The sequence below is a fragment of the Acinetobacter sp. CY81 genome (assembly GCF_059515925.1).
This window is the reverse complement of record NZ_JCAKNC010000005.1, coordinates 1-205710: the sequence shown is the minus strand read 5'-3', so window position 1 is coordinate 205710 and position 205710 is coordinate 1. Positions and strand designations below refer to the sequence as shown.

Here is a 205710-nt window from a genome sequence, read left to right as displayed (position 1 = left end):
AGATTTAGCTATGATTCCCTTATCAAATAAACATTTACTCCTTTGGAGACGTTAGCAATGTTAGATCAAAATACTTCAGCTCAATTAAAAACACTTCTTGAACGCCTTGAAAGCCCAATCGAAATCGTGGCAACTTTAAATGGTTCAGATAAATCAAACCAAATTAAAGAATTGGTTGAAGAAGTGGCAGCGTTGTCTGCACTAGTGACTGCACGTTTCGATGGTAAAAACAGCCGTGCACCAAGTTTTGGTATCGCGAAAGCGGGTGAAGAACCTCGTGTGTACTTTGCGGGTTTACCGATGGGTCATGAGTTCACATCTTTGATCTTGGCATTGTTACAAGTATCAGGTTATGCACCTAAAGTATCTGATGAAGTGTTGGCTCAAATTAAAGACTTAGGTATCAAATCAAACTTTGACGTATTTGTTTCTTTAAGCTGTCATAACTGTCCTGACGTGGTTCAAGCATTAAACTTGATCGCGATTAATAACCCAGGCACAACTGCAACGATGATTGATGGTGCATTCTTCCAAGACGAAGTTGAAGAACGTAAAATCATGGCTGTTCCAATGTTATTCCAAGACGGTGAACACATTGGTCAAGGTCGTATGACTTTGGAAGAAATCATTGCCAAGTTAGATACCAACTCTGCTGCTAAAGATGCTGAGAAGCTCAATGCCAAAGAAGCATTTGATGTATTGGTGATTGGTGGTGGTCCTGCGGGGAATACAGCTGCAATCTATGCTGCTCGTAAAGGGATTCGTACAGGTATCGTGGCTGAGCGCATGGGCGGTCAAGTGATGGATACCATGGATATTGAGAACTTTACCTCAGTTCAAAAGACTCAAGGTCCTAAGTTTGCTGCTGAAATGGAAGCACATGTACGTGAGTATGGTGTCGACATCATGAACCTACAACGTGTTAAATCGATTGTCGGTGCAGACCAAACCACTTACGGTAATGTTGAAGTGACTTTGGAAAATGGTGCAAAACTTGAATCGAAAACAGTGATCCTGTCTACAGGTGCACGTTGGAGAGAAATGAATGTACCGGGTGAAGCTGAATACCGTACTCGTGGTGTTGCTTATTGTCCGCACTGTGATGGTCCATTGTTTAAAGGCAAACGTGTTGCTGTGATTGGCGGTGGTAACTCAGGTGTTGAAGCGGCAATTGACCTTGCAGGTATTGTTGAGCATGTTACTTTGGTTGAGTTTGATACGAAACTTCGTGCTGACCAAGTTCTTCAAGATAAATTGAACAGCTTGCCGAATACCACAGTGATCAAGAATGCGTTATCGACTGAAGTTGTGGGTGATGGTAAACAAGTGACTGCACTTAAATACAAAGATCGTGCAACAGATGTTGAGCATTCAGTTGAGTTGGCTGGGATCTTCGTTCAGATTGGTTTATTACCAAACACGGATTTCTTAAAAGATTCAAATGTTGAATTGACTAACCGTGGTGAGATTATGATTAATGATCGCAACGAAACCAATGTGAAAGGTGTATTTGCTGCGGGTGACTGTACCACTGTTCCTTATAAGCAAATTATCATTGCTACAGGTGAAGGTGCGAAGGCTTCTCTATCTGCTTTTGATTACATGATCCGTTCAGGGCAATAAAATACACGCAATAGTTAAACTTAAGTAAACCAACCGATATATCTTCAGAGATATATCGGTTTTTTAGTTTAAAGCATTCATTCATTTACAATTTTAAATCATTTATACGCCAATAATTGTATATATTTAATTCATCCAAAACTTTGGATCAAAATAATACTAATTGAAGGTACATAAAATGAATAAATTACTTGTTGCTTTAGGTCTTGCTGCTACTGTTGCTTTAGTTGGTTGTAATAAAGAAAAAGCGCCTGAAACGGGTGCTACAACTGGCGAACATTTAGAAAATGCTGCAACTCAAGCTGGTGAAGATATTAAAGATGCGACTCAAAATGCAGCGGATAATACTGCTGTAGCGGTAGATAACGCAGCTGCTGCAACTGAAAATGCAGCTCATAATACGGCTGTTGCTGTAGATAATGCTGCTGATGCGACTGTAGATGCAACTAAAAATGCGACTGCTGAAGCAGCTGCTGCAGTTGAACAAGGTGCAGCGAATGTAAAAGAAAAAGCTCAAAACTAATTTTAATTAAATTATGAGTTAAAAATAGCCTCTGACATAGAGGCTATTTTTTACATTAAAATCTGCATCATAGATTGCTAAATGCTCTCTAAATTGAATATGTTATGTTCAATATCCATGAATGATATCTACCTATGTCACATTCGCATCACGCTGAACAACATTATATGCATCGTGCAGGCTGGTTAAGAGCCTCAGTTTTAGGTGCGAATGATGGAATTATTTCTGTCACCAGTCTTGTTTTAGGTATGGCTGCCAGTGGAGCTTCATCCAATACTCTCTTTATTACATGTGTTGCAGGGCTAATCTCTGGGGCGATTTCGATGGCGGCAGGTGAATACATTTCTGTCAAATCTCAATCCGATATTGAAGAAGCAGATTTAAAGTTTGAAGCCAATGAACTTAAACACAATGCTGAATTAGAGCTCAAAGAACTCACGCATATTTACATAAACCGAGGTTTAACGCCTGAACTTGCACATCAAGTTGCAGTTCAACTTTCAAAACACAATGCTTTAGATGCTCATGCAAGAGATGAAATCGGTATCAACGATATTACCGCTGCAAAGCCAATTCAAGCCGCTGTGTCATCTGCCCTATCTTTTTCATTGGGTGCATTTTTCCCTCTTATTTCAATTTGGCTAAGCTCAGAACAAAATATACAAATGGTGATTACCATTGTCTGTATTCTTTCTCTCATGTTACTTGGTGCAATTTCTAGCTATTTTGCAGGGACATCTATAGTTAAAGGCAGTTTACGAGTAACACTTTGGGGAATCATTGCCATGCTATGTTCTACATGGATTGGCTCTTTATTTAATGTCAGTCCAATTTAAATCAGATGAATTAAATAATAAAAAAGAGCCTTCATTGAGGCTCTTTTTAACAATCAAAGTATGATCAATAAAACTGAAAAATTAAACCGATTCAGGTTTTTTCAAAGTTGCATCAAGCTGTTCTTTGTCTAATGCACCGTCCCAACGAGCAACAACGATCGCTGCACAAGCATTACCCACCAAGTTTGTAAGTGCACGACACTCTGACATAAAGCGGTCAATACCGAGGATCAATGCCATACCTGCAACTGGAAGTGCTGGAACAACCGACAATGTCGCTGCTAAAGTAATAAAGCCTGCGCCTGTAACACCAGCAGCACCTTTAGAACTTACCATCGCCACCAATAAAATTGTAATTTGCTGACCAATAGTCAAATCAATATTACAAGCTTGTGCAATAAACAGCGCTGCCATCGTCATGTAGATATTCGTACCATCAAGGTTAAATGAATAACCTGTAGGAATCACAAGACCGACAACAGATTTTTCACAACCTGCTTTTTCCATCTTATCCATCAACGATGGTAACGCGGCTTCAGAAGAACTCGTACCCAATACTAACCATAACTCATCTTTAATATAACGAATCAAATCAACAATTGAGAATCCGTTATAACGAGCAACAGCACCCAAAATTACTAATACAAACAGTAATGAAGTGATGTAGAACGTTGCAATGAGCATTAACAAGTTACCAATACTTGAAATACCAAAAGCACCGATGGTATAAGCCATTGCACCAAAAGCACCAATTGGAGCAAGCTTCATTAACATACCGACCAAGTAGAAAACTGGTGCAGTTAATGCAGTCAACAAATCAGTAATCGGCTTACCTTTTTCACCCACAGCAGCAAGTGAAAGACCAACCAATACCGCAACAAATAAGACTTGAAGAATATCGCCACTCACCAAAGGACTCACTAAAGTCTTTGGAATGATATTCATAAAGAAATCTACGATAGAAGCATCGTGAGCTTTCTCAACATAAGTCGCAACTTTATCACTTTCCAATTGCGCTGGATCAATATTCAAACCTTTACCTGGTTGAATAAGGTTAGCAACAACCATACCTACAACAAGTGCAAGTGTTGAGAAAGTTAAGAAGTAAATCATTGCCTTACCAGTTACACGACCGACAGCCCCCATGTTGGTCATGCCAGCAATGCCCGTTGCCACTGTTAAGAAAATAACAGGTGCAATAATCATCTTCACGATTTTAATGAAAGCATCACCTAAAGGTTTTAGGCTTTCACCAAACTCTGGCATGAAATGACCTAGCAATACACCAGCTATAATTGCAAAAATAACTTGCACATAAAGAATTTGGTAAAACTTTTGCTTCTTGGGTGGTTGTGATTGCTCATCAACTTGAATATCCATAGAAGACCCTTTTTTGAAATCAAATAATATGAATTAAACCTTCGATTTATAACATTAGTGTCATAATCAAATATGTTTAAAGTATAAGTACGAGTTTAAGGTGGCAATTCTAAATAAAAAAAATTGGCAATAAAAATCAAATTTCTAAACCTTTAGTCTAATATCAACTTCCTGTTTACATGCGAATTTGTCACCACAAGTAAAAAAAGAATATATAAATATCACTAAAAATCTATGCTTATTTTTTGCTTAAGTCTTTTTAGCTATGACTTAAATTTCGCCTATGCTCACTATAGATTCATATTACTCATTATTTTTTTAATTTTTAGCAATATGGATATAACGCCTTACACCCATTAGAACCTAAAAAATATTTATTAATAGTTATAAAATATAAGTAATAATGCATTTTTTAATAGCGAATATTTTACAGAAATTCAAGAAGATTCAAGGACCTTAAAAAATGGATTTGAGTTAAAATTGATTCTTTATCTTTTTATTATCTCCTTTTATGTCCATTCTCACTTCTAGCTCGAATCGATCGCAATCATCGATTTGCGTTGCAACCCTTTTAATCATCATCGGGACGATTGGCGCTTATCAAATCGTTGGCTTGAATCAAGCACTCTTGTTTTTGATTGGTGGTGCACTGGGTATGACCTTGTATCATGCATCATTTGGTTTTACTTCAAGCTGGCGTGTATTTATCAAAGAACGTCGTGGACGTGGTCTTCGCGCTCAAATGATCATGCTAGGTTTGGCTGTACTCTTATTTTTCCCTGCATTAGGTGCAGGAGAATTGTTTGGTAATCCAGTTAAAGGCAATGTGAGCCCTGTTTCCATGTCTGTTGCCATTGGGGCTTTTATCTTTGGTATTGGCATGCAATTGGGCGGTGGTTGTGCATCAGGTACACTTTATACAGTGGGTGGCGGTAGCTCACGTATGATCATTACCTTAATTTTCTTCTGCCTAGGTTCTGTCATTGCAACCTCTCATTTGGATTGGTGGTTCAATTTACCCCATTTAGCGCCTATTTCAGTGGTTGAGCAATTAGGTGTCGCTCCTGCATTAATTGTTAATTTTGTTTTATTCGCTGTCATTGCCTTAATCACTGTTGTGATGGAAAAGAGACGTCATGGCAGTCTTGAAACAGAGCCACAAGCTTCAGAACAAGGCTGGAAACGTTTCATCCGTGGCCCTTGGTCATTGATCTGGGGTGGTATTATTCTCACCTTATTGAACTTTGCCACTTTAGCTTTGGCAGGTCGCCCTTGGGGGGTCACCTCTGCACTGGCTGTTTGGGGTGCAAAAGCAGTGAGCCTCGTCGGTATAGATGTTGCAGCTTGGGATTATTGGCAAAAACCGGGTAATGCAAAAGCACTCGCTGAATCTTTATGGTTCGACATTACCTCAATGATGAACTTCGGCATCATGCTAGGTGCACTTCTTGCAGCAAGCTTAGCGGGTAAATTTGCTCCTAACTTAAATATTCCTAAACGCTCAATCATTGCAGCTGTGATCGGCGGTTTGTTACTCGGCTACGGCGCTCGCTTGGCATATGGTTGTAATATTGGTGCTTATTTTAGCGGTATTGCATCAGGAAGCTTACATGGTTGGCTATGGTTAATTTTTGCATTTGTTGGGAATACTGTAGGTGTCAAATTACGGCCTATTTTCTTTCCAAATGAAAAACCACAACCTGAAAAACTCACTGGTTGTTAATCTAATAATTTGATTAAATTACTGTCCTCAAACAATAAAAAGCCTGTTTATACAGGCTTTTTTACGCTAAATGATGAGCCATTAGTGGCAATGTCGTGTGCCAGTCGCTGATTCACGGTGACAGCCATTTTTATCCGTACCACCACTGTGTGCGAATGTCGATGACACTGAAAACAACATTGCAAATAAAACTAAAATTTTCATCATACCCCCCATAAAAGATTAAAACCTAATCTTTTATGAAAGCAAACTCAAGTTATTAAACAGTTTTTTCGTTCATATATCGCCAATATCGCTTCGGTACATATTGAATATGGAGCTTGGCATTTTTACGTGCTTCAATATTGACACTTTTAAAATAATCTTTCCAAAGTTGATCATATAAGACCTCTTCATCATCCAATTCAATACTAAAACTTTGACTCGTCCCAATTTGTAAATTCGTATCAATGGTGTATGCATTCATATGAACTTGATGCACTTTTTTTAGATCATAATAGATTCCAAAATTTCGCGCTTCGTCATAAATTAACCATCGTTGATCTTGATAACGACTTTTAAAATGGCGTTCAATTAAAGGTAAAACATTAAAATCTGGGCGTATTAAACTCAGAAATAATCCATCCTGACACTTTTTAAAACGCACAAATGCTTCCATTCGATGCTTTTCACGCCCAACTTGCTTTGCCCACTGTGCAATCCCTAAAACATCTCGATGACCATAGTCTCGATCTACAGCTTTGGTCGACTGAAACACATAGACACTGAAATTAAAGAGATGCTGAAAAGCAAGCTGTTGCTCAGATAAAAACGAATAATAAAAATTACGGATGCCATTTTCTGAGACTTTTTGCTTTAAACCTTGCCATACACGTTGAGCATGTTCTTCATTCGATTCAATATGAATGAACTCTTCAAATAAACCCGATTGAATCAAACTTGAATCATTTTCAGAATGGTGTGCATTTGAAAAGACTAAAACATCAAATTCTTTAAATTGAAAAGCTCGATAGACACAACACAGTAATCCAGTCATCGTGCCATCGAAAACATAACGTGCCATCAGTGATCAGCCCTTTTAATTCAAAGTTAAAAAGCTAAACCAAGCTGTGGCGAAAGTTGCGATGTGTATTTAGATTGCCCACCTTGCAATATTTGATGACGAATTTGGCTAGGCATTAAATCTTTAATGAACTGTGGTGTATCTGCACAACGAATGAAATGTTGCGCACGATTATAAGCAACACCCATTCTTTTCAGTTGATCTATATGAATTTTCCCAAAACGGCGTGCACTGACAATTTTCTTTGCAGAACGTACACCAATACCCGGTACACGTAGGATCATTCGATAGTCTGCTTTATTAATATCTACAGGAAATTGTTCAGGATTTCGTAAAGCCCAACTCAGCTTAGGATCAACCTCTAAATCTAAGTTTGGATGTTGATTATTGACAATTTCATTGGCTTCAAAACCATAAAAACGCATCAACCAATCAGACTGGTATAGACGATTTTCGCGTAATAATGGTGGTGCTGTCCCTACTGCAGGCAATGCTTTTTCCTCAGTATTAATCGGAATATAACCTGAATAATAGACACGCTTAAGTTTGAACTCTTTATAGTGTCGATCTGCCATCAAGATCACATCTTGATCTGTTTCATTATCAGCACCCACCACCATTTGCGTGGTTTGTCCTGCCGGAACAAATTTAGGCACAGATTTAATCAATTTCCGTTCATCTTTAAATTGAATCAAACGATCTCGGACAATGCCTAAATCTTTTTGAACTTCTGCGTGTGATTTCTCTGGAGCGAATTTAACAAGTCCGACTTCTGTCGGCATTTCCAAGTTAATACTCATTCGGTCTACATAAAGACCTGCTTCATGAATAATCTCTTGAGATGCTCCTGGAATAGTTTTTAAATGAATATAACCATTAAAATTTTCCTCAAGACGGAGTTTTTTCACCACTTGCAGCATCCGCTCCATCGTAAAATCTGCGGATTTAAAAATTCCCGAACTTAAAAAAAGTCCTTCAATATAATTTCGACGATAAAAATTAATGGTCAGATCAACCACTTCCTGAACCGTAAAAGCAGCTCGCTGAATATCATTCGAACGGCGAGAAACACAATAAGAACAATCAAAAATACAAACATTTGAAAATAAAATTTTGAGGAGTGATACACAGCGTCCATCCTCAGTATAGCTATGGCAAATACCCGAACCTGTATTCCCCAATCCTTTATCTTTGTTTTTACGTTTACTCCCACTCGAAGAGCACGAAACATCATACTTTGCAGCATCAGCTAAAATTTTCAGTTTTTCACGGATACGATCTGACATTAAGGACATCTCTATAGGGAAGAACCAAACCATTATAAGAGTTTTAAGTTTTACTTTAATGTTCGTCATCACATCTGCGACATCTACTGTCGCTTTAATCGTGACTCATAAAACTGATGATTTGCAATCTAATCTTTCACTAAATCAGCACAAAAGCGCCTAAGATCAAAACACTGCTGAATTAAATCATTTAGATATTATGTATGTTAAAAAATTAGAGACGAATAACGATGACGCATTTATTTATAAAATAATGAAAATAATTTGCTAAGTTGCCTAAGCTTAGGCAAATTTAACGAAAACAAGGAGCTTCATCATGTCTGTTTTAGAAACACTTGGCATTAAACATCCTATTTTTCTAGCCCCTATGGCAGGTGTATCCACACCTACGTTAGCAGCTGAAGTATCCAATCAAGGTGGACTAGGTTCTCTTGGTTTAGGTGCAGCGAGTCTTGAATCTGCTCGTCAGCAAATTTTGGAAACTCAGGCATTGACGGATCAACCCTTTCAAGTCAATTTCTTTTGTCATGAATCAGTGAATCCCAATAAAGAGCAAAATCAAATTTGGATCGATCATTTAACGCCACTCATTCAAAAATATGGTGCAACTCCGCCTCAAAAATTGGACTGTATCTATCCAAGCTTTGCAGATAATGATGATTTTTTAAATTTAGTTCTAGAAACACAGCCTAAAGCAGTCAGTTTTCATTTTGGAATCCCCCAAACACATCAAATTGAAGCGTTAAAAAAAGCTGGAATTATTACCATGGTTTCAGCAACCAACTTAGCTGAAGCTTTAGCGATTGAAGCTGCAGGTATTGATTTTATTATCGCTCAAGGAATTGAAGCTGGCGGTCACCGCGGCATTTTCAATCAAAACATCGACAGTGGTATCAAAACAACTGACTTACTCCGCCTAATCACAGAAAATTGTAAAATTCCTGTAATTGCTGCTGGCGGTATTATGAATGGATTTCAAGCTCAATATCTTTTAAATTTGGGCGCAGCAGCTGTCCAACTTGGAACGGCTTTTGTTCAATGCAAATCCTCCAATGCAAATCCAGCTTATCGCAAAGCCCTGTTTGAAAATCCAATCACACAAATTACATCGAGCATTAGTGGTCGTCCTGCACGTGGAATTTTAAATGACTGGATGAAGTTGGTAGATCTACCTGAACGTGTAGAGGTTGCACCTTACCCTTATGCTTATGATCTAGGGAAACAACTGAATGCTGCTGCAACTCAAGCGAAAAATGTTGAGTTTGGTGCATTCTGGGCAGGTTCAAATGTCAGTCAAATTCGAGAACTCGAAGCGCAAGATTTAATGAACCAATTGGTTTTGGAAATGAATCAGTACGATTAATTCTAAATTTACAATGAAATAGTACCCATTCAACCTTAATCACGCTAAAATTCATATTGTTTCTTTTTGTGTGATTTTTGTATGGGTATTGTTTTATTAGCTTTGGTTTTAGTCGGGGCATCTATTGATACTTATAGCCATTATCATGAAAAGGAAAATGCAATAAAGACTGAGCTCACAGTATCATCAGCCGAAAGTCAAAATTTAGACGAAACCATTCCAGTGACTGAACCTAAAACATTAGAAAACGTAAATGAAACTCAAAGCGATAAACGCTGAGTATTCATTTAAACTCTTCGCTGCATACCAAACCCCAATTAGTGCTTAAATTTAATCTTTCAATTTTAATCACTTAACTTTTAATTAGGTTTCGAGTTTGATTAAACTTCAAGTAAATTTAGTTTTTCAACTTGAACGTCGTTCATATTATTCCCTTGATCCAATAACAGATTAAAATAATCTTCAACGACTTTTGCTTGATCAATTGTACTTTCAACTTTGTACATATTTTGGCGAAACTCATTACTCGAATGTAAGCCACGGGTATACCAGGCAATATGTTTACGTGCAATTCGACAACCTGAATACTCCCCATAAAATTCATAAAGCTCTGAAAGATGCCCCAAAAGTACATCTTTCACTTCTTGAATTGAAGGTGCTTCTAAATATTCTCCAGTCTGCAAATAATGCGCTATTTCTCTGAAAATCCAAGGTCGTCCTTGAGCAGCACGTCCAATCATGACCGCATCTGCTCCTGTATAGTCCAATACATATTTTGCTTTTTCTGGACTATCAATATCACCATTGGCAATAACAGGTATCGAAATCGTATTTTTGACCTCTTTAATCAGACTATAACGTGCTGTATTCAAATACATATCTTCACGGGTACGACCATGTAGTGCTAAGGCTGCAATTCCAGCTTCTTCAGCACGCTTCGCCACACGCATGATATTTTCTTGACCATTCAAATAACCCAATCGCGTCTTCAAAGTGACAGGCACATCTACCGCAGCAACCACAGCATCCAAAATTCGAGCAACTAAATCTTCATCTTTTAATAATGCAGAACCTGCCAATTTGCTACATACTTTTTTTGCGGGACAGCCCATATTAATGTCAACAATTTGGGCCCCATTCGATACTTGGTATCTTGCTGCCTGTGCAAGCTCTTCAGGTTCTGAACCTGCAATTTGTGCTGAAATTGGTGCCAGTTCACCATCAAAGTTTGCCCGATACAAACTTTTTTTACTCATTCGTAAAGTCTGATCAGACGTCATCATTTCACTGACCGCATGCCCTGCACCAAAGTATTTACACAAGGTTCTAAACGGACGATCAGTAACTCCCGCCATGGGAGCAACGATTAAATTATTTGACAGTTGATACGGACCAATATACATATATATTCATACATTTTTTGACTGCCATAGTATACTCCATCCGCTATTTCGGCTCACCCATTTATGAACGTGTTTTACTCTATGAAAAAAAGTTTTCACCTTTCTCCTATTGTTCATACGATTGCTATTCTATCGACCAGCATCCTATTGACTGGATGTGGAGATCGTTCTTGGTGGGATGATGAAGAAAAGCATTTAAATACAGAACAAATCAAAAAAGTAATTCCTAGTCGCGTTAGTGAGCGTGATTTGTGGGCAAAAGATATTTTCGATATCACTGAGCAATTAGGCATTCCACAAAATAAAGAAAATATTTGCACAATTGTGGCTGTTGTAGATCAAGAATCTAACTTTGTGGCAAACCCAACTGTACCTGGACTTGGTCAAAAAGCAGTAAAAGAAGTTCAAGATCGCTTTGACGAAAAATTTAAAGACAAACTGGGTGAAAGTATTGGTGGTACAGTTGCAGACTATTTTCAAGATGTTTTAAAGAATCAACCCACGCCAGAAAATAACTATTTGAAACAAATGGCTAAAGTTAAAACTGAAAAAGAACTTGATGAACTTTACCGTGAAATTTTTGCTTATATGGCAAAACATTATCATGTCAGTGCTTTAACAGGTGCTGCAAGGTTAGTCGGTCAAGATATTGGAGAAAAGCTCAATCCAATTACGACTTTAGGTTCAATGCAAGTTCATATTAGCTATGCCAAAGAACACAAACGTCAAGGTGGCAATATTGCCGAATTACGTTCAGACCTATACACCCGTTACGGCGGTCTTTATTACGGTATTCATCGTTTAATGATGTACCCAGCAGATTATGATAAACCGTTGTATCGTTTCGCAGATTACAACTCTGGTCGCTATTCAAGCCGTAATGCTGCATTCCAAACTAAAATTAATGCATTAACCAAGACAGAGCTTGCACTCGATGGCGACTTATTACTTTATGGGAAAAATGGAAATCCTAGACCGGAAAAAAGTTCTTCTGAGCGTGAACTGATTAATCTTTTTGCAGCTCATAATGTTTTAATTACTCCAAAGCAAATTCGCTCAGATTTAAAACATGAAAAAGATGATAAATTTGAAGAAACACCGACGTATAAAGCAGTCAAAGAATTATATTTAAAAGACACCAGTAAAAAGGACTTTTATGCCATTATGCCTGAAGTTGTGATTTCAGGACCTAAGCTAAGCCGTGACTATAATACCAATTGGTTTGCAACTCGTGTAAATGGAAGATACCAAACATGTATGCAGAAAGCGCAAAGATTAAAAACCTAGCCTTATTTGATTTTGATGGAACCTTGTGTAATAAAGACAGCTTCACAGGTTTCATTTTTTACGCTTTGAAGAAAAGACATATTGTGAAACAAGGCATCAAAATTCTGCCTTGGATTCAGGCCTATTTTCTGAATATTTACCCTGCTGATTCAATGCGCCCTCGTTTATTCAAAGCAATGTTTGCAGACATGCCTACCCAAGAGCTTCTCGAATTAGCTTTAGAATATTCACACCAATTGCGGAATAGCTTGGATCAACAGATTTATCAGCAACTTTTAAAACACAAGCAGAATGATGATGATGTCGTGATCGTCTCTGCCTCTGTTGATTTGTATTTAAAAGATATTGCAGAATTACTCGATGTAAATCTAATCTGTACCGAAGCTGAAGTGAAAGATGGTGTATTTACAGGATTATTTTCAACTCCAGATTGTAGTCGTGAGCAGAAGAAAACCCGTGTCTTAGAACAATATAATCTTGACGAATATGAAGCTATCTATGCTTATGGCAACTCTCATGAAGATTTAGACATGTTTAGTCTTGCTGATTATTCTTATATGGTGGGTGAGGATCAGCTTCTTCCCTCCATTCGACCACAAAAAAAGCTCGCCTAAGCGAGCTTTTTAATTAAAAAATCAATCATCTAATTAAATAATCAGTAAATCGCCATATGATTGCAATATACTACAAAAATAAGTTATTGTTTTATATTTATTATTTTAATAGCATTAAATATTTAACCTCCCATTTAACCTCCAACTATTTCTATACTCCTCCTTTTTGAAGGATAAATTATTTTCTACTTTCTTATTTTTTGTTATACATTTCTATATAGGCTCACACCTTTTGTTCTTGTGTCATACCTGCACTGTTATAGCGGTTTACTGCGTTTTTTAACGGAATGGCATTTAAAATACCGATGGGGTCAGATTTGAACTCCTATCCTTGAAGATAAAGCTCCTCTTTTATGTTGACCTTATGCTGAACGTCATTTTTTGATGGTCAGGGTATCAATTATGGCTATTACTCCTATAACTGAGATTGGGAACTGGCAGAATTTTAGATTTTAAATCCACATTTCAAATGCCGAATTAACTTGTTCACTTTTTTAAATGTCATTAGGTTTACTCCCTCGAATCTTTATATTGACGGTGCACCAGATACGAATTCCACTTAGTACCTTAGTACTGTACTAGTCAGACGAATGAAGCTGCATTTGCCAAAACTACCTATAATAGATCCTCCGTATTAGATTTTAAATCCTCAAGGGCTAATCACACCCAAACATCAAACACTTAATTGGTATGTAACAACATTCCTTAGTGCTGAGTAATGCCTTCAATTTGTGGATGAAACGCACAGCATTTATGTCAGAAACAGTCAGTTTTTCCGTATGTAACATATCTAAAAAACACAGATATTTTGCATGTAACATCGGTTTTCATGCCGAGTAACGGTAGGAATGAATAAAAAACAACCTTAATAAAATCACTTAGTTTGTTGGACTGATTTTTCACTCTTTTGCTACTAGTATTTCGCAGTTCTTTATTGAGTGAATATGACAACTCATTACATGTTCTCAGAATAATTTGCATGACGTAGCATGACAAAACTGCTTTTCTTGTTTGACGTAGTTGGACAGAATAAAGTTTTGGTTAAATCTATGTACGTCATATATAGATTGCCTTTGAGATGGTTTTTATAGCTGTCTTTATGAGTACATTTTCCAGCAAAATATAAATCCTTGTCATGCAATGTAAGGATGAATTTCGGATTCTAAATCCTGAATATTGTTATACGTAGTCATACGTATTTACCTTGACATACTTTGACGGAATACTAATTCTAAAAAACATTTAAAAGCTCTGTGATGCTTTTCTGGCAAGCCTTTTAACATATTTTAAGGTGCTTTTTGAAGAGTTGGATGTCAAGGTAAATAGGCTATGTCCTGTATAACAAAATTTACGGTGCTTTCTGCAAAGGGAATGATATTTCTTGCTATACGTAGCTATACAAAACTGCTTTTTCAATTATGAATAAATGGCTTACCAGTACTGCCTCTTAGCATATTTTATTGATAGCTGTCGTATATCTAATTCTGTTAGGTCATAGCATGACAAACCTCATTTCTCTCAATACAGAATACTGTGTCAATCAAATTTGCTTTAAATCAAGTTTATTCATTTGACAATATTCATCAACAAGCTGAGCACCTGTTGGATCAACTACAATGGCATCGTGTGTCTTAAGTTCTTCTAATATCCAAATATAATTCTGTAATGGATTTTTGACATCAATAACATCCATTTTAAAAGGCACTTAATACTGATAATGTTTAGAGTAGTTTAAACCGGTAAAGCATTGAAAATAATAATTATGAAGAGCTAAGCCTCCTCATAATTCGTAGTATATATTTTAAATACCAGGCATTGTTAAGAAACCATCTAAGGCTTTAATGTTGTTCATCCAACGATGGATATTGTTGTAAGTTGATATATCCACACCACCCTCATGGGCTAAAGCGATATAAGGAAAAACGGCAATGTCAGCAATCGTTGGACGATTGATTGCAAGCCATTCGCGGTGTTCAAGATGTTCATTAATGAGGGCTAGAATTTTTGTTGATTTATTAAGAGCTATATTTTTATCCAGTGGATAATTAAACTTATCAACTAAACGTGCTGAACAAGGCCCATGTTGTATTTCATTGGCTGCTGTAAATAACCACTGTGCCACTTCAGCTTGAAGATGTGGTGTTGTTGGCCACCATGCTTCACCTGCATATTTACCTGCCAAATAAATGAGAATACTTTGAGAATCTCTTAAAATTGTTTTTCCATCAATAAAAATAGGCAATTCACCAAAAGGATTTAAAGTCAGTAGAGGCTCTGATTTATGTTCACCTTCTAAAAAATTGACGGAAATAACTTCCAAATCTAAATGAATTAAAGATGCAAATAAGCGGACTTTGTAGCAGTTACCAGATAGATCTAAATCATAAAGTTTCATTATATTTTCTCAGCGTGGTTGTGATCTAAGTTAGGTCTTAAATTTTGTCTAAAATTAGTTGATTAAATTCCAGAACATTTCCATCTGGATCTCGAATAAAAAGTGCTGTACGTCGTGGTCCAATTGCTTTCGGCCCTTCAGTGATGTGAATATTATTACTGTTAAGCCAATGTTCTAGTGCCTGAATATCATCAACAACAAATGCTGGGTGTGTAATTCCGGGTAACTTAATCGCTGTATCTAGTAAGATATTTTGTGCATTTAAATGACTTGATGCATTAAAGATTAAGTTGATCCGTACACCATCAACACTCATCATTTCATTGGCCTCATATGCTTCAAAATTTGCAGTTTCAACAAAGCCTAGAGACTGATAAAAATTCAGGGCACGTTGCTTATTACTCACGCGAATACCCACATGATCGTATGCAAGTACTTTGATGGGGGCTTTGGAAGGAAGTAAGTTCATTTAGCATCTACCTTAAAGTTTATGCCTTGAACTATAATGATTTTGGGAACAATGATTAAGCAATGTCTAAGCATAAGTCTTTTGCAAAAAATGCAAAGATATAGAGGTAAGTAATGGATCAATTGAAAGCAATGAAATCTTTCGTATGCATTATTGAGCAAGGAAGCCTTTCAAAAGCAGCAGAGTATCTCAACAGCTCACCATCCTCTGTTGCCAGATTGTTAGCCTCTTTAGAAGAAAATTTAGGAATACGCTTAGTCAATCGAACCACTCGTAGCATTTCCTTAACGGAGGAAGGAGCTGAATATTTAGCCTGGTGCAGCCATATTTTGAATGAATTAGAATTAATGCAAGCTTCATTGGAAGCACGAAAAAATAGTATTTCTGGTGAATTAAAAATCTCAGCTCCTATAGAATTTGGCAATATTTTTATTGCCCCTCTAGTCAATGAATACCTTCAGAAATATCCAACTGTATCAATACAATTAAATTTAAGTGATAAATTCGAAGACATCTTACAAAGTAAGCTTGATCTCGCTATACGTATTGGTGACTTACCCGACTCATCCTTGATAGCTAGTAGAATTGGTGAAACTCGATTAATTTATTGTGCCAGTCAATCATTTATAGCTAAGGATAAAATTCTAAAGCCTATTGATCTAGAACATAAAAAAAGAGTTGTTGTTTCAAGCTTTCGATCAGAGTGGGTATTTATGGATCAGGGTGAAAAAATTATTTTGGCGAATAAACCAATATTGATTACAGACCAAATTTCTGTGGCAAGACAAGCCTGTATTGAAGGTCTAGGAGTGGGTTGCTTCTACTCTTATCAAGTTGCCAAGGCAATAGAGTCACAACAATTGAGCATCATTCTGGATGATTTCAACCAGAAACTAATTCCTATTCATTTTGTATATCCACACACGAAATTAATTTCGCCTCGTGTAAAACATTTTATGAGCTGGGTTAAAGATAAACTTACAAAATTTTCATTTTATTAAATAAAGATACGTACAAATGAACATAAACCTCAAAATATATATTTTAAAAAGTAAATTTAAACTTATTTAGAGAGGTAGTTTACTAAGGAAAATATCAAGCTCCCCCTTTTATAAATAAGATGAATCCACCCTTACGTAGTCTTACGAAACACCTTCTCGCCAAAAGTGGCATAAATCCCATACCGTATAGCTTTACCCCCTTTTTTAACCACCTTTTAGGGATTGAGCTGTAAGACTAATTACCATGTAAAAAACGCCGTACTGGGCCAGTAATTTATACCTATTTTGTTTTACGGATTGAAGAATACAAAATAGCTGTAACCCTTACTAAACAGGATTTATGCCGTAATTCATATAGATAGGCTGTAAAACAAAATAAATTTACTTAGATGGAATAGAAAACTATTCATGTTTTAAAGCAGTGTTCTGTCGTTGATTACTGATAAATATTGTACGACGAAGAACGACAAAACGGATTTATAAAAATCGGCCATAAATCAATACTGATAAGGTTCTAAGGTTGATTTTATACTGCTTGCTGTCGCACAAAATACAAAGTCCTTATATCACTAAAATTGTGCCTATCTTGCATGACGTACCATGACAAAATCGTATTTCTTGTTGGACGTAGTTGGACGAAATACGGTTTCATAAAAATAGCTATATTCCTTGTATATTCTAGGTTTGATAGGGTTTTTATAGGTGCTTTTATTAATACCTTGTCCAACAAATACGAAAGACTTGTCATGCAAGATTTAAAACCATTTACTGATATGAATTTGTACGATGCAGAACGACAAAACATATTTTTATAAATCTTCTATAAATCAATAATAGTAAGGCTTTAGGACTGATTCTTTATTGCTTACTGTCATACAAAGACAGATAGCTTTGTATCACTAATATTCTAAGATTTTGCTATATGTAGCTATACGGATTTGAGTTATTTACCTTGATGAAATCCAAGTCCATCAAAGTAGAGCTAAACCATATAGCACATAGTTTTAAGGCTATTTAAGGGTACTTTATGATTATGGCTCATCAAGGAAACTGACCTGAGATGATATACATTGATCTACCAGGCCAACTTAGCGATACATTGAATAAACTTACCTTGATGGTTTTAAAATTACGCCACTTACTTGGATTTATGCGGTCTGGGATTTTATAAGAGAGTCTTAAAACTATGCTGAAGATAGGGATTGTCCACTGACCAATACAAATGTTTTTCACCTTGAGTGGTGAGCTGCTCTCAATCAGGAGTAAAAATCATGAATTGATTATTAAACAAGCAAAACTACTGTTACTCACCGAAAATTTTAGTCTGAAATATTTTTGTTACGTCATAAACTGATTAGTTATTAGCCTTTGTTACGTCATACTTTGTATGAAAGGTATCCCTTGTTACATCATAAGTTCAGATGAATTTAACTTATTGTTTTTATGAGCACGGCGCAACCAGTCCCATTTATGGGACCGTCCAATGGCCATAAATATGATGTGTGGCATTAGAAACTCGTTCAGGGGTGGACTATGTGCATAAAGTAGATGCACTATATCTGGATCCAATTCAGACCTACACAAAGACCATACGAAAACATGGTAATGCCTGGGCTAGTTCCCAGTATTTTTATGCTTGCATAATCCCTCATCTGATTTAGGCTTACACTTTCACACCTATGATTTTAAGAACCTTATATGCTAGAAAATATCTATAATTTATTTATGTTCTATACTGATGATGTATGTTACGAAATTGGAGCTGTTAACCATAAGTTAATTGGCAGCGACGATAAGAAAATTAAGTATTTAAAGGATAACCTAGACAAAGATTTAAAAAATTGTAAACGCATTACCTTAAGCTTTCCCATAACTCAAGAGGAAGAAAATGCATCCCATCGCCTCAATAAAAGATCAAAAGCAGTACTAGAAAGCTTTAGGAAATTTGGAATATCTGAAGATGCTTTAATTGTAATAACACCAGTTGTAAACAATGAGATACTTTTCGATTGTAGCTTAAAATATGGATTAAATTTTTTGGAAGAGCTTCGGAAACAGATGGGTATTGAAGGTAATCAAATAGATTGGTTAACTCATTACACAACAGACGAAGGGGTAGATATTCCTCGTCTTATCAATGACGATTATTTTGCAGCGATTAGATTAACATTCCAACACGGGATGTATCTATCTTCAATGAAATTATTAATGTCATGTATTGATTCTATTGGATACATTGAATTCGGCTCTCATAACTCCTTCAAAGAGTGGCTTAATCAGTATGCACAATTAGAAAAATTAGGGATTACAGCAGAAGAATTATGGGAGATGAGAAATGGCATCTTGCATATGTCGAACTTAGAATCCAAGAAAATAATACAAGGTAAAGTACGCCGTATATCTTTCTTTGTTGCAGATAATAAAGCATCTTTTTTTCACGAAACAGAGCATGTTTATTACTTTAATTTTAAAGAGCTAATCAACGTATATGCAGACGCATTAAAAGTTTGGATGAGTTCTTACAATGAGATTCCAGACAAATTTCTAACCTTCATTACACGGTATGATAAAACCGTATCAGACAACAGATTATTTTTCATAAAAAACTCAGAGATATAACAAATAAGTAAAGGTAGCCTGCGATAAAAGGCTATTATCTGAGTAATATGATACTAATTATCAAATGAGTTATCCTTAATTTCCGGACAGTTAAAATTTGACTCTCATTTTTAATGCTTTAATGGAATAAGCTTTTCAATTATTAAGGTCGATATAATCAGAATACAATGAAAAACTGTGTAAAATTAAGATAATACTTAGGAAATAACTGAATGGAATTTGTACTTTTAAAAAATAGAACCTGGCCCCCTTCAAGTGGGAAAAGTGTTGTATATCTACATCAAGATAATTGGGATGATGATGGTTTTAAAACCACTTTTGATATGACCCTTCATGATGAAAATGGAATATTACATAATATTGGTTCAGTGAAAATTGCTGAAATAGATCAAAGAAGAAATATTCATACTTTTGATTTGCTTGAAAGGAAATTTGATAAGTTATCTGAAAAATTTTATTCACTAGGCCAAACAGATGATTACTACATAAAGTTAATGAATTTATCAGCAGGTATGAGAAATGATATCCTAATTAAATTAAACGATCTTACTCGCAAATCTGAGGTGTTAGAAAAATTAAAAAAAAATGAGGTATTAGGATTTTCAATACTACGTAGTGTAAGTTTAGCTTCAATTGAGGGGCAATTTAAAAGAATTACAGAGGGGTTGGCAGTATTAACGGATTTTAATTTTGCCTATTCTTTTAACCCCAATAATTTTGATGAAGAAAAATGTTTTAAATTTAATGTAAAAGCAAATTCTGAACCAAGAACAAATATTCATGCTGTAATAGGCCGAAATGGTGTTGGGAAAACAACTTTTCTTAATAATATTGTCACTAGCATTAATAAAATTTCAGATACTAATCATTTATACTTTACAGATAAATGGAGTTTTGAGTATGAGGAATTAGGCCCAAATTATTTTAGTTCATTAATCTCAGTATCATATAGTGCCTTTGATCCTTTCACCCCCCCACTTGATAGACGAGACCCTAGTAAAGGTACTACTTACTATTATGTAGGCCTCAAAGATACTAAAAATGATATTTTAAAAACTTCAGAAATACTCAATGAAGAATTAAAAAATTCAATCAAAGCTTGTATTAATACTAAAAAAAATCTTTGGAAAGAAACGATATCTCAACTGAATTCAGATAGAAATATTGCGGAAAAAAATTTTAGCTCTTTAGTCGATTCTCATAAGTCTGATTCATTTGAAACCTTATTGGATGAAAGAGTAAAAGGATTAAGTTCAGGTCATTTAATAGTTTTATTAACTATATCTAAGATCGTCGAAAAAATTGAGGAAAAAACATTAATCTTAATGGATGAGCCAGAAACACACCTTCATCCACCGTTATTATCAGCCTTTATAAGAGCATTAAGTGATTTGTTGGCAAAAAAAAATGCGGTCGCTATATTAGCAACTCATTCTCCTGTGGTCTTACAGGAAATTCCGAAATCATGTGTAAGTATTTTTCATCGTGTGCATAATGCTATAGAGATATATCCTCCTGAAAAAGAAACTTTTGGAGAAAATGTAGGCATCTTAACTAAATCTGTATTTGGTTTAGAAGTCACAGAATCTGGTTTTCATTCATTATTAGAACAGTGCGTAAAAAATGGTTTAAATTATCAAGAGATTATTGATTTATATAACGACCAACTTGGATTGGAGGCAAGAAAGATTTTGCAAATTATGTTACTTGATAGAGATTTAAAAAATGATCAAGTTAACTGAAATCATAGATTTTAATACCCTTTATGAGGTTTGTTTAAGTGGCATTACTGGTAATCACCAATTATCAAATAGATTAACTAATGCACAGAATCAAGTGAATATCTTGGATATGGAGTATAGGTCAAAAGCAATTGATGGAAAATTATATGAGTTAGCTCCATTGAAATGCTCTAATGTCAAAAGATGTGAACGGTTAAAAAAGATAAATGCTATAAGGATTCTAAAAAATAAAGAGTTCAAAAGAAAAACTACTAAATACAATCCAGTCGTCTTTCAAGATATAAGTCGCCTAGAGTTTATAAAGTTATATGAACAATACTTTGTAAGTAAAGATAAGCCTAATGCCAGAGCTATTTATGATCAAATTCTAGCTTCTGCAAAGCAAAAATGTCCTTACTGTTGCGGAATCGGGAATCCAAGAAATTTAGATCATTATTTGCCTAAAGCACACTTTCCTAAATATTCAATACTCCCTGTGAATTTAGTTCCCTCTTGTCGTGACTGCAATATGGATGCTAAAGCCGACAACATAATTACAAGTTATGAAAATCAACTATTACATCCTTATTTAGATAAACCTCATTTTTTTAATGAGCAGTGGATACATGTAGAATTCCAATCTAATGTACTAGATGAAGATACAAGTTTTTTTTATGTAGCTAGAGCTCCTGATAAGTGGGATGATACTGATAAAGCAAGAGTAAAAAATCATTTTAAATCTTGTGATTTAGGGGTTAGATTTTCGAAAGATGCAGTTGATTCATTTATTCATCTTAATGAACAAATTCATAGATTAAGGTCAGCTGGATTGGATGATAATAAAATTATTGAAACTTTGCTTGAACCAATCTTAAATAATAGTAAGCGTAGTATTAATCATTGGGAAAAAGTATTGGTGAAAGGAATTATTGACACTTATTTTTAATAGAGTATTGAAAGAATCATTTTTATGTTGCATATTCTTTTGTAAATATTTCTTGTTGCAGATAAATCTTTTTTCAATTCATTTACCCTGCTTATAGATATATGTAGATAGCTAAACGGAATATGTTAACGCTGCTACCATTAGGAAATTGCTTTGTTTCAGGGTCACGGCCTAATACACCCATCACTGTGACTTTGTTCAAGTTTTCCATTGGTTCACTCTCTTAATCTGTTTGTACTTCTATGTGTATCTTTTCAAGTGTACATGGTGGACAAAGTGGACGAAAGTAATTATCTATATGTTTTTAAATAATTAATTTAGTCCACCTATATATAAATCTTCATAGCAAAAAAGTGGACATCAAAAATAGATAAGGTGGACAGGATAGATTGCTTTGAATCATGTCCACTTCATGTCCACCTATTAAAATAGATATATTTATATAAAGTGGACATAATAATATCTATATATAACAGTATCTTAAATAAAATAAATGCATATATGTCCACCTTGTCCACTACGTCCACCTTATCAATATAGTTTTCAGGCTTCATGATCTAGACTCTGCATAGCTTCTGCACTGAAATGCATCATGCGCGGACGTGTACCATCAGGTAGATTATTACTGGACTTCTTCACATAGAGTTTTTTATCTCCTTCAATAAACTCTTTAATCCAGCCATGCTTGATCAATGCCTTTTTGACGCTGGCCTCATTCATCCCGATGCACATTTCCTTTTTAAACATGGTCGGTGATACCAGATAAGTTTTTTCTTCAGGATCATAATAGCCGACACGGTTATGGATACGTTGTCGGACGACTTCCCCATCTGCCTGTCTGATTAGTGTTAGATCCTCAAATCGGCTAGTACCATTGGCCTCAAAGAATGCCTTGATATGCTCGAGCGTTTTGGTTTCTTCCATGTTCTCACCATTGCCCAAGTTACCCAGCCAAGTATTAAAACACTGTGCTATCGCCTCAAATGCGCGCCCTTGGTTCCATCCTGTAATGCCTGCTTGTGTTGCCAGTTCTCCAGCTGCAGCGACAAGTGCAAAACGGCGTAAAACTCGACTGGCTTGGCCATTCTTTATTTGGCTGTGCTGTTCAATAAAGCTATCCAATAGAGCCTGGGCTTTTTGCATGACGGTATCTTTATCCTGGGTTAGATATTCAAGCCACTTAATGCCGGCATGTCCATAATGATTTGATGCCAGCTCATTAATGCGGTTGCCAATGTCCTGTGGTGCGGTACCGTAGTTAATGCAATCAAATACGCCGTACCCCTTACCTGCATCACTGGGGATATGTGCAAAACGCAGCAATAGGCCTGCATCCAGTTCGATATTGCCACGGCGCAAATGTTCTTCCAGAGTGACTTCACCAGTTGAGGTATACATAAGGCTGAATTGCTTGGCATCACGATTCTTACCTGCTTTAGTACTTCTGGCCTTACCTTGTCCACCGGTAAGCATATAAACAATATCAGACACGGCTTTCGGCACAGCCTGGCGCAGTTCATCTAGGTTTAAAAAACTATCATTTCTTAATTCCGCTTCATTCTCTAAAGCGTTGTCCGTAGTGCGCCATGATTTGGATATATGCTTTGGATTACCCCATACACTGCATGAAGCTTTGGTGACTGTACTTTTGCCATCTGTGGATGAACCATAGATGTGAAAGCCTCCACTTTCAGCACCTAAGGGTAAAACCAATTGCCCAGAAAAGGCACATGAAAATGCTAAGACTGCCAAAGCATGAGGCTCAATCAACCGGCTAAGTTCTTGCCATTCGTCAAAGGTCCCAGATACTGTATAAGGGCTTTTATTATCACTATGAAAAAGTAGTTCTTCATCTTCACTGTTGCCATAGGTTTTATTGGGTGTGGCAAAGCAGTAGCCATGCCATCCGGCACGATCTACACAGCGAAAACGCTGTTCTATTGGGTAGTCTTGAATGTAGTTAATAAATACATTTTTCTTGTACGCCTGGCGTGGTGGCATCAAGCCATGATTGGCAATAATCTTTAGTGCTTCCTGGGCTTCCCCCATAAAGTGCTCATAAGGGATTAATAGCCGGTGCAGGGTGCTGTCTTTGTCATGGAACTGGATAACACGCTTCCAGTTATCATTATTCAGGCTTCGCGCTTCACCTAAAATGATGGCTGAATGACAGATAAAAGTTCGGGTTTGTTTAAGCTGCCCGTCCTCATCTCTTTTTTCTTTGATGAGGTATAGCCCGTTATCCAGGATATGTAGAAATGCGCCGTCATCCATTCTAAAAGGCTTGGCTAAATGGCCTTTGGGCAATAGTTTATTTGCAGGCAATTGCTCAATCGCCAGCTGAATAAAAGCTTTAACTTCTTCTACATCATCATCTTTATAGAGCTCAGTCAGAAATGAGCTTTCGCCGTACTCTATATATTGGTTCAGTAATCTAACTGCAGTATTTTTTTCAAGGCTTTGGAATGCCTCCAGCTTGATATGTTCAGGGCGCACTGCCATATATAACTGCATATATCCGGCATTTGCCAATTGGTGTATTACAAAAGCTATTTGCTCAAAATCAAAAGCCTTTAATGCTGTTTTCTTAGTGCTACATAGGGTAGGCAATATCACCAAAGCCACGGCGTAGCCAGTCTGGGCAATCTTAAAGAATGACTCTAAACCAAAGGTGATAATGACAGGCTTATCCTGGTGAAAATCTCCGTACTTGGCAAAGCCTTTGGCCATCCCATCAGGCATGATTTGCACACGTTGGCCATCCTGTAATACAGCACATTGGATCTGCTCAAGCTGACCATTTACGATCGGCAAAATTAAAGGATCCTGATATTCAATCCCTTCAATTTCAATTTGAGCCTCATCAACATAAATCGGCTGTGATGGACTGCCAAAACGCTGAATGACTGCATGTTGAGTGTACTCAGATTGAGCAGGTAAAAGTTGTCGGCACTGCTTAAGAATATCTGCAGCTGAATCAGTGAATGAGTTTTGAGAAATCATACTTGTGACTCCTCATATTCAGCTTGATATTGCTTTTCAAGATTTTGACTTAATTCTGCTGACTCTTGAATCATCGTATTGGTGATGGCAATGATGCGTTTTAGATCATTAAAACAGGTGTCAGGAACAGCATATACCTTACTTAAATACTCCTTGAGACTTTTAAACTCATTAGAAATAGCTCCAACCATGGTACTTGTATCGGCCATCTGTTCATAAGCCAAAGAGTAAGCCTCAAGCATATCGCCTGAGCTATAAGTTGGGTTTTGTTTTTCTAAAGACGTATTTGTATTAGGCACGGTTAATGCGCTCCTTTTGTTAGTTTAGGAGCTTTGCCATTCACGACCAAATGAGGGTGGCAAAGCTGAAAAGGGTTGGTCGACAGGCACAAAAGGAAACCTGCACACTCGAAAGTGTCCCTCTCCAGCTTCACCATAAAATGCGAGCGCATAGAGATTTTACGCATAAAAAAAGCCCTGAGCGGACTATATGCGCCTTTTGTAAAATAGCCGACCAAAGCTAATTCACCATGTGGGTGAACGCCGTTAGCATAAGATGGTTTACTGGTTCTTGCAAGAAGAAAAATAATTACTCCCCAAACAAAGAACAGTTTTAAGAGATTTAGAGAGAGTCCTTTCATGTCGGTCCACCTGGTAAGTGTATATGACCCTTTAATAAAAGGCGGTTGGCTCTAAAGTTTTGGGCAAATAGATTTAATGCTGTTTTTCGTTGCTCATAACTACACTGAGAGCCGATTAGAATTAAGTCCTGCGCCTCTAGCTCTGCCAACAAATCCAACTCATCGTATGAAAGGCTGTCACGGTCTAAACCACTGAATTGTCCTGTAATAGCCCAATTAATTAATCGGGCTTCATTCATGTAGTGATGAGGCTTGGTTTCTTTACCTTGTTGCTGTCTAGATAATTGCAGGACTGCTGACACAGCCTTGTAAGTTGCAGCTGCTTGATGACGCAACCGGCGATGATCGAATACTGGATGATTACCACGTAGTAACAGATCTATCTGCATATCGCACCAAATACCAAAACGAATATCTAACCAACGAGCGAATGCTACTGCTAATTTCGGATGAAGCCATGTACCTTGAGCGTTACCATTTTCGCTGGTAACGGTATTACCCCCCTTTTTAGTTTTAATAAGAGATTTTGGTTCACTTATTTTCAGGTACTCACATAAGGCCTGGATATAGTTTTTAGTCTCTTCAAGGTTTAGCCAATCATTAGGACGTTTACCAAATGATTTAGATGCCTGTGTTGCATTAAACCAACCCTGTTCATTAAAACTAAGTTCTTGGCCATTATATTGAGATGTGATTAATCCTCTCATACTTCCAACTCCTTTAGCTCGTACCGGGCATGAGTACCTTTGCCATTCAAATTAGGTTCAACACGAGTCACGATGTCATGACCTTGTTTGCGTAACCGCTCTACAACGGCACTCAGGCGATAGCAATCAAAGTGATAAATTGCCTCTGCCTGTGAAAGTGTCTTACCACTCTTGAGGTGCACTAAAACTTGGGTTTGATGATTTGTACTCATGCCTTTCCCCCTATATTGATTTCATCCAATAGGGTTAATAAATGGTGCATCGCCTGTTGTTCAGTATCGAGCATTTGCACAATTTGCTTAGGAGATACGTGGGTCACTTTAAGACGTGCTGGACGGATATATTCAGCAAGGGCATCAATGCGCTTTTTGACAAGCTCTGTGTATTCCATAGGCTCATCAATTCCGGCTTTCATACTACGCTGGTACTGGGTATCCAATACGCCGTATAGATCGTTTAACGTGGCCGAAGTATCTTTTAACTGGCTATGATTAATAGCTGTCACTAAATCACGGTTATAAACATCTTTGGCCACGGCATTTAATTGCCGGCTGGCATTTAAGGCAATGGCTTTAATTTGTGTTTTAGTCATAGATTAAGCCCCTATCACTGCATTATTTTGCTGCTCTTCTATCCATGCCTGTACTTCTGACATACGCCATACAGTGACATTTCCACTAATATGGATTGGCTGAGGGAATTTACCTTGCTTAACCCAGGTCCAGATTGTTTTTTCACTTACAGGTAATAATCCAACACGCGCAGGCTTGGCATTAACTTTGCGTTTCATGCCTGCATTTTCACCTGTCTTGACTGTGTAGATTTTTTCGGGAGTGGATGGTGCACTAGCTAATTGTTTAACTCGTGCATATTGTTCTTTGTGTAGCATGATTCACCCTTGCAATTCGTGAAGCGTTATTGCTTGGGTGAATGAAAACAAATAAAGGTATACGCCCCACAAGGGGCATAAACACAAAAAGAAAGGGCGTAAAATCTACGCCCTTATAAGTACATACAATAAAATAAAAGACCTAATCTAATTATTTTTAATCTTTTTTCTTGTATCTTTCCACTCGGAATAAGGAGAGATAACTTCTCTCAATCTCCGTGTGGCTGTATCCTCTTGTTCACCACTGTAAGGTGTATTGTTACTAATCCATGTATTTGCTTTATTGTTATGACTATCTGTTTTAGGATTATCAATATAAATAGATCTCCACGCATTAATGGCAAATACTAAATCAGGTGCATATCTTTCTTTGCTTGTTTCATCAAAAATCAAACTCAATAAATCTGTATTCTTCTTTAAGTTTAATGATTCCAGCTCTTTAATTTTTTGGTCTTTCTCTACAAGTTCAGCTTTGAGTTTTATATTTTCTTCTGCTTTTTTGTTTAATGAATCAAAATTAATTCGAACATATTTTTTTTGATCTTCACTTATATTTGCTAATATTTTTTTTAAAATGCTCATATCAGAATAATTTAAGAAAATATTATCTTCATCAGGATTTAGCATAGATGCCATTAAGAATATATTATAATTTTTTTTGGATAAATCAAAAGCTACAGCCTCATGGCAATTAAAAAATTCATCTTTACTCCAGAAATATTCATCAACTAAATATCTAGCAGCACCCAACTCTATAATATTCTCATCAGCCTTCTCAAGATTTTTACATAGGTAATCTATACAATTATAATCGCAGAAATCTAAGCCTGTGACTGGTGTTAAATTTTCATCAAGCGTATAAAGCTCTAAATTTTTAAATATTTTTCTTATATGAATAATGATCTCATTATAATTCAATGATGTCATTTTTTTTATAAAATCAACAACTGTAAATATTCTAATGTATTTATCATCTAATTCTTTTGAAAAATTAAATTTTAAAAAATTTGAATATTCGAATTTTTCAGATGAATTTAATTGACTAAAAGGCATGTCATTAAACCCAGGAATGATTCTACCTTTATTTTTAAAGTGAGCTTTTAATTGATCTGCTGGTATCCTAATTTTAGGTAATATCCCTACACAAATGGCTGAATTAATAAAACTATATGCTTCACTAAATTTGAGATAATTTTGATCAAAATTAGTATCATTAATGCATCTATTTATTTGAATGGGGTCATCACCACTGATTAAACAAGATGCTTCAATTATAGAGAATGAATCATTTAAATAAAACAATGGAATACTATTCGTAAAAGTCTTTTCAGTAGAATTTAACTCTTCTTGTTCTTTAAAAAATCTTTGTGATATTCTTCTAGCATCCTCTTTAGCCATTTCATTTTGTTCATGTATAGCTTGTTGTGCTATGAAATCATATAAATTTTCTTGACTATTAGCTTGTAAATAATTTTCGTAACATTCTTCTGATATCCCTATTTTTTTAATTGATAGGAAATTAAAAAAGTCTGATTTTAACCAGTAAAAATCAAACCAATCACTCTTAGTATTCTCATATTCGTTTCCATAAGTATCTGTTTGTATATAGTCAAAACTTCCAGAAGTTGATATAGCTAATTTTAGAAATTCAGTTGTAATTGAATAATTATCCTCGAAGTCTTTTTCAGAACAAAAGATCTCTATTTTTTCATAATCATTAATCTTAAAGATGCGAGCGATTTTATTAAATCCATCAAGTAATAATCTCCTAGCTACATCAGAAACGCTATAATCTATTTTTTTCGCAACCAACTCTAAAGCTTCAATAACATTTATAAATTTATAATTTTCTGCTTCTATATCTTCAAATAAATTCATCATGCATCCCACAGCCCCCAATAAAAAAGTTAAGCCAATCGGATTGGGTATCCGACTTTCGCCCCGTCAGGCTAGACTTAACGACATTATATTAATCAATATAGATATTCATTGCTAGTTATTGCACGTCCTAGCTTGTCGCTCTTATACAGACTTTTTAAATAAAATAATATCAGGGTCATCTTCCTTATGTAGATGGTCCACAAGATCTTCAATGTCAGGATTGTAATAAGTATTAATTAGAATACTTATGGTTTTATGCCCTGTAATTTTTGCTAGTACCTCTACTGGAAGTTTTGCATTCTTCACCATTCTTGAAATGGCTTCATGTCGGGTATCGTGAAAAGTTAAATCTTCAATTTTTAACTTACCTGTCACCACTTGATTAAAATAAGCCGATAAATTACCTCTACCCTTTTCACCATCAGCAACATTGTTTTTTACAGTGCATACTTCTATCTCATCTACCCCTTTCATATAGCTTAAAAGCTCAATTGCTCTTTTAGATAATGGGACTTTTCTCGCCGTGCCATTCTTTGTAAGTTCAAGCTCTACATGCTTATCGTAAACATCAGCCCACTTTAAACCTGTTATCTCACTTGCCCTCATTGCTGTTTCAATCGCAAACAAAAACGCCCATGCAGTTTGCTGTTTCTTAGTTATTGGCTGAGAACGTCCGTCATATTTAAACGCCTCTAAAATTCTATCTATCTCGTCTTGTGATATACGTCTATTTCTACTTACTGACTGTTTCGGTTTGGCTACGTCATCCAAAGGGGAATTGGTCATAATTCTAAGTTCTTGTCGTGCATACTTAAATACAGCACTTAATAAGCCTAAATCCCTTGCGACTGTCGCACTCTTAACCTTTTTTAATCTCTCATCCCTAAATTGAATCATGTCTAATTGTCCCAGTTGGTTTACTGGCTTCTTCATCAATCTAGGGAATGATTTTATATATCCATTCAAAATGACAGTTTCTACACGCCCACCTCTTTTGTGCGGTGTGACCTTTTCAGCATAAAGCTGTATCAGATCAGCAAATGCCATATCTGATAAATCCTTAAGTTTGTTCTGTCGTTTTTGCTCTGTCGGGTGGATACCCTCAGATATTTGTTTTTTTATTTCATCACGTCTTAACCGTGCATCTTTAGCATTGAGTACCTTTGGATACTCTCCCAGTGTGATGGTGTTCTTTTTCCCATCAAGCGTATAAAGCACTTTCCAAGTTTTTCGACCTGTCGGAGATACGAATAAATACAGCATCTCACTATCATTGATTTTCTGTAATTTATTAGATGGCTTAATAGCATCAATCTGCAATTTAGATAACACGGCGACCTCACGACAATTCTATAGCTTTCAAGCAATTAATAGGATTAGGGAAAGCATTTAACCTCCATACCCCCCAAAATAGGCATATTTTTGAGTGCTTATGGCGATTAATTATTTTTAACCTCCCATTTAACCTCCCTATTTAACCTCCTGCCAGTCTATTGCATGTTATTGCACCACACAACAAAAAGGCTCAATCCCTTTAAGAATCAAGCCTTAGTGTTATGTTTGGTTATGATAGGTTTTTGCTAATAGATTGCCATATGATTACGATGGATCATTTCTAATGAACGAGCTTCACCCAAGACCTGATGGACCTTATCAGAAGACAAGCCCTTAACAATATCAGCTGAACGAGAACTAAAGTTCACACGCCCTACCGCAACACGTCCGCCTTGTTGATCCACACACTCAACCACATCACCGCGCTCGAAATGTCCTTCAACAGCTTTCACACCTACAGGCAATAAACTCCGATGATTTTCTTTAATGGCTTTTACTGCACCATCATCGAGAACCAAGCGGCCTGCAGTTTGTAAGTGTGCTGCTAACCATTGCTGATGCGCTGTAATGCGATCATTATCAGTAATGAATAATGTGCCTAACATTTCCCCCGCCATTAAACGAGAGAGTACGTTATCGCTATCACCACTGGCGATCAGTGTTGGACAACCTGATTTTGCCGCTAAACGTGCAGCACGAACCTTGGTGAGCATACCACCACGACCAAATTTACCACCACCACCTGCCATATCAAATAGACTTTCATCTAAAGCACGGACGGTAGAAAATAATTTAGCGTTAGGATTAGAACGTGGATCAGAGTCAAACATGCCTTCTTGATCTGTTAAAATGATCAATAAATCTGCATGAACCTGACCTGCAACCATTGCAGCCAAAGTATCATTATCACCAAATCGAATTTCATCTGTCGAAACAGTATCATTTTCATTGATGACAGGAATAACTTTCCAATCAATTAGATTTTGAAGTGCATCACAAGAATTTAAATAACGTCGACGATCAGCTAAGTCATCATGGGTTAACAATACCTGCGCCGTTTGTATTGAATGTTTTTCCAATACGCTTGACCAAGTATGAATTAAGCCCATTTGACCAATAGCTGCACATGCCTGAAGACTGGGTAGATCGGTGGGTCGATTCTCAAGTTTCATGCGAACCATCCCTTCAGCCACAGCACCTGAAGACACAAGAATAATCTCATGTCCTGCATTGTGTAGATCTGCAATTTGTTTCGCCCAATGCGAAATCGCTGCAATATCTAAACCTTTTCCATTTGCTGTAAGTAAAGAAGATCCGATTTTAACAACGATACGTTTGCAAGCCTTGAGCTGCCGCTGTCCATCTACCACTTCGATCATTTTGTCCTCAGACTCTTTTAGAGATTATCGTACGTAATACGATTCTGCTTCATCTTCGCCGTCTTCATCCTCATCATCAACATCTTGACCCAAAATTCCTTCAAGACGTTGTTGACGACGCATTTCACGATAAGCTTCTTTTGCAGCAATCGTTTGCTCACGTGTTTCAGCTTCAAGCTGATCACGGAACGCTTTCATTTCTGCTGCATATTCAGGATCTTCAACTTCGCGTTCACGTTGTTGTTCGATTTGATCCATCAAGTAATACACAACATCTTTCGTGCCTTCAGACATTAAGCCTGAAGTACGGAATACTGGACCTTCCCATTGCATTTCACTTAGAAGGTGCTGACACCACTCTTCACGTGTTGCATCATCTAACTGATCAACTTTGTTCAATACCAATACGATTGGAAGTTTTGACAATGTTGGAGAGAATTTGTTTAGTTCAGCTAAAATTGCTTTGGCATTATAAGCTGGATCTGACCCATCAATTGGTTGCACATCAACGATGTGAAGCAAGATACGCGTACGTGCCAAATGTTTCAAGAAGCGAATACCGAGACCCGCACCATCCGATGCACCTTCGATGAGACCCGGAATATCTGCCATTACAAATGAACGATGGCTATCTGCATCAACCACACCTAGATTCGGTACCATTGTGGTAAATGGATAATCCGCAACTTTAGGTTTCGCTGCTGATACCGCACGAATAAACGTTGATTTACCCGCGTTCGGCATACCTAACAAGCCAACATCCGCAAGAACTTTAAGTTCTAAGCGAATTTCACGAAATTCACCTTTGGTACCATGTGTACATTTACGTGGTGAACGGTTAGTTGATGATTTAAAGTGAGTATTACCCAAACCACCTTCACCGCCTGCAGCAACCATAACACGCTGACCAGCTTTCACTAAGTCACCAATGATATCACCAGACTCTGTATCTACAATTGTTGTTCCTACTGGAACCAATAAAACGGTGTCATCACCGCCACGACCTGAACAGTTCGCACCACGACCATTTTTAGCGCGTTCTGCACGGAAACGACGGGTATAACGATAATCTACAAGGGTGCTTGTGTTTTCGTCAGCTTGAACAAATACGTTACCGCCACGTCCACCATCACCACCATCTGGACCACCAAATGGTACGAATTTTTCACGGCGAAAACTGGCTACGCCATTGCCACCGTCGCCAGCCTCTACGGTAATGACTGCTTCATCAACAAAGCGCATGCTGCCAATCCTCTAAATACTTTAAAACCGCATATTCTGCCATATTTTAAAGAATTTCTCGAATATATTTATTCACTATTCCATGAAGTACATTCACTTTTTGAATATTTCTATCAAATGCAAAGAAATCAATTGGAATAATGAGTACATCACCATTAAAGTTAGCTAAGTACATAGATTTAAGCACTAAGCTCATTGTTTTTAGTTATTTCTGAATTAGGATTGAACTACCTATAGTGTGCAATCAAATATTCAGCAAATATGATCAAAATGGAACGGAATCTCTCAACGGCTTTGTCCTCACAATTTGTATTACTCATGTCAGTGGCTTGCGGCCTCTGTGCTGGGTCAGCTTATTTCAATCAACCCTTAATCTACTCCATTGCCAAGAGTTTAGACATCACGACCAGCCAAGCGGGTTTTGCAGTCGTGATCGCTCAAATTGGGTATGGTTTAGGCTTAATGCTTTTAGTTCCATTGGGTGACTTACTCAACAAGCGTAAACTGATCGTCAGCTTGATGGTTTTTGCTGGAACTTCTCAAATTCTACTGTCGTTTAGCACCACATTATCGACGCTCTACCTATTTACCCTATGTGCAACTTTTGGGGCAATTTCGGCGCAAGTTCTAATTCCATTCGCTTCCTCCATCAGCCCACCTGAATCCAGTGCTGCAATCGTAGGCAAACTGATGAGTGGTCTGGTCATGGGCATTATCTTATCCCGTACATTTGCAGGCTTCGTTTCAAACTATTGGTCATGGGAAGGTGTTTATTTGAGTAGTGGGGTGATTACCTTATTATTCGCGACACTCATGTGGCGAAAACTCCCAAATACCCAACCACAATCCGACTTAAATATTGTGAGCATCTACCAGTCACTGTTTCAAATTGCACGAAATAATCCTCATCTGATTCGTCGAGCTTGTGCAGGTGCACTCGGATTTGGCATTTTATCCATGGTTTTCACCTCCATGACCTTTGTTTTAGGTTCTGCACCCTACTTTTTTAATGATTTTGAAATTGGCTTATTTGGTTTGCTGGGTGTTATTGGTATTTATTCATCAAGTTGGTCTGGCAAAACTGTTGGCTTGGGTAATGAAAATTTAGTCGCAAAACTGTGTATCTCACTGATGTTATTTTCTTGTGTCCCTTTATTTTTTGCTCAGCAGAATATTTGGATTTATGCCATTGGTGTTTTGATGAGCTATTTTGGTTTAACTGCATTCCATGTGTTGAATCAAAACTTAGTCTATCGGATTGATGCTAAAGCTAGATCTCGTATCAATGCAGTCTATATGACGATCTATTTCTCAGGTGCTGCCTTAGGTTCACTGGGCGCTGTTTATGCTTGGGAACATTGGCAATGGATTGGTTGCGTAGCGCTTGGTTTGATCTTCGCTATTGGAATTTTATGGATTGATCGATTTGATTTTAAATTGATGCGAAAAAATTAAGTTCAAATACGGATGAATTTTAAAGAGAAATAGATTGATTTTCATATTTCTCTTTAAGCTTTTTACATCTCATTTAAACATTCAAAGTTCGTTTAATTTCAACTAATCATTAACTAAATAACTTAGGCTAAAACACTATTTATTTTTCTCACCTATCGCTTCTTTATTTTCTAGAATCTCAGGTAAATTTCGCTCAATCCAGCCGACTAACTCAGTCATTTTTGCTGAAGCTTGAGAGCCCAGAATAGTCAATTGATATTCAACTTTTAGTGGTACAACAGGATAAACCGTCCGAATCAAGAATCCATCACTTTCTAATGTTTTTAGCGTCTGCGCCAACATTTTCTCACTAATGCCTTCTATACGCTGCTTCAACTCACTAAAACGATGGACACCCTCACTTAAACATCTCAACACAAGTACCGACCATTTTGTAGTGAGGTGCTCTAATATTTCCCGAGATGGACATGCATTTGACAGCACCTGCCCGACTAATTCACTTTGACCATACTGACTACCCATGAAACACCTCAAAAAAATTATTTAATACTTACTTTTTGGTACGTACTTACATTTAGTAAGTTAACAGATTATGCTTTATCCATCAAGTCGATTATTTAATCAAAACAAGGGTAAATAAAATGAAAATTGCAATTACAGGTGCAACTGGTCAATTAGGACATTATGTTATTCAAGCACTTTTAACAAAAACTGATGCACAAAACATCGTTGCTTTAGTTCGTGATCTTAACAAAGCTCAACATTTAAAAGCGCAAGGTATTGAATTGCGCCATTTCGATTATGATCAAACTGACACACTCGCACCAGCTTTAGAAGGTATTGATAAATTATTATTGATTTCAGCAAACGAAATTGGTCGTCGTACCCCTCAACATCAAGCTGTGATCCAAGCAGCCCAACAAAGCAAAGTGCCTTATATTGCTTATACCAGCTTATTAAATGCGGATGCATCTGCCCTTGGTCTATCTCAAGAGCATCGTGAAACTGAGTCATTAATCAAAAACAGCGGTTTAACCTATACTTTCTTGAGAAATAACTGGTATACAGAAAATTATCTTGCAGGTCTCAGTCATGCGATCGAATCAGGTACGCTCTATGGTGCAGCCAATGATGGTAAAATCAGCTCAGCATCACGCATAGACTATGCAGAAGCTGCTGCAACAGTACTTGTCAGTGATGTTCATGAAAATAAAATCTATGAATTAGCGGGCTCTACAGCATTTACTTTGCAGGATTTAGCAAATGCGATTTCAGAAGTTTCAGATCAAGCTGTTCAATATGAAAATTTAACATCAGAGCAATATCATCAAGCTTTAGTCCAAGCTGGATTACCAACAGGTCTTGTAGATGTCATTGTTGATGCCGATGTGAAAACACAAACTGGTGCAATGTTTAGCGACAGCAAAGATCTAGAAAAATTAATCAGGCGTAAAACTACAAGTATTCAAGAAGAGATTAAAAATACCTTGAATACTTCCTCTACAGTTTAATGCTTAAAATACAATTTATTAAAGCCAATTTCAAAGCGTTAAGGTTTAAACTTCAACGCTTTTCTATGGATGAATATTTTTAAGTGGCAAATCCATTCTCAACTCTAAATTTGCTTTGGTATTTTGCACTGTGTTGGTCATGGTCGCATTGAAGCTTGAAATCCGCTCCATGGTCATTGGATCATTGACGTTCAACACAGGATTAAATTGATGTTTAACTGCTAATTGTACTTTTTCATCTAAATCCAAATAAACTGGACCATCAAAAAAGATTTGAATTGGTACGGTATATTGTCTTTTCAAATGAAACGGGACTTCTAATTTCACAGGAATATCTAGATTCAAAGGCAATTTCGGCATCAATCTTTGTGGAAAAACCAAGTCTGAGGTTGTACTTAAAGGCATGGTTTGATCAATCAAAATGTTCGTTTGATAATCCACATCCACTGCGACAGGAACTTCAACTACAAATTTTAAATTGGCGAGATATTTTCCTTTTAGGTCAATATCCACTTTGCGATCTAAATCAATTTGCGTATCAAGACGCCCTATACTTTGTGTTTCCAAGAAATTACCCACATCAATTTTTACAGGTAAAGACTCAGGGAGTCTAATTTTGGAATTTTTCGCTGTCACATGCATCGAGGCTTGGATATTCAAATACAACCAAAACAGAATGGCGACCAACCCCGTTATGATCAGAAAGATCACCAGCCAAACTTTGATTGACCGAAAGAAAACCATTATTGGGCAACCTTTTCCGAAGTGCTATTTGATTGCGTAGCTTTAGGCTCACTTAACTCACTATTTTGCTTTTTCTCTACAACATTCACACTTTCCTGCTGTGATTTAAACAGTTTCACTGTATTCAAAGGAATCTTTAAATCCCCTTTTTCAATAATCACAGGCAAAGTATTTTTAACATCCACCGATGCATTCAGTGCTGTTTTAATCGGTACATTTAAATGACCTTTAATTGGAATATTGGTTTTCAATGTTGCATCCAATGGCACAATTAAATTCTCTTTTAAAACCGTTTCCACAGGTGCATTAAACTTAAGGTGAATCATTTGCTCCAAAGGTACATCCATTTGAATAGGAACATTCAGGTTAATTGGGATATTCCCCTTCAACGGTAAACTAATATCTCGACCTAACACTCTGACCTTAACTTTAGTATCCACAAACATATCTTGCTGAATGGTTAGATTTTCCCGCACTGGAATCATGGTTTTAATCGGTACTTGATTATCAAAGTAAACCATTGGATTCAATGTCTGCTTGAGAGGAATGTTTAATGTTTCTTTAATCGGAATAGATGCATTCACGCGACCAGTCACATCGACATCAAGTGCATCATGAATTTTAACCTTGGCTTCTAAAGGTTCTTGCAAATCAATATTGACACTTTGATTCTCTAACGGAATATAGATATTAAAGTGCTTAAATACCCATATCGCAATGAGTACTCCGCACACGGTCGCGACCACGATGAATACCAGTCCACTGAGCACATATTTTAATTGCAATGCATTATCCTTATGTGACTATTATTTTTATTTCATACATTCCACATATTATGCGAAATAATATGCATAATTGTGTAATTTAATGATTTTATTCTTTAAAGTTTATGTCTATTTAAATTATTTTCATGTCATTTAAAGTCAAAAAAAGAGCTTCAATTGAAGCTCTTTTTCTTTATGTATCACATATTATGCATTTTTTTCAGCTGGAACTTTTGGATAGCTTACGCCGCCCATTTGTTCTGCAATACGTAATACTTGGCAGCTATAACCTACTTCGTTATCGTACCAAACATATGCTGTTAAACGGTTACCCGATGCAATTGTCGCTTGAGCATCAAATACACCAGCAGTACGCGAACCGATAAAGTCAGACGATACAACTTCAGTCGAGTTGGTATAACCAATTTGACCTTGAAGGCTTGAACCGATTGAGATTTGACGGATATATTCGTTTACTTCTTCACGATCAACTTCTTTATCCAAAGTTAAGTTAAGGATAGCAAGCGATACGTTCGGTGTAGGAACACGTACAGAGTTACCTGTCAATTTACCTTGAAGTGCAGGAAGTGCTTTAGCTACTGCTTTAGCAGCACCAGTCTCAGTAATTACCATGTTCAAAGTAGCAGCACGACCACGACGGTCAGCTTTATGGTAGTTGTCGATCAAGTTTTGGTCGTTAGTGAACGAGTGAACTGTTTCAACATGACCATTTAATACGGTGTATTTATCATGCAACACTTTAAGTGTTGGTGTGATCGCATTTGTTGTGCAACTTGCAGCAGAAATGATTTGATCTTCATCAAGAATGTCAGCTTGGTTCACACCAAATACAACGTTCTTCATGTCACCTTTACCAGGTGCAGTCAAAATTACACGCGCAGCACCTGGGCATTTAAGGTGTTGAGCAAGGCCTTCTGCATCACGCCATTTACCAGTGTTATCAATCACAAGCGCATTGTTGATACCGTATGCAGTGTAATCCACTTCTGAAGGACTAGATGCATAGATCACTTTAATAAAGTTACCATTAGCAATAATTGCTTCGTTCTCTTCATCTACAGAAATTGTGCCTGCAAATGGACCGTGAATAGAATCACGACGTAAAAGAGAAGCACGTTTTTCTAAATCACCATCAGATGATTTACGAACAACAATTGCTTTTAAGTTCAAACCACGACCCAAACCTGATTGGCTAATGATTAAACGTGCAAGGATACGACCGATACGACCAAAACCGTAAAGAACCACATCTCTGTGCGCTACAGTTTTAGCATTACCTTCCAAAGACTGAACAGCATCAGCAACAAATGCATCGATGTCGCCGCCTTTTTCTTTATATTCAACAGCAAGTTTACCTAGATCAACTTCAGCAGAACCGATGTTTTCAACTTTAGCCAATGCTTCTAAGATTGGGTAAGTATGAACAACAGAAAGTTCAACATCCATAACACGTGTACGGCGGTGAGCCTTAAGGATTTGAATCACTGAACGATTGATTAGCGAGCGACCATATACAGACGCTACGATATTTTTTTCACGGTATAACTGACCCAATAGGGAAATCATACGTTCCGCAAGTTCTTCACGGTTTTTCCAGCGACCTTGGTGCTCTGCATGTAGGGCAACGATTGTGTCTTTGCTCACAGATACTTCCTCTAGTTTATATATCTAGGCATTAAATTCTTAAACCCGACAATTGTAATGGAATTATCTAAGAGTTGAAATCAAAACTACGTTTAAATTTGCAAGAGTTTCATGCTGAAATTTAAAAAATAAAATAAATAATTGTTTTTATGTGTAATTTTTAAATTAAATAAGTTCATTTTACTGAAAAATGACATTTAAAGTCTTCTAAATTTGTAAGACAGATCTAACGATTTCCAAACGACAATCATTCATATTTACTCATCTAGACACAATCTTCAAGCAGTTGGTGAAAATCTCAAATCATAACTAATCGAGTTATTCAGCTCTTCCAAATTAAAATGCTCTAGATTTTCAGGAATTTTCACCAAAAGTGGAAGTCTAGTCACACCATTATCTCCCGATGGGAATGCATAATGACGTTCAAGCTCACTGGTTGCAGTAAAGCTTTCAAACTCAATAAATACTGAATACTTTCGAAAGTTTTTAGGGATACTCAGAATATCTAAATACGCTTGTTTTTTGATTCGAATCGCACTATGAGACACTTGCTGTAGCTCTTTATCTAACTTATCACCTCTCATCATTCGCTTCATGAAAGAACCCTGTACTTCAGTTTGTTCTTTCTTTAAACGCCCAATATAAAGAGTCGTCTCACGATAATCACTAATATGACGTGTCAGATCTTTTTGTAAACTAAGAATTGGTTGCTCTGAACGGTCGTTCATCACTTTCCATTCATAAATATTCATCGGAACAAAAATTTCTTCTTTACGTTTTTCAAGTAATTTTACATACGCCAATAACTGATATTCGAACAGCTGAATGGTATGGTTAAAGAACAACGCAGGCTGTTCTTTGAAGTCCTTATAATGCGCAAGAATATCGGAAAAAATACGGTGAATACTGACAAATAAGTACTGATACTCTTCTAAATGCGAAATGTGATTGCGTAGTGCGTCGTGCAAAGGAATCAAAAGATCATTGGTTAATATTGATTCAAATTTTCGAATATGTTGCTTCGCCACGACATCTGAATTTTTACCACCACCTGTTCCAATGGTTTGCGTCAGCATAGGAATGAGTTTTTTTTCTGCCAGCTCTTCAAATTCTTGTACGATTAAAATGACATCTTTATGAACTTGATGCTGTACCGTGATCATCATTTGAACTTGCTTGGTAAACTCGTCAATATACCCTTTCTCGGTATAACGACTCATATCCAATACAATTCCGTTCAGGAAAATTTGCTCGTTATAATCAAGAAAATCTTCAAACAAGAAACGACGGATCGAATACGGATTATTTTCAAAATTGCTGACAGGCGCAATAATGAAAAGATATTCTGAAGTTTTAACAATATCAAAACGACGAACAGATTGTTCTTTGAGCAACCAAAACTTAAAAAATGGATGATCCATCATCGCTGAAGAACGAGCGAGTAAAGGTTTGAACCAATAACCTAATAATTGCTGCTTAATATAAACTTCAACAATAAAGCTCTTGATCTGATTTGGGGTTAAACCACGGACACCACCTGGAGGATCAATTTCTAAAGTCCGAATTAACTTTGCCACGTCTTGCAGATAGACGCGACGCATCATCATTTTTTCACGTTGTAATTTAAGATCATCCTCTACTGGGATTTGATCAATTTGATGCAAAGCATTTTCTAAATAATCTGCGATTTGGATCGGATCAGTAATATTTTTAAGCCAATTGATGGAGTGACTTAATTTTGTGGCAATCGAACGCATTCGTTCGCTAGAAAAGCTATGTTTTAGAATCGCAAGTGAATTCGTCACCCGATAATCAAAGCTATTGGTGACACGATTCCATTGAATTTCTTTAGGTTTTAAAATTTGACGATCAATTTCTTCACGAACATCGATATCAGCTCCTTCGAAAATATTCGCTAAGAGCTCCTCCCAGTTCGCATCTAAACTCGGTTCCATCTGCAACAACGTTGCTCGAATTTGATATGGTATCATCATAGTATGGTTATATTATTTCTTTTGATTAAAATAGCACAAAAAATAAATAATGTTAACTAGTTATCAATTATTTAATCTCTGGTTATTTATTCATCATTATTAAGTTTTAATTAACTTAAAACCAAATATACTAAATAATAATTTGGTTTTAAATTTTTTAATATTAGAATTAATCGACTCTAAAGAGTTTATTTAATATACAAATCCAATATAGATTAAAATAAATGATTAAAAAACAAAAACTTTCAACTTCCTGTTCTTTCTTTAGATTTTTCCACATTTAATTGCAAATTTTCATTATTGTTTTTGCGCTTAAACATATACACCACACCTTCTAGCACCAATAAGCCCACAGCCAGCCAAATTGGGATATAGGTGAGCCATTCACCACCCTCAACACGCTCTCCCAACATAATCGAGGCAAATGCTAAAAGTACAGGTTCTAAATAACTTAATAATCCAAATATAACAAAGGGCAAATAACGACTAGCGAGCATATAACTCCCTAGACCAAACGCACTGAGAAAACCTAAACCAATCACCGCCCATATTAAATGAGGGAATGTAATAAACAGAGCAAAAGTATCTGAATAAATAAATGCTAAATAAAATGCAACAGGAAGAACTAGAAATAAATCCCACCAGAATCCACCTAAGTGATCTGTTTGAAACTTACGTCTTAGAAAAAAATAGACAGGATAAGCAATTGCAACATAAGCAGTTTCCCAAGCAATTGTCCCTATTCTCCAAATTTCATGACTTACCCCAATGACGGCACAAGTAACTGCTGCAATCTGCCAATTGGATAATTTTTCTTTATATAAAATACAACCAAATAAAACCATCACTAAAGGTAGTAGAAAATATCCTAAAGACACTTCTAATCCACGACCATTAATGGGACCCCATAGAAATAACCATAATTGGGTGGTACATAAAAATGAGCTAAACAGTAACCATATAATCAACATCGGTTGTTTAGCTATACGGCGGAATATGCCGGTTACCAACTTAAAATCACCTGTCCACCATAAAAAAATGGTTAGAAAAGGGATCGTTGCTAACATGCGCCATGCAAAGGTTTGTTCGCTGTCTAAAGGCTTCAAAAATTGAGTGTAGAAATATAGGACACCAAAAGTGACTGACGCTAACACGGATAACGCTATGCCTTTAAACATTGAAGATTCCACTCAAAGTATGTAGGCATTATAGAGATAAACATCCAAGAATGGCGTTCATGATGAAATAAAGACTGTGAAATATAATTATTTATTATGAAGAATTGAGGATTTTTTATTGAGTAAGAATGATCAAATTAAAAAGCCAAGCAAGAGTTTGCTTGGCTCATGGTATTATTTTGCAGTTTGCTTGGTCTTAATCACATCACTTAAGTCATAACCCACTGATTTTGCATAGTCTAGATACTCACCAACAATTTGCTCATCTGGATGTGCATTTCTTGAAAGTACCCACATATACTTACGATCTGGCTCACCAACTAAAACAGTTTGGTAATCATCATCAATTTTAAGCACCCAATAATCACCACGACCTAATGGTAACCAACGGATTGCACTTGGTAAAAAGCTAACTTTCAATTTTGAATTGGCAGGCGCATTTTGAACAAAAGCCTCACCAATAGATTGGTTTAATTTACCATCTTTTGAATAGCACTTATTATCTACATTCACATTGCCATTTTCATTCAACGTGTACGTTGCAGAAACATCACGATCACACTTATTTTGGAAATAAAGTGGTTTTCTTGCCACTTCGTACCACACGCCTAAATAACGATCCAGCTCAACACTTTCAACCGTTTTAAGCGGAGGATTTTTCGCATATGCCATGGTTGCAAGACTCAATCCTACAAGCAAAGCACTACCCACAACAATTTTACCCATTTTATAACTGGTTTTCGGAAGAGTTTTTATAGCCATACTTTGACCTGCGAATGATAAAGTTGAGGAAATATGTTTTCATTTTTAAAATAACACTATTTCCCAAGGCATAAATGTAGTGTTATGTAATGATTTTGAACAATTAATTATTCAAAACCATTCTTTTTAAAAATCATTTTATTGGATCAGTTGTGCTTTTAAACGCACAATTTCATCTCTGAATCGAGCTGCTTGTTCAAACTGCAGCTCTTTAGATGCTTTGAGCATTTCTTTTTCTAACTTCGCCAATTGTTTCGCCAAAAGTTTAGGATCAGATAAAATATGACGTTCATCAGCACTTAATGCACGAGCTTGATCTGATATACCTTGTTCAATTTGATCATCATCCAACACTTCACCTGTATCCAACTCTTTCACCACTTGGCGTACGGCTGATCGAGGGGTAATCCCATGTTCAAGGTTGAACTGAATTTGTTTAGCACGACGACGATCTGTTTCATCTATTGCTTTGCGCATAGAATCGGTAATTCGATCTGCATACAGAATCGCTTTACCTTTTACATTACGAGCAGCACGCCCTATCGTTTGAATCAATGATCGCTCAGAACGCAGAAAGCCCTCTTTATCGGCATCCAATATGGCCACTAAAGAGACCTCTGGCATATCGAGGCCTTCACGAAGCAAGTTAATCCCCACAATTGCATCGTACACACCACTACGCAATTCGTGAATGATTTTAACCCGCTCAACAGTATCAATATCGGAATGTAAATAAGCGACTTTAATACCGTATTCTTTTAAATAAGAGGTTAAATCTTCTGCCATCCGCTTGGTCAATGTCGTCACCAAAACACGCTCATCGAGTTCACGACGCGCATTAATCTCAGACAAAACATCATCGACTTGGGTTAAAACAGGACGGATTTCAATTTCAGGATCAATCAGACCTGTTGGACGAACGACTTGTTCAGCAATTTGTTGAGATTTTTCAAGTTCATACTTAGCAGGTGTTGCACTGACATAAATGGTTGTTGGAATGATTCGTTCCCATTCCTCAAATTGCATAGGACGGTTGTCCAAAGCACTTGGCAAACGGAAACCGTAATTCACCAAATTTTCCTTACGTGAGCGGTCACCTTTATACATCGCACCAATTTGAGGAACCGAGACGTGTGATTCATCAATAATCAGCAAAGCATCTTCAGGAATATAATCAAATAAGGTTGGCGGTGCTTCACCTGACGGTCTACCCGATAAATGTCGTGAATAGTTTTCAATACCATTGGTATATCCCAACTGTTGCATCATTTCCAAATCATAACGGGTACGTTGTTCAATTCTTTGCGCTTCGAGCAATTTATCGTTCGCTCTAAAAAACTCAAGTCGCTCTTTTAATTCTTCACGAATCGTCCCAATTGCACGTTGCAGATTATCCTTAGGCGTAACGTAATGACTTTTAGGATAAATCGTAATCCGAGGTACTTTACGTACCATTTTCCCTGTCAGGGGATCAAACCACCGAATCGAATCTACCTCATCATCAAACAATTCAATTCGAATGGCATTTTGATCAGACTCTGCTGGGAAAATATCTAAAATTTCACCTCGAATACGATATGTACCTCGTAAAAATTCCAATTCATTCCGTGTGTATTGCATTTCCACTAAACGACGAATCAAGTCATCACGACTTACACGATCACCCGTTACGATATGCAATAGCATACTCATATAAGCATTCGGATCACCCAAACCATAAATTGCCGACACAGAAGCAACAATAATGGCATCTTTACGTTCTAATAATGAACGCGTTGCTGAAAGGCGCATTTGATCAATGTGATCATTAATCGCTGAATCTTTTTCAATAAAGGTATCAGACGAGGGTACATAAGCTTCAGGCTGATAATAATCATAATAACTGACGAAGTATTCGACAGCATTATTCGGGAAAAATGCTTTGAACTCTCCGTATAATTGTGCAGCCAAAGTTTTGTTATGTGCCATCACAATGGTAGGACGTTGTAATTGCGAAATGACATTTGCCATGGTGTAAGTTTTACCTGAGCCGGTTACCCCAAGTAATAATTGGTCTCTATAACCTTGTTTTACACCATTCACCAATTTTTCAATGGCTTGAGGTTGATCACCTGCAGGTTTGTAGTTGGTTACCAGTTCAAATGGACGGCTGTCACTCACAGTTTATCTCGCAACGTCGGTAAGATTTATATTAGAATAAAGTGTATCAGAACTCTGCGCCGTTAAATGTTGAAGAGTGTTTATTTCACTCACTCTAATAAAATGAATAGCAATGCATAGATCTTAAATAGATAACACTAAGTTTCACTTGACCATTAGTACAATCAACTGCAACATGAGATTAAGCCCATTTAGCAGTGTGAACTCTATGACTTACCAGTACCATGACGAAAGCATTATCAAATCTTTGGCTGAAAATACCATTTTTGTTTTTGGTAGTAATATGGCGGGTACACATCAAGGTGGCGCTGCGAAAATCGCATTACAGCATTTTGGAGCCATGAAAGGTGCTGGGCGAGGTTGGTCTGGACAAAGCTATGCAATTCCAACCATGAATGAGCATTTACAACAAATGCCATTATCGCAAATTGAACACTACATCGAAGATTTTAAGATTTATACAAAAAACCATCCTAAAAATACTTATTTTATTACGTCTATTGGTTGTGGTGTTGCAGGTTATAAAGTCGAAGAAATTGCACCTATGTTTAAAGGCATTTCAAAAAATGTCATCTTCCCTGCATCATTCCGTCCTTTTGTAGAGAAAACACTCCCAAAACTCACCCAGCAACTTTTACACGCTTTTATCCGTGAAGACATCATCACGAGTGACAATGCAGCGGAACAAATCCAACGCTTAGAATTATCTGAAGCCGAAAAAAGCTTAGCGACAATTGTCGTGAATACTCCCATGTATCCGAATGATAGTAATGGAAGAGATCGAATCTTTGAAATCCAAGATATTCTGCATAATGTCAGTACACATATAGTCGATTTAAAAAAAGAAGATGTAGAAGGCAATCTGACTTTTGGTGGTGTAATTTTGGCTTTATTAGAACTGTATAATATCAATGAGAAAGACTTTATTGATGTATGGACGGGGGTAAAAGAGATCTCTCCTCCTCGACCTGCCCATCGAGCTAAAAAAGTTTGAAACTATTTTAAGTTAATTTCATCTTTGAAATATCAACCTAGTCTTTGAGCTAAATCTTGTTTAGCTCATTTTCATATCAATGCTTATCAAAAGCACATTGTTTGATGTCATTTTACTGTCATAATTTATTGAATTAAGTGATTGTAATTATGCTATTTAATCCTAGATTCAAGACCCATTATATTTTCAATTATAAATTTCAAAAATAGAATAAAATAATACTCATTTTATCTTATAAATGTTAAATATGTCACATTTATAAGATATTTATGTATTTGCTATCACGTTGTTTTTAATGATATATTTTAATCATAACCAAATAAAAAATAGTAGGCATTACAATCATGGAGATCTTAGACTCTTCGATTTTTGATTTATCTCCCATTCCGATGTGGCTTGAAGATTTCAGTGAAGTCAAAAAACAACTGGATCTCTGGAAAGCTGACGGTGTTGAAAATTTAAGAACTTTTCTAGAAGAAGATCAATCTCGTATTGCTTCTTGTGCCCATCTCATCAAAATTTTACGCGTAAATCAAAAGACCTTAGATCTTTTTGAAGCTAAAAATTTGAAACACCTCACCCAAAATTTAAGCGTGATTTTCCAACAAGAAATGTTTCAATCTCACCTGTTTGAATTATTGCAAATTTGGGATGGCAATCAAGAATTTAGCAGTACAGCGACTAATTATTCGATTTCAGGACGTCGTTTAGATATCAAATTACGGGCTGCTGTGCTTCCAGGGTCTGAAGAAACACTAGATCGCGTATTAATTACCACTGAAGACATTACCGATTACTTAAATGCCAGTCGTTTAGAAGAGAAAAATCGCCGACTTGCCGAAGCGCGATTCACTTATTCACCGACTTCACTTTGGGTTGAGGATTTTAGTCGCGTCAAATTACGTATGGATCATCTGCGTCGCATTGGAATTGAAGATTTCCGTACTTTCCTTGATGTACATCAAGATTTTGTCCAACAGTGTATCGAAGACATTATTCTTTTAGATGTAAACCAAGCGACATTAGATCTATTCAAAGCCAATGATAAAGATTCTATGTTCAAAAGCTTAAATAAAGTGTTTAGCAAAGAAATGCATCAAACCTTTAAAGAGCAGTTAATTGAACTTTGGAATGGAAAAATTCACCACAGCCGTGAAGCAGTAAATTATGCGCTTGATGGCACAGTTCGTAATGTCTTACTACAATTTACCGTGTTCCCTGGTTATGAACATGATTGGAGTTTGGTTCAACTTGCGCTTACAGATATTACAGCCCGCAAGAAAGCAGAAAACTACCTCGAATACTTGGGTAAGCATGATGTTTTAACCAAATTGTGTAATCGTTCATTCTTCACCGAAGAGCTTCATCGCTTAGAAAGAGCAATCGTACGACCTGTATCTGCAATTTTTATTGATATGAATGGTTTGAAAGAAACCAATGATACTTATGGACACGATGCAGGTGATGATATTTTGCGTCGCATGGGTAATATTTTAGAACGTACCATCAACAATACTGGTTTCACTGCTTCTCGAATTGGTGGTGATGAGTTTGTGGTTCTCATGCAAGGCGCTAATGCAACCACGGTTCAATCCACATTAATGACCATTCAAGAACTACTTAATATTGATAATCAATATTACTCAGCACACCCGATTAGCCTATCAATGGGTTATGCATCGACGATTGAAGATGAATCGATCGATGACATGCTCAAACGCGCTGATCAAGCGATGTATAAGCAAAAGAATGATTACTATGCTTATCTAAGAGCTGAGAATAATAATGAGTAGTTAAACTGAACTCTAGATTCTCGACTGAAGTAACAATTTCTAAAGACAAGCCCAGTGCTTGTCTTTTTTTTCACAAGATCTCATTAAAATGAGATCAAAAGCTTATTCCACCCTTTCCAAGCTACACAATTAATCAACGATTTCTAAAAATACTTTCGAATACAACACATTCGAAACTCTAAAGTTATTTCATTTAGCAACATTTCAAAAAAGCTTTTCATAAAAAATTCATCAGATTGTTTAACAATTCACCGCCAAAGCTAAACAACAAAGTGTGATGATTATCACACTTTTATAAGGCTAATTAGATATAAAAGTATAAAAATCCTCCCTATATAAGAGATAACGAAAATGTCATTCTTTAAATTTAAATCTTTTGATTACTTGCCCGACTTCAAATTCAGTTCTGTCCTCTCTATTCCTACTCAACTGATTGGTAATGGTCTAGTGACTGTTGCTAATACTGTAAATACTGTGCTCGACGTTGTGTCTCCGCTTGGTCTTGCAGGTAATGCTTTATTAGGCAAACCTTTCCAAGTTGTACATGAGTTGGGTGACAAAATTATTGATGGCTTAACCTCTACTGTCAGTGATGTTGGCTCTGCACTAGGTGCAACCGTTGAAGCAAAAGATACGCATCATAAAAATGAGTGGGTCGATCAAGAACTTAAACTCGATAATATTTTAAAAGCGCCAGGTGAGTTGCTTGGTAATGTGGTCATTGGTGCAACCAATATTGTTAACGATGTATTGGATGCAGCTGCGCCTGTTGCTATTTTAGGGAATAACATCATCCCTGGTTTTGAGCCTGTACATAAAGCGGGCGATACTATTATTGATGCAGTGTCTGATACTTTAAACACCATTGGTCAAGCTGTGGGTGGTACGGTTCAACCCAATGACACACACTATGACAATGAATGGACAGAGGCTCAACCTGGTTTAGTGACTGGCATCATTGATAATGTTGTAGATAAAGTCACTGATGGTGTAAAAGACTCGCCTATTTTCAACTATCTTCCAGATTTTAAAACAAGTTCTGTACTTTCAATTCCTGCTCAATTGATTGGCAATGGTCTAGTAACTGTTGCTAATACTGTAAATACTGTGCTCGACGTTGTGTCTCCACTTGGTCTTGCAGGTAATGCTTTATTAGGCAAACCTTTCCAAGTTGTACATGAGTTGGGTGACAAAATTATTGATGGCTTAACCTCTACTGTCAGTGATGTTGGCTCTGCGCTAGGTGCAACGGTTGAAACAAAAGATACACATCATAAAAATGAATGGGTTGATCAAGAATTAACCCTAGATAATATTTTAAAAGTGCCAAGTGAAGTCATTGGTAACGCCCTGATTGGCACAACCAATGTTGCTAATGATCTATTAGATGCTGTAGCACCATTAGGTTTAGCTGGAAATAAACTCCTTCCTGGTTTTGAGATCGCGCATAAAGTTGGCGATACAATTATCGATAAACTATCAGACATCCTAACGACTGTCGGCACAGGCTTAGGTGGAACTGTACCTGTTGATCCGACTCATTTTGATAATGAATGGCCTGCTGGTTCAGTTAAACCAACTCTACCTATTTTACCTATTGTTCCGAACCCACCAACTGAGCCAAGTCCTTCAACTAAACCAACCTCTATTGATCTACTAGGTCAAAAAAGCTACTTGGTCAGTGATGCAACTTTCCGTCAAGTTCAAGAACTATATGCTAAGTTCTCAGAAGCACCTTCACTTAAAGTAAGCAACTTATGGCGTCCAATTTACACTGCGATCAAAAATGACTTAGCATCAAATGATGCAGTTGATCAAGGGACAAAAAACTGGCTTAAAGTTGCTGAAGCTGTTGCAACAGCAGACCCTACAAGCTTCCTATACCAATATGTACGTTTAGGCACAGAGAAATCTTTAGCAGAAAAAGGCATCACATTTACCAATGAAGATTTCTATCAAGCATCGAATGTTCTCATTAAAACATTGGCTGATAATTTCTTAAATGGCGTGAAGGATGCTGCTGGCAACCAAGTCATTCCAGTTGGATATTTACCAAGCTCTGACGGTAAGTTTGGTTTAGTTCATATGGATGCGACTCAAGCGCTGAATAATCTTGGTGGCACTTTAAGCGATTGGACTGGCATTACCCCTGCAAGCATTTTAGATCACTATCTGGGTGTAGATACGTCTGAGCTGAATGGTGGTGATAGCCGCCCATTTACTTGGTATGTTGAACTTTTAGGTGATGTGGTAAAAGCAAACCTTAAAGCTGGTGCAAGTTTATTTGACGTTGTAGGTCAAATTACCACTGAAGGTTTGAACTTTGTCGGTCAATTCATCAATGGCGAACTTCTACAAAACGGTTTCTCTTCGAAAGATCAGCTCGTAAACACCCTGACTCAAATAGCTTATGCCTATGCAGGTGATTTTGCTGGAACTGTTGCCGTTGCGACCAACATCCTGAACCCAAATACCAACATCGTAAGTACGATCAATCCATTTGGAGCAACACTGAATGGTAAAGCTGGCAATGATATTATCAAAGGTGGTATAGGCAACGACAAGCTTTATGGCGGTAAAGGTGATGATTTATTACTTGGCGGCTGGGGCAATGACATCCTAGACGGTGGTGAAGGAATCAACGTACTTGCTGGTGGTCGTGGAAATGACAGCTACTACGTAAAATCTAACAATGAATTCGTACTTGAGCATGCCAACGAAGGCACTGATACCGTTTTCAGCGCTGCTACCAATTACGTATTAAGTAAAAATATTGAAAACTTAACCCTTCAAGGTAATGACAATATTAATGGTACAGGCAATGCAGCTGATAATATTATCAAAGGAAACCTTGGAAATAACAGTCTGTTTGGTGGTGCAGGTAATGACACATTAGATGCAAACGGTGGCCTAATTAATATCCTGAATGGTGGTGCAGGTAATGACCAACTAATCGGTGGTTTAGGTGATGAGACTTATGCATTTGAACTAGGTTTTGGTGTTGATACGATCTATGAAAAAGGTGGTAGTGACACTATTCTGTTTGGCAAAGGCATTAATGTAGATGACTTATTGGTCAACAGCTCTGGTAAAGATTTAGTCATCAACCTTCAAAATGGTCAAGACAAAATCACAATCAAAGATTGGGCTGTAAATGATAAACATCAAGTTGAAACGATTCAGTTCCATACAGGTGAACGTTACGACCTGACTGACCTTGATCAAAAGCTTAATTTCATGTAATACAAGCAAATTTCCATTAAAAAAATAGGTGCTGCATGCACCTATTTTTTGCTCTTAAACGTCAAAAAATTAACGTTTACCAAAAGAACGACGTGTACCACGCGGTGGCATCCAAGTACGATCTGCATAAGGTTGAGGCTTAGGACGTAAATCCTCCACTTCTTCATCCGCAGGTTTCGCGTCATTCACTTGCTTAATTGGAAATGGTAATTTCACTACAGGCTTTTTTGGGGAAGGGTTTTGCGTACTCATTGGTTTAGCTCAATTCAATCTGAGTGTATTGTACGGAAAAAACAGTTCCTTGGCGAGTCATCCCCCATTTGGCTAATCAAACAACGCTAAAACATTTATTTGATATTTTTCTGCTATTTTTTCGCAATAAGATGAGAATTGATAAGACCTATCAGCAAAATTTAGGCTAAGATAGTGTGCTTTTTTATTTTTTAATCCCTATAAGAAGGAATACTACCGTGGACGTACGTCTCTCTGATCGTGTGAATGCCATCAAACCGTCCCCAACACTTGCTGTAACCAATAAAGCTGCTGAATTAAAAGCTGCTGGCAAAAATGTCATTGGTCTTGGTGCAGGTGAACCGGATTTCGATACTCCGCAACACATCAAAGATGCAGCAATTGCAGCAATTAACAATGGTTTTACCAAATATACAGCTGTAGACGGTACGCCAGGTCTCAAAAAAGCAATCATTGCTAAGTTCAAACGTGATAACAATCTTGACTACGCAGCGAACCAAATCTTGGTTTCTTGTGGTGGTAAACAATCTTTCTTTAACTTAGCACTTGCTTTGTTAAACAAAGGTGATGAAGTTATCATCCCTGCACCATTTTGGGTAAGCTACCCTGACATGGTGATCATCGCTGAAGGCGTTCCTGTTATTGTTAAATGTGGTGAAGAACAACGCTTCAAAATCACCCCAGCTCAATTAGAAGCTGCGATCACAGATAAAACGCGTTTAGTGGTGTTAAATAGCCCATCAAACCCTACAGGTATGATCTACACTAAAGCTGAATTAGAAGCTTTAGCTGACGTTCTTCGTAAATATCCAGAAGTGTATATCGCGTCTGACGATATGTACGAACCAATCCGTTGGGATGATGAGTTCTACAACATCGCGACTGTAGCTCCGGATCTTTATGAGCGCACTATCGTTCTTAACGGTGTGTCTAAAGCGTATGCAATGACGGGCTGGCGTATTGGCTATGCAGCAGGTCCTGCCAAGCTGATTGGTGCAATGAAAAAAATCCAATCTCAATCAACTTCAAACCCAACTTCTATTTCACAAGTTGCTGCTGAAGCTGCGTTGAATGGCCCTCAAGACGTTCTTGAGCCAATGATTGAAGCATTCAAACGTCGTCATGATTTAGTTGTAAACGGCTTGAACGAAATCAACGGTATTTCTTGCCTACCTGCTGATGGTGCATTCTATGCATACGCAAACATCCGTCCATTAATTCGTGCGAAAGGTTTAAAGTCTTGCACAGAATTCTCTGAATGGTTATTGGAAGAAACTGGTGTTGCCGTTGTTCCTGGTGATGCATTCGGTCTTGGCGGTTTCATGCGTATTTCATATGCAACTGCTGACGAAGTTCTTGTTGACGCGCTTGCACGTATCAAGAAAGCTGCTGATTCTATCGAAGGCGTAGATGCTGCAATTGCATCAATCGCTGCTGAAAAATAATCTGATTTTTTTCAAATAAAATAAAACCCGCATTTATTGCGGGTTTTATTTTATAGTTTAAAAAGTATATATCTCTCTTTACAAAATAAACTCTGATCAATCTTTAAGATTAATATTTCAACAGATTAAGGCTACTTTATGAAATGCACTATCTTGAAAATAAAGCAATCACTTCGGTCTCTGTGAGCTTCTGCGTTTCATTTTTAAATGCATAAAAATCAGGTTTATGATCAATATAGACTTCCGTATTAAAATTTAAATCTGGAAGAATATGATCAATGGCAAATACATTGATATTACCGTAGCTTTGATCCTTCATTCGCCAAAACAATGATGTTCCGCAATGATTACAAAAGCCACGTTCCGCCCACTCGGATGATGGATAGAGCGATAGGTTTGAATCTTTCAAAAATTTTAAACTACCCGCTTCAATATCAATCGTCATATTTGCATCACTGGTCTGCTTACGACAAATAGAACAATGACACGCATGTACATCATGATTAATTAATTCAAAACTAAACACCGTTTTCCCACATAAACATTGTCCCTGCATGCTCTTCACCGTTATTGTTGTTTAAATTTCTAATGTGGTTTGTCACTTTAGTATGCTATACAAGCAAATGTAGATGTGTTCATTAGGCTTTTTATTATATTTCAGAGCAGCGAATCTGAGTTTAACTTCGACATGATTTGAGTTGAAACCTTAGCCTCAGTCCAGTTTACGCCCCAGTCAACCATTGCCATCAAAATAGGTTTGAGGTTTTGACCTTTTAGAGTCAATACATACTCAAAACGCTGCTGACGATCGATATAGGCTTTCTTTTCGAAAATTCCATGCTCAACTAAGCGAGCAAGACGTTCAGCCAAAACATGCCGCGTCACACCTAAGTTTTTTTGAAAATGCTCAAAACGCGTCATTCCTAAAAATGCGTTTCTAATAATCAAGAGTGTCCAACGATCACCAAAAATTGCCAGACTTTGAGCGATTGGACAATTTTGCTCAGTGGCTTCGGTCCATTTCATGACTTAATCTTCTATCACTATCAATTATTTTGACATTGACCTTACTTTATACAAAAGTGTAAGGTATTCACAAGTTCTATTTTAGAACTTGTGAATACCTAGTTAAACCTTAAAAACATGAAATAAAGGGAAATAAAAATGAATCCAAAAGAAATGACTGGCTTACAACTCCTGCAAGCCATGGCTGCTGGACATATTCCACCTGCAAGTATCAGTGAAACCATTCCAATGAAACCCACTGAAATTAAAAATGGACAAGTCACATTTGAAGTTCAAGCAGACAAACGTCATCTCAACCCTTTAGGCGGAGTTCATGGTGGCTTCGCAGCAACTGTGCTCGATACCGTTACAGGCTGTGCAATTCATACCGTATTAGAAGCTGGCGTAGGCTATGGAACGATTGATCTCAATATCAAAATGTGTCGCCCGATTCCGAAAGATCACCCCTTGATTGCTATTGGCGATGTAATCAATGTCTCGAAGAACTTAGCTATTTCTGAAGGAAAAATTATTGATGAACATGGAAAATTGTATGCACATGCAACAGCAACATGCATGATTATTAGACCCTAAGTTGCAAAATAGATACTCAAAATCTGGATGAGTTTTCTAGACTTCATCCAGTATCAAAAAGTAGTTCATAAACAAAGTAGATTCATAGACCAGAAGTTCAATAACGTATAATACAAATGATTATGTACATTGTTATTTATGCATATATCTTCTAAAACTGAGCAAACATGATCATTAAGATTCTCATATCTACTTTAAAATTTCAAAGATTTAGTTCTATCCAAAATTAAGCATAAGATTGACGAATTGAGTATGAACGATCAGGTCGTGGACAATTTACCAATTCAACGTAGTATTTGAGTGGTGACCGGACTTCTAGTTGTTCGATATTTTGACTATCCTGAGCCCAAACGTGTGAGGTATTTACCCCATTCACTGCATTGCCTTTAATGGCAAAAATATAAACATGCTTTGACGCATAGCTTTTAATATCTTGAGCTGCAAGATATTCTTCTATGCGATGTGATTGAACAGCATCATCTGACCATTTTTCAGAAAACCAAAGTTGAAGTAAATCACCTAAAAAGAGTTGTTGCTTTTTAAAAGGAAATAAATCGACAAATGCGCCTTCAACTTCGGTGAAATATAAATCCGCAGATTGAATAATATTCAGATACTGGTCTTTATAGAAAGAGAGGTTTGAGAAAATTTGAGATATGGTAAGCGTATTCATTCGCTTTCTCCGTGTTTAGCCATTTAGTGCTGGCAAGTTGGTTAAATCCACACTGTTTAAGAGATCTTAAACATTCTGTTCTGCAAATTAATTTATCAACACAATTCACACTTCGCAAGTTTTTTTGCGAATTTTCGCCTATTTGCCTAAATAAAAAGCATATAACCGCAAAATAAAGAAAACATGACAGTTTTGACTTGACCCAACTTAAAATCCCCTTATAATCGCACTCAGATTCTCCAATAGCTCAGTCGGTAGAGCGACGGACTGTTAATCCGCAGGTCCCTGGTTCGAGCCCAGGTTGGAGAGCCAAATATTTAAAAGCCCAATCATTATGAAGTGGGCTTTTTTTATTTTTGAATTAAGCTCACCCCAATAATCCTGAAAGAGACTTAACTTCAAATAACCTCGCATGATGTCAAAAGCCTGCTCACGAACAGGCTTTTTAAATAAACAATCAATCTACTACATTGAATGCCAAAGTATATTTATAGCGTTTTAAATCGTTCGATGGTTTTGAAAATGGTTGCTGATAATCAATTTTAAGCAAGTATTGCCCTTTCTCTTTCATCTTAAATTTAAGATTGCCAGATTGATCCGTTTGCTCAACCTGATAGACTTTTTCCTCGCGTGAAAAATCAGTGGTCGGTGCTAAAATTTCTACCTTAAGATTTTCAATGCCTTTTTTATCGTCTAATACCTTTAGGTTTATATTTTGATCGACTTTCATTTGATTTGGATGCGTTAAAAACTGAACATCAAAACCATCATGAATATGATGAATCACATGATCAGAAACCACTCTACGAGACACAAATGTTTCTACGATTTCTAAAGTTTGAACTTGCTTCACAACTGCATTCTTTTTTAAATTTGATGCATAAATAACATTATCATTTTTTAGAGTGCCCTCCTTTGGTTTCGCACTCACCAAAGGCTTCCATTGCTGATTAACCTGCGTAAACTGTGCGGTACCACCTTTCTTTTCCCCACGAATACGATAAGTTCCATCAAGCTTATTACTCAAGCTATAAACAGCGACAGCCTGTGTTTTCTGCCAGTTCTGTTCATTAATCTGTACTTTTTCACCGGTAGGTGTATGAAAGTGAAAATTAAAATTCTTAATCGCAACTTCAGAAGCGAATGGATTGTCATAAAAACCAGAAATAATTGCGGTTTGATTATTAAAGGTTTGATATGCCAATGGCGCGACAAATGGGTAATGTGCAGATGCCAACTGAGCAACAAGACCCGCCGTAAAGAGAATAGCCGTTTGAACAATGTGTGTTTTGATTAAAGTCATTATTTCATCAGTGATATTTTAAAGCCGTTATCCTAAATTTTTAAACAAACAATGTAAATGATTCTTATTTATTATTTTAAATTATCCTATAAAAAAGCCCTGCGTACAGAGCTTCATCTTATTTAATCACGTAGATATTGATAATCAAATTTAAGCTGCTTTAACAGGTACACCACTATGGAATCTAAATAATTCATCTGGTGTAAGAATTAAATCCTTCTCAACTTCACGAATATGATCAATACGCGTTTGAATCGTTTCTTCAGGATTTTTTAATTGATGATTTTTAGCCACATCAACTGCAAGCGCTAGATAGTCTTCATAGTGTCTAGATTCAGACTTAAGAAGATAACGGTAATATCGACCCAACTCATCATCAACTAACGGTGCAAGCGCATAAAAGCGCTCACATGAGCGTGCTTCGACAAATGCGCCTATCACTAAGATATCAATCAGTGCTTCTGGCTCATAGGTACGAACCTCTTTACGTAGACCACCTGCATAACGTCCAGCACTAATTGAAGACCATGCTTGACCACGCTTAGTCATGAACTCTAAAACTTGTTCATAGTGCAGCATCTCTTCACGAACCAATTGTGCTAATTTAATCTGTAAATCTGCAAAAAAACTGTATCGAAACATCAAGTTCATGGCTGTACTTGCTGCTTTTTTCTCACAGTTGGCATGGTCTTGCATGAGAATATCAAGATTATTCACAGCTTCATCCAACCACGCTTTTGGTGTTTCACAACCCAAGAAGCCAATCACTGGCTTCATGAGTTCATCATAATTCAAATTAGACATCTAAGATTACTTCATTCATTTTCAATTTATACACAAATCAACGTGCCGCTTTAATCGCAGCTTTCATGTCTTTCACAGCTTGCGTCATCCCCACAAAAACACTGTCAGCCACGATCGAATGACCGATATTTAACTCATGAATTTGTGGAATTTGTGCAATCGGTGCAACATTAGACAGATTCAAACCATGCCCTGCATTTACAACTAAGCCTTTGGCAGCGGCATATTCCGCACCTTTCACAATACGCTCTAACTCTTTTGCTTGAGCTTCTGGCGTATCAGCATCTGCATACGCACCTGTATGAATTTCAATTGTTGGTGCACCACATGCAACAGCAGCATCTATTTGTGCAAAATCTGCATCAATAAACAACGACACATCACAACCGACTGCGCTAAGTTCAGCTGTCGCAGCCTTCACATCTTCAAAATGTCCAACCACATCTAAACCACCCTCAGTGGTTACTTCCTCACGCTTTTCTGGAACAAAGCATACATGTTGTGGCTTAATCTCTTTGGCAAATGCAACCATTTCAGAGGTCACAGCAAGCTCTAAATTCATGTGCGTTTTAAGCACTGGACGCATACGTCTTACATCATCATCTTGAATGTGACGACGATCTTCACGTAAGTGCAACGTAATCCCTTCAGCACCCGCTTCTTCGCAAATCAGCGCTGCTTGAACAGGGTCAGGATAAATTGTTCCGCGTGCTTGTCGAAGCGTTGCAACATGATCAATATTTACACCAAGCAAAGCAGCCATAGCATATTCCTAATTTGATTGAGATTGAAATGCTGATTGAGATTTCGTTTGAGCGTTTTGAATCCAAAGTTGACGACTCTTTAAAGGTCGATCACCAAGCAAAGACGCGATCATTTGTCGATAAAGTTTAGCCAGTAATTGTAACTGCTCAACGTTAAATTCTGTACCCTTTTCATAATGAACCATTGATAAAATAGATTCACCTGCCAGCGTTGCGTTGGAATTATGTGCGACTGGAATAAAGCCATCATTGAGCTGGAACTGATATTTTAATTGTGGAAGAATTTCATTTTGTTGTGAATCAATTGCAAAGTTCAGTGAATAGCCTAGCTCTTCTAAAAGAACATGCTCAAACTGTCTTAAAATTTGTTTTAAAAATTCATTGGGATGTTCTTGATCTGCTAAATGCTGTAATTGAGCGAGGGTAATATGGTATTGCTGAAAAGTTTCAGGCATCGCCTCTTCTAATGGACATAAGCGCAATAAAACTTCGTTCAGATAAAAACCGGCAAAAAATGCATCCCCATGAAAAAAAACAGGATGCGTCAAAATCTCTAATTTAGCAAAATTTTTAAGTTCCGACTTGCCAGTAGCTTGCAGAATAATCGGTTGATATTGCGGTGGAGGCATCTGCCTCAAAATACCATCGACACGACCATATTCTTCAGTAAATAAATGAACAATATGGCTACGCTCTCGATATTTTCGATGATGAATCAAAAAACCATGCAAAATTTCATTACGCATTGAATGGGTACTAAACTACTTAGTCATCCTTATCTTTTTTCTTATTATCAGACTCTTCGTCATCACCATCTGGAATGACTGCACCAACAACGGCTGCTGTGCCTTTCACCACGCCTTTCGTCGTTTTATATGCCACTTTAACGGGAACCGTAACGATTTTATGAATACAACCTTGTAACATGAACATACACGTCAATACAGCCAATACTTTGATCATTCGGTTTCTTCCATTAAAGGGCAATAAACAAGGTGTAGCGATTAAATATCACTATACCCTAAACTTTTCAATGCACGCTCATCATCAGACCAACCACCTTTAACTTTCACCCAAAGTGTCAGCATGATTTTCTGCTCGAACATTTTTTCCATATCAGCACGTGCATCCATACCGATTTTTTTCAACTTAGCACCTTTTTCACCAATCACAATCGCTTTTTGGCCTTGGCGATCGACAAAGATGGTTGCATCAATATAGGTACAAGCTGGCTTCATACGACCCGTTTTTTCATTTAAAGCGGGTTCTTCAATTTTGAAAGATTCAATTTGAACCGTTAAATCGTATGGAAGTTCTTCACCCAACTGGCGCATGATCTTTTCACGAATGATTTCACTCGCAAGGAAACGCTCTGAACGGTCGGTCAATTGATCTAAGGAATACAATGGCGGTTGGAATGGCAAATATTTCTCAATCGTTTGACGTAAATGATCAAGGTTTGCACCACGCAGTGCAGATACAGGAACAATTTCAGCAAAGTTCATTAGTTTTTCACGTGCCAAAATCAATGGTAAGGCACTGTTCTTGTTTTCAAAAGTATCAACTTTATTAATTACAAGAATCACTGGCATCTCAGCATTTTTTAGTTTTTCCAAAACGAGCTCATCGTTTTGAGTCCACTTATCAGCATCAACGACAAATAACACCAAGTTCACATCACGTAATGCAGAATGCGCAGCACGGTTCATCATTTTATTAATGGCACGAACTTCTTTCTTGTGCATCCCAGGTGTATCTACAAATACAGCTTGAGATTTTTCACGAGAATCAATCCCGACAATCTTGTGACGTGTCGTTTGTGGCTTACGCGAAGTAATCGACAATTTTTGACCCAAAATATGGTTCATTAACGTCGATTTACCTACGTTTGGTCGTCCAACAATAGCAACGAATCCACTTTTAAAGTCAGAAGGAATTTCAGTTCCTTGTGCACTAAAAAAGTTATTGATTAGATCATTAGCATTGTCGTTCGAGTCGTGATCAGCATCATTGTGATCGGAATGAGTAGTCATAAAGACTTTTGCTCCAAAATTTTTAAAATATCTGCCGCAACACTTTGTTCTGCGAAGCGACGGCTTGAACCCTCACCATATCGGGTCGGTAAGCCCTCAATCACACATTCTACTTTAAAATGTTGATTAGGTGCATCACCTTGAATATCGACAACTTCGTAAATTGGGAGAGGCTTTTTACGTGCTTGCAAATATTCTTGTAACCGTGATTTCGGGTCTTTCAATTGATCCGTAGGCTCAATATGATCTAGGTATGGCGTATACCAATTTAAAACAATCGATTGTAAAAGGGGTAAATCATGACAATCGATATATATCGCACCAATTATGGCTTCAACAGTATCGGCAAGAATGGATTCACGATGATGCCCACCAGATTTTAACTCACCCACACTGAGTATTAAACTCTGACTAAGTTTCAAATCCGTTGCAATTTTACCTAAAGCCTCCTGACGAACCAAAGTCGCACGCATACGCGTTAAGCGACCTTCATTTTCGTTTGGATAATGCTCATATAGATAATTGGCAATAATCATACCCAATAGCGAATCACCTAGAAATTCTAGGCGTTCGTAATTGTGTTTATGACTTACCGATCGATGCGTCAGTGCAAGCTTGAGTAGCTCAATTTGATTAAACTGATAACCGATGCGACTGAGTAAGCGTGAATCACTTACTTTGAACTGACCTTTGATCAAAACTCTTCTCGAATGTGAGGACTAAATCAATATTCAGCAAGAAATGTTTTCTTACCTCGTATTTCTTTGTCACTTGTAGACCATTTTCTGTTGAAACATGCGCAATATCCTGAAAATTAATATCTCGAATATTGTTCATACTAAAATTCTGACTCATTTGAGTCGAGAACTGAGCGGGTGTGATATTTGAAGGGCTTTTTTTAATTTGCGATTCAATTTGTTGATTTATCACACGATCATCCCAATAGGACGGCCAAACCGCTACTGTTGCCTTTAATACAAAAGCAACAACCATGATTCCCAATAAAATCGAAATATAAGACGCACCCTTTTGAGTATTACGCATTATTTTTATCCAAAGGCTAAATTATTGAATTTGACCATTTCGACTGAATGAAGGAAGTTTTAAACCTGGCTCTTTATGCATCCACACATAAACAGCTTTACCCGTTAAGTTTGCTTGCGGTACGAATCCCCAGAATCGACTGTCAGCACTTTGATCACGGTTATCACCCATTGCAAAGTAATGTCCTGCTGGCACTTTTACTTCCCAACTTAATCCATTGGTTTTCACAAAACGATCATTTTCTGTTGCAACAAATGGTAGGTCTTTCTTCGATTGTGCATAGTTAAATTGCGCAATTAAAGTATTTTGACCAGCAAGGTTACGTACAAGGTGTTTATGTTCACCCAATGTTTCGTAGTGATAAATAGACTCAGGTGTGTCTAAATCATCCTTTTTACGACTAAATTCAGCCGCCTCAAATGGCACTGCTTTACCATTAATATTGAGCTTACCATTTTCATAAACAATATGATCCCCAGGTAAACCAATAATTCTTTTAATATAACTGATACTTGGTTGTGGTGGGTAGCGGAATACAGCTACATCGCCACGCTCTGGTTCAGATACATCAATGATTTTAGTATTGCTAATCGGCAAACGAACACCATATTGGTATTTATTCACCAAGATATAATCACCTGTCTCAAGTGTAGGCACCATCGAATCTGATGGAATATTGTATGGTTCAAAAAAGAATGAACGTAATACAAGCACTACAGCAAGGACAGGCCAGAAGTCATAAGCCCATGTGATAATGAAATTTTCATTACCTTTACCCTGAGTTGCTCGCTGTTTTAAAACAAACTTATCGAGTAACCACAAACCGAAAAAAATCAGTGTTACAGGTACGAGGATCAAATTAAAATCAAAATCCATGGCTTACATATCCTCTTTTATTATCTTTCTACTTTGAGTACAGCTAAGAATGCTTCTTGTGGAATCTCAACGCTACCCACTTGCTTCATACGTTTCTTACCTTCTTTCTGCTTAGAAAGAAGTTTTTTCTTACGTGAAACGTCACCACCATAACATTTAGCCAATACGTTTTTACGCATTGCTTTTACAGTAGAACGAGCAATAATTTGAGCGCCAATTGCAGCTTGAATCGCAACATCAAACATCTGACGTGGAATCAATTCTTTCATCTTTTCGACAAGTGCAATACCACGGTGACGTGCATCATTACGGTGACAAATCATCGCCAAAGCATCAACTTTATCGCCATTGATTAGAACGTCTACTTTCACCAATGAAGAACTTTCAAATCGTACAAAGTTATAATCAAGTGAAGCAAAACCGCGTGAACAAGATTTCAAACGGTCAAAGAAGTCCATTACAACTTCAGCCATTGGAATCTCAAAAGTGATCGCAACTTGGTTACTCACAAACTTCATGTCTTTTTGAACGCCACGACGTTCAACACACAATGTCATTACATTACCAAGATATTCTTGTGGAACAAGAATATTACATTCAGCAATTGGTTCACGAAGGTCTTCTACAGTTGATCCTTCAGGCATTTTTGAAGGGCTGTCGATATAAATGGTACTGCCATTTTTCATCACAGCTTCATAGATTACTGTCGGTGCAGAAGAAATCAGGTCTAAATCATATTCACGTTCTAAGCGCTCTTGTACGATTTCCATGTGTAGCATCCCAAGGAAGCCACAACGGAAACCAAAACCTAAAGCATCTGAGCTTTCTGGTTCAAAGAACAATGCTGAATCGTTAATTTGAAGTTTGTGCAAAGCTTCACGGAATGGTTCAAAGTCACTTGCATCAATTGGGAATAAACCCGCATAAACCTGTGGTTTAACCTTTTTAAAACCAGGTAGAACTGCAACTTCAGGTGTAGAAGACAATGTAATGGTATCACCCACTGGTGCACCAAAAATGTCTTTAATACCTGCAATTACGAAGCCTACTTCACCCGCTTCCAACTCACCTGTTTCAGTGTGTTTTGGATTGAAGATACCGACAGAAGTCACAATATGCGTTTGACCTGTAGATTTCACCAACATTTTGTCGCCCTTACGGATACGACCATGTTTTACACGCACCAAAGACACTACACCTAAGTAGTTATCAAACCATGAGTCAACGATTAACGCTTGTAACGCTGCATCACGGTCGCCTACTGGTGGCGGAATGATATTCACCAGTGTTTCAAGAACACCTTCAACCCCTAGACCCGTTTTTGCAGAACACGTTGGTGCTTCAGTCGCTTCAATCCCGATAATGTCTTCAATTTCTTGAATCACACGTTCAGGTTCAGCTTGTGGTAAATCAATTTTATTCAGTACAGGAAGAACTTCTAAACCTTGTTCAATCGCTGTGTAGCAGTTTGCTACCGACTGAGCTTCAACGCCCTGTGCGGCATCAACAACAAGTAATGCACCTTCACATGCAGCCAAAGAACGCGAAACTTCATAAGAAAAGTCAACGTGTCCTGGCGTATCAATGAAGTTCAATTGGTATTCTTCACCGTCTGGGTGCTTATAGTAAAGCGTTACTGAAGCGGCTTTAATGGTGATCCCACGTTCGCGTTCAATATCCATAGAGTCAAGAAACTGAGCTTGCATCTCACGATCTTGTAAACCACCACATGTTTGAATGAAACGGTCGGCCAATGTCGACTTTCCATGATCGATATGAGCAATGATCGAAAAGTTACGAATGTTTTTGATATCAACGGATTTTTTAGCTTGCGCCATGGGTTACCTTGAACAATATAGTGCGCTATACAAGAAATACTGATTGCATAGCAAAAAGATGTTTAATTAATTGCGGACGATTATAGCAGATGGTTTTTTCAAAGTATTCAAAAATAATCATGAGCAAAGGTTGAAATATCCAAACTTCATTCGAATGATTCATCTTATTGAATATTCAACATCAACCTAAATAAAACTGACTAAAATCCAGTGGATTAACCTCTTCCGACAATGGCTGGTAAGCATTACTGAAGGTTGGAGACATACGTTTTGGACGACCTGTCGCAATTTCAATACACGCCCATTTAGTGTTTGCCACAAATAAAACACTTTGATCCGCAGGTCTATAAAAAACATATTGTCTAAAAGAGTACAGCGCATTGATCTCACTAAACCAAGTCCGCAAAATGATTTCTTCATCCTGCATGGCTGCTTTTCGATATTGAACATGATGCTCAACAGCCACCATCGCATGTTTTAATTCTAGATATTGCTGTATACCCAATCCCAAGGCTTCAATGTGGGCAGTCGCTACATCTTGCATCCAACTCACGTATACAACATTATTCACATGACCTAATACATCAATATGCTCAGCTTTTACTTTTAGTTTTAAGTCAAAAAGAGTACTCACGCAACAACCTTGTTTTCATGCTATCTAATAGTGCCCTCAAATCTAACAAAGCACTTGAGTAATTGGAACAACCAATAAAAAAATCCACTCAATTGATGAGTGGATTTCTTATATCTCATTTCAACTATGAGTAAATATTTCCAACTTAACGAATGCGTAAACCAAGGATTGCATTTTGACCTTGGCGAACAATTGCAACGCGGGCTACCGTATTATTTTTCAGGTTCGATACTGATTCAACAAAATCATTCGCACCACTAATTTGCTTACCATTGATTTGTTTAATGACATCACCTGCTTGAATCCGCGATTGCGCTGCAAGTCCACCACGCACCACATCTTGCACATAGACGCCACCTTTTACATTTAAGCGTTCTAATTCTGCTGGACTCAGACCTCGAATTGAAATACCTAAAACAGGTCCTTTTTGTGCTTTAGTCGTTGAAGTCCCTGTTGATTTAGCCGGTGTGTCATCTGGCGACGTGGTTAGTGTTGCTGAAATAAAACGGGGTTTATCGTCTCGAAGTACTTCTAAATTAATACTTTGATTCGGTGAAGTACGATTCAGATAATTGAGTAAATCAGACGTACGTGAAATCGGTGTACCGTTAAATTTCAAAATGACATCACCCGCTCTCATTCCAGCTTTTGATGCAGGAGAGTTTGGAGCAACTTGTGTGATTAATGAACCTTCAGGTTTAGATAGCTTATACGCTTCTGCCAAATTACGGTCAATATCTTGCAACATCACGCCTAGATATGAACGAGTGACTTTACCATTTTTCTTCAATTGATCCGCAACATCCATCGCCACATCAATAGGAATAGAGAATGACAAGCCCATGTATCCGCCCGTACCACTAAAAATTCGTGAGTTGACACCAACAACTTGCCCTTGCTGATTAAACAGTGGACCACCAGAGTTACCTGGATTTAGCGCTACATCGGTCTGAATAAATGGCACTGAAGTTTCGCCCAACATATTTCTCGATTTTGCACTCACAATCCCTGCAGAAGCAGAATAATCAAAGCCAAATGGAGAACCAATCGCTAAAACAGGCTGCCCTACTTTAAGTTGATCTATATTGCCTGTCGCTAAAGATGGAAAATTCGAACCAGATACTTTTAAAAGTGCAACGTCAGTACGTGCGTCACTTCCAACGACTTTCGCATCAATTTCACGGCGATCATTTAATACAATCGTCACTTCTGAGGCATCTTCAACCACATGGTGGTTTGTCAGTAAATAACCATCTTTAGAGATAAAAAATGCACTACCAAATGCCGTTTTTTCACGTGGGGCTTGTTGTTCTGGAATAATAATTTGATTACCAAAAAAACGTTTTAAAATTTCAGGAACTTGCTGTTGTAATAACTCTTCCTGAGACATTTTTTTTACAACATTTACACTCACCACACCCGGACTGACTTGTTCAACCAAATTCGAGAAATCCACAGGTGCTGAAGCATTCACTTGAGCTGCCATGGTAAAAGCAACAGCGAACATTCCTTTTTGCATTAAGCGATTATTCATAAAACCTTTACTCACGTATTTTTAATTTTTTGATAGCTATGTTTTTAGCATAGTAATTTATTTATTTAAGTAAATAAATGTTTCTAATTTTTTAAAAAACAATACTTTACTTAATTTTTTCTTAAAATTAGCCCTTTTAGACATTTTCTCTGAATTTTGACCTTTAGGACTATTGTTTTTTTGTGCAAAAAAGAGTGTTATTGACAGACTTTTTTTGACCAAATTAGCGAATGGAAATGTCTGATTCAAATCAAAGTCTGCAGTTTGATGTAATTATCGTCGGTAGTGGTGGTGCAGGTCTGAGTTTAGCGCTGTCACTTCCAGAACATTATCGTATTGCCATCTTAGCAAAATCAAACCTTACCGATGCCAGCACGTATTATGCTCAAGGTGGTGTTGCAGCAGTACTTGATCAGTCAGATTCAATCCAACAACACATTGACGATACCTTAATCGCAGGTGCTCATTTATGTGAAAAGCAAGCTGTAGAACACACCGTTGAAGGCGGTAAACCCTCTGTTGATTTCTTACTTAAACATGGCGTTCAATTCACATTAGATGAACACGAACAACTCCATTTAACACGTGAAGGCGGACATTCTCAGCGCCGAATCATTCACAGTGCTGATGCTACAGGTAAAGCAATCTCAACCACCTTGGTACAACGTGTTCAAGAAAAACAAAATATCCAAATTTTTGAAAATTACGTCGCGATTGATCTAATCACAAAACATAAATTGGGACACATAGATCAAGAAAATCGAGCACTTGGTTTATATGCGTTAGATGAACAATCTGAACAGGTCATCACCTTTCTTGCACCCTTTACTGCACTTGCATGTGGTGGAGCAATGAAAGCCTATCTCTACACTTCAAATCCAGATATTGCCACAGGTGATGGCATCGCCATGGCATACCGTGCAGGTTGTCGTGTCGCGAATATGGAATTCAACCAATTTCATCCAACTTGCCTATACCACCCTCAAGCCCGTTCATTTTTAATTACTGAAGCAATGCGTGGCGAAGGTGCTTATCTAAGACTGCCAGATGGTGAGCGCTTCATGTTGCGCTTTGATGAACGTGCAGAACTCGCACCACGGGATATTGTAGCGCGTGCCATTGATTACGAGATTAAGCGTTTAGGTATTCGTCATGTTTGGTTGGACATCACTCATCAACCTGAAACTTTTGTCAAAGAACACTTCCCAACGTTATATGAACGACTACTTGAGTTAGGCATTGATATTACAAAAGAAATGATTCCTGTCGTTCCTGCGGCTCACTACACTTGTGGTGGTGTCATGGTCGATGATCACAGCCAAACCGATATCGCAGGTTTATATGCGATTGGAGAGACCTCTTATACAGGTCTACACGGCGCAAACCGTATGGCAAGTAACTCTTTATTAGAATGCTTTGTATACGGTATGAGTGCTGCAGAACATATTCAGGCACAATTTACGTCTGAATTCCAAGCACCGACTGTACCTGCATGGGATGCCAGCCAAGTTGAAAATCCTGATGAAGATGTGGTGATCCTGCAAAATTGGGACGAACTTCGTCAAACCATGTGGAATTACGTCGGAATCGTACGGACAACCAAGCGTCTAGAACGTGCGCTTAACCGCATTCAAATGTTGAAGTCAGAAATTACTGAGTATTATCAAGACTATCATGTCAGTAAAAACTTAATCGAACTACGCAATCTCGTCCTTGTCTCTGAAATGATTGTCCGCTGTGCGATGCAACGTAAAGAGTCACGTGGTCTACATTACACGCTTGATTATCCAGAACTATCCAATGAACTTCGAAAAACCATTTTGACACCACCGAATTTTCAAGTTGAAAGTCCATTGGTAGATGAAGCCGTTTAAGTTTTTTATTCGCTTGTTTAAGTCAATTTGATAAAATTATTGAAAATAAAAAGAGCGAAAGTTTCGCTCTTTTTACATTTTTGATGGTCTAAATGGATATTTACAAAATTGAAAATAATTCTAATTTAAAAAAGACTTTGACCAGCCTGAGCTAAAATCATGCTCTCTGCGGAGGAATAGAATAAGTCCCCGTTACATGAGCAATCGGTTCATCTGAATCAACTGAATATAAATAGACTTCACCCACGATGAGAACTTTACCTACTTTCATCAACTTGCATACGCCACGTAGATTTTTTCCACCAGAAGGCTTTCTTAAAAAGTTGATATTCATATTGGTCGTGACTGTTAATCCTACAATTCCAATTTCACCTAAAATTGCAATATAAAGACCATAATCTGCTGCAGTCATCATGGTTGGTCCAGACACCGTACCACCGGGTCTTAGGTCATTCTCATCGACATGAAAAATGACAGTCGCCCCTTTATCAACTACAGACTCAATTTCACATTTGACTAAACTTTGAGGAAATTCACGCTCTAAAAATTCCAAAATTTCTGCTTTATTACTTTTCATCGTTATTGCTCTTCATCCTGAATCTTTATTTATTATCCACTGTAATATAAAGATATTCAGGATGAAGTGCATTAACTGAAGTCATCAAAATCTAATCATTTTGGATAATTTTGATTTTTGACAATAAACAATGATCAGTCAATATCACTTCTCAACATGGAAAATGCTATTCCTTTAGCTTATTCATTTGACACTTAAATAACTCAGTGCAAGATCGAATACTTGTTCAGGTGTTTGAGTCGCATCAATACGTTTCATTCGTTCAGGCTGAGCTTGGTAGAGTTCCTGAAAACCAGACCGTACTTTCTCAAAAAATGCGACTTTCTCTTGCTCAAAACGATCTAAGGCCCCACGTTCACGCGCACGTAACATACCTGTTTCGATCGGCGCATCTAGCCAAAACGTTATATCTGGCATTTTCGCCACGAAGTTTTGATTTAAAAGTTCAAGCTTGTCACGACTCAAGCCACGCCCTGCGCACTGATAAGCAAAGCTTGAGTCGGTAAAACGATCACAAAGCACCATTTTCCCCTGTGCTAACGCAGGAAGAATCACTTGTTGTAAATGTTGAGCACGTGCGGCATACATCAACAACAATTCAGTGTCATTCGACATTTTTTCATTGTGATTGACAGACAACAACAGTGAACGAATTTGTTCCGCTAAAGGCGTACCACCCGGCTCACGAGTCAACACAACCTCTTGACCATGAGCTTGAAAATGTTCAAATAACTTACGAATAAGTGTTGTTTTACCTACACCTTCAGTGCCTTCGAAACTAATAAACATTCACTATCCTTAATTTTTAGAACGGATCACCGACAAGTATTCTTGAACGGCACGGTTATGATCTTGTAAATTCGAGCTAAATTTATGACCACCATTACCTGTTGCGACAAAGTAAATTTGATCTGAGCTGTCTGGATGCATTGCAGCTTCAATGGCTTTTGAACTTGGCAACGCGATTGGCGTAGGAGGCAATCCATAGATGGTATATGTATTATATGCCGTCGGTGTACGTAAATCTTTACGTGTAATATTACCCTTATACGCATCGCCCATACCGTAAATCACGGTCGGATCAGTTTGTAAGCGCATGCCCATTTTCAGACGACGAACAAATACACCTGAGACTTGTTCAAGCTCACTATCGACACTAGTCTCTCTTTCAATGATCGAAGCCATAATCAAAGCTTCATACTTATCTTTATACGGTAAATCTGATGCACGTTTTTCCCAAGCTGCATCTAAAGCTTTCATTTGGCGCTGATAAAGATTGGTCAAAATTTTACGGTCAGTCTCACCTTTAGCAAAGAAATAGGTATCAGGTGCAAATAATCCTTCAGGATGTTGAAAAGGAATATTCAATTCTTTCAGCATCTCAGCATAAGGTAAATGTGCCACCTCTTTGGTTACGAGATCATCCTTCTTTAAGCTTTCAATAAGTTGCTTAAAGTTAGTTCCTTCAATCACCAATATACGATTCATCTGCGCATTATCTGCATCGGCAAACAGATCCAAAACCTGACGAACACTCATCCCTTCTGTCACTTCATAGACACCCGCTTTCATGGTGTCATGAATCATGAACTTTTGATAAATTTTAAGGATAATTGGAAAGCTAACCTTATCTTCTTTCGCAAGACGATCAATAAATCCTGAATATGTGTCTCCATCACCAATAGCGATCATTTGCTTTTGACCTTCAACGGGATAATTTTTGAATAGACTTGACCACAAAACAGTGATCAAAATCAGGACTAACCCGACCAACACCACCAAGAGCCCTTTAAAACGTTGAGGAGATGATTGATTTTTATTTTTTATTTTAGAATTTACTTTAGGCTTGGACATAGTCGTGCAACTGATTCAACTGAAGAAGATTAAAAAGCTCAACACAAGGCTGAACATCTAGGAAAGTATCATTAAATTGATGGACAGCTTTCATCGGACTTAAAGCATTACAGAAAAATAAGCTTTCGATTTGATCAATCTCATCAAAATCTACATAACGCTGAACACAAGACATATTGAGCTGTTGCATGCGGTTTAAAATAAATGCGCGCATTACACCATGCACGCCATTATAACGAAGTTCTGGCGTAATCCATGTATTGTTTATCTTAAAGAAGCAATTACTGCTCACTCCTTCAACAACCCCACCTTGAACATCTGTAACCAAAGCTTCAACCCATGAATGTTGATCGGCTTCTTGTTTAAGTAAGACTTGCTCAAGACGATTTAAACTTTTAATGCCGACTAAATTTGGCATTTGCAAACCCATCGCCAAATTAAGCATACCACTTTGAATTGTTTCAATCTGAAATAGCGCTAGATGCTGCGGATAGTAGAGCACATAGAGGTCAGCAGGATGATCAGGCAAACTATAACCTCGTTGCCCTAGGCCACGACTAATGATGATTTTCAACGTGCCATTTAAAACGCCATGATTTTGACGTAAATACGCCAAACTTGATTCAATTTGACCTAAGTCAATCTTTAGACTTAACCGTTCAGCGGAATTTTTGAGTCGTGCATAATGCAAATCCTCCAACTCAAAATGACCTTTAAATAGTCGTGCAGTACTGAAGCAACCATCTCCATAATGAAAAGCACGGTCTAGAACATCAATTGAATGCACAATCTCAGCATTTCTTAAACAAATCATAGCGCAATGCCCTATTGGATGAGTCAGATAGAGTGACACATTAACCGATTCACTTATCTCTTTTATTCATATAAAATTCATTTTTTATTATTTTTTATGGATAAAGAGAAAAGATATTCTGCACGCATGTTACCAAACTTACAAAATTTTTCAGGATTATATACATGCGATTATCAAAATTAAAACTCGGATTGCTTATTGCTCTTGTTTCAACATCTTCGGCTGTTTCAGCCGCACGTGATTTATTAAACGTTTCTTATGACCCGACTCGTGAACTTTATGTTGAAGTGAATAAAGAATTCGGTGCTTATTGGAAAAGTCGCACAGGACAAGATGTGAACTTCCGTCAATCGCATGGTGGTTCTGGAAAACAAGCACGTTCAGTGATTGATGGTTTAAATGCTGATGTAGTGACATTAGCTTTGGCGGCTGATATTGATGCTATTGCAGAAAAAACCACACTATTACCAAAAGATTGGCAAAAGAAATTTCCAAACAACTCTACTCCATATACCTCTACTATCGTTTTCCTCGTGCGTAAAGGCAATCCTAAAGGCATTAAAGATTGGGGTGACTTGGTGAAACCTGGTGTTGAAATTGTTACACCAAATCCAAAAACTTCAGGTGGCGCACGTTGGAACTACCTTGCTGCATGGGCTTGGGCAAAACATCAACCGGGCGGTAATGATGCTAAAGCACAACAATTTGTTCAGAACGTTTATAAACACACCAAAGTACTAGATTCTGGTGCACGTGGTTCGACAACGACATTTGCTGAACGCGGTATTGGTGATGTTCTTTTAGCTTGGGAAAATGAGGCTCATTTAGCGATTCGTGAACAACCCGGTAAATTTGAAATTATCACACCGAGTCTTTCTATCCTTGCTGAGCCTCCTGTTGCAATTGTAGAGAAAAATGCCGAGAAATCTGGCAACAAACACTTAGCAACAGGCTATTTAAATTTCCTTTACTCACCTAAAGGTCAAAACATTGCGGCGAAAAACTTCTATCGTCCACGTAATCAAACTATCTTAAGCAAATATTCAGTATTTAAGCCTTTAAAATTAGTGACGATTGATCAAGAGTTTGGTGGCTGGGCGAAAGTACAAAAAGCGCACTTTGAAAATGGCGGTGTATTTGATCAAATCACCAAGGCTAATGCGAAGTAATCGTTAAGAAATTCAAGACATTTTTAGAACACGGGAGTGAACAACATGCATACAGTTATTGTTCCAGGCGTAGGTGGTAGTGATTACGACCATTGGCAATCATGGCTACAACGCCAATTGATGTGTTGCTCTCGTGTTCAACAACAAGATTGGAATGCACCTGTATTACATCAATGGGTCAAGAATTTTGTGGAAACTGTTGCTGCTGTGGAAGGTGCAGTTCAAATTGTCGCACACAGTTTCGGTTGCCTAACCACTGTAGCTGCGCTTGATCAGCATCCTGAATTGGCAAAAAAAATTAAAAAACTGATTTTGGTTGCACCTGCCAATCCAGCTCGCTTTGGTGATCAAGGGTTTGCTCGAAATAGTCACAATGATTACGCAGCATATTTTCATCAAATTAAATTGAAAATACCCACTGAAATGATCATCAGTGAAAATGACCCATGGTTAAGTTTTGAAGATGCGAAAAAGTTAGCCCATTCTTGGCAAGTACGTCCGACGAATATTGGTGCTGTAGGTCACATCAACGTTGCTTCGGGTTTTGGTCCTTTTCCTGAAATTTACGACTACATGTTTTCAGAAAAGCTAAACACGCTTATAAGCAATACTGATGACAAGAAGTTGTATTACAAATTTGCAATCTAAGCTTTGCATTTTATCCTTAGCAAGATTTTACATTATTTAGCTTACTGAATTCAGTGAGCATCTCTCTTTGAGGAGTCGTCATGTCGCAGCGATCCCGAGTGCTGCCAGGATTTGGTCTATCTCTAGGCTTTACCCTCGCATATTTGTCATTAATTGTTCTTATTCCTTTATCTGCTGTATTTATCAAATCCATGGGTATTGGTTGGGATGGTTTATGGGAAATTCTAAGTTCAGAACGTATTCTTAAATCTTTACAACTGAGTTTCTCTGCAGCCATTATTGCTGCATTGGTCAATGTTGTATTTGGTCTATTATTGGCGTGGTGTTTAGTACGCTACAGCTTCCCTGGCAAACGTATTGTTGATGCTTTAGTGGATTTACCTTTTGCATTGCCGACTGCGGTTGCAGGTATCGCCCTAACCTCTTTATATGCTCCAACAGGTTGGATTGGTCAATATCTTGAACCATTAGGTATCAAGGTTGCCTATTCTCCCATTGGTATTACTTTGGCGTTAATTTTTATTGGTTTGCCATTTGTGGTTCGAACCGTTCAACCCGTCCTTGCAGACTTGGAAACTGAACTTGAAGAAGCCGCATCTGCACTAGGTGCTACTCGCCTTCAAATCGCAACTAAAGTGATTCTGCCTATTTTATTCCCTGCATTAATCACTGGTTTTGCTTTGGCATTTGCACGTGGTGTCGGTGAATATGGTTCGGTTATTTTCATTGCAGGCAACCAACCGTTCGAAACAGAAATTGCTCCGTTAATGATTATTTCTCGCTTAGAGGAATATGACTATGCAGGTGCAACCACAATCGCTGTTGTGATGTTGGTGCTTTCATTCTTTATTCTGTTTTTGATTAACTTGCTACAAGCATGGGCAAGCCGTCGTACAGGGAGAACTGCACAATGAGCTTAAATACCAATAGTAATGCTTTAGCTGAAAAATTACAGTCTCGCGATGCAACACGTGAACCAACATGGGTTCGTTATACGCTAATCACGATTGCTTTAATTTTCTTCTTAAGTTGCTTAATTCTGCCTTTGATTTTAGTTTTTGTAGAAGCATTTAAACAAGGTGTAGGCGTTTACGCTCAAGCATTGGTTCATCCTGATACTTTATCAGCAGTGAAGCTAACGCTTTTAACGGCAGCCATTGCAGTGCCTCTAAACGTGGTGTTTGGTGTTGCCGCTGCATGGTCTGTTGCTAAATTTAACTTCCGTGGTAAGTCGATCCTGACCACCATTATTGATATGCCATTCTCTGTATCACCTGTCATTGCAGGTTTGATGTTGGTCTTGATGTTTGGTACACAAGGTTGGTTTGGCGGTTGGCTCATGGACAACGACATCAAAATTTTGTATGCCGTTCCAGCCATTGTTTTAGCAACCATCTTTATTACTGTTCCTTTTGTCGCACGTGAGTTAATCCCACTGATGGAAGCGCAAGGAACCGAAGAAGAAGAAGCTGCAATCGTATTAGGCGCTTCTGGTTGGCAAACCTTTTGGAAAGTAACCCTTCCAAATATTAAATGGGGTTTAATTTATGGTGTGATTCTTTGTAATGCACGCGCAATGGGTGAATTCGGCGCTGTATCGGTGGTCTCTGGTCACATTCGAGGCGAAACCAATACCCTGCCACTGCATGTAGAGATTCTCTACAACGAATATACCTTCAGTGCTGCATTTGCTGTTTCATCACTCTTGGCATTACTCGCAATCGTTACCCTGATCCTCAAAACATGGGTTGAGATTCGCCAAGAAAACCAAAGCAAACGTAACGAAGATTCACAAGTTTCTTAAGGGATGACCTCATGAGTATTCAAGTAAAAAATATTGAAAAACACTTTGGTGCATTCCAAGCACTAAATAACATCTCTCTCGATTTTCCAGATGGTCAATTGGTTGCATTATTAGGACCTTCTGGCTGTGGTAAAACCACACTACTTCGTATCATTGCAGGTTTAGAATCTGCAGATGGTGGTCAAGTGATTCTAGAGGGCGAAGACTCAACCAATGTGCACGTTCGTGAACGTCAAGTTGGCTTTGTATTCCAGCATTATGCTTTATTCCGTCATATGACTGTTTTTGACAATATTGCATTTGGTCTACGTGTCCGTCCGCGTGCAACACGACCTTCTGAATCTGAAATTAAAAAACGCGTAACCCGCCTTTTAGACTTGGTTCAATTGGGCTTCTTGGCTGATCGTTATCCTGCACAGCTTTCAGGTGGTCAACGTCAGCGTATTGCCCTTGCACGTGCTTTAGCTGTTGAACCTCGTGTATTGTTACTCGATGAACCATTTGGCGCATTAGATGCAAAAGTTCGTAAAGAATTACGTCGTTGGTTACGTACTTTGCATGATGAACTGCACATCACTTCAATTTTCGTGACACATGATCAGGAAGAAGCGCTCGAAGTTGCTGATCAGATCATCGTAATGAATAAAGGAAATGTTGAGCAGATTGGTTCTCCACGTGAAGTTTATGAGAAACCTGCGACTCCATTTGTATTTGACTTCTTAGGTCAAGCAAATCGCTTTGAAGGTCAAAACCACAATGGCATTATTCAAATCGGTGAAGATCGCATTCAAGTGCCACAAGCTAAAGACTCTCCACAAGGTGACGTGATTGCTTTTGTTCGTCCAGATGAGCTGACCATTCATGCTCAACCGACAGAAAATGCATTCCAAGCAACATTCCTACGTGAAGTCTGGATTGCAGGAAAAGTGGTTGCTGAATTACAAAGCCGTCAAGGTAATCTTATTGAAATTTCACTGACACCAGACGAAGCAAAACGCCATCAATTCCGTCCGAATCAAACGGTTTGGTTAAGCACCAATACATTGCATCTATTTGCAAATCAAGTGGCTTAACACATTGTAAAATGGGGCGTTAAACTGCCCCATCCTTTTAAGGATAGAAAAATATGAATTTCCAACAATTAAGAATTATTCGAGAAACTGTTAGACAGAATTTTAATTTGACCGAAGCATCTGCTGCACTCTATACCTCTCAATCGGGTGTCAGTAAGCATATTAAAGATTTAGAGGATGAGCTTGGCGTACAGCTTTTTATTCGTAAAGGTAAACGTTTACTTGGCTTAACTGAACCTGGTCAATCACTTTTAGGCATTGTTGAACGCATGTTGGTGGACGCAGACAATATTAAACGTCTTGCAGATGACTTTAATCGCGTTGATGAAGGGACCCTTACCATTGCGACAACACATACCCAAGCGCGTTACGTTTTACCGCCAATCGTAAATTCATTCAAAAAACTCTTTCCTAAAGTTCATTTGATTTTACAGCAAGCCAGTCCTGTTGAAATTTCGGAAATGTTGCTTACTGGTTCAGCTGATATAGGTATTGCAACAGAATCATTAACCACTGAAGACAATTTAGCCAGTGTACCTTTCTATAATTGGAAACATTGCATCATTACTCCACAAAACCATCCATTGGCACAAATCAATCCACGTGAAATCACATTAGAACGTTTGGCTGAACATCCAATTATTACCTATCACGGCGGTTTTACAGGACGTTCTAAAATTGATAAAGCCTTTGAGGAAGCAGATTTAGATGTAGATTTGGTGATGTCTGCGCTTGATGCCGACGTTATTAAAACTTATGTCGAATTGGGCATGGGGCTCGGAATCGTCAATGATGTTGCATATGACACTGAACGTGATCATCGTTTAAAACAAATCCATACGGATCTATTTGGTGTAAATACCACTTGGATTGCCGTTCGTAAAGGACATTTACTCCGTGGCTACGGTTATGAGTTTATTTCACTCTGTGCACCAAGTGCAGATATTAAAGCGTTGAAGAAAATCGCATATCCAGATGATTAATACCTAAATTAAATAATGATTAAAGAGGAGCTTTGGCTCCTTTTTATTTAATTAAATCGACAAACTTTATCAATCCACTAAGTAAATTTGAGTATAATTACAATAAAAAAAACGAGCCGAAGCTCGTTTTTTTTATTTGGATCAATTAGAAGTGGAAGCTTACGCCCACTTTACCAACTGGAAGCCATTCATGTTTATCATCATTACGGATTTTATTTTCTTCAGTTTCGATATTGTCTACTAAACTTCCACGGACTGAGTTGTCTGGAGCACCACCGCTAACCAATTGAAGATTAGCCGAAGGGTTACCTGTGTAATATGCACCAACCTCACCAAAAACACCGAAGTTTTTATTGATTTTAGGAGCAAAACCAAAACCTACGTATGGTGCAAAATCATTTTTATAAGTCATTTTACCATTGATATGCGCACCATCATTTCCAGCTACGAAATCTGTATGATTGACAGAGAAACCTTCACCCGGTTTAACACGACGATCTAATTCATATTCATTGTCGATATACGCAACACCTGCAGCCATGTACAGACCTTGTGCCCAAACATTTTGGCTTGCACCCCAAGGACGAATTTCAGCATTCAAATATGCCAAATTATTATCCATATCGATGTCATACTTAGAACCATTGACTTTAATATCATCAGACCAAGAAATGTCACCACCGTTATAACCTAAAGCAAGACCCACGTATGGGTTTGCAGTCCAAAGAAGCGCACCACCGTAACCAGTAGTACCTACTTCAGCACGAACACCTGTTGGGATCAATTGGTTGGCTTCAAATACGTTACCACTTTGAACAACTTGAGTTTCAGCCATTGCTAGGCCAGAAGCTGTAAGCGCTACAGATACTGCAAGTAATTTAAACACTTTCATTTATTTCTCCTCAAGATAATGAGTTGTTCTTTAATCATTAATGTGTTTCGACTCGAAAAGAATCATAATGGATAATTCGTTCACTATTAAGTCTAAAATTGATTATTTTTTGTTATTTTTTGATACAATTATGTTCTAGTCATTGTTTTTAAAGAATTTTACAAGGTTGGCAATCAAACAACTCCCTATTTTTCCTTTTGCTTCAGAAAATCCGAATCATTATTTTGTACAGGCGTGTGATTTTTTATCTAAATTTAATGGCTTTTGCTGTAGAATCTTTAAAAATTTTTAAGGATAGAGAAGACGATGGCTCAGCTTTCAACAATCATTGAACAGGCATTTGAAGATCGCGCTAACTTTACAGCAGCTGATTGCCCTGCTGAAATCCGTCAAGCCGTAGAGGATGCTATTGCAGGATTGGATAATGGTACATTACGTGTTGCTGAAAAAATTGATGGTGAGTGGGTTGTTCATCAATGGTTAAAGAAAGCTGTATTATTGTCTTTTAAAATCAATGACAATAAGCCAATCGAATCATGTGATCTTCGTTTCTACGATAAAGTAGATACTAAATTTAATGGCTGGACTGAAGAACAGTTTAAAGCGGCTGGTGTGCGTGTAGTGCCACCTGCTGTAGCACGTAAAGGTTCTTTCCAAGCAAAAGGCGTGATTTTAATGCCTTCTTATGTAAACATTGGTGCTTATGTAGATGAAGGCTCAATGGTTGATACATGGGCAACTGTGGGTTCATGCGCACAAATTGGTAAAAATGTCCATTTATCTGGTGGCGTAGGGATTGGTGGCGTTCTTGAACCACTTCAAGCGAATCCAACAATTATTGAAGATAACTGCTTCATCGGTGCACGTTCAGAAATCGTTGAAGGTGTTGTTGTTGAAGAAGGTTCTGTGATTTCAATGGGCGTATTCATTGGTCAATCAACCAAGATTTATGACCGCGCAACTGGCGAAATCCATTATGGTCGCGTACCAGCGGGTTCTGTTGTTGTTGCAGGTAGCCTTCCATCTAAATGCGGTACTTACAGCTTATATGCTGCGATCATCGTGAAAAAAGTAGATGCTCAGACACGTTCTAAAACAAGTTTGAACGACTTATTACGCGAAGATTAAGATCACAGCGCTCAGTTAGGACTAAAATAGTCTTGCGTCTCTACGGTCAGACATGATCGTAGAGATTTTTTGTTTTTTGTATTGATGGTAATTTTATAATGAGTACTCTCCGTTCTTCTGCTATTCCTGTTACTGATCCGTCTGCGGGCTTACGTATCACGGAGATCTTTTATTCATTACAAGGTGAAGCGAATACTTTGGGTTTACCAACGGTTTTTATTCGCCTGACAGGTTGTCCACTGCGTTGTACCTATTGCGATACCACTTATTCTTTCGAAGGTGGTGAACGTCAATCTTTAGATAAAATCATTCAAACCACTTTAGATTTCAAAACACCTTATGTCTGTGTGACAGGTGGAGAACCACTGGCTCAACCAAATGCAATTCCATTGATGCAAAAATTGGCGGATTTAGGTTGTGAAGTCTCTCTAGAAACAAGTGGCGCTTTAGATGTGTCTAAAGTTGACCCACGCGTATCTAAGGTCCTTGATTTAAAGACCCCGAACTCGGGCGAAGAAAAACGTAATTTAATATCAAATCTTGAACATTTAACGCAACATGATCAGATCAAATTTGTGATTTGTAATCGTGAAGATTATGAATGGTCAAAACAACAAGTAGCTAACTATAAACTGAATGAAAAAGTCAGTACCGTTTGGTTTTCACCTGCATTCGCGATTGAGAAAGGTGCTGTTCGCTTACCACAATTAGCACGTGATCTTGCGCAGTGGATCTTAGAAGACCACATCCCTGTTCGTTTCCAGCTTCAATTGCATAAGTTATTGTGGAATGATGAGACAGGTCGTTAAGTTTTCTCGTTTAAATAGTCCTTTTTAAAATAAAAGCATCCTCATTCAATTGAAGATGCTTTTTTAATTTTCGAAATAAATGTCTTTATTTTCAATATTTCTTAAAGATCACAAACTAAAATTACGAAATTAGTGCCCCGATACTTTGATCGTCGTTCCGTTCAAATTCAGACCTCGAATCTCAATATCTCCAAAGGGTTTAGTATTTGGATTTTTCAGATCTCCAGCACTCACGCCCCAGATCATGCCATTAATACCACCTGCATCACCCAAACGATTTACTTTAAGACTAAGTCCATCTTCTTTGACAGCACCTGTAACATCGAAGTCTAAATTAGTCACACCAAAACGACCTGGTTGTGAATTTTGCAGGCTGATATATTCCATGCCTAGCGAACCACCTCCACCATGATCATTTAGCTTATAGCCTTCTATACGTAAGCCATCTTTGAAAATACCATTCATGCTCAATAAACCACCTTGTGGAGTTGAGCCTAGCTGAATATTGGTATTTAAATTCGAGATATAAACTTTCATATTGTCTAGAATTTTGGTTGGATTGGTATAACCACGCACTGCACCCACTTTTTGTTTAGATGCTCCCACCCAAATATCACCCGTATTAATCGTAAGATCTTGAGGGACACTCACACCAACATTCACGAAAGATCCATCAGCACCTTGTCCTGCATCTGTATCAATTTTAAGAATGATATTAATATTGGCTGAGCCTGACGATAAAGAAAGTGGATTAGCACTTCTACCATCAGCAGTACCAAAAATAAGCGCACCAGCTTGTTGTGTTCCACCAAGTTGAGTATTGGTTAGACCATCATTATCATGATAAATCACTTCTGCTTGAATCGGCCCAATCGGCACGATACTAATGGTAATACCATCTTGTCCTGTCAGTGATGATAACTCTTCATCTGTGAGAGATTGTATTGCCCAAGCAGGTGATGCAACACATGCTAACCCAAGAGCAAGGCAGGTCATTTTTTTCATTTTCTATCCCTAATTTTTATTGTGTAGATTGTTTGTATATTTATTACACATTGATCAATTATAGTTAATAAAAAGTGCTTTTCAATCACATTTTAAAGATTTTAATGCTAAATAATGATCTATTTTCAACTCCCTGTTTAATGCTTTGAAGCTTTCAACCAAATGCTCAAATTAAGGCTATAATAACGTTTTATTTTTCATGTTTTGTGGAGTTCTCCTATGCGTCCTCGTGCCATTGTATTGTTATCTGGTGGACTTGATTCAACAACCTGTCTCGCTTGGGCACAAGCACGTTATGAATGTATCGCGATTAGTTTTATGTATGGTCAGCGTTCTACCACTGAATTAGATGCTGCACGTGAGTTAACTCAAAAAGCGGGTGTCGAACACCGTGTGATTAATATTGATTTAGGTAACTTAGGTGGTTCAGCACTAACCGATCACAGCATCGAAGTGCCTGATCATGAACAAAGTGGCATTCCTGTAACTTATGTTCCAGCACGTAACACCATTTTCTTGTCTTATGCGCTGGCAGCTGCAGAAGTTTTTGAAGCTGAAGCGATTGTGATTGGTATCAATGCCGTTGATTATTCTGGTTATCCAGACTGTCGTCCAGAATTTATTGATGCTTTTGCGAACATGGCTCGCCTTGCAACAAAAGTCGGAGTTGAAGGAAAACCTCTTAAATTTGAAACACCTCTGTTACATTTATCCAAAGCAAATATCATTCGCTTAGGCATTGAACATGGCGTAGACTACAGTCAAACGGTGTCTTGCTATCAAGCTGACAACCTCGGTCGAGCTTGTGGAAAGTGTGACAGTTGCCGTTTACGCAAACAAGGTTTTGCCGATGCTGCTGTTGCCGATCCGACTCGTTACATTCCAGAGTAAATAGGAATTTTATACTGATGAAATCAAACATTCTTCTTTCAAGTGTTTTTGCTGCTGCAACTTTATTTTCTGCTTCAACTTTCGCGGCTCCTGCTACTGATAACCAAGCAAAATTACAATCGATTTATAAATCAAGCAACATCAAACAAGGGTTAATCAACGCTTGTGTTGAAGAGCAAAATAAATTGGGTGCTGCTAAAGTTTTATCTAAAACTGAAGTTACCCAACTTTGTAAATGTAATATTGAATCTCAAGGTCGTATGACCAATGCAGATCAATGGGAACTTCAAAGTGCTCAAAATGCAAAAGATAAAAACAAATATGTTGCCTTGATGCAAAAATTTGGTAAATCTGAGCAACCTAAAGTTAAAGCATGTTTAGGTACTGCACTTGATACTAAACTTGCAGGCATGCAAAAGAAATAATTGGTTTCTACAGAAAATAAAGCCACCTATCGAGTGGCTTTATTTTTATTTAAATTTTATCAAAAGTTGTGCTTTCAATCGCCAAATTCAAAGATTCACTTTAAGGCATTCAATTTTTAGTTGGCATAATTCCGATATACTTATTTAAAACATACAGAGATTATTTCATGACTGACATCACTCTTCCCAATCAAACATTCCCAACGACTCAAGGTGAGGTGAATCTTGCTGAGTCAAATGCGGAATGGCTCATTGTTTATTTTTATCCTAAGGACTCAACACCTGGTTGTACCACACAGGCTGTAGGTTTTTCATGTTTAAAAGACCAGTTTGATGCCTTAAATACCACAATCTATGGGGTTTCTCGTGATTCAGTGAAAGCACATCAAAACTTTACTGAAAAACAAGCCCTTACTATTGATTTGATTAGCGATAAAGAGGAAGTGTTATGTCAGCACTTTGATGTCATCAAAGAAAAGAATATGTATGGCAAGAAAGTCATGGGCATTGAGCGTTCAACATTCATTTTTCATAACGGCAAGCTTGTTAAAGAATACCGTAAAGTGAAAGCAGCAGGTCATGCTGAACAAGTACTAGAAGATCTAAAGGCACTTCAGGCTTAATATAAGCTTGTATCAAGTGATGTAAGCTAAGTATTCACTCATAATTTTAGTCAGCTTACATCGCTTAACATTCTTTGATTTATTTGATATAGATTGAAGAAAACAAATTTTAGATCAGATCAAAGTCAAACTGACAATAATAAACTGATCGCGATAGACCACATGATGATGCCAATCAAGGTATCTAATATTTTCCATGCTTTTTCATTTTGAAAAAAGGGAATCAGAAACTTCGTTGCATAACCTAAGCTAAAAAAGAACAACCAAGATGAACACACTGCACCGAATGCAAACCACCATTTGTTGACATCATATTGAGTTGATATCGAGCCGACTAGAACCACAGTATCTAAATACACATGCGGATTCAGCCATGTGAAAGCCAAACATAACGCGATGACTTTCAACAAATGATCTGGATGAGCTTCTGTTAATGAGAGTGATTTTTGATGTTTAAACGCACTATAGAAATGTTGAGCACCATAAATGATTAGAAATAGTGCTCCAAAGTATTTTGAGACTTCAACTACTTGTGGATAGTGTTGAATAACTTGGGCAAAACCAGCCACTCCCAATATAATGAGTAATGAATCTGAAAATGCACATATCGTACAAATTAAAAAAACATAATGTTGTTTTAATCCCTGTTTCAAGATAAAGGCATTCTGTGCCCCAATCGCAACAATTAAACTCAAGCCAATTAAAAAACCACTCATTACAGCATGAAGTTCAGCACCTCGAAGCTGCTCTAGTATTACTTTTAAAAAATCCAACATTGCCTTGTACCCATCTGCGAATGGGCTCATTATTCTCGAAAATTCTTTTAAATCATTAAAACTAAGTTAATATCAACCTACCTAAAATAAATTTAGTTAGCTAAATGTTGAATCATAAACAAACTGAAGCTTTTTTTGCTGTTGCTCAAACTGGAAGTTTTGATTTGGCAGCTCATGTACTGAATATCACAGCATCAGCCGTGACCTTAAGGGTACAACAACTTGAAAAACAACTTGGACATTTATTATTGGTTCGAGACCGCCCCTGTCGAACCACCCAAGCAGGTGAAACTTTAGTCCATTATTTACAACATCAAAAGTTATTAGAACAAAGCCTTTTTCAAGACTTAGGTGGTCAAAACCTTGAGCATGATTTCTTTCAACTTAACATTGCGACTAATGCAGACTCTTTGGCTTCATGGCTACTCCCCTGTATCCAAGACAGTTTGAAACAGCATCGCATTACCCTACATTTCCATGTTGATGATCAATCTCAAACACATCACTTATTAGAAGCGGGTCGTGTCAATGCTTGCTTAACCACACAAGCAGACCCCATAAAAGGTTGTATCGCTGAATATTTAGGAGATATGCGTTATCACCTGTTGGCAACACCACAATATATACAAAAATGGTTTCCACAAGGCTGTGATCGTGAAAGTCTAAGACAAGCTCCTGCCGTGATTTTCAACGAAAAGGATCGCTTACATACAGACTTTATATTGGAAAACTTTGGGCTCTATTCAAATCAGTATCCTCATCATGCCATTCCCTCTTATAGCGCTTTTTATGATGCTATTTATGCAGGTTTAGGTTTTGGCTGGGTGCCTGAATTCCAAGCACGTGTAGCACTTGAACATGGTCAATTGATCCACGTACTGCAAAACACTACGCTCAATATCAGTTTGTATTGGCATCACTGGAAACAACAGTCACCTCAATTAAAGCTACTTACAGAAATTTTAAAAGATACGGCTCAACAAAATATGAATGCTATCTTTTCAAATCACTTGTAACGATTTTTAAATGACACTTATCTCTAAAATCACTAAGTATGAGATATAGAGATTATTTAAAAATCTTTCTAAATGATGAAATCTATGACCTTAGAGAATAGCGCTACCTCTTTTTATATTGAATCAGTAGCGAGTCGATTTGAGTTTGATAAGGGAGTGAATCACGTTAGATCTAAGTTACTTTTATCATTTTGTTCAAATTTAAGTTTGAGTTGCTGATAGATCTCTGTTCTTTGAAATTTTTCTAAAAATTCTTGCGTACCCAATGGAAACTCACGCTCGATAATCTCACCTCGATAATACGCTTCACGTAACGGCGTTGCAGAAATTGCACCTTTTAGACTATCGAGTTCAAGCATTTCCCATTCTGGAAAAAATTTTAAATAATACGATGAGTCATCTTTGAAATGTCCAATCAAACCCACTTTATCATTCGGCTGAACCACTTCTGCGACCAATGATTTAACGAGTTTTTGCCATTTTTCATCATTATATACATCGATCACATGGACAAAATGAATTCGATCCTGATCCTCTTTCGAGAAATTAGAAAGAATCATGTGTTCACGTTCTTCAGCAGAAAAAGGGTTTTTAATATTGCGTTCATTTTGCGCAGAGCCTAAAGCTAAAATCACATTTTGGCTATTTTCCAAAGCAATTTTAATGGTTTGCATATGCGCCAAATGAAAAGGCTGAAAACGACCAATGTAAACTAAATAATCAAATGTATATTTCATAATGAATTAACTTTTTATGAACTCATCAGTTGTGTCTACAAAAAAAATATGCGACATAATGAATGCATAAAATTAAATGAAGTTTTAAAGCAAGGATAGTACGATGACGCTGAGCTGTATTCAACAACCACATGAACATTTAAATGCAAACCTAGACAATGGTGTGCTGACTTTAGCCATTAATCGTCCACAAGCTAAAAATGCGCTATACGCAGAACTTTATCTTTGGATCGCAAAAGCTTTGGATGAAGCGGATCAAGATAAAGCAGTTCGTGTGGTGATTTTACGTGGTGAAGATACTGATTTTAGTGCAGGCAACGACATGCAAGACTTTATGAAGTCTGCAGCAATGAAGGATCAAATTCGTCCACAAGATGGCCCTCCTTTTGTTTTACTAAAATCCGCTGCCAAGTTTTCCAAGCCTTTAATTATTGCTGTTCGCGGTGTTGCGATTGGCATTGGTGTAACGATCTTGCTTCATGCAGATCTAGTGTATACAGACAATACTGCAATTTTCCAAATTCCTTTTGTCAGTCTTGGACTATCGCCTGAAGGTGCATCTAGTAAACTTTTGGTTGAGCAAGCGGGTTATCACCAAGCTGCTGAATTGTTACTCACTGCACAAAAATTCAATAGTGAAAAAGCGCTTCAAATCGGTCTAGTGAATAGCGTTGAAGAAGATGCCTATGCAAAAGCAACTCAACAAGCTCAAACTTTAGCTGCTTTACCACTTGCATCATTGGTACAAACTAAAGCCTTGATGAAACACAATGTGAATGAGATCGTAGAATGGATTGATCATGAAGCTGAAATCTTTATGCAACGTGTCGGTTCACCTGAGATGATGGAAGCTGTTGGTGCATTTATGCAAAAACGTAAACCAGACTTTACTCAATTTAACTAAGCATTGATTTAAACTAAAAAACTGATCTGAATCGCTCATCGTTTTTCATACTCGATGAGCTTTTTTAATTAAACGTGTTTGAAATGAGTAAAGTTTATGAGTTCTAGTTCTAACAATAAGAAAAGATACATCGAATCAGCACCGCTTCACATTGATGTAGAAAACTTTAAATCTGTAGTGAAAAGTCGTCGTTCAGTGCGAAAGTTTACCGACAAAGCGATTCCAGCAGATGTATTAAACGATTGCTTAGATTTGGCTTTACTTGCACCGAACTCATCCAATCTACAACCCTGGACATTTTACGTTGTTAAAACTGAATCTAAAAAACAAACATTGATCAAAGCCTGTTTAAATCAGTGGGCTGCTCGGACTGCTGCCGAATTGATTGTTTGTGTTGCACGCACTGACCGTTTAGATGAAATGGCAAAACGAAATATCAATGAATTTCCTTTTCCTGAAGTTCCACCTTTGGTAAAAAAGTACTACACCTACATTCCCTACAATTATAAAACGGGATTATTTAATGCTATAGGTCACTTTAAGAAAGTGACTTTCAAAGTTGCAAGACAGCTTGGTAAGCAGTTACCCGTAACGGCATTTAAACCTGAAGACAGTATTTTATGGGCAACCAAAACCACTGCACTTGCCTGTGAGAATCTGGTTTTAGCACTAAGAGCACATGGTTTTGACAGCTGTATGATGGAAGGCTTTGATGAACCTTTAGTTCGTAAAGCCTTAAACCTAGGTGATCAACAGTATCCTATTATGGTCATTGGTGCAGGTGAACGTGCCGAGGATGGTGTGTTCTTTCCACAATATCGCTTTGACCGCAAGCTGTTCATTCAAGAAGTCTAAAATAGCTTTATGAATGGAATGTCACATCAACATTTTAATCAATGTCGATCAATTGAATAAACTCAAAGGCAGCCTCTTCATAAGGATGGCTTGCCTTTAATGCTTTAGCGACTTGCGAAGCTTTCACTTCAGGAACTATCGTTTCTACACGCCACTCTGGTATTTTCTCTAAGGCATCTAATTCACCAATAAACGGCTGTGCGCCTTTGACAGGTTTAAATTGACCTGTACCTAAAACTTGCCATGCACATTGTTCATAATTTCCTATCCCCCCTGCGCCTGCTTCAAAAATAGCAAGCTTAGTGATTTCCAAATGAGATTCAGGTACGTAATAAATCAGTTTCAACATATATGATGCCTCCTATTACTTTTTATCAATCAACTGGGTTAATGCTTCAGTCGTCATATTCAAAGCCAAGTTATTTGATTTTTGAGGATATGTGGCATACAAGCCGAGTTGTGGAAGTTCTACGTCAGTTTCAATGACTTTAATATTCGGATTAAAGAACTTCAGTAAATATTCAGGAGCAAAGCTCAAACCCATTCCCATATTAATTAAATTAATATGTTGCATGACATTCGTCACCCAAAGAATCTGATCGTCCATTTTTTCAAAATGCACCAATTCATTAAGTTTGTCATAAAATATTGGCGATGCATTCTGTTCACACATAATCATATTATGATTTTTTAACTCTTGTATTTTGAGTATTCGATCTGTGGGATGCAAATGCTCAGCGCCCACCAAATAAATTTGTTCAGTCAGAATATGAATATTTTCAAAATCAGGATGATCAAGCTGATAGCGGGTAAAACTAATATCTAACTCAGCATTGCGTAATTTTTGGATTTGTTCAGTGCACGTCAGACTATGTAAATGAATTTTAAGATTAGGAATATTATTTTTTAATTGCGTCAAAATAGTTGGCATCAGCTTTAATTCTGCAACATTTAAAAAGCCAATATGAATTTGATTGTTTTTTTGCTGTGCAACCTGTCTTGCCGCTGCGATGGCCTGTTTGGCATTTTCTAGCGTTAACTCAGCATATTTCTGAAATGCCAAACCTTCATCCGTCAAAATCACTTTGCGAGTGGTTCGATCAAATAAAGCGACACCAACTTCATGCTCTAAGTCTTTAATCTGTTGGCTTAATGAAGGCTGTGCGGTATAAAGTTTTTCTGCCGCCTTAGTAAAGCTTTGCTCCTGCGCCACAGTCATAAAATAACGTAAATGTCGAAGTTCCATATTCTAAGCTCTATCCTTGGCAGTCATGACTTTACATGCTCAGTCTGAACATGCAAAAGGACTAAAATTATATAGGTGAATAGTTTATATGAATAGAACTATAGGACTGGATGCTTTTTTCCTAAACTCGCATGTAATTTAGATCATATTCATGTCAATGAATAAATAGGAAGCATTCATGCCCCAACAATTTGATACTGACGTTTTAATCATTGGTACAGGTCCAGCAGGCTCAACGCTTGGATTAGCCCTTGCAAATTATGGGATTAAGGTTCAACTTTTCACTCAATTTAATTGGTTAGCCAATAGCCCTCGTGCGCACATTACCAATCAACGTGCCATGGAAGTTTTACGTGATTTGGGCATTGAAGAGCAAGTCAAAGAGATTGCGACCCCTTGGGATCAGATGGGTGAAAGTCTCATCACCACTAGTCTAGTGGGTGAAGAAATCGCGCGGATCAGTGCTTGGGGTACAGGTGATGAACGCCATGGAGACTACATCAAAGGCAGCCCATGTCCCTTGGTTGATTTAATCCAACCAAAAATGGAAGCACTTTTGGTTAAAAATGCAGGCGAACGCGGTGCAATCTATAACTTTAATACCGAATATTTATCCCATGTACAAGATGAGCATGGCGTCACTGCAACTTTCCTAAACCTCATTACCAATACTGAATTTACATTACGTGCTAAATATTTAGTGGGTATGGATGGCGCACGCTCGAAAGTCGTAGAACAGCTTGATTTACCTTTAGAAGGGATTATGGCGCGTGCTGGAACAGTCTATGTTACCTTCAAAGCGGATTTATCAAAATACGTTCAGCATCGTCCTGCGATTTTGCAATGGATTGTGAATCCTGAAGCGAGTTTTGGTGATTTGGGGATGGGCTTACTTCGTGCACTTACGCCATGGAATGAATGGATTATGGGTTGGGGCTTTGACATTTCTAAAGGCGAGCCAAAAGTTACAGAAGAGCAAGTTCGTGCACGATTAGATGCCTTTGTCGGCGAACATGTTGAAGAAGTTGAAATTCAAAAATTATCTTACTGGTACGTGAACCAAACGTGGGCAACTGAATACTCAAAAGGACGTGTATTCTGCGGAGGTGATGCGGTACATCGTCATCCACCATCAAGCGGTTTGGGTTCAAATACCTGTATGCAAGATGCATTTAACCTTGGTTGGAAGTTGGCTTATGCGTTAAAAGGTTGGAGCCAACCGGCTCTACTCGACTCATACACCACTGAACGTGCGCCTGTCGGCAAACAAATTGTGGCACGTGCCAATCAATCACGCTTTGACTATAAACACTTAAAAGAAGTGTTTGGTTTTGACCAAGGTGTAAGCACTCAAAAGCAAATGCTAGATCGTATTTTTGCTGAAGATGAGCAAGGTGCTGAGATTCGTCAAAAACTTTTTAAAGCTTTAGAGATCAAAAATTTTGAATTTAATGCTCAAGGCGTCGAACTGAATCAACGTTATACCTCAAATGCTGTGATTGCAGAATCTGAAGGTGAAGTCTTTGAAAAAGATGAACAACTGTACTTACAAGCAACCACACGTCCAGGGGCTAAAATTCCGCATACGTGGCTGATTAACAGCAAAGGGCACAAGGTTTCAACTTTAGACTTTACAGGTAAAGGACGTTTTACTTTACTGACTGGACTATCAGGTAAAGGTTGGAAGCAAGCCGTTGAGGCTTTAGATCTAGCTTATTTAGATGTAATTCAAATTGGTTCACGTGAATACCGTGACGTTTATGGTACTTGGAATGAGAAATCTGAAATTCATGAATCTGGTGCTGTATTAGTACGTCCAGATGGCTATGTCGCTTGGCGTTATCAGGACAGTACCAATAATGCTTTTGATTATGAAAATACCTTGAAGACAGTATTGCAACAGATTCAATTGGCTGTTTGATTAAATGAAAAAGACCATCGAAAGGTGGTCTTTTTATTCGATACATACCATAGAAATCATTTCTTGTTGAAGATGTTCAGCATCAGTCTTTAATCTTTTCTTATCTATTTCTAGAAGAATGATTTTTATATATCCATTCTGAATATTGGGAATATATTGGCTAACAAAGTTTTGTTTTTTCACACACATACTCCATGAATAATTCTGTCTACCATGGATAATTAAACTTTCAACTGCCCAATGACGAGCTTCTTTAAAATCAGCTCGACCATTTTCATTTGTGAATTCTATCAAGGGATCAAATTCTTTTTTTGCAGGACTCACTGCTGTATAAAGGATCAGTTCAACATCCTTTATGGCCTTGCCCGGCTCATCAAAAATATCAATTTTGAGTTCAGGTTGTGTCTGCTTATAAATAGGAAAACATGAACTTAATAATAATGTGATCAACACCATCGTCATAGATTTATACATTTTACTTAACCGATATAAACACATGACAGTTTAGTATTTCCCTGAGGTGTTGCTTCTAATGCATTCTCAATATTCCAATTTTTATCTAAGGTTTTTTTCAGTTGATGTAGTACCGTCACGGGCTTTCCTTGAAAAATAAAATAGTAAGCCCCCGATTCACTTTCTGATGTTTTAATTTCTTGAAATGCAATTTTCAGTACCTTAACCCCATATTTTTGAAAATTTACAGCAAAATCATTTTGGATCATATTTTGAGTTTTATAGTTTTGATGTGCTTGAATACCGAAATACGTATTATTGCCTAATCTGAGTTTTTGCTCCGATTTATTAACCTTTAATCCAATTTTCTTCTGCTCACTCATATCATTTGAAAACTTAAAAATCCATTCAGATCCCTTACAATTTAAAGAATTTTCATTCATTAATTCTTCGATCTGAATCGTTTCGGCATGAGTAGAGACCAATATTAAATACATAAAGCTAAATAAAAATATTCTTATCATTTTATTAAATTTTGTTTTGGATATAAATTAAGTTTACTACAATTCAAACTCACGCTAAGAAAACATTTAAGCATAGAGTTTAAAACCACCTTTCGGTGGTTGTTTAGACTTCAAATTTGGGACAAATAGCCAATCCCAATGACCAACACTTGCATTGCGATCACTGCACCAAACAACATCCATCCTTTTTGGCGCAGAACAGCTCGATCAAAATAATTTTCAATTCTTATCATATTATCACCTCATCCATAATTCACATATTGAACACTTACGGGGCAAATCATCTATCCTTTAATAGACAATTTATAACAAGCAAAAAATAAACCAAGTTAAACAATGTAACCTATTATTTTCCAAAATTGGTTTCGTCCATACGCAAAAAAAGCCACCCGAAGGTGGCTTTTTTAAATCTTTGATCAATTAACCAATAAATTGACGCGCATTACGGAACATACGTAACCAAGCACCATCTTGATCCCAATCTTCAGGTTTCCAAGAATGCTGTAAAGCACGGAAGTTACGTTCAGGATGCGGCATCATAATCGTTGCACGACCATCTGTAGACGTCACACCTGAAATCGCTTCAGGAGAACCGTTCGGGTTCATTGGGTAATGTTGAGTTGGGTTACCCTGGCTATCGACATAACGTAAGATCACTTGATTGCCTGCATTCAATGCAGCAATGCTCGACTCAGGTGCAACCACACGACCTTCACCATGCGCCACTGCGATTGGTAAAATCGAACCTTCCATATCTTGTAACAACACAGAGTTTGATTTCTCTACACGTACGTTAACCGCACGCGCTTCAAACATCTCAGACGTATTGCGGTGGAAACGTGGCCAAGCTTCTGCACCCGGAATTAATGGTGCAAGCTGAGACAACATTTGACAGCCGTTACAGATCCCTAGAGAGAAAGTTTCATCACGGTTGAAGAATTTCTCAAATTGGTCGCGAAGTTTTGGATTGAACAATACAGATTTAGCCCAACCACCGCCTGCGCCCAATACGTCACCGTAAGAGAAACCACCACAAGCCACTAAGCCTTCGAAATCATCTAGGCTGATACGACCTGCAAGTAAGTCGCTCATGTGAACGTCAACAGTGTTGAAGCCCACTTTATCGAATGCAGCAGCCATTTCCACATGACCGTTTACACCTTGTTCACGTAAAATCACCATATTCGGGCGACGTGAATTAATATAAGGCGCTTCGATTTCTTCATTCAAATCAAATGTTGGTTTTGCAATTAAACCTGCGTGAGATTTGTCTGCAATCAAGCTGTATTCTTGATCCGCAGTTTCTACGTTGTCACGTAAACGTTGGATTTGATAAGACACTTCTGTCCAAGCTTGTTGCAAATCTGCACGGTCTAAGTTCAAACCATTGACAGTTAAAGTATCAGTCGTGTTTACAGTACCGACAACTGTAATTGCATCTTTAAGGTCAGATGCTGCAACTTCCACTGCTAATGTCGCCCAATCCGCTTTGCTAATTTGAAGCACTGCACCAATTTCTTCAGCAAATAATGCTTCAACAGATTGATCTTCAAGTGCTACACCTAAGCGAGATGCAAACATCATTTCCGCAACAGTCGCAACTAAACCGCCATCACCGATGTCATGGTAAGCTTTGATTAAACCACGGTTGTTCCAATCTTGAACCAATGCAAAGAATGCTTTGAAATCGTCAAAACTGTCTACGTCAGGGGTAACCGAACCGATTGCTTTGTAAACCTGAGCAAGGATCGAACCGCCTAAACGGAATTGACCTTTAGACAAATCAATACGTACAAGTACAGATTCTAAGTTTTTAAGTTCAGGAGTTAATGTTTTGCGAACATCGGTTACAGGTGCAAATGCAGTAATGACACCTGACATTGGCGAAGTTACAGATTTATCTTCACCTTCATCATTCCAAGTGGTACGCATAGACAATGAGTCTTTACCTACAGGAATTGCGATCCCCAAAGCAGGACACATTTCCATACCAATGGCTTTTACGCCTTCGAATAATGCTTGATCTTCACCAACCTGACCTGCCGCAGCCATCCAGTTCGCAGACAATTTAATGTCGCTGATCTGGTCAATTTTTGCAGACATGATGTTCGAGATGGATTCAGCAACTGACAAACGTGCAGAAGCCGCAGGATTTAACAATGCAACTGGTGGACGCTCGCCCATCGCCATTGCTTCACCAGTAAAGCCGACTAAGCTTGTAGTCGTTACCGCAGCATCCGCTACAGGAACTTGCCAACGACCAACGAACTGATCACGTGCAACCATACCTGTAATCGAACGGTCACCGATGGTGATTAGGAATGATTTAGAGGCAACTGTTGGGTTTTTAAGAACACGGTAAATCGCATCTTTTAAATCCGTCACTTTAGACGCATCAAAGTCATCACCATGACGTTCGATACAATCATAAGCACGGCTCATACGTGGTGTGCCGCCCAACATCACTTGCATTGGCATATCCACAGCTTTGTTCTCAAACAATGGATCTTCAACAGTTAAGTGACGTGCTTCGGTCGCTTCACCCAATACCGCAAACGGACAACGTTCACGCGCACAGATGGATTCGAATAATTCTAAAGATGATGGACGAATCGCCAATACATAACGCTCTTGCGCTTCGTTTGACCAAATTTCCATTGGTGACATGCCCGGCTCTAAAGACGGAATCTTACGAAGATCAAGCACCGCACCCAATTCATGGTCATTGACCAATTCAGGCATTGCATTCGATACACCACCCGCGCCGACATCATGTACAGAGACGATTGGGTTGTGATCTTCCATGCGCCAGCAAGTATCAATCACTTCTTGGCAACGACGTTCCATTTCTGGGTTTTCACGTTGTACAGAAGCGAAATCTAGGTTTTCACCGAGCTTACCACTGTCTACTGAAGACGCTGCACCACCGCCTAAACCGATGAGCATTGCAGGGCCACCAAGAACGATTAATAAGTCGCCCGGTAAAATTGGATCTTTTTCAACGTGATCTGGACGGATGTTGCCGTAACCACCTGCAATCATAATTGGCTTATGGAAGCCTTTTACATCACCATTAACATTTTGTTCAAAGGTACGGAAATAACCATTTAGCGCAGGGCGACCAAATTCATTGTTAAACGCAGCACCACCTAAAGGACCATCAATCATGATCTGTAGTGGAGATGCCATACGAGATGGTTTACCGTAGTTGTCTTCCCAAGGTTGTTCAAAACCTGGAATGTTTAGGTTAGATACCGTGAAACCTGTTAAACCTGCTTTTGGCTTACCACCACGACCTGTTGCGCCTTCATCACGGATTTCACCGCCTGAACCAGTTGCAGCACCTGCAAATGGAGCAATTGCAGTTGGATGGTTATGCGTTTCAACCTTCATTAAGATATGAGCAGCTTGGCTCTTATATTTATAAACGTGCTGACCTGATTCCGCATCTAATTTTGGATAGAAACGTTGTGTATCAAAGCCCACGATTACAGAAGCGTTGTCTTTATATGCTGACAATACATCGGTTGGAGATTCTTTATAGGTATTTTTAATCATTTGGAACAATGACAATGGTTGAACTTCACCATCAATTGTCCATTCAGAACCAAAGATTTTATGACGGCAATGCTCAGAGTTTGCTTGTGCAAACATCATCAGTTCGATGTCATGCGGGTTACGACCCATTTTGACAAAGGCATCCGTTAAATAATCAATTTCTTCATCTGAAAGTGCAAAACCAAACTCAGAGTTTGCTTTCACTAATGCATCTTTACCCTGACCCAAAATATCAATCGAATTTAATGGTTTAGGCTCTGTTTCTAAAAACAATGCTGCTGCATCTTCAATTTGATTGAAAACACTTTCAGTCATACGGTCATGTAACACTTGTTTAACTTCATTCGATATTTCAGAAATACCTTTTAAAGTAAACAAAACACCGCGTTCTAAGCGGTGTATCGGAGTATTACAATTGGCAAAAATATCAGTCGCTTTAGATGACCACGGAGAAATCGTTCCCAAACGTGGCGTGACTAAAATTTGCACTTCATCACTTGTAGCTTGGCGGACTTCGAAAGACTCACCATCATTGAGTAGCTGTAAAGCTGATTGCTGTTGTTGCTCACCTAGCGCTTGGTCAAATAGATAGACCCATTGGCTTTCGATCGACTGAACCGAACTAATAGACGTTAAACGTGAAAGTAGTTGAGTTTTCTTAAAAGAAGAGTGTGCAGGTGCACCGGCAACGATAAACATGCTGTTTTTGGCTCCACGGGCAGGTCTAGATAACCTTGCCACAATGTGACTTGAAGAGAGCGCATATTCTACTTCTTATTCCGCCAATCAGCTAGATAGAATTTATAGAATGTAGCATCTAATATGAATCAATTGATCAAGAAAACCTTTAATTTCAGATAAAAAAATTGAATATATCTGTTTTAAATGGCTGGATTGGCTTGTATCTAAATAATTCCAAAGAAAATGGTGAATATCATGACCCACCATAATCCTTATGAATAAAAGAATAACGTGTACTTAAGCAAACCTGTCGGAAGTGTATTAAACACAGGCTTGCATTACATTATTACAATCAAAATCAATCTATATCATTGATCAAATGAACAATCGCATCTGATGCGATTAGCAAAGATTGTGGATCGACTTGATCAATGGTGTCACAGGCTTTGTGATAACACGGTGCAAACTCAAGCTCATCGCCCTTTAATTGTTCATTGAATAAAATAATTGAGGTCACAGGCACTTTACCTAAAAAAGCCAAAGTATCACTGGCGGTTAACGTGGAAATATCTTCTTTAATCGTGAGTTGTTTTGTTTTAAAAAAAGTTTTTAAACTCTGCTCTAAAGCCAAATCTCCTGCATGATTGGGAAGAGACCTCAAACCATCCGTCAATGGTTTATAATCTGACTCGTTCATACCTTGTTCTTTCAGCATTGCTTCCATTTCATCGACTGAAGATTTATCTCCATCGGCAATCATAATATTTGGTGTTTTCGTGCCCACCATATCTACATTGATATAGGCCTTAATACCATCCAACTGTTGTTGAGTAAGTTTCTTAACATAATCTTGTGATCCAGCTATTCCAACTTCTTCCGAATCCCAAAATGCTAAAACAATTGTATGTTTTGGTTTTTGCTTAGATTGGTTAATTTGATGCATCAATTCTAAAAGAACCGCTACGCCTGATGCATTATCGTTAATTCCAGGACCCATTTTGACTGAATCATAATGCGCACCAATCAAGATTGCAGATTCATTCGATTGACCTGAGATCTCGACTAAAATATTTTGACCTACTGTTTTTTCACGATTTTCAAAAGCCAATATCTGTGGATTGAGTCCCTCTTTTTTTGCTTGATCAAGAATATATTTGGCTGATGCTAAACCACCTTTCGTTCCCACAGCACGATTACCACCATTACGCTGTGCTATTTCTTGAAAAACATTAAGATGAATCATCATCTTTTCAGGACTCAGCTTGATGTCGCTAAGCAATTGACCCTGTACTAACATTTTATCTTCTAATTTTGGTTGTGACTGTTTTTGTAATTGTTGTTGTGATGGCGATGTCGTACAACCACTCAAAATCATACTGCCAGAAATGGCTAAACTTAAAGCTAAACACTGATAAGTTTTCATTTTAAATCTCAAGTTTTATTATTTCATGTATATATTAAAACACCGATCAGAAAGCTTATTCGTTTTAGAGTAAAAATAAACGATCAATGTGTATAGTCACTCATGATCTGAATAAACCTCTTTCTACGACCCTATTTAATACATTAAAAATTCCACAATAAAAAAAAGAGCAATAATGCTCTTCTTTTTTTGAACTGAGAATATATTCAGAATTAACCAAAACGACCAGTGATGTAGGCTTCAGTCAATTGATGATCAGGTTGTGTGAATACTTTTTCAGTTGAGTTCACTTCAATTAAGTCACCCAAATGGAAGTATGCTGTACGATCTGATACACGCGCTGCTTGCTGCATTGAGTGAGTCACAATCGCGATCGTATATTGCGTAGAAAGTTCAGAAATTAACTCTTCAACTTTTGCAGTTGCGATTGGATCAAGTGCAGAACACGGCTCATCCATCAAGATAACTTCTGGGCTTACTGCAATGGTACGTGCAATACATAGACGTTGTTGCTGACCACCGGATAAACCTGTACCCGGCTGATTCAAACGATCTTTAACTTCATCCCAAAGACCTGCTTTGCGCAAACTGTTTTCTACAATCTCTTCAAGATCGTACTTATCACGTGCTAAACCATGAAGCTTAGGACCATAAGCAACATTATCAAAAATTGATTTTGGGAATGGGTTTGGTTTTTGGAACACCATACCAACTTGAGCACGAAGTAAAACCACGTCTAAGTTTGGATCATAGATATCTTGATTATCCAACATCACTTTACCCGTTACACGGCACGAGTCAATCGTGTCATTCATACGGTTTAAAGTACGTAAGAAAGTAGACTTACCACAACCTGATGGTCCAATGAATGCAATCACTTCGTTCTGATAAATCTTCAGATCGATACCTTTAATCGCTTCAGCTTCACCATAATAAACATGGACATCCGACGTGCTTAATTTTACCGTCGATTCTTTCGGCTCTTTCTTAGAAGATGGCGTTTCGAATTGCGAAACAAATGGCGTAGCTGATTTAGTTTGCTCAGTACCCATAGATGGTGCTTGTGACTGTTCTTGATTCACGGACTTATCCTGTTCTAAGGAATTGGTTTTAGTTGCGCTAGCAGTATTCATAATTTGACCTCAATTACCAACGAACTTCAAATTTCTTACGTAACCAAATGGCTAAACTGTTTAATCCAATCATTAATGCAAGCAACACAATGATTGCAGCCGCTGTACGCCCTTCAAAGAAGTTACGAAGTTCATTACCCTGCCATAGGAAGATTTGTACTGGCAGAGCCGAAGACTGGTCAAATGGCGTTGCAGGAACACTCGCAACGAACGCACTCATACCAATTAATAATAGTGGTGCTGTTTCACCTAAAGCTTGAGCAACACCAATAATTGCACCTGTTAAAATACCCGGTAGAGCCAAAGGCAATACATGATGGAATACCGTTTGTAAACGAGATGCACCTAAACCTAAAGCAGCTTGGCGAATAGATGGTGGTACCGCTTTTAACGATGCACGCGTGGTAATAATCACCGTCGGTAAAGTCATTAAGCTCAATACCAAACCACCAACCAAAGGTGCGGATAATGGCAGATGCATCCAGCCAATAAAGATTGCAGCACCCAATAGACCAAAGACAATCGAAGGAACAGCCGCTAGGTTGTTAATGTTCACTTCAATCACATCAGTGATCCAATTTTTTGGTGCAAACTCTTCAAGATAAACGGCTGAAGCTACACCAACAGGGATTGAGATTAAAATCACAATCATCATCATGAACAATGAGCCCATGAATGCACCTGCTAGACCAGACGTTGCAGGAGAACTACGTGAGTCAGGGCTAGAGAAAATATTGGTATTAAACGTACTTTCGATCAGACCATTGGCTTTCAGTTCATCTGCAATTTGTCGAACTTCTGGACTCAACTGTTGCTGTTCATCTGACAAACTACGGTCAATATTACCTTTTAACCAAACATCAACGTTTGCATCTGCTAAGACTTTAACTTCTTTATTGGCACCCAATAAGCTTGGGTTTTCCATATACATATCACGTAAACGATATGCTTCCGAACTTGTATAAAGGCTTGATAATTCATCACGCTTCGATGCCAATGCAGGATCTTTAGCGATCATTGCATTCACAATCAGCGCATCCCAATCCACCATACCAATTTCAGTTTGCCAAGCAATATAGCGCTCTTCATACTGAGCTGGAGACTCATTGGCAGTTTTCACTGGCTGTTTTGAAACTTGAATCACTGCAGGGTCAAAATGAATCGGTAAAGTTAAACTGTTTTGCCAAAATGCAGGGAGACCTTTCGATAAAATACTACCGAATAATAAGGCAACAAAGAACAAACCTAAAATAACTGCAGAAAAACCAAAGTATTTAAATGTCTTCTCTTTGCGATGTCTTTTCGCCAAAGAGCTTTGGATTTTTTGTTTACGCTTTTCACGCACTTCCGCAGCATTCATGGCGTCAATATTTGAATCGATTTGAGTTGAATTTGTAGTCGTCATTAGTCGTATTGCTCACGATATTTACGCACGATATACAGTGCAACAATGTTCAAACCTAAGGTAATGACAAACAAAGTCAGACCTAATGCAAAGGCAACCAAAGCTTGAGGACTTGCGAAATCTGTATCTCCAGTCAACTGATTCACAATCGTGATCGTCACTGTCGAAATCGCTTCTAAAGGATTTGCATGTAATAAAGGACTATTACCCGCTGCCAATACCACGATCATGGTTTCACCAATGGCACGCGAAGCTGCTAATAAGAAAGCACCGATAATCCCCGGCAAAGCCGCAGGAATGACCACTTGGCGAATAGTTTCAGACTTGGTCGCACCTAAGCCTAATGAACCATCACGAAGTGAACGAGGCACTTGAGTAATAATGTCGTCAGATAGTGATGATACGAATGGGATAATCATGATACCCATGACAAAACCAGCGGTTAAAGCACTGGTCGCATTGATATCAATACCCACCATCGCACCTAAACTTTTAGCAAAAGGACCAATGATCATCAGGGCGAAAACACCATAAACGATCGTTGGAATACCCGCTAAAATTTCAATCGCAGGCTTTGCCCATGATCTGAAAGATGGAGATGCATATTCAGCTAAATAAATAGCGATCATTAAACCTACTGGCACTGCAACTAAAAGTGCAATACCACTCACCATCAAAGTACCCCATAGCAGTGGAAGTAATCCATAACTGCCGTCCGCACTTCCTGATGTACTAAAACCAGGGTTCCACTCTGTACCAAAGAAAAAATCCATTGGATTAACAAAGCTGAAGAAACGCATTGCTTCACTAAACATCGACATTACAATGCCGATCGTCGTTAAAATCGCAACACCTGAACACAATGCCAAGCTGATATTAATTATTTTTTCAACTTGATTACGTGCACGATATTGTTCAGAGATTTTTTTCTTTGCCCAAGCTAAACCGAGCATTGCCGCTGAAAGTACCACTGCAAATTTTGCATATGATCCAATCACTTCAATTTTTGCTAACTGTTCTGCGGCTTTCAATTCATAAGCCAATGGCTGATCGCTTACACCGAAACCTGAGGCAATGGCTTGTACTCGATCAACAAGTACACTCACGCTAGCAGGATCTAATGTTGCAGCAATATTTGCAGGGATATTATTAAGCACTACATGTTTAAAAATGCTTGGTTCAATAATATTCCACACGATTAAAATCAGAAAAGCTGGAATCCCACACCACAATGCAACCAATGCACCATAGTATCCAGGACGTGAATGTAGCATCGCAGAATTACTGCCCTGACCTGCTAATTTACGGCTTTTAGTCAACCCGATTTGGTACGCTATCGCAATTAATGCAAGTAACACCCCGATGAGTAGCAGATTCATGAATTCTCCACCATTTTTCAATTCCGCATTGAAAAAATATATTTAGCAAAAAACTGATGATGGGACACACCCATCATCAGTTCATGTTTCAACGATTATTTAACTGCTTTACCTACTTTGAAATTCGCAAGAATCTGCGCACGTTCTTTATCAGACATTGAAATCAGACCCGCTTTTTCTAACTTAGAACCTTTACCTGATACTTTCTTACTTAAGAAATATTCAGTAAATTGCGGTAAGCCTTTGATTGACTTCAAGTGTTCGCCTTTCACATAGAAGAACAATGGGCGAGAAACTGGATAAGAACCGTTTAAGATTGTGTTTTCAGACGGCGCAACATTATTTACAGTTGCAACACGTAGACGGTCACGGTTTTGGTCATAGAAACCTAAACCAAATACACCTACTGAACTTGGAGACGTTTTTAAACGCGCCAAAGTTTCAGTGTAGTCACCTGCAATCTCAACCACACGACCATCCTTACGGAAAGTTGTACATGCTTTTTTCATTGCATCTTTATCTAAAGACTTAATTGCAGCATAAGATTCACAACCTGCATCCACCATCTTCTCCTGGAAGACTTCGCGCGTTCCATGATTCGAAGCAGGAATTACAAGTGTGATCGGTTCATTTGGTAATGATTTGTCGATTTGGTTCCAACGTGTATATGGGTTTGCAACCATTTTACCGTTAGATGGTAATTGTGCAGCTAATGCAGCAAACACATGTTGTGGACGTAATTTGTAAGCCGCTTTATTTGCATTTGAAGCAAATACAATACCGTCGTAACCAATTTTAATTTCTAATACTTGGTTAACACCTGCTTTTTTACAAGCAGCTAATTCTGTGTCTTTAATTTTACGAGATGCATTCGCGATGTCGATTGTATTGTCGCCTACACCATTACAAAATTGTTTCAAACCACCTGATGAACCACCAGAACCTACAACTGGTGTTTTAAATTGTGGAAAGTTATTACCAAACTCTTCTGCTGCAATACTTGCGTAAGGCAATACTGTAGAAGAACCAGCAATTTGAATCGTATCACGCGCTGCATTCGCGGTTGTTGCTGCAGCTACCCCAGTTAAAGCTAATGCAATTACGATGTTGTTAAAGCGCATTTTTGATATCTCTCAATATATGCAAATATGGAGTACGCTACTTTTTTATTGAAGTATTGTACTTATTTCGACATATGCATTTTGATTTTATAATATGACAGTGAGGTTACAGCTTTATTACGATTTTATGATTTTTATAAATTATTGATTTATAGAATTTCATATTTTAATCATTAAAAAAATCCGCAACCTAAAGCAGCGGATTTCAATTATATTTAAAAGCTAAATCAATTTTTATTGAAGATGATCAACCACCACCACACCATCTTTCACAACCAGCTTCACCTTTTGCAATACAGAAATATCCTTTAATGGATTACCATCAACAATAATTAAATCTGCAATCTTACCTTTTTCAAGCGTTCCTAAATCTTTAGCACCCAATGCTTTTGCACCCTCTTTGGTAGCAGACAATAATATCGTTTTATTATCGATTCCTTGCCCTTTCATTACTTTCGTAACCATCGGAATAACTTCTTTTGGAGGAATTCCAGGAACATCAGATGTAAATAATGGGATAGCGCCTGCTTGCAACATGACTTGTACATTATTTTTTAAAATTTCATAATCATTCTTGTCTTTTTCTGCTGCATAACCTAAACCGATATAGCGCTCTAAAAAGCCGAGTGTGATTGCAATCGGTATTTTTTTCTCACCGACTATTTCTAAATAACGTCCATCTGTATCTTTTGTAATTGATGGTGGATGGATAAATGCATCGACACCCGCATCAATCATTGCAGGTACATTTTTGGCATCTGCATTGTGTACAAGTACTTTCAAATTATGTTTATGTGCTTCTTCAACAATAACCTTCAAAGATTCTGGATTAAATTCTTTTAAATTCGTCACACCATCATAAACAACAACATCGGTGTTATAGCCAATCAATTTTTTCATTGAAGTACGTGCTTGCTCAGGCGTATCAATAGGTAAACGAACGTGTTCATCACACCATTTTAATTCAGCTCCAGCTAAACCTCCGCAAGCATAATAATCACCTGAATGTAATAAAACTGGGCCTGCCATAAATACACGCGGTCCCGAGATTTCGCCGGACTCAACCTTCTTTTTCACTTCATCAATATACGGCCAAAAATCAATGGGCGATAAAATTGAAGTAATACCCTGCTCTAAATGCCCACGCAACCGCTCAGACAACTCACCATTAATAAATGCTTCTGCTTGCTTATCATTGGTTGCAGGCATTTTCGGTGGCAAATCATAGAAATTCCAAAATAAATGCAAATGGCTATTAATAATACCCGGCATTACCGTTTTACCTTTAGCATCAATAATTTGATCTGCTTTTTCCTTGATTTTGCCTGTACTAATTTCTTTAACTTTGCCATCTTCGATAATGATGTTGGCTTTTTCAATCAAATCCGAACCAGTACCATCAAATACATTGGCATTTTTAATAATTAAATCGGCTGCACTCACTGAACAACTCAAAAAAGCAGAACTGATAATGAGTTGAACTATTGTTTTTTTAAAATTCACTTTTTCACCTAAGCCCATGTATATTCTGATAATAAAATTTATTAATTCACATATACACACTATTATTTTTATATTCACTATCATCTTTGATAGTTGTGGCTGGTATTAGAATTGCTTGTTGATTGATAAATTAAAATCTAAAAATAAAAAAGGAGATCAATCGATCTCCTTTTTTGTACAGCACGAGATTAAAATTAATCTAAAGCTGTTACATATGTACCGTCCGCAATTGGACCTTTGATACGATCCGCTTCTGCTAACACAAGTGCAAGCAAGTTCTTCACGTTGTCTAAAGTCGCTACTGGGCTTAACGTCGTCATTTTCAATGATTGATTTTGACCAACTTTTGTTACGCCAATGTTTGCTTCGCCACGTGCAAATAATTCATCTGCAACGTTTTGGTTCAATGTATCAAGTAATTCAGCAGGATAACCAGCTGGAACTACACGAAACAGAACAGATGCAAACTGAGGATCAACCAGCATTTCCAAGCCTTCAGTTGCAGTAATATAAGCCGCAACGTCACGAGTTAAAGTTACACCGTGGTCAATCATCGAACCGTAAAGCTCTTCACCTAGCGCTTCAACAGTCATCCACAATTTCAATGCATCAAAACGGCGAGTTGTTTGCAGTGACTTAGATACTAAGTTAGGAACGCCATGCTCTTCGTCATAAGCAGAGTTTAAGTACTCAGCTTCATAATGCATGAAACGATAGTTTGCTTCGTCTTTTAACAAGAACGCGCCACAAGAAATCGTTTGGAAATAATGCTTATGGAAATCAAGGGTAATTGAGTCCGAGAGTTCAATACCATCTAACATATCGCGGTGATCGTTAGAAAGAATTAAAGCACCACCCCAAGCCGCGTCGATATGCATCCACGCGCCATATTTGTTGGTGATTGCACGAACTTCTTTCAATGGATCAATTGCACCTGCATCGGTTGTACCCGCAGTTGCAACCACACAAGCCACAATCTTGCCCTCAGCTTGAAGGTGAGCCATGGTTTTCTCAAGCGCATCCATGTCCATGCGTGCATTTGCATCTACAGGAACAGTCACGACTGATTGGAAGCCCATACCCATCATTGCCATGTTCTTTTGCACAGAAAAATGTGCATTTTCAGAACAAATGACTTTAACGTTACGCATTGCTTCCGCAGGAACGCCATCACGCTGAACAGACCACGGCTTACCGTTTTCGTCTTTCCAGTTTTTAGCAATACATGCATCACGTGCAAGTAAAACACCCATCAAGTTAGACTGTGTACCACCAGAGGTGAATACACCTGCCTGACCTGCACCGTAACCCACTTTTTGACGTAACCAATCAATGAGCTGAACTTCCATCAAAGAACCCGCAGGGCTTTGATCCCATGAGTCCATTGATTGATTCGTTGCGTTAATCAGCACTTCTGCGATTTGGCTAGTCACCATGGTTGGGCAATGCAAATGCGCAAGTGAATGCGGATGGTGTACTTTTAAGCTTTTATTTAAGAAAAGCTCAACCATACGATCCAGAGAGTGTTGTACGCCCATGCCTTCTTTAGAAGGATTGAAAGCGATTGCACTGCGTAGCTCTTTAATGCTACCACCAGTGTACATTTTATCATTTCGTAACCATGCAGATACAGCTTTTACAGCCGAATCCATCGCTGACTGATAGTCAGCAATAGATTGTGCATCATTACAGAATAACGCTTTACGATGTTCTGCAAAATCAACCATGATTACGCGCCTCGAGTTGCAACAAGTGCTTCAGCAAGTGCTTTCTTGAAGCGAGCAACAGCTTCAACACATTCATCATGCGTGATGATCAGTGGGCAAAGTAAACGGATTACAGTACCGTTACGACCACCTTTTTCTAACAATAATTTGTTATCAAAACATGCCGCTTGAATTGCTGCTGCCAATTGACCATCACCAGGCAATGAACCCATGTGATCTGCCGCTTGACGTTCATCAACAATCTCAACACCGATCATCAAACCGCGACCACGTACGTTACCGATACATGGGAATTCTACAGCTAATTTTTTAAATTCAGCTTGTAAGAAATCACCACGCTCTTGCGCGTTTTGAGCCAAGTTTTGTTCTTTGATGGTTTTGATCGTTGCAAGACCAGTACCCATAGCGAGTTGGTTACCACGGAAAGTACCTGTATGACCTGCTGGCTGCCAAGCATCAAACTTACGTTTAATACCCAATACAGCAAGCGGCAAGCTACCACCTACAGCTTTAGACATAACAACGACATCTGGCTCAATACCGGCATGTTCAAATGCAAACATTTTACCTGAACGCGCAAAGCCTGCTTGAACTTCGTCAAGAATCAACACAATGTTGTGTTTTTCAGTCACTTCACGGATTTTTTTCAACCATTTCACAGGTGCTGTCACCACACCGCCTTCACCTTGAATCGCTTCAAGAATCACAGCTGCTGGCTTAGTTACGCCGCTTTCAACATCTTCAATGAAGTTTTCGAAGAAATATGTCAATGCATCTACACCCGCTTCACCACCAAGACCCAATGGGCAACGGTATTCATGCGGATATGGCATAAATTGAACACCTGGCATTAAGCCATTCACAGCATTCTTAGCCGACAAGTTACCTGTCATTGCTAAAGCACCGTGAGTCATACCATGGTAACCGCCAGAAAAGCTGATTACAGTGCTACGACCAGTGTAAGTTTTTGCTAATTTAATTGCTGCTTCTGTACCATCTGCACCAGACGGACCACAGAACTGTAGACAGTACTCAGCCTTACCACCCGGTAATTGCTCAAGTAGTGCTTCAGTGAAAGCATCTTTTAAAGGCGTCGTTAAATCCAAAGTATGTAATGGCAAGCCACTCGCTAAAGTGTCTTGAATACTTTGAATTACCGCAGGATGATTATGGCCCAAAGCCAATGTTCCTGCCCCAGCTAAACAATCGAGGTACTCTGTACCTTCAACATCAGTAACCCAACATCCTAAAGCTTTTGCTATCGCCAACGGTAATTTACGTGGATAGCTACGAACATTCGATTCCATTTGACTTTGGCGAGTTAAATAGTATTCGTTAGTAGAATTAGGGGCAGGATTTACAGAAGAAACGCTCATATCGAATTACCATCTCTGATATGGGTTGAAAGAAATAAGTCGGGTGACTTGCGGTCCTTTGACTCGGTGCTTTATAAATTCCAATTAGACGATAGTTTATTCATCATAACTAGAGGGCGCGATGATAACGAATTTTGAAATAAAATAAATAGATTTCTATCGTTTTCGCACCCTTATTCTAAAATAATAATGTGACAAAATGGTAACTTGTACACTATTCATTCTTTACTGTGAATAATTAGCTCATTTTCAATTTTTTTAGACATTTTACAAGATAGAAATATCTCAAATTTTTTGTTGAAAAGAACTAAATATCATCAAATAGAATCATTCAGTATTGAAAAAATTACATTGGCTTGAAAGCTATTTTTTGTAAATAATCCATCATTCATACAGGCTTACTGTTAAACCTGTATAAATCTTATTTTCTGAAATATTTGATACCATCCTCTATATAGATCAATCACAAAAGATATTCATAAAAAGATCAATAAACACCGCTTCAGATAAATAAACGTTTTGCACTATACCTTCAGTAATTTACGTAACTCTTGGTTGAAATACATGATAATGCCTATCATCACAACTGCAATTCCCACAAATGCAGAGCCGTTAATGATCTCATTATTCAAGGTTGCTCCAAGTACGAGCGCGATTACAGGTGTCATAACATTACTCAATGAAACAGTAGATGCATTCAAACGACGGATGAGCCAGAAGTAACATAGCATCGCCACAATAGATGACATGATCATGGTGAACAAGAAACCGATCATCGCTTGAGTACTTGGTAATACTGTTGGGATATGTTGCCAAATAAATGGAATGATCAGCAGAGAGCCTAGCGCAGACAAAATTAAAGAACCCGTGGCTTGAGACATTGGGCTCAAAGGCGCATTGATTTGTTTCACCCAAAAGATCGAGCTGATATAAGAAATCATACTGATCAGCATCAATACGATCCCCCACGGATTCACCTTAGCATCCGCAGATTCAGCAAAAACAAAGCTTAAACCGATTACAGCCACTGCCATTCCCATCCATTGCAGTAATGTGAGCTTCTGTGTCTTCAAAATCACATGACCAATTAAGCCTGCAATCAGGGGGGAAAAACCAAAGATCAGCGCCATCAATCCTGAAGTCAAATAATTCGCTGCCAGATAAATAAACAGCTGCGCCCCAATCAGATTTAAGCTGCCTGCCAAATAACTTTTCATTGAAGTTTGATCAAATGGCAATGGATCACGCATAATCTTCAATAAAAATAAAGCAATAACAGATGCACCAAAGTAACGAATTATCAGTACCCACATCGGATGAATTTCGGCAACACTCCAAACAATTGCCAATGGTGTAGCAGCCCAAATTAAAACCAATAAAGCATAAATACTTGCGGTAACGGGTAAAGAAGACGAATTCATATAGTTCTCTGTTACTTTGGGCGAGATGCCTCATTAGACTTCATTCAAAGCAATACCATCATTTTTCAAACTTAGGTCTTTGAGATTAAAAATTTTCTCTCAAAATACAAAAAACAGACCTGAGTTACCTGAGGTCTGTTTCTTGATGCTTTAAATACTGATTATTTCACAAGTTTACGTAAATCTTGTGTCAAATCTAAATATTTATCTGCTTCAAAAAGTGCTTGCTTGCTAATCAATTTCTTCAAATGACGCATTTCTTTCGCTGCATTGACAGTGATACCAGCAACGATAATACCGTCAGTCACACCAAACAATACGAATGATGATTCTGAGCGTTTTTCAGCGTTAATTTCACCACGAACCAACCACTCAGCAGCAGCCATATCACCAACAAACTGATAGTTAATATCTAATTGGTCAGTCCAGAACCATGCTGGATTTACCGCTGGATGTTCAACACCCATGACATGACGTGCAAAAATGCCTGCTTGAAGGTTGGCATTTTCCCAAGTTTCAACACGACGATGGTTACCACAGTCACGCAATTGAGTTGCAACATCACCCGCAGCATAAATATCAGCATTTGAAGTTTGGCAGTTCTCATTCACCTTAATAGCTACATCAGCATCTAAGCCTGCTTCAACAGCTAACTGTGCATTTGGTACAATCCCAATACCGTAAACCACAGCATCAGCACGAAGTTCTTCGCCATCACCTAGAGTTACAACGATTTCTTCGCCATCCAATTTGCAATCTGCAATTGAAGTTGAAAGACGAACATCAACACCTGCCAATTTTTGCTGTTCAAGCAAGAATTCACTCAAAATGCGTGGAGATGAACGACCCATCACCATTGGACCCATTTCAATCACTGTCACTTCACAGTTTTTGAAACGTGCAGATGATGCTAGTTCTAAACCGATGACACCACCACCAATCAAGATGATGCGTTGACCTGCTTGAAGAACAGGAACCAAAGCTTGTGAATCTTCAAGGTTACGCAATGTGTATACGTGTTTACCCAAAGCATCAAAGTTTGGCAAACGACGTGCCGCACCACCTGTAGCAAGCAATAATTTGTCATATGCAACAACATCGCCATTCAGAAGTTCAACAGTTTTCGCTTCTGCATTGATTTTCGCAACGCCATTTCCACGAATTGTCTCCACACCTAAATCTACTAATTTATCTTCTGATAAAATTTCGATTTTGGTTTCTTCTGGTTTTAGAATCACGTCTTTTGATAGTGGTGGACGCTCATAAGGAAGATGCGTTTCATCACCGATCAATGTGATTTTACCTTCGTATTTATTGCCACGAAGTTCTAAAATTGCGCTCGCACCTGCTTGGCCAGCACCAACGATAACGATGTTGTTTACATTGCTCATTTTATTAACCTTTTAACTCTGCAGATACGATGCCGAAGCCCGCGATCCATTCACTGATATCTTCATAGCAGTGCGTTGTCATTTCGTATTCACCAATTTCGCTCATTGCGGCAAATGCTGCCATCCATGAACGAACTTCTTGACCACCACGACCACCGTCACGACGAATTTCAGCTTCTGTCATTGCTTCCATCGCAGCAAAATCAGCATTCTTGAATTTCTCAAGAAGTGCGATATCCCACTCTGGGCTTAATGGCACAGCAACAGAAGTATCACCTGCAGCCAATTTTTGACCTACAGCAATAATTTTCGCCTGACGCGCATTACGTGCCTCGATAGTTGGGTTACGTCCTGCAATCAAGAACTCTTCAACTTCAGGTGGAACTGAACCCATTTGCGGTGTAGGTGGATCATGTGACAAACCACCTGTACCCAATACAAGTACACGTTCATTATCAAGGTTTAAAGACTTGATGAACTGACCTACAGCACGACCTAAAGCAATGGTACGCTTTGTCGTTGGCATTGGTGCTGCAGCGCCATTAATAAAGATTGGAATCGTTGGATAACGATCGAGTTGGCCACCACATAAGAAATGCAATGGCTGAGTCACACCATGATCAGCTTGCATACGATAAGAGTACGCAACATCAACACCTTCATCTAACACACGACGAACTAAAGAAAGCGCTGTTTCTTCAGGTACATCAATTTTGTTATTTTCTTTACCGTAGTCCCAATCGCCTGCTGCAGTTGCACGGATACCCACGCAGAAACTTGGCATAAGGTCATAGAAGAAACCATTAAAATGGTCTGGACCGAAAGTAATAATCAGTGTTGGGTCGTAAGCTTTTACTTCAGCAGACAATGTGTCAAAAGCAGCACGAACTTTTTGCTCTTGAGATTGATCTTGCGGTGAAGCAAATTCCATTAACGGACTGTGCGATGCACAAATGAGTTTAACGGCCATGAGAGACTCCTTAAAAGGAAGGCAGCCTAGAACAGGCTGCCGGTAAGTCCATTTGAATTAGACTAAATTTTATTCGTCAAAGAATCCCGCACGTGGTTGACGTAAACCACGAATCCCAAGACCGCATTCTGCATTGATCAGAACACCAGTCAATGGACGGTTATTTTGACGAGATGCTAAGAGCACATATGAACCAGCCATTTCTTCCGGTTCAGGTAAGAAATTCAGTGGCATACCACGTGCAATTTTCTCAGGATCACGTGCATCAAGTAGACCAAGATTTTCTTGACCTAGTGAAGCAGCGCCTTTGATATTCACATTCATACCTGATGGTGCAACAGCATTCACTCGTACTTTAGGTGCAAGCTCATAGGCTAATTCTTTCATGATACCTACGCCTGCATGCTTAGATGCCGTATAAACCGGGCCACCACCTGCAGAGTACAATGCAGAGTTTGAAAGCGTGAAGATGATTGAACCTTCAGACTTTACAAGCTCTTCAAGTGCAGCTTTAGCACCTAAAATGAGAGATTTGGTATTGATTCCCATAATCTCATCAAAGGCTTTTTCTAACTGTTCACCAGAGGTATTAACGATATCAGCATAGTGATCCCATATACCTGCATTACCTACGAAACAGTCAAGTTTCCCGAAACGTTCCACTGTTGCTTGAACAGCACGAACGTTATCTTCATAGCTTGCCACATCACCAGCGATAGCCAAAACACGACCACCAAAGTGTTCATTTAAAGCATCAACTTTATCTTGTGAGCGCTGAAGAACGGCAACTTCTGCACCTTCTTCCAAAAAACGTTCAACCAAAGCCCAACCTAAACCCGAACCACCACCAGTGATTAGTGCAACTTCGCCTTGTAGCCAACCCATGATTACTCTCCTGCCATTTCTACAAATAACTGACCATCTTCAACAATCACAGGGAAAGTTTGGATTGGATCAGTTGCAGGTAAGCAAAGTGCTTCACCTGTTTTCAAGCAGAAACGCGCAGAGTGTAATGGACATTCAACTGTACCATCATCTTCTAGGTAGCCTTCTGACATTGATGCATTACCATGTGAACAACGGTCGTTCATAGCGAAAAATTCACCACCATTGTTGAAAACTGCAAGCGCTTCGATACCGTTAACGCCGCAATCCACTTTCAATGCTTCGCCTTCATCTAAGTCATCAACTTGGCATACAAAAATTTTATTCATCAGAAGAACACACTCAGGTTATGTGAACTATAAGTCACTTGGTCTAAAATAATTTGACGTTGGAAGATTTCAAAGCCTTGCTCTGTATCAACTTTACGTACTTTGTCATGGCGCTTACCACAGTAGATCGTTACATCTTTCTCTTTCTGTGTGCGATACAACAAATAAGTCAAATGCACATCGTATTCGCCTTCAACATCAGTTGCTTCAACGATGATGTTTGAAACCATATGCGTTGTGCGTGAAGGAGGTTCTTCAGCCCATGCCATACCTGTTTCTAAACGTGCAACACGACGTTCTAACAAATCTTTGTTATCGTTAAACACCCAAGTTGTAGGCAACTGTACAGAGCGACGACGATCACGCGTTTGTACGTTTGGTGTGGTACGTAGCGTATAAGAAATATCTTCCGCTAATACGCTTAACCAAGGACGGAATTCCCAATCGTCAAGCATTTTTGCTTCACGATACATGAACTGGCTAATTTGATGATGAAGTTCTAGACTTACTTGGCTCATTTCATCATCTCCTTTTCGTATTCGTCAGCTGCTTTTTCTACATCTTCCCATTTTTCATGGATTAACAAATCTGCCCAGCGACGGTATAAACCACGTGCTGCAGTTTCAGAGAAGATATAGTTTGTGATACCTGGGATACCATCTTCACGAACTTTTTCTTGACCCATACCCATTTCCATAATGAGTGGGTTTTTACGTGCTTTATAACCACGTAGAACTTTTTGAATCTCTACCCAGTTCTCAGAGTCATCTTGCTCTAGGAAACCAGCTGGACCAAATGCACGAGTCGCAGAACGTTCGAATGCTTCTTTCACTTCTTGAGATGCTTCAGCATCAGCAATACAGAATGCCCACACTTCAGTTTTGTTTGGACCACGTGGGTGCCATACACGAAGCGTCGCAGTACCGTTCAACCAAGACAATGTTGGGAACATGGTGTTGTGACCCGCAAGACGTAATGCACGGATTTCTCCTAAACGTTCTTTTGCTTCGTCATAAGTTTCACGGAAGTAGTTTGCAACTTCGCCATCAACCCATACGTTCGCATCTGGTTTCTCTGTAAAGAAGAAGCCTGAACCGTGACCACGTGAACCGTATTGGATTGCGTCTTTCGCAGTTTCCCATACAGGACGTGCAGTTTGTGCAGCACCTAATTTCTTGGTAGAGTCATCATCTGGTTTTGCGCCAAGAACTTGGATCGCAGAAGCATGAGAGAACAATGCGTGATATTGGTCAGATGCGAACTGTTCAGCAGCAAATTTCCAGTTACATTCGATTTCCCACTTGTGAACACCACCGATGATCTCAGTACCACCTGGACGACGATCTAATACGCCATCAAGATACCAAGCGATATCACCCATGTATTCTTCTAAATCAGGTGTGGTTTCATCCCAGCAACCAAAGATTAAACCTTTGTAAGATTTAACGCGGTTAACTTCGATTAAGCTCCACTCTTCTTTACATGCACCTTGTGGGAATGCACGATCTTCTAATGGAATATCTTTAAGTGAGCCATCTGTACCGTAAGACCAGCCGTGGTATGGGCAAGTAAATGCACGTGTATTACCACAGTCTGCAAAACTTACGCGCATAGAACGGTGACGACATTGGTTTAATAAACCTTTGATCGAACCATCTTTTTGGCGAACGACAATAATTGGATCTTCACCCATGTAGGTGTTGAAGAAGTCACCAGCCTTAGGAATTTGGCTCTCATGGCATAAGAACAACCAAGTACGACCAAAAACACGCTCAAGTTCTAATTCATAGATATCTGGATCTGTATAAATAGATGGCGTGATACGTCCATTTTGTGCATCGACTAAAGCATCGATTTCGCGCACATCAATTTTTCCACTCATGAAAAGCTCTCCTGTGACTGGATAAGACACAAATTCAATAGACTCAACTTTTCGACGATGATGGATTTTGAGGACGTTTTGGGGAAATATTTTTTTTGTTTGAATCAATATCTTTTAGCAATTAATCTATAGTTTTTAAAATATGTGATTAATCCACTTTAAATCATCCCCCCTTAATTATAAAGGGGTTGAGCCGACTCTTCTCTGATGAATTGATTCTGAACTATACTTCACTCGGATCATATTAAGACTTTGTATGAATCAATCTTTGGAAGGTTATATGGAACTACGTCATCTTCGTTACTTCATTGCAGTTGCTGAAGAACTTAACTTCACCAAAGCTGCGCTTCGTCTTTACACAGCACAGCCCTCACTCAGCCAACAAATTAAGGATTTGGAAACTGAGATTGGTGTTCCATTACTCTATCGCACAAAGCGTAAGGTAGAGCTGACCGAAGAGGGTCATATATTTTTAGAGCAAGCAAGACTGACACTCGCACAAGCAGATAAAGCGGTAGCCATGGCACGACAAGTTGCCAAAGCAAAACAGCAAATGCTCCGCATTGGCTTCGTCCCTGTGGTTGAAATGAAAATTTTCCCGTATGTACTGCCAAATTTACGCGTTCAAAATGATGATTTAAAAATTGAGCTACTGAGTTTAAATAACTCAGAACAGTCGAAATTGCTTAAAAAGGGTGAAATAGATATCGCTTTTACGCGTCAAAGCCTATTTAGTGATGAAATTGAGAGCCAATTTGTACTACGCGAACCGCTCATCTTCTTACTTCCTAAAGATCACCCTTTAGCGAAATATGAACGTATTCCAGTGAAAGAATTGGATGGGATCGACTTCATCATTCCATCCGAATTACAGTCGCAAACCCTCAATAGAATCATTCTAGACTTCGCCAAGAAGCATGATATTCGCTTAAATATCGTTCAGACTGCCGATAATATTCTATTCAATATTAACTCGATTGGCATGAATTTAGGCTGCACCTTACTGCCTGGATATATTGCACCATTGACCATGAGCAACACTATTATTCGTCCATTAGACGTCGAATTACCTTCAATTGATCTCTATGCGAGCTATAGAAAAAACTCAGATTCATCTGGTGTTCACAAGTTTATGGACCTACTCAGCGGCGTATTTTATTTAGATATTAACCGCGTTTAGCTTAACTTTTAGATTGTTTTTTATACAACACCGTTACTTTCAAGAAGAGTTTCGGTGTATTTCTTAAATTTATAGGTGATATTTTTAAATTTATTCTTAGACTTTAGTCTAAGCTATTTTTAATAAAATAATGACCAAACCATGTCTTTATTCTGAGTAATTTAATCGGGAAAAACCTTAAATTCGATCAATAAGAATACAGTGTACAACTTAAGTCTAATGCTGAATTCGGATACTTTTCCACCTAAAATCAATTATAGACATACCGCTATTTCATTCAGTGATTATTCAAAACAACCCAAATAACAATGATTATCAACTATAGCGATCATCAGCCACTCCAAATTCATAAAAAAAGGATGGTAAACCATCCTTTTTTATATCACTACTTATATAACTACAGTTTTATTTAACACCATGCAAAGCAAGATAGTTTTTAATCACTGTGTTAAATTCATCCGCTTTCTCAACTTGAGACCAGTGGCCACATTGACTGAAAATGTGAGCGTCTGCATTTGGAACAATATTTAAAATATCCCAAGTACGTGAAACTGGAATCACGACATCTTGAGTACCATGAATCAACAATACAGGTACTGTAATATCTTTCATTTTTTCAAAGTCTAACGGGAATTCAAAACGGTCACGATCACGTGCGCCAACAACATCCATTAAACGATCTGAAGCATAGTCATTTTTTGCAGAATCAAAACGAACTTTAACCAAATCATCAGTGATCAAGTCTTTGTTCACAACGAACATAGAAAGCGTCTTTTTGATGCCTTCTTCTGTAAGTACTGGATTCGCATGTGCTTTAAGTGCCGCAGTTTGAACCGCACCACCTGTACCCATAGATACGATACCCAAAATACGCTCTGGATAATCAATTGCCATTTGGAAAGCTAACCAACCACCTAAAGAGTTACCCACCAACCACGTTTTTTCGATACCTAAAGCATCTAAAGTACGTACAGCGTGATCTACCCAAGCGCGGATACCATATGCGGTATTCGGTGCAACAACAGATTGACCATAACCAATCGTATCAATCGCGATACAACGCGCTTGCTCACCAATTTGTGGAAGGTTTAACCACCAGTTTGCAGCTGCAGATACACCTGTACCTGAACCATGTAAAAACAAGATTGGCGTACCTTCACCAACTTCATGGTAATGCGTCAACTCGCCTTCTGCTGTTTCAATCCATTTGTCTTCTAAGCCAAAGAACGGATCGGTTGTGTATTCAGGGATTTGAACAGTGCTCATAATAGTCCTCTTAAGTCTTTTGCTTACGCATCCATCTCATTTACAGAATTCAACGCCAAGTTGACTCATTTAAAATGATCTTTTACACGCTTATATTAACTGTTCAGTCGAATCAAACTGATACATTATTACGATAGCAAACAACTTTAAAACAATAACTTAAGTTTTTATTTTGTATAGATATTTAAATTTAAAAGAATCGTGATAAGGGCAGATCCTTGAATCCACCCTCTTTTTGTTTTTTAGAATTTATAACTATAGGTCGTTGCAATACGGTGTTCTTGCAAATCATTACCAAAGTTATAATTCGTATCAATAAACATATAATTGAAGCCTAAGCCTTTCAACTTACCTTCAGGCACAACATAGTTAACGATCACGTTATTTTCGTTTTCTTTACCTTCTGGCTTAGCTGCACCAAAATCAATATTATCACCACGGAAATGACGCACAGTTGCCGTTAGACCTGAAATACCAACATCTTTAAAGTTATAGGTATAGCCTAAACTCCATGAACGCTCATCTTTACGAATAAAACTCGCAACAGACCAGTTGTCTAAATAAGGCTGTGGCACCCAACCACCCAATGTTGGGAACATTGTCGCCTCTTTACCATGCTCTCCAAACATTTGCTGATAACCTAGCTGTACGGTATGCATACCATTGTTGATTTTTGCACCCGCAGATACAGCCTGACTATCAATACTGCCATACAACTTATCGCCTGACTCACTATTGTCAAAGTAACGTACATGGGCATCTAACTTGGTTTTTTCAGACAAATTTGTTTTAAATGTACCCGCTGTATAGTGTTGTTGATAGATATTGGTTACATCTGCATACCAGTAGCTACCCGCAAACTTTGGAGTAAATTGATAATCGATACCCGCAATGTACATTCCATCATTTGTTGTTTTAGTGAAGTTGTTATTTGGGAACAAACTCAGATCTTGATATTGATTGTCATAACGTGCATTGATGCCATCAATATAAGCCAAAGTTAGCTTTGTATTTTTTAAGTCTTTTGACTCCAACCAAGCACCGCTATAAGTCGTGAGTAATTGACGTGATGGATCAAAAAACACTACTGGTGACATCGGCAATAAATCACCCACTTTAAGCTCAGTTTCAGAAACTTTAACTTTTAAGGTTGCACCCAGTTTGGCATTATCCCGCTCTGATTTACCTTCCGAAGCATCAAATGGCATATGTATATCATTTCCATTTGCTTTCAAGCTCACTGCATATTGAGCAAGCAAGTCCGCACCAACTTGAATACCTGCACCAATGTCGTGATAACCCGACTTTGCATCCAAAGTGACTGCTTGAGTCCAGTTACCATATCCTTTATTTACGACACCTGTAGTATCTTGATTATATTCACGATCTAAATAGAAGTTTTTGAATTTGAGTTGCACATTACTGTCATCAATAAAATCTGCATGTGTTGCAGCTGTCCCTAGTGTTGCAGTTGTAGCAATCATTGCTACCCATAAGTTTTGACGACGCATGGCTTCATCCCGAGTAAGGAAAATTAACTTAGGCATGCATATTGCTCAAAATCAAAAACTAAAAAAATCAGACCACAGTCTTAAAAAAAATTCAAAAAAATACGCCCCACCGTCTAACTCATTTTTATTAATTGTTTTTTTAGCTTATTTCATTCAACACAAAGTGTTTAAAATGCAAATAAAGTTATTAATTTACAATGATATAAAGTGGCTAAAACTTCATTTTTAATGCAATCTCAATTCTTTAAGTGTTTTTATGTTTTAGTGACATTGAGAGCCATACTCATTCACAGAGTCTGTAATCGTTTCTAAGATTGAAGACAGCGTTTTTATGTATATCTAAATGGAATTTTTAATTTTTTTAACAACATAAAAATTACACAAAACAGAAATTTAGATGTAAAAAAAGCACCCCTCAGGGTGCTTTTCCGCATTCAATCTTAAGCTTGTAATTTAGCTTTAGACATAGTTAATGCTAAATCTTCGATCATGTCTTCTTGACCGCCAACTGTACCGCGACGACCAAGTTCCATTAAGATTTCACGAGCAGATACGCCATATTTCGCTTCTGCACGTTTAGCAAATAACAAGAATGAAGAGTAAACGCCTGCATAACCCAAAGTTGCTGCATCACGATCCGCACGGATCGGGTTAAGCATCATTGGAATGACAAGGTCTTCAGCAACGTCTTGTACTTTGAATAAATCAACGCCAGTGTCCATACCCATACGGTTTGCAACAGCGATGAACAATTCTAATGGTGTGTTACCTGCGCCAGCACCTAAACCTGCTGATGCTAAGTCAACACGTACTGCACCTGCTTGTACAGCTGCAACCGTGTTCGCAACACCCATACCTAAGTTATGGTGACCATGGAAACCTAGCTCAATGTTAGCGTCTAAGTTTTGACGTAAGTGACCTACACGGTCGATTACATCTTGTGGCAACATATAACCAGCAGAGTCAGTCACATAGATACAGTTTGCACCGTAAGACACCATCTTATTTGCTTCTTCAAGCAATTTTTCAGGAGATGCCATGTGAGCCAACATCAAGAAGCCCACAGTATCCATTTCTAGCTTACGTGCAGCAGTGATGTGCTGTTCAGAACAGTCTGCTTCTGTACAGTGAGTTGCCACACGAATTGTAGAAACACCGATTTCATGCGCCATTTTCAAATGGTCAACCGTACCGATCCCAGGTAAAAGTAATGCAGAAACTTTTGCATTCTTCATACGTGGCACAACAGCAGTTAAATATTCTTCATCAGTTGCCGCAGCAAAACCGTAGTTTACAGATGAACCGCCAAGGCCGTCACCGTGTGTAACTTCAATTAAAGGTACGCCTGCATCATCAAGTGCTGTTGAAATCGCAATCATTTGCTCAACAGTCGTTTGATGGCGCTGTGGATGCATACCATCACGTAAAGTCATATCATGAACAATAATCTTAGACATGTGGTTGCTCCTTAAGCTTCTTTGTTGAATACGTGTTCTGCAAACATTTCTGCAGTACGTGCAGCAGCAGCAGTCATAATGTCAAGGTTACCTGCATATTTAGGTAAGAAGTCACCTAAACCTTCTACTTCTAAGAAGATAGAAACACGGTTACCATCAAAAATTGGGCCATTTACAAGTTTGTAACCTGGTACATATTTTTGAACTTCTTTGATCATCGCATGCACTGATTCAGTAATCGCAGCTTGATCCGGCTCACCTTCCACTAGACAGTGAACAGTATCACGCATCATCAATGGTGGCTCAGCTGGGTTAATGATGATGATCGCTTTACCTGCTTTTGCTCCACCAACTTTCTCAATTGCACCCGCAGTTGTACGTGTGAATTCGTCGATATTTTTACGTGTACCTGGACCTACTGATTTAGTCGATACAGTTGCAATGATTTCGCCATATTCAACAGGTTGAACGCGAGATACCGCAGCAACCATAGGAATCGTTGCTTGACCACCACATGTCACCATGTTCACGTTTGGCACTTCACCAGCAGCCAAAAGTGCTTCAAGGTTTACTGGTGGTACGCAGAATGGGCCAATCGCAGCAGGTGTTAAGTCAATCATTAACACGCCAAGTTCATTTAACTTACGGCTGTTTTCTGCGTGTACGTAAGCAGAAGTTGCATCAAATGCAATTTTGATGTCATCAGCGATCACGTGAGGAAGAAGACCATCCACACCTTCAGCAGTGGTTTTCAAGCCCATTTTAGCAGCGCGAGCAAGACCTTCAGAAGTTGGGTCAATACCCACCATCCATACTGGCTCTAACCATTCGCTACGTTGTAACTTGTAAAGCAAATCAGTACCGATGTTACCCGGACCGATCATTGCACATTTAATCTTTTTCATGAATGTACTCTCTCGTCTTCCCTTATTCAGCAGCGAACGCAGCTGTCACAGAACCGAAACCTTCGATTTCAACTTTAAATTCATCACCTGGTTGAGCAACAACCATTGGACCTAAAGCACCTGTTAAAATAATGTCGCCTTTTAAGAGTGGACGACCACGGCGAACCATCTCATCTGCCAACCAAACAGCAGCATTTAAAGGGTTTGCCAAACATGCTTTACCCACACCTTGAGACACAACTTCTTCACCACGAGTCATGATCATTTTGCAATTTACAAGGTCAAGGTTGTCTAGTTTCACTGGACGTGAACCTAAAACAAAAGCAGCAGATGATGCATTGTCAGCAACAGTATCAATCAAACTGATTTTCCAGTTTTCAATACGGCTATCCACAACTTCAATTGCAGGAAGTGCGTATTCTGTCGCGCTGATAATGTCTGCAAAAGTATGCTTTTCTTGAGTTAGGTCTTGGTTAATCACCAATGCAATTTCAGCTTCAACTTTAGGTTGAATCAATAGACCCGCAGGAATTGCTTCACCATCGCCATACGCCATGTCTGCAAACAACATACCGAAGTCAGGTTGATCTACACCGAGCTGAGCTTGAACAACTTTAGAGGTCAAACCAATTTTACGACCGACTAAACGACGACCTTCTGTTAATGCACGTGCTGTATTCACTTCTTGAACAGCGTATGCAATATCGACATTCGCAGCTTCACCACCAAGCGCTGGGCGGATTGGAGAGATCGCAGTTTGTGTTAATTCAGCAGTACGTAACGCTTGTGCAACTGATTCAACCACAGCAGAATTAGACATCAAGACTTCCTTCAACTTCATGTGACGATGGAATTGAATCTATATTGATCAGCTCTATAGAAAAGCCAACCCAATAAGCTTCAAAATCTTTTAGAGATAGAGTCATCTCTGATGTGAGCTAGGATGGGAAAAACTGAAGGGATATGCCAATACTTATTTTATTTATAACAATAGTCTTAAGCTATTATTCGACAATAACAACTATAGATAACACTATAATAATTAATATTTTTTTATTTTATTTATTCAATATAACAACTTTTAAGCTATAAATTTAATACCCTTTTAGACTATTCGACTGCCATCAAATTTCGGGCATTGCTCACGATCTGTATTAAATCATTCAAATTTTAATCAAAGTTCTCAAAATTCAAACTTAGCCTTGATAGAGACATTAAAACGCATAAACCTCAATGAATTAACCCGACCTAAGTCTTAAAGTAGAGCACTTAGTATTCAATAAAAATAAAATTACAGTGCGATATGATACGTGCCAAAAAACAACATTATTTCTTCACACATTCGTATTAGTATCAAATGATCAATTCGGGGAATGAATAAGAGCAAGCACATGAATATAAAACAACTGGCAACAATATTATTGGTATCAGGAGCAAGTACATTGAGCATGGCAGATGATGCAATCAAATATAATATTTTGAATTTTCAAGCTGAAGCAACTCGCCAAGTCTCGAATGATGAAATGCATGCGGTTTTGTTTATTGAAAAAAGCCATAAACAGCCTGCTGAACTGTCTACTCAGATCACACAATTAATGAATCAAGCTTTAAATGTCGCTAAGAAATACCCTCAAGTCAAAGTGGAAACAGGCTCTCAAACGACCTACCCAGTTTATGACAATGATTCAACTAAATTAAAAGAATGGCGTGGTCGCGCTGAAATTAATATTGAAAGTTCAGACTTTAAAGCTGCGAGCCAGCTGGTGAACGAGCTACAACAAAATTTCCAAACCCAGTCGATTAATTTTACGGTATCAGATGCACAGCGCAAAAAAGTTGAAAATGAGCTCATGACTGAAGCCTCTAAGAATTTCCAACAGCGTGCGCAAATCTTAAGCCAAGCATGGAATAAATCGAGCTACAATCTCGTTTCACTCAACTTCAATACCAATAACAGCTATCCACAACCTTTAATGATTGGTGCTGCAATGGCTAAGTTTTCACGCGCCGAAGCTGCCGACTCACAAAACATGGCTGCAGGTGAATCTAAGATTACCGTTAATGCCAATGGATCAATTCAAATTAAATAAGCTTTGAACACCATTTATTCAAACCTTTATTTTATTAAATAAAAAAGCCATTCAATAGAATGGCTTTTTTGACGTCAGCTGAATCAAAGATCGAGCTTTAATCCTTTTTACTTTTTAAAAGGAAATGCATATTTCAGAATACGTCCAATCACTTGACCATACTGTTTCACTAAGCTTGCATTGTTGTAATTCAAGCCATATTTTTCACATACTGCTTTCACTTTCGGTCCCATTTGACGGTAGCGACGTGCAGGAATATCTGGATACAAATGATGTTCAATTTGATGACTCAAATGTCCAGTCAAAATATGAAAGCCTTCTGAGCCTGTTAAATTCGAAGAACCACGAATTTGGCGCATATACCAATGACCACGTGATTCATTTTCCAACACAGATTTAGGGAACACTTCTACATCTTTGGTGAAATGACCACAGAAAATAATACTAAAAGTCCAAATGTTACGGATACCATTGGCAGCCAAATTACCCAAGAACACAGGGAGCGCCGCAGGACCTGCAATTAAAGGAAAGAATACATAGTCTTTAAACAGTTGCTTCCCGATTTTCTTTTTCATCGGTGCTAAACGTTCTTGAAATTCATCTTTGGTCATACGCCCTTTAAGGCGTTTACCAATTTCAAGGTTTTGAATCGCCACACCCCATTGGAACAACAAACAGAATGGAATGCTATACAGCGGTTGAAGCAAATAGCCTTTTTTCCAACGTTGTTCTGGGAATAAACGGATGATGCCATAACCGATATCATCATCCATACCTTTAATATTGGTATACGTATGGTGCTTATAGTTATGCGTTTGACGCCAATCTGCCGCAGTCCCTACGATATCCCATTCATAGGTTGTGCCTTTAAATTTCGGATCATTCATCCAGTCATATTGACCATGCATGACGTTATGACCCAATTCCATGTTTTCCATGATTTTGGCAAAACCAAGTAAACCTGTTCCTAAAACCCAAGCTGGCGGGAACCATCCTGCAAATAAGCATGCACGACCTAAAATTGAACTATAACGAATCGCGGCATAAACACGTTTAATGTATTTGGCATCTTTCTCACCAATATCATCCAAAACTTCTTGTTTAATCGCATCAAGCTCACGAGCAAGCTCACTTAATTGAGACTCTGTAAGCTCACGATTCTTAGGGTTTTTAAAATACTGTAATTGAACTGGCATGTTCATAAATGTACTCGCTTATAGATCAATAATCAGGTCAGTTTGTGCTGAATTTACGCAAATCTTAAGCAAGTTCCCCGGCTCATTATTTTCAGCGCCATTCACAAGGTTTTTGGTTGAACCTTGTGCTTTATTACATGCACATTTATTACAAATGCCCATACGACAACCATGTGTCGGTTTAATATTTTGTTGTTCCAAGCTCACTAAAATCGACTGTCCTTTTGGAATCGAAATCGTCTTTTGAGACTGAGTCAACGTGACATTGATAAACCCGACCTCATCTGAAATGATCGGAGTTAAACTAAATGCTTCACTTTTGAAGGTTGCCGCCTGAGCAAAAACTTCTTCAGCTGAATGAACAAAACCTGAAGGTCCACATGCATAAACAGTCGAATGTTCTAAATGTTCAGTCTGTGATGCATGTTGAGCATTAATTCTTTCGTCGGCATGTTCAGCTTGGGTATAAAACATCTGCAACTTAAAGTTTTCATGTTGCTGAGCCCATTGCTCTAGCTCAGTTTTAAACGCCACATCCGCTTGAGTTTTCACCCAATACATTAATATTACTGAGCGATTTGAATCTTTTTTCAATAGATCTTTGAGCAAACTGTACATCGGGGTAATCCCACTTCCCGCTGCCAATAAGATAAGCGGTTGAGCGTCAGCTTGAATCGTCATATCACCATACGGCAGACCAAATTCAATCACATCTCCAACTTTTGATTCATTCACCAACCAGTTACTCACCACACCATCTGCGACTTTTTTGGCTGTTAATAACACATGTTGATCATCGACTTGAGTCAAGCTATATGTACGCTCATACAAACGTCCATTGCTTTGAATGATGACTGGGTGATGCTGACCAGCTTGCGCTTTTTTAAATTTTTTATTGGTTTGAATGGTTAAACTAACTGTATCTGCACCATTTACTTGTTTGCTAACAATCTTTCCTAAAGATTGATTTACCGACCAAAGTGGATTGAGCTTTTGCAACCAGAAATTTGCAGCATGACGATCAAAAACGGATTCAACCATAGAATCAATAACGGTTTTTGGATGTGTTACAGCTTGCATTTGCCACTCACTTTGTTGCGGTTTAATAATTATTATACACATGTATATATATTTGTATAGTTAAGCTTTGCATAAGTTGTCATTCCCCTATGTGGAGTGGGTTGCTATAATGGTGACATAAATCTATATGCTTGATATTTATGAGTCATTCTTCCATTTTTCCAGATATTGAAACTACTCAAGAGCCATTACCAGTACTTGAACCACGTACACAGGTTCGGTCTGTTGGAAGAAAAGCCACCATTACTAAAGATGAATTGTTTCAAGCTGCACTCAAATTAATTGGTCCACAAAAAAGTATTGCTTCATTAAGCCTGCGTGAAGTTGCCCGTGAAGCTGGAATTGCACCCAATAGTTTTTATCGACATTTTAAAGACATCGATGAACTTGCTATCGAATTGATTGATAGCTCTGCTACCGTTCTACGTCAAATTTTGCTCCAAGCACGACTTAAAGCCTCTAAAAAATCAAGTATTGTGCGCAGCTCTATCGAAGTATTTATTGAACAATTGGATGCAGATGAAGGTTATCTCAGCTTACTTTTACGTGAGGGCTATACAGGCTCTGCGTCTTATAAAGAAGCTGTTGAAAAACAACTTAATTATTTTCAGCTCGAACTACGTGATGATTTAATTCGTTTGGAAAAATTGAACAATAATAAAATCATCTATCCTGACGTTGCAGCCAAAGCCATCACTCAATTGGTGTTTAATATGGGCGCTAAAGTCATCAACATGCCTATTGAAGAACGTAAAGAAATTGCTGAACAAACCATGATTATGATTCGTATGATTCTTGAAGGTGCGCGTCATTTAGAAAAATAAAAGTAGCGAATTTGATTCTACAATCCATAAAAAAGCCTTGAACCATCAAGGCTTTTTTCACTTTGAGACCTTATCTCTTAGATTTGAAATTCTTGATTTCAACCCCTAACTCTATTTCAACTACTGATTTTAAGACTCCCAAATCACCTCTTTATTCTGAGCCACCCAAGACTCAATCAACGGTTCATATTTTGATTCAATCTTATTACGTTTAATCTTCATCGTTGGCGTAAGCATGTCATTATCCATGGTCCATAAATCCATAATAACCACGATGAAACCAATCTTTTCATGCGCTTCTAATTTTTCATTAACCTGATTTTTTAGTGCAATGAGCGTTTCCTCAATTTCATCACGCTTATTGTCTTGTTTGAGCTTATTACGAATTTCCTCAGCCAACATCACAAATGCAATCGGTTGTTTATGACTTGAACCGCCAACACATACCGACTCAATGATTTGGTGATTACCAATTTTCTGTTCAATGGGTACAGGCATGACATATTTACCTTTTTGAGTTTTAAATATGTCTTTAACGCGACCTGTAATTTTCAATCGTCCACTTGAGTCGATCTCCCCCATATCTCCTGTTCGTAAGAATCGATCTTCTGTTAAATCTTCAGCGGTCTTCTCTGGATTTTTATAGTAGCCCATCATCGTACCTGGGCTTTTGACAAGAATCTCCCCATTCTCATCAATTTTGCATTCAACACCTGGTTGTACGTGACCGACATAACCACTCAAATATTCACCCCAACGCGTAATATGCGAATAACCGCTGTTTTCAGTCATCCCATAAACTTCTAGCAATTCAAGACCTAGGCTCCGATACCATTTAATGATATTGATCGGTAAAGGCGCTGACCCCGTGAGCGCATATCGCACATGATTGAGACCAAGTTTGGAAAGCAGCTTTTTCTTAAATGCATTACCTAAAATTGGAATTTTAAACACGATATTTTGGACTTTAGGTGGGATTTTCTCATTAATTCCTAGGTAAAATTTGGTCCATAGACGTGGTACAGAAAAGAATATCGTCGGTTTAGCACGATTTAAATCTTCAATAAAAGTTTCAAGTGAGTTTGCAAAATATACAGTAAAACCACAGATGATCACTGATGATTGAATAAATACACGTTCAGCCACATGTGCTAAAGGTAAATAAGACAATGCCCTATCATCAGATGTCACTCCAAAAGTACCTTTCAGCTCAGCTGCTGGTGATAACAATGTTTCGTAACTTTGCATCACCCCTTTGGGCAGACCTGTACTGCCTGAGGTATAAATAATCGTGGCTAGCTCTTGAGCCTGCGGAAGATAAGGTGAAGCTGTCGGTTGTGTTTTAGCAACAATATCGTCCCATGTAATCGCATCATAGTCAGGTGCAAGTGGTAGTCGAATACAGGGCATATCATTTGGAATAATGCCTTTTACTTCATTCCAACTGTCGCCAACACCATCCAATTTACCAATAAAAAGTACCTTGCTTTCACTATGCTCCAACACATATTTTGTACCATCAGCATTCAATGTCGTATAGAGCGGAACGGAAACATGACCTGACATCCAAATGGCTAAATCAGCCATAATCCAATGCGCACTATTTTTACCAAAAATCGCAATTTGACTGCGTTGAGGTAAATTCATGCCCTGTAAGTAAGTCGCCATGCGCTTTACTTCATCCGCGACTTGTTGCCATGTAAATTTGATCACTTCGCCAGTAGGCAAAGGTTGAATTAAAAACTCTCTATTTGGAGACTTCTGTGCCCAATGTAAAAGATAATGTACGTGTGTAGGCAAGTTATCCGATCGCCCGATCTTATTCGAATCTTCCATGTAATGTTTATCCTTATCATCTCGATAAAATGGTGAATTTATTTTGTATATTTGTCATCCATATCAAATTTCTACCATAAACTTAAGATAAATCAAGTATAAAAAAACATCATTTCATTACCCCTATCACCCAAAATTTTAATTAGAAATCTTGAGTAGTAATAACTAAAGGCGCTCAACTCGATTTCATAGCCTAAAACTTGATTAGAATCATCCCCAAAAAAATATTTCCACAAAAAATCACTACTAGCATTTTAGGTCAATGGAGTTGAATGACTTTGCCAATGTAGCAGCAAGTTTTTTAACCTATAACTAAAAATAATTCATGGATTGAGTTAATTGTAAATGGCTAAATTATCAACAATAATTAAAGCAAAGGCGCAACTGAAAGCAGTTCAAGCACTCACATATATACTCCCCGTATCCCATCCTTTGGTTTTTGCTGGACCCAATTCGGCATTAAATTTATGCGACAACATTCAGCAATTAGGCATGAAAAAAGTGTTGATTGTGACCGATGAAGTTTTACTCAAACTCGGTGTGATTCAACCTTTACAAAGTAAATTGGAACAAGCAAATATTCAGGTCACTATTTTTTCTGAAGTTAAACCCGATCCAACCTTTGAAGTTGTAGAAAAAGCGATTCAGCTATTTACAAGTTCACAGTCGGATAGTGTCTTAGCTGTTGGAGGTGGTTCGACTATAGACACCTCGAAAGTATTAGCATTGGCTGCTGCCAATAACAAATCACCAAAACAGTTGATCGGGATATTAAAAGCCCGAAAACCTTCATTTCCCTTATTTGTGATTCCAACCACAGCAGGTACAGGTTCAGAAGTTACTGTTGCAGCCGTTTTATCGGACAATGAAACCCATGTTAAAAGTTTAGTCATCGACCATAAGGTTGTCCCTCTTGCAACAGCACTTGACCCTGTCATTATGCAAGGCATGCCGCCTACCATTACCGCAGATACAGGGATTGATGCTCTGACACACGCCCTTGAATCATGGGTCAGTGAGTTTGCGAATCAAGAAACTGATTTTTATTCACGCGCTGCAACCAAACTTATTTTGAATAACTTAGTGACTGCTTGGAAGGATGGAAAAAACTTAGCTGCACGTGAAGCCATGGCGCTAGGTTCTCACTATGCAGGTCTTGCCATGAACAAAGCAGCTATAGGCTATGTACATGCGCTTGCTCATCAACTGGGTGCAAAATATGGTATACCCCATGGTCGTGCCAATGCCATCATTCTCCCGCATGTACTCGAATTTAATCGCGAAGCTTCTGAAAAACGTTTAGCCAAGTTAGCACGTGAAATTGGTTTAACGGATGCTAAGAATGATAGTGAGGCAACTGATATTTTCATTCAGCGCATCAAAACGCTTTTAGTTGAATTAAACATCCATACACAAGTTCAAGGCATTCAACAACATGATTTTCCAGACATGATTGAAGCAGCATTTACAGAGGCACATGGTATGTATGCTGTTCCTAAGTATATGGATTATGCGGATGCTGAACGTATTTTAATGCGCCTTTAAAAGGCACTATTTGATTTAGCTAAAACTCACTAAAACATGACGTTTTGAAATTAAAAAGCTAAAAGTCATCATCTATTTAAAATAAGGATATTTTAAAATGTTGAAATCGATTGAATGCTCTTATGCTCATTTACATGCTCAACTTGATCAAGGTGTACTAACACTCTCGATCGATCGTGCTGAAGCTAAAAATGCTTTGAATATGGATTTGTATATCAATTTGCGCCAAGCCATTTGTGAAGCTGATCAAGCAAGTGAAGTGAGAGTTTTAATTTTACGTGGTGTAGATCAGGACTTTAGCGCTGGAAATGACATGCAATCATTTTTTCAGCTTCCCGAACTTCCACAAGCTGGACAAGCAGGTTCAACACCACCCTTTATGTTGCTTAAAGCTATGGCTCAGTTTTCGAAGCCTTGTATTGCTGCTGTTCGTGGCGCTTGTATTGGCGTGGCAAATACACTACTTCTACATTTTGATTTTGTCTATGCGGATGATACTGCTACTTTTCAAATGCCTTTCGTGAGGTTAGGTTTATCCCTTGAGGGTGCAGCAAGTTTATTATTGGTACAACGAGCAGGCTATCATCAAGCAGCAGATATATTATTGAGTGCAAAAAAATATGATACACATAAAGCTTTAAAAGCTGGCATTATCAATGAAATTGTCGACAATCCTTATGAATGTGCAACAGCTCAGGCAGAGCATTTGGCATCCCTCCCCATTGCTTCATTGAAAGCGGTGAAAAAGCTGATGAAGCATAATCTTGATCAGATTTTAAAATGCATTGATGATGAAGCTGAAGTGGTGATGCAACGTGCTCAATCGCCTGAAATGTTTGAAGCGGTCTCAGCTTTTATACAAAAAAGACCACCTGATTTTTCACAGTTTCACTCATAAGTCATGATTAACCATAAAATATTAGCAGAATGTGAATAATGATATTCAGCATGGCTATAAAGTTTTAATCAACATTAAATGCAATGCGGATCCAATCAATAAGCATTTTAACATTCTAAATTTTAATAAAATAACTACGCAATGTGTTGAGTAAATAGAGATTATTTATTTTCAAATATATTTGAAACACATCATAATTTTGATATTGAAAAAGGGCTTTGTTGCATAAAGCCAGCTTGAATTATTTTTTATGGTAACAACGTTATATTTTTTAGTTCAATATTACTCATGAACACGATGATTACTCTAAAAACTACCGAGTTTTAACACTCTAAAAGTCTATAGAATAATGATCTGTCATACGCTTAGATATTTATATAATTTTAAAGATTTTACCACTTAAAGAACTTTGGAAGAACATTTCAAAGCTTGGTCTAATATCTTCACCATCAATTGTAATATGCTTGATATTAGAATGAGACTGGGTAACTTCAAACTGGTGGTCTACCGTAGCTTGAATGGCATGTTTAGTTCCAAACTGATCTTTTACATTGATATTGTGTTTTAACATATGTATTCCTTTAATAAGATTGAAGTGTTAATAACACTTAAATAAGACTTAATTCTTATGAATTAACTCTATGATTTAATTTAAATAATTGATTAGAAGATATATAAAATGTGCGACCATCTAAATTTAAATCAACTTCTAAACCAGACGACAATAAAATTCTTTTTCCAACTTCTACTTGTTTGAAGCCTTCACGGGTATTTTGCATTCGAAAAAGAGGAATTAATGTAACTGATATTTCATTACCATTTGTAGATTTTGCAATTAAATCATTAATTTTTAACAATTTAAATTCCATTTATTTTTAATTCAAATACTATCTAGTCATTAAATTTTAAGATAAAAAAAGCACTTATAAGTGCTTTTTTTTACTGTTCAAGGTTACTTAGATAGCAACAATATTTACAGCATTAGGACCTTTTTGACCTTGAGCAACACTAAATTCAACCAACTGACCTTCTGCCAATGTTTTGAAACCAGAACTAGCAATTTCGCTGAAATGAGCAAAAACATCTGGACCTGATTCTTGTTGAATAAAACCAAAACCTTTAGTTTCGTTAAACCACTTAACAGTCCCTTTTACAACATTTGAGTTTGACATAATATATCCCATCAATTTTTAATAATTTTTAGTCAAATAAATGACTGGTGTTAACTTTGAAATAATAAAGAATGAGACTTAAAATCTGAAAAAACGAAGGATTATGAATAAAACTGCGATACTTAAAGAAGATTTAGCGAAACAAGACTTTTTTCTAGTTAAGTTAACTATACACTAAATTTTGAATTAATCAAGTTTTCTAATATAGCTACACCCTTTTATAAATAAAATAAATATAAAGTAAATTTTCTATCTTCCTTGTTCCATTTTATTAGAGCGTATTTACCTCAAACTCTATACTCATATACATTCTTTGAGTAAATACTACTCCCCTGAATTCACGTTTCATTTGACAACAATCAGAAATAGTCAAAATAATAAATAAAAAAGCACCCTAAGGTGCTTTTTTTAATTTATTCAAATTAAGGTTTAACCACAACCAATACTTGAATTGCTTCAGGTGTTACAGATAAACCATCAAGTAGACCCAAACCTTCTTTTTGAAGCTTTTGAAGACGTGTAATTTCATCTTCACGAATACTGGAATTGAATTGTTTTAAATAACTTAAACGATCAATCTCATATTGCCATTTGCTACCGTAGATTTCTTTCGCCTGTTTTTTCAATTCAGGCAATGCACCTTTAGCAATTTCCAAAGCTTGTTCATAACGTTGTTCAACCACATCGCGACGAGCTTTCACCACTTGACGACAGCTATTGCCATCTAAATGATGTAAATAAGGTTTCAAAATTTCAGGCGCAATTTTTTGCGATAAATCCTGTCCTTTTTCACTGAGTAATACACGAATCAATTGTGTCGGCAAGCTTGAAGGCAAGTTCAATGCTTTTGGCGCAACCACACCAACTTTAAACCACACTTCTAACAATACTGAACCTTGTGGCAATGCTGCAGATTTCAACAATGCTACGTTCGTACTACCAAATGATTGAGTATTAATCATTTCCATCACACTTTCAGTGAATGGGTGCTCAAGCGTAATGTATTGCGCATCTTCACGGATTTGTGCTTGGTCACGATAGAATGTCACAGTCATGCCTTCTTCATCCAACATCAAACCTTGAACTTGCATTTGATCTGTTGGCTTGATAATCACAGTACCGTTACTTTGTTCATCAAAATCAATATTTGTAGAAGCCATGAAACGCTTCATGAACATTGGCAATAAGGTATTATCATCATAGTCTTCAAGCGCGGTCACAATTTCCTGTGCAACCATAGGACGGCATGAGTTGTATTCAAGCAAGCGATCCCGACCTGATTGCAATTCATCTTCAAGTGCTTGGCGTTGAACATTTACAGCTTCAAGTACATCTTCAAACGCTTGTCCCTTATCTGCCAATAAACAATCTTTCAAATCAACAATAAAGTTTTCTTGAAGGGTTTGCGCTGTCGGAGAAATACTGCTGAAAATATTCAATGCTTCGTTATACCAACGGAACATACGCTCTTGTGCTGTACCTAATAGATAAGGCACATGAATTTGAATACGGTTTTCTTGACCAATACGATCTAGACGACCAATACGTTGTTCAAGTACGTCTGGATTGGCTGGTAAATCAAATAAAATTAAGTCTGATGCAAATTGGAAGTTACGACCTTCTGAACCAATTTCAGAACAGAGTAAAATCTGCGCTCCGTACGATTCTTCAGCGAAGTATGCAGCAGCTTGGTCACGTTCAAGCAAGCTCATACCTTCATGGAACATTGCAGTACGAATACCTGCATGGATACGAAGAGCACTTTCCAAGGCTTCCACCACAGGACCACTACGTGCAATCAACAACACTTTTTTGTGCTTTAACTGCGTACGAAGCATTTCCATGATCCAAGACACACGTGGATCGCTTTCCATCCAAGCACCATCTAACTGTGCTTCTTCAGGCCACATTTGCTCACGAAGCTTGCCATCTTTCGACCAACTTTCAGGTGCAGGCAAAGGCGCAGGCTGACAGTCACGACCTGGGAAGCCTTGAATGGCTTCACGTGTATTACGGAACAACACACGACCTGTACCATGACGGTCTAATAATTCATGAATTGCACGGAAACGCTGTTCAGGCTCATCTTCAATTTTATGACCCAATAAAACTTCTACTGCATTTAAATGCTCAGCTTCAAGTGGTGCATCCGACATTAAGGCTTCTGCAATCGATGCAGTTTGCTGATATTTTTCTTCTTCATCTAAGAAGCGATCAAGTGAACTGAAGCGTTGCGGATCGAGTAAACGTAGACGTGCAAAATGGCTTTCTACACCCAATTGTTCAGGTGTTGCTGTTAACAGTAAAACACCTGGAGTTTTCTCTGCAAGTTCCTCAACAAGATCATAGCGGTCGTTACCACCATCTTCTTCAGACCACATCAAATGGTGTGCTTCATCGACTACCAGTAGGTCAAAACCTGCTTCAATCGCTTGTTCACGCAAATCATCATGGTCAATCATCAAATCGACCGATGCAATAATACATTGTTCAGTCAAAAATGGATTGAGTTCAGGATCATGCTCTTTGATTGAAGCGGTACGCGTCAAATCAAATAATGAGAAATTCAAATTGAAACGTCGACGCATTTCAATCATCCACTGATATTGCAATGAGTCTGGTACCAAAATCAGGATACGTTCAGAACGACCAGTTTTGAGTTGCTGATGGATGATCAGACCTGCTTCAATGGTTTTACCCAAGCCTACTTCATCAGCAAGTAAAACTCGCGGAGCAAAACGCTTGCCGACTTCATGTGCAATGTATAACTGATGTGGAATCAGTCCAACACGTGCACCCACCATGCCGCGTAATGGACTATTTTGCATATTGGCTTGCATTTGCAAGGCTTCAATACGCAGGTCATACCATTCTTTATAATCCACTTGGCTCGCCAATAAACGATCAAGTGGCTTTGATAATTGAATGGTCGCACCTAAACGGGTTTCATTCAACGCTTTACGTTCTTGAGTCCCATCTTCAAGTGTACGAATCACGTCATAACGAAGAACGCCATTACGCTCTTCAAAAGCTTCAACCGTCCAAGTTGTACCTTCTTGGTCTTGCAGCTCATCTTTGACATTGAAAATGATACGAGATAAAGGTGCATTGTTACGTGCATAAACACGAGTTTCATCACTTTTAGGGAACAGGATGCTGATCGAGCGCTCATCTACATCAATCAATACACCTAATCCAAGTTCTGTTTCCGTGTCTGATAGCCAACGTTGACCAATAGCAAATTGCTGCAATTTTTTCCACCTTATCTCAAGTTAGGACTGAAAAACCGATGCTCAATCAGGAGATTATTTGAACAAAGTTTAACGTCTTTAAGCAATATATTTTGACATAAAGCCCACTAAAAAGTGAGCAAAATTTGGGAATGTTTCACAATTTTCCATTCAGCTTAGCTTTTACAATGAGGGCAACTGAATTGAATTCAAATCTAAATAAATAATCTAGGATTTAATATTGTAAAACTAAAAAGGAACCGGACTATGAAAATCCATACGTTCCTCAGATATCGGATGACTAAAGCTTAATCTTTCTGCATGTAGACAAAGTCTTGGCATCAATGTTTGATGCTCACGAGATGCATATAAAGTATCGCCAACAATCGGATGACCTAAATATTGCATGTGTACACGGAGTTGATGCGCACGACCTGTGATCGGAGTCAATTTTACCCGAGTCACAGCCTGACCCTCTATTTCGAATTGCTCAAGCGCATGCCAATGCGTTAGTGCAGGTTTATTATGCGTCTCATCTACAATATGAAGAGGTGGTCGAGATGGATCATAGATCACAGGGATATCAACTGTCCCCTCACCTTCGAGATGACCAACGATCAGTGCTTGATACGTTTTATCAGTCTGGCGTTCTTGGAACTGGCGAGAAATTGATTTTTGACCTGCTTTAGATAGCCCAAAAACCAAAAGACCTGAAGTGTCACGATCTAAACGATGAATCAGTAAAGTTCGGCGCTCTTCTTTGAGTAGACGATTGATTGCACAATCTTGTAAATCTGCAGTTTTTCCAGGAACAGAAAGTAGACCTGCAGGTTTATGAATGACCATAAAATCTGGATCACGATGAATGAGGTTTTCCTTTAGAAAGTTACTCAAAGTTCAATTCCTATCAGATCGTGAAAACAAGCCGGCAATGATAGAAAGCTTAGCCTAAAAATACAATCTTGTATTTGCGAAACTTAGTAATTATTTTCATTCTTTGATCAAAAAAGTAAAAAATGAACATTTAGCTCTCAAGCGAATATTTTGCTACCTAGACTCTGTTCTTTATGTGATGAATCAAATCCACTAAGTGAATGCTATTTTCAAAATCTTCATAACGAATATGAGCGCCATTTGCACGCCATAAACCCACTAGACTGACGATTCCTACTGAATCCAAACCATATAATTTAAGATCATAGTAAGGATCAATTTCCAAAGCATCCATATCAAGCTGTTCAGCTACAGCCAACAATATTCCTTTTTCAGAAAGAATAAACTCAGTTGGCGCACTCAACGCCCAAAGTCTCAGTACTGTTTGGGTATTCATGTGATGTAAACCCAAAGCTACTGTTGAGTTGATCCAATGGATATGTTGAGATTTTAATTCTAAGGAAATAGCATCATCAATCATGCAAATCTGCTGCGTAATCGAACTGATATGCTGAATAACCGATTTAATCGTGGGAGTAATCTGACCTGCAAAAATGATTTGCTTACTTTGAGAGACATAATCTCCCAAGCTCACCATTGCATTCATTAATTGCTCAGGGTTCAAATCTAGAATTGGAATATCCAGTGCTTTGGCTTTTTTTGACAATGAGATCAAATGTTCTGAAAACTCACTACCTTCAAAACCAGCTATTTGTCTGAGCTGCTGTAGCCCCACAACCACCAAGACAGATTCTGTTGATTCAAGACGCCATTTGGCTTGACTCAAATCCATTTCAACTTTTTTAGGCAGCGAATACAGCATCAATATTCAGATTTAATCTGCTAAAGCCAAAAATACATCAATCGCATGTTGCGCGATTTGAGCATCTTGATGCGATTTCACACCAGATACACCTAATGCACCGACCAATTGACCTTGATACAGAATCGGTTCCGCACCTTCAAGCATTCCAGAGATCGAACTAACAGTTAAAAATCCGAGCTGACCATCTTTAATCAATTCTTCAAAAAACAGAGTTGGCTTACGACTGAGCGCTGAACATTTGGCTTTTTCAATCGCCAAATTAGCCGTCATTGGAGAAGCTCCATCCATTCGCTTCATCGCTAATAACGTTCCTGTTTCGTCTACAACAGCAATGCTGACATTAAACTTTTGATCAATGGCATATTGATGCGCACGTGTGAGTAGAAATTCAGCATCTTCCAACGTTAAATAGTGCTTGGTTTTCATTTTCTAATCGCTATCCCTGAATTTCCTATTTGAGACAATACCTGATACAAAAAACCCGCAGTACTGATACTGCGGGTATATCTTAATTGATTTTATACACAAATATTATTTAATGCGTTCAAAAACTGCTTTAGCTGCTTGAATTGTGTACGCAATATCTTCATCTGAGTGTGCACTTGAGATAAATCCTGCTTCAAATGCCGATGGTGCTAAATTCACACCTTCATCCAGCATGCCGTGGAAGAACTTACGGAACATTTCAACATCGCATTTCAACATCGAATCAAAACTTGTGATATCTGTTTGATCTGTGAAATACAAACCAAACATACCACCCACTTGTTGAGTTTTGAATGGAATACCCGCTTCATCCGCAGCAACTTGTAGACCAATCAATAATTTCTCAAGTTGTGCAGTCAGTTTCTCGTAAAATCCTTCAGCACGTAAATGCTTAAACATTTCAATGCCTGCGCGCATTGCCAATGGGTTACCTGACAATGTCCCTGCTTGATAGACTTTCCCTAAAGGTGCAATGCATTCCATTACTTCACGTTTTCCGCCAAATGCACCCACTGGAAGTCCTGCACCGATAATTTTACCTAAAGTCGTTAAATCAGGTGTTACGCCATAGTGTGCCTGCGCACCACCAAGACCTACACGGAAACCTGTCATGACTTCGTCGATAATGAATACTGAACCATGTTCATCACATACATCACGAATGGCTTGTAAGAAACCATCAATCGGCTTCACCAAATTCATATTGCCTGCCACAGGTTCAACAATCACACCTGCGATTTCAGAACCAAACTTCGTGAAGCATTCTTTTAATGTTGCGATGTCATTGTACGGAAGCGTTAAAGTATGTTTTGCAAAATCCGCAGGTACACCTGCTGAAGTCGCTTCACCTTCACCACTCGTTAACAAACCTGAACCAGCTTTCACAAGTAAAGAATCTGAGTGACCGTGGTAGTTGCCTTCAAATTTTACAATTTTGTCACGACCTGTATAGCCACGAGCAAGACGAATAGCGGTCATGGTCGCTTCCGTGCCTGAGTTGGTCATACGAACCAATTCAATTGAAGGCATGATTTCACAAATGATGTCTGCCAATGTGGTTTCATGAACTGTGGGTGCCCCAAAACTTAAACCATCAACAGCTGCTTCTTGAACAGCTTTGATAATTGCAGGGTGTGCATGACCCAAAATCATGGGTCCCCAAGAACCCACATAATCCACATAGCGTTTGCCATCAACATCATACAAATACGCACCTTGTGCTTTTTCGATGAACACTGGCGTACCACCCACCCCATTAAATGCACGTACAGGAGAGTTCACCCCCCCTGGAATATGTTTACTGGCTTGTTTAAATAGTTGTTCTTGCTTTGCAGATAAAGTCATGAAGATTCTCAACTCAAAAATTACAATTTATTCAATATGATTTAGATTAAGCTTTTTCAGCAACCTTAAGCCTTTTCAGTAAATAGCTCAGACCAGTCATATACACGTTGGGAAACCGCTGACATTGAACCACCCAATACATTACTGATCACGGCACACAGATCAGCACCTGCCGCAATCACTTCAGCACCATTTTCAACCGTTAAGCCACCAATCGCACAGATCGGCACATTGAGTTTTTCTTTGGCTAACTTTAAAGTTTCTAAACCAATATTACCCGCTTCAGGCTTAGTCTCTGTTGCATAGATTGCGCCAAACGCCACATAGTTTGCACCATCTGCAATCGCTTGCTCAGCGAGTTCAATCGAGTTGTTGCAACTGCGACCAATCAATACATTTTTAGGGAGACGTTGTTTGGCTTCAACAATTGAACCATCGTTTTGACCTAAATGCACACCTACGCCATATTGCACCGCTGCTTCTAAGTCGTCGTTAATCACGAAAGGAACGTTATATTGATTGCACATGTTTTTCATGTATTCAATTTCATAGGCTTGATTTTCTTTCGCCACATTTTTACGACGATATTGCAAAACAGCCACTTCATAGGTCGCCATTGCACCTTCTAGTTTTGCCAGTAACAGTTCAATAGGATCATCATTGGTAATTAAATACAAACCGCGCATCGGTGAATCACTCAAAGCAAATACAAAAGTTGCGTCCATTATAGGACAAAGCACCGTGTTATCGCATTTGTTAAATTGAACAAAATAGAAAGCTCAGTGATTTACAGGATACCTAGAAAGATTCAGATTGTAGATATTTTTAAGAAATCGAAGAATGATAGATCGATGAAAATCAAAATTACTCAAAAAAACCGATATTCTGTAAAGTCTATTTTAAGTTTACTTAAATATAAAAATATTCATTTTAAACAAAGATAAATTTAGCCCCCAAATGTTAAATAGTCTTAATATTGGATGAAATTTCTTTGAATTCTAGGGTCGTTTTTTGGGTATTCGGAATATGCCCTGTAAAGTACTCATCCTTTGTTTGGAAAAAGAAATCAAAGCTCTGGCTCATAAAAGCGTCAACTTGACTCTGCTGTTGATAGATTGGCGCAAGACGATTGATATAGTAGTTGATCCAATCTACGTGATTAAGAAATGTTGAAGCATCTTTAAGACCAGTATAAAGACTTTGTAGATCCGTATAAATAGTGTTGATATTTGGATTAAACATCCATACCGTAATATTCATTGGCTCAATAGCAGTTAATGTATAGGGGGATGATGGTTCAAAGCATTCAATTTTATAAAGTTGAGCACCATATTCACTATAATTAGAACATATCAGTTTAGTGTTTTGTACTTGGAAGTAATCCGTACCCAACTCTATTTCTCGAATATTCTTAGAAATTTCTAAATAAGTTGGTAACTCATCTACTTTCAGTCCATCAAATTCTTTAAATAATGCAACACTGATTTTGATGAGATTACTTTCACCTGTCCCTGTAATCATTCCTTTATCCCAGGAATGGATTTTATAAATGAAATTTTCTAGATATGGTATTTTTTCACCCTTTTTAAGCACAATTTCTTTATTGTCAGCTGTAACAATGACGCTATCATTCAGTTGAATTGCTGTGATGAAAGTCATACTATTTTTAAAAATATTGAATTATTATTTACATATAATAAACTAAATATCAACCAAAGTTTAAGAATTATAAAAAGGTAAATTTATGGCTGGAGGTTCTCAAATCATAATTAACAAGAATGGGATCACATTCATTACACCTGCAAAGTTTGAAGCTAAGGCTGGACAGCATCAAATGAAGGTTTTGCTTTATATTAGGGACTGGGACTCTATCTGGCCATAGCGCACCTAATATGTTTTATATTGCCCAAAAATTAGATTATACATGGTTTATGGGACAAGGAGATTTAACAAAAAATCAGGGGTATTATACTGGAATTGGTGGATTATGTCCTCTAGTCTTCAAGGGGTTAAAGTATGGTGATGGCAATTTATATAGTAAAGAATTAAAAAATTCTAAGCTAACAGGAGAACCTTTACCTGCTCACAAACCATTTTTAATTCAAAGAAATAATAATAGATATGCTGCACTTTCTCGATTGGATAATCGAACAGGGCGAGGTGGAATAGGATTTACCCCTACTGCTGATATTGTCGTCATTGCTCAAGAACATGGTGTAGGGTCTGTTTCTTTTGATAATTTTAGAGATACATTTATTAAAAATGGTTGTACCAATGCCTGTGCTATTGATGGTAGTGATTCTGTATTTCTATGGTATGGAGGGTCATTTCAATTTATGGCTGGAGATAATAAAGATGAAACACAAACTTTTGGTATCGGTGTAAGAGCAGAAACATCATGATAAAAAAAATTATAGTAAGTATTATCTTATCTTGTATTACAATATTATCTTTTTCTATTGTAGATAGCAGTTGCTCAACCAACCTATATAGTATTTTTTCTATTTGGTTGATGGAAATACCTCGATTTCATGAATATAGTTTTTTTCTTTACGGATTTTTAATTAACCTTTTCATTCTAAGTATTTCATACTTTATAATTTTTTATTTATTCAAAATAATATTATCTAAAAAATTGATTTTAACTTTAATTATTGTTTTAGTAGGCCTTTATGTACATTTCGTATCTCAAACAAATATAAGACTACATATTGATTCAAGACATGCATTTCCAAAAGAATTCAAAGAAGATAATATTGATAGAAAAATTACATTTTTCTTTATTAATAAAGATGTAGAATGTCCTGACTAATAAAAATTTAATGTTGTTTAAAATAAAACTACCTTAATTTTTTACAATATAAGTTAACTCTCCCTTATGAAAAATTAAACCTAAGTATTTCAAAATTTAAAAGCCCAGTAATCTCTGGGCTTTTCCTTAAAAACTTAACTCTCAATCTGATCAAAAGCACGATCTTTTAAACTCAAATTACCTCTTACGATATCCGACAACATCCGCCAATCCGATATAAAACTATACAAAGGTTGTTTAAAGCTTGCAGGCTTATTTTTTTCAAAGACAAAATGCCCCACCCATGCACATGCATAGCCTGAAACTAAACCATAGACTAGATACTTGGCTTTTCTTTGACGAATGGCTTTACTGAAAAAATAAATTCCAACCGTACTTCCCGCCGCATGAAGACGACGGCTCATAATGCTACGGTGTTCAGTTAAATAAAAACGGTAAAATTCAGAATAATTTTTTATCGGTAGCTGAAACTCTTGCGTTGGGCTAATTTCAAACTTTGGCTCTACATGTGCATTCATAGCGATCTTCTTGTTCCTTTTTTAATCACTCTAATGCAATCTTGTAGAAATAGAAAGTCCACGCTGTCGGATTCAAAAAATGAATATTTGTGAAGCATTCAATTTTTAATGCCATGTATTTCATTTTAATTCAGTTACAATCCATCCCTTATGATGCATGTTTTTTTAAATATTATATGTGCATCAAGCGAAAACCCTTTTGAATCAATTAATGAAAATTGATTGGCTCAATTTTTTGTTTTTTATAAATAGAATTTGTCTAGGATTTATACAATGACTGAAGTTGAACTGAAGTTTCAGATTCCAGAAACACGCCGTATGGCTTTAATGAAAGCTGTCGATCCAAAAAAATCTGAGATTATTCAACTTCAAGCAAAGTATTACGATACCCCAGATCACCTACTTTCAGCGCATGGTGTTGCACTTCGCCAACGCCTTGAAGGTACGCGTTGGATTCAAACTTTGAAAGCTGCAGGAAAAAGCCATCTTCACCGTTTTGAGGATAATTATGATCTGGGTGAGTTCAAAACTGAAATAACATCTGATGATACCGAAGCCTTAAATCAAATACTGACACCCAGTTTAGATCTGAGTATTTATGATCAAAATCCAGAAGCAAAAAGAATTTTAGACAATGCTCTAGGGCATCAAAAAGAATCATTACAACTTCAGTTTGAAACAGATATACAACGTACTCTGCGTGTCATTTCCTATGAAGAGGCTGAAATTGAAGTCTGTGTAGATATTGGGCAGGTCAAATCTGGCGAAAAATCACAAGAGATCCATGAAGTTGAGTTCGAACTTAAATCTGGCAAAGATTCTACATTGCTTGCATTTTCATTTGAATGGGTCAAAAAATATCAACTTTGGCTCGATGTACGAAGTAAAGCTGAATATGGCAATTTGCTTTTACAAGATTTATTGGTCAGTCCTGCGGCACTTGAAAAAGAAATCATACTCGCCAAAAAGGAATCTGCTGAAACCAGTATCCGCAATTTGATTACCCATCAAATGAATCATTTATTGCCAAATATTGCCGCTATTTCAGCTCAAGTTTCTGAAGACACGCATATTGAACAGGCTCATTTGGCACTTGATCATTTGCATCTTACTCTCTCTATATTTAAAGATTGGACGTCAAAAAGTACCGATAAATGGGCAAACCAACTGTCTGCATTTAAAAGCCACTTTGAAAATCTCAAACACTTTGAGCATATGCAACGTACCTTAGGCGCTTTACTACAAAATCCAAAAACAGCGGAAAGTTTGAGTAAAGACGTACTTTATGCCAAAGAAAAGCTCAATAATTTGGTGAAATCTACGCAAAATGTTCAGCACTATCTTGAACTACTGATGTTCAGCTTGGGTACATCCAAAAAAGTTCAAACCAATGACTTAAAATGGTATGCACAAAATACTTTGCAAAACCAATATAAGCTGCTGCAAGACACACTGAATGACGTTGATGTGACTGATTTTGAGAGCTTAGATCTTTTAGCATTACGCTTAAATGAATTGAAATTTAGCTTTCCAATTTTGACGCATATTTTTGATGTTAAAAATTTGCAAAAGTATGGTAAATCTTTGAATGATGCTCACGAAGCAGCACAACAGTATCAAATACTTGCATCTTCTTCATCTTATTTACAACAGACGGAACTGGAAGCCAGTGATTGGTTTGCACTTGGTTGGCTTACAGCGAAACAAGAGGTTTATGCTGAGAAATTGATTGAAGCCACTGAACAGTTCTTAGTTAGTCGTAAGTTTATTAAATAATTTATTTAAATATTGTATGGCAATACTGACTCAACTATTCGTTTAAGAATTTGCTTAAAACTATTCACTCAATGATTGAGTCAGAAAAACCAGCAATGTCAATCTTCACTTATTGATCATATCAACAGTGAAATTGGCGCTGCACTCATCCAATTTTTTCATTTTCAAATGCCACACTTTCTATAGCATGATGAAAATAAACAGCACTATTAATTACACACCCTTTTAGCTAACTATTTACCTACTTACCCGCTTATTATTTAGTTACTTACTTAAAGTTATTAACTACCCAACCATAAATTTAATGTGCTTCCGGTTCTAAATTTTCTCTAATTCCTTTCATCTTTGAAATCAGAGATCTTGAATAAAGATGTCCCACGATTTCATTGCCATTTTCACCACATTTTCTAATTGACCTAGCTCTGCACCGTCTCGAGCTTGAATGGTCATCCCTTGGATCAAGGTCGTGTAGTAGTCCGTCATGGCCTGAACGTCAGCATGATTAGGAATATCCCCAAATTTTTGCCCTAAAACTAAGCGATCATGAATTTTTGATTTGGTATGTTGCCGTCTTTCAAGTAACTGTTGTTGTATCGCACTATTTTCAGTTGAACAATTCATGGTTGCGACCACTAACATACAACCAACGGGTTTATGGTTTTGAATCAATCTTTTGAGATTTTCAAATAAATACAACTCTATGGCAATTTTAGTGGATTTGGCTTGAATAAAAATCTGATCCATTGAACAGGCTTCATTCTCCAAATAATAATCCAAACACTTTTCAAAAAGCGCTACTTTTCCGCCAAAGGTACTGTAGAGGCTTGGGGCAGTAATTCCTAATGCTTGGGTCAGATCACTAATCGACGTTGCTTCATAACCATACTGCCAAAACAAAAGCATTGCCTTTTCAAGCGCATCTTGTTCATTAAAGCACTTGGGGCGTCCACGCCCTTTTGATTTAGCCACTAAACTATCTTGTTGATTTTCTGGCTTTGTAATTTCTGTCATAACATCCCCATTTAATTTTATAACGATCACTAATAAATTAATTGACCTGTGTCAATAAATCAAATAATTTAATTTCATAACAATCACTATGAAATTAAAATTCAAGGAGTGACAGTCAATGAACACTCAAATCAAACTGACTGAAACGAATCTGCATCAACACCATAAACCTGAAGATGACGTACCTAAAGACCAAGCACCTAAAACAGAAGGCAATTGGTATGCCGTGATTACCCTTTCAATTACCGCATTCATTCTCGTCACCAGTGAGTTTTTACCTATTGGTGTCCTAAACGCAATAGCACAAGATTTACATGTCAGTGTCGGTACAGCAGGCTTAGTCATTACCTTACCTGCAATCATGGGCGCTTTTGCAGCACCACTGATTTCCGTCTGGGTAAAAAGTTTAGACCGAAGAGTATTATTGATCTCATTGACCGCTGTCATGGTCATCGCCAATTTCATCACGGCTTATGCTGCAAGTTTTGAGTTACTGTTACTGAGCCGATTCATATTAGGCATCGCAATTGGTGGGTTTTGGGCAACAGCAATTGCGCTCAGTGGTCGTGTAGCCCCCTCACACCTCCCTATTGCTAAAGCGACTGCAATCGTCATGGCTGGAGTGACTTTAGCCACTGTTTTAGGTGTCCCAATTGGAACTTGGCTGAGTGAACTATATGGCTGGAGAACCGCTTTTGTTATCACAGCGGTCATGGGTTCTGTCATTTTGCTACTTGAATATTTTTTCCTGCCAAAACTTCCACCGACTTCAGCGATCAAATATCGTGACTTGCCTGCACTGTTTCAAAATGAAAAAGCACGTAAAGGCTTGGTCATTATTCTACTTATCGGTTTCGCGCATTTCTCAACCTACAGCTATCTCGCACCATTCTTTAAAAATGTCGCTGGATTTAATGGCTCAACGATTAGTACTTTGCTGTTGGTCTACGGTGCCGCAGGATTTTTTGGTAATGCGTTTGCGGGCTATAGCAGTAATATTAACGTCCGTTATACCTTAGCAGTGGTTGGGCTCAGCCTTGGTATTGTTTTTCTAAGTTTTCCTGTCTTTGCTGTTGATTTAGTCGGTGCATATATTTTAACGGCAATTTGGGGTTTTGCTTTTGGCGCATTTCCAACAACTGCGAATATTTGGATGTTTTTACATGCACCCGAAGCTGTTGAAAAAGGCATGCCTCTATTTGTAGGGATGTTCCAAGTGATGATTGCAGTAGGCGCTTTATTTGGTGGCTTCATGGTCGACCATTTTAATGCAAGCACATTGATTTATAGTGTGATTATATTGATTGGATTGGCTTTACTTGCTGTATTTACCCATAGTCGCGGGTTGAATAATCCAAAGATCCAATGTCCAAATACTTAAAATTTAATCTGTAAATCCAACTCTTATCGACACTTAAGTTCAGCATGTCTAATACATGCTGAACTTTGAATATCAAATCCAACTCAGAAAATCATAATGAACGAATCGCTACACTTTTTCCGAATTGAGTGCTTTTAAAAGTTTATTAAAGTCCAAAATTTCATCTGCCAATTCAATGGCATAATTCGCATGAGAAATCATAAAAATCGTACTCACCTGTTCACGAATTATCGGCATAAGTTTTAGACTTGTTAATTCATCCAACGCTGCTGTGGGCTCATCTAAAATAAGTAATTGTGGTTTTTTTAGCAGAGCACGAATAATACTGATTCTTTGTTTTTCACCACCTGAGAAGCTTTTGTAAATATCTTGAATATCACTATCTAAGCCAATATTGTTCTTTTCAAGTAGTTTGATTAAATCAAATCTCTCCAACCATGACATCAACTCATCATCATTGATATCGAGCATGCTGTTGTGTACTAAATTCTGTCTCAATGTTCCTGAATACACGATTGGCGTTTGGCTGACAAAAGCGATTTCTTTGAAGATATTCGATGAAAACTGATGACTAATATCAAGATTTTTATAATAGAGTTGTCCTTTTTCTATTTGTTGTAAGCCCATCAAGTAGTTAATAAAGCTAGTTTTACCAATCCCTGTTCGACCAACAGCCACATAGAACTTACCTTCTTCAATTTTAAAATTAAACTGTGTTAAACGAGTTTTCCCCAGTGTTAATTCTGCATCTTGAAACTGATAGAAAATTTGTGAAGGGCTAATCAGTTGCTGACTAAATTGATCCTTTTCATACTCGAAATAATCATTGAATTTGTTGATTGCGATAAAATCACCGCGCAGTCGAATAATACTTTGCGACATCATCATTAAAGGCATAGTTAGACTAATAATATAAGTGCTGATCAGTACAAAATCACCTGAAGTAAAACGATTATTTTGGAATAAATAAACCGACAATGCCATAAACACAAACAGGAAGAATCCAACAAAAACCACTTGATACATCATGAAGATGATAATTTTTATATACGTCTGTCTAGATTCAGCCATGTAATGATTGATTCTTTTTTCAAAAGCATTTAACTCGTAGACAGTGGCATCATTCACTTTAATGTCATAACTACTTTGTACTTTTTCAATAATAAACTGATTCAATTGATTGCGAGATTCATACATGGCTGTAAAGAAATCTTGTGTCTTAAAAGTAATCAGCAAAGAGAGTAATACGGTACAAATCGAAAAGCTTAAAAAGTACAATCCATAGCTAAAATCAATATTATTTGAAAGAACCCAAACCATACCAATAATTTGAAAAATAACAGGCACAATAATAAAAAAAACGGTATAAAGGATTTGACCGAATGCTTCCGAACCACGTAATAAATTGGTATTAAATACCCCCGCATCTTGTTTGTTTTGCACGTCATTTTTTAATTTAAAATAATTTCTCATCCCTTCAAAAATAAGAGCGGAGTCCAACCTCCTTAATAAAAACGAACTAATCAACCCATCCACTTGGTTAATGATTTGATTGATCAGCCAACCGCATGCATAGGCTAAAGCCAATAAGTAAAGCAAATCAATTGAAAAATAGTCCCTAAATAATAATGGTTGATTATGCCCTTGAGATTGATCAACCAATAACTTCAAGAGATAAGGTAAACCAATACTCAAAAGTGTTGTTATCAATAAACACAGGCTAATAACCAGTAAATAGGGTTCTGGATGGGGATAAAACTTTTTTGAAATTTCCCAAACTTTGATAAATGTACGAATCTTTTGATCAGTCATTAAAATATCGTCGTATTTTTTAAACTATCTTAAGGGTCGGCTTCATTCGTTTAGAAGTCGTATCGTGTAACAAAATCCAATAATCTTGTTATCTATTCTTTCCAAACACACGCCAAGTATTGTTATCTGCCAAAGGATCGCTATAACTATCATTGCGCTGTTTACGTGGCTTATCCCGTGCATCGACCAGTTCAAAATGAGGCTCTACACTCAATACGATTCCATTTACATAAAACCGAGTACGCGTATATTCACTTTGACCATGTTGAAACACATAAGTCCGTAAATCGACAAATTCACGGTGTGCCACTAAGGCTGCTGTGTCATCGCTGTCTAACCATCGTGCCATCGCTTGAATTTGATCAGGCTCAAACTGACCGCATTTATCTACTAAACTCGCAATACCTCTAAATGTTTTAGATTCCTTTGCACGTGTTTTATTAATACGAATACGATCCACATGAAAGTAAAATAAAGGTAAGTTCAAATGACTCGGTAAATGAATCGCATCGACAACTTCATCTTCCATGAAGGGTTGAAACAAATCTTGCGCTCTTTCAATCAAACCTGTCCATTGAGCGTAATAGGTTTCAACCTGTGCTTTCGATCCATAATAAATCGGCAAGCCCTCAACATTTGCGAGATCCGCTGGTGGCCAAATATTTTGACGTAAAAGTGCAATATCACTTTTTAAACTTTGAACTGCAATGGCATCCTGCATCATGAACTCTACGTATTGCTTAGGCTATTTTTAGATTAAGTCAAAGGTTTAGTTTATGCAAGGCTTTGCCTATAATACCGCATTAGATTTTTATGCTAGGAACAGTTCATGGTTCAGAAAATTGAAGCGACTGATGTAACCGAAGAAGAAGCGTTAAATGCAGTTTTCTTTGAACGTGCTGATGAATTTATCAAACAAGCCAATGAATTTTGCCGTGTTGAGAAAGGCTCTCAAGTGAAACCTGCTGAAATGCGTGGTCAAGTCAGTGCTGCTATGTTGTTTGGTACTGCTCGCTTTAACACTTGGGTTGCAGCCAATGGCTTTAAAGATGGCAATGAAATGCGTGATGCCAAAGATCAAGTGATGTCTTATGTCATGCAACAGTTCCAAATGATGCTTGAAGACAACTATGACGAATACTGCGAACAGTTTGAAAACTATCTTCGTTTCCGTCATAACGAAGAGTTTCATGCCAATAAGCATGACCACAAACACGATCATAAACACTGATTTTGAAATTTTTAAAGCACCTTTAACGCTTTAAGATCATTTAAAAATCAGCATTAAAAGCCCTCTATCACTTGATGAGGGCTTTTTAATTTGGAAAAGAGTCATTCTAAATTTGCTCATCTGAGAGCTTAAATCCATCTATGATTTATTTTTAAAGGATTGGACAAAAATACAATGTTAAGACTGAACTGAATATCGTATCTTATAAAAATCAATGACTCAGTTAAGGACGATAATGAATCATTTAGATTTTCCAATCGTGGATGCGCATATTCATCAATGGGATCCTTACCACACCCCACATGCTGCAGCTTTGGCTGTAAAATTATTCGGTAAACGTCCAAAATTACTCGATAAAGTCGTGCGTCTTGTTAAATCCAAAGAACTCATTGATACCATAGGTTTAACACAACATATCACTGCCCCCTATCTACCAGAAGATTATAAGAAAGATTTGCGACATTATGTCGTTGATCAAGTCGTTCATGTTGAAGCTAGTTGGCATCATCAAAAAGGCAAAGGTGTGGTTGAAGAAACGGCTTTCATTGAATTACTCCCTTTTCAACAACACGATTTAAAATTAGGTGCATTGATTGCAACCGCTGATCCACGAGATTCAAATTTCAAAAAAATATTGAAAATGCATAATCAAGCCTCTCCTCATTTTAGAGGAATTCGTAAAATGGCTTCCTTCCATGAAGATAAAGGCATTTATGCATGGGCAAATGAACCGCATTTATATCGCAATAAGAAGTTTCTCAAAGGCTTTGAGTTATTAGCTCAATACAATCTCAGTTTTGATGCATGGACGTATTCAACACAGCTTTCAGATGTCATTGCACTTGCAAAACAGTTTCCTGAAACATCGATTGTTCTTGATCATTTAGGGACACCTGCTGGACTTTTTGGTGCAGTGGGTAAGCATACTGGACTCACTAAAACTGCTCGTGAAAATATCTTCTTTCACTGGCAAGAAGACATTGCTGAACTTGCAACGCTACCCAATGTTTACACCAAAATGTCTGGGTTGATGATGCCTGTATTGGGCCATCATTTTCATCAAAAACATCAACTTGCTTCTAAGGAACAAGTATTTGACTTGGTTCACCCATTGATCACTCATACGTTGCAAAGTTTTGGTCGTTATCGTGTGATGTTTGCTTCAAACTTCCCGATGGACAGTGTCAGCTCGTCGTTGGTCAATATTATTGACGCTTTCAGCGATGTGGTTGCAGCTTATGATCCCGATGCGCTTGAACAAGTATTCCGTAAAAATGCCATGCAGTTTTATAGAATGAAATCATAGTCATAACAAATGAATTTCTCACAATGACATGATATTCGTCATTTCCAATAAAAAAGCCCCGATATCGGGGCTTTTAAAACTAAAAATTTAAATGCTCATTACTTTACTGGCTTGGCATATTGATCAGCCATCACTTCAACCAAATGATCTAACTTAATGTATTTTTGAATGACTGCATCTATATCTGCTTTGGTCAGCTGAGCAAATGCCTGATCACGCTCTAGACGTGATTTAAAGCTTCTGTTCTGCTCAAGCTGACTGTTTAAGCCACGATGAATACGACGCTCATCTTCAAGATTGGTCACGCGTTGCTTCATAATATTGGCTTTTGCCGCTTCCAACTCTTGTTCAGTCACACCATTTTTTAACAAGTCGTTCAGTACTTTATGCACACCTTGAGAAACTTGCGTAGATTTCCCAGCGGTATAGTCTGCACTAATACCCAGCGCACCCGTGTTTTGGAAGCTGCTTAAAGTCATATTACTGCCAAAACTATAAACCAATGCATTTTTTTCACGCAACTCCATCGCTAAACGAGATGAAAGCTGAGATTCACCCAAAATATTACTTAAGACCAATAAGGCTTCAGCATCAGGATGTCTATTGCCTACAGGAAGCGTAATGAGCGCTTGGTAATTACCGAACTGGCGCTGTTCAGCCAATGCATGCACTTTCTGAGCTGGATACTCAAAATATTCTGAACTTAAGCGTTGATAAGGTTGAGTCGTTTTAGATTGCCCTAAAGATTTGTTTAAATACTTGAGCAATGACTTCGCATTAAAATCACCTGTCACTGAAATTTGACCATTCTGCGTAGTGAAATATTGTTTATACAAAGATTTCACATTGTCATTGGTGATCGAAGTCACCTGTTTTTTAGCAAGCTCTGGCTCAAAATGGTAACGTAAATCACCTGGCTGATACTTTTCTAAAATTCGTGCAATCGTGAGAGATGCAACCGTCTCAGGTTCTGTATAAGAGCGATTTAATGACGATAAAGTTTGCGATTTAATCAAGTCAAATTGAGTCTGCTCAAATTTTGGATTGTTCATCACATCAATAATAAATTTGAAAAACTCTTCAAATTTTTCATTTTTAGCCGAAATTTGAATACTGATTCCATTCTCGACAGCACTCGCACTGGCACGACCACCTGCATCAATTGATTTATCAGCAATGTCTTGCAAACTATATTGCTCAGATGCACGAAGTAATAGATAAGACATGAATCCAATCACTTCAGCTTGATCTTTTAATGATTCAGCCGTACCAAAATTCAGAGCAATCGATGCATACGTTTTATCATCTCGAGTACTGGTTGGAAACAGCGCATATTGCATGCCATTTTTCAGCGTACCCGTCTGAATCTTCTGATCAATTTTCTCAACATATTGCTGAGACATTGTTAAATTTTGAGCGACTTCAGCCTTATACACGCTTGGATCTTTTAAAGGTTCAGCTTTTGTATCTTGTTGATCTAACGTTTTTGCCGTTTCAGCGCCTTTCTGTAATTCCAACGCTTTCTTTTGATCTTCAGGTGTTGGTTTGATATCCCCTGAAATACGATGTTCTGCGATCAGAAACTGATTAATAATTTGATTGACATCATTCACTTTTAAATTTTGTACTTCAGCTTGGTCTTTGAAGTACTGCGTCCAATCGCCATTGGATGAAACCACATAATCACTCAGCATACCACCTACCGCAGAGGCACTGGTCATCATGCTTTTCTGACTATTTTTAATGAGATTTTTAACACGATTTAACTCAACCTCATTAAAGTTATGTTTTTTCTCAATGCCTTGCATCAGCGCCGAACCAACTTTTTGAGCATCATGATTCGGTGCATAAACTGCGCCCATAAAAACTAAGTTGAAATCTTGAGTGAGCCATGTAGTTGATTGAACTTGAGTTGCAGTTCCTGTTTCGACCACGTCCTTATACAAATGACCACTCGGTTGCATGGTGAATAAGAAAGGAGATAAAGCGAGCGCAGTTTGAATTTGCTGATTTTTACCATTTAAATAAATATTATATTTACCAAAATCACTCCCTTTTTTAACTTCAAATGCACGTTCTTGAATTTTAGAACTATCTAAAACAGGAACATTCACTTGTTTAGGAACAGTACGCGCTGCAATAGAATTAAAATTCTTTTCAACGGTATCTAAAACTTGTTTTTTATCAAACTTACCTGCGATTACCATCACTGCATTGTTCGGTGCATACCACGTTCGATAAAATTTATTCAGCTCATCTATCTTGATCGATTTTAATTCTTTCAAATCACCAATTGGTAAGCGACCCAAATACTGATTACCATAGGCAGATTTCCAGATCTGATCCATCAATACTGAGAATGGTTGATCTAAGCGTACTTCACGTTCACGTTCTACAATATTAATTTCAGAAGGTACGAATTTTTCTTGAAGTACCAACTTGTCCATACGTTCAGCTTCAAGATAAATCATTTCATCTATCGCTGTTTTTTCAGGGCGAATCACACTGGTATATTTTGTTGAATAATAATCCGTACTTGCATTACTCATTAGAGAATACTGATCTAAACGGCGTTGAAACTCCTCACCTTTTACATTCTCAGTACCTTTAAATGCCAAATGCTCTAAAAGATGAGCCATCCCGCCTTTACCTTGAGGGTCATTCAATGCCCCTGTGAGGTAAATCGTGTTCATGAACACTTTATTTTCTTTATCATTGGGTGCAAGGATCACACGCAAGCCATTGTCCAATTTGTATTCTTCAATGTTTTGCTCTGACTTCAACAAAATAGGCTGTGCTAAACCTGTTGCACTCACACCCAATACACAAATTGCCAATGAAAGTGTTCTAAACCGTAATAACATAGGAGGTCCAATTTATACTTTTAAAAATAAGTGTCATTTACTGAAATATATGACGTTTCAACGATTCTACAGTCGCTATTCAAATCAATAACGACTGTAATTTAAAGCAAGTTAATGCCTAAGTTTTCTCTTAGAAATGAATTTCAGCCGTCATGTATAGTTTTGCATAACCTGAAATTTCGATACGATCATTGCTTTGAATATCACAGTGCAACTCTCCCCCTCTTTCAGAACTTTGAAAGCCAACCAATTTATATTTATTTAATTTTTCAGCCCATAAAGGTGCAAGTCCAGTATGCATTGAACCCGTTACAGGGTCTTCATCGATACCTTTATGCGGTGCAAAATAACGAGCAACATAATCGTATTTATTTGAAGCCGATGTGATTGAAATATCAGGCGCATCAGATGCGGTAATCGAAGTACTGACTTCGTACGCCTCTGCAATCGCGTTGATCATGGCAAAATTTGGTTTTGCATCAATCACATCCTGTTCAGACTCACATACTAAGATGTACGCCTGCTGATTTAAATAAACCTCTTTAAACGGTTTATCAATCACTTGATGTAATAGTTCTGGAAACTCTTCAACACGATGCGGACGGCGAGTCGGAAAATTCATCAAAATTTTGCCGTCATTGGCTTGTTGAATGGTAAAGATGCCTAAATCTTTTACATGAAATTGAATGGTTTTCGCTGTTGTGTAATCTTTGAATAAAACAAAACTACTTGCTAGTGTTGCATGCCCACAAAAATCCACCTCAACCTTGGGTGTGAACCAACGAATTTCAAAGTTTTCAGGATCAATAATTTTAACAAAAGCGGTTTCGGCTAAATTATTTTCTGCCGCAATATTTTGCATCAATGAATCTGTTAACCATTCGTGACTTACAATCACCGCCGCAGGATTTCCTTTAAACAGCTCAGTTGTAAACGCATCCACTTGGTACATCTTCATTTTTACTCTCCATAACGCCATATTTCCCATCATAGTGAATAATGGATCACTGTAAATTTGATTTGAAATAAATCTCAGCTTTCCATCATTCATCTTAAAATTGGGGATTCTTTTAATTTTTGTATTTTATAGTGATTTTGGAGATTAATTTTTACAGTTTTACCATTAATTACATTTTCTATTCAACATTCAAGTTTTATCAGCAACTGAATAAAATGAAATGGGTAATACGGTAAAGGTACACATAAAAAATGAGCTAGCTTTTATCAAGCTAACTCATTTCTTCAGATTATGGGGATGGGACATCATTCTATTCACGTTGTTGATTGTTCTTCTGTTGTAGGTTTTGCTGACCTTGTTGATCAGATTGAGGTTGCTGTTGTTGTTGCTGATTTAAGTTTTGTTGATTTTGCTGATTATGTTGGCGTTGATTTGGGTTTTGTTGCTGCTGCTGTTTTTGCTGATCAGACTGAGGTTGCTGTTGTTGTTGCTGTTGGTTTTCATTTTGCTGGTTTTGTTGCTGTTGTTGGTTTTGTTGATTCTGATGCTGATTATGCTGTTGATTTGACATGATAGTACTCCGATGAATGATTGATGTATTGACCATTAATTTATTGAATAAAATAAAAAGTGACCATTTTCCAATTCCGATCATTGCTAGTATCAATGAGTCGTTGTGTGACCACTCCTTCAACATACGCCATTTTCTAATAGATCAAAGCATGAGCCTGTATCTAAATAAGACAACGTAAGCACACAAATTTAAATCTCAATGAAATCATTGATCATTCACTTTAAATGTTTACCTTCTTCACACAATCAATCAAAACACTCACCCAGTTTCACTCAGCATTTCCAGGTATTTGTTCAGCATTTTTAGTCATATTCAGTTTCCATTTTAGGCTCAACCTTAAGTTCAAGACTCTTGATCAATAGACTATTTTTCTTGTAAAAATGGGTAAGGATTAGTCGCACCTGAGCCTTGTAAATAAATCCCGTAATGCAAATGGGGTGGCGTATTCTGAGCATTGCCTGTATTGCCCACATATCCGAGCACTTGCCCAACTTCAACCCAATCGCCTTCTTGAATTTGATTTGAATATTCATCTAAGTGAGCATAATAATGACGACTCAACGCGGGTCCTATCACCCATACCACTTTACCGCCAAGTCGATCTAAACCGACTTGAGACACGATTCCTTGAGTACTGCTCAGGACAGGTGTTCCCCTTTTTGCAAAGATATCCACGCCTTGATGCTTTCTTCCTTCGCTTCGAGCACCTCCCCAAGTATCGGCAATTTGTTTTGGCTTCACACCTTCAACAGGTACAACTAAAGTCTCTGAAAGTTTCTGTTGTTGTAATTGATAATATAGATATGGGTAAGCCAGTCCAGCAGATTCACCTGAAGGTGGTGGCTGACATGCACTCAATAAACTCAACATGCCTACCATCAGGATAATGTGCACTTTATTCATATATAAAGCTCTCAAGAATGAATACTTCTAAAAATGAATACTTGTAAACACTTATGATTTCTAACCCAATATTATTTTTAAATTTATAAAATCAGTGCAGTTATCATTTGATTACACATATTTGACATAATCATCCTCAGCTCACAATGTTAAATCTGTATAACTTTCAGCAACGTTAAATCATGCTTTAGGTATCAATGTCTAAGTAATTCTTCCCTATGTATCAATTCCTTAAATTCTGTGTATGAGTGATTTGAGCACTCAATAAAATTAATGAATCCTCATACTTAAGTGTAATACCTGTATTTTAATTGGACACTTTTCACTCAAATCAATACTATAGATTTAAATCATTTTTATATATTAAAAATAGAGGAACAGGATGTTCTCTACCAATAAAGCTCAACTGAGTATTTTTCTTTGCCTGTGCATGTGTCTAGGCATCGGCATCTTTCGATTTTCTTACACCGCATTATTACCCAGTACACGCGAAAGCTTTGAATGGTCAGCGCAATTTGCCAGTATTTTAAGCAGTGCAAATCTTTTGGGTTATCTCATTGGTGCATTTTGGGCGATGCGTCTACCACAAACACGGCGCATGACGCTGTATATACAAGGTGCTGCCATCGCAGGCAGTTTAAGTTTACTGTGCTGCGCCTTTGATAATTTCCCGCAAACTTGGTACATGTTTTGGCGAATCGTATCGGGCATTTGTGGGGGCTTAATTATGATTCTGTCCCCCAGTATTGTGGCGCAATGCTGTGAACTCAAAGACCGCTTTCAAATCAACTTCATTGGTTTTAGTGGTATTGGCATCGGTGTCTTACTTGCGACCTTATTTTTACCTTATCTTGACCGAATCTCGACACAAACTGCATGGCTAATCTTGGCAAGCTTTGCAGGCATCATAACGATTGTGCTCAGCATATTCCTAAGTCGCTTCAAAGCACAACTATCGACTCAGGTTGCATCAACTCGTACCACAACAGAACTGAATATCTTCTTTTTTAGTTTGCTTGCAGTGTATGGTGCGAGTGCATTTGCCTATGTACCCCATTCGCTTTTCTGGATTGATTATTTAACCGATGTATTACAGCTTGATTTGTATTGGATGAATTTAAATTGGATTCTTTACGGACTGGGAAGTTCACTCGGCGCATTTACCTCATACCTACTCGCCAAGAAATTTGACAATATTCAAGCTTTAAAAATCTTATATAGCTGTTATGTATTTGCGATCTTGATTGCAATCGTCAGCCAATATTCAATACTCACCTTTATGTCTTCTTTCTTAACAGGTCTACTCAACCCTGCTGTGGTCTTTTTAACCTCCTACACCATTTTGCAACGCTATACTGCTTCTTATAAAAAGCTATGGAGCATTGCAACCATTCTGTTTGCAACTGTGCAACTGATCGGTGGATTGAGTTTTAGTGGCTTACAAGTTTTAGGGGTCGATTACCATCAGCAGTTCTTATTGGCTGCGTTCGTTCTATTACTTGGAACCGTGCAATTCTTTTGGATTACACGAAAGAAAGAACAAGTTGAATACATTTAATAACGATGAATCTAATAGCGATGAATCTTGCATGAATAAAAACCCACCTTAAGGTGGGTTTTTATTCATCAACAACTGAATGGAATCTATTGATCAATCATTCATATGCTCAATGATTGCCTGTCCAAACTCAGAACAACGTAAAAGTTTGGCACCTTGCATAAGTCTTTCAAAATCATAGGTCACTGTTTTCGCTGCAATCGCTCCTGAGATTCCTTTAATAATCAAATCAGCAGCTTCATTCCACCCCATATCACGTAGCATCATTTCAGCAGAAAGAATGATTGAACCCGGATTCACCTTATCCTGACCTGCGTATTTCGGTGCTGTACCATGTGTTGCCTCATAGACTTGAATCGCACCACCAATATTCGCACCCGGTGCAATCCCTATACCACCAACTTCTGCCGCCAAAGCATCTGAAATATAGTCACCATTTAAGTTCAGTGTGGCAATCACAGAATAATCGGATGGTCGCATCAAAATTTGTTGTAAGAAAGCATCGGCTATCACGTCTTTGATGATGATGTCTTTGCCTGTTCTAGGGTTTTTAATTTTCACCCAAGGTCCACCATCCAAAAGTTCGCCACCGAAACGCTCCATTGCGACTTCATAGCCCCATTCTTTAAAAGCACCTTCGGTGTATTTCATAATGTTGCCTTTATGCACCAAGGTTACATTCGGCTTATCATTATCAATCGCAAATTGAATGGCTTTACGCACCAAACGCTGTGTGCCTTCTTTGGACACAGGCTTAATACCAATACCACAATTCTCTTCAAAACGAATTTGGGTCACTCCCATTTCTTCTTTTAAGAATTTAATGATTTTTTTGGCCTCAGGTGAGTCTGCTTTCCATTCAATACCTGCATAAATATCTTCAGAGTTTTCACGGAAGATCACCATATCCGTCAGTTCAGGACGGCGTACAGGTGAAGGGACGCCTTCAAACCAACGTACTGGACGGACACAGACGTAGAGATCAAGTTCTTGGCGTAATGCAACATTTAAAGAGCGAATCCCACCACCTACTGGCGTAGTCAATGGTCCTTTGATCGAAACAACATAATCTCGAAGCGCTTCAAAAGTTTCTTCTGGCATATAACTGCCATAGATTTTATTGGCTTTTTCGCCACAATAGACTTCCATCCAAACAATCGAACGTTTTCCAGCATAGGCTTTTTGAATGGCTGCATCGACCACAGCTTTCATGGTCGGGGTAATATCTACCCCAATACCATCGCCTTCAATGAAGGGAATAATTGGATGATTGGGAACATTGAGTGATAAGTCTGCATTTACTGTAATTTTACTTCCATCTGCAGGAATAACGATCTTCTGATAACCCATAGTATAAACACTCCCTTTTTATGCGGATTCTTAATTCATTTTGTTTTAGGTTTTAAGCAAACGTCTTTTCTCATCTGATTCTAGTCTAAATCCTGTTTGCTCAAGATTTATATGTGAAATGTGTACATTTCAAAATTGAATAAATATTCACCAAGCTCGAATGATGGTTAATTTCAAACTGCTCATTCTAGATTTAAAAAGTCTGCTATAATCTCCCGCATTATTTGTGGGCATACCTCTTTCCCCACTCCACATTCGCTAGAACAGGTTGCTCATTCGCGCACCTTTTTAAGCATCAAATTTTATTCATTTATATCAGTTGGTTATAATGAAAATTGTAATTTTAAATAAACCTTATGACGTTCTCTCCCAGTTTCGTGCAGATGAAAAGCACCAAACGATGGCTGATTTCGTAAACGATCCATCGTTACGTCTTGCTGGTCGTTTGGACATGGACTCTGAAGGTTTAGTGTTTTTAACCGATCACGGTGGTTTAAACCAATACATCACGAACCCTGAAAATAAGAAATTTAAGACTTATTTGGTTCAGGTTGAAGGTGATGTGACTGAAGAAGCTTTAGAAAAACTTCGACAAGGGATCGAGCTGAAAGATGGCATGACTTTGCCTGCTAAAGCAGCAAAAGTTTCTGAGCCTGAATGGTTATGGGAACGTGTGCCGCCTGTTCGTTTCCGTGCATCTGTTCCAACGTCTTGGGTTGAGATTTCAATCTGTGAAGGTCGTAACCGTCAAGTGCGTCGTATGACGTCTGCTGTTGGTTTCCCGACGCTTCGTTTAATCCGTACCAAAATTGGTGCGATTGACTTAATTCAAATGGGTTTAAAACCAGGTGAAACTAAAGAAATCGAACCGTTGTTGTATCCTGATTTCCAAAGCATTCCTGCTGAAGAACCATACCGTTCACGTTCTTATGTGAAAAAACCGGGTGGTACTGGTGGTAAGCCGATGGTTCGTAAAAATAAAGATGGTTCTGTGAAGAAGACCTCTGGTACGAAGCGTATTTGGCAGATGGATGAAAGTGAGAAACCGAAGCGTAAAACCAATGGTACTACACGTCCAAATACTAAAGCACCGCGTGGGCGTGGACGTGGTCGCGGTTAATTGATTTAATAAAAAAGGATGCTTAGGCATCCTTTTTTAAGTGATTAAATAATAAATTTATTCATCATCAAATAAATCTAAGCCAATTTTCAAATCGTATCTCGAATAAATTTTCAAATCTAATTCAAGATTATTAACACACTTCTGAATACCCGTATCCTCCGATAAAAGTATTTCAGCTCCATTTGCTAATGCAATTGCAATTATTTGTAAATCAACTTTAACTTTCTGCTTGTGTTCATTAAATATATCTTTATGAAGTTTAAAAGCTAACTCGCCTGTAATCAAAGAAGCTTTTTTATCCAAAATTCCTGTAAGGACTTTACTATGTTCATATGCTAAAAGCTGAATGCGTCGCTTATTGAAGTCATGAGCCGTAAACTCTGCAATAACTGGTGTTGGGATTAATAATATTGCATTATTCTGATGTAAAAAAGTCTCAAGATTATTATAAATAGCTCTATCTGATACGAGATTTACCAAAATATTATTATCAATAGCAACAATCACTCATGACGCTCCTTAAGCCATTCTTCTATAGGGTCATCAAACTTGTTCCAACCACTATCCCCTGCATCTTTAAAATCATTTATCCAATCTAAAATATTTCCATCTTCAACTTCTTGAATATTATCAGCAGTAAATTCAATGAGTTCTAGATCGTTATAATTTCTATATCTATATTTTGCCTTACCAATAAACTGTAATTGATGTTGAGTACGCCATTTGTTACCTAAATTCATAGATAAAGATGGTGATATTGCAACATTGACATTATTTCCTGCAATAGTTTGAACTTGAATGTGGTCTGTCTTATCACTACCCTCTTTCAGACCAATAACTCGCCCTCTAATAGATTCAGGCTGAGTGAAAATAAATCCATCTTCTTTCTTTTTAAACTCATGTAACTTTATATATTCGTCGTTAGCAGAGGATTTATAGCGAAGTAATGTACTTGCTTTGGGATATTTATTCAAAAAATCTGTAATTGTTTTATAAGCGCCTGTCTCATCATTTACTGATTTTTGAAAACTAGCTACTTTTTCATCAAAATACTGATCATCGAACTTAACGCAATAATCTGCAGACCCTTCTTTTACATCCCCCCATACTAAATTTTTTGAGCCTAACATTTTGCATAGGGATTCAAGTAACTTTGCTGAGTCTAAAGGATTAATTTCTTTGAGCTTTATTCCACTAACATATAGAGAGAATGTATATTCGTGCTCAATTGTCATAACATTCACCTCCTATTTAGTTAGTAATTAATTTTAAAAAAAGAAAAATTTGTATTTTGTATAATTTAACATCTTTCATTTAATGTTCAAAACATTGAAAAAAATAATAAGATAATATATATGGAGCTCAAGATTACTAAATTCCCATTTAAAACCAATTAATAATGTTAGTTGATCATAAAAAACCCATACCTAAGTTGGGTTTTTTATGAATTTATACATCTACGCAATTAAGCTTTAAGCCATTTTTCCACTTTAGCTTGATCTTCGACTTTCAGGTTAACTTCAGTTAATGCACTGCCTGATGCTTTCACTTCAAACTGCATAAACTCATCACGACGGAATGCATAAACGATATAAGTACCGTCTTGCTTCGCATACTTCTCAACAAGTTTCGCTGTGGCTTTTAAACCATCAATTGCCACAATCACGTCATTCGCAGAAAGCCCTGCAAGAACGCCTGAACCATCACGACGCGCAGACTGAATCAATACACCCTCAGGTTTATCTGCTAACTTCAAACCAAATGGCAATGACTTATCATGATTCAATGTATAGCTTAAGCCAAACTCTGGGAATAGCTGATCAAGCGGTAATTCATCTGTGGTATTAATCAAATGATTAATTTGTTCAGACCAATCATCACCTGTTAGCTCATTCGCTAACTCATAAATGGTACGTTCATTGACCTGAATGCCATTTTGCGCATTTTCATACAACTTACGCATCAAAGCATCAAGACTTGATCCACGTAAACGTAAACCTAAGTCTAAACAAAGCGCGACTAAACAGCCTTTGTTGTAATAGCTCGTGCCTGCATTATTTGAGTTTTCATCTTGACGATAAAACTTCACCCACGCATCAAAACTTGACTCTGCAACCGTCTGAACTGCACGACCTGGATTTTGTAGATAACGATCAATTTGTGATTTTAACAGTTTAATGTATGACTCTTGATTGATCACACCACTACGAAGCAAAATCAAATCATCATAATAAGAGGTGAATCCTTCAAAGATCCAAAGCAAAGAGGTATAGCCTTCTTTGTTTAAATCATAATTCACAAAATTTTCAGGGCGAATGAATTTCACCAACCATGAATGGAAATACTCGTGGCTACACAAACCTAAAAAGCGTTGGTAATCTGTAGAAGGTTCTACAGGCTCGTTGGCTTTTGGTAGATCATCACGTGGTGAAATCAAACTTGTGCTGTTTGGATGTTCTAAACCACCATAGCTATTGCCTGTTGCCATAGTCATGAAGGTATAGTTTTCAAATGGCGCTGAACCAAACATTGAAATTTCTGTGGCACAGATCTTTTCAATATCTTGTTTCATACGCTGTTCATTCATGGCATGTTTGCCTGAAACCACAAACTCATGCGGAATGCCATTCGCTTCAAAACTAAAACGCGTTTGATCTGCCAATTCAAAAGGTGAATCAATCAGTTCAGCATAGTTTTGCGCTTTAAGGGTATAACGTCCCTTCACTAAACTTTTTGAAGGTAAGCCAGTCGCCAATTGGAAATGCTTTAATTCAGGTGGTAAGAATAATTCCACTTCAATCGCTTTATCATCCTGACCTTCTAAACCTAAACATGCACATGCTGGATTGACATATAAACGTGTTTGATCAACATACGCCCCACGGACAGATAGATCATAGGCGTATACATCATATTCAACCGTGATCAGCTCAAAATCAGTATTGAAAAGTTGCCATTTATTTTTTTCATTCTTACGAATTTGCAATAAACGACCATCTTCATCATAAGCACGGACACCTTCAATATGCTTTGAAAATTCACGAATCAAATAACTGCCCGGAATCCAAGTCGGTAGTGACAACACTTGAGTTGGTTGTGCAACAAAACGTAGAGTCACGTGGATGAGATGCTGACGATAATCGTCAAATTCGATCTGATAATGCAACATAATAAGTCTTTAAAATACTAAAGCGAAAATTTGTATCTAGATTATCATTTTTTTTACAAGACTTGCTCAGTTCGTTGTATTTGTCTACAAAACTGACTAGCGAAGCGAAAAAAAAAGGCATAGCATGCGGGGTGCTTGATATATCACTGCCACTGGATCGGCTCTAAAAGGTAATACCGTTGAAAATCATCATCTCACTCTGCTTTCTGATCAGTTTTTTCTGCACCACATTTGCACATGCAAGCTTACTCAAGATCGACCCGCTTAGCGTTGAAGCTGAAGCATGGACGATTTTAGACCCTCAATCAGGTCAAATCATTGCAGAGCATAATAGCCACGTACAACGCGCCCCTGCGTCACTGACCAAAATGATGGTTGCTTATATCGCACTAAAAGACATAAAAGCAGGTAAGTTAAATAAGAATGAAATTTTAACAGCAACGCCTGTGGTCAATATCGTGCAGTGGGATGAGTCCCAAATGTACTTAAAGCCGAGTGAACAAATTTCTGTCGATCAGCTTTTGGCCGGTTTGATCGTGATGTCTGCAAATGATGCTGCTGTGACTTTGGCTGAACGAATTTCAGGAGATATTCCAAAGTTTCTTGCGCGAATGAACCAAGAAGCCAAAGCATTGGGCATGAAGGATACACATTTTTCAAATACCGCAGGTATTTCGATGGATGATCATTATTCAACAGCACATGACTTGGCGTTATTGGGTCAGGCGCTTTCTCTAGAAACACCTGATTATCTGTATTATTCAAAACAACAAAGCTTTACTTACAACTTACATTTCCACCGCGCGACTAATATTTTGCTCAAACAAGATGCGACCGTGGATGGCTTAAAAACTGGATTTACTAAAGCCGCAGGTTTTAACCTTGCTTTAACTGCAAATCGTCTTACCACTAATTTTGATTCACCCAACCGTCGTTTGATCGTGGTGGTATTGGGCGCTCAAAATGCATTTAAACGTGCCGATATTGCTCATAAGTTGATGAATTTGGCTTATACCTACAGTCGTAATGAAGTCATCATTAAAGACAAGCAACTGATTGCAGAACTGCCAGTCGTCCAATCCACTCTGAAAATGTTCAAGGTTGAATCTAAGCAACCTAAACTTGCCACGACTGCCCTATACAATCCTGAAGCTGCAATTGATTTAAATCAGTTTGATAATGTGAATTATCGCATCATGCAACCTGATCAATTTGGCGTTGTGACTGCAGTCGAACCCTTAACTCAAACAAAAACACACTTAAATGTAGAGCTTGTGAACTCATCATTAACCGCGCCATTAGCCAAAATGGTTCAACTGGCTCAGGTGAATGTTTATCAAGACAATAAATTGATTCAAAGCATCATGATTGAAGATGAAGTAAAGATCGAGGAAGCTTCTTGGTTTGAGAAATGCATTAACTGGTTTAAAACTTTATTCTCATTTGGATCTGAAGGTCAGGCTAAAATCCATTTATTAAACTAAAGGGATAAGCTCCAATATTTTTGAAATTATTTTTGAATCAATTGTTATGAATTAGAATGTAATAAATATCAGCATTCTAATTCAAGCTTTCTCTAAGCGTTATGAAAGTAAGGTCTACATAAAAGCCTCTTATTCTATAAGAATAAAAAACTATATAAATAATCTCTTATTACAATCCATTTTTATTTATCATTTACTAAACAAATACTTCATTTAAGCTTAATTATCGCTATGCTAACTCATAAATATGAATAACATTTAGAGCCAACAAAAAATGAGAATCAAATCTCTTTGCCTAATTGGGTTTTGCACACTCAGTCTGATCGCTTGTTCCAAAGAAAAACCAGCTCCGCAAGATGCTCAAGCCAATCAAACAACTAGTGAAGCAACTATAAATCATCAAGCTACAGTTGAAAAAAAAGAATTTGATCCTGAAAAACTACCAAAAACTGATTTAGCAAGTACTGCCTTTCCATATATCGAACTCCCTGAAATTTATACCACCAATGGTCATCACCTACTGGAAAATGAAAAATTCTACTTCGCTGTTCAAAACGCAGTTAAACCTTTTGAAGGAAAAATTTATACTGCTCCCATTACAACTAAAGATCACTTAAGTTCATTTTCAAATAGCGTAATGACTCAAGCCTTTCAACAACAAATGGAGAAGCTTGACGCTCAAAAACTGAATGATCAGGAAATACCTTATGCTGTATATGAAAGTATTCCTGACGCTATTGAAAAAAGCGAAGTTAATATTGGTCATCCAACATTGACCTATGGTTTTAAAAATAAGGATGGTGTTCCTGTCATCGCTCAACTTAGTCTCAACGCACCCCAAATAGTAGTGATGGAGCTTAAAACCAACGCGAATACGACTGCACCTATAAAGTTATCATCAACTCAAGAAGTCACGACTTCTCAAGCGCTTGAAAAAAGTATAGCGGATACAGGTAAAGCGACTGTTTATATCAATTTTGCAGTAAATGAATCTCAAATTGAATCATCAAGTTCCGCAACTATAGATGAAATCGTCAAACTACTAAATGCGAACCCATCCCTTAAACTCGCCATTCAGGGACATACTGACAATACAGGTGATGCTAAACGAAACTTACAACTATCAGAGAAAAGAGCACAATCTGTCCGTGCAGCATTAATTGAAAACAATGTATCGGCAAATCGACTTGAGTACAAAGGATTTGGACAAGACGTTCCTATCGTGAGTAATTCCACTAATGAAGGCAAAGCACAAAACCGTAGAGTAGAATTAATCAAAGTAGAGTAATCATCCCTATTTAGAATACTTTTTTTGATTGGAATTACTCAATCTTGACTAAATTAATCAACTTTTTATTGTAAATCTGTAACATGTTGAACAATTAAGAATGATTTAAAGAAAAGAGATGGCATATTAATACCATCTCTTTTTTTATGCTTTTAAATCAAATAATAATAGGTTAATTATGTCTAAAGTAAATCAATCAGAACTGCATCATGTCGTGATTGTCGGTGGTGGAGCTGGTGGTCTCGAACTAGCAACTCAACTCGGTGACCTCTTAGGTAAATCTCAAAAAGCCAGAATCACGTTAGTCGATCAAAAGCTGACGCATATTTGGAAACCGCTATTACATGAAATTGCTGCGGGTACCATGAATACGCATGATGAAGGTACTAATTATTTTGCACATTCAGCCAAACATCATTATGAGTTTATATTAGGTCGCTTAGATAAAGTTGAACGTGATCAAAAACAAATTATTCTAGCCAAGTCTCAAGCATCAAAATATGAACAAACCAATGAGACTTTGACTCTTAGTTATGACACTTTAATTTTGGCAGTCGGGTCAGTATCGAATGATTTTAATACAACAGGCGTGAAAGAGTTTTGTCATTATTTAGACACACCTACTCAAGCTGAAATCTTCCAACAAGATTTATTGCATTTGTACCTAGATGCGCAAAATCAAAATTCAGATCGCGAACTACATATTGGAATTATTGGTGCGGGAGCAACAGGTGTTGAGCTTGCGGCAGAATTGGTTCAAGCCAAACAAAACTTTTATAAATATGGTTTAAACAAAATTAATCCTCAAAAAGTGGTCATTAGCCTTATTGAAGGTGCAGATCGAATTCTGCCTGCCCTGTCTGAGAAAATGGCTGAACATAGCCTAAAACAATTCGAACTGATGAAAGTTAATGTTCTGACAGCTAAACGCGTTGAAAAAGTCGATGCTCAGCATATTTATTTTAATGACGGCACCAGTATCCCTGCCGAACTTAAAGTATGGGCTGCTGGTATTAAAACGCCTAAAGTGATTCAAGAACTCGAAGGCTTCACTAAAGATCGCATGGGGCGTATTGAAGTATTCGCAACATTGCAGACCAAAGCCGATCCGAATATCTTTGCATTAGGAGATTGTGCGCATTGTGTATTAGATGCCAGAGATCAACCACTTGGTCCTCGTGCACAAGTTGCCAGCCAACAAGCTGCTTTTATGGTTGAAGCGATCAAAGCGCGAATTAAGGGCAAACAGCAACCCATGTTCAACTTCTCCGACAAAGGCTCATTGGTTTCTTTAAGTGAAAATAAAGCAGTCGGTGAGCTACTCGGGCAAGTCAATGTTCAAGGCTTTGTAGCAAAATCAATGTACGTATCACTCTACCGTTTACATCAAGCAACGATTTATGGCTATACCCATGCAGGATTATTGACGGCTAAAGATTTTGTTACACGTAAAATTGCACCTAAAATTAAATTGCATTGAAATCTGAAAACATGCCCCAATCTATGAAAAAACGATCATAAAACATGGTTAAACCATGGAAAATGCATTTTTTTAGCAAATTTAGTCTACAAAAACTGTATTTCACTTTATGATGTACCCTTAAAAATATTGTATGGATCATTAACATGACTGTTATTGCAAATGACCTTGTGGTTTCTTTTAACTATAAATTGACTAATGCTGAAGGCGAGACTCTCGACCAATCTCAAGCAGAACCACTTGCATATTTGCACGGTGCTGGAAATATCATTCCTGGTCTTGAAAAAGCGTTAGAAGGCAAAGCTGTAGGTGACAAATTTACAGTAAATGTTCCTGCTGCTGAAGGTTACGGCGAATACAACGCTGACTTAGTTCAAGAAGTTCCAGCGCAAATGTTCCAAGGCGTTGAAAACATCGAAGCTGGTATGCAATTCCAAGCTCAAACTGATGATGGCGTTCAAATCGTAACTGTTAAATCTGTTGAAGGCGACAACATCATCGTTGATGCTAACTTCCCATTGGCTGGTCAAGATTTAACTTTTGATGTTGAAATCGTGTCAATTCGTGAAGCTTCTCAAGAAGAATTAGATCACGGTCACGTACACGGTGCAGGTGGTCACCACCACTAAGATCATTTGATCTTGATGGTAAAAAGGCAAAGTACTTACTTTGCCTTTTTTATTGCTTGTTTTTAACCTAACCCAAACTCTACTGATCTGTTGCTTTTATCTTCAAATAGATCAAATCTTTACATTGCATAAACGATGACTGACTTTAATATTTATATAATCAAAACAAGCTCCGATATTGAAGTTCGCTATGCAATTGATTTGGTTTAGGCAAGACTTACGCATTCATGATCACACAGCCTTATGGCATGCCACTCAAGCAGGCTCAACCATTGCCCTAGTTTATCTTACGCCTGATCAATGGAAGCTACATGATGATGCCCCGATCAAGATTGATTTATACCTAAGACAATTACAACAACTCAAAAATAGCTTAGCTCAATATAATATTCCGTTAATGGTCAAAACCATTTCACTATGGACTGATATTCCTGCTCATATCACAGCACTATGTCAGCAACTTAAGATTCAGACTGTACATACCAATCAAGAAGCAGGCTTTAATGAAATACGACGTGATTTAGCTATCGAGCAATCACTTAAAGAGAAAAATATTGCATTCGAACTTTATGATGATCGTACCTTGTTTCCACTTGGATCGATTCGCAATAAATCTCAGCTACCCTATCAAGTATTCGGCGCATTCAAAAAAAACTGCTATGAGCAGCTCAGTATTTCCCTACCCACTTGTTATGACATACCTCAAGCTCAGCCTGAAATTTCCCTAGATGAAGCACTATTTAAACCGATTCCTCAGATAGAAACTTTTTATCCCGAATTTCAAAAAAATGATCATCAACTTGCCGTTGGTGAAGCACATGCCTTAGATGTTTTAAATCAATTTATCGAAGACCAAGTCGAATTTTATAAAGCTGAACGAGACTTACCTGCCTTAAAAGGTACCAGTCAACTTTCTACTTATTTGAATATTGGCATGCTCTCTATTCGCCAATGCATTCAAGCGCTGTTTAGCGCGCAACAAGGGTATTTAAATTTTGATTCAGAAGGTCAGCAGACATGGTTAGATGAATTATTATGGCGCGAGTTCTATCAACACATCCTCTATGACTTTCAAAGAGTCTCGAAACATTTACCATTTAAGGAAAATACCCAAAAGATTCAATGGCGAGATGCCCCTGAAGACCTTAAAGCTTGGCAACAAGGTTTGACTGGTGTACCCATTGTTGATGCAGGTATGCGTCAAATGCTAGCCACAGGCTGGATGCATAATCGTGTCCGCATGATTGTTGCGATGTTTTTAAGTAAAAACTTATTGATCGATTGGCGCTTGGGTGAAAAATGGTTTATGCAACATCTGGTGGATGGTGACTTAGCGGCAAATAATGGTGGATGGCAATGGTGTGCTTCGACAGGAACTGATTCAGTGCCCTATTTCAGAGTATTTAATCCGATCAGCCAATCTCAGAAATTCGATGCTAATGGTGACTATATAAGTCGCTGGGTACCAGAACTTGCACATTTAGATGCCAAAAGTATTCATGATCCTTATGCTAAAAATCCGAATCTAAAGCTTAATTATCCAAGACCGATTATGGATTTAAAGCAAAGTCGAATTCGTGCAATAGAAGCATTCAAAGGAATCTAAACTATTTTTAGATTGAATTTTAATTCTAAAAAATCAAAGGCTATTCTTCATGAGCATAGCCTTTTTTCAACTTGAAGCATAAATTTAGCGCTGTGATGAAAGTATTTTTCGTTTACGGCGAATAAAAGATATTTTTTCTAAATCAGTACACTCATGGAATCAGCCAAATTACGTTTAGCTTGTTTTTCTAAGCGCTGATTAAAATAACTTGTTTGAAAAATAGGATTCATTTGCTCAAACTGCTGTAGAACTTGTTTTCTTTTCACTTGATAAACGTCTGATTCTACCCAAGCATATTCAAATTGAATTTGTTGTTGGTACTGTGCAAACCGTTCTGCGTTACTTCCCAAAATTGCTAAATCAATATCCAACAAACTATTCAGGTCATGATCATAAGAAGATTGATGCTTTTGTGTCGCAATAATCCATTGGTACACTTTTTCAATTTGTTGTTCTGACAAAAATGTATTGCAGAGCTGCTTCATGAGCTCAGCACTTTGTAATTCATTATCAGACGCTTTCGGTTCATAAATAACATCGTGAAACCAAATAGCTGTTTCAACAGCGATAGGATCATTTAATTCAGATTCGATATTTTGAAAAAGTGCTAAACATTCAACGATATGCTGAATATTATGATAAGCACGTTGTGGCTCTGTGTAGGCGGTAATGAGCGTATTAAGCAACGTTTGTCTCACAACCAGCTCTAAAGAAAGTTTTGAAGAAAAGCGTAACCAATGTGATTTAAACTGATCCAGATAAATGTCCATTGCTTACGCCTTTTGCCAAATCAAGGTTATAACTTACACTGCCTGTTCATCACGTTTAAACACCAACTCACCTTTCAATGAACTCTCTGCATCGAAATAATAACCATCAGTATTGAAAGATTTTAAATCTTCCGTACGTTCAATTTTATTTTCAATGATATAGCGTGCCATCAACCCACGCGCTTTTTTCGCATAAAAACTGATGACTTTGTATTTTCCATTTTTCTGATCTAAGAATACAGGCTTGATAATATCTGCCTTAATTTTAGATTCTTTCACTGATTTATAATATTCATCAGATGCGATATTCACCAACAACTCAGATTTCACTTCTGCTAAATCTTCATTAATTAAATCGGTAATGATATTGCCCCAAAACTCATACAAGTTATGACCACGTGGATTGGCTAATTTGGTTCCCATTTCCAAGCGGTAAGGCATCATCAAATCTAATGGACGCAATAAGCCGTATAAGCCCGACAGCATACGTAAATGTTGCTGTGCATACGCAATCTCTTGATCTGCCAATGCATAGGCATCTAAGCCTGTATACACATCACCTTTAAATGCAAATATCGCTTGTCGTGCATTGGCAAAGTTAAAGTCTTGATTCCAATCATTAAAGCGAGCGACGTTCAAGCTTGCAATCTTTTCACTGACCGTCATGAGTTTAGCGATTTCACTTGCTGAAAGCTTACGACTTACGTCTATAAGCTGTTGTGAATGCTCTAAAAGTCTTGGTAAAGTATGTGCATCAGTTGGAAGTGTAGATTCATAATCTAACGTCTTAGCAGGGGAAATTAAGGCGAGCATAGAAACCTGATCAAAAAACAATTAAACAAACTATAACAGTAGACTTATTTTTTTTCCATTTGTGTTTTTTGCCTCTATTGACTGTAAAATATCCGATTCCCCTGCTATTTAATCGGTAAATTTATGTCTGAACAAATGTTCATTCAAGGGCCTGTTGGCAAAATTGAGGTTTTTGTTGACTATCCTCAGGGCGATGTGAAAGGATTTGCTGTCGTTTGTCACCCTCACCCACTCCAAGGTGGCACCCCACAACACAAAGTACCCACTCTGCTTGCTCAAATGTTCTTAGAGCGTGGTTATGTCGTTTATCGTCCTAGTTTCCGTGGTTCTGGCCAAAGTGATGGCGTCCATGATGAAGGCTTTGGCGAAACCGATGATATTTTAGAAGTCATTAAACAAGTTCGTCAAAAACACATTACGCTACCTTTCTATGTAGGTGGCTTTAGTTTTGGCGCGCATGTGATGGCAAAGGCTTATCATGCACTACCAGATGAAATTCAACCTGAACAAGTGATTCTATGTGGCTTACCGACTGCAACTGTTGCAGGGATTCGTCACTATGTCACACCTGCGATTAAGGGTGATATTTTGTTTATTCATGGTGAAGCAGATGAAGTTACCCTACTTTCTGACTTGATCGAATGGGCAAAACCACAACGTCATATTTTGACTGTTCTCCCTGGTGCGAATCATTTCTTTACAGGTTATTTAAAACAGTTACGTATCGCGATTACGCGTTTCTTAACTGCTTAAATCTATATATAAAAATAGACCACCAAACGGTGGTCTATTTGATTGAATCAAAAATCAATGACGTAGAAAAATGGATGCCTAATTGGGTAATGAAATTATTCATTTAATGCTTTTAGCATCAGTTCACTAAGCTGTGACTGACCATTTTGCTGATAAGCAGATGCAACATTTCGAATGTCTTGTTCACTTCGATTTTGACTGAGTTTGAATTTACCGATGAGATTTTGAATCTCAATTTGAACTCCGACGATTTGTTGCAACTGATCTTGGATGTAATCCCGAGGTGCATCACCCATTTTCCACGGTTTTTCTTGTTGTGCTTCATGACGTCTTGTCAGTTTAGCAAGAATGCCACGCAGGGCTTTCTCATCTTCAATCAGACTGACCTGACCTTTGACGTGAATCACCGCATAATTCCATGTCGGCACTGTTCGATGATGTTTAAACTTACCCTCGTACCAATTGGGTGAGACATAAGCATCATTTATCGTAAATACCACTAGAGCTGGCTGTGATTGCTCTAAGCGTTGATATAGAGGGTTTTTTTTCGCAATGTGTGCCAACAGAAGATGCTGATCTGCATCATATTCAAAAGGTAAATGATTGGCTTCTAGCTCACCATGAGCATGAACAATCAAACAGCCCAGTGCATGCCTTTGAATTAAATCGATGAGCACGTCTGCCCTTTTTTCTTCGAATTGTTCAGGTAAATACATTTTGTACTCTAATACATGGATGAAGAATGGGTCATTGACCTATCGTTATTTCCAAACTTGTGTTTTAAATTTGAATCACTTCCAATGAAAATCACTAAAACTTTGATCTTCTTTCAACGTGTTTTCAACCGCTTGGGCTAATTGCTTGATCACGCTTTGTGTCTCTATATTAGTAAACCAGTCTTGTGCTTCATCAGCATGTGCACTGATTTCACAGACCAACAATCCATTTTCATTTTTAACATCACAATTGACGCCAAGTCCAACTGGATGATCTTCGACTTGAACTGCCAATTGTTGTTGATCTTGTTGAGAAGAAACATCAAAACCATAACTCACCAATTCCTTGGTCAATAAATTTTTCACATAGCCTTGAGTTAATTGGCATGAATCACCTTGTGAATCGCCATGCTTTGCACAATCTGCAATAAATTGTAGTTTTCTCATTACTTCACCCAAAGGCATTTTTATTGTATGGTTTTAGCATAAGCAATAAATGCAAAACCGCCAAGCAATATCAAAAATATTTAATTTATCTAGCTAGATTAAAACGACTGATTAAAAATCAATGATAGTTTGCTAAATAATTATGTTTAGTAGATTCGAGTAAGTCACTAAAAACGATTTTAATAGATGGACAATCAGAAGAATTATTTTTATCTAAAATACTTACACTTTTATAGGTAATACCTTGCAAGTAAATTTTTTCAATGTAATCCTTTTCAAAAGGAAAAAGCAATGAACCGCATTCAATCGGCTCTAAATTCATTCTATCTAATACATATAATTTCACATGATTATCCAATTTCTGATAGGATGAGTATTCTAAATATAAAACAGCAACATAACTATCTGAGCATAGCATTTTAATCTGAGCAATCTTATCATTGTAAAACTTAATCTTTTTACCTTCGAAATCAAAGCTAAACTGCTCCTCCTTCTTCCCAATACAACTATTTTCTAAAATTTCTTTTTTATTAAACTTCCCTTTTATCCTAAATGAATGCTGAAATATTTCATCATCATTTTCATATGGTAATATGAATGCTGAATATAACTCTTGCTGATAACCTATTGGCCCATAAAAGCATGTATAGTTTTTCCCATATGTGACTAAATACTGTTCATACAGTTTCTCCCCATCTAATTTTCTAATAATTTCAATTTTTGTATGTCTATCATCTATATTACTAGCACGATATAAATAATCACTATTCAGAGAAGATGGAACTCCTATTGCAAAATTAATGTATTTTTTCCATATATAACCATTTTCTAAATATCTAGGTGGGACAATCAGTGAAAATTGCTGATTAGTTCCTAATTTACAAACTGGATTTTCAATATTTTGGTAAATATTTGAGGTGTTTTCATTAAAATCTAATTCAATAATATCTCCTCTTTTAAAAAACAAGTCTCTTTCATCTTTACTCTGAGTAATAAAAAATCCTTCTTTATTCCATTTTTCTTTATTTTGTTTTACCAAAGTTATCGCAGGAATTTCTAAGTTACTCTCAGATTTATTAAAGATGGACACTTTTAAATCATGTATCTTATATAATTTATCATTATATTTATATTGTGTTATAGAATGCTCATAAATAATAAAAAAGATATAACCAAGAAAACCCAACAACACCAGCAGCACCATAAATGCATGAAAGTCTTTTATTTTCCTTAAAAAAACACCATTTACTAAAAGTAAGGATGAAAAAAACCAAACTATTCCACCTATTTTTACTTCAATTTTTTTCTGAATTAAAAAAATTATTAAAATACCAAAAAACATTAAGGTTAATGTTAACAAAGAGTATTCTTTAAGTTTTTCTTCACTTTCATTTTTATTTTTTGAATTAATATAATATATAAGCGTCTTTATGAACGTTAAATTAGCCCATACAGGGAAAGCACAAAAAATTGGAATTATAAAAATATGCATCACCAGCGCATGAATAATTAAAGTGATCCCAATATGTTCATCATAGACTGGTAAAAAAAATGATAAAAGCCAAAATATAAGGGCCAAAATCACTGAAATTTTTGATGCCATTCAACATTCTCATTGATTCAATTTATTTTCATAAAAATTATAATTTTAAAATACACTTGTAAATTATAGTAATTAGACCCTTAGCGTTAAAATTAATCTCGATTCAGTATTAATTTTAATACCTAATCCTAAATTAATTTTACTTTAGGATTTAATTCAAACTAAAACTTAGCCTTTATATAAAGATGTATTAAAAATAGTCATTTGAAAAAGCCAAGCATTTAGCTTGGCTGTTTTAAATTATGATTGTAGCTGTGTTAGTCCAATTCAGACACTTGAATAGAAAGTCCAGCTTGTTGCGTCAATTCAGTAAATGTCGGGAAACTCGTCGCTACCGTCTCTGTTCCCACAATTTTGATTTCACCCGAACTACGTAAACCCGCCATCGAGAAGCTCATTGCAATACGGTGATCATGATGAGATTCAATCTCACCACCTGTGAAGATTGCACCCCACTCACCAGATTGACCTTTACCCTCGATAATGATGCCATCTTCAGTTGGCGTGCAGTCGATGCCCATGGTTTTCAAACCATCAGCCATCACTTGAATACGATCAGACTCTTTAACACGAAGTTCAGCCGCACCCGTCAAAATCGTTTGACCTTCGGCACATGCAGCAGCAATAAACAATGATGGGAATTCATCAATCGCCAACGGCACTTGATCTTCAGGCATATGAATGCCTTTTAATGTACGTGTACCTTTGATACGAATATCAGCAATCGGTTCGCCACCTGCAATGCGTTCGTTTTCAACTAAAATATCCGCACCCATTTGCTTCAAAATTTCAATCACACCTGTGCGTGTTGGATTAATGCCGACCGCTTCAAGAGTGACGTCTGAGCCTTCTGTAATCGCTGCACCGACCATAAAGAACGCAGCAGAAGAAATATCCGAAGGGACTTGAATCTCGGTACCAATCAGTTTGCCACCACCTTGAAGTGAAATACGATTGCCTTCAGTTTTCACATCATAACCAAATGCACGAAGCATACGTTCTGAATGATCACGTGTCGGTTCTGGTTCAGTGACGACTGTCTCACCGTCAGCCCACAGTCCTGCGAGCAAAATCCCTGATTTTACTTGTGCAGAAGCCATAGGAAGGTCGTAATGAATACCTTTTAAAGCTTGATTACCTGTAATCGAAACTGGTGGTGTACCACGTTCACCAGTTGTTTGGATTTGGGCACCCATGTCACGTAAAGGCTTTGCAATACGCTCCATTGGGCGTTTGGTCAGTGATGCATCACCTGTCATGACTGAATCAAATTTTTGTGCAGCCAACATGCCTGACAGCAATCGCATTGAAGTCCCAGAGTTACCCATATAGAGTTCGCCCACTGGTGCTTTCAAACCATTCATACCGACACCATGAATAGTGACTTCACCATTCTTAGGACCTTCGATGTTCACGCCCATCGCACGAAAAGCCTGAAGTGTTGCCAACGCATCTTCACCTTCCAAGAAACCAGTGACATGCGTCGTGCCTTCTGCAATCGCACCAAACATGATTGAACGATGTGACACAGATTTGTCACCTGGCACGGTAAACTTACCTTGGAAAGATTTAACACCGGGCTGAATGGTAAATTGTTGTGTCACTTTGTTTTTCTCCATTAAGGGTTTCTTAGCAAGCATATGATTAAAATGCTGTCGCGCAGCTTGCGCATTTCCGAGCATTCCCATCAATGCATGAGAATCTTCATCTTGAATTAGCTTTTTCAAAGTTTGTAATTGGGCTTCAAAGCCATCTACAGCATTTAAAATTGCTTTCTTATTGGCAAAGAATATATCGTGCCACATTTGTGGATCACTGGCAGCAATACGGGAAAAATCTCGAAACCCACCCGCCGCATAGCGAAAGATATCCAAGTTATCCTGACGATTAGCCAACTGACCTACTAAATTAAATGCCATCAGATGTGGTAAATGACTGGTATGCGCAAGAACCTCATCGTGTTTCTCAACATCCATACAAATCACTTCAGCTTTAGCGGCTTGCCAAAGTTGAATGAGTTTTTGCACAGCCCAATCCGCACTACTTGGAATCGGCGTCAAGATCACTTTATGATTGACAAACAAGTCCACTTTACCGGCATGCACACCAGTATGTTCCGCACCTGCAATCGGATGACCAGGCACAAATCCAACGGGAATCTGATCACCAAAAACAGCTTTTGCCGCTTCAACCACATTACCTTTGGTACTACCCACATCGGTAATAATCGCATTGGCAGATAAATACGGTTTAATGGTTTCAAGAATCTTTTGTGTTGCGCGGACTGGAAGTGCCAACACGATTAAATCCGCATCTTGAACAGCATCAATAGGGTTATTGAAGCCTGCACTGATGAGACCTAAAGCCAATGCATCATCTAGGGTTTTTTGTGATCGAGTAGACGCTACGACTGTTTCAGCGAGCTGACCTGCTTGAATCACTCGAGCTAGGCTTGAACCAATCAAACCTAGACCAATAAATGCAACTTTTTTAAATAACGGTTGAGACATGTTAAAGCATCGTACCTTATAGCACTGCAACTGGGTAAGAACCCAATACGCGAACTTCTTTTACCAATGGACGAATTTCTTCAATCGCAGCTTTAACATTATCTTGTTCAATATGACCTTCGAGGTCAATAAAGAACACATATGCCCATTTTTCTGGAAGTGCTGGACGAGTTTCAATACTGGTTAAGCTGATATTATGTTTTGCAAATGGCGCAAGAATTTCCAATAGTGCACCTGCACGGTCATGTGCAGAAACCAAGAGTGATGTTTTATCATTACCTGATTGAGGTACTTTCTCACGACCGATCACCAAGAAACGCGTCGTGTTTTCTGGGTTATCTTCAATATTGGTATGCAAAGTTTCAAGGTTGTATAACTGTGCAGCCGTTTCAGAAGCAATTGCAGCTGAATGCCATTCATTACGAATACGGCGAGCCGCTTCAGCATTTGAACTTAAAGCAACACGTTCAACACCTGGATAATGCGCATCTAGCCAACTACGACATTGCGCTAAAGTTTGCTGATGTGCATAAATTTGTTTAATACTGTCTTTACGCGTATTTTCAGAAATTAGGAATTGATGATGAATACGTAATTCAACTTCACCAATCACATTCAAATGCGATGCTTTAAAGCAATCCAATGTATGGTTCACAACACCTTCAGACGAGTTCTCAACCGGAACTAAACCATAATGCGCGCCGCCTGCTTCAACTTCACGGAACACTTCATCAATGGTTGGTAGCGGATGAATCACCGCATCTTGACCAAAATGCTTCAATACCGCTGAGTGCGTATAAGTTCCAACAGGTCCTAAAAACGCAATACTCTGAGGTGCTTCAAGTGCCAAACACGCAGACATAATTTCACGGAACAAACGTGCCATCGTTGTATCTGACAATGGACCTTGGTTTCGTTCCATAACATTACGCAAAACTTGAGCTTCACGTTCAGGGCGATAAAACAGTGGATTTTCTTCAGAAGCAAACTTAGCTTTAGCAACAGCCTCAGCAAGTCTCGCACGACGATTAATAAGTTCTTGAATTTGTTGATCTACTGAATCAATTCCATCACGAATCTGAGCTAAATCTAAAGAATCTACTGCATTTTGATCATCGTTGACCATTGTTATGTCGCCCTGCAAAAAACGTATGTGAACAGTATAACAATAGTTAGCTTTCAAATGTTAAGCAACAAGTCTTTCTCACATTCAGATTTAAAAATATACAGTTGATTTATTCATCAATTTTATTCATAGGACTTATAAATTACTTTCCTAGATGGACTGAAAAATATTAAGTCAATTTCATTATTGATGATCTACACATACGGCTTAAAACCGTAGCGATGGATTAAGTAATCCAACAACAAACCATACGGATGAAAAAATCCAAATGATCAAAATGTAAAAACGGATTTGTTCAGCATTCCAATCCCAAGTCATCCATCCTAAAGTTAAAGCAGATTTAATTCCCTCTAACCATTGTGCTCCACCCCATGAAAGAATCCATTTATAAAACAACGACTGTAGCGCAAATTGGACGATCCAAGCGGTTAAGCTCATATCAGAAAATCCTAAAATCATAACGGAGAATCAATTTAAGCTTACTCAAACAGAATAACGATGAATCATCGGAAAATAAGTTGAATAAGCTCAAAACTATTAACGTCCTAACATGCCCCGTGCAACAATCTCTTTCATAATTTCATTGGTTCCACCATAGATCCGTTGAATACGCGCATCGACAAAGAAACGTGAAATTGGATATTCGCTCATATAGCCGTAGCCACCAAATAGCTGTAAGAGATTGTCAGCAATTTTCATCTGCATATCCGTACTAAAGCTTTTTAATGCTGCTGCAGTTTCAACATCCAGCTTACCTGCTTTATAAAGATTTAAGTTTTGATTATAGAAAGCAGCCGTCGCAAGCTCATCAATCTTGGCTTGTGCCAATACAAAACGTGAATTTTGGAATTGACCAATTTTTTGACCAAACGCTTGTCGCTCTTGAACGTATTGCACCGTCACATCAATCGAACCACGAATCGCACCCAAAGCAGTTGCTGCAATCGCGGTACGTTCACGTGGCAATTCTTGCATTAAATAAGCAAAGCCTTGCCCTGCTTGACCAAGTAACTGATTGGCAGGTACTTTCACATTGTCAAAAAACAACTCTGATGTGTCTTGTGAATGTAAACCGATTTTATCGAGATTTGTACCTTTCTTAAAACCTTCCAGATGCGTATCAACCAACATCAATGAAACACCTTTGGCACGCGCTTGTGGGTCAGTCTTTACTGCCAAAACCACTAAATCAGCATGCTGACCATTTGAAATAAAGGTTTTAGAACCATTTAATACATAATGATCACCATTTAAAATCGCATTAGTACGCATCGCTTGTAAGTCTGAACCTGCGCCAGGCTCGGTCATACCAATCGCACCCACCACTTCGCCTGCCACCATTTTCGGCAACCAATATTGTTTTTGTTCTTCATTGGCAATATTTAAAATATAAGGTGCAGCAATTTCTGAATGGCAAGAGATCCCTGTAGAAAGTGCGCTAAAACCTGCACGTGCAGACTCTTCAACGAGCATTAAAGAATATTCAGTCGGAACGCCATATCCACCGTATTGTTCTGGGACATCGACACACAAAAATCCATTCTCACCCAACAATGTCCACACTGAACGTGGCATTAGACCTTCACGCTCCCATTGTTCATAGTGTGGAGCAATATGTTCATTCATAAAGCGTTTAAAGTTATCGCGAAAGAGTTCTAGATCTGCATCATATGCCAACATTGTTGTATTCCTTTTCCTAGTTATTGCATTTCTTGGTTGTTACACTGCTTAGTGGTAATTTGTGTTTTTGATTATTTCCAATTGAATCCTAATCATTTTTTTCATAAAAGTCATGAACCCAAAGGTACAATTTCTTCCGACAAAATAGTCACAAAATACGCTATGGCAAATAAACTGATAGACACTCTTAAAAGCTCAGTTTAATCCTGAACAGATATTTAATTCGCAGCGCTATTCATGCTAATGTCTTGATCTATCTTTGATTGAACATTCCAGCTTTATGAATACCAAAAGAAATCTCTATAAGGACTTTGAACATCCTTTTGCCCAATTTGTACGTATCGTGGGCAAAGGTAAAAATGGTGCTCGTTCACTTACGTATGATGAAGCCTACCAAGCCTTTAGTATGATTTTGAAAGATGAAGTCATGGATGTACAACTTGGCGCATTTCTGATGCTGTTACGCGTCAAAGAAGAGTCTGTAGATGAGTTGACAGGTTTTGTTCAAGCGACTAAAGATCAACTGAAACTCAAGAAAATTGACGTGGATCTAGATTGGTCATCTTATGCAGGTAAGCGTAAACACTATCCGTGGTATTTACTTGCAGCACTCACTTTGGCTCAGAATGGCTATCGAATCGTGATGCATGGTGCAGCGGGTCATACTTTGAATCGTGTCTATACAGAACAAGTTTTGGAATATTTAGATTATCCAGTTTGTCGCACCGATGATTCAGTTGAAATTCAACTCCAACAGCGTCATTTTGCTTATATTCCTTTAGATGCATTTGCACCCATACTCAGTGATTTAATTTCATTGCGAAATGTTATGGGTCTGCGCTCACCTATTCATACACTTGCTCGCTTAATTAACCCATTTGATGCAAAAGCAACTTTACAGTCAATTTTCCATCCTGCTTATCGTAGTTCACATCAACAAGCAGCTTTTCAATTGGGTTATAAAAATAGTGCGGTGATTAAAGGTGAAGGTGGTGAGTTTGAGCGTAACCCCGATGCCAAGACGTTAATTTGTGGCATTAAAAATGGCGAACTCTATGAACATGAATTGCCTAAACTCACCCCTGATCGTAGTCCAACTGAAGAAGAACTCGATTTGGAAAGTTTTAAACAAATTTGGTTAGGTCAACAAAATCATGACTACGGTGAACTTGCAGTGACCGAAACAATAGGCATTGCTTTATATACGATGGGCGAAGCACAGAACTACGAAGAAGCAATGCTGAAAGCAAAACAACTTTGGCAAAACCGAAATAAATAGGCTTCTTTCAATAACTCCCAAATTTAATAGTCAGCAACCTAATAATCCCCCAAATAAAAAAGACACCTTATGGTGTCTTTTTTTTACGATTCGTGTGTTAACTTGAAAAATTAAACAAACTTGATTGGCTGGAACTCAGGCTCAGGAACATGAGAGTCGCACTCATCACCTTCTTCTTTATGACCTTTATCGATATAACCAGAACGTTCATTTTCAGGAAGGTTTTGAGCTTCCCAAGCAATCACAGCTTGCATAGACGTTTGACGTTGCTCTTTCGTTAAAACAACACCATTGGGCCATTTTCCAATTTCTACAGCGGTTCTTAAACGCGCAACGATATCAGCATCCAATACAGCGAGCATTTGTTCAATATTCATGGTCAATCCTGTTGCTGAAATGATTCAAAATCTTGATTCCATCCTAATTTGGTACGACAAGCCATATAGAAGTCATACCCTGGCGGATGTAATAACGCCAGTTTAAACGGATGCTTACGGATATGTAAACTATCCCCAACATTCAATGAAACACTGTGCTGACCATCGGCACTCACCATCGGTAACACACGGTTTTCACGAATTTGGATTTTTATTTCGCTTTGCCCACCCACCACAATCGGTCGTGAAGACAAAGTATGTGGATGCATTGGAACAAGTGCAATTGCATCCATACTCGGATGTAAAATTGGTCCACCGCCAGATAATGCATAAGCTGTAGAACCTGTTGGGGTTGATACAATCAAGCCATCACTATGCTGTCGATACACAAATTGACCATCAATATTTAGATCGAAATCAATCATATGTACTGATTTACCCGAATGTAAAACCACGTCATTTAAGGCAATTGCATCATAAATAATTTCGTTGTTTTTACGCACTTCCATTTCTAGGAGAAAGCGTCGGTCTAACTGGAACTCACCTTTAAGTACCTGATCCAATTTAAACAGTACTTCAGTCGGTTTAATGTCAGTTAAAAATCCTAAACGACCACGGTTTACACCAAGTACTGGCGTATTGAACTTCACCAAAGCACGAGCAGCATGCAGTAATGATCCATCACCACCGACTACAATGACTAAATCAACGACTTCACCTAATAAAGCGCGACTGACCGTCTGAGAGTTTTCATAGGGAACAAGCTTAGCCGTTTCAGAATCAAAAACTGGATGTAAACCCAAACTGATTAGATGATCATGAATCAAACATAAAGTATCCACCACAGATAACTTATCTGGGCGACCAATGAGTCCAATATTACGAAATGTCTTGGCTAAAAGATGCACGTATGCAAAAGCTCCGAAATGATTAAAAGTATAATAACACTATCATTGTGCGACTTACATATTTCAACGAAGTTTCAAATGTACTGTTTTCAATAAATGACTGGTAAATTGACGATTTAAGACCAAAACCCAGCTTAAACCGATGATTAATTAAACAACTTATTTCACTAAATTCACAGTTTGATTATTGCAAAAAAATGAAAACATTCGCATGATTGGTGAAAATATTCGGGTTATTTTTTTAATTTATGAAATCTGAACGTGGAATTGGCTTTATTGCTTTAATTTTCTCTCTGTTAATCATTGCAGCATTTGTTATTTTTAGTATTTATCTCATTCGCCTTGATAACATTATTCGCGATAAATTTGAGGGTAATCGTTGGGATATTCCAGCAAAAGTATTTGCACGTCCTTTGGAAATCTATGCAAATGCGCCTGTTGAACAGGCTGACTTTCAAAAAGAACTCGGCTTACTTGGTTATAAAAATTCAGATAACTATGCCAAGTCTGGACAATATCTGGTTCAAGGCAATACTATTTATGTGCATACACGTGGTTTTGATTTTGGTGACAGTGTTGACCCTGAACAAATTTTGCAAGTGTCATTTAGCGGTGATCAAGTTGCTGAAATTAAAGCGACCAAGCCTTCTACCACCGGAATTGCACGTTTAGAACCGATGCTGATTGGTGGTATTTACCCTCAGCATAATGAAGATCGTGTGCTGATTAAATTAAATAAAGTGCCCAAACCTTTAATCGAAGCCTTGATTGCCACTGAGGATCGAAATTTTTATCATCATCATGGTATTTCTATTCGTGGTACAGCACGTGCTCTAGTCAGCAATATAACTGGTGGCCGTCGTCAAGGGGGGTCAACACTTACTCAGCAATTGGTTAAAAATTTCTATCTGACTCCTGAACGGACTTTGAAGCGTAAGGTCAATGAAGCCATGATGGCTCTATTGCTTGACTTTCATTACAGTAAAGATGAAATTTTAGAAGCGTATTTGAACGAAGTGAATTTAGGTCAAAATGGTAACTATTCGATTAATGGTTATGGTTTGGCATCGCAATTATATTTTGGCTTGCCCTTACGTGAACTGAGTATTGCCCAACAAGCCTTCTTGGTGGGCCTAGTACAAGGTCCTACGCTTTATAACCCATGGAAAAATCCTGAGGCTGCGATTAAACGCCGTAATATCGTATTGAAAAATATGGTAGTCATGGGCTATTTAACGCAAGAAAAATATGAAATTGAATCTGCCAAAGCTTTGAATGTGATTGATAAGCCAAATGTAGGTCCTTCTCGCTTCCCTGATTTTATGGACATTGTCCGTCGTCAGTTGAAAACTGAATATCAAGAAGGTGATTTGACCAATCAAGGTTTGAAAATATTCACAACCTTAGATCCCATTGCACAAACCAAGGTTCAAACGACTTTTGCTCAGTCAGTCGACCGTCTAAGTCAAACCAACCCAGCACGTTTAAAAGAACTACAAGGTGCGGTATTGGTTTCACGTCCTGAAAATGGTGAGTTAATCGCAGCAGTGGGTTCTACAGGTTCATTTACTGGCTTTAACCGTACAGTCGATGCAAAGCGCCAAGTTGGTTCTTTACTTAAACCTGTGATTTATCTGAGTGCTTTAGAGTCTGGTCGTTATACCTGGGCGAGTAGTGTTGAAGATAATCCAATTAGCATTGCGATCGAAGGTAATAAATCTTGGACACCTAAAAACTATAGCGGAAGTGGAAATGGCTACGTTCCAATGGTTCAAGCTTTAGCAAATTCATATAACTTATCTGCTGTACGATTAGGTCAAGAATTCGGTTTATCCACCTTTAGCAATCAATTGATTAAATTAGGTGTGAAATCTAAAGTACCAAGTTATCCATCTATCTTCCTAGGTGCTGTGAATATGTCACCGATGGAAGTCATGAGTATTTATGGCAACTTCGCCACAGGTGGTTTTAGTTATCCAACCAAATCAATTCGTACTGTCGTGGATTCAACTGGTCGTGTACTCGATCGTTATAATTTAAATGTTCAACAAGCTATTGACCCATCGTCAGCCTACTTATTGAATTATGGCTTACAACGTGTGATGTCATCAGGTACAGGTAAGTCAGCTTATAACAGCTTACCAACCAACTTAAACCTTGCTGGTAAATCAGGTACAACCAACGATACACGTGACTCGTGGTTTGCAGGATATTCAGGTAATCATTTGGCTGTGGTATGGCTGGGTTTAGATGACAATAAAGTAACTGGGTTAACCGGTTCTTCAGGTGCGCTTCCTGTTTGGACCAATGTCATGAAGCAATTACGTCAGAAACCTGTCAACTTAAGACAAACAGATGATGTTCAATGGCATTGGGTCGATACAGCTACAGGTGAGCTATCAGCACAAGGTTGTGAAGGTGCGTTGTATATTCCAATGTTGCAACACACTGTGCCGAAACGTGCAACAGCATGTGGCCTACCTCACTATCAAGTCGAACGAACATATATTCCAGATGGTACGGCAAGTTCAGAGCCTGCAACAGAAGATAGCCTTGAAAACTACATCCGCGAAAGTGAAAACAACATGGAACAAGAACTCTCCGAGTCGAATGGACGTGTGATTTCCAGTGGGAGTTTTCAGCAATAATGTGATTTTGGCTTAAGTAGAGATTGCTTAGCCTAAATGTAAAATTTAGTGAAAAATTTGCGCCTCAACGATGATTTCAATTATGGTTGAGGCGTTTTATTTTATGCATATCTACTGAGATGATGAGTTAAATGGTGATTAGTTAAATTCACGTTTTCTAGTCGATGTTCTAATAAAGCAATGTAGAACGTATTCGTCCAGCAAATGCCTGATAGATATTTTGCTTTAGATATAGGTAATAAGTAGTTTTTTAATATTTATTTTTTAGTATTAGTTTTATCCCTAATTTTGAACATGAGTTTTAGTGAAAGAGTATCCCATTATGCTACGTCAATTGAGTGCCATTACATTAGCCGTTATATTTATGGCAGGTTGCCAAATGACGCCGCCTAGCTCTAAATCACCCACTAAAATACCTGAAAAAAATCAAGAACAACCAAAAGGTCAAACAACCCCAGATGGTATCAAAATCACCCCTTATGACCGCCCTGAAATTCAACGTGAAAAAATTGTTATTCCTACACAGCAGTCTAAGCAACGTTTTAACGATGGTCGTAATCTACCCGCTTATCAACAATTGATTAAAAATACCCACAATGCTTTTAAACAAGCCAAATGGAATGAAGCTGAAAAAAATGCTTTAAATGCACAGCGCCTTGCACCACAAAGTCCTGAAGCATTTATGTATCTAGCGATGATTGCTAATCATAAAAATCAGGCAAAGAATGCAGAATCACTTGCACGTCGTGGTTTAAGTTATGCACAGACAGATGCGATGAAACGACAACTGTGGATGGTGATCTTAAAGTCAGGACAATTACAAAAGAAAGCTGAACTGATTCAAGAAGCGCAGAACAAACTTAAATCATATTAAGTTTATTCTGCTCGCACTATTGCTCAACTTATAAGACTATTGACCCAATTATTAATTTATTAATGATTCAATTTTATAAGGTTTTATTTTTAAGCTTTAATGATCTTACTCATTTCAAAGCTAGAACTGGCTGACCCCTGCCACGCCAAATGCACCATGTTGCTGTGCCATTTTAAGGGCATCAGGTTTTAAACCACCTAATGCAAATACAGGAATATTAACATCCTTCGCTAGTATTTCGAATTGCTCCCACCCTAAAGGCTTTGCATCTGGGTGGGTTGCAGTGTGAAGTATAGGACTCAAAATGACTGCATCAAAGCCTAACTGTTGTGCTCGATCTAAACTCAACAGGTCATGGCAGGCTGCAATTGATCGTAAGCCAACAATACGATCTGAATGACTTAAATGCATCAATTGATCTTGTTTAAAATGTACGGCTGAAATTTGCTTTTGAATAGTTGGAGATAATTTTTTCCATAAATCAATATTCAAAATTAAATGATTTAATTTTTCAGCTGAGAGATTCTCGATTTCTAAAATAAGATCTGCTGAAGCTTCATCACTCGGTCGAAGATACATCAATGAATCAGATGAAAGCACATGTAGATCTGAAAGTTGGTTACTTACCTTAATTAAATGCAAACAATCCAATCTCGCAATAATTGCATCGTTGGCTTTTGGGAAAATCAACTGCTTCAGCTGAGAGCGCTCATACCACGTCCATGGTTTTTGAATTTGTTGAAGTTGTTCAGCGTCAACAGTTGCATGGAATAAATGTAAATGAACATGAATGTCATCATATTCGTGTTTGATCAGATCGAAACAATGCCAATTTTGAATGCCAATTCCAACTTCTTCAAACACTTCACGAGTACACGCTTGTTCAGGCGTTTCACCTGATTCAACTTTCCCCCCTGGAAATTCATGTTTGTTTCCCTGATGTTGTTTGGCTTCCCGCCAGCCAACCAATACTTTGGATTGGTGCAAAAGGATCCCAATCGCAACTTGGACAATAGGTTTATTCATCATCACACACTTAAAATATTTAATGAATTGTAAGCAATTTTAGTTTTTTTATAAATAATAATAATTATCATTGACAGGCCTATTCGATAATGATTATCATTTAAATCGTTCCCCAATATACCACGGAGTCGACGGAATGAACGCACCATTTAGCCTATTTACACGTAATACTGAATCTCACCAAGCATTGCCAATGCTACATTCCAACAACCTATTTTCACTGGGTCGTGAAATTAGAATCATGCATGCAGGCGAAGAATATCGACTGCGTTTGACCCGTAATAATCGACTCATTCTAACCAAATAACAATTAGAATAAGACCTATAAGAATAATCGTGGAAATAAGCAGTATGAATCAGCGCATACTGCTTTTTTAGTGAAAAATTAAACTTTCCATTTCTATAAAAATATGATTTTTATACTGAAAATTTAAAATAGCGAAAGCTTAAATTTACAATTATATATTTAATTCATTCATGCATTTTTGGGTAAATAGACAATAACCTCTAAACCACCTTGTGATGGATTTAAAAATTCAATTTTACCGTGGTGAAGCTCAATAATTTTTTGACAGATTGAAAGTCCTAAACCTGAACCTTGTGTTTTAGTACCTAACTCACGATAAAATCGCTCTCCCATCCGTGCTATCGTTTCATCCGAGACATGTTCACCACTGTTCTGTACCGAAATTCTTGCATGCTCGTGATGCTGCTCTACTATAATATAGATCACACCATTTTCAGTGGTATAGCGAATCGCATTATCAATAATATTACGTATACAACTGAATATCAGCTCGGGATTAGCTTGGATCACGATGGAAGAAACATTCAAATTTACACGAATATTTTTTGCATTTGAAAAAGGCTCTAAAGCTTTTAATACATCACCAATCACATTTTTGAGATCAACATTTGCTCTAGGCAATGTCTCCTTTTGACTCGGATCTAAACGTGCAAGTAGTAGTAAATTTTCGAGTACATTCGTCCCCCGGCTTACATCCACCTGAATCTGTTCCAAATCAGTCGAAATAGTTTCATTTTGATACTTACGCTTCAGTAGTTGTAAACGCATTTGGATCGCAGACAGTGGTGAACGCAATTCATGTGAAGCATCTGAAGTGAAGCGTTGCTCTGCTAATAATGATTGCTCTAAACGCATAAGCATCTGATTCAACTGATTAATAATCGGTTGAAGCTCTTTAAATTCAGGCCGTTCTTGCACAATAGGTGTCAAATCTTGGGCTGTTTTTTCTGAAATATCTCGTGATAAACGATGAATCGATTTAAATTGTTTTTTTACTGAAAAATGCAAAATCAACCATTGCAGCAACCACAAAATCAAAAGAATAACCGCAAAACTGAGAATACTTTCCAAAACCGCATGAAACCGAACTTGAAGCGGTTGAAACATTTTTAAGGTTTGATCGTCTTTAGTCAGCGTATAAACACGAACCAATGCACCATCAATCCAAGCCAAACCAAAATGTTCATGTTGTAAAAATATTGGATAAGACTGATCCCATCGTGAATCAAAATCCTCAGATTGGGTTAATAATCGTTGCTGATAATACAGTTGATATTGTATTTCAAATTGTTCACTCAGCTCATCCACGTCAGATCCAGAACGGCTACTTAAGTCCGAAACCAACAACATATCTGAAATTTCGTTCATGATTTCATCTTGAATGTTCATGGTTTGATAGACCGTCAATGCAAATAACAAAGTCAATGCGATCAGACCTGCAAGCACAGAGCTCAAAACAGAGGTTTTGACCAGCTTGTGCTGTAGCGAAACTGCAGACTTTTTAGGCATTTCAGCGCCTTTTTGTATCATGACTCTCACCTAAACCTAGCATTCAAATATAAAATAAGACGAGATATAAAGATTTAAATATAAAATTATTTTAGGCTCATACAGTTCAAATGAACTGAAGCCAAAATCAGATAAAAAACTAATCTTGATTCATTTTATAACCGAGTCCACGTAATGTTTTGATTCGTTTTGATCCAATCTTTTTACGTAATTGATAGATAAACACTTCAATCGCATTACTTTCAATCTCATCACCCCATGCATACAGCGACTCTTCTAATTGTTCACGCGTCAGTACATGCTCAGGTTTTTGCATGAGTTTATATAGTATTTGAAATTCTTTGGCGGTCAGATTAATCGCCTGACCATCCATCAACACTGTCTTTGCTTGAGTGTCTAAAACTAAGTTGGCATATTCAATCTGATGTGAAATCACTGTTTGTTTTTGGCGCAACTGACTGCGTACACGGGCGGACAACTCTTCCAAACTAAAAGGTTTCACCAAATAGTCATTTGCACCTAAATCTAAACCATCCACACGATCTGTAATACTGTCACGAGCGGTAATAAAAATCACAGGTGCATCTGATTGTTTCGCCCGAAGTGCTTTTAAAATTTCATCACCAGAACTTTTCGGCAAACCACGATCAAGCAATAAGCAATCATATTGATGTTGTTCTAGTGCGAGTATGGCATGATCACCTCGCTCCACCCAATCCACACTATATCCATCCATTTCTAGCCATGACTTTATACTTTCAGCTTGGGAAACATCATCTTCAGCCAATAAAATGCGCATGTTTCATGATCCATTCAGGTTGTTTATTTTTTAGATTTCGCTTAACTCATTCAAAATAACATGAAAATCTGACCCCCCTCATTCATCCTGATAGATTAAAGGCTCATTATAAACTCTGCATCTTTATGTCAAAGTCGATCAAATAAAAATGAAATCCGTAAAATCAATCCATTAAAAAAACCACATATCATGATATGTGGTTTTTATTGAAGACGCGTTTAATAAAGCTCAATCAGTCATTAAAATATAACTTGATCTACATCCACTTCAACACGTTTAGCTGGTTTGTAGTCAACATCAATCTCACCAATAACAGTGACAGGTGTTTTAGCTGAAATCGGTTTGGCTTTCCATAATTCATCATCAATATCGACCGTGATCGTACCTGTGTTATCACGGAATTGATATTTCTCATCACCGACTGACTTTACGATATAACCCTTTAACTGTACTTTCGTATCATCTTTTAGGGTAAGCGCATTTTTAACTGTTTGAGTGCTGATCGGTGCGATAGCAGAATGATTTACCGCTGTATTTGCCATTGCAAATGTTGTCGCACCAATTAAAGCTGTAGCCATCAAAGTTTTAGAAAATAAGTTCATGTGATTTACCTCTTGGGTTGTTCCTCTATTTGATGAAGCTATTAAAACAAAGGAACATGAGGTGAATCTTAAGATACATCTATGATTTTAAAATCGGCTAAGTTATTCTCTACATATACAATTTTTTTAATCTATTATAACGATGCAAATTCCAAAAATATCTTTTATAACAGGTTTCATTTTTACTACTCTATTTTCATCCAATACCTCATTTGCATTTGGTGATGAAAATTTTTATCAAAAACTTAAAACCAAGTATGTTCCGGAAGAATTACAAAGGTTATTTCCAAAAAACCAACCCATTATTGATTTTGAGATTGGTCACTTAAATGAGGATAGTTTTTGGGATGCCATTGTTGTTACAACAAGTGCTGAAGAATTAAAAGATGCTCAAATGAGTCAAATTTTACCCGCAAAAAGAACTGTTCATTTGCTTCTAGGAAATGAAAATGGATTTAAACGCTCTTTTGAACATTCATATTTATTCCAAGACATGATTGAGCCTGCCGACGCTAACTATAATGGTATGGTGAGTGTTCAAAATCATAAAATCAACAAGATGATTTACCAAACTTCAGACCTTTTCTCGAATGGACAAAGCTATCCAGCAACAGGTGGTTTTGAAATTAGACAAAACTTTGGAAATAACAATTCAAGCTATATTGGCTTTATTTGGGACAAAACGAAAAAGACATGGATTTATGACGGGGCGAATGTGGTCGTCGATATTCCCAATGGCGCACGTTTAGTTTCTCTAAATGCAGATGAAGAAACTACATATAACATTTCAGACTTTTATCTTGGACATCCTTCTAAAGGTAATAAAATCAATTTAAATGGACATGATTATATTGATGATGAGGAAGATAAATAATGCAATTTAAAATACTTACAACAACTTTTCTCATTTCTATATCTACAAGTAGCTTTGCACATTTTGTATATGTTCCAAAATCTATAGAACAAATTTTGCCTAAAAACCAGAGTGTAATTTCCATTGATTATGGTCAATACAGTAAAAATCTGCGTAATGATGCTGTCATTATTACAATTGATCAGATCAATGAAAAACAAATTACCGATAATTTTGAAAACCTATATAAATACCAAAGATATGTTTATATTTTGAGTCAAACCAATGGTCAATGGAAAACCATTTCTCAAAACTTAACTTTGCTCAAACCTAAAGCACTTCCTGATGGTATTCATAAATCAGATGAGGTTGATTTTAGAAATGCCTATGAAAATAACAAGCGAAGTACAGCATTTATTGCGATTACTCCAATTGGTTATGATCAAGACTTACCAGATTCGAATTCAACCTTTAGTATTTCGTATTTGCTGAAAGACCAAAAATCTTATATCAGAGAAGAAAGTCATGATTATGATGATCCTTTAAGCCAAAACCGCTATTGTGGTATTTCAAAAGAATATCAAAATAATGAATACGAATTTTCTAGATTCGCATCGCACCAAAGAGAACTCGTATTGCCTTTAATTAGCAAGAAGGAATGTGCAAATTAAAGGCGCATTTTTTATCCTCTTAATTTAATGGCACAACCCTTAATACTTCTTCTAACGTCGTTTGACCCGCTAGAATTTTGCGCGCACCTGCGATTCGAAGCGGTTCAACCCCTTCTTTCTTCGCCTGTTGACGGAGCTGATCTAAAGTCGCATTTGAACTAATTTTTTGCTTGGTATCTAAGGTAATCGGCATAAATTCATAAATACCGACACGTCCTTTGTAGCCTGTATGTCGACAAGCTTCACAACCCTTAGCTTGATAGATTTGACTTGGCATTTCCATGACATAATCAAAGGTTAAATGCTCCCATTGCTGAGCATCAATATTGCCCATTTCCTTACAATGTGGACAAAGCTGACGAACTAAGCGCTGTGCCAATATACCTAGAATAGTTGCTGAGGTTAAAAACGGCTGCACACCTAAATCATGGAGTCGTGTCAAACTTGAAGGTGCATCATTGGTATGTAAAGTCGATAGAACCAAGTGACCTGTCAATGCGGCCTGAATCGCCATATTGGCTGTATCTTGATCACGAATCTCACCCACCATGATAATGTCAGGGTCTTGACGCATGAGGCAACGCACACCATCAGCAAAGCCTAAATCAATGCCTTGATTGACCTGCATCTGATTAAAGCTCGGTTCAATCATTTCAATCGGATCTTCAATGGTACAAACATTGACCTGTTCCGTTGCCAATTGCTTTAAAGAAGAATACAGCGTGGTGGTTTTACCTGAACCAGTTGGACCAGTCACCAAAATAATGCCATGACTGTGTTTAGTGACTTCATTCCATTGATTCAATAATTTATCGCCAAAGCCTAACTGTTTAAAGCTTCGAACTAAAACTTCAGGGTCAAAAATACGCATCACTAACTTTTCACCAAAAGCAGTTGGTAGGGTTGATAGACGAAGTTCTGTCTCTTGCCCTTTTGGTGTACGTGTTTTTAGACGACCATCTTGCGGACGGCGTTTTTCCGCGACATTCATACGACCTAAAATTTTAATTCGTGAAATCACCGCAGTCAGTGTATTTGCAGGCATGTTGTAAATCGTATGCAACACCCCATCGATACGAAAACGTACTTTGCCCTTCTCTTTACGCGGTTCAAGGTGAATATCACTCGCACCTTGTTCAAAAGCAAATTGCAGTACCCAATCCACCAGTTTAACGATGTGTTGATCATTGGCATCAGGGTTTTGGGTATCACCTAATTGTAATAAAGCTTCTACGCCTCTATTTTCACGGTCATAAGCAGATGAGTTTTGAGATGAATTGACCGCACGGCTGACTTGATAATATTCAATCAGATAGCGCTGTAATTGTTCAGGGCTGAGCAAAACTTTTTCAATTTTTTTAGGGCTTAAACTTTGTTGAAGGTTGTTCAACCAATCCCCGATATAAGGTTGATCTGTCCCAATCAATACTTTATCAGCCGTTACTTCGACAGCCAGAATCTTATTTTTAACCGCGAACTCTTGTGACATAACTGCGGTTAAAGCTGCAACATCCGCTTTTAATGGATCAATGACATAAAGAGGAATATTGGTTTTATGCGCTAACCATTGGCACAATACAGATAAAGTTAAACGCTTCTCAGGTTGAGTCTGATCACTTAAATTAAAATGACAAATCCATTGTAATGGATGCCATTTCAATTGTTCTCTTTGACGATGCGTGGTTTGAACTAATAATTTATCGCGTTCAGAAATACGTCCATCTCGATGTAATTGTTCTAAACACCATGTTGTATCTATTTCAAAATTAAAGTTCATTTTTATATCCTGATCCATCAAATAATGATAACAGAAATTGTATTTATGAACTCCATATGAACTTTCTAATAATCCATCAAAAATGATTAAAGCAATGGATTCATTGATTTATTTTAAAATATTACTATACTGACTTTTTATTAAAACTAACCAACAAAATAATAGGTCTTTTAATGATAATAAAAAAATTATCGGTTGTAATTTGTACCAGTTTAATGCTTGGTGCATGTGGTGGTGGCTCTTCAGAATCAACTTCGACAAATACCAATCAGTCACAGCCATCTGATCAAACTTGGACTTCATTTGGAATAAACTCATACACAAGCAATCCTAAACTTAATTATTTAACGGTTACTAGAGTAATAAAGCAAGGCAATGAATATTACAAAATTAATGCCCTCACAAATCAGCCCACGGAAACGTATATCACCACAAATGGGGTATATGAACATGGACCGATAACAAATGATGGACGACTCACAGGTAAAATAAATAAGACCGACACGACTATTGAACGATTTCCATATTCTGAAATTGGGTCATCAGGTTTAAAATTTACATCAAAGATCAAAACACTTAATGTTTCAGGAAAAAATATAGCAGAGACACTTCATCCTTATCATTACTATGCTGCGAAATACAATGCTGAACACACTAAGGGCATCAACCAAGCGTATCTGATATTGTCCAATTTCACATTTCCTGAAAATTCTGTTTGCTATCGTAAGACACATGAAATGGCCAATGAAAATTATCTACAGCTATTCCAGCCACCGATAGACGTAGATTCAGAACAATACGCTCAGTCTTTGAAGGATTCATGGGATGCTCATACTTTAGATTCTGAATTTTCACGGTTGTTTTTCAAAAACACAGAAGCATATATACATCGTATATATGATGGTGGAGTGGCTTTGCATCAAGGTCAACATAAACCTGCTCAATACTTCACCCTCGCTAAAATGGCTGAAAACTTTGCAGTTCCACAAGATATGAAAAATAATTCTTCTATCGATGTATTCAAAACATATATTTCAACGGATCAAGATAAAGTTGATGCCCTGATCAACTCACTCGAAAACTCTTGTGACTACTTCAATGAAACGGCATCAAAAGCTCTTCATAAAGCATTGGAAGAAACGCAATTACAGCTTCATCCGCAATAATCTTGACACTAAATATCTTTTAATACTATGAATAGATTGTTGCCTAAACAATCTATTCTTAACTCACCTATTTTCAAACTAAAAACTATATTTCAAACCCAAACGATTTTGGATAAATACATCGTCATAACGTGGTGAAGTCACTACACCAAAGAAGTTTGCAATGCTCCACCCCTTCAATCCACCATCGAAATTATATATCCCATAAATCACATATTCAGACTGGTTTAAATTCTTCACATCTTCGGCTTCTGCTAAATGCATAAATGAATAATTCGCCCCTACATAGGTTTGATCATTTAAATTTCCTTCAATGGACAGCATCGCGGCATGACCTGCCCCTAAGTCCTGAGTACTGGTAAAGAAAGGTTGTGCAAAATAAGGACCTGAAGCGGTATAAATCATATAAGGAGTAAACAGTGCACCGTTTAAATAACTGTCTTCATTCGCTTTGATATAGTTATAAGCCGTTTTAAAGGTCATGCCATTCAAAACTTTAAGCGCTAAGGAAATCCCTACCCCTTGATGATCTGTATTGCCCGCTAGTTCTTTACCTTGCGATTCCGACCACATGGCTTGTATACCCAAATCAGGCTGATAAGGTAGATCTTCCCATTGTAGATGTGCCTCAAGATAAGCCAAACGGTTGTAATCGGTATAGGATTGATACCATGCTTGAGTTTTGAGTTTCTGATCTGCAAAATCAAAACTTTTAGCAGCTCCAATAGACCACATACCGTCGGTTTCAATTTCTGAACTATAGCGCGATTTTTTTTCAAATTGATCATCTGCATAACTTTTAAATCGATCAACCCATGTTGCCCGAACATAATCATTCTCAGTGCCATATTGCACATCAGCCGCACGAAATAAAGGTGGCATCACTCGCCAATCATAATGACCAACAAATGGTACATCTAAAGACTGTTGCCCTAGACGAATCTTCCAATCCGCATTGCGCCAATCTATATACGCTTCCGCCAATCCATCTTTATCTTGAGAGAGTTCCGTGACTTCAGCTTTATTGGGATCTTTGTCATCTAAACGCCATTGCCCTGCATAACTAATCCCTGCTGATAATCCAGCTATTGGTTGAGTTTCATATTTTATGAAACCACCTGTGGTAATGGTGTCTTGATTCAAATCAGGGACAAAATAAGCATTGTGCGTTGAATAATAAAGCGTATTCAGTCGTCCTGAAATTTTCCCACACAAGAAGACATTTTCTAGGCTTTCAGATTGACATTGCGTTGTCGAATTTAACGCAAGTGAATTTTGAGTAATGGGATTTGATGTTGTTGAATTTAAAATGTCTTTCACCACAACTTCTGCCTGCACGACTGAAATAGCAAATATCCCCACACAAATACCAATATATTTAATCAATTTCATTCTCGATTTATACAAGCGGTTTTATTTTTTATACCTAAAAATAAATTATCGATTCAGTTCTAAATATGCAATATATTTATTTAAAATATAATAACTTAGATAAATAATTGCATACTCAATCACATTTCATCTAATCACATATATTTGAGTTAAATCATTTCAGGAGCAATTTCGATAATCTGAACGTATTCAGTATTTACAGTGAATTTAATATTCAAATCTGCAAATAGCATTCCATATACTCTTGTTTCATCCTGTTGATATGCAGGACGTGGGTCGAGTGAAAGAACTTGTTCAAGTTCATCAATGGTTTGCTGCTTCAATTGCTTCATTTGTATAAACGATTGCTGTTGCGAGAATGCTTGCTCAGACCAAATCACCTGTTTTCGAATCGGCTGTTCTTGGGCATAACCACTTTGTGCATCTACAACTGCATCTGAATACTGTATATAAGGTTTAATGTCTAAGATCGGCGTGCCATCTAACAAATCACTTCCTGTTACATATACGTGTACCGATTTACCCACTTTTTTAACGTCTTTAAGTTGAACCACGGACAAACCCATAGGTGATGGTCGGTACATACTTCTTGTTGCAAACACACCAATTTTCTTATTTCCACCGAGACGTGGTGGTCGTACTTGTGGGCGAAATTGAGGGCTATCTTGCTGATTTTTATTTTCATGAAATTGCCAAATGAGCCAAAGATGACTGAATTCCTCAATGCCCTCAAAAGCCAATAAATCGTTATAAGGCTCAACCATTTCAATATACGATTCCACTTGAACCAAGTTCGGTTGACGTGGAATTCCAAACTTTTCACGGTAAGGCGATTTCATATACCCGATTATTGGCATTTTCACTTCAGTCATAATCACTTTTTCTGATAAGCTCAATTAAATATATTCAGTTTATCGAGAATGATTTTAGATTAGAATAGTAAGCTGTTCTAATTTGATAATTTATTGAGACCTTTAATGGCTGCTTTCAACGTCGAAAAGATTACTCACGTTCACCACTGGAATGACACTTTATTCAGTTTTAAAACGACTCGTGACACTGCACTACGTTTTAAAAATGGTCAATTTGTGATGATTGGTCTTGAAGTCAATGGTAAGCCTTTAATGCGCGCGTATTCGATCGCTAGCGCTAACTACGAAGAAGAACTTGAATTCTTCTCAATTAAAGTTCCAGATGGTCCTTTAACTTCGATCTTACAAAAAGTAAAAGTGGGCGATGACATCTTAGTTTCTAAAAAACCGACAGGTACTTTAGTTCTTGATGATTTAAACCCAGGTAAAAACTTGTACCTTCTTTCTTCTGGTACTGGTCTTGCACCGTTCCTTTCTACGATTCGTGACCCTGAAACTTACGAACGTTTTGAAAAAATTATCGTGGTTCACGGTACCCGTTTTGTTTCTGAGTTGGCGTATCAAGACCTGATTGAAAATGAAATTCCAAATCATGAGTTCTTTGGTGAACTCGGTGCTAAAGAAAAATTAGTTTACTACCCAACAGTAACTCGTGAAGAATTCCACACTCAAGGTCGTGTAACGACTGCGATTGAATCAGGTGACTTGTTCGAGAAGATTGGTCTTCCACGTTTCAACCCTGAAACTGACCGTGCAATGCTTTGCGGTAGCCCTGCTTTCCTTGATGACGTTGCTGCACTTCTTGACCAACACGGTTTGAAAGAATCTCCAAAAATGGGCGTTCTAGGCGATTATGTGATTGAACGTGCATTCGTTGAAAAATAAAATTTTCATCTGATGAAAAAATCCGAGCTATTTAGCTCGGTTTTTTTATAATAGTGAACACAATCATAATAAATAGAAAAATATGAAAATAGTATGCGGTCTTATTCTTTCGTTTTTGATTTCAATCTACGTTATTACTTCTTTACCTGCTGTAAAATCTTATTTTTTCAAAGCGCGTCACCCTGAGTATGTACAAATCAAAAATTTTGAAATGACTGAAATCGGCGCAGGTTGCTATAAACAATCTAGAAAGGCTTTTTACCGTAAAGTCTTAGTTGATATGGAATTCAACTATAATTTTGAAAATAAAAAAATTTATAAGATTAAAAATGATTTTTTCAACACATATAAATTCATTTATTTAGAATCCTGTGACAATCTAAAAATCAAAACTGTTGAAAATTTAACATCAATGATTAAAAACCATCAAATCGAACTCTGGGTAAATCCAAAGAATTTAGATCAGTATAAGTTTCTTAAAATTCAAAGTACGCCAGATTTAAGAACATCCATTTTTGGAATTCTTGTATATTTCAGTTTGAATATCATTTTTTCACCCCTTATTCTTCTCATTATTCTTCCCTTTTTCCATGTAGGCTCTTCAGAAAAAGAACAAAATTAATTAACTGTCTCTCCTTAAAAATAAAACCGAGCGCTTTGGATTTTTAAATCTTAAAGGATCGCTCGGTCTTAAACTTAAATGTCGAATTAACGCGTACGACCTTCTTGATTTGCAGAACCTGAACACCCTGCGCCACCACCAATCATAAAGCCACGTTCAGCTTTACATGAACCAATCATTTTTCCATGTGAATCATAGGTTGTAACAGTCGATGCGCAACCAGTTAAAATAATAGCTGTTAATACCGTGAATAAAGCTGAAATTTTCATATTTCCCCCTAAAATAAAAATTAACGAATCGAAATCGAAGATGCATCTGGTGGTGTTTCAAGTAGTCCTGTCGCACTATTTACGGCGTTATAATCAACTTGAACACCATTGCCATGACCATGACACGTTGCTGTTGCAGTAGACAATAAACCACGTGTCGCTTTACACGAACCCAAAACTTGACCAGAAGCATCATAAGTTACTGCGATAGAGGAACATCCCGATAAAATAATTACCGCCCCCACAGATAAAATTTTAAATAATTTCATCAAACACCCAATAATTTAAAAATAAAAGCTTTTAAAAATCTTTAGCTTATTTTAAATTTTATAAAATTCAGTGCATGATGTACATCATCCTAAAGGATAGTCTTCACATAATAATTATTATTTAGACTCACCGCATGTTTGCTCAATATTTTGCTTTGCACTCTCAGATTGTCTCTCTTTCAATGATTGTTTAATCACCTGATATCCACCCGTTAAACCTAGCACTGCCATAATCGTTGCAACGATTAAGTCCGGTAACATACTCCCTGTACCAAAGACACCAATGGCAGCACAAATCACAGCGATGTTCCCAATAGCATCGTTACGACTACAGAGCCATACTGACTTCATATTTGAGTCTCCATCTCTAAAAGTATAAAGCACCACTGCACATACCACATTTGCAATCAAAGCCAATATACCAATTGCCCCCATGGTTATCGCCTCAGGAGGAATACCAAGACTATATGCATAAATTACTTTCGCAATGACAACCAAACCAAATGTCGCCATCACAATACCTTTAATCAATGCTACGGTTGCGCGCCAATATAAACTCGCCCCTAAAACGGCAAGTGAAACTCCATAGTTCACAGCATCACCGAAAAAGTCTAAAGCATCTGCCCAAAGTGCTGAAGAATGTGCATATGCTCCACCAATCATCTCTACAAAGAACATTGCGATGTTGATCCATAATGCAATCCAAAGCGCTTTTCTAAACTTACTGTTGGGTTTCATTGGTGCAGGTTCATGACTACAAGTACATGCCATAATTGACCTCTTTTTAAATGAGCTAAATTGTATTAAGCTTATTCAAAACTATGGAGTAACTCCAAGGTCAACTCAAAATGAAAAAATATTATTTAATTAAAGATTTGGCTACTTTAAGTGGATTGAGTACGGATACCATTCGATTTTACGAAAAGCGAAAACTACTCCATCCAAGCTTTCGTGGTGATAATAATTATCGCTATTATGATGAAAATATACTCAAACGAATTATTTTTATTAAACGTTGTCGATCCTTAGATTTGAGTTTAAATGAAATCGAACGATTGATCGAATTGGAGCAAAACCCTCAACAAAGTTGTCATGAAGTAAACAATATGATTGATCTACACATTCAACAAACCACTGATAAAATTAAAGAATTAAAAAATTTCAAGACTCAACTTCAATCACTTCGCTCTTCATGTAATCAATCCAATCAAATCATGGATTGTGAAATTTTAAAGCGCCTAGAAGCTTGAAATAATTCAAATCCCAACCAATTTACTAGGTTGAATCATTTTTTTTGTTCCCTACAATAAAGCCATAAATTTTATATGCCTTTATTGAAATGACCATTTCACACGTCACTGAGCTTTTATCACCTGCGGGTTCGCTTAAAAATATGCGCTATGCGTTTGCCTATGGTGCAGATGCAGTATATGCAGGACAACCACGCTATAGCTTACGTGTTCGCAACAATGAATTTGATCATGACAATTTAGCCATTGGTATTCAAGAAGCCCATGATTTAGGCAAAAAATTCTATGTGGTTGTGAATATTCAACCGCACAATTCAAAACTCAAAAATTTCATTCGTGACTTAGCACCTGTTGTTGCCATGCAACCCGATGCACTAATCATGTCTGACCCTGGTTTGATCATGATGGTTCGTGAACATTTCCCTCAGATGGATGTTCACCTCTCCGTTCAGGCCAATGCGGTGAATTGGGCAACAGTAAAGTTTTGGAAAAACATGGGACTGACGCGTGTCATTTTGTCTCGTGAACTTTCAATCGATGAAATTGAAGAAATTAAAAACCAAGTTCCAGATATGGAAATTGAAGTTTTTGTTCATGGTGCGCTGTGCATGGCATACTCAGGTCGTTGTATGCTCTCAGGCTATATGAATAAACGCGATGCCAACCAAGGTGCTTGTACCAATGCATGCCGTTGGGAATATAAAGTTTTAAATGCAAAAGAAGATGCAACGGGTGATGTTATTCCTGTTCAAAATCTCGAATCAAATTGTTGCTCAAAAGATGCTGATGAAATGCACATGCAACAACAGCATCAATTTGATCAGCCAGTGTTATTACAACGTAATAACGAAGATATGTTTGCCGCAGAAGAAGATGAACACGGTACATATTTTATGAACTCAAAAGATCTACGTGCAGTTCAGCATGTGGATCGTTTAACAAAAGCAGGCGTGCATTCGCTTAAAATTGAAGGTCGTACCAAATCCTATTTCTATTGTGCACGTACTGCACAAATCTACCGTAAAGCCATTGATGATGCTTTAGCAGGTAAAAGTTTTGATCCAGCACTCATGACCCAACTTGAAGGCTTAGCCAACCGTGGTTATACCGAAGGTTTCCTACGTCGTCATATACATAGCGAATATCAAAACTATGAACATGGATCTTCAAATTTTGATCATCAAATCTTTTGTGGTGAAGTTATAGAACGCCAAGGCAATTACATCAAAATTGATGTGAAAAACCGCTTTGTTGTCGGCGATTCTTTAGAGCTCATGACAACGTCGGGAAATATTACGTTTACATTAACTGAGATTAAAGACAAAAAAGGCAACTTGATTGAAGATGCCAAAGGTTCAGGACATATCGTTGACATTCCTGTTCCTGCGGATGTTGATATGAGTTTTGCCCTTCTTATTCGCAATTTACCAAATTCTACTGCTGATATTTCAGCGTCGTCTTTGGCTTATCAAGCAGTCTAGGATTTTAAAAATGGCTTTATTGATTAATGACAAATGCATCAATTGCGATATGTGTGTCGCTGAATGTCCCAATCAAGCCATTTTTGAAGGTGAAAAGATTTATGAAATTGATGTAAATCGTTGTACCGAGTGTGTCGGGTTTTATGAGCACCAAACTTGTGTCGATGTCTGTCCAATTGAGTGCATTATTCAACATCCTGAGCATGTTGAAAGTAAAGATCAACTACTTGAAAAGTTCAAATCATTAAGTTTATTTGGCTCATAGTCACTTTTTAACAGGTAGCGAACCGAATACGATTAATTAAGCACCATTTAAAACAGGAAACATTGAGATTTCAGGATTTAGGAATAGTTATTGCTTTAAGAGATAACAAATTTAAATAAAGCTCACATTCAAGGCAACTGTGAGTAAATGGAAAATGAAAGTGCGTGGGGACACTTTCGTTTACTAACAACAATAAGAACAGGAACTGGGATACAGCGACCCAAGTTCCTGCAAAATGAAAAAGAACAACAAGTAAAAGCTTAGAAAAAGGTCAGCGTACGTGGGGATACGCTGACCTTTTCTTTATCGATTCTAGTTAAGGTGAGTTTGACTGTGAACAATGGGTTCACTCATCGAAATTTAACAACCTACTTGATTGTCACCATATACTTATTTTTGAGTATGAAGTTAATGTCTCTTTTTAGCTGCATTGACTGCTGGTGAAACCTCAAAATAAGCCAAAGCTTGAGCCGTATTCCCTTCAGATTCAGGATGATAAGAAGGTGATAACCATCGAACAACCGACTTTGCTAAAAATGTAAATGTTGGTACATTGCCTGTTTTACGCCCTGTACGTTGTAGTTCCCATAAAATTCTAAATACACTGGATTTAGCCAATTTTTGCATTTCCTCTAAACTGTCTTGGCGAGCTAAACTTCGACCAATATCTGCCATGAGATACATAAATATAGGAAAAACACCTGCCATCAACACCTGACGAGAAATATAAAAACCGAGTTTGTTTTGTAATAAATGATGAAACAAATCAAATGCAACATTACGGTGTTCCACCTCTTCCGCCAAATGCCAACGGAATAAATCACTCATTTCAGGATCAGCATTATTTTTATCCCAACTTCCACTGTGATCTAAAGTCCACTGCCCGATTACACCTGTAAAATGTTCTACCGCTGCAATAATCCCAACCCGTGCAATCAACCAATTTGATTCAACCCATTTATTCTTAAACATTGAAAGATTAAACGGTTGATCTGCTAATAATTGTCCAAATATGGTTTCAGCAGTATTGATACCATGTTGCAGATCATAGGCATTTTCCTGCATAAATTTTTGCCCGACGATATGCGCACGTGCATGAATCGCTTCCTGTCGAATAAAAGCACGCACATCTTCTTCTAATGTTTTATCCGTAATTGACGGTAGCGCTTTATTGAACACACGACAAAACCAAAACTCACCCGCAGGCAAGAGCAAATTGATTGCATTATACGTATGTGATGAAAAAGGATCGTTTGGAATCCAATGAATTGAAGATTGACCAAAGTCAAAATCAACAGCGCGTGGGGTAATTTTAATTACTGGAGTATTCAAGCCCTGTACTCTTTATCTTTATTTTAGTTCCATACTAAACAGATTATTTGAGATGCAATTGGCTTAATTTTTTAAAAACAGCAAATAATGACCAACTTAAATGTAAACTGAAGCTCTTTTGAGGCAACCTATTGCTAACTTTGAAAGACGATAGGACTTGTTTTAAGGTGTTAAATAACAACTTACAATATAGCTTGTTCAAATCAGCTGTATCATTAAGGTGCTATTCATACTTCAAAAGGTATTCAATAATTTCCCTCTACACCATGCTTCGATTTTTAGAGTCAATTCATCCACATTGAGTGGGCTTACAAAATAATAATTTAAAGCTTCAAGGCTAAATGAAGATACCTGTACTAAACTTCCATTTTTAAGATAATGAGCAATGGCTACTTTACTCAGCAGCGCCACTCCCTGACCTGCTAATACTGCGCGTATGGCATGACCTTCTTCATTATAAAATACTTGCCTTTGAGCCGAATCAATTTGCATATCTTGCTGTTGATACCACTTCTGCCAATTGATCCGTTTCGGACAATATTCATCACCCCATGAAAAATGGATCAGTGGTACTGCATCCCATTGGATTTGATCATGTTGCAACGATGGATGACATACAGCGATATATTCGTCTTGTGCCAATAAGGTTGATCTTAAATCTTGATAACCTCCCATGCCATAACGAATTGCTAGATCATATTGCCCAGTCAGCATATTCACAGTTTCATAACTTGCATGAACTCTAAACATCACTTCAGGATAAAGACTTTGTAACTCTGGTAAATATGGGATCAGCCATTCAGTCGCATAAGTCGGGATCGTTGTAATCGTAAATAAGCGTTGTTTATGTGCCTGAAGTTGATCAACCGCTTGTTGAATCTGTGCAAAACCAGCCTGTACATGCTTAAGTAAAAACTCTCCCTCAGCAGTCAGCATAATTTTTCGAGTTCTTCTTTCAAATAATTTTAAATTTAAGAATATCTCTAGTTTTTTAACTCTATGACTAAGTGCCGTAGGTGTTAAATGCAAACGTTCTGCTGCTTTTTTAAAGCTTAAATTTTCTGCTACATATTGAAAAGCGAGTAACTGCTCAAGTGAATATTGAATTTGCATATTGGTTTTAATTTTGATAAATGAATTCAATTCACTTATAGCATGCATTTTAATCGTTTGTTATACGATGCACTTAATCCCATACTCGAAATGAAATTTTATTTGAGTAAAAGCATATGACAAATATTTTAAGAATTGATGCAAGCCCTCGTACTGGAATTGCGGGTCAAGTTCAGCATGGATCTCAAACGAGAAGACTGACTGAATTGTTTATAAATGATTGGATCTCTAAAAAACCTGATACCAAAATTAAGCACCGTGATGTAGGAAAAAATCCACCAAAGTTAATCGATGAACAATGGTTAATTTCTCAATTTGGTTATGCAAGTTCACAAGCTGAAGCACAACAAAATCTTGCATTAAGTGACCAACTTATTGAAGAACTTCACTGGGCTGATATTATTATTGTAGGTGTTCCTATGTATAATTTTGGTCCACCTGCTCATCTCAAGGCATATATTGATAATATTGTGCGTATTAATATAACCTATCGTTTTGATGAATCACTTTCTCAACCCTATATTGGATTATTAAATAACAATAAGGTCATGGTTATCTTATCATCACGAGGTGGTCATGATTTTGATGATCAAGCACCATTTAAAAACCATGTTGAACCATCTATTAAAACTGCTTTCAACTTCATAGGGATTCAGAAATTCCATGAAATCGCAATTGAATACCAAGAATATGGCGGCGATAGACTCGAAAAATCTATTCATCAAGCTGAATTTAAAGTAACTGAGTTAGTACAACAATTAATCCATAATAATAAAATTAATATATAGATACATCACATAAAAAAAGGAACTTGGATGTTAGCGTCCGAAGTTCCTGTAAATCGAGAATATCAAATTTAAATGATGACTCTTGAGCAGTGTTGCATGGTCAACATCCTTTAGATATTGACCATGCAGTTTGCCTATTGCGTGTATTTTACTGCCCAGAACGAATCATATAATCAAAAGCAGATAGAGAAGCCTTCGCACCTTCACCTGTAGCAATGATAATTTGCTTATAAGGAACAGTGGTACAGTCACCCGCAGCAAATACACCTTTCACATTGGTTTCGTTGCGATCATTAATCATAATCTCACCACGGTTAGTCAATTCAACATTTGAATCTTTTAAGAAATCCGTGTTTGGTAATAAACCAATCTGAACGAAGATCCCAGCCAACTCAACTGAATGCTCAACATCTGTTGCACGATCTTTGTATTTAAGTGCAGTCACTTGTTTACCATCACCCACAACTTCAGTCGATAACGCATTCTTGATCACTGTGGTATTCGGCAAGCTGTTCAATTTATCTTGAAGAACTTGGTCAGCACGAAGTTTCGTATCAAACTCAACCAAAGTAACATGCTCAACAATACCTGCAAGGTCAATTGCCGCTTCAACACCTGAGTTACCACCGCCAATCACAGCAACACGTTTGCCTTTAAACAATGGACCATCACAGTGCGGACAATAAGCAACACCACGAGTACGGTATTCAGCTTCACCCGGTACATTCATTTCTCTCCAACGTGCACCTGTAGACAGGATCACTGTTTTCGATTCAAGTTTTGCACCATTTTCCAAAGTCACTTCAACATTACCGTAAGTGGTTTGGTCTGCACCGACAATCGATTTAACACGTTGTAGGTTCATGATGTCGACACCATACTCACGTACATGTGCTTCCATTTCAGCAGCAAACTTAGGACCTTGAGTCTTTTGAACTGAGGTAAAGTTCTCAATATCCATGGTATCCATCACTTGACCGCCCATGCGCTCAGCCACGATACCTGTACGAATCCCTTTACGAGCAGCATAGATTGCAGCTGTATTCCCCGCAGGACCACCACCAATCACCAATACATCAAATGCTTCTTTGGCATTGAGCTTCTCAGCATCTTTAGCAGCAGAGTTGGTATCTAACTTGGCAATGATTTCTTCCAAAGTCATACGACCTTGACCAATGTGTTCACCGTCTTGGAATAACATTGGAACAGCCATGATTTTACGTTCTTCAACTTCGTCTTGGAAGAATGCACCATCAATCATCGTTGCAGTTGTGCCTGGGTTATTAATCGCGATCAAGTTTAATGCTTGAACCACGTCAGGACAGTTATGACAGCTTAAAGAAACAAATACGTCAAAGTTTGATTTGATACCTAAGTCTTTAATTTGAGCCAACACTTCATCAGATACTTTAGGTGCATAACCTGATACTTGTAACAATGCCAAGATCAAAGATGTGAACTCATGACCCATCGGTAAACCCGCAAAGTACACACGAGGTTCTTCACCCGCTTTCGCGATACCAAAACTTGGTGCACGGCTGTTTTTACCATCGAAACGTGCAGTCACTAGTGCAGACAACGCTGCCACTTCTTCAACCAATTCTTTAATTTGGTTTGATTTATCTGAACCATTTAAAGTTGCCACGATTTCGATTGGGCTTTCAAGGCGTTCAAGAAGTGTTTTTAATTGAGCTGAAGTATTTTGATCTAACATTGCTAACGTCTCCAAAGGAGTAAATGTTTATTTGATAAGGGAATCATAGCTAAATCT

Annotated in this window: 193 protein-coding genes, 1 tRNA gene and 1 pseudogene; 67 read left to right on the top strand and 128 right to left on the bottom strand. The window is 37.8% G+C overall.

All coding sequences use genetic code 11. The features are described from left to right. Window positions 1-57 precede the first annotated feature (57 nt). The 3 genes from ahpF (AC5YDM_RS08625) (at window position 58) to AC5YDM_RS08615 (ending at window position 2982) form a co-directional block, all read left to right on the top strand. A complete protein-coding gene (gene ahpF, locus AC5YDM_RS08625) occupies window positions 58-1623 on the top strand; it encodes an alkyl hydroperoxide reductase subunit F (protein ID WP_496151528.1) in 1566 nt (521 codons plus the stop codon). 178 nt (window positions 1624-1801) lie between these two features. Continuing rightward, window positions 1802-2146, top strand: a complete 345-nt coding sequence (locus AC5YDM_RS08620; protein ID WP_496151708.1) for a hypothetical protein — start codon at window positions 1802-1804, stop codon at window positions 2144-2146. Window positions 2147-2280: 134 nt separating this feature from the next. Further along, window positions 2281-2982: a VIT1/CCC1 transporter family protein gene (locus tag AC5YDM_RS08615; RefSeq protein ID WP_496151707.1), complete on the top strand. Its 702-nt coding sequence runs from the start codon at window positions 2281-2283 to the stop codon at window positions 2980-2982. A gap of 81 nt (window positions 2983-3063) precedes the next feature. Here the strand turns inward: AC5YDM_RS08615 and AC5YDM_RS08610 are convergent, their stop codons facing one another. Continuing rightward, window positions 3064-4362, bottom strand: coding sequence for a dicarboxylate/amino acid:cation symporter (locus tag AC5YDM_RS08610; RefSeq protein WP_496151706.1), 1299 nt, complete (start codon window positions 4360-4362; stop codon window positions 3064-3066). A gap of 511 nt (window positions 4363-4873) precedes the next feature. On the opposite strand from AC5YDM_RS08610, the gene AC5YDM_RS08605 reads away from it, so the two are divergent. Continuing rightward, entirely contained in the window at window positions 4874-6085 is a 1212-nt protein-coding gene (locus tag AC5YDM_RS08605; protein WP_496151705.1) for a YeeE/YedE family protein, read from the top strand. Between the two features lie 81 nt (window positions 6086-6166). On the opposite strand, the gene AC5YDM_RS08600 is transcribed toward AC5YDM_RS08605, so the two are convergent. Genes AC5YDM_RS08600 through AC5YDM_RS08590 form a run of 3 tightly spaced genes read right to left on the bottom strand, consistent with a single transcriptional unit; the run spans window position 6167 to window position 8434 of the window. Beyond that, complete coding sequence (locus tag AC5YDM_RS08600; RefSeq protein WP_496151704.1) at window positions 6167-6289, bottom strand: YHYH domain-containing protein; 123 nt, start codon at window positions 6287-6289, stop codon at window positions 6167-6169. 55 nt (window positions 6290-6344) lie between these two features. Continuing rightward, entirely contained in the window at window positions 6345-7148 is an 804-nt protein-coding gene (locus AC5YDM_RS08595; protein WP_496151703.1) for a TIGR03915 family putative DNA repair protein, read from the bottom strand. Between the two features lie 26 nt (window positions 7149-7174). Further along, on the bottom strand, window positions 7175-8434 hold the full coding sequence (locus AC5YDM_RS08590; protein ID WP_496151702.1) for a putative DNA modification/repair radical SAM protein: 1260 nt from the start codon (window positions 8432-8434) through the stop codon (window positions 7175-7177). Window positions 8435-8750: 316 nt separating this feature from the next. Here AC5YDM_RS08590 and AC5YDM_RS08585 point away from each other — a divergent pair, with 316 nt between their 5' ends. Further along, entirely contained in the window at window positions 8751-9797 is a 1047-nt protein-coding gene (locus tag AC5YDM_RS08585) for an NAD(P)H-dependent flavin oxidoreductase (RefSeq protein WP_496151701.1), read from the top strand. An 81-nt stretch (window positions 9798-9878) separates the two neighbouring features. Beyond that, complete coding sequence (locus AC5YDM_RS08580; protein ID WP_496151700.1) at window positions 9879-10076, top strand: hypothetical protein; 198 nt, start codon at window positions 9879-9881, stop codon at window positions 10074-10076. Between the two features lie 101 nt (window positions 10077-10177). Here the strand turns inward: AC5YDM_RS08580 and dusB are convergent, their stop codons facing one another. Next, a complete protein-coding gene (dusB, locus tag AC5YDM_RS08575) occupies window positions 10178-11200 on the bottom strand; it encodes a tRNA dihydrouridine synthase DusB (protein ID WP_496151699.1) in 1023 nt (340 codons plus the stop codon). A gap of 81 nt (window positions 11201-11281) precedes the next feature. On the opposite strand from dusB, the gene AC5YDM_RS08570 reads away from it, so the two are divergent. Both AC5YDM_RS08570 and AC5YDM_RS08565 read left to right on the top strand, forming a co-directional pair. Beyond that, window positions 11282-12487, top strand: coding sequence for a DUF1615 domain-containing protein (locus AC5YDM_RS08570; protein ID WP_496151698.1), 1206 nt, complete (start codon window positions 11282-11284; stop codon window positions 12485-12487). Then, window positions 12454-13101 (top strand): HAD family hydrolase, encoded by a 648-nt coding sequence (locus AC5YDM_RS08565; RefSeq protein WP_496151697.1) that lies wholly within the window; start codon window positions 12454-12456, stop codon window positions 13099-13101. Before AC5YDM_RS08570 ends, AC5YDM_RS08565 begins: the two co-directional genes overlap by 34 nt. Before the next feature lie 1543 nt (window positions 13102-14644). On the opposite strand, the pseudogene AC5YDM_RS08560 reads toward AC5YDM_RS08565, so the two are convergent. The 3 genes and pseudogenes from AC5YDM_RS08560 to AC5YDM_RS08550 all read right to left on the bottom strand — a co-directional run. Beyond that, window positions 14645-14794: pseudogene (locus tag AC5YDM_RS08560) on the bottom strand (hydroxyacylglutathione hydrolase); the annotation flags it as partial. A 108-nt stretch (window positions 14795-14902) separates the two neighbouring features. Further along, the gene (locus tag AC5YDM_RS08555; protein ID WP_496151696.1) at window positions 14903-15496 is read right to left on the bottom strand and encodes a glutathione S-transferase family protein; all 594 of its coding nucleotides are present in this window, start codon (window positions 15494-15496) and stop codon (window positions 14903-14905) included. Between the two features lie 37 nt (window positions 15497-15533). Further along, the gene (locus AC5YDM_RS08550; RefSeq protein WP_496151695.1) at window positions 15534-15965 is read right to left on the bottom strand and encodes a VOC family protein; all 432 of its coding nucleotides are present in this window, start codon (window positions 15963-15965) and stop codon (window positions 15534-15536) included. Window positions 15966-16078: 113 nt separating this feature from the next. Between AC5YDM_RS08550 and AC5YDM_RS08545 the strand changes: the two genes are divergently transcribed. From AC5YDM_RS08545 to AC5YDM_RS08530, 4 genes are all read left to right on the top strand, one after another. Continuing rightward, the gene (locus AC5YDM_RS08545) at window positions 16079-16966 is read left to right on the top strand and encodes a LysR family transcriptional regulator (RefSeq protein ID WP_496151694.1); all 888 of its coding nucleotides are present in this window, start codon (window positions 16079-16081) and stop codon (window positions 16964-16966) included. 1698 nt (window positions 16967-18664) lie between these two features. Next, window positions 18665-19585, top strand: coding sequence for a hypothetical protein (locus AC5YDM_RS08540; RefSeq protein WP_496151693.1), 921 nt, complete (start codon window positions 18665-18667; stop codon window positions 19583-19585). 212 nt (window positions 19586-19797) lie between these two features. Then, the gene (locus tag AC5YDM_RS08535; RefSeq protein WP_496151692.1) at window positions 19798-21327 is read left to right on the top strand and encodes an ATP-dependent nuclease; all 1530 of its coding nucleotides are present in this window, start codon (window positions 19798-19800) and stop codon (window positions 21325-21327) included. Beyond that, window positions 21311-22252, top strand: coding sequence for an HNH endonuclease (locus tag AC5YDM_RS08530; protein WP_496151691.1), 942 nt, complete (start codon window positions 21311-21313; stop codon window positions 22250-22252). Before AC5YDM_RS08535 ends, AC5YDM_RS08530 begins: the two co-directional genes overlap by 17 nt. A gap of 91 nt (window positions 22253-22343) precedes the next feature. On the opposite strand, the gene AC5YDM_RS08525 is transcribed toward AC5YDM_RS08530, so the two are convergent. The 13 genes from AC5YDM_RS08525 to AC5YDM_RS08465 form a co-directional block, all read right to left on the bottom strand. Then, the gene (locus AC5YDM_RS08525) at window positions 22344-22463 is read right to left on the bottom strand and encodes a single-stranded DNA-binding protein (RefSeq protein ID WP_496151690.1); all 120 of its coding nucleotides are present in this window, start codon (window positions 22461-22463) and stop codon (window positions 22344-22346) included. 332 nt (window positions 22464-22795) lie between these two features. Beyond that, complete coding sequence (locus AC5YDM_RS08520) at window positions 22796-25255, bottom strand: DUF927 domain-containing protein (RefSeq protein WP_496151689.1); 2460 nt, start codon at window positions 25253-25255, stop codon at window positions 22796-22798. Then, a complete protein-coding gene (locus tag AC5YDM_RS08515) occupies window positions 25252-25554 on the bottom strand; it encodes a hypothetical protein (RefSeq protein ID WP_496151688.1) in 303 nt (100 codons plus the stop codon). Before AC5YDM_RS08515 ends, AC5YDM_RS08520 begins: the two co-directional genes overlap by 4 nt. Window positions 25555-25556: 2 nt before the next feature. Beyond that, entirely contained in the window at window positions 25557-25895 is a 339-nt protein-coding gene (locus AC5YDM_RS08510; RefSeq protein WP_496151687.1) for a hypothetical protein, read from the bottom strand. Then, window positions 25892-26602: a KilA-N domain-containing protein gene (locus tag AC5YDM_RS08505; RefSeq protein ID WP_496151686.1), complete on the bottom strand. Its 711-nt coding sequence runs from the start codon at window positions 26600-26602 to the stop codon at window positions 25892-25894. The genes AC5YDM_RS08510 and AC5YDM_RS08505 overlap by 4 nt, the downstream gene beginning before the upstream one ends. After that, entirely contained in the window at window positions 26599-26814 is a 216-nt protein-coding gene (locus AC5YDM_RS08500) for a helix-turn-helix domain-containing protein (RefSeq protein ID WP_481596817.1), read from the bottom strand. Before AC5YDM_RS08500 ends, AC5YDM_RS08505 begins: the two co-directional genes overlap by 4 nt. Continuing rightward, window positions 26811-27194: a hypothetical protein gene (locus tag AC5YDM_RS08495; protein WP_496151685.1), complete on the bottom strand. Its 384-nt coding sequence runs from the start codon at window positions 27192-27194 to the stop codon at window positions 26811-26813. Before AC5YDM_RS08495 ends, AC5YDM_RS08500 begins: the two co-directional genes overlap by 4 nt. Before the next feature lie 3 nt (window positions 27195-27197). Next, window positions 27198-27491, bottom strand: coding sequence for a helix-turn-helix transcriptional regulator (locus AC5YDM_RS08490; protein ID WP_496151684.1), 294 nt, complete (start codon window positions 27489-27491; stop codon window positions 27198-27200). Window positions 27492-27638: 147 nt separating this feature from the next. Then, complete coding sequence (locus tag AC5YDM_RS08485) at window positions 27639-29369, bottom strand: hypothetical protein (protein ID WP_496151683.1); 1731 nt, start codon at window positions 29367-29369, stop codon at window positions 27639-27641. 144 nt (window positions 29370-29513) lie between these two features. After that, a complete protein-coding gene (locus AC5YDM_RS08480; RefSeq protein WP_496151682.1) occupies window positions 29514-30704 on the bottom strand; it encodes a tyrosine-type recombinase/integrase in 1191 nt (396 codons plus the stop codon). Between the two features lie 248 nt (window positions 30705-30952). Beyond that, window positions 30953-32086, bottom strand: a complete 1134-nt coding sequence (gene proB / locus AC5YDM_RS08475; RefSeq protein WP_496151681.1) for a glutamate 5-kinase — start codon at window positions 32084-32086, stop codon at window positions 30953-30955. Between the two features lie 24 nt (window positions 32087-32110). Further along, window positions 32111-33328 carry an Obg family GTPase CgtA gene (gene cgtA / locus AC5YDM_RS08470; RefSeq protein WP_496151680.1) on the bottom strand — a complete coding sequence of 406 codons (1218 nt, stop codon included), beginning with the start codon at window positions 33326-33328 and terminating at the stop codon, window positions 32111-32113. A 46-nt stretch (window positions 33329-33374) separates the two neighbouring features. After that, complete coding sequence (locus AC5YDM_RS08465; protein WP_496151679.1) at window positions 33375-33503, bottom strand: hypothetical protein; 129 nt, start codon at window positions 33501-33503, stop codon at window positions 33375-33377. Between the two features lie 86 nt (window positions 33504-33589). Between AC5YDM_RS08465 and AC5YDM_RS08460 the strand changes: the two genes are divergently transcribed. Further along, a complete protein-coding gene (locus AC5YDM_RS08460) occupies window positions 33590-34783 on the top strand; it encodes an MFS transporter (RefSeq protein ID WP_496151678.1) in 1194 nt (397 codons plus the stop codon). Window positions 34784-34918: 135 nt separating this feature from the next. Here AC5YDM_RS08460 and AC5YDM_RS08455 read toward each other — a convergent pair whose 3' ends face one another. Further along, a complete protein-coding gene (locus tag AC5YDM_RS08455; protein ID WP_496151677.1) occupies window positions 34919-35305 on the bottom strand; it encodes a winged helix-turn-helix transcriptional regulator in 387 nt (128 codons plus the stop codon). A gap of 119 nt (window positions 35306-35424) precedes the next feature. Between AC5YDM_RS08455 and AC5YDM_RS08450 the strand changes: the two genes are divergently transcribed. Further along, on the top strand, window positions 35425-36294 hold the full coding sequence (locus AC5YDM_RS08450) for an SDR family oxidoreductase (RefSeq protein ID WP_496151676.1): 870 nt from the start codon (window positions 35425-35427) through the stop codon (window positions 36292-36294). A 63-nt stretch (window positions 36295-36357) separates the two neighbouring features. Here AC5YDM_RS08450 and AC5YDM_RS08445 read toward each other — a convergent pair whose 3' ends face one another. The 7 genes from AC5YDM_RS08445 to uvrB all read right to left on the bottom strand — a co-directional run bounded on the left by AC5YDM_RS08445 (window position 36358) and on the right by uvrB (window position 45561). Next, on the bottom strand, window positions 36358-37038 hold the full coding sequence (locus AC5YDM_RS08445) for a hypothetical protein (protein WP_496151675.1): 681 nt from the start codon (window positions 37036-37038) through the stop codon (window positions 36358-36360). Next, window positions 37038-37823, bottom strand: coding sequence for an MFS transporter (locus AC5YDM_RS08440; protein ID WP_496151674.1), 786 nt, complete (start codon window positions 37821-37823; stop codon window positions 37038-37040). Before AC5YDM_RS08440 ends, AC5YDM_RS08445 begins: the two co-directional genes overlap by 1 nt. 186 nt (window positions 37824-38009) lie before the next feature. Further along, a complete protein-coding gene (locus AC5YDM_RS08435; RefSeq protein ID WP_496151673.1) occupies window positions 38010-39467 on the bottom strand; it encodes a glyceraldehyde-3-phosphate dehydrogenase in 1458 nt (485 codons plus the stop codon). A gap of 278 nt (window positions 39468-39745) precedes the next feature. Next, a complete protein-coding gene (locus tag AC5YDM_RS08430) occupies window positions 39746-41461 on the bottom strand; it encodes a hypothetical protein (protein WP_496151672.1) in 1716 nt (571 codons plus the stop codon). 245 nt (window positions 41462-41706) lie between these two features. Then, window positions 41707-42639: an EamA family transporter RarD gene (gene rarD, locus AC5YDM_RS08425; RefSeq protein ID WP_496151671.1), complete on the bottom strand. Its 933-nt coding sequence runs from the start codon at window positions 42637-42639 to the stop codon at window positions 41707-41709. Between the two features lie 174 nt (window positions 42640-42813). Further along, window positions 42814-43401 carry a lipocalin family protein gene (locus AC5YDM_RS08420; protein WP_496151670.1) on the bottom strand — a complete coding sequence of 196 codons (588 nt, stop codon included), beginning with the start codon at window positions 43399-43401 and terminating at the stop codon, window positions 42814-42816. Window positions 43402-43539: 138 nt separating this feature from the next. Beyond that, window positions 43540-45561 (bottom strand): excinuclease ABC subunit UvrB, encoded by a 2022-nt coding sequence (gene uvrB / locus AC5YDM_RS08415; protein WP_496151669.1) that lies wholly within the window; start codon window positions 45559-45561, stop codon window positions 43540-43542. Window positions 45562-45769: 208 nt separating this feature from the next. Between uvrB and AC5YDM_RS08410 the strand changes: the two genes are divergently transcribed. The 3 genes from AC5YDM_RS08410 to AC5YDM_RS08400 all read left to right on the top strand — a co-directional run bounded on the left by AC5YDM_RS08410 (window position 45770) and on the right by AC5YDM_RS08400 (window position 51591). Then, window positions 45770-46555, top strand: coding sequence for an A1S_2505 family phage non-structural protein (locus AC5YDM_RS08410; protein WP_496151668.1), 786 nt, complete (start codon window positions 45770-45772; stop codon window positions 46553-46555). A gap of 344 nt (window positions 46556-46899) precedes the next feature. After that, complete coding sequence (locus tag AC5YDM_RS08405) at window positions 46900-48348, top strand: sensor domain-containing diguanylate cyclase (protein WP_496151667.1); 1449 nt, start codon at window positions 46900-46902, stop codon at window positions 48346-48348. A 351-nt stretch (window positions 48349-48699) separates the two neighbouring features. Then, entirely contained in the window at window positions 48700-51591 is a 2892-nt protein-coding gene (locus tag AC5YDM_RS08400; protein ID WP_496151666.1) for a calcium-binding protein, read from the top strand. A gap of 69 nt (window positions 51592-51660) precedes the next feature. On the opposite strand, the gene AC5YDM_RS08395 is transcribed toward AC5YDM_RS08400, so the two are convergent. Continuing rightward, entirely contained in the window at window positions 51661-51843 is a 183-nt protein-coding gene (locus AC5YDM_RS08395) for a hypothetical protein (protein WP_496151665.1), read from the bottom strand. A gap of 218 nt (window positions 51844-52061) precedes the next feature. On the opposite strand from AC5YDM_RS08395, the gene AC5YDM_RS08390 reads away from it, so the two are divergent. Beyond that, window positions 52062-53288 (top strand): pyridoxal phosphate-dependent aminotransferase, encoded by a 1227-nt coding sequence (locus tag AC5YDM_RS08390; protein ID WP_286377330.1) that lies wholly within the window; start codon window positions 52062-52064, stop codon window positions 53286-53288. 148 nt (window positions 53289-53436) lie between these two features. Here the strand turns inward: AC5YDM_RS08390 and AC5YDM_RS08385 are convergent, their stop codons facing one another. After that, a complete protein-coding gene (locus tag AC5YDM_RS08385; protein WP_496151664.1) occupies window positions 53437-53844 on the bottom strand; it encodes a GFA family protein in 408 nt (135 codons plus the stop codon). A 101-nt stretch (window positions 53845-53945) separates the two neighbouring features. After that, window positions 53946-54314, bottom strand: a complete 369-nt coding sequence (locus AC5YDM_RS08380; RefSeq protein WP_496151663.1) for a winged helix-turn-helix transcriptional regulator — start codon at window positions 54312-54314, stop codon at window positions 53946-53948. A 138-nt stretch (window positions 54315-54452) separates the two neighbouring features. On the opposite strand from AC5YDM_RS08380, the gene AC5YDM_RS08375 reads away from it, so the two are divergent. Then, on the top strand, window positions 54453-54887 hold the full coding sequence (locus AC5YDM_RS08375; protein WP_496151662.1) for a PaaI family thioesterase: 435 nt from the start codon (window positions 54453-54455) through the stop codon (window positions 54885-54887). A 226-nt stretch (window positions 54888-55113) separates the two neighbouring features. Here the strand turns inward: AC5YDM_RS08375 and AC5YDM_RS08370 are convergent, their stop codons facing one another. Next, window positions 55114-55560, bottom strand: coding sequence for a hypothetical protein (locus AC5YDM_RS08370; RefSeq protein ID WP_496151661.1), 447 nt, complete (start codon window positions 55558-55560; stop codon window positions 55114-55116). Window positions 55561-55796: 236 nt separating this feature from the next. On the opposite strand from AC5YDM_RS08370, the gene AC5YDM_RS08365 reads away from it, so the two are divergent. Further along, a tRNA-Asn gene (locus AC5YDM_RS08365) sits at window positions 55797-55872 on the top strand. A 145-nt stretch (window positions 55873-56017) separates the two neighbouring features. Here the strand turns inward: AC5YDM_RS08365 and AC5YDM_RS08360 are convergent. The 12 genes from AC5YDM_RS08360 to AC5YDM_RS08305 all read right to left on the bottom strand — a co-directional run bounded on the left by AC5YDM_RS08360 (window position 56018) and on the right by AC5YDM_RS08305 (window position 66390). Then, the gene (locus AC5YDM_RS08360) at window positions 56018-56863 is read right to left on the bottom strand and encodes a DUF4198 domain-containing protein (RefSeq protein ID WP_496151660.1); all 846 of its coding nucleotides are present in this window, start codon (window positions 56861-56863) and stop codon (window positions 56018-56020) included. Window positions 56864-57013: 150 nt separating this feature from the next. Further along, window positions 57014-57667 (bottom strand): MiaE family protein, encoded by a 654-nt coding sequence (locus AC5YDM_RS08355; protein WP_496151659.1) that lies wholly within the window; start codon window positions 57665-57667, stop codon window positions 57014-57016. 37 nt (window positions 57668-57704) lie between these two features. Beyond that, window positions 57705-58430 carry a pyridoxine 5'-phosphate synthase gene (pdxJ, locus tag AC5YDM_RS08350; protein WP_496151658.1) on the bottom strand — a complete coding sequence of 242 codons (726 nt, stop codon included), beginning with the start codon at window positions 58428-58430 and terminating at the stop codon, window positions 57705-57707. Between the two features lie 9 nt (window positions 58431-58439). Next, the gene (gene recO, locus AC5YDM_RS08345; protein WP_496151657.1) at window positions 58440-59177 is read right to left on the bottom strand and encodes a DNA repair protein RecO; all 738 of its coding nucleotides are present in this window, start codon (window positions 59175-59177) and stop codon (window positions 58440-58442) included. A 19-nt stretch (window positions 59178-59196) separates the two neighbouring features. After that, a complete protein-coding gene (locus AC5YDM_RS08340) occupies window positions 59197-59394 on the bottom strand; it encodes an NF038104 family lipoprotein (RefSeq protein WP_496151656.1) in 198 nt (65 codons plus the stop codon). Between the two features lie 41 nt (window positions 59395-59435). Continuing rightward, on the bottom strand, window positions 59436-60464 hold the full coding sequence (gene era / locus AC5YDM_RS08335) for a GTPase Era (protein WP_496151655.1): 1029 nt from the start codon (window positions 60462-60464) through the stop codon (window positions 59436-59438). Continuing rightward, window positions 60461-61162 carry a ribonuclease III gene (gene rnc / locus AC5YDM_RS08330; protein WP_496151654.1) on the bottom strand — a complete coding sequence of 234 codons (702 nt, stop codon included), beginning with the start codon at window positions 61160-61162 and terminating at the stop codon, window positions 60461-60463. The genes era and rnc overlap by 4 nt, the downstream gene beginning before the upstream one ends. Beyond that, window positions 61134-61508 carry a DUF4845 domain-containing protein gene (locus tag AC5YDM_RS08325; RefSeq protein WP_496151653.1) on the bottom strand — a complete coding sequence of 125 codons (375 nt, stop codon included), beginning with the start codon at window positions 61506-61508 and terminating at the stop codon, window positions 61134-61136. Before AC5YDM_RS08325 ends, rnc begins: the two co-directional genes overlap by 29 nt. A 21-nt stretch (window positions 61509-61529) precedes the next feature. Then, a complete protein-coding gene (gene lepB / locus AC5YDM_RS08320) occupies window positions 61530-62384 on the bottom strand; it encodes a signal peptidase I (RefSeq protein WP_496151652.1) in 855 nt (284 codons plus the stop codon). Window positions 62385-62404: 20 nt separating this feature from the next. After that, on the bottom strand, window positions 62405-64222 hold the full coding sequence (lepA, locus tag AC5YDM_RS08315; protein WP_496151651.1) for a translation elongation factor 4: 1818 nt from the start codon (window positions 64220-64222) through the stop codon (window positions 62405-62407). Window positions 64223-64403: 181 nt separating this feature from the next. Beyond that, window positions 64404-64856: an acyl-CoA thioesterase gene (locus AC5YDM_RS08310; RefSeq protein ID WP_496151650.1), complete on the bottom strand. Its 453-nt coding sequence runs from the start codon at window positions 64854-64856 to the stop codon at window positions 64404-64406. 145 nt (window positions 64857-65001) lie between these two features. Beyond that, window positions 65002-66390, bottom strand: a complete 1389-nt coding sequence (locus tag AC5YDM_RS08305) for a Do family serine endopeptidase (protein WP_496151649.1) — start codon at window positions 66388-66390, stop codon at window positions 65002-65004. Between the two features lie 230 nt (window positions 66391-66620). Between AC5YDM_RS08305 and nadB the strand changes: the two genes are divergently transcribed. Continuing rightward, window positions 66621-68264: an L-aspartate oxidase gene (nadB, locus tag AC5YDM_RS08300; protein ID WP_496151648.1), complete on the top strand. Its 1644-nt coding sequence runs from the start codon at window positions 66621-66623 to the stop codon at window positions 68262-68264. A gap of 157 nt (window positions 68265-68421) precedes the next feature. Here the strand turns inward: nadB and AC5YDM_RS08295 are convergent, their stop codons facing one another. The 4 genes from AC5YDM_RS08295 to pabC all read right to left on the bottom strand — a co-directional run bounded on the left by AC5YDM_RS08295 (window position 68422) and on the right by pabC (window position 71509). Continuing rightward, entirely contained in the window at window positions 68422-68841 is a 420-nt protein-coding gene (locus tag AC5YDM_RS08295; RefSeq protein ID WP_496151647.1) for a PaaI family thioesterase, read from the bottom strand. Between the two features lie 183 nt (window positions 68842-69024). Then, a complete protein-coding gene (tmk, locus tag AC5YDM_RS08290) occupies window positions 69025-69630 on the bottom strand; it encodes a dTMP kinase (RefSeq protein WP_496151646.1) in 606 nt (201 codons plus the stop codon). A gap of 9 nt (window positions 69631-69639) precedes the next feature. Continuing rightward, window positions 69640-70695, bottom strand: coding sequence for an endolytic transglycosylase MltG (gene mltG, locus AC5YDM_RS08285; protein WP_496151645.1), 1056 nt, complete (start codon window positions 70693-70695; stop codon window positions 69640-69642). Beyond that, window positions 70682-71509, bottom strand: coding sequence for an aminodeoxychorismate lyase (gene pabC / locus AC5YDM_RS08280; RefSeq protein WP_496151644.1), 828 nt, complete (start codon window positions 71507-71509; stop codon window positions 70682-70684). The genes mltG and pabC overlap by 14 nt, the downstream gene beginning before the upstream one ends. 164 nt (window positions 71510-71673) lie before the next feature. Between pabC and AC5YDM_RS08275 the strand changes: the two genes are divergently transcribed. From AC5YDM_RS08275 to AC5YDM_RS08250, 6 genes are all read left to right on the top strand, one after another. Continuing rightward, window positions 71674-72678, top strand: a complete 1005-nt coding sequence (locus tag AC5YDM_RS08275; RefSeq protein WP_496151643.1) for a sulfate ABC transporter substrate-binding protein — start codon at window positions 71674-71676, stop codon at window positions 72676-72678. A 45-nt stretch (window positions 72679-72723) separates the two neighbouring features. Beyond that, window positions 72724-73326 (top strand): alpha/beta hydrolase, encoded by a 603-nt coding sequence (locus AC5YDM_RS08270; protein WP_496151642.1) that lies wholly within the window; start codon window positions 72724-72726, stop codon window positions 73324-73326. Window positions 73327-73406: 80 nt separating this feature from the next. Beyond that, a complete protein-coding gene (gene cysT / locus AC5YDM_RS08265; RefSeq protein ID WP_496126052.1) occupies window positions 73407-74240 on the top strand; it encodes a sulfate ABC transporter permease subunit CysT in 834 nt (277 codons plus the stop codon). Next, window positions 74237-75130, top strand: a complete 894-nt coding sequence (cysW, locus tag AC5YDM_RS08260) for a sulfate ABC transporter permease subunit CysW (RefSeq protein WP_496151641.1) — start codon at window positions 74237-74239, stop codon at window positions 75128-75130. The genes cysT and cysW overlap by 4 nt, the downstream gene beginning before the upstream one ends. 11 nt (window positions 75131-75141) lie before the next feature. Then, the gene (locus AC5YDM_RS08255; protein ID WP_496151640.1) at window positions 75142-76203 is read left to right on the top strand and encodes a sulfate/molybdate ABC transporter ATP-binding protein; all 1062 of its coding nucleotides are present in this window, start codon (window positions 75142-75144) and stop codon (window positions 76201-76203) included. A gap of 53 nt (window positions 76204-76256) precedes the next feature. Continuing rightward, window positions 76257-77186 carry a CysB family HTH-type transcriptional regulator gene (locus AC5YDM_RS08250; RefSeq protein WP_496151639.1) on the top strand — a complete coding sequence of 310 codons (930 nt, stop codon included), beginning with the start codon at window positions 76257-76259 and terminating at the stop codon, window positions 77184-77186. Between the two features lie 145 nt (window positions 77187-77331). Here the strand turns inward: AC5YDM_RS08250 and carO are convergent, their stop codons facing one another. Then, a complete protein-coding gene (gene carO, locus AC5YDM_RS08245) occupies window positions 77332-78078 on the bottom strand; it encodes an ornithine uptake porin CarO (protein WP_496151638.1) in 747 nt (248 codons plus the stop codon). A 306-nt stretch (window positions 78079-78384) separates the two neighbouring features. On the opposite strand from carO, the gene dapD reads away from it, so the two are divergent. Both dapD and queE read left to right on the top strand, forming a co-directional pair. Beyond that, window positions 78385-79206, top strand: a complete 822-nt coding sequence (gene dapD / locus AC5YDM_RS08240) for a 2,3,4,5-tetrahydropyridine-2,6-dicarboxylate N-succinyltransferase (protein ID WP_496151637.1) — start codon at window positions 78385-78387, stop codon at window positions 79204-79206. Between the two features lie 98 nt (window positions 79207-79304). Next, window positions 79305-80015 (top strand): 7-carboxy-7-deazaguanine synthase QueE, encoded by a 711-nt coding sequence (queE, locus tag AC5YDM_RS08235; RefSeq protein ID WP_496151636.1) that lies wholly within the window; start codon window positions 79305-79307, stop codon window positions 80013-80015. A 129-nt stretch (window positions 80016-80144) separates the two neighbouring features. Here queE and filA read toward each other — a convergent pair whose 3' ends face one another. Further along, complete coding sequence (gene filA / locus AC5YDM_RS08230; RefSeq protein ID WP_496151635.1) at window positions 80145-81020, bottom strand: putative pilus system protein FilA; 876 nt, start codon at window positions 81018-81020, stop codon at window positions 80145-80147. Between the two features lie 219 nt (window positions 81021-81239). Here filA and queC point away from each other — a divergent pair, with 219 nt between their 5' ends. From queC to AC5YDM_RS08215, 3 genes are all read left to right on the top strand, one after another. Then, on the top strand, window positions 81240-81911 hold the full coding sequence (gene queC, locus AC5YDM_RS08225) for a 7-cyano-7-deazaguanine synthase QueC (protein ID WP_496151634.1): 672 nt from the start codon (window positions 81240-81242) through the stop codon (window positions 81909-81911). Between the two features lie 17 nt (window positions 81912-81928). Beyond that, window positions 81929-82336 (top strand): hypothetical protein, encoded by a 408-nt coding sequence (locus AC5YDM_RS08220; RefSeq protein ID WP_496151633.1) that lies wholly within the window; start codon window positions 81929-81931, stop codon window positions 82334-82336. A 167-nt stretch (window positions 82337-82503) separates the two neighbouring features. After that, window positions 82504-82959, top strand: coding sequence for a peroxiredoxin (locus tag AC5YDM_RS08215; RefSeq protein ID WP_496151632.1), 456 nt, complete (start codon window positions 82504-82506; stop codon window positions 82957-82959). Window positions 82960-83084: 125 nt separating this feature from the next. On the opposite strand, the gene AC5YDM_RS08210 is transcribed toward AC5YDM_RS08215, so the two are convergent. Continuing rightward, the gene (locus AC5YDM_RS08210; protein ID WP_496151713.1) at window positions 83085-83735 is read right to left on the bottom strand and encodes a LysE/ArgO family amino acid transporter; all 651 of its coding nucleotides are present in this window, start codon (window positions 83733-83735) and stop codon (window positions 83085-83087) included. A gap of 104 nt (window positions 83736-83839) precedes the next feature. Between AC5YDM_RS08210 and AC5YDM_RS08205 the strand changes: the two genes are divergently transcribed. Further along, entirely contained in the window at window positions 83840-84751 is a 912-nt protein-coding gene (locus AC5YDM_RS08205) for a LysR family transcriptional regulator ArgP (RefSeq protein WP_496151631.1), read from the top strand. A gap of 161 nt (window positions 84752-84912) precedes the next feature. On the opposite strand, the gene AC5YDM_RS08200 is transcribed toward AC5YDM_RS08205, so the two are convergent. Continuing rightward, window positions 84913-85488 carry a nicotinate-nicotinamide nucleotide adenylyltransferase gene (locus tag AC5YDM_RS08200; RefSeq protein WP_496151630.1) on the bottom strand — a complete coding sequence of 192 codons (576 nt, stop codon included), beginning with the start codon at window positions 85486-85488 and terminating at the stop codon, window positions 84913-84915. Window positions 85489-85591: 103 nt separating this feature from the next. Between AC5YDM_RS08200 and AC5YDM_RS08195 the strand changes: the two genes are divergently transcribed. Further along, a complete protein-coding gene (locus AC5YDM_RS08195) occupies window positions 85592-86392 on the top strand; it encodes an enoyl-CoA hydratase-related protein (RefSeq protein WP_496151629.1) in 801 nt (266 codons plus the stop codon). 96 nt (window positions 86393-86488) lie between these two features. Then, window positions 86489-87247 (top strand): nitroreductase family protein, encoded by a 759-nt coding sequence (locus AC5YDM_RS08190; protein WP_496151628.1) that lies wholly within the window; start codon window positions 86489-86491, stop codon window positions 87245-87247. A 34-nt stretch (window positions 87248-87281) separates the two neighbouring features. On the opposite strand, the gene AC5YDM_RS08185 is transcribed toward AC5YDM_RS08190, so the two are convergent. Further along, a complete protein-coding gene (locus AC5YDM_RS08185; protein WP_496151627.1) occupies window positions 87282-87596 on the bottom strand; it encodes an NGG1p interacting factor NIF3 in 315 nt (104 codons plus the stop codon). Window positions 87597-87611: 15 nt separating this feature from the next. Continuing rightward, window positions 87612-88493 (bottom strand): LysR family transcriptional regulator, encoded by an 882-nt coding sequence (locus tag AC5YDM_RS08180; RefSeq protein WP_496151626.1) that lies wholly within the window; start codon window positions 88491-88493, stop codon window positions 87612-87614. A 178-nt stretch (window positions 88494-88671) separates the two neighbouring features. Between AC5YDM_RS08180 and AC5YDM_RS08175 the strand changes: the two genes are divergently transcribed. After that, a complete protein-coding gene (locus AC5YDM_RS08175; RefSeq protein ID WP_496151625.1) occupies window positions 88672-90414 on the top strand; it encodes an FAD-dependent oxidoreductase in 1743 nt (580 codons plus the stop codon). 33 nt (window positions 90415-90447) lie between these two features. Here AC5YDM_RS08175 and AC5YDM_RS08170 read toward each other — a convergent pair whose 3' ends face one another. The 19 genes from AC5YDM_RS08170 to hcaE all read right to left on the bottom strand — a co-directional run bounded on the left by AC5YDM_RS08170 (window position 90448) and on the right by hcaE (window position 113575). Next, window positions 90448-90876 carry a hypothetical protein gene (locus AC5YDM_RS08170; protein ID WP_496151624.1) on the bottom strand — a complete coding sequence of 143 codons (429 nt, stop codon included), beginning with the start codon at window positions 90874-90876 and terminating at the stop codon, window positions 90448-90450. Between the two features lie 17 nt (window positions 90877-90893). Next, window positions 90894-91310: a hypothetical protein gene (locus tag AC5YDM_RS08165; RefSeq protein WP_496151623.1), complete on the bottom strand. Its 417-nt coding sequence runs from the start codon at window positions 91308-91310 to the stop codon at window positions 90894-90896. Window positions 91311-91501: 191 nt separating this feature from the next. Further along, window positions 91502-91624, bottom strand: a complete 123-nt coding sequence (locus AC5YDM_RS08160) for a KGW motif small protein (protein ID WP_496151622.1) — start codon at window positions 91622-91624, stop codon at window positions 91502-91504. Window positions 91625-91811: 187 nt separating this feature from the next. Beyond that, complete coding sequence (gene purL / locus AC5YDM_RS08155; RefSeq protein ID WP_496151621.1) at window positions 91812-95648, bottom strand: phosphoribosylformylglycinamidine synthase; 3837 nt, start codon at window positions 95646-95648, stop codon at window positions 91812-91814. A gap of 340 nt (window positions 95649-95988) precedes the next feature. Continuing rightward, a complete protein-coding gene (locus tag AC5YDM_RS08150) occupies window positions 95989-97053 on the bottom strand; it encodes a M20/M25/M40 family metallo-hydrolase (RefSeq protein WP_496151620.1) in 1065 nt (354 codons plus the stop codon). A 212-nt stretch (window positions 97054-97265) separates the two neighbouring features. After that, a complete protein-coding gene (pstB, locus tag AC5YDM_RS08145; RefSeq protein ID WP_496151619.1) occupies window positions 97266-98186 on the bottom strand; it encodes a phosphate ABC transporter ATP-binding protein PstB in 921 nt (306 codons plus the stop codon). A gap of 13 nt (window positions 98187-98199) precedes the next feature. Continuing rightward, entirely contained in the window at window positions 98200-99591 is a 1392-nt protein-coding gene (gene pstA / locus AC5YDM_RS08140; RefSeq protein ID WP_496151618.1) for a phosphate ABC transporter permease PstA, read from the bottom strand. Continuing rightward, entirely contained in the window at window positions 99591-100970 is a 1380-nt protein-coding gene (gene pstC / locus AC5YDM_RS08135) for a phosphate ABC transporter permease subunit PstC (RefSeq protein ID WP_496151617.1), read from the bottom strand. Before pstC ends, pstA begins: the two co-directional genes overlap by 1 nt. Window positions 100971-101065: 95 nt before the next feature. After that, window positions 101066-102091 carry a substrate-binding domain-containing protein gene (locus tag AC5YDM_RS08130; RefSeq protein WP_496151616.1) on the bottom strand — a complete coding sequence of 342 codons (1026 nt, stop codon included), beginning with the start codon at window positions 102089-102091 and terminating at the stop codon, window positions 101066-101068. A gap of 234 nt (window positions 102092-102325) precedes the next feature. After that, on the bottom strand, window positions 102326-103594 hold the full coding sequence (locus tag AC5YDM_RS08125; RefSeq protein ID WP_496151615.1) for an amidohydrolase family protein: 1269 nt from the start codon (window positions 103592-103594) through the stop codon (window positions 102326-102328). Between the two features lie 194 nt (window positions 103595-103788). After that, the gene (locus AC5YDM_RS08120; RefSeq protein ID WP_496151614.1) at window positions 103789-105321 is read right to left on the bottom strand and encodes a pyridoxal phosphate-dependent decarboxylase family protein; all 1533 of its coding nucleotides are present in this window, start codon (window positions 105319-105321) and stop codon (window positions 103789-103791) included. 2 nt (window positions 105322-105323) lie between these two features. Beyond that, the gene (locus tag AC5YDM_RS08115; RefSeq protein WP_496151613.1) at window positions 105324-106697 is read right to left on the bottom strand and encodes a diaminobutyrate--2-oxoglutarate transaminase; all 1374 of its coding nucleotides are present in this window, start codon (window positions 106695-106697) and stop codon (window positions 105324-105326) included. A gap of 524 nt (window positions 106698-107221) precedes the next feature. Then, entirely contained in the window at window positions 107222-108118 is an 897-nt protein-coding gene (locus AC5YDM_RS08110; protein WP_496151612.1) for a DMT family transporter, read from the bottom strand. A 161-nt stretch (window positions 108119-108279) separates the two neighbouring features. Continuing rightward, on the bottom strand, window positions 108280-109509 hold the full coding sequence (gene hcaD, locus AC5YDM_RS08105; protein ID WP_496151611.1) for a 3-phenylpropionate/cinnamic acid dioxygenase ferredoxin--NAD(+) reductase subunit: 1230 nt from the start codon (window positions 109507-109509) through the stop codon (window positions 108280-108282). A 4-nt stretch (window positions 109510-109513) separates the two neighbouring features. Then, the gene (locus tag AC5YDM_RS08100; RefSeq protein ID WP_496151610.1) at window positions 109514-110479 is read right to left on the bottom strand and encodes a 3-carboxyethylcatechol 2,3-dioxygenase; all 966 of its coding nucleotides are present in this window, start codon (window positions 110477-110479) and stop codon (window positions 109514-109516) included. Window positions 110480-110548: 69 nt separating this feature from the next. Next, entirely contained in the window at window positions 110549-111364 is an 816-nt protein-coding gene (gene hcaB / locus AC5YDM_RS08095) for a 3-phenylpropionate-dihydrodiol/cinnamic acid-dihydrodiol dehydrogenase (protein ID WP_496151609.1), read from the bottom strand. A 2-nt stretch (window positions 111365-111366) separates the two neighbouring features. Further along, window positions 111367-111693, bottom strand: a complete 327-nt coding sequence (gene hcaC / locus AC5YDM_RS08090) for a 3-phenylpropionate/cinnamic acid dioxygenase ferredoxin subunit (RefSeq protein ID WP_496126017.1) — start codon at window positions 111691-111693, stop codon at window positions 111367-111369. Next, the gene (gene hcaF, locus AC5YDM_RS08085; RefSeq protein WP_496151608.1) at window positions 111693-112211 is read right to left on the bottom strand and encodes a 3-phenylpropionate/cinnamic acid dioxygenase subunit beta; all 519 of its coding nucleotides are present in this window, start codon (window positions 112209-112211) and stop codon (window positions 111693-111695) included. Before hcaF ends, hcaC begins: the two co-directional genes overlap by 1 nt. Beyond that, window positions 112208-113575 carry a 3-phenylpropionate/cinnamic acid dioxygenase subunit alpha gene (gene hcaE, locus AC5YDM_RS08080; protein WP_496151607.1) on the bottom strand — a complete coding sequence of 456 codons (1368 nt, stop codon included), beginning with the start codon at window positions 113573-113575 and terminating at the stop codon, window positions 112208-112210. The genes hcaF and hcaE overlap by 4 nt, the downstream gene beginning before the upstream one ends. Before the next feature lie 280 nt (window positions 113576-113855). Here hcaE and hcaR point away from each other — a divergent pair, with 280 nt between their 5' ends. Beyond that, window positions 113856-114755, top strand: a complete 900-nt coding sequence (gene hcaR / locus AC5YDM_RS08075) for a DNA-binding transcriptional regulator HcaR (RefSeq protein ID WP_496151712.1) — start codon at window positions 113856-113858, stop codon at window positions 114753-114755. A 405-nt stretch (window positions 114756-115160) separates the two neighbouring features. On the opposite strand, the gene AC5YDM_RS08070 is transcribed toward hcaR, so the two are convergent. The 5 genes from AC5YDM_RS08070 to AC5YDM_RS08050 all read right to left on the bottom strand — a co-directional run bounded on the left by AC5YDM_RS08070 (window position 115161) and on the right by AC5YDM_RS08050 (window position 120714). Then, window positions 115161-116021, bottom strand: coding sequence for an alpha/beta fold hydrolase (locus tag AC5YDM_RS08070; protein WP_496151606.1), 861 nt, complete (start codon window positions 116019-116021; stop codon window positions 115161-115163). A gap of 242 nt (window positions 116022-116263) precedes the next feature. Beyond that, window positions 116264-117532 carry an OprD family outer membrane porin gene (locus tag AC5YDM_RS08065; RefSeq protein WP_496151711.1) on the bottom strand — a complete coding sequence of 423 codons (1269 nt, stop codon included), beginning with the start codon at window positions 117530-117532 and terminating at the stop codon, window positions 116264-116266. Window positions 117533-117972: 440 nt separating this feature from the next. Further along, window positions 117973-118989 (bottom strand): 4-hydroxy-2-oxovalerate aldolase, encoded by a 1017-nt coding sequence (gene dmpG / locus AC5YDM_RS08060; RefSeq protein WP_496151605.1) that lies wholly within the window; start codon window positions 118987-118989, stop codon window positions 117973-117975. Between the two features lie 11 nt (window positions 118990-119000). Next, entirely contained in the window at window positions 119001-119894 is an 894-nt protein-coding gene (locus AC5YDM_RS08055; RefSeq protein WP_496151604.1) for an acetaldehyde dehydrogenase (acetylating), read from the bottom strand. Between the two features lie 22 nt (window positions 119895-119916). Next, the gene (locus AC5YDM_RS08050; protein ID WP_496151603.1) at window positions 119917-120714 is read right to left on the bottom strand and encodes a 2-keto-4-pentenoate hydratase; all 798 of its coding nucleotides are present in this window, start codon (window positions 120712-120714) and stop codon (window positions 119917-119919) included. A 571-nt stretch (window positions 120715-121285) separates the two neighbouring features. Between AC5YDM_RS08050 and AC5YDM_RS08045 the strand changes: the two genes are divergently transcribed. After that, window positions 121286-121984 (top strand): SIMPL domain-containing protein, encoded by a 699-nt coding sequence (locus tag AC5YDM_RS08045; RefSeq protein ID WP_496151602.1) that lies wholly within the window; start codon window positions 121286-121288, stop codon window positions 121982-121984. A gap of 107 nt (window positions 121985-122091) precedes the next feature. Here AC5YDM_RS08045 and AC5YDM_RS08040 read toward each other — a convergent pair whose 3' ends face one another. Both AC5YDM_RS08040 and AC5YDM_RS08035 read right to left on the bottom strand, forming a co-directional pair. Beyond that, window positions 122092-123186: a fatty acid desaturase family protein gene (locus AC5YDM_RS08040; protein WP_496151601.1), complete on the bottom strand. Its 1095-nt coding sequence runs from the start codon at window positions 123184-123186 to the stop codon at window positions 122092-122094. Window positions 123187-123198: 12 nt separating this feature from the next. Further along, window positions 123199-124260: a ferredoxin reductase gene (locus tag AC5YDM_RS08035; protein WP_496151600.1), complete on the bottom strand. Its 1062-nt coding sequence runs from the start codon at window positions 124258-124260 to the stop codon at window positions 123199-123201. A 140-nt stretch (window positions 124261-124400) separates the two neighbouring features. Between AC5YDM_RS08035 and fabR the strand changes: the two genes are divergently transcribed. Next, on the top strand, window positions 124401-125084 hold the full coding sequence (gene fabR, locus AC5YDM_RS08030; RefSeq protein ID WP_496151599.1) for an HTH-type transcriptional repressor FabR: 684 nt from the start codon (window positions 124401-124403) through the stop codon (window positions 125082-125084). A gap of 129 nt (window positions 125085-125213) precedes the next feature. Here the strand turns inward: fabR and AC5YDM_RS08025 are convergent, their stop codons facing one another. Further along, on the bottom strand, window positions 125214-126920 hold the full coding sequence (locus tag AC5YDM_RS08025) for an AMP-binding protein (RefSeq protein ID WP_496151598.1): 1707 nt from the start codon (window positions 126918-126920) through the stop codon (window positions 125214-125216). 345 nt (window positions 126921-127265) lie between these two features. Between AC5YDM_RS08025 and AC5YDM_RS08020 the strand changes: the two genes are divergently transcribed. Then, a complete protein-coding gene (locus AC5YDM_RS08020; RefSeq protein ID WP_496151597.1) occupies window positions 127266-128465 on the top strand; it encodes an iron-containing alcohol dehydrogenase in 1200 nt (399 codons plus the stop codon). Window positions 128466-128562: 97 nt separating this feature from the next. Further along, window positions 128563-129363, top strand: a complete 801-nt coding sequence (locus AC5YDM_RS08015; protein ID WP_496151596.1) for an enoyl-CoA hydratase-related protein — start codon at window positions 128563-128565, stop codon at window positions 129361-129363. A gap of 373 nt (window positions 129364-129736) precedes the next feature. On the opposite strand, the gene AC5YDM_RS08010 is transcribed toward AC5YDM_RS08015, so the two are convergent. The 10 genes from AC5YDM_RS08010 to AC5YDM_RS07965 all read right to left on the bottom strand — a co-directional run bounded on the left by AC5YDM_RS08010 (window position 129737) and on the right by AC5YDM_RS07965 (window position 139013). After that, window positions 129737-129934 carry a hypothetical protein gene (locus AC5YDM_RS08010; RefSeq protein ID WP_496151595.1) on the bottom strand — a complete coding sequence of 66 codons (198 nt, stop codon included), beginning with the start codon at window positions 129932-129934 and terminating at the stop codon, window positions 129737-129739. A 55-nt stretch (window positions 129935-129989) separates the two neighbouring features. Continuing rightward, entirely contained in the window at window positions 129990-130220 is a 231-nt protein-coding gene (locus AC5YDM_RS08005; protein WP_496151594.1) for a hypothetical protein, read from the bottom strand. A gap of 99 nt (window positions 130221-130319) precedes the next feature. After that, window positions 130320-130535 (bottom strand): cold-shock protein, encoded by a 216-nt coding sequence (locus AC5YDM_RS08000; RefSeq protein ID WP_496151593.1) that lies wholly within the window; start codon window positions 130533-130535, stop codon window positions 130320-130322. Window positions 130536-130957: 422 nt separating this feature from the next. After that, window positions 130958-133786, bottom strand: coding sequence for an RNA polymerase-associated protein RapA (gene rapA, locus AC5YDM_RS07995; protein WP_496151592.1), 2829 nt, complete (start codon window positions 133784-133786; stop codon window positions 130958-130960). A gap of 228 nt (window positions 133787-134014) precedes the next feature. Beyond that, window positions 134015-134659: an RluA family pseudouridine synthase gene (locus AC5YDM_RS07990; RefSeq protein WP_496151591.1), complete on the bottom strand. Its 645-nt coding sequence runs from the start codon at window positions 134657-134659 to the stop codon at window positions 134015-134017. A 157-nt stretch (window positions 134660-134816) separates the two neighbouring features. Continuing rightward, window positions 134817-135521 carry an acyl carrier protein gene (locus tag AC5YDM_RS07985; RefSeq protein ID WP_496151590.1) on the bottom strand — a complete coding sequence of 235 codons (705 nt, stop codon included), beginning with the start codon at window positions 135519-135521 and terminating at the stop codon, window positions 134817-134819. 12 nt (window positions 135522-135533) lie between these two features. Further along, a complete protein-coding gene (locus AC5YDM_RS07980; protein WP_496151589.1) occupies window positions 135534-135950 on the bottom strand; it encodes a GlcG/HbpS family heme-binding protein in 417 nt (138 codons plus the stop codon). 105 nt (window positions 135951-136055) lie between these two features. After that, window positions 136056-137354 carry a glutamate-1-semialdehyde 2,1-aminomutase gene (gene hemL / locus AC5YDM_RS07975; RefSeq protein ID WP_496151588.1) on the bottom strand — a complete coding sequence of 433 codons (1299 nt, stop codon included), beginning with the start codon at window positions 137352-137354 and terminating at the stop codon, window positions 136056-136058. 65 nt (window positions 137355-137419) lie between these two features. Then, complete coding sequence (gene thiE, locus AC5YDM_RS07970; RefSeq protein WP_496151710.1) at window positions 137420-138040, bottom strand: thiamine phosphate synthase; 621 nt, start codon at window positions 138038-138040, stop codon at window positions 137420-137422. 274 nt (window positions 138041-138314) lie between these two features. Next, window positions 138315-139013: a hypothetical protein gene (locus AC5YDM_RS07965; protein WP_496151587.1), complete on the bottom strand. Its 699-nt coding sequence runs from the start codon at window positions 139011-139013 to the stop codon at window positions 138315-138317. Between the two features lie 233 nt (window positions 139014-139246). On the opposite strand from AC5YDM_RS07965, the gene AC5YDM_RS07960 reads away from it, so the two are divergent. Next, on the top strand, window positions 139247-139756 hold the full coding sequence (locus AC5YDM_RS07960; protein WP_496151586.1) for a hypothetical protein: 510 nt from the start codon (window positions 139247-139249) through the stop codon (window positions 139754-139756). 544 nt (window positions 139757-140300) lie between these two features. Here the strand turns inward: AC5YDM_RS07960 and AC5YDM_RS07955 are convergent. Further along, window positions 140301-140684, bottom strand: coding sequence for an Mpo1-like protein (locus tag AC5YDM_RS07955; RefSeq protein ID WP_496151585.1), 384 nt, complete (start codon window positions 140682-140684; stop codon window positions 140301-140303). Between the two features lie 273 nt (window positions 140685-140957). Between AC5YDM_RS07955 and AC5YDM_RS07950 the strand changes: the two genes are divergently transcribed. Continuing rightward, window positions 140958-142460 (top strand): CYTH domain-containing protein, encoded by a 1503-nt coding sequence (locus AC5YDM_RS07950; RefSeq protein ID WP_496151584.1) that lies wholly within the window; start codon window positions 140958-140960, stop codon window positions 142458-142460. A 351-nt stretch (window positions 142461-142811) separates the two neighbouring features. Here AC5YDM_RS07950 and AC5YDM_RS07945 read toward each other — a convergent pair whose 3' ends face one another. Continuing rightward, window positions 142812-143471: a TetR/AcrR family transcriptional regulator gene (locus AC5YDM_RS07945; protein WP_496151583.1), complete on the bottom strand. Its 660-nt coding sequence runs from the start codon at window positions 143469-143471 to the stop codon at window positions 142812-142814. Between the two features lie 151 nt (window positions 143472-143622). Between AC5YDM_RS07945 and AC5YDM_RS07940 the strand changes: the two genes are divergently transcribed. Further along, window positions 143623-144852, top strand: coding sequence for an MFS transporter (locus AC5YDM_RS07940; RefSeq protein ID WP_496151709.1), 1230 nt, complete (start codon window positions 143623-143625; stop codon window positions 144850-144852). Between the two features lie 108 nt (window positions 144853-144960). On the opposite strand, the gene AC5YDM_RS07935 is transcribed toward AC5YDM_RS07940, so the two are convergent. Together AC5YDM_RS07935 and AC5YDM_RS07930 are read right to left on the bottom strand one after the other, a co-directional pair. Further along, the gene (locus tag AC5YDM_RS07935; protein ID WP_496151582.1) at window positions 144961-146664 is read right to left on the bottom strand and encodes an ATP-binding cassette domain-containing protein; all 1704 of its coding nucleotides are present in this window, start codon (window positions 146662-146664) and stop codon (window positions 144961-144963) included. Between the two features lie 88 nt (window positions 146665-146752). After that, on the bottom strand, window positions 146753-147385 hold the full coding sequence (locus tag AC5YDM_RS07930; RefSeq protein ID WP_496151581.1) for a hypothetical protein: 633 nt from the start codon (window positions 147383-147385) through the stop codon (window positions 146753-146755). Window positions 147386-147493: 108 nt separating this feature from the next. Between AC5YDM_RS07930 and AC5YDM_RS07925 the strand changes: the two genes are divergently transcribed. Both AC5YDM_RS07925 and AC5YDM_RS07920 read left to right on the top strand, forming a co-directional pair. After that, window positions 147494-147895, top strand: a complete 402-nt coding sequence (locus AC5YDM_RS07925; RefSeq protein WP_496151580.1) for a DUF3144 domain-containing protein — start codon at window positions 147494-147496, stop codon at window positions 147893-147895. A gap of 235 nt (window positions 147896-148130) precedes the next feature. After that, a complete protein-coding gene (locus AC5YDM_RS07920; protein ID WP_496151579.1) occupies window positions 148131-149201 on the top strand; it encodes an amidohydrolase family protein in 1071 nt (356 codons plus the stop codon). A gap of 98 nt (window positions 149202-149299) precedes the next feature. Here the strand turns inward: AC5YDM_RS07920 and AC5YDM_RS07915 are convergent, their stop codons facing one another. From AC5YDM_RS07915 to AC5YDM_RS07900, 4 genes are all read right to left on the bottom strand, one after another. Beyond that, window positions 149300-152065, bottom strand: a complete 2766-nt coding sequence (locus AC5YDM_RS07915) for a M16 family metallopeptidase (RefSeq protein WP_496151578.1) — start codon at window positions 152063-152065, stop codon at window positions 149300-149302. A 130-nt stretch (window positions 152066-152195) separates the two neighbouring features. Continuing rightward, window positions 152196-153023: a PhzF family phenazine biosynthesis protein gene (locus AC5YDM_RS07910; protein ID WP_496151577.1), complete on the bottom strand. Its 828-nt coding sequence runs from the start codon at window positions 153021-153023 to the stop codon at window positions 152196-152198. A gap of 310 nt (window positions 153024-153333) precedes the next feature. After that, a complete protein-coding gene (locus AC5YDM_RS07905; RefSeq protein WP_496151576.1) occupies window positions 153334-153594 on the bottom strand; it encodes a hypothetical protein in 261 nt (86 codons plus the stop codon). A 366-nt stretch (window positions 153595-153960) separates the two neighbouring features. Beyond that, on the bottom strand, window positions 153961-154500 hold the full coding sequence (locus AC5YDM_RS07900; protein WP_496151575.1) for a M23 family metallopeptidase: 540 nt from the start codon (window positions 154498-154500) through the stop codon (window positions 153961-153963). A 382-nt stretch (window positions 154501-154882) separates the two neighbouring features. Between AC5YDM_RS07900 and AC5YDM_RS07895 the strand changes: the two genes are divergently transcribed. After that, window positions 154883-156058, top strand: coding sequence for a YbfB/YjiJ family MFS transporter (locus AC5YDM_RS07895; protein WP_496151574.1), 1176 nt, complete (start codon window positions 154883-154885; stop codon window positions 156056-156058). 93 nt (window positions 156059-156151) lie between these two features. Here the strand turns inward: AC5YDM_RS07895 and icd are convergent, their stop codons facing one another. After that, window positions 156152-157408, bottom strand: coding sequence for an NADP-dependent isocitrate dehydrogenase (gene icd, locus AC5YDM_RS07890; protein ID WP_496151573.1), 1257 nt, complete (start codon window positions 157406-157408; stop codon window positions 156152-156154). A gap of 328 nt (window positions 157409-157736) precedes the next feature. Between icd and AC5YDM_RS07885 the strand changes: the two genes are divergently transcribed. Then, window positions 157737-158528, top strand: a complete 792-nt coding sequence (locus AC5YDM_RS07885) for an rRNA large subunit pseudouridine synthase E (RefSeq protein ID WP_496151572.1) — start codon at window positions 157737-157739, stop codon at window positions 158526-158528. Between the two features lie 57 nt (window positions 158529-158585). On the opposite strand, the gene AC5YDM_RS07880 is transcribed toward AC5YDM_RS07885, so the two are convergent. The 3 genes from AC5YDM_RS07880 to AC5YDM_RS07870 all read right to left on the bottom strand — a co-directional run bounded on the left by AC5YDM_RS07880 (window position 158586) and on the right by AC5YDM_RS07870 (window position 161700). Further along, window positions 158586-159038, bottom strand: a complete 453-nt coding sequence (locus tag AC5YDM_RS07880; RefSeq protein ID WP_496151571.1) for a hypothetical protein — start codon at window positions 159036-159038, stop codon at window positions 158586-158588. Next, on the bottom strand, window positions 159035-159766 hold the full coding sequence (locus tag AC5YDM_RS07875) for a hypothetical protein (RefSeq protein ID WP_496151570.1): 732 nt from the start codon (window positions 159764-159766) through the stop codon (window positions 159035-159037). Before AC5YDM_RS07875 ends, AC5YDM_RS07880 begins: the two co-directional genes overlap by 4 nt. A 230-nt stretch (window positions 159767-159996) precedes the next feature. Next, complete coding sequence (locus tag AC5YDM_RS07870; protein ID WP_496151569.1) at window positions 159997-161700, bottom strand: M61 family metallopeptidase; 1704 nt, start codon at window positions 161698-161700, stop codon at window positions 159997-159999. Window positions 161701-161879: 179 nt separating this feature from the next. On the opposite strand from AC5YDM_RS07870, the gene AC5YDM_RS07865 reads away from it, so the two are divergent. From AC5YDM_RS07865 to AC5YDM_RS07845, 5 genes are all read left to right on the top strand, one after another. Next, window positions 161880-163184, top strand: coding sequence for a D-alanyl-D-alanine carboxypeptidase family protein (locus AC5YDM_RS07865; RefSeq protein ID WP_496151568.1), 1305 nt, complete (start codon window positions 161880-161882; stop codon window positions 163182-163184). A 274-nt stretch (window positions 163185-163458) separates the two neighbouring features. Further along, complete coding sequence (locus AC5YDM_RS07860) at window positions 163459-164472, top strand: OmpA family protein (RefSeq protein WP_496151567.1); 1014 nt, start codon at window positions 163459-163461, stop codon at window positions 164470-164472. A 178-nt stretch (window positions 164473-164650) separates the two neighbouring features. Then, window positions 164651-165952, top strand: coding sequence for an NAD(P)/FAD-dependent oxidoreductase (locus AC5YDM_RS07855; RefSeq protein WP_496151566.1), 1302 nt, complete (start codon window positions 164651-164653; stop codon window positions 165950-165952). A gap of 146 nt (window positions 165953-166098) precedes the next feature. Beyond that, window positions 166099-166581: a peptidylprolyl isomerase gene (gene slyD, locus AC5YDM_RS07850; RefSeq protein ID WP_496151565.1), complete on the top strand. Its 483-nt coding sequence runs from the start codon at window positions 166099-166101 to the stop codon at window positions 166579-166581. Between the two features lie 190 nt (window positions 166582-166771). Further along, a complete protein-coding gene (locus tag AC5YDM_RS07845; RefSeq protein WP_496151564.1) occupies window positions 166772-168187 on the top strand; it encodes a cryptochrome/photolyase family protein in 1416 nt (471 codons plus the stop codon). 137 nt (window positions 168188-168324) lie between these two features. On the opposite strand, the gene AC5YDM_RS07840 is transcribed toward AC5YDM_RS07845, so the two are convergent. Together AC5YDM_RS07840 and yaaA are read right to left on the bottom strand one after the other, a co-directional pair. After that, window positions 168325-168957, bottom strand: coding sequence for an HD domain-containing protein (locus AC5YDM_RS07840; protein WP_496151563.1), 633 nt, complete (start codon window positions 168955-168957; stop codon window positions 168325-168327). A 33-nt stretch (window positions 168958-168990) separates the two neighbouring features. After that, on the bottom strand, window positions 168991-169770 hold the full coding sequence (gene yaaA, locus AC5YDM_RS07835) for a peroxide stress protein YaaA (RefSeq protein ID WP_496151562.1): 780 nt from the start codon (window positions 169768-169770) through the stop codon (window positions 168991-168993). Between the two features lie 123 nt (window positions 169771-169893). Between yaaA and AC5YDM_RS07830 the strand changes: the two genes are divergently transcribed. Continuing rightward, window positions 169894-170523 carry an alpha/beta hydrolase gene (locus tag AC5YDM_RS07830; protein WP_496151561.1) on the top strand — a complete coding sequence of 210 codons (630 nt, stop codon included), beginning with the start codon at window positions 169894-169896 and terminating at the stop codon, window positions 170521-170523. Between the two features lie 95 nt (window positions 170524-170618). Here AC5YDM_RS07830 and AC5YDM_RS07825 read toward each other — a convergent pair whose 3' ends face one another. From AC5YDM_RS07825 to AC5YDM_RS07795, 7 genes are all read right to left on the bottom strand, one after another. Then, a complete protein-coding gene (locus tag AC5YDM_RS07825) occupies window positions 170619-171239 on the bottom strand; it encodes an FMN-binding negative transcriptional regulator (RefSeq protein WP_496151560.1) in 621 nt (206 codons plus the stop codon). A 75-nt stretch (window positions 171240-171314) separates the two neighbouring features. Then, window positions 171315-171686: a hypothetical protein gene (locus AC5YDM_RS07820; protein ID WP_496151559.1), complete on the bottom strand. Its 372-nt coding sequence runs from the start codon at window positions 171684-171686 to the stop codon at window positions 171315-171317. 118 nt (window positions 171687-171804) lie between these two features. Further along, window positions 171805-173289, bottom strand: coding sequence for a hypothetical protein (locus AC5YDM_RS07815; RefSeq protein WP_496151558.1), 1485 nt, complete (start codon window positions 173287-173289; stop codon window positions 171805-171807). Window positions 173290-173546: 257 nt separating this feature from the next. Further along, window positions 173547-175799: a bifunctional prephenate dehydrogenase/3-phosphoshikimate 1-carboxyvinyltransferase gene (locus tag AC5YDM_RS07810; protein WP_496151557.1), complete on the bottom strand. Its 2253-nt coding sequence runs from the start codon at window positions 175797-175799 to the stop codon at window positions 173547-173549. A gap of 16 nt (window positions 175800-175815) precedes the next feature. Next, complete coding sequence (gene pheA / locus AC5YDM_RS07805; RefSeq protein ID WP_496151556.1) at window positions 175816-176925, bottom strand: prephenate dehydratase; 1110 nt, start codon at window positions 176923-176925, stop codon at window positions 175816-175818. A 207-nt stretch (window positions 176926-177132) separates the two neighbouring features. Beyond that, complete coding sequence (locus tag AC5YDM_RS07800; RefSeq protein ID WP_496151555.1) at window positions 177133-177363, bottom strand: hypothetical protein; 231 nt, start codon at window positions 177361-177363, stop codon at window positions 177133-177135. A gap of 99 nt (window positions 177364-177462) precedes the next feature. Further along, window positions 177463-178605 (bottom strand): acyl-CoA dehydrogenase family protein, encoded by a 1143-nt coding sequence (locus tag AC5YDM_RS07795; protein WP_496151554.1) that lies wholly within the window; start codon window positions 178603-178605, stop codon window positions 177463-177465. A gap of 280 nt (window positions 178606-178885) precedes the next feature. On the opposite strand from AC5YDM_RS07795, the gene AC5YDM_RS07790 reads away from it, so the two are divergent. Then, window positions 178886-179884 carry a glycosyl transferase family protein gene (locus AC5YDM_RS07790; RefSeq protein WP_496151553.1) on the top strand — a complete coding sequence of 333 codons (999 nt, stop codon included), beginning with the start codon at window positions 178886-178888 and terminating at the stop codon, window positions 179882-179884. Between the two features lie 110 nt (window positions 179885-179994). Here the strand turns inward: AC5YDM_RS07790 and AC5YDM_RS07785 are convergent, their stop codons facing one another. Both AC5YDM_RS07785 and AC5YDM_RS07780 read right to left on the bottom strand, forming a co-directional pair. Then, entirely contained in the window at window positions 179995-180261 is a 267-nt protein-coding gene (locus tag AC5YDM_RS07785) for a YeaC family protein (RefSeq protein ID WP_496126823.1), read from the bottom strand. A 2-nt stretch (window positions 180262-180263) separates the two neighbouring features. Beyond that, window positions 180264-181169: an NAD(+) kinase gene (locus AC5YDM_RS07780; RefSeq protein ID WP_496151552.1), complete on the bottom strand. Its 906-nt coding sequence runs from the start codon at window positions 181167-181169 to the stop codon at window positions 180264-180266. 248 nt (window positions 181170-181417) lie between these two features. Between AC5YDM_RS07780 and mrcB the strand changes: the two genes are divergently transcribed. After that, window positions 181418-183817: a penicillin-binding protein 1B gene (gene mrcB / locus AC5YDM_RS07775; RefSeq protein ID WP_496151551.1), complete on the top strand. Its 2400-nt coding sequence runs from the start codon at window positions 181418-181420 to the stop codon at window positions 183815-183817. Between the two features lie 322 nt (window positions 183818-184139). Next, a complete protein-coding gene (locus tag AC5YDM_RS07770) occupies window positions 184140-184691 on the top strand; it encodes a tetratricopeptide repeat protein (protein ID WP_496151550.1) in 552 nt (183 codons plus the stop codon). A 120-nt stretch (window positions 184692-184811) separates the two neighbouring features. Here AC5YDM_RS07770 and AC5YDM_RS07765 read toward each other — a convergent pair whose 3' ends face one another. Then, entirely contained in the window at window positions 184812-185717 is a 906-nt protein-coding gene (locus tag AC5YDM_RS07765; protein ID WP_496151549.1) for an NUDIX domain-containing protein, read from the bottom strand. Between the two features lie 136 nt (window positions 185718-185853). Here AC5YDM_RS07765 and hemP point away from each other — a divergent pair, with 136 nt between their 5' ends. After that, window positions 185854-186024 (top strand): hemin uptake protein HemP, encoded by a 171-nt coding sequence (gene hemP / locus AC5YDM_RS07760; RefSeq protein ID WP_496126818.1) that lies wholly within the window; start codon window positions 185854-185856, stop codon window positions 186022-186024. 168 nt (window positions 186025-186192) lie between these two features. Here hemP and AC5YDM_RS07755 read toward each other — a convergent pair whose 3' ends face one another. The 3 genes from AC5YDM_RS07755 to AC5YDM_RS07745 all read right to left on the bottom strand — a co-directional run bounded on the left by AC5YDM_RS07755 (window position 186193) and on the right by AC5YDM_RS07745 (window position 188934). Beyond that, complete coding sequence (locus AC5YDM_RS07755) at window positions 186193-187554, bottom strand: sensor histidine kinase (protein WP_496151548.1); 1362 nt, start codon at window positions 187552-187554, stop codon at window positions 186193-186195. A 118-nt stretch (window positions 187555-187672) separates the two neighbouring features. Beyond that, window positions 187673-188332: a response regulator transcription factor gene (locus tag AC5YDM_RS07750; RefSeq protein WP_496151547.1), complete on the bottom strand. Its 660-nt coding sequence runs from the start codon at window positions 188330-188332 to the stop codon at window positions 187673-187675. Between the two features lie 239 nt (window positions 188333-188571). Next, on the bottom strand, window positions 188572-188934 hold the full coding sequence (locus tag AC5YDM_RS07745) for a NirD/YgiW/YdeI family stress tolerance protein (RefSeq protein ID WP_496151546.1): 363 nt from the start codon (window positions 188932-188934) through the stop codon (window positions 188572-188574). A 142-nt stretch (window positions 188935-189076) separates the two neighbouring features. Between AC5YDM_RS07745 and AC5YDM_RS07740 the strand changes: the two genes are divergently transcribed. Both AC5YDM_RS07740 and AC5YDM_RS07735 read left to right on the top strand, forming a co-directional pair. Continuing rightward, window positions 189077-189808, top strand: coding sequence for a hypothetical protein (locus tag AC5YDM_RS07740; RefSeq protein WP_496151545.1), 732 nt, complete (start codon window positions 189077-189079; stop codon window positions 189806-189808). Further along, window positions 189808-190458, top strand: coding sequence for a hypothetical protein (locus tag AC5YDM_RS07735; protein ID WP_496151544.1), 651 nt, complete (start codon window positions 189808-189810; stop codon window positions 190456-190458). Before AC5YDM_RS07740 ends, AC5YDM_RS07735 begins: the two co-directional genes overlap by 1 nt. Window positions 190459-190477: 19 nt before the next feature. Here AC5YDM_RS07735 and tfpB read toward each other — a convergent pair whose 3' ends face one another. Then, a complete protein-coding gene (tfpB, locus tag AC5YDM_RS07730; RefSeq protein WP_496151543.1) occupies window positions 190478-192235 on the bottom strand; it encodes a type IV pilus assembly ATPase TfpB in 1758 nt (585 codons plus the stop codon). Between the two features lie 173 nt (window positions 192236-192408). On the opposite strand from tfpB, the gene AC5YDM_RS07725 reads away from it, so the two are divergent. Continuing rightward, complete coding sequence (locus AC5YDM_RS07725; RefSeq protein WP_496151542.1) at window positions 192409-193401, top strand: hypothetical protein; 993 nt, start codon at window positions 192409-192411, stop codon at window positions 193399-193401. A 78-nt stretch (window positions 193402-193479) separates the two neighbouring features. Here the strand turns inward: AC5YDM_RS07725 and AC5YDM_RS07720 are convergent, their stop codons facing one another. Together AC5YDM_RS07720 and tsaA are read right to left on the bottom strand one after the other, a co-directional pair. After that, window positions 193480-194793 carry an OprD family outer membrane porin gene (locus tag AC5YDM_RS07720; RefSeq protein ID WP_496151541.1) on the bottom strand — a complete coding sequence of 438 codons (1314 nt, stop codon included), beginning with the start codon at window positions 194791-194793 and terminating at the stop codon, window positions 193480-193482. 149 nt (window positions 194794-194942) lie between these two features. Then, on the bottom strand, window positions 194943-195665 hold the full coding sequence (gene tsaA, locus AC5YDM_RS07715) for a tRNA (N6-threonylcarbamoyladenosine(37)-N6)-methyltransferase TrmO (RefSeq protein WP_496151540.1): 723 nt from the start codon (window positions 195663-195665) through the stop codon (window positions 194943-194945). Between the two features lie 105 nt (window positions 195666-195770). On the opposite strand from tsaA, the gene AC5YDM_RS07710 reads away from it, so the two are divergent. Then, window positions 195771-196550, top strand: coding sequence for a ferredoxin--NADP reductase (locus AC5YDM_RS07710; protein ID WP_496151539.1), 780 nt, complete (start codon window positions 195771-195773; stop codon window positions 196548-196550). Between the two features lie 82 nt (window positions 196551-196632). After that, window positions 196633-197172, top strand: coding sequence for a hypothetical protein (locus AC5YDM_RS07705; protein WP_496151538.1), 540 nt, complete (start codon window positions 196633-196635; stop codon window positions 197170-197172). An 86-nt stretch (window positions 197173-197258) separates the two neighbouring features. Here the strand turns inward: AC5YDM_RS07705 and AC5YDM_RS07700 are convergent, their stop codons facing one another. From AC5YDM_RS07700 to AC5YDM_RS07690, 3 genes are all read right to left on the bottom strand, one after another. Then, complete coding sequence (locus AC5YDM_RS07700) at window positions 197259-197441, bottom strand: hypothetical protein (RefSeq protein ID WP_496151537.1); 183 nt, start codon at window positions 197439-197441, stop codon at window positions 197259-197261. Window positions 197442-197461: 20 nt separating this feature from the next. Then, window positions 197462-197710, bottom strand: coding sequence for a hypothetical protein (locus tag AC5YDM_RS07695; protein WP_496151536.1), 249 nt, complete (start codon window positions 197708-197710; stop codon window positions 197462-197464). A gap of 117 nt (window positions 197711-197827) precedes the next feature. Beyond that, window positions 197828-198481, bottom strand: coding sequence for a cation efflux transmembrane domain-containing protein (locus AC5YDM_RS07690; RefSeq protein WP_496151535.1), 654 nt, complete (start codon window positions 198479-198481; stop codon window positions 197828-197830). 77 nt (window positions 198482-198558) lie between these two features. Between AC5YDM_RS07690 and AC5YDM_RS07685 the strand changes: the two genes are divergently transcribed. From AC5YDM_RS07685 to AC5YDM_RS07675, 3 genes are all read left to right on the top strand, one after another. Then, window positions 198559-198960: a MerR family DNA-binding protein gene (locus AC5YDM_RS07685; RefSeq protein WP_496151534.1), complete on the top strand. Its 402-nt coding sequence runs from the start codon at window positions 198559-198561 to the stop codon at window positions 198958-198960. An 89-nt stretch (window positions 198961-199049) separates the two neighbouring features. Continuing rightward, complete coding sequence (gene trhP, locus AC5YDM_RS07680; protein WP_496151533.1) at window positions 199050-200441, top strand: prephenate-dependent tRNA uridine(34) hydroxylase TrhP; 1392 nt, start codon at window positions 199050-199052, stop codon at window positions 200439-200441. Between the two features lie 10 nt (window positions 200442-200451). Then, window positions 200452-200706 carry a YfhL family 4Fe-4S dicluster ferredoxin gene (locus AC5YDM_RS07675; protein ID WP_496151532.1) on the top strand — a complete coding sequence of 85 codons (255 nt, stop codon included), beginning with the start codon at window positions 200452-200454 and terminating at the stop codon, window positions 200704-200706. 408 nt (window positions 200707-201114) lie between these two features. On the opposite strand, the gene AC5YDM_RS07670 is transcribed toward AC5YDM_RS07675, so the two are convergent. Together AC5YDM_RS07670 and AC5YDM_RS07665 are read right to left on the bottom strand one after the other, a co-directional pair. Beyond that, entirely contained in the window at window positions 201115-202038 is a 924-nt protein-coding gene (locus AC5YDM_RS07670) for a metal-dependent hydrolase (protein ID WP_496151531.1), read from the bottom strand. A gap of 234 nt (window positions 202039-202272) precedes the next feature. After that, the gene (locus AC5YDM_RS07665; protein WP_496151530.1) at window positions 202273-203199 is read right to left on the bottom strand and encodes a LysR substrate-binding domain-containing protein; all 927 of its coding nucleotides are present in this window, start codon (window positions 203197-203199) and stop codon (window positions 202273-202275) included. Between the two features lie 68 nt (window positions 203200-203267). Between AC5YDM_RS07665 and AC5YDM_RS07660 the strand changes: the two genes are divergently transcribed. Further along, window positions 203268-203939, top strand: a complete 672-nt coding sequence (locus AC5YDM_RS07660) for an FMN-dependent NADH-azoreductase (protein ID WP_496151529.1) — start codon at window positions 203268-203270, stop codon at window positions 203937-203939. Window positions 203940-204087: 148 nt separating this feature from the next. Here AC5YDM_RS07660 and ahpF (AC5YDM_RS07655) read toward each other — a convergent pair whose 3' ends face one another. Beyond that, window positions 204088-205653 (bottom strand): alkyl hydroperoxide reductase subunit F, encoded by a 1566-nt coding sequence (ahpF, locus tag AC5YDM_RS07655; RefSeq protein ID WP_496151528.1) that lies wholly within the window; start codon window positions 205651-205653, stop codon window positions 204088-204090. Window positions 205654-205710 lie beyond the last annotated feature (57 nt).

What these genes read in the sequence shown, in the direction of transcription:
- ahpF (WP_496151528.1), top strand. Translation starts at nt 58, where the DNA reads ATGTTAGATCAAAATACTTCAGCTCAATTAAAAACACTTCTTGAACGC.
- AC5YDM_RS08620 (WP_496151708.1), top strand. Translation starts at nt 1,802, where the DNA reads ATGAATAAATTACTTGTTGCTTTAGGTCTTGCTGCTACTGTTGCTTTA.
- AC5YDM_RS08615 (WP_496151707.1), top strand. Translation starts at nt 2,281, where the DNA reads ATGTCACATTCGCATCACGCTGAACAACATTATATGCATCGTGCAGGC.
- AC5YDM_RS08610 (WP_496151706.1), bottom strand. Translation starts at nt 4,362, where the DNA reads ATGGATATTCAAGTTGATGAGCAATCACAACCACCCAAGAAGCAAAAG.
- AC5YDM_RS08605 (WP_496151705.1), top strand. Translation starts at nt 4,874, where the DNA reads ATGTCCATTCTCACTTCTAGCTCGAATCGATCGCAATCATCGATTTGC.
- AC5YDM_RS08600 (WP_496151704.1), bottom strand. Translation starts at nt 6,289, where the DNA reads ATGAAAATTTTAGTTTTATTTGCAATGTTGTTTTCAGTGTCATCGACA.
- AC5YDM_RS08595 (WP_496151703.1), bottom strand. Translation starts at nt 7,148, where the DNA reads ATGGCACGTTATGTTTTCGATGGCACGATGACTGGATTACTGTGTTGT.
- AC5YDM_RS08590 (WP_496151702.1), bottom strand. Translation starts at nt 8,434, where the DNA reads ATGTCAGATCGTATCCGTGAAAAACTGAAAATTTTAGCTGATGCTGCA.
- AC5YDM_RS08585 (WP_496151701.1), top strand. Translation starts at nt 8,751, where the DNA reads ATGTCTGTTTTAGAAACACTTGGCATTAAACATCCTATTTTTCTAGCC.
- AC5YDM_RS08580 (WP_496151700.1), top strand. Translation starts at nt 9,879, where the DNA reads ATGGGTATTGTTTTATTAGCTTTGGTTTTAGTCGGGGCATCTATTGAT.
- dusB (WP_496151699.1), bottom strand. Translation starts at nt 11,200, where the DNA reads ATGTATATTGGTCCGTATCAACTGTCAAATAATTTAATCGTTGCTCCC.
- AC5YDM_RS08570 (WP_496151698.1), top strand. Translation starts at nt 11,282, where the DNA reads ATGAAAAAAAGTTTTCACCTTTCTCCTATTGTTCATACGATTGCTATT.
- AC5YDM_RS08565 (WP_496151697.1), top strand. Translation starts at nt 12,454, where the DNA reads ATGTATGCAGAAAGCGCAAAGATTAAAAACCTAGCCTTATTTGATTTT.
- AC5YDM_RS08555 (WP_496151696.1), bottom strand. Translation starts at nt 15,496, where the DNA reads ATGAAACTTTATGATTTAGATCTATCTGGTAACTGCTACAAAGTCCGC.
- AC5YDM_RS08550 (WP_496151695.1), bottom strand. Translation starts at nt 15,965, where the DNA reads ATGAACTTACTTCCTTCCAAAGCCCCCATCAAAGTACTTGCATACGAT.
- AC5YDM_RS08545 (WP_496151694.1), top strand. Translation starts at nt 16,079, where the DNA reads ATGGATCAATTGAAAGCAATGAAATCTTTCGTATGCATTATTGAGCAA.
- AC5YDM_RS08540 (WP_496151693.1), top strand. Translation starts at nt 18,665, where the DNA reads ATGCTAGAAAATATCTATAATTTATTTATGTTCTATACTGATGATGTA.
- AC5YDM_RS08535 (WP_496151692.1), top strand. Translation starts at nt 19,798, where the DNA reads ATGGAATTTGTACTTTTAAAAAATAGAACCTGGCCCCCTTCAAGTGGG.
- AC5YDM_RS08530 (WP_496151691.1), top strand. Translation starts at nt 21,311, where the DNA reads ATGATCAAGTTAACTGAAATCATAGATTTTAATACCCTTTATGAGGTT.
- AC5YDM_RS08525 (WP_496151690.1), bottom strand. Translation starts at nt 22,463, where the DNA reads ATGGAAAACTTGAACAAAGTCACAGTGATGGGTGTATTAGGCCGTGAC.
- AC5YDM_RS08520 (WP_496151689.1), bottom strand. Translation starts at nt 25,255, where the DNA reads ATGATTTCTCAAAACTCATTCACTGATTCAGCTGCAGATATTCTTAAG.
- AC5YDM_RS08510 (WP_496151687.1), bottom strand. Translation starts at nt 25,895, where the DNA reads ATGAAAGGACTCTCTCTAAATCTCTTAAAACTGTTCTTTGTTTGGGGA.
- AC5YDM_RS08505 (WP_496151686.1), bottom strand. Translation starts at nt 26,602, where the DNA reads ATGAGAGGATTAATCACATCTCAATATAATGGCCAAGAACTTAGTTTT.
- AC5YDM_RS08500 (WP_481596817.1), bottom strand. Translation starts at nt 26,814, where the DNA reads ATGAGTACAAATCATCAAACCCAAGTTTTAGTGCACCTCAAGAGTGGT.
- AC5YDM_RS08495 (WP_496151685.1), bottom strand. Translation starts at nt 27,194, where the DNA reads ATGACTAAAACACAAATTAAAGCCATTGCCTTAAATGCCAGCCGGCAA.
- AC5YDM_RS08490 (WP_496151684.1), bottom strand. Translation starts at nt 27,491, where the DNA reads ATGCTACACAAAGAACAATATGCACGAGTTAAACAATTAGCTAGTGCA.
- AC5YDM_RS08485 (WP_496151683.1), bottom strand. Translation starts at nt 29,369, where the DNA reads ATGAATTTATTTGAAGATATAGAAGCAGAAAATTATAAATTTATAAAT.
- proB (WP_496151681.1), bottom strand. Translation starts at nt 32,086, where the DNA reads ATGATCGAAGTGGTAGATGGACAGCGGCAGCTCAAGGCTTGCAAACGT.
- cgtA (WP_496151680.1), bottom strand. Translation starts at nt 33,328, where the DNA reads ATGCGCTTTGTTGATGAAGCAGTCATTACCGTAGAGGCTGGCGACGGT.
- AC5YDM_RS08465 (WP_496151679.1), bottom strand. Translation starts at nt 33,503, where the DNA reads ATGTACTTAGCTAACTTTAATGGTGATGTACTCATTATTCCAATTGAT.
- AC5YDM_RS08460 (WP_496151678.1), top strand. Translation starts at nt 33,590, where the DNA reads ATGATCAAAATGGAACGGAATCTCTCAACGGCTTTGTCCTCACAATTT.
- AC5YDM_RS08455 (WP_496151677.1), bottom strand. Translation starts at nt 35,305, where the DNA reads ATGGGTAGTCAGTATGGTCAAAGTGAATTAGTCGGGCAGGTGCTGTCA.
- AC5YDM_RS08450 (WP_496151676.1), top strand. Translation starts at nt 35,425, where the DNA reads ATGAAAATTGCAATTACAGGTGCAACTGGTCAATTAGGACATTATGTT.
- AC5YDM_RS08445 (WP_496151675.1), bottom strand. Translation starts at nt 37,038, where the DNA reads ATGGTTTTCTTTCGGTCAATCAAAGTTTGGCTGGTGATCTTTCTGATC.
- AC5YDM_RS08430 (WP_496151672.1), bottom strand. Translation starts at nt 41,461, where the DNA reads ATGATGATACCATATCAAATTCGAGCAACGTTGTTGCAGATGGAACCG.
- rarD (WP_496151671.1), bottom strand. Translation starts at nt 42,639, where the DNA reads ATGTTTAAAGGCATAGCGTTATCCGTGTTAGCGTCAGTCACTTTTGGT.
- AC5YDM_RS08420 (WP_496151670.1), bottom strand. Translation starts at nt 43,401, where the DNA reads ATGGCTATAAAAACTCTTCCGAAAACCAGTTATAAAATGGGTAAAATT.
- AC5YDM_RS08410 (WP_496151668.1), top strand. Translation starts at nt 45,770, where the DNA reads ATGACTTACCAGTACCATGACGAAAGCATTATCAAATCTTTGGCTGAA.
- AC5YDM_RS08405 (WP_496151667.1), top strand. Translation starts at nt 46,900, where the DNA reads ATGGAGATCTTAGACTCTTCGATTTTTGATTTATCTCCCATTCCGATG.
- AC5YDM_RS08400 (WP_496151666.1), top strand. Translation starts at nt 48,700, where the DNA reads ATGTCATTCTTTAAATTTAAATCTTTTGATTACTTGCCCGACTTCAAA.
- AC5YDM_RS08395 (WP_496151665.1), bottom strand. Translation starts at nt 51,843, where the DNA reads ATGAGTACGCAAAACCCTTCCCCAAAAAAGCCTGTAGTGAAATTACCA.
- AC5YDM_RS08385 (WP_496151664.1), bottom strand. Translation starts at nt 53,844, where the DNA reads ATGCAGGGACAATGTTTATGTGGGAAAACGGTGTTTAGTTTTGAATTA.
- AC5YDM_RS08380 (WP_496151663.1), bottom strand. Translation starts at nt 54,314, where the DNA reads ATGAAATGGACCGAAGCCACTGAGCAAAATTGTCCAATCGCTCAAAGT.
- AC5YDM_RS08375 (WP_496151662.1), top strand. Translation starts at nt 54,453, where the DNA reads ATGAATCCAAAAGAAATGACTGGCTTACAACTCCTGCAAGCCATGGCT.
- AC5YDM_RS08370 (WP_496151661.1), bottom strand. Translation starts at nt 55,560, where the DNA reads ATGAATACGCTTACCATATCTCAAATTTTCTCAAACCTCTCTTTCTAT.
- AC5YDM_RS08360 (WP_496151660.1), bottom strand. Translation starts at nt 56,863, where the DNA reads ATGACTTTAATCAAAACACACATTGTTCAAACGGCTATTCTCTTTACG.
- AC5YDM_RS08355 (WP_496151659.1), bottom strand. Translation starts at nt 57,667, where the DNA reads ATGTCTAATTTGAATTATGATGAACTCATGAAGCCAGTGATTGGCTTC.
- pdxJ (WP_496151658.1), bottom strand. Translation starts at nt 58,430, where the DNA reads ATGGCTGCTTTGCTTGGTGTAAATATTGATCATGTTGCAACGCTTCGA.
- recO (WP_496151657.1), bottom strand. Translation starts at nt 59,177, where the DNA reads ATGCGTAATGAAATTTTGCATGGTTTTTTGATTCATCATCGAAAATAT.
- AC5YDM_RS08340 (WP_496151656.1), bottom strand. Translation starts at nt 59,394, where the DNA reads ATGATCAAAGTATTGGCTGTATTGACGTGTATGTTCATGTTACAAGGT.
- era (WP_496151655.1), bottom strand. Translation starts at nt 60,464, where the DNA reads ATGACTACTCATTCCGATCACAATGATGCTGATCACGACTCGAACGAC.
- AC5YDM_RS08325 (WP_496151653.1), bottom strand. Translation starts at nt 61,508, where the DNA reads ATGCGTAATACTCAAAAGGGTGCGTCTTATATTTCGATTTTATTGGGA.
- lepB (WP_496151652.1), bottom strand. Translation starts at nt 62,384, where the DNA reads ATGGATTTTGATTTTAATTTGATCCTCGTACCTGTAACACTGATTTTT.
- lepA (WP_496151651.1), bottom strand. Translation starts at nt 64,222, where the DNA reads ATGGCGCAAGCTAAAAAATCCGTTGATATCAAAAACATTCGTAACTTT.
- AC5YDM_RS08305 (WP_496151649.1), bottom strand. Translation starts at nt 66,390, where the DNA reads ATGAATAATCGCTTAATGCAAAAAGGAATGTTCGCTGTTGCTTTTACC.
- nadB (WP_496151648.1), top strand. Translation starts at nt 66,621, where the DNA reads ATGGAAATGTCTGATTCAAATCAAAGTCTGCAGTTTGATGTAATTATC.
- AC5YDM_RS08295 (WP_496151647.1), bottom strand. Translation starts at nt 68,841, where the DNA reads ATGAAAAGTAATAAAGCAGAAATTTTGGAATTTTTAGAGCGTGAATTT.
- tmk (WP_496151646.1), bottom strand. Translation starts at nt 69,630, where the DNA reads ATGTTTATTAGTTTCGAAGGCACTGAAGGTGTAGGTAAAACAACACTT.
- mltG (WP_496151645.1), bottom strand. Translation starts at nt 70,695, where the DNA reads ATGTCCAAGCCTAAAGTAAATTCTAAAATAAAAAATAAAAATCAATCA.
- pabC (WP_496151644.1), bottom strand. Translation starts at nt 71,509, where the DNA reads ATGATTTGTTTAAGAAATGCTGAGATTGTGCATTCAATTGATGTTCTA.
- AC5YDM_RS08275 (WP_496151643.1), top strand. Translation starts at nt 71,674, where the DNA reads ATGCGATTATCAAAATTAAAACTCGGATTGCTTATTGCTCTTGTTTCA.
- AC5YDM_RS08270 (WP_496151642.1), top strand. Translation starts at nt 72,724, where the DNA reads ATGCATACAGTTATTGTTCCAGGCGTAGGTGGTAGTGATTACGACCAT.
- cysT (WP_496126052.1), top strand. Translation starts at nt 73,407, where the DNA reads ATGTCGCAGCGATCCCGAGTGCTGCCAGGATTTGGTCTATCTCTAGGC.
- cysW (WP_496151641.1), top strand. Translation starts at nt 74,237, where the DNA reads ATGAGCTTAAATACCAATAGTAATGCTTTAGCTGAAAAATTACAGTCT.
- AC5YDM_RS08255 (WP_496151640.1), top strand. Translation starts at nt 75,142, where the DNA reads ATGAGTATTCAAGTAAAAAATATTGAAAAACACTTTGGTGCATTCCAA.
- AC5YDM_RS08250 (WP_496151639.1), top strand. Translation starts at nt 76,257, where the DNA reads ATGAATTTCCAACAATTAAGAATTATTCGAGAAACTGTTAGACAGAAT.
- carO (WP_496151638.1), bottom strand. Translation starts at nt 78,078, where the DNA reads ATGAAAGTGTTTAAATTACTTGCAGTATCTGTAGCGCTTACAGCTTCT.
- dapD (WP_496151637.1), top strand. Translation starts at nt 78,385, where the DNA reads ATGGCTCAGCTTTCAACAATCATTGAACAGGCATTTGAAGATCGCGCT.
- queE (WP_496151636.1), top strand. Translation starts at nt 79,305, where the DNA reads ATGAGTACTCTCCGTTCTTCTGCTATTCCTGTTACTGATCCGTCTGCG.
- filA (WP_496151635.1), bottom strand. Translation starts at nt 81,020, where the DNA reads ATGAAAAAAATGACCTGCCTTGCTCTTGGGTTAGCATGTGTTGCATCA.
- queC (WP_496151634.1), top strand. Translation starts at nt 81,240, where the DNA reads ATGCGTCCTCGTGCCATTGTATTGTTATCTGGTGGACTTGATTCAACA.
- AC5YDM_RS08220 (WP_496151633.1), top strand. Translation starts at nt 81,929, where the DNA reads ATGAAATCAAACATTCTTCTTTCAAGTGTTTTTGCTGCTGCAACTTTA.
- AC5YDM_RS08215 (WP_496151632.1), top strand. Translation starts at nt 82,504, where the DNA reads ATGACTGACATCACTCTTCCCAATCAAACATTCCCAACGACTCAAGGT.
- AC5YDM_RS08210 (WP_496151713.1), bottom strand. Translation starts at nt 83,735, where the DNA reads ATGTTGGATTTTTTAAAAGTAATACTAGAGCAGCTTCGAGGTGCTGAA.
- AC5YDM_RS08205 (WP_496151631.1), top strand. Translation starts at nt 83,840, where the DNA reads ATGTTGAATCATAAACAAACTGAAGCTTTTTTTGCTGTTGCTCAAACT.
- AC5YDM_RS08200 (WP_496151630.1), bottom strand. Translation starts at nt 85,488, where the DNA reads ATGAAATATACATTTGATTATTTAGTTTACATTGGTCGTTTTCAGCCT.
- AC5YDM_RS08195 (WP_496151629.1), top strand. Translation starts at nt 85,592, where the DNA reads ATGACGCTGAGCTGTATTCAACAACCACATGAACATTTAAATGCAAAC.
- AC5YDM_RS08190 (WP_496151628.1), top strand. Translation starts at nt 86,489, where the DNA reads ATGAGTTCTAGTTCTAACAATAAGAAAAGATACATCGAATCAGCACCG.
- AC5YDM_RS08185 (WP_496151627.1), bottom strand. Translation starts at nt 87,596, where the DNA reads ATGTTGAAACTGATTTATTACGTACCTGAATCTCATTTGGAAATCACT.
- AC5YDM_RS08180 (WP_496151626.1), bottom strand. Translation starts at nt 88,493, where the DNA reads ATGGAACTTCGACATTTACGTTATTTTATGACTGTGGCGCAGGAGCAA.
- AC5YDM_RS08175 (WP_496151625.1), top strand. Translation starts at nt 88,672, where the DNA reads ATGCCCCAACAATTTGATACTGACGTTTTAATCATTGGTACAGGTCCA.
- AC5YDM_RS08170 (WP_496151624.1), bottom strand. Translation starts at nt 90,876, where the DNA reads ATGACGATGGTGTTGATCACATTATTATTAAGTTCATGTTTTCCTATT.
- AC5YDM_RS08165 (WP_496151623.1), bottom strand. Translation starts at nt 91,310, where the DNA reads ATGAATGAAAATTCTTTAAATTGTAAGGGATCTGAATGGATTTTTAAG.
- AC5YDM_RS08160 (WP_496151622.1), bottom strand. Translation starts at nt 91,624, where the DNA reads ATGATAAGAATTGAAAATTATTTTGATCGAGCTGTTCTGCGCCAAAAA.
- purL (WP_496151621.1), bottom strand. Translation starts at nt 95,648, where the DNA reads ATGTTTATCGTTGCCGGTGCACCTGCACACTCTTCTTTTAAGAAAACT.
- AC5YDM_RS08150 (WP_496151620.1), bottom strand. Translation starts at nt 97,053, where the DNA reads ATGAAAACTTATCAGTGTTTAGCTTTAAGTTTAGCCATTTCTGGCAGT.
- pstB (WP_496151619.1), bottom strand. Translation starts at nt 98,186, where the DNA reads ATGAATACTGCTAGCGCAACTAAAACCAATTCCTTAGAACAGGATAAG.
- pstA (WP_496151618.1), bottom strand. Translation starts at nt 99,591, where the DNA reads ATGACGACTACAAATTCAACTCAAATCGATTCAAATATTGACGCCATG.
- pstC (WP_496151617.1), bottom strand. Translation starts at nt 100,970, where the DNA reads ATGAATCTGCTACTCATCGGGGTGTTACTTGCATTAATTGCGATAGCG.
- AC5YDM_RS08130 (WP_496151616.1), bottom strand. Translation starts at nt 102,091, where the DNA reads ATGCGCTTTAACAACATCGTAATTGCATTAGCTTTAACTGGGGTAGCT.
- AC5YDM_RS08120 (WP_496151614.1), bottom strand. Translation starts at nt 105,321, where the DNA reads ATGGTTGATTTTGCAGAACATCGTAAAGCGTTATTCTGTAATGATGCA.
- AC5YDM_RS08115 (WP_496151613.1), bottom strand. Translation starts at nt 106,697, where the DNA reads ATGAGCGTTTCTTCTGTAAATCCTGCCCCTAATTCTACTAACGAATAC.
- AC5YDM_RS08110 (WP_496151612.1), bottom strand. Translation starts at nt 108,118, where the DNA reads ATGAATTCGTCTTCTTTACCCGTTACCGCAAGTATTTATGCTTTATTG.
- hcaD (WP_496151611.1), bottom strand. Translation starts at nt 109,509, where the DNA reads ATGAGCAATGTAAACAACATCGTTATCGTTGGTGCTGGCCAAGCAGGT.
- AC5YDM_RS08100 (WP_496151610.1), bottom strand. Translation starts at nt 110,479, where the DNA reads ATGGCCGTTAAACTCATTTGTGCATCGCACAGTCCGTTAATGGAATTT.
- hcaB (WP_496151609.1), bottom strand. Translation starts at nt 111,364, where the DNA reads ATGGGTTGGCTACAAGGCGAAGTTGCACTAATCACTGGTGGTGGTTCG.
- hcaC (WP_496126017.1), bottom strand. Translation starts at nt 111,693, where the DNA reads ATGAATAAAATTTTTGTATGCCAAGTTGATGACTTAGATGAAGGCGAA.
- hcaF (WP_496151608.1), bottom strand. Translation starts at nt 112,211, where the DNA reads ATGAGCCAAGTAAGTCTAGAACTTCATCATCAAATTAGCCAGTTCATG.
- hcaE (WP_496151607.1), bottom strand. Translation starts at nt 113,575, where the DNA reads ATGAGTGGAAAAATTGATGTGCGCGAAATCGATGCTTTAGTCGATGCA.
- hcaR (WP_496151712.1), top strand. Translation starts at nt 113,856, where the DNA reads ATGGAACTACGTCATCTTCGTTACTTCATTGCAGTTGCTGAAGAACTT.
- AC5YDM_RS08070 (WP_496151606.1), bottom strand. Translation starts at nt 116,021, where the DNA reads ATGAGCACTGTTCAAATCCCTGAATACACAACCGATCCGTTCTTTGGC.
- AC5YDM_RS08065 (WP_496151711.1), bottom strand. Translation starts at nt 117,532, where the DNA reads ATGCGTCGTCAAAACTTATGGGTAGCAATGATTGCTACAACTGCAACA.
- dmpG (WP_496151605.1), bottom strand. Translation starts at nt 118,989, where the DNA reads ATGTCTAAGATTATTGTTCATGATATGACTTTACGTGATGGTATGCAT.
- AC5YDM_RS08055 (WP_496151604.1), bottom strand. Translation starts at nt 119,894, where the DNA reads ATGAAAAAGATTAAATGTGCAATGATCGGTCCGGGTAACATCGGTACT.
- AC5YDM_RS08050 (WP_496151603.1), bottom strand. Translation starts at nt 120,714, where the DNA reads ATGTCTAATTCTGCTGTGGTTGAATCAGTTGCACAAGCGTTACGTACT.
- AC5YDM_RS08045 (WP_496151602.1), top strand. Translation starts at nt 121,286, where the DNA reads ATGAATATAAAACAACTGGCAACAATATTATTGGTATCAGGAGCAAGT.
- AC5YDM_RS08040 (WP_496151601.1), bottom strand. Translation starts at nt 123,186, where the DNA reads ATGAACATGCCAGTTCAATTACAGTATTTTAAAAACCCTAAGAATCGT.
- AC5YDM_RS08035 (WP_496151600.1), bottom strand. Translation starts at nt 124,260, where the DNA reads ATGCAAGCTGTAACACATCCAAAAACCGTTATTGATTCTATGGTTGAA.
- fabR (WP_496151599.1), top strand. Translation starts at nt 124,401, where the DNA reads ATGAGTCATTCTTCCATTTTTCCAGATATTGAAACTACTCAAGAGCCA.
- AC5YDM_RS08025 (WP_496151598.1), bottom strand. Translation starts at nt 126,920, where the DNA reads ATGGAAGATTCGAATAAGATCGGGCGATCGGATAACTTGCCTACACAC.
- AC5YDM_RS08020 (WP_496151597.1), top strand. Translation starts at nt 127,266, where the DNA reads ATGGCTAAATTATCAACAATAATTAAAGCAAAGGCGCAACTGAAAGCA.
- AC5YDM_RS08015 (WP_496151596.1), top strand. Translation starts at nt 128,563, where the DNA reads ATGTTGAAATCGATTGAATGCTCTTATGCTCATTTACATGCTCAACTT.
- AC5YDM_RS08010 (WP_496151595.1), bottom strand. Translation starts at nt 129,934, where the DNA reads ATGTTAAAACACAATATCAATGTAAAAGATCAGTTTGGAACTAAACAT.
- AC5YDM_RS08000 (WP_496151593.1), bottom strand. Translation starts at nt 130,535, where the DNA reads ATGTCAAACTCAAATGTTGTAAAAGGGACTGTTAAGTGGTTTAACGAA.
- AC5YDM_RS07985 (WP_496151590.1), bottom strand. Translation starts at nt 135,521, where the DNA reads ATGCTGTATTCGCTGCCTAAAAAAGTTGAAATGGATTTGAGTCAAGCC.
- AC5YDM_RS07980 (WP_496151589.1), bottom strand. Translation starts at nt 135,950, where the DNA reads ATGAAAACCAAGCACTATTTAACGTTGGAAGATGCTGAATTTCTACTC.
- hemL (WP_496151588.1), bottom strand. Translation starts at nt 137,354, where the DNA reads ATGACTTTATCTGCAAAGCAAGAACAACTATTTAAACAAGCCAGTAAA.
- thiE (WP_496151710.1), bottom strand. Translation starts at nt 138,040, where the DNA reads ATGCGCGGTTTGTATTTAATTACCAATGATGATCCTATTGAACTGTTA.
- AC5YDM_RS07965 (WP_496151587.1), bottom strand. Translation starts at nt 139,013, where the DNA reads ATGACTTTCATCACAGCAATTCAACTGAATGATAGCGTCATTGTTACA.
- AC5YDM_RS07960 (WP_496151586.1), top strand. Translation starts at nt 139,247, where the DNA reads ATGTTTTATATTGCCCAAAAATTAGATTATACATGGTTTATGGGACAA.
- AC5YDM_RS07955 (WP_496151585.1), bottom strand. Translation starts at nt 140,684, where the DNA reads ATGAATGCACATGTAGAGCCAAAGTTTGAAATTAGCCCAACGCAAGAG.
- AC5YDM_RS07950 (WP_496151584.1), top strand. Translation starts at nt 140,958, where the DNA reads ATGACTGAAGTTGAACTGAAGTTTCAGATTCCAGAAACACGCCGTATG.
- AC5YDM_RS07945 (WP_496151583.1), bottom strand. Translation starts at nt 143,471, where the DNA reads ATGACAGAAATTACAAAGCCAGAAAATCAACAAGATAGTTTAGTGGCT.
- AC5YDM_RS07935 (WP_496151582.1), bottom strand. Translation starts at nt 146,664, where the DNA reads ATGACTGATCAAAAGATTCGTACATTTATCAAAGTTTGGGAAATTTCA.
- AC5YDM_RS07930 (WP_496151581.1), bottom strand. Translation starts at nt 147,385, where the DNA reads ATGCAGGATGCCATTGCAGTTCAAAGTTTAAAAAGTGATATTGCACTT.
- AC5YDM_RS07925 (WP_496151580.1), top strand. Translation starts at nt 147,494, where the DNA reads ATGGTTCAGAAAATTGAAGCGACTGATGTAACCGAAGAAGAAGCGTTA.
- AC5YDM_RS07920 (WP_496151579.1), top strand. Translation starts at nt 148,131, where the DNA reads ATGAATCATTTAGATTTTCCAATCGTGGATGCGCATATTCATCAATGG.
- AC5YDM_RS07915 (WP_496151578.1), bottom strand. Translation starts at nt 152,065, where the DNA reads ATGTTATTACGGTTTAGAACACTTTCATTGGCAATTTGTGTATTGGGT.
- AC5YDM_RS07910 (WP_496151577.1), bottom strand. Translation starts at nt 153,023, where the DNA reads ATGAAGATGTACCAAGTGGATGCGTTTACAACTGAGCTGTTTAAAGGA.
- AC5YDM_RS07905 (WP_496151576.1), bottom strand. Translation starts at nt 153,594, where the DNA reads ATGTCAAATCAACAGCATAATCAGCATCAGAATCAACAAAACCAACAA.
- AC5YDM_RS07900 (WP_496151575.1), bottom strand. Translation starts at nt 154,500, where the DNA reads ATGAATAAAGTGCACATTATCCTGATGGTAGGCATGTTGAGTTTATTG.
- AC5YDM_RS07895 (WP_496151574.1), top strand. Translation starts at nt 154,883, where the DNA reads ATGTTCTCTACCAATAAAGCTCAACTGAGTATTTTTCTTTGCCTGTGC.
- icd (WP_496151573.1), bottom strand. Translation starts at nt 157,408, where the DNA reads ATGGGTTATCAGAAGATCGTTATTCCTGCAGATGGAAGTAAAATTACA.
- AC5YDM_RS07885 (WP_496151572.1), top strand. Translation starts at nt 157,737, where the DNA reads ATGAAAATTGTAATTTTAAATAAACCTTATGACGTTCTCTCCCAGTTT.
- AC5YDM_RS07875 (WP_496151570.1), bottom strand. Translation starts at nt 159,766, where the DNA reads ATGACAATTGAGCACGAATATACATTCTCTCTATATGTTAGTGGAATA.
- AC5YDM_RS07870 (WP_496151569.1), bottom strand. Translation starts at nt 161,700, where the DNA reads ATGTTGCATTATCAGATCGAATTTGACGATTATCGTCAGCATCTCATC.
- AC5YDM_RS07860 (WP_496151567.1), top strand. Translation starts at nt 163,459, where the DNA reads ATGAGAATCAAATCTCTTTGCCTAATTGGGTTTTGCACACTCAGTCTG.
- AC5YDM_RS07855 (WP_496151566.1), top strand. Translation starts at nt 164,651, where the DNA reads ATGTCTAAAGTAAATCAATCAGAACTGCATCATGTCGTGATTGTCGGT.
- slyD (WP_496151565.1), top strand. Translation starts at nt 166,099, where the DNA reads ATGACTGTTATTGCAAATGACCTTGTGGTTTCTTTTAACTATAAATTG.
- AC5YDM_RS07845 (WP_496151564.1), top strand. Translation starts at nt 166,772, where the DNA reads ATGCAATTGATTTGGTTTAGGCAAGACTTACGCATTCATGATCACACA.
- AC5YDM_RS07840 (WP_496151563.1), bottom strand. Translation starts at nt 168,957, where the DNA reads ATGGACATTTATCTGGATCAGTTTAAATCACATTGGTTACGCTTTTCT.
- yaaA (WP_496151562.1), bottom strand. Translation starts at nt 169,770, where the DNA reads ATGCTCGCCTTAATTTCCCCTGCTAAGACGTTAGATTATGAATCTACA.
- AC5YDM_RS07830 (WP_496151561.1), top strand. Translation starts at nt 169,894, where the DNA reads ATGTCTGAACAAATGTTCATTCAAGGGCCTGTTGGCAAAATTGAGGTT.
- AC5YDM_RS07825 (WP_496151560.1), bottom strand. Translation starts at nt 171,239, where the DNA reads ATGTATTTACCTGAACAATTCGAAGAAAAAAGGGCAGACGTGCTCATC.
- AC5YDM_RS07820 (WP_496151559.1), bottom strand. Translation starts at nt 171,686, where the DNA reads ATGAGAAAACTACAATTTATTGCAGATTGTGCAAAGCATGGCGATTCA.
- AC5YDM_RS07815 (WP_496151558.1), bottom strand. Translation starts at nt 173,289, where the DNA reads ATGGCATCAAAAATTTCAGTGATTTTGGCCCTTATATTTTGGCTTTTA.
- AC5YDM_RS07810 (WP_496151557.1), bottom strand. Translation starts at nt 175,799, where the DNA reads ATGTCTCAACCGTTATTTAAAAAAGTTGCATTTATTGGTCTAGGTTTG.
- pheA (WP_496151556.1), bottom strand. Translation starts at nt 176,925, where the DNA reads ATGGTCAACGATGATCAAAATGCAGTAGATTCTTTAGATTTAGCTCAG.
- AC5YDM_RS07800 (WP_496151555.1), bottom strand. Translation starts at nt 177,363, where the DNA reads ATGAGCTTAACCGCTTGGATCGTCCAATTTGCGCTACAGTCGTTGTTT.
- AC5YDM_RS07795 (WP_496151554.1), bottom strand. Translation starts at nt 178,605, where the DNA reads ATGTTGGCATATGATGCAGATCTAGAACTCTTTCGCGATAACTTTAAA.
- AC5YDM_RS07790 (WP_496151553.1), top strand. Translation starts at nt 178,886, where the DNA reads ATGAATACCAAAAGAAATCTCTATAAGGACTTTGAACATCCTTTTGCC.
- AC5YDM_RS07785 (WP_496126823.1), bottom strand. Translation starts at nt 180,261, where the DNA reads ATGAATATTGAACAAATGCTCGCTGTATTGGATGCTGATATCGTTGCG.
- mrcB (WP_496151551.1), top strand. Translation starts at nt 181,418, where the DNA reads ATGAAATCTGAACGTGGAATTGGCTTTATTGCTTTAATTTTCTCTCTG.
- AC5YDM_RS07770 (WP_496151550.1), top strand. Translation starts at nt 184,140, where the DNA reads ATGCTACGTCAATTGAGTGCCATTACATTAGCCGTTATATTTATGGCA.
- AC5YDM_RS07765 (WP_496151549.1), bottom strand. Translation starts at nt 185,717, where the DNA reads ATGAATAAACCTATTGTCCAAGTTGCGATTGGGATCCTTTTGCACCAA.
- hemP (WP_496126818.1), top strand. Translation starts at nt 185,854, where the DNA reads ATGAACGCACCATTTAGCCTATTTACACGTAATACTGAATCTCACCAA.
- AC5YDM_RS07755 (WP_496151548.1), bottom strand. Translation starts at nt 187,554, where the DNA reads ATGATACAAAAAGGCGCTGAAATGCCTAAAAAGTCTGCAGTTTCGCTA.
- AC5YDM_RS07750 (WP_496151547.1), bottom strand. Translation starts at nt 188,332, where the DNA reads ATGCGCATTTTATTGGCTGAAGATGATGTTTCCCAAGCTGAAAGTATA.
- AC5YDM_RS07745 (WP_496151546.1), bottom strand. Translation starts at nt 188,934, where the DNA reads ATGAACTTATTTTCTAAAACTTTGATGGCTACAGCTTTAATTGGTGCG.
- AC5YDM_RS07740 (WP_496151545.1), top strand. Translation starts at nt 189,077, where the DNA reads ATGCAAATTCCAAAAATATCTTTTATAACAGGTTTCATTTTTACTACT.
- AC5YDM_RS07735 (WP_496151544.1), top strand. Translation starts at nt 189,808, where the DNA reads ATGCAATTTAAAATACTTACAACAACTTTTCTCATTTCTATATCTACA.
- tfpB (WP_496151543.1), bottom strand. Translation starts at nt 192,235, where the DNA reads ATGAACTTTAATTTTGAAATAGATACAACATGGTGTTTAGAACAATTA.
- AC5YDM_RS07725 (WP_496151542.1), top strand. Translation starts at nt 192,409, where the DNA reads ATGATAATAAAAAAATTATCGGTTGTAATTTGTACCAGTTTAATGCTT.
- AC5YDM_RS07720 (WP_496151541.1), bottom strand. Translation starts at nt 194,793, where the DNA reads ATGAAATTGATTAAATATATTGGTATTTGTGTGGGGATATTTGCTATT.
- tsaA (WP_496151540.1), bottom strand. Translation starts at nt 195,665, where the DNA reads ATGACTGAAGTGAAAATGCCAATAATCGGGTATATGAAATCGCCTTAC.
- AC5YDM_RS07710 (WP_496151539.1), top strand. Translation starts at nt 195,771, where the DNA reads ATGGCTGCTTTCAACGTCGAAAAGATTACTCACGTTCACCACTGGAAT.
- AC5YDM_RS07705 (WP_496151538.1), top strand. Translation starts at nt 196,633, where the DNA reads ATGAAAATAGTATGCGGTCTTATTCTTTCGTTTTTGATTTCAATCTAC.
- AC5YDM_RS07700 (WP_496151537.1), bottom strand. Translation starts at nt 197,441, where the DNA reads ATGAAAATTTCAGCTTTATTCACGGTATTAACAGCTATTATTTTAACT.
- AC5YDM_RS07695 (WP_496151536.1), bottom strand. Translation starts at nt 197,710, where the DNA reads ATGAAATTATTTAAAATTTTATCTGTGGGGGCGGTAATTATTTTATCG.
- AC5YDM_RS07690 (WP_496151535.1), bottom strand. Translation starts at nt 198,481, where the DNA reads ATGGCATGTACTTGTAGTCATGAACCTGCACCAATGAAACCCAACAGT.
- AC5YDM_RS07685 (WP_496151534.1), top strand. Translation starts at nt 198,559, where the DNA reads ATGAAAAAATATTATTTAATTAAAGATTTGGCTACTTTAAGTGGATTG.
- trhP (WP_496151533.1), top strand. Translation starts at nt 199,050, where the DNA reads ATGACCATTTCACACGTCACTGAGCTTTTATCACCTGCGGGTTCGCTT.
- AC5YDM_RS07675 (WP_496151532.1), top strand. Translation starts at nt 200,452, where the DNA reads ATGGCTTTATTGATTAATGACAAATGCATCAATTGCGATATGTGTGTC.
- AC5YDM_RS07665 (WP_496151530.1), bottom strand. Translation starts at nt 203,199, where the DNA reads ATGCATGCTATAAGTGAATTGAATTCATTTATCAAAATTAAAACCAAT.
- AC5YDM_RS07660 (WP_496151529.1), top strand. Translation starts at nt 203,268, where the DNA reads ATGACAAATATTTTAAGAATTGATGCAAGCCCTCGTACTGGAATTGCG.
- ahpF (WP_496151528.1), bottom strand. Translation starts at nt 205,653, where the DNA reads ATGTTAGATCAAAATACTTCAGCTCAATTAAAAACACTTCTTGAACGC.